This window comes from Actinoallomurus vinaceus, assembly GCF_039542055.1.
GTDB lineage: Bacteria > Actinomycetota > Actinomycetes > Streptosporangiales > Streptosporangiaceae > Actinoallomurus > Actinoallomurus vinaceus.
In genome coordinates this window covers 452674-667349 of sequence record NZ_BAABHK010000004.1, presented here as the reverse complement: position 1 = coordinate 667349, position 214676 = coordinate 452674, and the positions used below count along the sequence as shown (strand labels likewise).

The 214676-nt window shown below is 69.0% G+C and carries 286 protein-coding genes and 3 pseudogenes (2 of these 289 only partly in view); 190 read left to right on the top strand and 99 right to left on the bottom strand.

What is annotated here, in order from left to right:
- Positions 1–1498, bottom strand: the 5' portion of a protein-coding gene (locus ABEA24_RS18735; protein WP_345432170.1) for an aldehyde dehydrogenase (NADP(+)). It extends 98 nt beyond the left edge of the window; the window shows 1498 of its 1596 coding nt (coding positions 1–1498); it begins with the start codon at positions 1496–1498; its stop codon lies beyond the left edge, outside the window.
- Between the two features lie 2 nt (positions 1499–1500).
- Positions 1501–2412, bottom strand: coding sequence for a 5-dehydro-4-deoxyglucarate dehydratase (gene kdgD / locus ABEA24_RS18730; RefSeq protein WP_345432169.1), 912 nt, complete (start codon positions 2410–2412; stop codon positions 1501–1503).
- A gap of 113 nt (positions 2413–2525) precedes the next feature.
- Between kdgD and ABEA24_RS18725 the strand changes: the two genes are divergently transcribed.
- From ABEA24_RS18725 to ABEA24_RS18685, 9 genes are all read left to right on the top strand, one after another.
- On the top strand, positions 2526–3524 hold the full coding sequence (locus tag ABEA24_RS18725) for a LysR substrate-binding domain-containing protein (RefSeq protein ID WP_345432168.1): 999 nt from the start codon (positions 2526–2528) through the stop codon (positions 3522–3524).
- 178 nt (positions 3525–3702) lie between these two features.
- A complete protein-coding gene (gene rpsP, locus ABEA24_RS18720; RefSeq protein WP_345432167.1) occupies positions 3703–4170 on the top strand; it encodes a 30S ribosomal protein S16 in 468 nt (155 codons plus the stop codon).
- A gap of 1 nt (position 4171) precedes the next feature.
- Positions 4172–4414, top strand: coding sequence for an RNA-binding protein (locus ABEA24_RS18715; RefSeq protein WP_252776333.1), 243 nt, complete (start codon positions 4172–4174; stop codon positions 4412–4414).
- Positions 4415–4469: 55 nt separating this feature from the next.
- Positions 4470–4970, top strand: coding sequence for a ribosome maturation factor RimM (gene rimM, locus ABEA24_RS18710; protein ID WP_345432166.1), 501 nt, complete (start codon positions 4470–4472; stop codon positions 4968–4970).
- Positions 4971–5339: 369 nt separating this feature from the next.
- Positions 5340–6113, top strand: a complete 774-nt coding sequence (trmD, locus tag ABEA24_RS18705) for a tRNA (guanosine(37)-N1)-methyltransferase TrmD (RefSeq protein ID WP_345432165.1) — start codon at positions 5340–5342, stop codon at positions 6111–6113.
- Between the two features lie 107 nt (positions 6114–6220).
- Entirely contained in the window at positions 6221–6571 is a 351-nt protein-coding gene (gene rplS / locus ABEA24_RS18700) for a 50S ribosomal protein L19 (protein ID WP_252807910.1), read from the top strand.
- Positions 6572–6717: 146 nt separating this feature from the next.
- On the top strand, positions 6718–7776 hold the full coding sequence (lepB, locus tag ABEA24_RS18695; protein WP_345432164.1) for a signal peptidase I: 1059 nt from the start codon (positions 6718–6720) through the stop codon (positions 7774–7776).
- 411 nt (positions 7777–8187) lie between these two features.
- Positions 8188–8949: a ribonuclease HII gene (locus ABEA24_RS18690; protein WP_345432163.1), complete on the top strand. Its 762-nt coding sequence runs from the start codon at positions 8188–8190 to the stop codon at positions 8947–8949.
- 27 nt (positions 8950–8976) lie between these two features.
- Positions 8977–9288, top strand: a complete 312-nt coding sequence (locus ABEA24_RS18685; RefSeq protein ID WP_345432162.1) for a DUF2469 domain-containing protein — start codon at positions 8977–8979, stop codon at positions 9286–9288.
- Positions 9289–9568: 280 nt separating this feature from the next.
- On the opposite strand, the gene ABEA24_RS18680 is transcribed toward ABEA24_RS18685, so the two are convergent.
- Positions 9569–10252 carry a DNA-processing protein DprA gene (locus ABEA24_RS18680; RefSeq protein ID WP_345432191.1) on the bottom strand — a complete coding sequence of 228 codons (684 nt, stop codon included), beginning with the start codon at positions 10250–10252 and terminating at the stop codon, positions 9569–9571.
- Between ABEA24_RS18680 and ABEA24_RS18675 the strand changes: the two genes are divergently transcribed.
- The 3 genes from ABEA24_RS18675 to ABEA24_RS18665 all read left to right on the top strand — a co-directional run bounded on the left by ABEA24_RS18675 (position 10136) and on the right by ABEA24_RS18665 (position 13913).
- The gene (locus tag ABEA24_RS18675) at positions 10136–10723 is read left to right on the top strand and encodes a recombinase family protein (protein ID WP_345432161.1); all 588 of its coding nucleotides are present in this window, start codon (positions 10136–10138) and stop codon (positions 10721–10723) included. The two genes, ABEA24_RS18680 and ABEA24_RS18675, sit on opposite strands and share 117 nt — an antisense overlap.
- A complete protein-coding gene (locus ABEA24_RS18670; RefSeq protein WP_345432160.1) occupies positions 10720–12399 on the top strand; it encodes a recombinase family protein in 1680 nt (559 codons plus the stop codon). The genes ABEA24_RS18675 and ABEA24_RS18670 overlap by 4 nt, the downstream gene beginning before the upstream one ends.
- 1271 nt (positions 12400–13670) lie before the next feature.
- Entirely contained in the window at positions 13671–13913 is a 243-nt protein-coding gene (locus ABEA24_RS18665) for a hypothetical protein (protein WP_345432159.1), read from the top strand.
- 247 nt (positions 13914–14160) lie between these two features.
- Here ABEA24_RS18665 and ABEA24_RS18660 read toward each other — a convergent pair whose 3' ends face one another.
- Positions 14161–14724, bottom strand: coding sequence for a hypothetical protein (locus tag ABEA24_RS18660; protein ID WP_345432158.1), 564 nt, complete (start codon positions 14722–14724; stop codon positions 14161–14163).
- A 144-nt stretch (positions 14725–14868) separates the two neighbouring features.
- On the opposite strand from ABEA24_RS18660, the gene ABEA24_RS18655 reads away from it, so the two are divergent.
- The 31 genes from ABEA24_RS18655 (at position 14869) to ABEA24_RS18505 (ending at position 32287) form a co-directional block, all read left to right on the top strand.
- Positions 14869–15207, top strand: coding sequence for a helix-turn-helix domain-containing protein (locus ABEA24_RS18655; RefSeq protein WP_345432157.1), 339 nt, complete (start codon positions 14869–14871; stop codon positions 15205–15207).
- Positions 15208–15263: 56 nt separating this feature from the next.
- A complete protein-coding gene (locus ABEA24_RS18650) occupies positions 15264–15434 on the top strand; it encodes a hypothetical protein (RefSeq protein WP_345432156.1) in 171 nt (56 codons plus the stop codon).
- 72 nt (positions 15435–15506) lie between these two features.
- Positions 15507–16175: a hypothetical protein gene (locus tag ABEA24_RS18645; RefSeq protein ID WP_345432155.1), complete on the top strand. Its 669-nt coding sequence runs from the start codon at positions 15507–15509 to the stop codon at positions 16173–16175.
- A gap of 26 nt (positions 16176–16201) precedes the next feature.
- Positions 16202–16654, top strand: a complete 453-nt coding sequence (locus tag ABEA24_RS18640) for a hypothetical protein (RefSeq protein WP_345432154.1) — start codon at positions 16202–16204, stop codon at positions 16652–16654.
- Positions 16651–17394: a hypothetical protein gene (locus tag ABEA24_RS18635; RefSeq protein ID WP_345432153.1), complete on the top strand. Its 744-nt coding sequence runs from the start codon at positions 16651–16653 to the stop codon at positions 17392–17394. The genes ABEA24_RS18640 and ABEA24_RS18635 overlap by 4 nt, the downstream gene beginning before the upstream one ends.
- On the top strand, positions 17391–17573 hold the full coding sequence (locus ABEA24_RS18630; protein WP_345432152.1) for a MerR family transcriptional regulator: 183 nt from the start codon (positions 17391–17393) through the stop codon (positions 17571–17573). The genes ABEA24_RS18635 and ABEA24_RS18630 overlap by 4 nt, the downstream gene beginning before the upstream one ends.
- Before the next feature lie 23 nt (positions 17574–17596).
- Complete coding sequence (locus tag ABEA24_RS18625) at positions 17597–17824, top strand: hypothetical protein (RefSeq protein ID WP_345432151.1); 228 nt, start codon at positions 17597–17599, stop codon at positions 17822–17824.
- An 8-nt stretch (positions 17825–17832) separates the two neighbouring features.
- Positions 17833–18282 (top strand): hypothetical protein, encoded by a 450-nt coding sequence (locus tag ABEA24_RS18620; protein WP_345432150.1) that lies wholly within the window; start codon positions 17833–17835, stop codon positions 18280–18282.
- 171 nt (positions 18283–18453) lie between these two features.
- Positions 18454–19686 carry a hypothetical protein gene (locus ABEA24_RS18615; RefSeq protein WP_345432149.1) on the top strand — a complete coding sequence of 411 codons (1233 nt, stop codon included), beginning with the start codon at positions 18454–18456 and terminating at the stop codon, positions 19684–19686.
- Positions 19683–20297 carry a hypothetical protein gene (locus tag ABEA24_RS18610; RefSeq protein WP_345432148.1) on the top strand — a complete coding sequence of 205 codons (615 nt, stop codon included), beginning with the start codon at positions 19683–19685 and terminating at the stop codon, positions 20295–20297. The genes ABEA24_RS18615 and ABEA24_RS18610 overlap by 4 nt, the downstream gene beginning before the upstream one ends.
- A gap of 126 nt (positions 20298–20423) precedes the next feature.
- A complete protein-coding gene (locus ABEA24_RS18605; RefSeq protein WP_345432147.1) occupies positions 20424–21878 on the top strand; it encodes a UvrD-helicase domain-containing protein in 1455 nt (484 codons plus the stop codon).
- Positions 21875–22432: an HNH endonuclease gene (locus ABEA24_RS18600; protein ID WP_345432146.1), complete on the top strand. Its 558-nt coding sequence runs from the start codon at positions 21875–21877 to the stop codon at positions 22430–22432. Before ABEA24_RS18605 ends, ABEA24_RS18600 begins: the two co-directional genes overlap by 4 nt.
- The gene (locus tag ABEA24_RS18595) at positions 22429–22872 is read left to right on the top strand and encodes a hypothetical protein (RefSeq protein WP_345432145.1); all 444 of its coding nucleotides are present in this window, start codon (positions 22429–22431) and stop codon (positions 22870–22872) included. Before ABEA24_RS18600 ends, ABEA24_RS18595 begins: the two co-directional genes overlap by 4 nt.
- Positions 22869–23123, top strand: coding sequence for a hypothetical protein (locus ABEA24_RS18590; protein ID WP_345432144.1), 255 nt, complete (start codon positions 22869–22871; stop codon positions 23121–23123). Before ABEA24_RS18595 ends, ABEA24_RS18590 begins: the two co-directional genes overlap by 4 nt.
- A complete protein-coding gene (locus tag ABEA24_RS18585; RefSeq protein WP_345432143.1) occupies positions 23120–23335 on the top strand; it encodes a hypothetical protein in 216 nt (71 codons plus the stop codon). Before ABEA24_RS18590 ends, ABEA24_RS18585 begins: the two co-directional genes overlap by 4 nt.
- Before the next feature lie 43 nt (positions 23336–23378).
- Entirely contained in the window at positions 23379–23891 is a 513-nt protein-coding gene (locus ABEA24_RS18580) for an AAA family ATPase (protein ID WP_345432142.1), read from the top strand.
- A 123-nt stretch (positions 23892–24014) separates the two neighbouring features.
- On the top strand, positions 24015–24266 hold the full coding sequence (locus ABEA24_RS18575; protein ID WP_345432141.1) for a hypothetical protein: 252 nt from the start codon (positions 24015–24017) through the stop codon (positions 24264–24266).
- On the top strand, positions 24263–24463 hold the full coding sequence (locus ABEA24_RS18570; protein WP_345432140.1) for a hypothetical protein: 201 nt from the start codon (positions 24263–24265) through the stop codon (positions 24461–24463). The genes ABEA24_RS18575 and ABEA24_RS18570 overlap by 4 nt, the downstream gene beginning before the upstream one ends.
- A 38-nt stretch (positions 24464–24501) precedes the next feature.
- Positions 24502–24666, top strand: coding sequence for a hypothetical protein (locus ABEA24_RS18565; protein WP_345432139.1), 165 nt, complete (start codon positions 24502–24504; stop codon positions 24664–24666).
- A 133-nt stretch (positions 24667–24799) separates the two neighbouring features.
- Positions 24800–25717 carry a hypothetical protein gene (locus tag ABEA24_RS18560; RefSeq protein ID WP_345432138.1) on the top strand — a complete coding sequence of 306 codons (918 nt, stop codon included), beginning with the start codon at positions 24800–24802 and terminating at the stop codon, positions 25715–25717.
- On the top strand, positions 25714–26007 hold the full coding sequence (locus ABEA24_RS18555; RefSeq protein ID WP_345432137.1) for a hypothetical protein: 294 nt from the start codon (positions 25714–25716) through the stop codon (positions 26005–26007). The genes ABEA24_RS18560 and ABEA24_RS18555 overlap by 4 nt, the downstream gene beginning before the upstream one ends.
- Positions 26008–26197: 190 nt before the next feature.
- Positions 26198–26677, top strand: a complete 480-nt coding sequence (locus ABEA24_RS18550) for an ArdC-like ssDNA-binding domain-containing protein (RefSeq protein ID WP_345432136.1) — start codon at positions 26198–26200, stop codon at positions 26675–26677.
- Entirely contained in the window at positions 26674–27957 is a 1284-nt protein-coding gene (locus ABEA24_RS18545) for an N-6 DNA methylase (RefSeq protein ID WP_345432135.1), read from the top strand. The genes ABEA24_RS18550 and ABEA24_RS18545 overlap by 4 nt, the downstream gene beginning before the upstream one ends.
- A gap of 29 nt (positions 27958–27986) precedes the next feature.
- Positions 27987–28292 (top strand): hypothetical protein, encoded by a 306-nt coding sequence (locus tag ABEA24_RS18540; protein WP_345432134.1) that lies wholly within the window; start codon positions 27987–27989, stop codon positions 28290–28292.
- Positions 28293–28339: 47 nt separating this feature from the next.
- Entirely contained in the window at positions 28340–28840 is a 501-nt protein-coding gene (locus tag ABEA24_RS18535) for a hypothetical protein (RefSeq protein ID WP_345432133.1), read from the top strand.
- Positions 28837–29589 (top strand): hypothetical protein, encoded by a 753-nt coding sequence (locus ABEA24_RS18530; RefSeq protein WP_345432132.1) that lies wholly within the window; start codon positions 28837–28839, stop codon positions 29587–29589. The genes ABEA24_RS18535 and ABEA24_RS18530 overlap by 4 nt, the downstream gene beginning before the upstream one ends.
- 135 nt (positions 29590–29724) lie before the next feature.
- Positions 29725–30498: a hypothetical protein gene (locus ABEA24_RS18525; RefSeq protein ID WP_345432131.1), complete on the top strand. Its 774-nt coding sequence runs from the start codon at positions 29725–29727 to the stop codon at positions 30496–30498.
- Positions 30491–30745 (top strand): hypothetical protein, encoded by a 255-nt coding sequence (locus ABEA24_RS18520; protein ID WP_345432130.1) that lies wholly within the window; start codon positions 30491–30493, stop codon positions 30743–30745. Before ABEA24_RS18525 ends, ABEA24_RS18520 begins: the two co-directional genes overlap by 8 nt.
- Positions 30738–30935, top strand: coding sequence for a hypothetical protein (locus tag ABEA24_RS18515; protein WP_345432129.1), 198 nt, complete (start codon positions 30738–30740; stop codon positions 30933–30935). Before ABEA24_RS18520 ends, ABEA24_RS18515 begins: the two co-directional genes overlap by 8 nt.
- A gap of 198 nt (positions 30936–31133) precedes the next feature.
- Positions 31134–32024: a hypothetical protein gene (locus ABEA24_RS18510; protein WP_345432128.1), complete on the top strand. Its 891-nt coding sequence runs from the start codon at positions 31134–31136 to the stop codon at positions 32022–32024.
- Positions 32021–32287, top strand: coding sequence for a hypothetical protein (locus tag ABEA24_RS18505; RefSeq protein ID WP_345432127.1), 267 nt, complete (start codon positions 32021–32023; stop codon positions 32285–32287). Before ABEA24_RS18510 ends, ABEA24_RS18505 begins: the two co-directional genes overlap by 4 nt.
- A 68-nt stretch (positions 32288–32355) precedes the next feature.
- Here the strand turns inward: ABEA24_RS18505 and ABEA24_RS18500 are convergent, their stop codons facing one another.
- Positions 32356–34884 (bottom strand): DEAD/DEAH box helicase, encoded by a 2529-nt coding sequence (locus ABEA24_RS18500; RefSeq protein ID WP_345432126.1) that lies wholly within the window; start codon positions 34882–34884, stop codon positions 32356–32358.
- A 252-nt stretch (positions 34885–35136) separates the two neighbouring features.
- The gene (locus ABEA24_RS18495) at positions 35137–35490 is read right to left on the bottom strand and encodes a DUF6011 domain-containing protein (RefSeq protein ID WP_345432125.1); all 354 of its coding nucleotides are present in this window, start codon (positions 35488–35490) and stop codon (positions 35137–35139) included.
- 178 nt (positions 35491–35668) lie between these two features.
- Here ABEA24_RS18495 and ABEA24_RS18490 point away from each other — a divergent pair, with 178 nt between their 5' ends.
- Entirely contained in the window at positions 35669–35971 is a 303-nt protein-coding gene (locus ABEA24_RS18490; protein ID WP_345432124.1) for a hypothetical protein, read from the top strand.
- A 61-nt stretch (positions 35972–36032) separates the two neighbouring features.
- Here the strand turns inward: ABEA24_RS18490 and ABEA24_RS18485 are convergent, their stop codons facing one another.
- The 3 genes from ABEA24_RS18485 to ABEA24_RS18475 all read right to left on the bottom strand — a co-directional run bounded on the left by ABEA24_RS18485 (position 36033) and on the right by ABEA24_RS18475 (position 39418).
- Entirely contained in the window at positions 36033–38312 is a 2280-nt protein-coding gene (locus tag ABEA24_RS18485) for an NACHT domain-containing protein (RefSeq protein ID WP_345432123.1), read from the bottom strand.
- A gap of 149 nt (positions 38313–38461) precedes the next feature.
- Positions 38462–38875 (bottom strand): helix-turn-helix transcriptional regulator, encoded by a 414-nt coding sequence (locus tag ABEA24_RS18480; RefSeq protein WP_345432122.1) that lies wholly within the window; start codon positions 38873–38875, stop codon positions 38462–38464.
- A 162-nt stretch (positions 38876–39037) separates the two neighbouring features.
- Complete coding sequence (locus tag ABEA24_RS18475; protein WP_345432121.1) at positions 39038–39418, bottom strand: hypothetical protein; 381 nt, start codon at positions 39416–39418, stop codon at positions 39038–39040.
- A 182-nt stretch (positions 39419–39600) separates the two neighbouring features.
- Between ABEA24_RS18475 and ABEA24_RS18470 the strand changes: the two genes are divergently transcribed.
- The 3 genes from ABEA24_RS18470 to ABEA24_RS18460 all read left to right on the top strand — a co-directional run bounded on the left by ABEA24_RS18470 (position 39601) and on the right by ABEA24_RS18460 (position 41196).
- On the top strand, positions 39601–39897 hold the full coding sequence (locus ABEA24_RS18470; RefSeq protein WP_345432120.1) for a hypothetical protein: 297 nt from the start codon (positions 39601–39603) through the stop codon (positions 39895–39897).
- A 32-nt stretch (positions 39898–39929) separates the two neighbouring features.
- Positions 39930–40256, top strand: coding sequence for a hypothetical protein (locus tag ABEA24_RS18465; protein WP_345432119.1), 327 nt, complete (start codon positions 39930–39932; stop codon positions 40254–40256).
- Positions 40257–40470: 214 nt separating this feature from the next.
- Positions 40471–41196: a ParB N-terminal domain-containing protein gene (locus ABEA24_RS18460; protein WP_345432118.1), complete on the top strand. Its 726-nt coding sequence runs from the start codon at positions 40471–40473 to the stop codon at positions 41194–41196.
- 6 nt (positions 41197–41202) lie between these two features.
- On the opposite strand, the gene ABEA24_RS18455 is transcribed toward ABEA24_RS18460, so the two are convergent.
- From ABEA24_RS18455 to ABEA24_RS18445, 3 genes are all read right to left on the bottom strand, one after another.
- The gene (locus tag ABEA24_RS18455; RefSeq protein WP_345432117.1) at positions 41203–41490 is read right to left on the bottom strand and encodes a hypothetical protein; all 288 of its coding nucleotides are present in this window, start codon (positions 41488–41490) and stop codon (positions 41203–41205) included.
- Between the two features lie 170 nt (positions 41491–41660).
- On the bottom strand, positions 41661–42518 hold the full coding sequence (locus ABEA24_RS18450; RefSeq protein WP_345432116.1) for a DUF7168 domain-containing protein: 858 nt from the start codon (positions 42516–42518) through the stop codon (positions 41661–41663).
- A gap of 372 nt (positions 42519–42890) precedes the next feature.
- Positions 42891–43610 carry a DUF2786 domain-containing protein gene (locus ABEA24_RS18445; protein WP_345432115.1) on the bottom strand — a complete coding sequence of 240 codons (720 nt, stop codon included), beginning with the start codon at positions 43608–43610 and terminating at the stop codon, positions 42891–42893.
- Positions 43611–43782: 172 nt separating this feature from the next.
- On the opposite strand from ABEA24_RS18445, the gene ABEA24_RS18440 reads away from it, so the two are divergent.
- Genes ABEA24_RS18440 through ABEA24_RS18415 form a run of 6 tightly spaced genes read left to right on the top strand, consistent with a single transcriptional unit; the run spans position 43783 to position 48845 of the window.
- On the top strand, positions 43783–44217 hold the full coding sequence (locus ABEA24_RS18440) for a cupin domain-containing protein (protein ID WP_345432114.1): 435 nt from the start codon (positions 43783–43785) through the stop codon (positions 44215–44217).
- Positions 44214–45005, top strand: a complete 792-nt coding sequence (locus ABEA24_RS18435) for a phosphoadenosine phosphosulfate reductase domain-containing protein (RefSeq protein WP_345432113.1) — start codon at positions 44214–44216, stop codon at positions 45003–45005. The genes ABEA24_RS18440 and ABEA24_RS18435 overlap by 4 nt, the downstream gene beginning before the upstream one ends.
- Positions 45005–45595, top strand: coding sequence for a class II glutamine amidotransferase (locus ABEA24_RS18430; RefSeq protein WP_345432112.1), 591 nt, complete (start codon positions 45005–45007; stop codon positions 45593–45595). The genes ABEA24_RS18435 and ABEA24_RS18430 overlap by 1 nt, the downstream gene beginning before the upstream one ends.
- A 9-nt stretch (positions 45596–45604) precedes the next feature.
- The gene (locus tag ABEA24_RS18425) at positions 45605–46915 is read left to right on the top strand and encodes a phosphoadenosine phosphosulfate reductase domain-containing protein (protein ID WP_345432111.1); all 1311 of its coding nucleotides are present in this window, start codon (positions 45605–45607) and stop codon (positions 46913–46915) included.
- Positions 46912–47418, top strand: a complete 507-nt coding sequence (locus tag ABEA24_RS18420; RefSeq protein WP_345432110.1) for a ParB N-terminal domain-containing protein — start codon at positions 46912–46914, stop codon at positions 47416–47418. The genes ABEA24_RS18425 and ABEA24_RS18420 overlap by 4 nt, the downstream gene beginning before the upstream one ends.
- The gene (locus ABEA24_RS18415; protein WP_345432109.1) at positions 47418–48845 is read left to right on the top strand and encodes an aldehyde dehydrogenase; all 1428 of its coding nucleotides are present in this window, start codon (positions 47418–47420) and stop codon (positions 48843–48845) included. Before ABEA24_RS18420 ends, ABEA24_RS18415 begins: the two co-directional genes overlap by 1 nt.
- A gap of 66 nt (positions 48846–48911) precedes the next feature.
- Here ABEA24_RS18415 and ABEA24_RS18410 read toward each other — a convergent pair whose 3' ends face one another.
- From ABEA24_RS18410 to ABEA24_RS18380, 7 genes are all read right to left on the bottom strand, one after another.
- Positions 48912–49181 carry a hypothetical protein gene (locus ABEA24_RS18410; protein ID WP_345432108.1) on the bottom strand — a complete coding sequence of 90 codons (270 nt, stop codon included), beginning with the start codon at positions 49179–49181 and terminating at the stop codon, positions 48912–48914.
- Between the two features lie 91 nt (positions 49182–49272).
- The gene (locus tag ABEA24_RS18405) at positions 49273–49830 is read right to left on the bottom strand and encodes a hypothetical protein (protein ID WP_345432107.1); all 558 of its coding nucleotides are present in this window, start codon (positions 49828–49830) and stop codon (positions 49273–49275) included.
- 100 nt (positions 49831–49930) lie between these two features.
- Positions 49931–50290, bottom strand: coding sequence for a hypothetical protein (locus ABEA24_RS18400; protein ID WP_345432106.1), 360 nt, complete (start codon positions 50288–50290; stop codon positions 49931–49933).
- 184 nt (positions 50291–50474) lie between these two features.
- The gene (locus ABEA24_RS18395; protein WP_345432105.1) at positions 50475–50726 is read right to left on the bottom strand and encodes a hypothetical protein; all 252 of its coding nucleotides are present in this window, start codon (positions 50724–50726) and stop codon (positions 50475–50477) included.
- A gap of 162 nt (positions 50727–50888) precedes the next feature.
- A complete protein-coding gene (locus ABEA24_RS18390; RefSeq protein WP_345432104.1) occupies positions 50889–51194 on the bottom strand; it encodes a hypothetical protein in 306 nt (101 codons plus the stop codon).
- A gap of 314 nt (positions 51195–51508) precedes the next feature.
- Positions 51509–51994, bottom strand: coding sequence for a hypothetical protein (locus ABEA24_RS18385; RefSeq protein WP_345432103.1), 486 nt, complete (start codon positions 51992–51994; stop codon positions 51509–51511).
- Between the two features lie 62 nt (positions 51995–52056).
- On the bottom strand, positions 52057–52218 hold the full coding sequence (locus ABEA24_RS18380) for a hypothetical protein (protein ID WP_345432102.1): 162 nt from the start codon (positions 52216–52218) through the stop codon (positions 52057–52059).
- A gap of 151 nt (positions 52219–52369) precedes the next feature.
- Here ABEA24_RS18380 and ABEA24_RS18375 point away from each other — a divergent pair, with 151 nt between their 5' ends.
- Both ABEA24_RS18375 and ABEA24_RS18370 read left to right on the top strand, forming a co-directional pair.
- Positions 52370–52813, top strand: a complete 444-nt coding sequence (locus ABEA24_RS18375; protein ID WP_345432101.1) for a hypothetical protein — start codon at positions 52370–52372, stop codon at positions 52811–52813.
- Positions 52737–54209, top strand: a complete 1473-nt coding sequence (locus ABEA24_RS18370; protein ID WP_345432100.1) for a terminase large subunit domain-containing protein — start codon at positions 52737–52739, stop codon at positions 54207–54209. Before ABEA24_RS18375 ends, ABEA24_RS18370 begins: the two co-directional genes overlap by 77 nt.
- A 24-nt stretch (positions 54210–54233) precedes the next feature.
- Here the strand turns inward: ABEA24_RS18370 and ABEA24_RS18365 are convergent, their stop codons facing one another.
- Entirely contained in the window at positions 54234–55688 is a 1455-nt protein-coding gene (locus tag ABEA24_RS18365; RefSeq protein ID WP_345432099.1) for a pentapeptide repeat-containing protein, read from the bottom strand.
- 589 nt (positions 55689–56277) lie between these two features.
- Between ABEA24_RS18365 and ABEA24_RS18360 the strand changes: the two genes are divergently transcribed.
- The 5 genes from ABEA24_RS18360 to ABEA24_RS18340 are packed head-to-tail and all read left to right on the top strand — an operon-like array spanning position 56278 to position 60620.
- Positions 56278–56445 (top strand): hypothetical protein, encoded by a 168-nt coding sequence (locus ABEA24_RS18360; RefSeq protein WP_345432098.1) that lies wholly within the window; start codon positions 56278–56280, stop codon positions 56443–56445.
- Positions 56442–56951: a hypothetical protein gene (locus ABEA24_RS18355; RefSeq protein WP_345432097.1), complete on the top strand. Its 510-nt coding sequence runs from the start codon at positions 56442–56444 to the stop codon at positions 56949–56951. The genes ABEA24_RS18360 and ABEA24_RS18355 overlap by 4 nt, the downstream gene beginning before the upstream one ends.
- Before the next feature lie 11 nt (positions 56952–56962).
- On the top strand, positions 56963–60070 hold the full coding sequence (locus tag ABEA24_RS18350) for a phage portal protein (protein WP_345432095.1): 3108 nt from the start codon (positions 56963–56965) through the stop codon (positions 60068–60070).
- 17 nt (positions 60071–60087) lie between these two features.
- Positions 60088–60420 (top strand): hypothetical protein, encoded by a 333-nt coding sequence (locus ABEA24_RS18345; RefSeq protein ID WP_345432094.1) that lies wholly within the window; start codon positions 60088–60090, stop codon positions 60418–60420.
- The gene (locus ABEA24_RS18340; protein ID WP_345432093.1) at positions 60417–60620 is read left to right on the top strand and encodes a hypothetical protein; all 204 of its coding nucleotides are present in this window, start codon (positions 60417–60419) and stop codon (positions 60618–60620) included. Before ABEA24_RS18345 ends, ABEA24_RS18340 begins: the two co-directional genes overlap by 4 nt.
- 106 nt (positions 60621–60726) lie before the next feature.
- Here ABEA24_RS18340 and ABEA24_RS18335 read toward each other — a convergent pair whose 3' ends face one another.
- Positions 60727–61410, bottom strand: coding sequence for a hypothetical protein (locus ABEA24_RS18335; RefSeq protein WP_345432092.1), 684 nt, complete (start codon positions 61408–61410; stop codon positions 60727–60729).
- A gap of 26 nt (positions 61411–61436) precedes the next feature.
- Entirely contained in the window at positions 61437–61787 is a 351-nt protein-coding gene (locus ABEA24_RS18330; RefSeq protein ID WP_345432091.1) for a PadR family transcriptional regulator, read from the bottom strand.
- A 385-nt stretch (positions 61788–62172) separates the two neighbouring features.
- Between ABEA24_RS18330 and ABEA24_RS18325 the strand changes: the two genes are divergently transcribed.
- The 11 genes from ABEA24_RS18325 (at position 62173) to ABEA24_RS18275 (ending at position 71794) form a co-directional block, all read left to right on the top strand.
- Complete coding sequence (locus tag ABEA24_RS18325) at positions 62173–64422, top strand: hypothetical protein (protein WP_345432089.1); 2250 nt, start codon at positions 62173–62175, stop codon at positions 64420–64422.
- Between the two features lie 31 nt (positions 64423–64453).
- On the top strand, positions 64454–66256 hold the full coding sequence (locus tag ABEA24_RS18320) for a hypothetical protein (protein ID WP_345432088.1): 1803 nt from the start codon (positions 64454–64456) through the stop codon (positions 66254–66256).
- 69 nt (positions 66257–66325) lie between these two features.
- Entirely contained in the window at positions 66326–66577 is a 252-nt protein-coding gene (locus ABEA24_RS18315) for a hypothetical protein (RefSeq protein WP_345432087.1), read from the top strand.
- Between the two features lie 24 nt (positions 66578–66601).
- Positions 66602–66883: a hypothetical protein gene (locus ABEA24_RS18310; RefSeq protein ID WP_345432086.1), complete on the top strand. Its 282-nt coding sequence runs from the start codon at positions 66602–66604 to the stop codon at positions 66881–66883.
- Complete coding sequence (locus ABEA24_RS18305; protein ID WP_345432085.1) at positions 66880–67449, top strand: SAP domain-containing protein; 570 nt, start codon at positions 66880–66882, stop codon at positions 67447–67449. Before ABEA24_RS18310 ends, ABEA24_RS18305 begins: the two co-directional genes overlap by 4 nt.
- A 212-nt stretch (positions 67450–67661) precedes the next feature.
- Entirely contained in the window at positions 67662–68594 is a 933-nt protein-coding gene (locus ABEA24_RS18300; RefSeq protein ID WP_345432084.1) for a hypothetical protein, read from the top strand.
- Between the two features lie 38 nt (positions 68595–68632).
- Positions 68633–69133, top strand: coding sequence for a hypothetical protein (locus ABEA24_RS18295; protein ID WP_345432082.1), 501 nt, complete (start codon positions 68633–68635; stop codon positions 69131–69133).
- A gap of 39 nt (positions 69134–69172) precedes the next feature.
- A complete protein-coding gene (locus tag ABEA24_RS18290) occupies positions 69173–69475 on the top strand; it encodes a hypothetical protein (RefSeq protein WP_345432081.1) in 303 nt (100 codons plus the stop codon).
- The gene (locus ABEA24_RS18285) at positions 69472–70698 is read left to right on the top strand and encodes a hypothetical protein (RefSeq protein ID WP_345432080.1); all 1227 of its coding nucleotides are present in this window, start codon (positions 69472–69474) and stop codon (positions 70696–70698) included. Before ABEA24_RS18290 ends, ABEA24_RS18285 begins: the two co-directional genes overlap by 4 nt.
- Positions 70699–70716: 18 nt before the next feature.
- Positions 70717–71130, top strand: coding sequence for a hypothetical protein (locus tag ABEA24_RS18280; protein WP_345432079.1), 414 nt, complete (start codon positions 70717–70719; stop codon positions 71128–71130).
- A 223-nt stretch (positions 71131–71353) separates the two neighbouring features.
- Entirely contained in the window at positions 71354–71794 is a 441-nt protein-coding gene (locus tag ABEA24_RS18275) for a phage virion morphogenesis protein (RefSeq protein WP_345432078.1), read from the top strand.
- Positions 71795–71797: 3 nt separating this feature from the next.
- Here ABEA24_RS18275 and ABEA24_RS18270 read toward each other — a convergent pair whose 3' ends face one another.
- Positions 71798–72313: a DUF4429 domain-containing protein gene (locus ABEA24_RS18270; protein ID WP_345432190.1), complete on the bottom strand. Its 516-nt coding sequence runs from the start codon at positions 72311–72313 to the stop codon at positions 71798–71800.
- 115 nt (positions 72314–72428) lie between these two features.
- Between ABEA24_RS18270 and ABEA24_RS18265 the strand changes: the two genes are divergently transcribed.
- From ABEA24_RS18265 to ABEA24_RS18210, 12 genes are all read left to right on the top strand, one after another.
- A complete protein-coding gene (locus ABEA24_RS18265) occupies positions 72429–75794 on the top strand; it encodes a phage tail tape measure protein (protein ID WP_345432077.1) in 3366 nt (1121 codons plus the stop codon).
- Positions 75794–78754, top strand: a complete 2961-nt coding sequence (locus tag ABEA24_RS18260) for a hypothetical protein (RefSeq protein ID WP_345432076.1) — start codon at positions 75794–75796, stop codon at positions 78752–78754. Before ABEA24_RS18265 ends, ABEA24_RS18260 begins: the two co-directional genes overlap by 1 nt.
- Positions 78755–78933: 179 nt before the next feature.
- A complete protein-coding gene (locus tag ABEA24_RS18255; protein ID WP_345432075.1) occupies positions 78934–79971 on the top strand; it encodes a hypothetical protein in 1038 nt (345 codons plus the stop codon).
- Positions 79968–80528, top strand: coding sequence for a hypothetical protein (locus ABEA24_RS18250; protein WP_345432074.1), 561 nt, complete (start codon positions 79968–79970; stop codon positions 80526–80528). Before ABEA24_RS18255 ends, ABEA24_RS18250 begins: the two co-directional genes overlap by 4 nt.
- 100 nt (positions 80529–80628) lie before the next feature.
- Positions 80629–80982: a hypothetical protein gene (locus ABEA24_RS18245; protein WP_345432073.1), complete on the top strand. Its 354-nt coding sequence runs from the start codon at positions 80629–80631 to the stop codon at positions 80980–80982.
- Positions 80983–81068: 86 nt separating this feature from the next.
- The gene (locus ABEA24_RS18240) at positions 81069–81500 is read left to right on the top strand and encodes a hypothetical protein (RefSeq protein WP_345432071.1); all 432 of its coding nucleotides are present in this window, start codon (positions 81069–81071) and stop codon (positions 81498–81500) included.
- Positions 81501–81512: 12 nt separating this feature from the next.
- The gene (locus ABEA24_RS18235) at positions 81513–81719 is read left to right on the top strand and encodes a hypothetical protein (protein WP_345432070.1); all 207 of its coding nucleotides are present in this window, start codon (positions 81513–81515) and stop codon (positions 81717–81719) included.
- A 65-nt stretch (positions 81720–81784) separates the two neighbouring features.
- Positions 81785–82291: a CHAP domain-containing protein gene (locus ABEA24_RS18230; protein ID WP_345432069.1), complete on the top strand. Its 507-nt coding sequence runs from the start codon at positions 81785–81787 to the stop codon at positions 82289–82291.
- Position 82292: 1 nt separating this feature from the next.
- Positions 82293–83276 carry a hypothetical protein gene (locus tag ABEA24_RS18225; RefSeq protein WP_345432068.1) on the top strand — a complete coding sequence of 328 codons (984 nt, stop codon included), beginning with the start codon at positions 82293–82295 and terminating at the stop codon, positions 83274–83276.
- 78 nt (positions 83277–83354) lie between these two features.
- Positions 83355–84116 carry a GP88 family protein gene (locus tag ABEA24_RS18220; protein WP_345432067.1) on the top strand — a complete coding sequence of 254 codons (762 nt, stop codon included), beginning with the start codon at positions 83355–83357 and terminating at the stop codon, positions 84114–84116.
- A gap of 105 nt (positions 84117–84221) precedes the next feature.
- Positions 84222–84596: a hypothetical protein gene (locus tag ABEA24_RS18215; RefSeq protein ID WP_345432066.1), complete on the top strand. Its 375-nt coding sequence runs from the start codon at positions 84222–84224 to the stop codon at positions 84594–84596.
- A gap of 319 nt (positions 84597–84915) precedes the next feature.
- Positions 84916–85059 (top strand): hypothetical protein, encoded by a 144-nt coding sequence (locus tag ABEA24_RS18210; protein ID WP_345432065.1) that lies wholly within the window; start codon positions 84916–84918, stop codon positions 85057–85059.
- A gap of 205 nt (positions 85060–85264) precedes the next feature.
- On the opposite strand, the gene ABEA24_RS18205 is transcribed toward ABEA24_RS18210, so the two are convergent.
- The 3 genes from ABEA24_RS18205 to ABEA24_RS18195 form a co-directional block, all read right to left on the bottom strand.
- The gene (locus tag ABEA24_RS18205) at positions 85265–85417 is read right to left on the bottom strand and encodes a hypothetical protein (RefSeq protein WP_345432064.1); all 153 of its coding nucleotides are present in this window, start codon (positions 85415–85417) and stop codon (positions 85265–85267) included.
- Between the two features lie 220 nt (positions 85418–85637).
- Entirely contained in the window at positions 85638–86687 is a 1050-nt protein-coding gene (locus tag ABEA24_RS53560; protein ID WP_425551205.1) for a helix-turn-helix domain-containing protein, read from the bottom strand.
- Entirely contained in the window at positions 86674–87297 is a 624-nt protein-coding gene (locus ABEA24_RS18195) for a hypothetical protein (protein WP_345432062.1), read from the bottom strand. Before ABEA24_RS18195 ends, ABEA24_RS53560 begins: the two co-directional genes overlap by 14 nt.
- Before the next feature lie 262 nt (positions 87298–87559).
- On the opposite strand from ABEA24_RS18195, the gene ABEA24_RS18190 reads away from it, so the two are divergent.
- From ABEA24_RS18190 to ABEA24_RS18175, 4 genes are all read left to right on the top strand, one after another.
- Positions 87560–88153, top strand: a complete 594-nt coding sequence (locus ABEA24_RS18190) for a hypothetical protein (protein ID WP_345432061.1) — start codon at positions 87560–87562, stop codon at positions 88151–88153.
- A gap of 176 nt (positions 88154–88329) precedes the next feature.
- Positions 88330–89199, top strand: coding sequence for a hypothetical protein (locus tag ABEA24_RS18185; protein ID WP_345432060.1), 870 nt, complete (start codon positions 88330–88332; stop codon positions 89197–89199).
- 277 nt (positions 89200–89476) lie between these two features.
- Positions 89477–93049 (top strand): DNA polymerase III subunit alpha, encoded by a 3573-nt coding sequence (dnaE, locus tag ABEA24_RS18180; protein ID WP_345432059.1) that lies wholly within the window; start codon positions 89477–89479, stop codon positions 93047–93049.
- A gap of 41 nt (positions 93050–93090) precedes the next feature.
- Positions 93091–93429, top strand: coding sequence for a DUF6300 family protein (locus ABEA24_RS18175; RefSeq protein ID WP_345432058.1), 339 nt, complete (start codon positions 93091–93093; stop codon positions 93427–93429).
- 63 nt (positions 93430–93492) lie between these two features.
- Here ABEA24_RS18175 and ABEA24_RS18170 read toward each other — a convergent pair whose 3' ends face one another.
- The 12 genes from ABEA24_RS18170 to ABEA24_RS18115 form a co-directional block, all read right to left on the bottom strand.
- Positions 93493–93675, bottom strand: coding sequence for a hypothetical protein (locus ABEA24_RS18170; protein ID WP_345432057.1), 183 nt, complete (start codon positions 93673–93675; stop codon positions 93493–93495).
- Positions 93676–93717: 42 nt separating this feature from the next.
- Entirely contained in the window at positions 93718–94302 is a 585-nt protein-coding gene (locus tag ABEA24_RS18165) for a hypothetical protein (RefSeq protein WP_345432056.1), read from the bottom strand.
- On the bottom strand, positions 94299–94922 hold the full coding sequence (locus ABEA24_RS18160) for a TIGR02466 family protein (protein ID WP_345432054.1): 624 nt from the start codon (positions 94920–94922) through the stop codon (positions 94299–94301). The genes ABEA24_RS18165 and ABEA24_RS18160 overlap by 4 nt, the downstream gene beginning before the upstream one ends.
- Positions 94919–95692 carry an aKG-HExxH-type peptide beta-hydroxylase gene (locus ABEA24_RS18155; protein WP_345432053.1) on the bottom strand — a complete coding sequence of 258 codons (774 nt, stop codon included), beginning with the start codon at positions 95690–95692 and terminating at the stop codon, positions 94919–94921. Before ABEA24_RS18155 ends, ABEA24_RS18160 begins: the two co-directional genes overlap by 4 nt.
- Positions 95689–96351, bottom strand: a complete 663-nt coding sequence (locus ABEA24_RS18150; RefSeq protein WP_345432052.1) for an O-methyltransferase — start codon at positions 96349–96351, stop codon at positions 95689–95691. The genes ABEA24_RS18155 and ABEA24_RS18150 overlap by 4 nt, the downstream gene beginning before the upstream one ends.
- Positions 96352–96747: 396 nt before the next feature.
- On the bottom strand, positions 96748–97536 hold the full coding sequence (locus ABEA24_RS18145) for a hypothetical protein (protein WP_345432051.1): 789 nt from the start codon (positions 97534–97536) through the stop codon (positions 96748–96750).
- Positions 97484–97744: a hypothetical protein gene (locus tag ABEA24_RS18140; RefSeq protein ID WP_345432050.1), complete on the bottom strand. Its 261-nt coding sequence runs from the start codon at positions 97742–97744 to the stop codon at positions 97484–97486. The genes ABEA24_RS18145 and ABEA24_RS18140 overlap by 53 nt, the downstream gene beginning before the upstream one ends.
- 6 nt (positions 97745–97750) lie before the next feature.
- Complete coding sequence (locus ABEA24_RS18135) at positions 97751–97882, bottom strand: hypothetical protein (protein WP_345432049.1); 132 nt, start codon at positions 97880–97882, stop codon at positions 97751–97753.
- 112 nt (positions 97883–97994) lie between these two features.
- Positions 97995–98210 carry a hypothetical protein gene (locus tag ABEA24_RS18130; protein ID WP_345432048.1) on the bottom strand — a complete coding sequence of 72 codons (216 nt, stop codon included), beginning with the start codon at positions 98208–98210 and terminating at the stop codon, positions 97995–97997.
- Complete coding sequence (locus tag ABEA24_RS18125; protein ID WP_345432047.1) at positions 98203–98520, bottom strand: hypothetical protein; 318 nt, start codon at positions 98518–98520, stop codon at positions 98203–98205. Before ABEA24_RS18125 ends, ABEA24_RS18130 begins: the two co-directional genes overlap by 8 nt.
- Positions 98513–99355, bottom strand: a complete 843-nt coding sequence (locus tag ABEA24_RS18120; protein ID WP_345432046.1) for an SAM-dependent methyltransferase — start codon at positions 99353–99355, stop codon at positions 98513–98515. The genes ABEA24_RS18125 and ABEA24_RS18120 overlap by 8 nt, the downstream gene beginning before the upstream one ends.
- Positions 99352–99777, bottom strand: a complete 426-nt coding sequence (locus ABEA24_RS18115) for a hypothetical protein (protein ID WP_345432045.1) — start codon at positions 99775–99777, stop codon at positions 99352–99354. The genes ABEA24_RS18120 and ABEA24_RS18115 overlap by 4 nt, the downstream gene beginning before the upstream one ends.
- 153 nt (positions 99778–99930) lie before the next feature.
- Between ABEA24_RS18115 and ABEA24_RS18110 the strand changes: the two genes are divergently transcribed.
- On the top strand, positions 99931–101298 hold the full coding sequence (locus ABEA24_RS18110; protein WP_345432044.1) for a hypothetical protein: 1368 nt from the start codon (positions 99931–99933) through the stop codon (positions 101296–101298).
- Here the strand turns inward: ABEA24_RS18110 and ABEA24_RS18105 are convergent.
- The 32 genes from ABEA24_RS18105 to ABEA24_RS17950 form a co-directional block, all read right to left on the bottom strand.
- Positions 101247–101804, bottom strand: coding sequence for a GNAT family N-acetyltransferase (locus ABEA24_RS18105; protein ID WP_345432042.1), 558 nt, complete (start codon positions 101802–101804; stop codon positions 101247–101249). The two genes, ABEA24_RS18110 and ABEA24_RS18105, sit on opposite strands and share 52 nt — an antisense overlap.
- Before the next feature lie 378 nt (positions 101805–102182).
- The gene (locus ABEA24_RS18100; protein WP_345432040.1) at positions 102183–102482 is read right to left on the bottom strand and encodes a hypothetical protein; all 300 of its coding nucleotides are present in this window, start codon (positions 102480–102482) and stop codon (positions 102183–102185) included.
- Between the two features lie 29 nt (positions 102483–102511).
- Positions 102512–102805 carry a hypothetical protein gene (locus ABEA24_RS18095; RefSeq protein ID WP_345432039.1) on the bottom strand — a complete coding sequence of 98 codons (294 nt, stop codon included), beginning with the start codon at positions 102803–102805 and terminating at the stop codon, positions 102512–102514.
- A 1-nt stretch (position 102806) separates the two neighbouring features.
- A complete protein-coding gene (locus ABEA24_RS18090) occupies positions 102807–103874 on the bottom strand; it encodes a tyrosine-type recombinase/integrase (protein ID WP_345432038.1) in 1068 nt (355 codons plus the stop codon).
- An 84-nt stretch (positions 103875–103958) separates the two neighbouring features.
- Complete coding sequence (locus ABEA24_RS18085) at positions 103959–104282, bottom strand: hypothetical protein (protein ID WP_345432037.1); 324 nt, start codon at positions 104280–104282, stop codon at positions 103959–103961.
- Positions 104283–104617: 335 nt separating this feature from the next.
- Complete coding sequence (locus ABEA24_RS18080; protein ID WP_345432036.1) at positions 104618–104767, bottom strand: hypothetical protein; 150 nt, start codon at positions 104765–104767, stop codon at positions 104618–104620.
- A gap of 56 nt (positions 104768–104823) precedes the next feature.
- Complete coding sequence (locus ABEA24_RS18075; RefSeq protein ID WP_345432035.1) at positions 104824–105210, bottom strand: hypothetical protein; 387 nt, start codon at positions 105208–105210, stop codon at positions 104824–104826.
- A gap of 73 nt (positions 105211–105283) precedes the next feature.
- Positions 105284–107371: a hypothetical protein gene (locus ABEA24_RS18070; RefSeq protein ID WP_345432034.1), complete on the bottom strand. Its 2088-nt coding sequence runs from the start codon at positions 107369–107371 to the stop codon at positions 105284–105286.
- Between the two features lie 29 nt (positions 107372–107400).
- Positions 107401–108339, bottom strand: coding sequence for a hypothetical protein (locus ABEA24_RS18065; protein ID WP_345432033.1), 939 nt, complete (start codon positions 108337–108339; stop codon positions 107401–107403).
- A 3-nt stretch (positions 108340–108342) separates the two neighbouring features.
- Positions 108343–108858, bottom strand: a complete 516-nt coding sequence (locus ABEA24_RS18060) for a hypothetical protein (protein WP_345432032.1) — start codon at positions 108856–108858, stop codon at positions 108343–108345.
- Between the two features lie 20 nt (positions 108859–108878).
- The gene (locus ABEA24_RS18055) at positions 108879–109412 is read right to left on the bottom strand and encodes a hypothetical protein (RefSeq protein ID WP_345432031.1); all 534 of its coding nucleotides are present in this window, start codon (positions 109410–109412) and stop codon (positions 108879–108881) included.
- A gap of 6 nt (positions 109413–109418) precedes the next feature.
- A complete protein-coding gene (locus tag ABEA24_RS18050) occupies positions 109419–109748 on the bottom strand; it encodes a hypothetical protein (protein WP_345432030.1) in 330 nt (109 codons plus the stop codon).
- Complete coding sequence (locus tag ABEA24_RS18045) at positions 109745–109939, bottom strand: hypothetical protein (RefSeq protein ID WP_345432029.1); 195 nt, start codon at positions 109937–109939, stop codon at positions 109745–109747. The genes ABEA24_RS18050 and ABEA24_RS18045 overlap by 4 nt, the downstream gene beginning before the upstream one ends.
- Positions 109936–111102, bottom strand: a complete 1167-nt coding sequence (locus tag ABEA24_RS18040; protein WP_345432028.1) for a hypothetical protein — start codon at positions 111100–111102, stop codon at positions 109936–109938. The genes ABEA24_RS18045 and ABEA24_RS18040 overlap by 4 nt, the downstream gene beginning before the upstream one ends.
- Before the next feature lie 80 nt (positions 111103–111182).
- On the bottom strand, positions 111183–111548 hold the full coding sequence (locus ABEA24_RS18035) for a WhiB family transcriptional regulator (RefSeq protein ID WP_345432027.1): 366 nt from the start codon (positions 111546–111548) through the stop codon (positions 111183–111185).
- Positions 111549–112104: 556 nt separating this feature from the next.
- Positions 112105–112446 (bottom strand): hypothetical protein, encoded by a 342-nt coding sequence (locus tag ABEA24_RS18030; RefSeq protein WP_345432026.1) that lies wholly within the window; start codon positions 112444–112446, stop codon positions 112105–112107.
- Between the two features lie 4 nt (positions 112447–112450).
- On the bottom strand, positions 112451–112777 hold the full coding sequence (locus ABEA24_RS18025) for a hypothetical protein (RefSeq protein WP_345432025.1): 327 nt from the start codon (positions 112775–112777) through the stop codon (positions 112451–112453).
- Positions 112778–112881: 104 nt separating this feature from the next.
- Positions 112882–113211 (bottom strand): hypothetical protein, encoded by a 330-nt coding sequence (locus ABEA24_RS18020; RefSeq protein ID WP_345432024.1) that lies wholly within the window; start codon positions 113209–113211, stop codon positions 112882–112884.
- Positions 113212–113278: 67 nt separating this feature from the next.
- On the bottom strand, positions 113279–113863 hold the full coding sequence (locus ABEA24_RS18015) for a hypothetical protein (RefSeq protein ID WP_345432023.1): 585 nt from the start codon (positions 113861–113863) through the stop codon (positions 113279–113281).
- 58 nt (positions 113864–113921) lie between these two features.
- Positions 113922–114734: a hypothetical protein gene (locus ABEA24_RS18010; RefSeq protein WP_345432022.1), complete on the bottom strand. Its 813-nt coding sequence runs from the start codon at positions 114732–114734 to the stop codon at positions 113922–113924.
- Complete coding sequence (locus tag ABEA24_RS18005; protein WP_345432020.1) at positions 114731–115078, bottom strand: hypothetical protein; 348 nt, start codon at positions 115076–115078, stop codon at positions 114731–114733. The genes ABEA24_RS18010 and ABEA24_RS18005 overlap by 4 nt, the downstream gene beginning before the upstream one ends.
- A gap of 79 nt (positions 115079–115157) precedes the next feature.
- Positions 115158–115640, bottom strand: a complete 483-nt coding sequence (locus ABEA24_RS18000) for a hypothetical protein (RefSeq protein ID WP_345432018.1) — start codon at positions 115638–115640, stop codon at positions 115158–115160.
- Positions 115633–116181 (bottom strand): hypothetical protein, encoded by a 549-nt coding sequence (locus ABEA24_RS17995; protein WP_345432017.1) that lies wholly within the window; start codon positions 116179–116181, stop codon positions 115633–115635. Before ABEA24_RS17995 ends, ABEA24_RS18000 begins: the two co-directional genes overlap by 8 nt.
- Positions 116182–116302: 121 nt before the next feature.
- Positions 116303–116872: a hypothetical protein gene (locus ABEA24_RS17990; protein WP_345432016.1), complete on the bottom strand. Its 570-nt coding sequence runs from the start codon at positions 116870–116872 to the stop codon at positions 116303–116305.
- A 43-nt stretch (positions 116873–116915) separates the two neighbouring features.
- Positions 116916–117299 (bottom strand): hypothetical protein, encoded by a 384-nt coding sequence (locus ABEA24_RS17985; RefSeq protein ID WP_345432015.1) that lies wholly within the window; start codon positions 117297–117299, stop codon positions 116916–116918.
- Positions 117296–117547, bottom strand: coding sequence for a hypothetical protein (locus ABEA24_RS17980; protein WP_345432014.1), 252 nt, complete (start codon positions 117545–117547; stop codon positions 117296–117298). The genes ABEA24_RS17985 and ABEA24_RS17980 overlap by 4 nt, the downstream gene beginning before the upstream one ends.
- A 111-nt stretch (positions 117548–117658) precedes the next feature.
- Positions 117659–118015: a hypothetical protein gene (locus ABEA24_RS17975; protein WP_345432013.1), complete on the bottom strand. Its 357-nt coding sequence runs from the start codon at positions 118013–118015 to the stop codon at positions 117659–117661.
- Positions 118008–118430, bottom strand: a complete 423-nt coding sequence (locus ABEA24_RS17970) for a hypothetical protein (RefSeq protein ID WP_345432012.1) — start codon at positions 118428–118430, stop codon at positions 118008–118010. The genes ABEA24_RS17975 and ABEA24_RS17970 overlap by 8 nt, the downstream gene beginning before the upstream one ends.
- A 17-nt stretch (positions 118431–118447) precedes the next feature.
- A complete protein-coding gene (locus tag ABEA24_RS17965; RefSeq protein ID WP_345432010.1) occupies positions 118448–118654 on the bottom strand; it encodes a hypothetical protein in 207 nt (68 codons plus the stop codon).
- Positions 118651–118866, bottom strand: a complete 216-nt coding sequence (locus tag ABEA24_RS17960; RefSeq protein ID WP_345432009.1) for a hypothetical protein — start codon at positions 118864–118866, stop codon at positions 118651–118653. Before ABEA24_RS17960 ends, ABEA24_RS17965 begins: the two co-directional genes overlap by 4 nt.
- A 46-nt stretch (positions 118867–118912) precedes the next feature.
- Positions 118913–119461, bottom strand: a complete 549-nt coding sequence (locus tag ABEA24_RS17955) for a DNA-processing protein DprA (RefSeq protein WP_345432008.1) — start codon at positions 119459–119461, stop codon at positions 118913–118915.
- 15 nt (positions 119462–119476) lie between these two features.
- Entirely contained in the window at positions 119477–120790 is a 1314-nt protein-coding gene (locus ABEA24_RS17950; protein ID WP_345432007.1) for a YifB family Mg chelatase-like AAA ATPase, read from the bottom strand.
- A gap of 59 nt (positions 120791–120849) precedes the next feature.
- Here ABEA24_RS17950 and ABEA24_RS17945 point away from each other — a divergent pair, with 59 nt between their 5' ends.
- Positions 120850–122238 (top strand): recombinase family protein, encoded by a 1389-nt coding sequence (locus tag ABEA24_RS17945; protein WP_345432006.1) that lies wholly within the window; start codon positions 120850–120852, stop codon positions 122236–122238.
- On the opposite strand, the gene ABEA24_RS17940 is transcribed toward ABEA24_RS17945, so the two are convergent.
- Positions 122235–122492 carry a GntR family transcriptional regulator gene (locus ABEA24_RS17940; RefSeq protein WP_345432005.1) on the bottom strand — a complete coding sequence of 86 codons (258 nt, stop codon included), beginning with the start codon at positions 122490–122492 and terminating at the stop codon, positions 122235–122237. The two genes, ABEA24_RS17945 and ABEA24_RS17940, sit on opposite strands and share 4 nt — an antisense overlap.
- A 164-nt stretch (positions 122493–122656) precedes the next feature.
- Here ABEA24_RS17940 and ABEA24_RS17935 point away from each other — a divergent pair, with 164 nt between their 5' ends.
- A complete protein-coding gene (locus ABEA24_RS17935) occupies positions 122657–123208 on the top strand; it encodes a hypothetical protein (protein WP_345432004.1) in 552 nt (183 codons plus the stop codon).
- Between the two features lie 167 nt (positions 123209–123375).
- On the opposite strand, the gene ABEA24_RS17930 is transcribed toward ABEA24_RS17935, so the two are convergent.
- Positions 123376–123774 carry a hypothetical protein gene (locus ABEA24_RS17930; RefSeq protein ID WP_345432003.1) on the bottom strand — a complete coding sequence of 133 codons (399 nt, stop codon included), beginning with the start codon at positions 123772–123774 and terminating at the stop codon, positions 123376–123378.
- Between the two features lie 139 nt (positions 123775–123913).
- Between ABEA24_RS17930 and ABEA24_RS17925 the strand changes: the two genes are divergently transcribed.
- From ABEA24_RS17925 to ABEA24_RS17720, 42 genes and pseudogenes are all read left to right on the top strand, one after another.
- Positions 123914–124162, top strand: a complete 249-nt coding sequence (locus ABEA24_RS17925; RefSeq protein ID WP_345432002.1) for a helix-turn-helix domain-containing protein — start codon at positions 123914–123916, stop codon at positions 124160–124162.
- Positions 124163–124305: 143 nt separating this feature from the next.
- The gene (locus ABEA24_RS17920) at positions 124306–125061 is read left to right on the top strand and encodes a phage antirepressor (RefSeq protein ID WP_345432001.1); all 756 of its coding nucleotides are present in this window, start codon (positions 124306–124308) and stop codon (positions 125059–125061) included.
- Positions 125061–125222 (top strand): hypothetical protein, encoded by a 162-nt coding sequence (locus ABEA24_RS17915; RefSeq protein ID WP_345432000.1) that lies wholly within the window; start codon positions 125061–125063, stop codon positions 125220–125222. The genes ABEA24_RS17920 and ABEA24_RS17915 overlap by 1 nt, the downstream gene beginning before the upstream one ends.
- Positions 125223–125293: 71 nt before the next feature.
- Positions 125294–125626, top strand: a complete 333-nt coding sequence (locus ABEA24_RS17910; protein ID WP_345431999.1) for a hypothetical protein — start codon at positions 125294–125296, stop codon at positions 125624–125626.
- A pseudogene (locus ABEA24_RS17905) lies at positions 125623–125787 on the top strand (BldC family transcriptional regulator); the annotation flags it as partial. The gene ABEA24_RS17910 and the pseudogene ABEA24_RS17905, both read left to right, overlap by 4 nt.
- 232 nt (positions 125788–126019) lie before the next feature.
- A complete protein-coding gene (locus tag ABEA24_RS17900) occupies positions 126020–126610 on the top strand; it encodes a hypothetical protein (RefSeq protein WP_345431998.1) in 591 nt (196 codons plus the stop codon).
- Positions 126607–126960: a hypothetical protein gene (locus ABEA24_RS17895; RefSeq protein ID WP_345431997.1), complete on the top strand. Its 354-nt coding sequence runs from the start codon at positions 126607–126609 to the stop codon at positions 126958–126960. Before ABEA24_RS17900 ends, ABEA24_RS17895 begins: the two co-directional genes overlap by 4 nt.
- Positions 126957–127307 (top strand): hypothetical protein, encoded by a 351-nt coding sequence (locus ABEA24_RS17890; RefSeq protein WP_345431996.1) that lies wholly within the window; start codon positions 126957–126959, stop codon positions 127305–127307. The genes ABEA24_RS17895 and ABEA24_RS17890 overlap by 4 nt, the downstream gene beginning before the upstream one ends.
- Entirely contained in the window at positions 127307–127792 is a 486-nt protein-coding gene (locus ABEA24_RS17885) for a hypothetical protein (RefSeq protein ID WP_345431995.1), read from the top strand. The genes ABEA24_RS17890 and ABEA24_RS17885 overlap by 1 nt, the downstream gene beginning before the upstream one ends.
- Positions 127789–127935: a hypothetical protein gene (locus tag ABEA24_RS17880; protein ID WP_345431994.1), complete on the top strand. Its 147-nt coding sequence runs from the start codon at positions 127789–127791 to the stop codon at positions 127933–127935. The genes ABEA24_RS17885 and ABEA24_RS17880 overlap by 4 nt, the downstream gene beginning before the upstream one ends.
- A gap of 61 nt (positions 127936–127996) precedes the next feature.
- Positions 127997–128842, top strand: a complete 846-nt coding sequence (locus tag ABEA24_RS17875; protein WP_345431993.1) for a PD-(D/E)XK nuclease-like domain-containing protein — start codon at positions 127997–127999, stop codon at positions 128840–128842.
- Entirely contained in the window at positions 128839–129543 is a 705-nt protein-coding gene (locus ABEA24_RS17870) for an ERF family protein (RefSeq protein WP_345431992.1), read from the top strand. The genes ABEA24_RS17875 and ABEA24_RS17870 overlap by 4 nt, the downstream gene beginning before the upstream one ends.
- Positions 129540–129986: an HNH endonuclease gene (locus ABEA24_RS17865; RefSeq protein WP_345431991.1), complete on the top strand. Its 447-nt coding sequence runs from the start codon at positions 129540–129542 to the stop codon at positions 129984–129986. The genes ABEA24_RS17870 and ABEA24_RS17865 overlap by 4 nt, the downstream gene beginning before the upstream one ends.
- Complete coding sequence (locus ABEA24_RS17860; protein WP_345431990.1) at positions 129983–130312, top strand: helix-turn-helix domain-containing protein; 330 nt, start codon at positions 129983–129985, stop codon at positions 130310–130312. Before ABEA24_RS17865 ends, ABEA24_RS17860 begins: the two co-directional genes overlap by 4 nt.
- Positions 130309–130518: a hypothetical protein gene (locus ABEA24_RS17855; RefSeq protein WP_345431989.1), complete on the top strand. Its 210-nt coding sequence runs from the start codon at positions 130309–130311 to the stop codon at positions 130516–130518. The genes ABEA24_RS17860 and ABEA24_RS17855 overlap by 4 nt, the downstream gene beginning before the upstream one ends.
- Positions 130515–130787 carry a hypothetical protein gene (locus ABEA24_RS17850; protein ID WP_345431988.1) on the top strand — a complete coding sequence of 91 codons (273 nt, stop codon included), beginning with the start codon at positions 130515–130517 and terminating at the stop codon, positions 130785–130787. The genes ABEA24_RS17855 and ABEA24_RS17850 overlap by 4 nt, the downstream gene beginning before the upstream one ends.
- Positions 130780–131094, top strand: coding sequence for a hypothetical protein (locus ABEA24_RS17845; protein WP_345431987.1), 315 nt, complete (start codon positions 130780–130782; stop codon positions 131092–131094). The genes ABEA24_RS17850 and ABEA24_RS17845 overlap by 8 nt, the downstream gene beginning before the upstream one ends.
- Complete coding sequence (locus ABEA24_RS17840) at positions 131087–131554, top strand: hypothetical protein (protein ID WP_345431986.1); 468 nt, start codon at positions 131087–131089, stop codon at positions 131552–131554. Before ABEA24_RS17845 ends, ABEA24_RS17840 begins: the two co-directional genes overlap by 8 nt.
- Positions 131551–131889, top strand: a complete 339-nt coding sequence (locus ABEA24_RS17835) for a hypothetical protein (protein ID WP_345431985.1) — start codon at positions 131551–131553, stop codon at positions 131887–131889. The genes ABEA24_RS17840 and ABEA24_RS17835 overlap by 4 nt, the downstream gene beginning before the upstream one ends.
- Positions 131886–132239 (top strand): hypothetical protein, encoded by a 354-nt coding sequence (locus tag ABEA24_RS17830; protein WP_345431984.1) that lies wholly within the window; start codon positions 131886–131888, stop codon positions 132237–132239. The genes ABEA24_RS17835 and ABEA24_RS17830 overlap by 4 nt, the downstream gene beginning before the upstream one ends.
- Positions 132236–132790, top strand: a complete 555-nt coding sequence (locus tag ABEA24_RS17825) for a hypothetical protein (RefSeq protein WP_345431983.1) — start codon at positions 132236–132238, stop codon at positions 132788–132790. The genes ABEA24_RS17830 and ABEA24_RS17825 overlap by 4 nt, the downstream gene beginning before the upstream one ends.
- Positions 132784–134577 carry a DNA cytosine methyltransferase gene (locus ABEA24_RS17820; RefSeq protein ID WP_345431982.1) on the top strand — a complete coding sequence of 598 codons (1794 nt, stop codon included), beginning with the start codon at positions 132784–132786 and terminating at the stop codon, positions 134575–134577. Before ABEA24_RS17825 ends, ABEA24_RS17820 begins: the two co-directional genes overlap by 7 nt.
- Positions 134577–134912, top strand: a complete 336-nt coding sequence (locus ABEA24_RS17815) for a helix-turn-helix domain-containing protein (RefSeq protein WP_345431981.1) — start codon at positions 134577–134579, stop codon at positions 134910–134912. Before ABEA24_RS17820 ends, ABEA24_RS17815 begins: the two co-directional genes overlap by 1 nt.
- Complete coding sequence (locus ABEA24_RS17810) at positions 134909–135244, top strand: hypothetical protein (RefSeq protein WP_345431980.1); 336 nt, start codon at positions 134909–134911, stop codon at positions 135242–135244. The genes ABEA24_RS17815 and ABEA24_RS17810 overlap by 4 nt, the downstream gene beginning before the upstream one ends.
- A gap of 78 nt (positions 135245–135322) precedes the next feature.
- The gene (locus ABEA24_RS17805) at positions 135323–136453 is read left to right on the top strand and encodes a hypothetical protein (RefSeq protein ID WP_345431979.1); all 1131 of its coding nucleotides are present in this window, start codon (positions 135323–135325) and stop codon (positions 136451–136453) included.
- Positions 136450–136728, top strand: a complete 279-nt coding sequence (locus tag ABEA24_RS17800) for a hypothetical protein (protein WP_345431978.1) — start codon at positions 136450–136452, stop codon at positions 136726–136728. Before ABEA24_RS17805 ends, ABEA24_RS17800 begins: the two co-directional genes overlap by 4 nt.
- A 2-nt stretch (positions 136729–136730) precedes the next feature.
- Positions 136731–137003: a hypothetical protein gene (locus ABEA24_RS17795; protein ID WP_345431977.1), complete on the top strand. Its 273-nt coding sequence runs from the start codon at positions 136731–136733 to the stop codon at positions 137001–137003.
- Between the two features lie 6 nt (positions 137004–137009).
- Positions 137010–137306, top strand: a complete 297-nt coding sequence (locus tag ABEA24_RS17790) for a hypothetical protein (protein WP_345431976.1) — start codon at positions 137010–137012, stop codon at positions 137304–137306.
- On the top strand, positions 137303–137485 hold the full coding sequence (locus ABEA24_RS17785) for a hypothetical protein (RefSeq protein WP_345431975.1): 183 nt from the start codon (positions 137303–137305) through the stop codon (positions 137483–137485). Before ABEA24_RS17790 ends, ABEA24_RS17785 begins: the two co-directional genes overlap by 4 nt.
- Entirely contained in the window at positions 137478–137771 is a 294-nt protein-coding gene (locus tag ABEA24_RS17780) for a hypothetical protein (protein ID WP_345431974.1), read from the top strand. Before ABEA24_RS17785 ends, ABEA24_RS17780 begins: the two co-directional genes overlap by 8 nt.
- Entirely contained in the window at positions 137764–137970 is a 207-nt protein-coding gene (locus ABEA24_RS17775) for a hypothetical protein (RefSeq protein ID WP_345431973.1), read from the top strand. Before ABEA24_RS17780 ends, ABEA24_RS17775 begins: the two co-directional genes overlap by 8 nt.
- Positions 137960–139006 (top strand): hypothetical protein, encoded by a 1047-nt coding sequence (locus tag ABEA24_RS17770; protein ID WP_345431972.1) that lies wholly within the window; start codon positions 137960–137962, stop codon positions 139004–139006. Before ABEA24_RS17775 ends, ABEA24_RS17770 begins: the two co-directional genes overlap by 11 nt.
- Positions 139003–139146, top strand: a complete 144-nt coding sequence (locus ABEA24_RS17765; RefSeq protein ID WP_345431971.1) for a hypothetical protein — start codon at positions 139003–139005, stop codon at positions 139144–139146. Before ABEA24_RS17770 ends, ABEA24_RS17765 begins: the two co-directional genes overlap by 4 nt.
- The gene (locus ABEA24_RS17760) at positions 139143–139484 is read left to right on the top strand and encodes a hypothetical protein (protein WP_345431970.1); all 342 of its coding nucleotides are present in this window, start codon (positions 139143–139145) and stop codon (positions 139482–139484) included. The genes ABEA24_RS17765 and ABEA24_RS17760 overlap by 4 nt, the downstream gene beginning before the upstream one ends.
- Positions 139481–139675: a hypothetical protein gene (locus tag ABEA24_RS17755; protein ID WP_345431969.1), complete on the top strand. Its 195-nt coding sequence runs from the start codon at positions 139481–139483 to the stop codon at positions 139673–139675. Before ABEA24_RS17760 ends, ABEA24_RS17755 begins: the two co-directional genes overlap by 4 nt.
- Positions 139672–140691, top strand: a complete 1020-nt coding sequence (locus tag ABEA24_RS17750) for a hypothetical protein (RefSeq protein ID WP_345431968.1) — start codon at positions 139672–139674, stop codon at positions 140689–140691. Before ABEA24_RS17755 ends, ABEA24_RS17750 begins: the two co-directional genes overlap by 4 nt.
- A 66-nt stretch (positions 140692–140757) precedes the next feature.
- Positions 140758–140988, top strand: a complete 231-nt coding sequence (locus tag ABEA24_RS17745; RefSeq protein WP_345431967.1) for a hypothetical protein — start codon at positions 140758–140760, stop codon at positions 140986–140988.
- The gene (locus tag ABEA24_RS17740; protein ID WP_345431966.1) at positions 140985–141596 is read left to right on the top strand and encodes a hypothetical protein; all 612 of its coding nucleotides are present in this window, start codon (positions 140985–140987) and stop codon (positions 141594–141596) included. Before ABEA24_RS17745 ends, ABEA24_RS17740 begins: the two co-directional genes overlap by 4 nt.
- Positions 141589–142014 carry a hypothetical protein gene (locus tag ABEA24_RS17735; RefSeq protein ID WP_345431965.1) on the top strand — a complete coding sequence of 142 codons (426 nt, stop codon included), beginning with the start codon at positions 141589–141591 and terminating at the stop codon, positions 142012–142014. Before ABEA24_RS17740 ends, ABEA24_RS17735 begins: the two co-directional genes overlap by 8 nt.
- A complete protein-coding gene (locus tag ABEA24_RS17730) occupies positions 142011–142343 on the top strand; it encodes a hypothetical protein (protein ID WP_345431964.1) in 333 nt (110 codons plus the stop codon). The genes ABEA24_RS17735 and ABEA24_RS17730 overlap by 4 nt, the downstream gene beginning before the upstream one ends.
- Positions 142340–142642, top strand: a complete 303-nt coding sequence (locus ABEA24_RS17725) for a hypothetical protein (RefSeq protein WP_345431963.1) — start codon at positions 142340–142342, stop codon at positions 142640–142642. The genes ABEA24_RS17730 and ABEA24_RS17725 overlap by 4 nt, the downstream gene beginning before the upstream one ends.
- A 134-nt stretch (positions 142643–142776) precedes the next feature.
- On the top strand, positions 142777–143007 hold the full coding sequence (locus ABEA24_RS17720) for a hypothetical protein (protein WP_345431962.1): 231 nt from the start codon (positions 142777–142779) through the stop codon (positions 143005–143007).
- Here ABEA24_RS17720 and ABEA24_RS17715 read toward each other — a convergent pair.
- Positions 142965–143228 carry a hypothetical protein gene (locus ABEA24_RS17715; RefSeq protein ID WP_345431961.1) on the bottom strand — a complete coding sequence of 88 codons (264 nt, stop codon included), beginning with the start codon at positions 143226–143228 and terminating at the stop codon, positions 142965–142967. The two genes, ABEA24_RS17720 and ABEA24_RS17715, sit on opposite strands and share 43 nt — an antisense overlap.
- Before the next feature lie 31 nt (positions 143229–143259).
- Between ABEA24_RS17715 and ABEA24_RS17710 the strand changes: the two genes are divergently transcribed.
- From ABEA24_RS17710 to ABEA24_RS17540, 36 genes are all read left to right on the top strand, one after another.
- Positions 143260–143607: a hypothetical protein gene (locus ABEA24_RS17710; protein WP_345431960.1), complete on the top strand. Its 348-nt coding sequence runs from the start codon at positions 143260–143262 to the stop codon at positions 143605–143607.
- Complete coding sequence (locus tag ABEA24_RS17705) at positions 143604–143969, top strand: hypothetical protein (protein WP_345431959.1); 366 nt, start codon at positions 143604–143606, stop codon at positions 143967–143969. Before ABEA24_RS17710 ends, ABEA24_RS17705 begins: the two co-directional genes overlap by 4 nt.
- 3 nt (positions 143970–143972) lie before the next feature.
- Positions 143973–144758 (top strand): hypothetical protein, encoded by a 786-nt coding sequence (locus ABEA24_RS17700; RefSeq protein ID WP_345431958.1) that lies wholly within the window; start codon positions 143973–143975, stop codon positions 144756–144758.
- A gap of 3 nt (positions 144759–144761) precedes the next feature.
- A complete protein-coding gene (locus tag ABEA24_RS17695) occupies positions 144762–146648 on the top strand; it encodes an SGNH/GDSL hydrolase family protein (protein ID WP_345431957.1) in 1887 nt (628 codons plus the stop codon).
- Positions 146649–146650: 2 nt separating this feature from the next.
- Positions 146651–147085 carry a hypothetical protein gene (locus ABEA24_RS17690; RefSeq protein WP_345431956.1) on the top strand — a complete coding sequence of 145 codons (435 nt, stop codon included), beginning with the start codon at positions 146651–146653 and terminating at the stop codon, positions 147083–147085.
- Positions 147086–147370 (top strand): HNH endonuclease, encoded by a 285-nt coding sequence (locus ABEA24_RS17685; RefSeq protein WP_345431955.1) that lies wholly within the window; start codon positions 147086–147088, stop codon positions 147368–147370.
- Positions 147367–147801, top strand: a complete 435-nt coding sequence (locus ABEA24_RS17680; protein ID WP_345431954.1) for a hypothetical protein — start codon at positions 147367–147369, stop codon at positions 147799–147801. Before ABEA24_RS17685 ends, ABEA24_RS17680 begins: the two co-directional genes overlap by 4 nt.
- 209 nt (positions 147802–148010) lie before the next feature.
- Positions 148011–148298, top strand: coding sequence for a hypothetical protein (locus ABEA24_RS17675; protein WP_345431953.1), 288 nt, complete (start codon positions 148011–148013; stop codon positions 148296–148298).
- Positions 148299–148356: 58 nt separating this feature from the next.
- Entirely contained in the window at positions 148357–149766 is a 1410-nt protein-coding gene (locus ABEA24_RS17670) for a terminase large subunit domain-containing protein (RefSeq protein ID WP_345431952.1), read from the top strand.
- Positions 149767–149776: 10 nt separating this feature from the next.
- Entirely contained in the window at positions 149777–150031 is a 255-nt protein-coding gene (locus ABEA24_RS17665; protein ID WP_345431951.1) for a hypothetical protein, read from the top strand.
- Positions 150031–151704 (top strand): hypothetical protein, encoded by a 1674-nt coding sequence (locus tag ABEA24_RS17660; RefSeq protein WP_345431950.1) that lies wholly within the window; start codon positions 150031–150033, stop codon positions 151702–151704. Before ABEA24_RS17665 ends, ABEA24_RS17660 begins: the two co-directional genes overlap by 1 nt.
- A gap of 1 nt (position 151705) precedes the next feature.
- A complete protein-coding gene (locus ABEA24_RS17655; protein ID WP_345431949.1) occupies positions 151706–152140 on the top strand; it encodes a hypothetical protein in 435 nt (144 codons plus the stop codon).
- Complete coding sequence (locus tag ABEA24_RS17650; RefSeq protein WP_345431948.1) at positions 152140–155406, top strand: phage major capsid protein; 3267 nt, start codon at positions 152140–152142, stop codon at positions 155404–155406. Before ABEA24_RS17655 ends, ABEA24_RS17650 begins: the two co-directional genes overlap by 1 nt.
- Before the next feature lie 41 nt (positions 155407–155447).
- Complete coding sequence (locus tag ABEA24_RS17645) at positions 155448–155858, top strand: hypothetical protein (RefSeq protein ID WP_345431947.1); 411 nt, start codon at positions 155448–155450, stop codon at positions 155856–155858.
- Positions 155858–156139 carry a hypothetical protein gene (locus tag ABEA24_RS17640; protein ID WP_345431946.1) on the top strand — a complete coding sequence of 94 codons (282 nt, stop codon included), beginning with the start codon at positions 155858–155860 and terminating at the stop codon, positions 156137–156139. Before ABEA24_RS17645 ends, ABEA24_RS17640 begins: the two co-directional genes overlap by 1 nt.
- Complete coding sequence (locus ABEA24_RS17635) at positions 156139–157425, top strand: polysaccharide deacetylase family protein (protein ID WP_345431945.1); 1287 nt, start codon at positions 156139–156141, stop codon at positions 157423–157425. Before ABEA24_RS17640 ends, ABEA24_RS17635 begins: the two co-directional genes overlap by 1 nt.
- A 2-nt stretch (positions 157426–157427) precedes the next feature.
- Positions 157428–158402, top strand: coding sequence for a hypothetical protein (locus ABEA24_RS17630; protein WP_345431944.1), 975 nt, complete (start codon positions 157428–157430; stop codon positions 158400–158402).
- A complete protein-coding gene (locus ABEA24_RS17625; protein ID WP_345431943.1) occupies positions 158402–158833 on the top strand; it encodes a hypothetical protein in 432 nt (143 codons plus the stop codon). The genes ABEA24_RS17630 and ABEA24_RS17625 overlap by 1 nt, the downstream gene beginning before the upstream one ends.
- Before the next feature lie 4 nt (positions 158834–158837).
- Complete coding sequence (locus ABEA24_RS17620) at positions 158838–159254, top strand: HK97 gp10 family phage protein (RefSeq protein ID WP_345431942.1); 417 nt, start codon at positions 158838–158840, stop codon at positions 159252–159254.
- Between the two features lie 10 nt (positions 159255–159264).
- Positions 159265–159603, top strand: a complete 339-nt coding sequence (locus tag ABEA24_RS17615; RefSeq protein ID WP_345431941.1) for a hypothetical protein — start codon at positions 159265–159267, stop codon at positions 159601–159603.
- Positions 159600–159830, top strand: coding sequence for a hypothetical protein (locus tag ABEA24_RS17610; RefSeq protein ID WP_345431940.1), 231 nt, complete (start codon positions 159600–159602; stop codon positions 159828–159830). Before ABEA24_RS17615 ends, ABEA24_RS17610 begins: the two co-directional genes overlap by 4 nt.
- The gene (locus ABEA24_RS17605; RefSeq protein WP_345431939.1) at positions 159830–160315 is read left to right on the top strand and encodes a phage tail tube protein; all 486 of its coding nucleotides are present in this window, start codon (positions 159830–159832) and stop codon (positions 160313–160315) included. The genes ABEA24_RS17610 and ABEA24_RS17605 overlap by 1 nt, the downstream gene beginning before the upstream one ends.
- A complete protein-coding gene (locus ABEA24_RS17600; protein WP_345431938.1) occupies positions 160312–160566 on the top strand; it encodes a hypothetical protein in 255 nt (84 codons plus the stop codon). Before ABEA24_RS17605 ends, ABEA24_RS17600 begins: the two co-directional genes overlap by 4 nt.
- Entirely contained in the window at positions 160563–161255 is a 693-nt protein-coding gene (locus ABEA24_RS17595) for a hypothetical protein (RefSeq protein WP_345431937.1), read from the top strand. The genes ABEA24_RS17600 and ABEA24_RS17595 overlap by 4 nt, the downstream gene beginning before the upstream one ends.
- Positions 161201–161389 carry a phage tail assembly protein T gene (locus ABEA24_RS53555; protein WP_425551200.1) on the top strand — a complete coding sequence of 63 codons (189 nt, stop codon included), beginning with the start codon at positions 161201–161203 and terminating at the stop codon, positions 161387–161389. The genes ABEA24_RS17595 and ABEA24_RS53555 overlap by 55 nt, the downstream gene beginning before the upstream one ends.
- Entirely contained in the window at positions 161376–163946 is a 2571-nt protein-coding gene (locus tag ABEA24_RS17590) for a phage tail protein (protein ID WP_345431936.1), read from the top strand. Before ABEA24_RS53555 ends, ABEA24_RS17590 begins: the two co-directional genes overlap by 14 nt.
- Positions 163946–167329, top strand: coding sequence for a hypothetical protein (locus ABEA24_RS17585; protein ID WP_345431935.1), 3384 nt, complete (start codon positions 163946–163948; stop codon positions 167327–167329). The genes ABEA24_RS17590 and ABEA24_RS17585 overlap by 1 nt, the downstream gene beginning before the upstream one ends.
- Positions 167330–167337: 8 nt before the next feature.
- Complete coding sequence (locus tag ABEA24_RS17580) at positions 167338–167847, top strand: hypothetical protein (protein WP_345431934.1); 510 nt, start codon at positions 167338–167340, stop codon at positions 167845–167847.
- 92 nt (positions 167848–167939) lie between these two features.
- Positions 167940–168200 (top strand): hypothetical protein, encoded by a 261-nt coding sequence (locus tag ABEA24_RS17575; protein ID WP_345431933.1) that lies wholly within the window; start codon positions 167940–167942, stop codon positions 168198–168200.
- The gene (locus tag ABEA24_RS17570) at positions 168197–168652 is read left to right on the top strand and encodes a hypothetical protein (protein WP_345431932.1); all 456 of its coding nucleotides are present in this window, start codon (positions 168197–168199) and stop codon (positions 168650–168652) included. Before ABEA24_RS17575 ends, ABEA24_RS17570 begins: the two co-directional genes overlap by 4 nt.
- Positions 168653–168764: 112 nt before the next feature.
- Positions 168765–169268: a CHAP domain-containing protein gene (locus ABEA24_RS17565; protein WP_345431931.1), complete on the top strand. Its 504-nt coding sequence runs from the start codon at positions 168765–168767 to the stop codon at positions 169266–169268.
- A complete protein-coding gene (locus tag ABEA24_RS17560) occupies positions 169262–170293 on the top strand; it encodes a glycoside hydrolase family 25 protein (protein ID WP_345431930.1) in 1032 nt (343 codons plus the stop codon). Before ABEA24_RS17565 ends, ABEA24_RS17560 begins: the two co-directional genes overlap by 7 nt.
- 4 nt (positions 170294–170297) lie before the next feature.
- Entirely contained in the window at positions 170298–170534 is a 237-nt protein-coding gene (locus ABEA24_RS17555; RefSeq protein ID WP_345431929.1) for a hypothetical protein, read from the top strand.
- 57 nt (positions 170535–170591) lie between these two features.
- Positions 170592–171563: a hypothetical protein gene (locus ABEA24_RS17550; protein WP_345431928.1), complete on the top strand. Its 972-nt coding sequence runs from the start codon at positions 170592–170594 to the stop codon at positions 171561–171563.
- A 46-nt stretch (positions 171564–171609) separates the two neighbouring features.
- On the top strand, positions 171610–171849 hold the full coding sequence (locus ABEA24_RS17545; protein WP_345431927.1) for a hypothetical protein: 240 nt from the start codon (positions 171610–171612) through the stop codon (positions 171847–171849).
- Complete coding sequence (locus ABEA24_RS17540) at positions 171846–172046, top strand: hypothetical protein (RefSeq protein ID WP_345431926.1); 201 nt, start codon at positions 171846–171848, stop codon at positions 172044–172046. Before ABEA24_RS17545 ends, ABEA24_RS17540 begins: the two co-directional genes overlap by 4 nt.
- A 92-nt stretch (positions 172047–172138) precedes the next feature.
- Here the strand turns inward: ABEA24_RS17540 and ABEA24_RS17535 are convergent, their stop codons facing one another.
- The 8 genes from ABEA24_RS17535 to ABEA24_RS17500 all read right to left on the bottom strand — a co-directional run bounded on the left by ABEA24_RS17535 (position 172139) and on the right by ABEA24_RS17500 (position 176485).
- Positions 172139–172864, bottom strand: coding sequence for an AAA family ATPase (locus ABEA24_RS17535; protein WP_345431925.1), 726 nt, complete (start codon positions 172862–172864; stop codon positions 172139–172141).
- Complete coding sequence (locus ABEA24_RS17530) at positions 172864–173694, bottom strand: aminoglycoside phosphotransferase (protein WP_345431924.1); 831 nt, start codon at positions 173692–173694, stop codon at positions 172864–172866. Before ABEA24_RS17530 ends, ABEA24_RS17535 begins: the two co-directional genes overlap by 1 nt.
- Before the next feature lie 18 nt (positions 173695–173712).
- Positions 173713–174672: a radical SAM/SPASM domain-containing protein gene (locus ABEA24_RS17525; protein WP_345431923.1), complete on the bottom strand. Its 960-nt coding sequence runs from the start codon at positions 174670–174672 to the stop codon at positions 173713–173715.
- A 70-nt stretch (positions 174673–174742) separates the two neighbouring features.
- Positions 174743–175048 (bottom strand): hypothetical protein, encoded by a 306-nt coding sequence (locus ABEA24_RS17520; RefSeq protein WP_345431922.1) that lies wholly within the window; start codon positions 175046–175048, stop codon positions 174743–174745.
- Positions 175045–175161, bottom strand: coding sequence for a DUF397 domain-containing protein (locus tag ABEA24_RS17515; RefSeq protein WP_345431921.1), 117 nt, complete (start codon positions 175159–175161; stop codon positions 175045–175047). Before ABEA24_RS17515 ends, ABEA24_RS17520 begins: the two co-directional genes overlap by 4 nt.
- Positions 175162–175461: 300 nt before the next feature.
- A complete protein-coding gene (locus ABEA24_RS17510; protein WP_345431920.1) occupies positions 175462–175689 on the bottom strand; it encodes a hypothetical protein in 228 nt (75 codons plus the stop codon).
- Entirely contained in the window at positions 175686–175991 is a 306-nt protein-coding gene (locus tag ABEA24_RS17505) for a hypothetical protein (protein ID WP_345431919.1), read from the bottom strand. Before ABEA24_RS17505 ends, ABEA24_RS17510 begins: the two co-directional genes overlap by 4 nt.
- Positions 175988–176485, bottom strand: coding sequence for an ATP-binding protein (locus ABEA24_RS17500; protein WP_345431918.1), 498 nt, complete (start codon positions 176483–176485; stop codon positions 175988–175990). Before ABEA24_RS17500 ends, ABEA24_RS17505 begins: the two co-directional genes overlap by 4 nt.
- Positions 176486–176629: 144 nt before the next feature.
- Between ABEA24_RS17500 and ABEA24_RS17495 the strand changes: the two genes are divergently transcribed.
- A complete protein-coding gene (locus ABEA24_RS17495) occupies positions 176630–177541 on the top strand; it encodes a helix-turn-helix domain-containing protein (RefSeq protein ID WP_345431917.1) in 912 nt (303 codons plus the stop codon).
- Between the two features lie 27 nt (positions 177542–177568).
- Positions 177569–177682: a DUF397 domain-containing protein gene (locus tag ABEA24_RS53550; protein ID WP_425551199.1), complete on the top strand. Its 114-nt coding sequence runs from the start codon at positions 177569–177571 to the stop codon at positions 177680–177682.
- A 96-nt stretch (positions 177683–177778) separates the two neighbouring features.
- On the opposite strand, the gene ABEA24_RS17490 is transcribed toward ABEA24_RS53550, so the two are convergent.
- The 6 genes and pseudogenes from ABEA24_RS17490 to ABEA24_RS17465 all read right to left on the bottom strand — a co-directional run bounded on the left by ABEA24_RS17490 (position 177779) and on the right by ABEA24_RS17465 (position 180009).
- Entirely contained in the window at positions 177779–178210 is a 432-nt protein-coding gene (locus ABEA24_RS17490) for an MmpS family transport accessory protein (protein ID WP_345431916.1), read from the bottom strand.
- Between the two features lie 84 nt (positions 178211–178294).
- On the bottom strand, positions 178295–178498 hold the full coding sequence (locus tag ABEA24_RS17485; protein ID WP_345431915.1) for a hypothetical protein: 204 nt from the start codon (positions 178496–178498) through the stop codon (positions 178295–178297).
- Entirely contained in the window at positions 178495–178752 is a 258-nt protein-coding gene (locus ABEA24_RS17480) for a hypothetical protein (protein ID WP_345431914.1), read from the bottom strand. Before ABEA24_RS17480 ends, ABEA24_RS17485 begins: the two co-directional genes overlap by 4 nt.
- Positions 178749–179357, bottom strand: a complete 609-nt coding sequence (locus ABEA24_RS17475) for a hypothetical protein (protein ID WP_345431913.1) — start codon at positions 179355–179357, stop codon at positions 178749–178751. The genes ABEA24_RS17480 and ABEA24_RS17475 overlap by 4 nt, the downstream gene beginning before the upstream one ends.
- Positions 179358–179392: 35 nt before the next feature.
- A pseudogene (locus tag ABEA24_RS17470) lies at positions 179393–179650 on the bottom strand (magnesium chelatase domain-containing protein); the annotation flags it as partial.
- Positions 179651–179652: 2 nt separating this feature from the next.
- The gene (locus tag ABEA24_RS17465; protein WP_345431912.1) at positions 179653–180009 is read right to left on the bottom strand and encodes a YraN family protein; all 357 of its coding nucleotides are present in this window, start codon (positions 180007–180009) and stop codon (positions 179653–179655) included.
- 296 nt (positions 180010–180305) lie between these two features.
- Between ABEA24_RS17465 and ABEA24_RS17460 the strand changes: the two genes are divergently transcribed.
- On the top strand, positions 180306–181466 hold the full coding sequence (locus ABEA24_RS17460) for a tyrosine recombinase XerC (RefSeq protein ID WP_345431911.1): 1161 nt from the start codon (positions 180306–180308) through the stop codon (positions 181464–181466).
- A gap of 247 nt (positions 181467–181713) precedes the next feature.
- On the opposite strand, the gene ABEA24_RS17455 is transcribed toward ABEA24_RS17460, so the two are convergent.
- Positions 181714–182631: a M23 family metallopeptidase gene (locus tag ABEA24_RS17455; protein WP_345431910.1), complete on the bottom strand. Its 918-nt coding sequence runs from the start codon at positions 182629–182631 to the stop codon at positions 181714–181716.
- A gap of 275 nt (positions 182632–182906) precedes the next feature.
- Between ABEA24_RS17455 and rpsB the strand changes: the two genes are divergently transcribed.
- The 5 genes from rpsB to ABEA24_RS17430 are packed head-to-tail and all read left to right on the top strand — an operon-like array spanning position 182907 to position 187045.
- Entirely contained in the window at positions 182907–183902 is a 996-nt protein-coding gene (gene rpsB, locus ABEA24_RS17450; RefSeq protein ID WP_345431909.1) for a 30S ribosomal protein S2, read from the top strand.
- Positions 183903–183938: 36 nt separating this feature from the next.
- On the top strand, positions 183939–184775 hold the full coding sequence (gene tsf / locus ABEA24_RS17445) for a translation elongation factor Ts (protein WP_345431908.1): 837 nt from the start codon (positions 183939–183941) through the stop codon (positions 184773–184775).
- Positions 184776–184827: 52 nt separating this feature from the next.
- Positions 184828–185592, top strand: coding sequence for a UMP kinase (gene pyrH / locus ABEA24_RS17440; protein ID WP_345431906.1), 765 nt, complete (start codon positions 184828–184830; stop codon positions 185590–185592).
- A 14-nt stretch (positions 185593–185606) separates the two neighbouring features.
- The gene (gene frr, locus ABEA24_RS17435; RefSeq protein WP_345431905.1) at positions 185607–186164 is read left to right on the top strand and encodes a ribosome recycling factor; all 558 of its coding nucleotides are present in this window, start codon (positions 185607–185609) and stop codon (positions 186162–186164) included.
- On the top strand, positions 186164–187045 hold the full coding sequence (locus ABEA24_RS17430; protein ID WP_345431904.1) for a phosphatidate cytidylyltransferase: 882 nt from the start codon (positions 186164–186166) through the stop codon (positions 187043–187045). The genes frr and ABEA24_RS17430 overlap by 1 nt, the downstream gene beginning before the upstream one ends.
- 58 nt (positions 187046–187103) lie before the next feature.
- On the opposite strand, the gene ABEA24_RS17425 is transcribed toward ABEA24_RS17430, so the two are convergent.
- Entirely contained in the window at positions 187104–188249 is a 1146-nt protein-coding gene (locus tag ABEA24_RS17425) for a suppressor of fused domain protein (protein ID WP_345431903.1), read from the bottom strand.
- A 137-nt stretch (positions 188250–188386) separates the two neighbouring features.
- Here ABEA24_RS17425 and rlmN point away from each other — a divergent pair.
- A pseudogene (gene rlmN, locus ABEA24_RS17420) lies at positions 188387–189478 on the top strand (dual-specificity RNA methyltransferase RlmN); the annotation flags it as partial.
- 108 nt (positions 189479–189586) lie between these two features.
- Here rlmN and ABEA24_RS17415 read toward each other — a convergent pair.
- Entirely contained in the window at positions 189587–190054 is a 468-nt protein-coding gene (locus ABEA24_RS17415) for a general stress protein (protein WP_345431902.1), read from the bottom strand.
- A 120-nt stretch (positions 190055–190174) separates the two neighbouring features.
- On the opposite strand from ABEA24_RS17415, the gene ABEA24_RS17410 reads away from it, so the two are divergent.
- Entirely contained in the window at positions 190175–190678 is a 504-nt protein-coding gene (locus ABEA24_RS17410; RefSeq protein WP_345431901.1) for a DivIVA domain-containing protein, read from the top strand.
- Between the two features lie 7 nt (positions 190679–190685).
- On the opposite strand, the gene ABEA24_RS17405 is transcribed toward ABEA24_RS17410, so the two are convergent.
- On the bottom strand, positions 190686–191366 hold the full coding sequence (locus ABEA24_RS17405) for a hypothetical protein (protein WP_345431899.1): 681 nt from the start codon (positions 191364–191366) through the stop codon (positions 190686–190688).
- An 8-nt stretch (positions 191367–191374) separates the two neighbouring features.
- Positions 191375–192079, bottom strand: coding sequence for an ATP-binding cassette domain-containing protein (locus ABEA24_RS17400; protein WP_345431898.1), 705 nt, complete (start codon positions 192077–192079; stop codon positions 191375–191377).
- A gap of 56 nt (positions 192080–192135) precedes the next feature.
- On the opposite strand from ABEA24_RS17400, the gene ABEA24_RS17395 reads away from it, so the two are divergent.
- Both ABEA24_RS17395 and ABEA24_RS17390 read left to right on the top strand, forming a co-directional pair.
- Positions 192136–192546 carry an HIT family protein gene (locus ABEA24_RS17395; protein WP_345431897.1) on the top strand — a complete coding sequence of 137 codons (411 nt, stop codon included), beginning with the start codon at positions 192136–192138 and terminating at the stop codon, positions 192544–192546.
- Positions 192543–194045: a DUF2079 domain-containing protein gene (locus ABEA24_RS17390; RefSeq protein WP_345431896.1), complete on the top strand. Its 1503-nt coding sequence runs from the start codon at positions 192543–192545 to the stop codon at positions 194043–194045. Before ABEA24_RS17395 ends, ABEA24_RS17390 begins: the two co-directional genes overlap by 4 nt.
- A gap of 97 nt (positions 194046–194142) precedes the next feature.
- Here the strand turns inward: ABEA24_RS17390 and ABEA24_RS17385 are convergent, their stop codons facing one another.
- The 3 genes from ABEA24_RS17385 to ABEA24_RS17375 are packed head-to-tail and all read right to left on the bottom strand — an operon-like array spanning position 194143 to position 196681.
- Entirely contained in the window at positions 194143–195486 is a 1344-nt protein-coding gene (locus ABEA24_RS17385; RefSeq protein WP_345431895.1) for an FtsX-like permease family protein, read from the bottom strand.
- Complete coding sequence (locus tag ABEA24_RS17380) at positions 195483–196154, bottom strand: ABC transporter ATP-binding protein (RefSeq protein WP_345431893.1); 672 nt, start codon at positions 196152–196154, stop codon at positions 195483–195485. Before ABEA24_RS17380 ends, ABEA24_RS17385 begins: the two co-directional genes overlap by 4 nt.
- Complete coding sequence (locus tag ABEA24_RS17375; RefSeq protein WP_345431892.1) at positions 196151–196681, bottom strand: PadR family transcriptional regulator; 531 nt, start codon at positions 196679–196681, stop codon at positions 196151–196153. Before ABEA24_RS17375 ends, ABEA24_RS17380 begins: the two co-directional genes overlap by 4 nt.
- A 104-nt stretch (positions 196682–196785) precedes the next feature.
- Between ABEA24_RS17375 and ABEA24_RS17370 the strand changes: the two genes are divergently transcribed.
- Genes ABEA24_RS17370 through ABEA24_RS17355 form a run of 4 tightly spaced genes read left to right on the top strand, consistent with a single transcriptional unit; the run spans position 196786 to position 198950 of the window.
- Positions 196786–197529: a GNAT family N-acetyltransferase gene (locus tag ABEA24_RS17370; protein ID WP_345431891.1), complete on the top strand. Its 744-nt coding sequence runs from the start codon at positions 196786–196788 to the stop codon at positions 197527–197529.
- The gene (locus tag ABEA24_RS17365; RefSeq protein ID WP_345431890.1) at positions 197513–198100 is read left to right on the top strand and encodes a hypothetical protein; all 588 of its coding nucleotides are present in this window, start codon (positions 197513–197515) and stop codon (positions 198098–198100) included. The genes ABEA24_RS17370 and ABEA24_RS17365 overlap by 17 nt, the downstream gene beginning before the upstream one ends.
- Positions 198097–198321: a zf-HC2 domain-containing protein gene (locus tag ABEA24_RS17360; protein WP_345431889.1), complete on the top strand. Its 225-nt coding sequence runs from the start codon at positions 198097–198099 to the stop codon at positions 198319–198321. Before ABEA24_RS17365 ends, ABEA24_RS17360 begins: the two co-directional genes overlap by 4 nt.
- Complete coding sequence (locus ABEA24_RS17355) at positions 198318–198950, top strand: hypothetical protein (RefSeq protein WP_345431888.1); 633 nt, start codon at positions 198318–198320, stop codon at positions 198948–198950. Before ABEA24_RS17360 ends, ABEA24_RS17355 begins: the two co-directional genes overlap by 4 nt.
- Before the next feature lie 20 nt (positions 198951–198970).
- On the opposite strand, the gene ABEA24_RS17350 is transcribed toward ABEA24_RS17355, so the two are convergent.
- From ABEA24_RS17350 to ABEA24_RS17340, 3 genes are all read right to left on the bottom strand, one after another.
- The gene (locus ABEA24_RS17350) at positions 198971–201430 is read right to left on the bottom strand and encodes a tetratricopeptide repeat protein (protein WP_345431887.1); all 2460 of its coding nucleotides are present in this window, start codon (positions 201428–201430) and stop codon (positions 198971–198973) included.
- Positions 201431–201445: 15 nt separating this feature from the next.
- The gene (locus tag ABEA24_RS17345; protein ID WP_345431886.1) at positions 201446–201883 is read right to left on the bottom strand and encodes a hypothetical protein; all 438 of its coding nucleotides are present in this window, start codon (positions 201881–201883) and stop codon (positions 201446–201448) included.
- A gap of 227 nt (positions 201884–202110) precedes the next feature.
- Positions 202111–203142 (bottom strand): S1 family peptidase, encoded by a 1032-nt coding sequence (locus ABEA24_RS17340; protein WP_345431885.1) that lies wholly within the window; start codon positions 203140–203142, stop codon positions 202111–202113.
- A gap of 767 nt (positions 203143–203909) precedes the next feature.
- Between ABEA24_RS17340 and ABEA24_RS17335 the strand changes: the two genes are divergently transcribed.
- A complete protein-coding gene (locus ABEA24_RS17335) occupies positions 203910–205181 on the top strand; it encodes a hypothetical protein (RefSeq protein ID WP_345431884.1) in 1272 nt (423 codons plus the stop codon).
- A 72-nt stretch (positions 205182–205253) separates the two neighbouring features.
- Here ABEA24_RS17335 and ABEA24_RS17330 read toward each other — a convergent pair whose 3' ends face one another.
- Positions 205254–206669 carry a glycerophosphodiester phosphodiesterase gene (locus ABEA24_RS17330; protein ID WP_345431882.1) on the bottom strand — a complete coding sequence of 472 codons (1416 nt, stop codon included), beginning with the start codon at positions 206667–206669 and terminating at the stop codon, positions 205254–205256.
- A 358-nt stretch (positions 206670–207027) separates the two neighbouring features.
- Between ABEA24_RS17330 and ABEA24_RS17325 the strand changes: the two genes are divergently transcribed.
- From ABEA24_RS17325 to ABEA24_RS17305, 5 genes are all read left to right on the top strand, one after another.
- Positions 207028–209670: a DNRLRE domain-containing protein gene (locus ABEA24_RS17325; RefSeq protein WP_345431881.1), complete on the top strand. Its 2643-nt coding sequence runs from the start codon at positions 207028–207030 to the stop codon at positions 209668–209670.
- Positions 209627–212986: a polymorphic toxin-type HINT domain-containing protein gene (locus tag ABEA24_RS17320; RefSeq protein ID WP_345431880.1), complete on the top strand. Its 3360-nt coding sequence runs from the start codon at positions 209627–209629 to the stop codon at positions 212984–212986. The genes ABEA24_RS17325 and ABEA24_RS17320 overlap by 44 nt, the downstream gene beginning before the upstream one ends.
- Positions 212986–213390 (top strand): DUF4240 domain-containing protein, encoded by a 405-nt coding sequence (locus tag ABEA24_RS17315; RefSeq protein ID WP_345431879.1) that lies wholly within the window; start codon positions 212986–212988, stop codon positions 213388–213390. Before ABEA24_RS17320 ends, ABEA24_RS17315 begins: the two co-directional genes overlap by 1 nt.
- A 104-nt stretch (positions 213391–213494) precedes the next feature.
- The gene (locus ABEA24_RS17310; protein WP_345431878.1) at positions 213495–213845 is read left to right on the top strand and encodes a hypothetical protein; all 351 of its coding nucleotides are present in this window, start codon (positions 213495–213497) and stop codon (positions 213843–213845) included.
- 140 nt (positions 213846–213985) lie between these two features.
- Positions 213986–214676, top strand: partial view of a septum formation family protein gene (locus ABEA24_RS17305; protein WP_345431877.1) — the 5' portion only. The gene runs 200 nt beyond the window's last position; 691 of the gene's 891 nt are visible here — the first part of the coding sequence; its start codon is at positions 213986–213988; its stop codon lies beyond the right edge, outside the window.

Below are 214676 nucleotides of genomic sequence, written 5' to 3'. Positions count from 1 at the left end.
AGCTGACCGGCCGCAGGAACCGCTCGATCGCCCGGGTGCCGACCGACGTGGTGGCCGGGGCGGACGTGGCGGGGAAGGGACCGCCGTGCACCACGGCGTGCCCGACCTCGACGCCGGTGGGCCAGCCGTTGAACACGACGCGCCCGGCGATCAGCTCCAGCTTCGGCAGCAGCTCGGCGGCCTCCCCGTGGTCGTCCGGCGTGGCGTGGACGGTGGCGGTCAGCTGGCCTTCCAGGGACTCGGCGATCTCCACGAGCTGGGCCTGGTCCCGGACCCGTACGACGATCGACGCGGCGCCGAAGACCTCCTCCTGCAGCGCTGGGTTCGCCAGGAAGGCGGTGCCGTCGGTGACGAACAGCGCGGCCCGTCCGCCGCAGGCGATCGTCTGGTCCTCGCCGCCGCGTGCCACCTCGGCGACCTCGTCGAGCGCCTCGAGCCGCCGGACGCCCGCGTCGTACGCCTGCTGGATCCCGGGGTTCAGCATGGGCGCCACCGCGGTCTCCTGGAGCGCCGCGCCCGCCGACTCGACGAAGGCGTCCAGCCCGTCGCCGTCGATCGCGAAGACCAAGCCGGGGCTGGTGCACAGCTGGCCGACGCCGGTGGTCAGCGAGGCGACGTACGCCGGGCCGAGGTCCTTGGCCTTCTCGCGGAGCGCGCCGGGCAGCAGGAACACCGGGTTGACGCTGGACATCTCGGCGTAGACCGGGATCGGGACGGGACGCGCGGCGGCGGCCGCGACGAGCGCGAGACCGCCCTGCCGGGACCCGGTGAACCCGACGGCCCTGATCCGGGGGTCGGTCACGAGGGCGATGCCCAGCTCACGGCCGCCGTGCAGCAGCGAGAAGGTGCCCTCCGGCAACCCGTGCTCGGCGACCGCCGCCCGGATCGCCCGGCCGACCAGCTCCGAGGTGCCGGGGTGGGAGGGGTGCGCCTTGACGACCACGGGGGCGCCGGCGGCGAGCGCGGACGCGGTGTCCCCGCCCGCGACGGAGAAGGCCAGCGGGAAGTTGCTCGCCGCGAACACCGCGACCGGTCCGAGCGGGATCTTCCGCTGCCGCAGGTCGGGGCGGGGGAGCGGCGTACGGTCGGGGATCGCCGGGTCGATGCGGGCGCCGAGCCAGCTCCCCTCCCGTACGACACGGGCGAACAGCCGCAGCTGGTTGGTGGTGCGGGCCAGCTCCCCCTTCACCCGGGCCTCGGGGATGCCGGTCTCGGCCGTCACCCGGTCGGTCAGCGTCGTGCCCAACCCGTCGATCCGGTCGGCGACGGTCTCGAGGAACGCCGCCCGGGTCTCCTGATCGGTCTCGCGGTACGTGCCGAACGCATCCCACGCGAGGGCGGCCGCGCGCTCGACGTCGGCCGGGGCGCCGAAGCGGTACGCCGGCTCCAGGCGTTCGCCGCTGCGGGGGTCGACGCCGTGGAACTCCTCACCGGTGCCGGGGACGTCCTGCGCGCCGATCAACTGCTGCCCGGACAACGTCACATCCTGCACGGTCATCGTCAGCTCACCTTCTTCACGAGGGTCGCGAGCTCCGCGAGCTCGCCGTCGTCGAGGTCGGTCAACGGAGGGCGGACCGGACCGGCGGGCCGGCCGACGACCTTCATGCCCGCCTTGACGATGCTCACCGCGTAACCGGGACGACGATTACGGATCGCACAGTACGGCAGGACGAATTCGTCCAGATGACGGCGTACCCGGTCGCGGTCGCGCGTGCGTACGGCGTCGTAGAAGTCCAGCGCGAACTCGGGGACGAAGTTGAAGAGGGCCGAGGAGTAGGTGGTCACGCCGAGTTCGAGGTACGGCAGCGCGAAGGTCTCCGCCGTGGGCAGCCCGCCGATGTAGGTGAGCCGGTCGCCGAGCCGGGTGTGGATCCGCGTCATCAGCTCCAGGTCGCCGACGCCGTCCTTGAACCCCACAAGGTTCGGGCAGTCGTCGGCCAGCCCGGCGACGGTGGTGTCCTGGTAGACGGCGTTGGCCCGGCTGTAGATGATCACGCCGAGGTCGGTGGCCGCGCAGACGGCGCGGACGTGCGCGGCCAGCCCCTCCTGCGTCGACTCGGTGAGGTACGGCGGCAGCAGCAGGACGCCGTGGGCGCCGGCGCGCTCGGCGCCGCGGGCGAGCTCGACGGCGGTCGCCGTGCCGTACCCGGCCGGGGCGATCACCGGGACGTCGCGGACCTCGTCGACGGCGGCGGTGACCACCTGGTCGACCTCGGCGAGGGTGAGCGAGAAGAACTCGCCGGTGCCCCCGGCGGCGAACAGGCCGGCGGCGGGGTGTCCGGCGAGCCGCCCGATGTTCTCGCGGTAGGCCGCCTCGTCGAAGGAGAGGTCGTCGCGGAAGTGCGTGACCGGGAACGACAACAGGCCGGAGCCCAACCGTCGGGCGACCTCACCGGGGGAGTACTGGGCCATGTCGTACGGGGGCTCCTTCGCTGCGCGCGTGTCCGGTACGGGTCGAAGCTAAGATGCGCAACTGATCCACGTCCAACTCAAAAAACGCATCCATTGATACAAGCGGGGTATCGATGTACACGCTGTCCCAGCTGACCGGGTTCATCGCCGTCGCCGAGGAGCTCCACTTCGGCCGGGCCGCCGCTCGGCTGCGGATGACCCAGCCCCCGCTGAGCCGGCAGATCCAGCTCCTGGAGAACGACCTCGGCGTCCGGCTGTTCGACCGCACCAACCGTTCGGTGGAGCTCACGCACGCCGGCCGTGCCTTCCTCGTCGAGGCCCGCCGGATCATCCGGCAGGCCGAGCACGCGGCGCTCGCGGCCCGCCAGGTGTCGGCCGGCGAGGCCGGCAGCATCACCGTCGGCTTCACCGCCGCCAGCGCGTACACCGCGCTCGGGGGCCTGCTCGAGGCCGCGCAGGAGGCCCTGCCGCGCGTCGAGGTGGTGCTGCGCGAGATGGTGACCATGGACCAGCTGGAGGCGATCTCCGAGGGGACGCTCGACCTCGGCCTGGTCCGGCCCCCGATCACCCGGCCGGACCTCGACTCACGGCTGGTCGCCCGCGAGCCCCTGGTCGCCGCGCTGCCGGCGGGGCATCCGCTGGCCGAGCCGGACCGCCCGTTGCGCGTCGCCGACTTCGACGGACAGCGGTTCATCATGTACTCCCCGATCGAGGCGCGGTACTTCCACGAGCTGCTGATCAGCGTCTTCCGCGCGGCCGGGGTCGCCCCGGTCTTCGCGCAGTACCTCAGCCAGGTGCACAGCATCCTCGGCCTGGTCGGCGGCGGATGGGGCGTGGCGCTCGTGCCGTCCGCGGCCACGCGGCTGCACCCGGAGGACGTGGTCTTCCGCCCGCTGGAGCCGCCCGACCCCGCCCCCGTCGAGCTGTGCCTGGCGTGGCGGAAGAGCAACGACAACCCGGCCCTGCGTCCCCTCCTCGCCCGCCTGCGACGCGATGACCCGGCCCCCCGGGGAGGGCCGAGAAGCCGAGTACCTCTTCCGGCATCCGGCGCCTCGGCAGGGGAGGACCCGTTCGCCTCATCTCATGCGGAGGCCGCCGAAGCGGCGCGCTGACACGGCGGAGAGCGATCGATTGCCACTTCACCGCCATCGTCTGGCAGAATGGCATGCTGGAAAACCGGACCGGGCAGGGCCCTCTCTCACCTGTTCACCGGTGTCCATCCGAGCGGCGGCTCCGGTCCCCACCCGGTTCTCATCGCTCATCCATTTCGAATCGGAGAACACCACACCCGTGGCAGTCAAGATCAAGCTCAAGCGTCTGGGGAAGATCCGGGCTCCGTACTACCGGATCGTCGTCGCCGACTCCCGCACCAAGCGTGACGGGCGTGCGATCGAGGAGATCGGCAAGTACCACCCGAAGGAGGAGCCCTCGCTCATCGAGGTCGACTCCGAGCGGGCACAGTACTGGCTGAGCGTCGGCGCGCAGCCGACCGAGCCGGTTCTGGCGATCCTCAAGGTCACCGGCGACTGGCAGAAGTTCAAGGGCGAGCCGGGCGCCGAGGGCACGCTGAAGGTCGCCGAGCCGAGGCCCGACAAGCAGGAGGTCTTCCAGGCCGCCGTCAAGGAGACCCTGGACGAGGCCGAGGGCAAGGCGACCACGCCCAAGTCCAAGAAGAAGGCCGAGCCGAAGAAGGCCAAGAGCGAGGCGGAGGAGTCGGCGTCGACCGAGGAGACCTCCGAAGCCAAGAGCGAGGCCTAAGGTGCTCGAGGAGGCGCTCGAGCACCTGGTGCGCGGAATCGTCGAGCACCCGGACGACGTCCGGGTGCGCGCCCGCAGGCTGCGCAACGGCAGGGTCCTCGAGGTGCGCGTGCACCCCGACGACCTCGGCAAGGTCATCGGCCGCAACGGCCGTACGGCCAAGGCCCTGCGCACCGTGATCGGCGCCCTCGCGGGCGGCCGGTACATCCGCGTCGACCTTCTCGACCTCAACGAGGCTCGATAGTGCTCACGGTCGTCACTCTTCGCCGGAGCGGCCCGACCACCGGCGGAGCGGCTTGATGCTGCTCGCCGTCGGCCGCATCGGACGGGCCCACGGCGTCCACGGCGAGGTGAGCGTCGAGGCGAGCACCGATGACCCTGGCGCGCGATTCGCGCCAGGGTCATCGCTTGCCACCGATCCGTCCCACCTCGGCCCGCTGACCGTGGAGTCCGTACGACCGCACGCCGGGCGTCTCCTCGTGCGCTTCGCCGGCTTCGACGACCGTACGGCGGCGGAGGCGCTGCGCGGCGTCCTCCTGCTGGTCGACGCCGCCGACATCGCGCCCAGCGACGACCCGGACGAGTTCCACGACCAGGAGCTCATCGGCCTCCTCGCGGTGACCACGGACGGCACCGAGATCGGGGAGGTCGTGGACGTCGAGCACCTCGGCCAGGACCTCCTGGTCATCCGCCGCCCCGGCGGCGACGCGCTCGTGCCGTTCGTCCACGCGCTCGTCCCCGAGGTCGACGTGCCCGGCGGGCGGATCGTCCTCGACCCTCCTCCCGGCCTGCTCGAGTGAGCCCCGCCGCCGCGAGCGCGCGACCCGGCCGCCGCGACGGCGCCACACCGCGGCATCCCGCCGACGTTCGCCCGTCAGGCGGTTGCGACGGTGCCACTTCCCGGGAACCCGCCGGTGTTCCCCGGTTCGGCGGCCACAGGGGCGTTGTGCGGCGGGAAGCGGCCGGTGCTCGCGCGTCCGGGCGGTCGCGGCGGCGCCACCCCGTGGGAGCCCGCCGATGTTCGCCGGCTCGGCGGCCGCGACGGTGCCATGCGGCGGGAGTCGGTCGGCGTACGGGCGGCTGCGGCGGCACCGTTCGGCGGAAGGCCGCCGGCGTTCGCGTGTCCCGGCGCTGTCGCGCACACTGAAGACAGGATTCACGGAGCGCCCATGAGACTCGACATCGTCACGATCTTTCCCGAGTACTTCGCCCCCCTCGACGTCTCCCTGCTGGGCAAGGCGCGGCGGCGCGGCGACGTCGACATGCACGTACACGATCTCCGGGACTGGGCGCACGACCGCCACCGCACCGTCGACGACACCCCGTATGGCGGTGGCCCCGGCATGGTGATGAAACCGGAGCCGTGGGGTGAGGCGCTGGACACCGTCGTGCCTCCTCCTTCCCGAGCGCGTCTCGTCGTACCGACGCCGAGCGGCCGTCCCTTCACGCAGGAACTCGCCACGGAGTACGCCGCCGAGCCCTGGCTGGTGTTCGCGTGCGGACGGTACGAAGGGATCGACGCCCGCGTCATCGAGGACGCCCGGGAACGGATGCCGGTCGACGAGGTCAGCATCGGCGACTACGTTCTGGCCGGCGGCGAGGTCGCCGTCCTCGTGATCGTCGAGGCGGTCACCCGGCTGCTGCCCGGCGTTCTCGGCAACGCCGAATCCGTGAGCGACGACTCGTTCGCGCCGGGTCGCATGGAGGCCCTGCTCGAAGGCCCCGTCTACACCAAGCCGGCGACCTGGCGCGGGCGCGACGTGCCCGAGGTGCTGATGTCCGGCAACCACGCCGCGATCGCCCGGTGGCGGCGCGATCAGGCGTTGGGGCGCACCGCCGAACGACGGCCGGAGCTGATCGCCCGAAACCGGCTGGACGAGGCCGACCGCCGGGCCCTCACCGAGGCCGGTTTTCCGGTTGACGCCGAACCTATGGCACACTGAGACGTCACCCCGGTTCTCATGCTGGGCGTGTCCAGACTTTCCAGAAGATCCCATCGCGCGCCGGCACCCCGTTGTCGCGCGCGTTTTCACCACGAGGAACCGCAGTCATGCACACCCTGATCCAGGAGATCGAGAAGGCCGCGATGCGGTCTGACGTACCGGACTTCCGCCCGGGTGACACGCTCAAGGTTCACGTGCGCGTGACCGAGGGCAACCGGAGCCGCATCCAGGTCTTCCAGGGCGTGGTGATCCGGCGTCAGGGCGGTGGCGCTCGCGAGACGTTCACCGTCCGCAAGGTCAGCTACGGCGTCGGCGTGGAGCGGACCTTCCCGCTCAACAGCCCGTCCATCGACAAGATCGAGGTCGTCACCCGCGGTGACGTCCGGCGCGCCAAGCTCTACTACCTCCGCGAGCTGCGCGGCAAGGCCGCCCGCATCAAGGAGAAGCGCGACAACTGAGCGGCGCGATTCCCGCTTCCGGCCCTGGCACGCCCATCGGCGCGCCGGGGCCTTTTCCTTGCCGGGAAAAGGGATTTCCCGGCACGCCGCAGACGACACGCTGACGTTGGCCGTCCCAAGCGCCTCAGGGCATTAGGCTTCCCCTGATGACTGACGACGAGCAGGGCCTGCGCGAGCCCGCGGCCACCGCCGGCGACACGCGCCACGAGGCATCGCAGAACGGCCGGGAGGGCGCGCGCTCCGCGGATCGGGATCCGGGGGACGAGCGATCGGAGACCCCGGAGGCCACCGAGGCCGCCGCATCGGGATCGTCGGGATCGTCCGGACCGGACGGCGACGACTCCGCCGGCGACGGCAAGGGCTCGCGGAAGAAGAAGCAGGGCTCCTTCTGGAAGGAGCTGCCGATCCTGATCGGGGTCGCCCTCGCCCTGGCCATGGTCATCAAGGCGTTCGCGGTCCAGGCGTTCTACATCCCGTCGCAGTCGATGGAGAACACCCTCAAGGTCGGCGACCGGGTCCTGGTGAACAAGATCGTCTACCACACCCGGGACATCAAGCGCGGCGACGTCGTCGTCTTCAACGGGCTCGACTCCTGGGACCCCGAGGTCCAGTACTCCGAGCCGAGCAACCCGGTCTCCAAGGTCCTGCGCGCCATCGGCAGCGCCTTCGGCGTCGTCCCGGGCGAGAAGGACTACATCAAACGGGTCATCGGCGTGCCCGGTGACCACGTGGCGTGCTGTGACGCCCAGGGCCGCGTGACCGTCAACGGTCACCCGCTCGACGAGCAGGCGTACCTCTACACGGACCCGGAGACCCACGAGCAGAACAAGCCGTCCGACGCCAAGTTCAAGATCACCGTGCCTCCGGGGCGGCTCTGGGTGATGGGCGACCACCGTGAGGTCTCCTACGACTCCCGCGGCCATCTGGGCGACCCCGGCGGCGGCACGATCCCCGAGAGCCGGGTCGTCGGCCGCGCGTTCGTCGTCGTCTGGCCCGTCACCCGGGTCAAGACGCTGCCGATCCCCAAGACGTTCGGACAACCGGGCCTGGCCCTCGCGAACGCCACGCTGCCCGCCGTACCGCTGGCACTCGGGTTCGCCGGCGCCATCCCGGTCACCCTGCTGCGCAGACGCCTCCTCACCGGTCCCTCGCCACGCCGCCGCGGCCGCCGCCGCTCCCGCCGCTCCCGCCGCACCTCGGAGTGATCGCTCTTACCGTCACGCCCGTTGTAGGCGCCGTTGGTGTGGTCGCTGCTGTGGTCGTGTCTGCTGTGCGTCGCGTCGGTGTGATCGCTTCGGCGGTCGCTTCCGTCGCACGTGGCGCTGGGGTGATCACGGCTGCGGACAGGTCCGCCGTACGCGGCGTTGTGGTGGTCGGTCTTGCGGTCGTGTCCGCTGCGCGTCGCGTCGGCGTGATCGCCTCGGCTGTCGCTTCCGCCGCGCGTGGTGCCGGAGTGGTCACTGCTGTGGATGGGGCCGTCGCGGGCGGCGCTGGGGTGGCCGCTTCCGCGGTCACGTCCGCTGCGCGTGGTGCCGGAGCGATCGACCCGGCGAATAGGCCCGCTGTGGACGGCGTTCCGTCCCGGTCGCGCCCTCACGCGACGTACCCTGCCTGATGTGTACATCGATGTCCGGGCTCACCGTCCTCGTGGCCTCACCCCTCGACGTGACGTCGGCATGTACGCGTACGAGCGGGTGCTGGAACGTGCCGGTCTCGGGCCGGTGGCCGGGGTCGACGAGGCGGGCCGCGGCGCGTGCGCCGGGCCACTGGTCGTCGCGGCCGTGATCCTCGGACCGGAGCGTCGTCGCCGCATCGAGGGGCTGGCGGATTCGAAACTGCTCACCGCCGCCCGCCGGGAGCAGCTCTACGAGGAGATCACGACCACGGCCCTGGCCTGGCACGCCCTGGTGGTCCCGTGCCAGGAGATCGACCGGATCGGCCTGCACCGCTGCAACATCGCCGGGATGCGGCGGGCGCTGGCGGCTCTCGGTGTGATCCCCGGTTATGTCCTCACGGACGGGTTCCCGGTCCCGGGCATCGTCGCGCCGACGCTGCCGGTGCCGAAGGGCGATCGGGTGGCGGCCTGTGTCGCCGCAGCGTCGATCGTGGCGAAGGTGACCCGAGACCGGATCATGACCGGACTGCACGAGCGTTATCCGATGTACGGCTTCGGCGTTCACAAGGGGTACGTCACCCGCGCGCACGCCGCGGCGTTGGAGGAGCATGGACCTTGTCCTGAACATCGGCTCTCCTTCGTCAACGTGGCCCGGGTGGCCACGACGGAGGCCGGGCCGAAAAACGGCGCCTCAGAGGCTGGGGAGATCGATTGGGAGGCGTCACACTATGAGGACACCGCCGACCAGGCGGACGTCGCCTGAGCCGCGGCACGGGGAGGGAACGCGAGTATGAGCGCAGAAGACCTCGAGAAGTACGAGACCGAGATGGAGCTCCAGCTCTACCGCGAATACCGCGATGTCGTCGGCCTCTTCACGTACGTCGTCGAGACCGAGCGCCGGTTCTATCTCACCAACAACGTCGATCTACAGGTGCGCAGCACCGACAATGGCGAGACCTACTTCGAGGTGTCGATGCAGGACGCGTGGGTGTGGGACATGTACCGCCCCGCGCGCTTCGTGAAGAACGTCCGGGTCGTGACGTTCAAGGACGTCAACGTCGAGGAACTCGCCAAGAGCGACCTGGAACTACCCGAAAACTGACACACCCCCGACGACGGCGACACCGGGCGGGCGGCACCAATGTGCCGCCCGCCCTCGCGTTGATCGCTCCCGAGGCCCGTCACATCGCAGGTGCCCCACGCCCGTGCCGGCGGCCGCCACGCGGCCCGGCAGGCTCGCACCGATCGTCGCCCCATCCGGGGCGTGGTCGCCGGCGCGGAGGGTTGTTCCGGTCTGGGGCGTGGTTGCCGGTGTGGAGGGTCGTTCCGGTCTGGCTCGTAGTCGCCGGCTCGGAGCCGTGGCGTGCAGGCTCGGTCGCCGGTCAGGAGTCCGGCGGTCGGCGGCGGAGCTTCCATCCCTTCGTGCAGCGCTCGACGAAGCCACCCGCCGACAGGGCGCCCAGGCCGGCGAGCGCGGTGTCGAGATCGACACCGGCGGTCACCGCGATCCGTGCCGCACCTGCTCCGCCGCGTGCGGGAATCGCCTCCAGAACGTCCCTCGTCACGGGGTCCAGCCGGTCACGGTCGAGGACCGGCCCGCGTTTCTCGGGTGCCAGGTCGTCGCCGACGAGCCCGACCAGGTCGAGGACCTCGGAGGTGTCGGTGACGCAGACGGCCTCACCCCATTCCCGCAGCAGGACGTGACAGCCGACGGAGGCCACCGAGGTCACCGGCCCAGGGACGACCATCACGGCGCGGCGAAGGTCACGGGCATGGCGGGCGGTGCTGATCGCGCCACTCCGGCGCGCCGCCTCCACGACCACGGTGCCGCGGGTCAGCGCCGCGATCGTCCGGTTGCGCACCAGAAAGCGGCTCCGGTTGGGCGAAGTGCCGGGTGGGAGCTCGCTGACCAGCAGACCGGAGCGCGCGATCTCGGTGAAGAGCCCGTCATGCGAGCTGGGATAGGTCACGTCGAATCCGCAGGCGAACACCGCGACCGTCAGGCCGTCGGCGGCGAGCACTCCTCGATGCGCCGCCGCGTCGATGCCGAAGGCGCCCCCGCTCAGTGGTGTGTCAATGTGGAACTATTTCGCGACATGATCACCATTGGGAGCGCCAACCCCACCGAGACCGGCCGCACAGGGCTGCGATGGGGCATCTACGTCCGTACCGCTCGGTCAGGGCACGCCGACGCTCAGGAGGTCGCTGTGCGGGACATGATCGCCCGCGTCGATCCGATCGGACAGGTTGTCGAGGTCTACGTCGATGACAACGTCGCTGCCCGCCCCCCCGAACAGTGCGTCGAGTTCGCGCGGATGATCGAAGACCTCCGCGCTTCCCAGCTCAACGCGCTTGGTGCCTGGGACATCGACAGGTTCCCCCGCCACTCGCCTGTGCTCCAGGACCTCGTGAGCGCAGCCGATCAAGTCCGAGTCCGGACCGTCACGGCCGCCGACCTTGACGCGTCGACGTTCGGCGGGCTCTGGCTACTTACGTCGCCCGCCCCTGCTCGCATAAGGCTTGGACGGGTCGGATGACAGCGAGTCTCAGCGAGGCCGTGATCCGAGGCGGCCGTACCGGATTCCGATGGGGGATTTACGTCCGCATCTCCGACGATCGCGAGGGCGCCGGCCTGGGCGTCAAGCGCCAGGAGGGCGACGTCCGCGCCATGATCGCCCGTGTCGACCCGACCGGCACCATCGTCGATCTCTACGTCGACAACGACCTCAGCGCCTACAGCGGCAAGCCCCGGAAGGATTACAACCGGATGGTCCGCGACCTCCAGTCCGGTCGCATCAACGCCATCGGGGCCTGGCACAACGATCGCTTGCAGCGTCCAGATCTGCGTCAGCTGGAAGACTTCATCGACTTGGTCAACGCAACCGCGGCACACGTCCAAACCGTTATGGCCGGTCTGTTCGATCTTTCGACGGCAGCCGGGCGGATGAACGCCCGTCTCCAAGGCGTGATCGCTCGCGGGGAGTCCGAACACAAGGCTGACCGGATCCGACGGAAGCACGAGGAACTCGCGGCGGCGGGCAAGTCCACGGGCGGTGGTTTCCGGCCGTACGGCTACCGCCGGATCTATGACCGGCCAGAGCGACCGCACCGTCTGATCCGCGAGGAGGTCATCCCGGAGGAGGCCGAGGTCATCCGGGAAGCGGCACGCCGAGTGCTCGCTGGGGAGAAGCTGATCGCGGTCTGCCGGGACTTCAATCGGCGGGGCATCCCGACCTCTGGCGGCGGTAAATGGACGCAGCGGCGCGTCAGAGAGGCGCTCGCTGCCGATCCGGATGGAGACCTCGCCCGCGCCATCCGGCCTCGTCTCGACGTCGGAGACACGCTCTCTGACGTTTCCAGGGACCTGAACCGGTTGGGCGTTGAATGTCCCGTCGAGGGGACGTGGTCGACCGCCACGCTGTCGCGGATCCTGACGTCGGCGCGGATCGCCGGCCAGCGTGAGCATCGCCCTCGGTCCCGGGGCGAGACGAAGCGTGTGGAAGTGGGCCCGATCACCGCCGAGAAAGCGGAGTGGCCAGCGATCATCAAGGTCGAGGAGTCGCGGAGGCTCCGTGAACTACTCACGGACCCGGATCGGCGAACCTCGCCGGGGCCGACCGGTCGGCACCTGTGCACCCGCGTGCTGGTCTGTTCGCTCTGCAAGCAGACGCTCGTGGGTCGATCGCGCGGTAAAGACAAACGTATGTACATGTGCGACAACCAGCCGGGCAGGCCGGGCTGCGGGCGGACCTACATCGACGGCGATGGCACCGACCAGGAGGTCACAGCGATGGCTGCCCAGGCGTTGTCATCGTCTGCCTACCGTCAAGCGCTGGCACGGCGGGACGACCAGCCGAACGATGTGGAAGTCCTCGACGAGATCAGCGCCTGCGAACGCCAGTTGGAGCAGTTCGCGGAAGACCTCGGTGAAGGACTGATGACACGCGCCGAGTGGCTTGCCGCGCGGAAGCCGGTAGAACGCCGGCTTAACGCGGCGAAGCAGCTCCTGCGTGCCGTTGATTCCGACCGGGTCCTCGAGGATGTCCCATCCGAGCGCAAGGAGCTGCAGCGGTGGCTTCTCGATACGAATATCGAAGTGTCACGTCGGCGAGCGGTGATTCTCCTCGTGCTGAACGGGGTGGTGGTGAAGCCTGCGGTGTCGGGACGGGCTCGTTTCGATCCTGATCGGCTGGTCCCAGACTGGCGCATGTAGTCGCCTGGTGATGAGCGCAAGGCCCCGGAGATCGTGTATCTCCGGGGCCTTGTCGCATCGCACGTGCGATCGCTCGCGGGGAGGGGGAGGGGGGAGGTGTCTCTGTCTCTGTCTGTGTCTCTGTCTATGGCGATCGCAGGGGATTCGGGGTGTGACTAGGGGCGAGTCGCATACCGATCGCATATGCGATGCGATCCCGATAATGAGGACAGATCGCATGTACTGGCGGACGGGGAATCGGGTGCGGCCCCACCGGGTGAGCCGGTGACGGCAGCAGATGAGGAAGCGATGGCCTGACAGGCAGAGCAGACGGCGGGACGTGATGAGGGGGCGGCGGTGGTGCGGCCGGTGGTCCTGAAGGCACCTTGACCGGGCTATGACTGGGAATGCATGCCCTGGACCTGGTCCTCAGCAGGGACACGTCGCCCGAGCACGCCGGCTGCTTGATCGGCGTCGGCTCCGGACCAACGGCCACCGGCGGCAGGCCGGCGGGCGGCGAGTCCGGAACGGACGGCTTCGCCACGGGGAGTGGTTGCACCCGTGGAAGTCCGGATTGCGGCACGCCGGAGAACCCTGGGCGTGGACTGCGCGGGGAGTGAGAGGCCGTGCTGCTGGCTGGTGGCGTTGACTCGTATCCAATGTCCACCGGACCGTGCGTGGCGTGCCCGGGAAGCGGGACGGGCGAGCCGCCTCGCCGCGGAGAACGACGGGGGCGGGGCAGTCCAGTGCCGGTGGAGCCGGGACTGCTGTGGCGCGGCGGGGCGGCCTGGATCGGCGCCTGGACCTGGTGATGAGCGGACCAGACGCTACCCATGAGCGTCGCACCGGCGATGAACGCCAGGATCGCGGACGTTCCCGAATGACGCTGCTGGGCAAGTGCGACGACAACCGGAACGGCAGCCAGACGGGAACTGTGCGCCCGTACGATCTCGGCGACCTCCTGGTCTTCTTCCCTTCGAGATAGGTCCTTCCCGAGCCGGATGACCAGGGTGCCGTCATTATCCTGCCGGTACTCAACTTCCCGGCCGGGGAGAGCCTTGCGATGCACGATCGGAAGGCGAAATAGATCCATCGAGGGGCTCCGACAAGTTCGTGTTCTTAACCGAGTTGCATATGTCTCTCCAGATCACAGACGGGTCGCTCCCTCCGGTGACCTTACGATGCACCTCCTGTTCACCGACGGTGAGCTTCACCCAGTTCAGGGTTCCGCGTGGCATACCGCACGCCGAGATCAGCTCTGGTGGCACTGGAGGAAGGGTGAGGCTCTGCTCGTGGACCCGGCCGGCATTGAACGCAGCCGTGACCGCCGTCTGCGTCAGGAGCGATTGCTCCGCGATCTTGTCGATCCGTGCGGACATCCCACTGAGCGCCGCGTCGACATCACGGAGACGCTGGTTGAGTTCGGCGACCTGCTGTTCAAGCCGAACGTAACGGCCAATATCGGAAACGGAGTTCGTATATCGGGCTTCGGGGCCCGTGGAGTTCGAAGGCATGTCAATCCCCGTGCGGCCTGATGTTACGTGGCCTGTGAAGACGTTTTCCCCAGAGTTAGACGAAACATCTATCACTCTATGTGCGCATTGTCACGATCTTGAACTGGTTTTCGGCCATACGTGAGATATCTGGAGCGTTCCATTTGTGATATTGGGAGTGACCAAAAATAAGCCAGCGACCACAAGTGTCGTGGTCGCTGGCTCAGTTGTGTCTATCGAGTGGCCCTAAAGAGCGCGTTTGTGGATCCTCACGGCCTGTAACGCTTTCTTATTGCTGGGCAGGCCGGTCGGTTGCGCTCTCTTCGACGTCGCTGCCGAGTGCCGCGGCGATGCCTCGCGTCAGTTCGGCCATGGCCGACAATCGCGCTCGCCACGGCACCTCGTCCAGTGCCCAGACGACCTTCTCCGGTTGAGATAGGGGCCGGCCGAGGATCTCTTCGGGGTTGGGGTCCGGCTCGTTGGGATTGACGATCAGCGACAGGCCGACGCCGGCCGTTGGCTGCTCGGATCGGGGTGCAGAAGCGGCCTCTTCTCGGAGGATCGCATCGAGGACTCTGGCTGCGTCCTCCCGGTTGACCTTGACGAGCTCTTCTGGGGTGATGCCCACGACGTGGGCCATGTGAGCGATGGTCTCGGGGGGCGTATTGGTGACCGGCGCGTTCTCCCCGCCGCCCACGGGCCTGTAGCCACGTTCGATGTAACCCCAGCCTTCTACGCTCATCTGGGCTGCCTTGGCGGCGGCTCTCATGAGGATCTTGGGCCTCGCGCGCAGCCGCGCCATCCGGATGAGCTCGCCCTCCGGCGTCGGCGGTGGCAGGTCCTTGCTGGCCATGACCTGTCTCCTACCTGTCATACGACGGTATATGCCCAGCATGGTACGCGCGATTACTCGCAGGTACAGCCCTTAACAGCCAGATACAGGCAAGTACACATCCTAGAGTTGTACTGAGATGTACTGGCATGTAACGTCATACACGTGATCGAAGACCCCGATGGCACACCCGTTGTTGGCCAGGACGACCCTGGCCTGGGGGAGAACAACCAGGGCGGCGAGGCCGACCGGGACGTCCCTGGCACCAGCACCCCCGAGCACAAGCTGCTCCAAGACCCGGAGGTACTCCGAAGCCGGCGTCTGGTTCGTGGCTTGGAACAGACCGAGCTTGCGCAGAGGGCTGGCTGTACCCAGGCTGCGGTGTCCCGGCTGGAGCGCGGGAACCGAAGCGCACGGCTGTCGACGCTCCGCAAGCTCGCGGTCGCCTTGGAGTGCGAGGTCAAAGACCTGATCGCACCGCACCACCGCCGGAAGGCTTCGTGACTTCGCGCATGCGTCGACCGGTGGACCGGCCGTTGGGAGACGCAGGTGAGCCCGGCTTGGGGGCCTGGGCACGTATTGAGACCAAGGTCCTGACGACCAGAGCGGAGCAAGGGCTTCCGCCGACGGTCGAGGACGTCACGACTCTCCACGCGATCGCCACGCTCATGCATCCCGACCTGGTCGAGGCCGGGCAGATCGGTGGATTCGGCGGCCGGAAGGCCGCATGACCAACGAGCCCCGCGTCGGTGTTAGCGGCACCAGCGGGGCTCGGAAACCCACGAGGTAAGGGACTCACTCTCGTGAACGAAATCAAGGGTAACCCACCCGACTGCGCGGGTCTGGCGATGACGACCCTCGCGTTCATCCGCGACAACCGTGCGCTGTGGGATCAGGTCCACTGGCGGACCACCCGGACCGGCTGCTTCGCCTGGCACACCGCGATCCTCGCCGAAGGCATCCCGGCCACGCCCGCCGACCACAAGTACGGCGAGTACCTGCTCGCCGAGCCCGCCGACAACCCGGCCGACATCTTCACACCCGACGACGGCAAGCGGCCGATCATCCACGTGCGGGCCCGCGCCCGGCGCCTGCTCGGCCTCGGAGAAGCGGACGCCTCCGCGCTGTTCGGGCCGACCAACACCTTCGAGGCCCTGGAAACGCACGTGTACGTGCTGGCGCGCCGCCCGGACGAACTCGCCGGGCTCCTGACCCGCCTCGCCGTCGAGTCCGCCAAGGACCCCTTCGGCGACACCGCCATCGCCCTGGACACCGTCCTGGACGTCCTGGACCACTCCTACCGCGACATGCGCCGCCCCACCGTCGACCGCGGCCACTGGGTCGCGGAGATCCGCAAGACGGCCGCCCAGACCGGAGGCGTGATCCCGTCCTTCCAGCTCGGCCGGGCACTGCTCGCACTCATCGGCGACGTCTTTGACGACCGCCTGTCCCATCTGGAGCTGGCGGCATGACCAACGGCGCAGACAGGAGAGACGCGATGAACCCCGGCGACACCGAGCGCCAGCAGTGGATCGCCGACATGCGCGACCTGCTGGATGTCCTGGAAGCCAACCCCGAGCTTCCCCTGCCGACCGTCGGCCGGCACACGTTCAGCCCGGTGAACCTCGGCTTCTTCGACACAAAGCGCAAGGACGACCGGCGCGCCCAGCTCGCCCGCGCCGTCCGCGCCCTGCGCGGCGGCTTCACGAAGGACTACAGCGGCAACGTCATGAAGCTCGATGGCACCTTTGGGTCGCTGCACCTGCGGCTGATGGTCCCGCGCGAGCAGGTATGTGAGCGGCGCGTCCTCGGCGTCCGGCCGCAGACGGTCGAGATCCCCGACCCGGCAGCCGCGGTGCCGAAGAAGAAGGTCACGTACGACGCCGAAGTGGTCGAGTGGAGCTGCCCGCCCCTCCTGGCTGCCACCGAGTCTGAGGCGGTGTCGGCATGAGCTGGATGGACCCGGAGATCCTCGGTGCCCTGCGGGCCGACACCGCCGAGCTGATGACCACGATCAAGCGGTCCGACTCGGCTGCCGAGCTGATGCGGCGGCGTGCCGAGCAGGCCGAGCAGCAGGCCAGCGGCGCGCGCCACCAGCTCGAGCAGCTCCGCCTGCTCGCACTGCTGGCACAGGGCACGCTGCCTCTCCCCGGTCGTGACCAGATCTACCAGGCCGAGGACGGCGTCACCCTCGCGTTCGGGCCGCTGCAGGTCACCGGACTGCCCGACGACCCGACACCAGAGGACTACCGCAACCTCGCCGAGACCATGCGCAGCCTCTACGTGGCTGCGGCAGCCATCGCTCACCGAGCCGAGGAGGCCGCTCGCGACCTTGCCGCCCCGTCTGCCCCGGAGTCTCTGGTCGCCGTCGAGACGGCCGAGCCCGGTCCAGGCGGCGAGTCCGTCACGATCGTCAAGCGCACCTGTAACGGCTGCGGCACCGTCGTCGGCGACGCCATCCCCGTGGAGCTGGAGGCCGACGCACGCGGCGACGTGCTCCCGGACGTACGAGGCGAATGCGCGAAGTGTTCCGGCGCCGCCGCCGAGTCGTTCGAGCGGCCCATCGCTGGTGATGCGGTCGCTGGCAGGCGGCTCGTCGACAACCTGGCCGAGGCCGGGCCGACGGGCGAGAACCTGGCCACCTCCACGCTCACCGACGTGTCGGCTGTGACCATGGGTGATGCCCGATGACGAACCCCACTGAAGAGGACGAGATCTGGGTTACGCGCGACGTCGCCACGTACTTCCGCGTCAACCCGAAGACCGTGAACCGCTGGGTCAAGGTCAGGAAGCTCAAGCCCGCGTTCGTCACGCCCACCGGCATGTTCCGCTTCCGGAAGTCCCAGATCGTCCAGGGCGGTGAGTCCTGATGCCGCGCGCCGTGATCAGGATCGTGCGTTTGCATCCGGACGGCACGGTCTGCACGCACAAGGTCAAGCCGAGCGGTAAGCCGCGCGAGGGCGAAGACTGCCCCGGCACGGCGAAGTTCCGGGCCGACTGTGACTCGTGCTCGTGGACGGAAGAGGGCTACCTGAAGGTGATCCTCGAACGCCCTGTCAGCGCACACCGGGCCGCCCACAGGACCGGCAAGGTCCCCACGCGCGACGGGGGCGGCCAGTGACGCACTTGATGACCTGGACGCGCATCAGCCCCGAGTCCTTCACCACGGCGTACGCCGGCCGCGTCTGGGAGCTGGTCAAGATCACCGGGGGCGACAGTGGCCTCCGCCCCGGCTGGTACCTGCGCGCGGCTGACAGCCCGAGCACTCTCACTGCTGGTGAGTGGGCGGGCCCGCGCATCATCAACGCCCAGTACCGCGCCATCAGCATGATTCTCACCGACCAGGTGCGGCAGCAGGCCGCGGCGATGCAGCGCATGAAGGCCCTCGCCGAGCAGCTGGACAAGGACGCCGCCGAGGACGACGCCAACCGGAACGAGCGGATCGCCGAGCTGGTCGACGAGACAGGCGACTGGTCGAGCAAGGACCCGGACGTTGCTCGCTTGGCGGCGCTCGTCGATGTCCAACGCGAGATCGCCCAAACCATCCGCATCGCCCTGGGTGAGGTGGACAGGCCGTGATCTACGTCGCCGCCATCGGCTACGTCCTCGTCAGCCTCAGCGCGGTCTATGTCGGCTTGGCCGGTGCTGGCAGGGACGAGGACCTGGCCCGTCCTCCCGCCGACAGGACCCGCGCGCACGCTGGCCGCCCCCTCTGCCTCCCCGCTAACCACACCCCTGAACAGGCATCCGATGAGTACCGCAACGAAGGAGTACCGGACGCACAAGCCGTCCGGCCAAGTCGCCCCACCGCTGATCCTGCTCGAAGGAGGGGAGAAGGCGGGGAAGAGCTTCACAACCGCGCTCTTCACCGGTAGCGAGCGCGTCGGCACCGCGTACTGGGTCGAGTTCGGCGAGACCACCGCTGAGGAGTACGGCGCGATCCCCGGTGCTGACTACGAGATCGTCGAGCACGACGGCACCTTCATGGACTTCTACGGTGCGCTGCAGTGGGTGTACCGGAAAGCCGCGGAGGCGAAGGCGGCCGGGAAGAAGCCGGTCGTCCTCGTCGTGGACTCCATGTCCGCCGAGTGGGAGCTGCTGCGGGCGTGGGCGGCGAACCGCGCGAAAGGCTCAAGGTCGAACCGGGCGAAGCTCGCGGCGGACCCGAACGCCGAGATCGTCATCTCGCACAACCTCTGGAACGACGCCAACGACCGGCACGCGATGATCATGAGCCTGTTCCGGACCTTCCCCGGCATCGTCGTGATGATCGCCAGGGGCAAGGTCGTCACGGCATTCAGCGACAGCGGCCAGCCGATTGAAGGCAAGAAGGACTACCGGGTCGAAGGCCAGAGCCAGCTCGGTTTCCTGGCGTCCTGCTGGATCCGCGTCTCGCGGGATGAGCCCGCCCAGATCATCGGCTGTCGGAAGGTCGTGGGCGGCATCCGGCCGGGCGTCAATCCGCCCAAGCCGCTGGACCAGGACTGGACGTTGGACTGGGTGGTTTTCGACTATCTGAAGTACGACCACGCGCTCGCGCAGCCGAACAACCTGGTCGACCCGCAGCCCGAGCGGACCCCCGAGCAGATCGTCGACGAGGCAATGCTGCCGGGGACGTCGGCCGACCGCATCGCCGAGCTGGCGGACGAGGCCAGGAGATACGGCTATGGCGCGGTCGTCCTGCCGAACGAACAGGGCCAAGACGAGCTCATGGTCCACCTGCTCCGACGCCTCTGGCAGGTGAAGCGGGCGGTCGAACCGGCGAGCGACCAGCAGCGCGAGCGCCTGGACGAGCTGTTCGGCAAGACCGACATGGACTCCGACACGGACGAACGCCTCAAGTTCGTCCGGGATGCCGTCGGCCGCCCGGTCGATTCCGTAGCTGACCTGACTTACGGCGAGGCCGTCGAGGCGCTCAGGGTGCTGGAGCTGTATGTCTCCAAGCTCGCGTCGCCGGACGAGACCGAGGCGGGAGCGGCATGAGCGCCATCACTGTGGGGCAGCGCCTTGCCATCCTCAAGGCGCTCAAGGAAGCCATCGACGCGGAGAACGCAGACACCCGCGCCGAGGCCGAGGAGATCTACCGGGGCATCCGCCAGACGACCGGCGTGAAGAGCGCGGAGGTCGCCCTCCCCGACGGCACGGCGGTCGCCACGGTGAGCATCAAGGCCGGTCCAACCACGGTCACGGTCGACGAGGCTGCGCTCCTGGAATGGACCGAGCGCCACGCCCCCGGCGAAGTCGAGGAGGTCATCGACTCGGCCGCGCTGACCGACCCAGAGGTCCTGGCGTGGTTCCGGGAGAACCGGCCCGAGGCGGTCACACGTCGGGTAAGGCCGGCATGGCGGCAGCTCAAACTCGCCGAGGCGTCCAAGAACAAGGGCGACGTCGTCGACCCGCTGACCGGCGAGGCCAGGAAGATCGCCGAGTTCGTGCAGGGCAAGCCGACCGGTGCGTTCGCGCTGACGCTCGTCGCGAAGAACGGGTCGGCGAACGTGCTGGACGCTCTGCAGTCCGGTGCGCTCTCGCCGGACCTGACGGGCGTCACCAAGCTCCTGTCGTCGCTCTCGCCGTCCGGCCCCGAAGGGGCCTGACATGGCCGGGGGTGGGGGCGCTGACCTGTGCAGACAAACGCTGTTCGGACGTGTTGACAAGGTCCGTCCGGTCTGTAACCTTGTCCACATAAAGCGGACAAGGTTTGGCATGGAAGGACGCATCCAGTGAGCGCACGCAGGACCCCTACCCCCGAACAGGCCGAGATCGTCGCCTCCTACCGGACCGGACAGGACCTGGTCATCGAGGCGGGCGCCGGGACCGGCAAGACCACCACGCTGAAGATGCTCGCGACGGCCACGCCGGGGCGGAAGGGCACCTACATCGCCTACAACCGCGCCATCGCGGACGACGCCAAGGTCGACTTCCCCTCCAACGTGCTGTGCTCCACCGCGCACGGCCTGGCCATGCGTGCCGTCGGCCGCCAGTACAGGCACCGGTTGGACCGCGGCCGCGTCCCGGCGAGGGCCGCGGCACGGATCCTGCGCATCAACGAACCGCTCGCGGTCGGCGACAAGATCCTCAGCCCGACCCAGCAGGTCTACCTCGTCAACGAGATGGTCAAGAAGTTCTGCAACTCCAACGCCACCGAGATCACCGGCAAGCAGGTCCCGCGCAAGCCGGGCCTGGACTCCGACGGCGACATGCGGGTGCTCCAGGCCGCGCTGGTTCCCCTCGCTCGCAGGGCGTGGGAGGACCTGACCCGCCGGGACGGTCGGCTCCGCTTCGAGCACCGCCACTACCTCAAGATCTGGGAGCTCTCGAAGCCGCGGCTGCCCGTCGACTACGTCCTGCTGGACGAAGCCCAGGACGCCAACCCCGTAATCGCCTCCATCGTCGAGAGCCAGGACCACGCCCAGCGGATCATGGTCGGCGACCGGAATCAGGCCATCTACGGCTGGAACGGCGCGATCGACGCTATGGCCAACTTCAAGGGCAAGCGGCTGCAGCTCAGCCAGTCATTCCGCTTCGGCGAGGCCGTCGCCGAAGAGGCCAACAAATGGCTGACCTTCCTCGGCGCGGACCTGCGGCTGACCGGCTTCGAGCGCATCAACTCGGCCGTCGAGCCCATCGACTACCCCGACGCGATCCTGTGCCGTACGAACGCCCAGGCTCTCACACAGGCGATGGCTGCCCTGCGCCAGAACATCAGGGTCGCGCTCGTCGGCGGCGGCGCACGACTCAGCAAGCTGGCAGAGGCCGCGACCAGCCTGAAGGCCGGTATCGGCTGTGACCATCCCGAGCTATTCGCTTTCACCTCCTGGGGTCAGGTCCAGGACTACGTCGAGCAGGACCCCGACGCCGAAGACCTCGCCGGCATGGTCAAGCTGATCGACGAGGTCGGCGCAGAGAAGGTCATCGAGGCCGTCGACCAACTCACCGACGAGCGGTACGCCGCGCTCATCATCTCCACCGCCCACAAGGCCAAGGGCCGCGAGTGGAACAGCGTCCAAATCGCCTCGGACTTCGGGGAGCCCAAGCCCAACAAGGACGGCTCGCCCAGCAACGTCTCCGACGAGGAGGCGATGCTCTCCTACGTCGCGGTCACCCGCGCCAAGCTCACCCTGGACCGAGGCCCCCTGGAGTACATCGACGAGCGCCTGGGGCTTGCCGTCCGATGATCTCCCAAGGGAACCGCCTACGCCCGAAGCGCGGCTGCGGAACGAAGTCCTACCCAGACGAGGCCGCCGCGCTTCGGGCGCTGGACCGGATCAAGACCCGGAACACCCGGAGCAAGGTCCCGACCCGCGCCGAGGAATGCCCGCGTGGGCTGTGGCACCTCGTCGGAGGCAAGGCCACCGGCACCGGGCCGGCCGACAAGATCCGGGCGCTCATCCTCGAGCGCGACGGCCACCGCTGCGCGTCCTGCGGAACCGCGATCCGCGGCCGGTGGTACAGCCTCCAGCACCGCAACGCGCGCGGCATGGGCGGCACCTCGGATCCCCTGGCGAACTCGCCGGTCAACCTCATCACCCTCTGCGTGTCAGCCACATCGCCGGGCTGTCACCTGGCGTGCGAGCGCCGCCACCCCGACATGCACGAGGCCGGGTTCTGGCTGTGGGACTCCCAGGACCCGACAGCCGTACCCGTCACCCACGCCATCTACGGCCGGGTGCTCCTCCTTCCCGACTGCGCCGTGCAACCGGTGACCCCGACAGGTGGTGACACGGAATGACCTCCGACACCCACACGACTCCCGACGGCATTCCCGTCGCCTTCCTTGTGAAGTCCCGCGACGGCATCGCCGCCCTCGCGGTCCCCGTCAACCGCTGCGATCAGCTCGGCGAGGACCGACCCATCGACCATCAACACCACCGCGAGACCAGACTGGAGAACCTTCGTGAAGCCCCCCATCGGCACGGCTGCACCCGCTGCGAGGCAGCCATGAGCCGCCGCCGCTACAGCCCCGTCGTCGCCCTCCTTGACGCGACCGAGGATCGCATCACGAGGTGGGGCCGCGGACGCCTCACCAGCTACGCGATCGCCACAGAGATCGTCCTCCTCATCCTCATTCCGATCGTCCCAGTCCCCGCCTGGATCCTGATCCTGACGATGGTCATCCTGGCCCTCGGCACGCTCGTGACCGTCGTCGCCACCTCGGGGCCGAGCCGATGATCAAGGTGGTCGCCTGCTTCGCCGTCGTCCTCGTCGCGATGGTCGCTGCTGCGTGGATCGTGACAGCACTCCTCCTCTGCCGCAGCAAGCACCGGCAAGAGGCGCGTGTCCCACGACACCCGGCCGCCGACCCGACCGGCACAGCGCTGATCGTCTGCATCGCAGTCACCGACCCGGACAAGCACATCAGCGACCCCGAATGGCGGGCCTTCCTGAAGGCGCACGGCCTGCGAACGAGGTGGCGCGGATGAGGCCCGCCACCCACCGCCGACTGCGTCGCTTGGCCATCGCCGTCGCCGCCGTGTTCTGCGGCTCGACAGCCATCACCTTCTACGCCGCCGGCCACATCCGGGTCCTGACCGGCCACAGCTACCTCGACCTATGGCGTGCGGAACGCCGCCGCGCATCACCGCGGTGGATCCCCGTCCGTCGCTACGACCCTTCCCAGGGAACCCATTCATGAGCAGCACAAACGACACCCAGACCACCACGGGGGCGGACCTCTGATGGCGACGTTGCACGTCATGCGGGGCCTTCCCGGTTCGGGCAAGACCCAGGCGGCCAAGGAGTGGGTCGCTCAGAACCCAGAGCACCGCGCGCGGATCAACCGTGACGACCTGCGGCAGATGATGCACGACGGCCGGTACATCCCGAAGGTCACCGAGCCGCAGATCGTCGCCGTCCGGAACATCTCGATCATCACCATGCTCCGCAAGGGCTTCGACGTCATCTCGGACGACAGCAACATCACCCACGTCGGCCTCCGCGACTTGGCCAGGATCGCCTTCCGATCGGGCGTCGGCTGGGAGGTCCACGACTTCACGCACGTGCCCGTCGAGGAGTGCTTGAGGCGTGACGCCGAACGGGAGCGGCCGGTCGGCGCGCCCATCATCTGGAAGCTCTACCACCAACTGCAGAACGCTCCCGACGGGCCGTTGCCATCACCGGCCGATTTCGCCCAGGCCGACCGGCATCCCGAACAAGACAGAGGACTGAGCGTGCCGAGTCCCACCACCTGATGAGCCCGTTCACCCGCGTGGACCAGGGGGAGGGCGCGCGGGTGGACGCCCCAACGCGGGCGCCCGGAATCCCGCTGGGCGCCCGTCATTCCGCTACCGACAACCGACCTGAAGAACGCACTCATGAGCCACGTTCCTGACACCAGCCACATCAAGACCTGGATAGGTCCGTACCCGCCGTCGAGACCAAAGGACACCGCCACGTTCATCTGGTCGGTCTGTCAGCGCTGCCGCTGGTACGCGTGCCACAGGGAGGACCGCCAGTCGATGGAACACACGATCCAGGTCTGGGACCACGCGAGGACGAGCTGCGAGGACGGCGGACAGCGCTCGCTGTTCGCGCTCACCACCACAGTTCAGGAGACTCCCCGTTGAAGTACGAGAACCCGCAAAAGGGCGACATCGTCGCCCGCAAGGTCACGCCCAACAAGCACGGCACAGTCTTCACCGGCAACGTCGACCACCGGGGCAAGCTGCACATCGAATGGCACTCGCCCCGGCGGCTCCAGGTGGTCGACCTTGCCGACCTCCAGCTGGTCCGGGCCGCCGCCGAGGGCGGCGAGGGCCAGTAATGGCCCGTTGCGCCGAATGCGGTACGGACGGCGACCCTTTGCGGATCGTCCCCGTGTCCTACTGCGAGCACCGGGTGTGCATGTGGGACGGCAACTGCCGGGAGGAGCACTTCGCGACCTGCCCGCCGTACTGTCGGGCGGTCGGCCGTACGCCCCGGCCCCCGGCGATTCAGCAGCTCGACCTGTTCGCCGACGCCGGATAGACGCTGTCCGGACGTATTGACAAGATCATTCCCATCTATAACGTGACCTACGTAATGCGGACAAGATTGCATGTCGCTTAGCTGCGGTTGACCCCTACTCGCAAGACCAACTGGAGAAGGATCAAAGACTGAAATGGCAAGCGGCGAAATCCACCTTTTCCTTTCGGTGAACTTCCCGTCTAACCGGAAAGTGCGGCGACTAATCCGCTTCGGTGCCGATTCGCGCGCTTGCCGTGATCTCTACACGCAGATGCTTCTGTATTGCAAGAAAGATCTCACCGACGGCTTCGTGCCCGACGAAGAGCTTGGGATCCTGGTTTACCCCGACACCCCGGAGAACGGCGAACGTGACGCCGGGCGGCTCGTCGAGGTCGGGCTCATTCGGCGCGTGGACGGCGGCTATCTCGTTCCCGGTTTCATCAAGCGGAACAAGACCAAGGCCGAAGTCCGTGCGTCGGTCGCGGACAAGGCCACGGGCGGCGCGAGAGGCAATCATCGCCGATGGCACGTCGACCGCGGCATCGTGAAAGCGGGCTGTCCGTACTGCGAACGCTCCCGGCCTCCATCCCGCTCGGATGGGGGCTACTCCGCCGACCGCGAAGGACCGCCGCCCGCCGACCAGGAGACCCCGCCGCTACCTCCCGGGCCGACGGACGATGACGAGCCATGGCCGACCGACGACGACCATGCCGGGCGGGGCGCACCTGCGGCGGAAGTGCTGGACATCGCCGCGCTCATCACGGCCGTACGCGAACTCCGGCCGGACTGGACCGCCGCATCGATCCGGCGAGCGCTGAAAGACGCTCGGGTGCTTGAACGGCCGGCGTCGTGGATCCCGGCCGCCATGCTCGCCGTCGCGCGAGATCCCGAAACCGTGGCCCCCGGCCGGCTGGCGAACAACGGGCCCTGGTGGCGGACCAAGCTCAAGCTCGCGGTCGTGCCCGACAAATGCCCGGACTGCAACCCGTTCCGGCACGTGGAGGACCGGGATGGCAACGACCTGGGGCGCTGCCCGCGTTGTCATCCTTCCGTCGTTGAGAGGGCTTCATGAGCAGCGAGATCGACATCAGCGCGGAGACTCGGAAGGCCGTCGACGCCCTGGTGTGGCGGCTCAAGAACCGGGATCCGGATGTCCCGGACGAGGTCTTCTCGCTGGAGTTCATCACGGTGCTGCGCGGCTATGGGTGGCGGCCCACTCGTGCCCGCAAGCCCGAGTGGACTGCCGGGGTCTCGGGGGAGCCCGCATCGGAGGCGACGCGCAAGGCCTTCCATGCAGAGCTGGAAAAGCAGTGGTGGTACGCACGCAAGAAGTCCGACGGCGACCAACGGCCGGGGTCGTAACGGGCCGAGAATCTTGTATACATCAGGTTGACAAAGGATTTCATGGATCCATAACGTTGCCTACGAAAGGTAGTCAAGGATTCGATAGTCGCCCCTCTGAAAGGCGCAAATGCCTCCCACGAAGACTCGCAAAAAGACCCGAAAAAAGCGTCGCACGGAGCCTCGCTTCACCACGGCCAGCCTTGCCGTCATGGCTGAACTCAAGGCGGCCATGATGAGTCCCGAGGAGACCGAGCACTTCACCCACTTCGCCGCGATGCTCGGCGAGAAGTACTCCCTTCGAAACCGATTCCTCATCTGGATCCAGCGACCGACTGCCACGCATGTCGCCGCCAAGTCGACCTGGAGCGACGACTACGGCCGGAGGATCAGCGGCGGGAAGGGATGCGGGATCGCGATCGTCGCACCCCTGACGCGCAAGGCCGACAAGGAAGAGGGCGGCCCGAAGGGAAAGGACGAGCCGCAGAAGAAAGACGAACGGGAGATCTGGGGCGTCAAGGTCACCTACGTCTACGACATCGCCGACACCTCACCAGCCGACGACCAGGCGCAGCCCGCAGCCCTTCCAGCCGTCCAGCCCGCCCCCCGCCCGGAGGCCTCCGAGGTCACCGACATGTTGACGACGATCCTCGAGGACAAGCACAGCGAACGAACGGCGGCCGAGGAGTGAGCCCTCGCCGGCCCAGGGGCGCACCGGAGAACCAGCTCGATCTGTTCGCCGGAGAGGCAACGCCTGACCCCGTCCGGAAGACCTCTACGTCCGCACTACGGAACCTGCTCGCGGGCGTCAGCAAGGCCCTAGAGACCGCTCCCCAGGGTGCAGAACCCGCCGCGTCCGAGGCCCCGGCGCCGGTCGACCCGGTGCCGGCCGCCGCGGAAGCCCTTGAGCCCGAGGCCTCCGACCCGCAACTCGACGAGCAGGAGCCCGCCGAACGGCTTGCCGAACCCGAGGCTCCGGCCCCCGCCGCCACCCGGTCGGCCACGCGACCCCGCAGGGCTCGCGCGGCCCGCCGCCTTAACCGGCTCACCACCCACCGCGAAACCTGCTTCAAGATCGCCGAAGCCGTCGACACCGCCTGGCATGGCCACTACGGCAGCGGCCGGATCGACATCCCGATCGGCTGCGTCGCCGCCCTCACACTCATCGAGGAAGACGACCCGGACGGCCCCAGCCTGGAAGCGCAGATCCTCGCCAAGGACGGCCCAGAGCTGATCCGTTGGTACCGCGAGGTCTGGGGCATCCAGTGGGTGAGCCAGCCGTACCTGGTCGAGTGCGCCCGCCCCATCCACGACTGGCTCGAAGAGCTGGACGAGAACGACGACCGGAACCAGCAGACCGTCATCGCCGTGAAGGCCGTCACCAAAGCGGCCCTCGACAAGGGACTGCTTGAGATCACCGGCGACCCGGACCCGTGGTGGCGCTCCCAGGACGACCTGCTCGGCTACGTCGTCACCGTGATGCGCTCCAAGAGCGCACGCGAAGGCCTCGGGCAGTTCCTCACACCCGCTGCGATCAGTGAAGCGATGGCCGCCCTCCTGCTCGGCGACATGGTTTCCCAAATGCTGGACGACATCACCAAGCCTGGCGGGTGGATCGACGAGCCCGCAGCGGGAACCGGCGGCCTGATCCGCGCCGCTGCCCAGCACATCCGGAGCAAGGGCCACAGCCCGCACGGCTTCACCTGGTCCATGACAGACCTGGACCCGATCGCCGCCGCCTGCTGCGCAGTCAACTCCATCGTCTGGGACCTCGGCCCCCGCGTCCTCGTCCACTGCGGCGACACCCTCGCCGACCCCGAAGGCCCCCGCAAGGAGATCGAACGCCGCAAAGCAGTCATCGGGCACCGCGACAACATGCTCGGCGAGGCCAGCGGCATCGCCGCCCTCCTGCGCGCCGCCCACCTCCTCGACGTCGCCGTCGACGCCAAGCGCGCGGCCGGCGACGCATGACCAGCCCGGACCCGCCGAAAGGATGCCTCGTGATCAGGTCCGTCAACCCCGACCTGCTCGACGCCATGTTGTTTCTCGCCGACATCGACGACCCGTTCCTAGACGACGACCGCGACAGGGTCATCCCCGAGTATTCGCCGCTCGACGGACACGGCGGCCCCTGCGTCGGCATCACCCTTCCCCGCGCCGAGGACGCCTACCCACTCATGGCCACGGCCACCACAGTCATCGGCCCGTCCGCCGCCCTGAAACTCGCCAAGGCCGCCCGCCTCGACGCCGGACAGGACGCCGAGCCGGTCCTGTACTTCCCCGGAGTGCGGTTCGACCCGGCCTGACACGTCGCCCTCAGAACCACCAGTCCGAGCGAATGCCGAGGCTGTCGATGAAGCGCAAGAGTCCCACCGTCTACCGGGACGAATGCGGCTCGCACCTCGGCATAGTCATGCACGAGCTCAACCGGGAGAAGCCATGCGGCGTGTGCCGCCATGGCGAACTGGTGCGGCGGCTTGAGACGGAGCGAGCACCGACCCGGCCCACACCGCGGTGGGCCGCGATCACTTTCGAGGACGCCGCGGCGAACAGGCGACTCCTCGCCGACGCCCTCGGCGTCCCCGACGACATCCCACCAAGGACAACGATCGTGACTTACCCCACGACCGGCGGCACCAGCGAGAACCGCCGCCCGCCCAGCGCCAAGTGCCGCAGTTGCAAGGGGCCGAGCCAACCCGGCCTGTACGTGTGCACGCGCTGCTGGGAAATCCTCTCGAACGATGCCCGCCTCGCCCTGTGCCGCCGCGACACACTCGCCGTCCAGCGGCACCGCGAGCTGAACAGCCAGATCGACAGGGGCGTGCCCCTCCGCTCGATCGAGATCACGCCGTGACGACCAGCGCAGTCTGCGGCCCCGTAGGACCGGTCGACCTCCCCGACGTCGGCCAGGGCGCGTGCTGCATGGGCGCGGCCATGTACGGCCCGACCCGCTGCACCTGCTGGGAAATCGTCCACGACCAGCCCCAGCAGCCACTCCGGCCCGGCCTGCCCCGGCCGCCCTCGCCGATCCGGCTATGCGGTGACTGCGCATACCGGCCGCACAGCCCCGAACGCAGCGGCGAGGCCGGATACGCCGGGGACGCCGACTTCCTCGACGACCTCGTCGAGATCGGCCAGCCGTTCTACTGCCACACCGGGATCCGCCGTGTCCTGGTCCGCCGCCACCCGGCCGGAGTCGAGGTTCCCGGCCATCCCGGCGACTACGACCCGCCCATCCACGACGGGGTGCCGTACAAGGCCGACGGCAGCCCGGCCGACCTCTGCGCGGGCTGGGTCCTCCGTCGCGCCAAGGTCCTCGCCCACCTCGAACCCGATCAAGCAGCCCAGGAAGCCGTCCAGAGCCCCGAAGAACCGGAGACACGGATGTCCACGGCACTCGCCCTACGACACACCCCCATGCCCGTCATGGCCGCCTCCAGCGACCCGGACATGGGTCCCCTCGTCGAGTTCGTTTGCGCGGTCTGCGTCGACTGGTTCTGGCCCTGCCCGACCGCCTGGCTCGCGGACCTGCCCGAAGTGGCCCCGCCCCGTATCGGCTGGGACGCCGAAGACGGCCCGTACGCCGACGAGCCCCCGTTCTGATCATCGGCCCGACAGCAACCACGAGACAGACATGACCACCACCGCAGACCAAACCCTGTGCGCGGCATCCCCCGACCAACCCGAGCGGTACGAGAACGAGATCGAGTGGCGAGGCATGGAGAGGAAAACGTCCGAATGAGCACCGGCACCGTCCCCGACCCCGAGTCGTCCGGCATCGCCGCGGTGACTGCGATCGAGTTGGAGATCCGGGCCGAACGCGCCCGCCTGGCCGACCAGTATGGCCAGGACCTTCCCGACGGCACCTGCTCGTACCCGCACCAGCAGAGGGTCGCCATGCTCACAAGCAAGGACCGCGCGCGAGCCGCCGCATCCGGCGAACTCACCTGGCACCAGATCCTCCGCACGGAACTCGCCGCCGCCTCCGCCGAGACCGACCCGGCCAAGCTCCGAACCGAGGTCATCCACCTCGCCGCGGCCGCGCTGGCGTGGGCCGAGGCGATCGACCGCCGCGAGATCACAGCGGGCGCCCTGGACGGCCCGGTCGACGTCGAGACACGGCTCGCCCAGATCGAACAGGACTTCACCCACCTGCGCTACGAGCAGGGCACCACGCGCCTCCTCGCCGCCGTACGCGCCAGCGTCGCCGACCACGAGCCGACACCGGTCTACCGCTCCGGCGCGCCGGTCACCGGCCGCCCGGCGTTCTGCGGCCACGACCCCGACAACCCGGACTGGGCCATGCACCACAAGCAGGACGAGTACGGCTGGGTCTGCCTCGCCCACCCGATCGCCTTCGTCTGCCGGGTCGACTCCGACGACAGCGGCGACGCCGTGGTATGGCCCTGCCCTCACTACATCACCGTCATGGCCGCCCTGCTCGGCGAACCCGAGGACCAAGTCCGCGCCATGCTCACCACCAACCACGAAAGGCCCGGCACCGATGCGTGACGCCTTCCTGATCTTCCTCCTGGCGGTCGCCCTCATGCTCATCGGCACTGCCATCTGGCTGCTGCGGATGCTCTTCACCTACCAAACCGCCGACGAGGACGAGGCCGAGGCCGAAAGCGCCGGCTGCATCCTCGGCGGCAGCGCTGTCCTCCTCATGCTCCTGGCCGGATCCGCGATCGCCACCGTCGGTCATGCCGTCGGCGTGCCCATGCCCTACACCTTCATTGGCGGACATCGCCATGGCTGAGGCACCCGTACCCGAGCGTCACGAGCCCCAGAGGGACGAACCGCCCGGCGAGGTCGACGTCCATGAGTTGGTCGACGGCTCCTCGCTCGGCACACCTGGAACGAAGCTGCTCCGCAGACGGGGCGCACCGCGCGAACTCATCGCGCGGCTCCGAGCCCAGCGCCACACCGATGATCGCTACGATCAGTAACACAGCCCCCTCCTGTGAGGCCGAGGCCATCCACGCCCAGGTGCTCCCGCACCTCGAGCGGGCGTTCGACGTCAACCGCCGACTTCTCGGCGGATGTCACCGAGTCGACCGAGGCCTCACCGGCTCCTCGCGGTCACAGGACTGATGGCCGCGAGGACGCCCCCGACGCTCGTCGGCTCGCCCGAAGGGGGAGCGACCATGCGGAACGGAACGCCGTACGGCAGCGTGACCCGGCTGTCGTACGGGCCGCACTCGGACCCGGACGCCGACGACGGCTTCTGGTCCGGCCACCACGACGACTCCGACGCCAACCCGTGCGCCCGCGCGGAACGGTGCGCCGAGCGGGATGCGACCGGCGCCCCGGCCGCCGGTCCCCGACAGTTCTGCGAGACCGACCGTACGGTCATCGCCCTATGCCTGAACTGGTTCCCGCGCGGCTACGTCGAGCTGGCCCGCAAGCTCGGAGAGAAGGGCAGCCCCGGCGGCGAGCCGGTGTCCGGGAGCCGATCGCCGTCGGTGCCGCCGAACCTCGGCGTCGACGCCATGATGCGCAAGACTGTCGACGTCCTCGCCTCGTGGCAGGAACGCGTCCAGGACCTCGTCGACCGGTCCCGGGTGGACACCCAGGCATCCCGACGCCAGCGCGCCGGCGTCGCCCTCGACCGCGCGGTGAAGCTACTGTCCGGCCACCTCGACGCCCTCCTGGCCCTCCCCGTCCAGCCGATGAACCGGGACCTCGGGCTGAAGGACATCACCGCCCTCCCGCCCGGCACGCTCGGCTGGGTCCACCCCATCGCCGGGTACGTCCGCGTCATCCGGGACCTCTCCGGGGCCGACGCGGGCCTGGAGGTCATCAGCCTCCACGCCTGGATCCGCGGACTGCTCGGCTGGACCCCCAAGCACCGGGACCTCCCGGTCGCCTGCTGGAACTGCGGGCAACGGAAGACCGTACGCCAGCGCGACGGCTTTATGGGACTCGACGACGACGCCGAATGCACCAGCTGCCGAGCCGCCTACACCCAAGACCGCTACCAGACACTCCTGCGTCAAGTCCGGGAATGGGACCAGCTCCGGAGGAAGACCGCATGACCGACGCGCCGCAGCTCATCACTCCGCAGGACTGGCTGAACGCTTGGCTCGACGACCAGGACCTGCGGCCACCCCAAGGCGACATGGCCCCGACCGAGTTCGGCTACCGGATCCCGCAGGCCGGCGTGGTCGAGTTCTACGGGACGTTCGTCGACGCAGACGGCCAGCCGCTGACGGTCTCGGCCGTCCGTAACGCCGCGGACTTCGGTCTCCAGACCATGGCCGACGGCGGCCTGGATTCGGTCGGCGGCCCGCCTGCTTGAGACGGCTTATGAGGCTGCTCTGGTGACGATGGCGCTGTCCAATCGGTGAGCCTGGACTCAAGGGCAGTTCACTTCGGTCGGCGTACCGGCACCGAGTATGCGGGGATGATCCGGTCACCGGTCAAGCGATGGAACGTCAGCTGCTGCGCGACGGCCTGTTCGTCGGCCCACAGCGTTATTCCTTGTGCCAAGGCCGTCGCGAAGTCCTCGACCGCCGTCTTCAACTCCGTCAGCTTGGCAGGCGTGATGACCCGCATGTCCGGCACCGCGATCGCCTTCGTGTCGAGCACGTCGACCGGGTGCAGCATGACCGGCACGTTGGTCGCCTCTGGGTTCTTCTCCGCGTTCCACTGCACGCTGCCGCGGAGCTGGTCGGCGTCTTTCTTCGCGATGCCCTCGCAATCGAGCTCGACGCCGGTCTTGAGCTCGAACACCGCATGCCGGGTGGCGCTGAGCGTCCACAGGTTGTCTGGTCCAGTGCCGTAGAGCCGCTCGGGACGCATGCTGTCGAACCCGAGGTGCTGTCCAAGCTTCTCCCAGGCGGCTTCGGACTGGTCGGTGAGGTCGTTGTCCCAGACGACGTCGTCGAGCACGACCCGCAGCCCGAGCACGAGCGAGGTGCCGTCGGCGTAGGTCGCGCCGAGGTACTCGGCGGCCGCGCGGGCCTGGACCGCGGCGGGCCGGAGCTTGCGGACGTCCACGCCGACGGCCGGGTGCAGCACCATCGCGTTCTCGCGGATGGCGGCGCCGAGCTGCTGCTGTGCGAGGGCGGCGTCGGTGAAGTGCAGGTAGCCGGCCTTCTGCTCGCGGACCCATCCGCGCAACGCGGGATCGGTGAGGCCGTTGATTGCCTTTTGCAGCCGGTCCGCGGCCTGGCTGGTCTGTCCAGCGACGGCGAGGTCGAACGCCTCGCGGGCGGCCACCGCTTCCGGCCGCACCGCGCCGGTGTCGTTGTAGAGGACCGAGGCGAGCTTGAACTTGCTGCGCTGCACCCACTGCGGGTCGCGGTTCAGGCAGACCGTCAGCGCGGTCCGGATGCCGTCGAGGCCCGCGCCGGCAACCTGCAGGGCGACGTCGAGGCTGAGCCCGAGCTGCGCGCGCGTGGCCGGGGAGAACAGGTCCAGCCATGCCCGGTCGTGCACGGCCCTGGCTAGCCCGGCGCCAAGCAGGAGCACCGCGCAGTGATCGTTGACGTCGCGGACTCCGCGGCCCATGCCCTGTTCGATGCGTTGCACGTCACGGGCGCGGTGAGTCGGGCTGTCGGTCAGCGCGGCGGCCTCCCGTTGTTCCGCGTTGGTTAGGGGCCGTGGGATCCCGTCGATGACCAGCAGCTCGCACGCCTCGCCGGGGAGGTCGATCCCGTCGTACTTGTTGACCAGCACCACCAGGCCGACGTGGCCGGCGCGCAGCTCGGCGACCCCGCGTTCGAGGTCGTTGACATAGTGGATGCGGTCGGCCAGGCGCCGCCATTTGTTGGCCTGGGCGGTGCTGGGCACGAGCACCACGACGTTGACCGGGCGGGCTTTTGGTTGGCCGTCGCCGTTGCGATCGCCAAGGGAGAACTGCTTTGCCAGTTGCCGCACGGCGTCGTCGCTGAGGTTCGGGTTGTGCTGGACCGGCGCGAGCACCAGGCGGTCGCCGAGGTCGGCCGCGCTGCCCGGAGTGACGACGTTCTCCAAATTCTTCGGGTCGGCCTTGAGGTTGGTGACCAGCACGCTGTCGTCGGACAGCGTCGCGGTCAGGTAGACCCGCCGGCGGGCACCAACGAACGAGGGGATCTTGTCGATCGGCGGGCATGGCGGCTGGATTTGGATGCCGCGGCAGCTGACCATCACGGTGCACAGGCGCAGGCAGTCGGCAATTAGCGGCCACGCGAACTTGAACGCATCGTCCCGCGCGGCCGCGTACGGGTGCAGGATGTCCCAGACCTCGTTCTGCTTGTCAGCCCACGCCCAGAACGGCACCCGCACCACGGCGGTGACGTCGCCGTGGGAAATGTCCAGGCACGCCTTGCGGTTCTGCTGGAGCAGATCGTCGGCGAACAGATCGAACAGCTCTATGAACGCGTCGTGGCCGAAAGGGATAGTGAGCCGGAACTGGCCCTCGGTCCTCGCGAGTGCGGCGTGGGCATCGTCGACTACCACGACGCCGAGATCGATCGGGGCATGCCGGCCGCCGACCACGCCGAACAACGACTGGCCATTGATCAGCTTCTCAAAGGTGGTGACCAGGATGGCACGCTCGGCAAGGAAGCTGGGGTCGTCATGGCGCTGCGCGGTCGCGAGCCCCAGCCGCGCGGCCTCTTCACGCACCCGCGCCGCCAGGTAGGTGTCCGGCGCGAGGTAGACCGCCTTCCCGACTCCCTCGTTGATGGTGCTCTGCGCGATCAGCAGGCCCACCACCGTCTTGCCGCCACCGGTGTTCTGCTTGATCACCACGTCGCGGTCATCTTTGCGGGCGAACCAGCCCTCTAACGCCTCGCCCTGCTCCTGGCGCAGATACGACCACGGCTTGTTCGGCAGCGCCGCGAAGATGTCGCGCGGCCGCACGAGCTGCTGCGGGGTGGACGAGCCGATCCTGTTCCAGTCCAACGCCACCAGAACGCCCCTTTCGCCAAGGCAATGAGCCTATGGGAAGGGGTGTCCCGCTCGCAGGTTATTTCGCGCAGCTCGGGGGATGAGCGTGGCGACCGCGCCCCCTTTTTTTGGCGCTGGTTCTCACCCGCTCACCGGTGCTCATCAGGGCGCCAGTGCGGGCATCGTTAGCGAGCGAACGAGCATTGGCTAATGCCCAAAAGCGGCCTCGGCCGTATGGATCACCCGCCTGAGGCTCGGCGCACTACCGTTTTGTCAGGCGGCCCGGTCGGCGCGGGCGGCGTTCAAGATGGTGGCCGTGGCTCGGTGGTAGCAGCGCCGCTGGCGCAGCCCGGCCGGGCAGTTGCACGCCTGGTCGGTAGTCAGGTAGCTCGTCGACCCGTCCCCGCTGACGATCCGTAGGACGTTCGGGCGGCCCGTGGGGATCGCAGCGTCCATCTCGATGACCTCGATCGCCCGGTCGATCTGGGCGGGCGTGTAGTCGCTGAGGTCGGTCGTCTTGGCCGCAGCGACGATGCGGGCTTTGCAGGTCGGGCCGTAGCCGCGAGCGATGCTCTTGGCGTTCCGGAGAGGACGGCCGCATTTACGGCATCTGGTGGCCGTGTCCATGTCGACCTTCCCTTGCTTCCTTGACTGCCTTACGTAGACAAGGTTAAAGCCGGAAAAAGAGCCCGTCAACATGTCCGTACAAGCTCGCCTGTCGCGACCGTCCAGCGCACTCCCAGCGCCTGCCAGAATCGAAGGACCGGCACCCAAGACCGGTACGAACAGCTGGCTGGAGGAACCGATGAGCGAGGCCCCGAACAACGGACGGCCTGCCGAGGAAACGCCGGAGGACGGCGCGCGAATCGACGTCCGCGTCGGGATCACCGTCGGCAACCAGCCTGACGCCGTCGCCTGGGTCAACGTGCCCGGCGTCGTTGACCCCGTCAAGGTCCCGTGCGCCACGATCGTCCAGGACCTCTGGGACGTCGGCGAGGCCCTGCCCGAGAACGAGCTCCCCGGCCAGGTCCTCAGCGCCGAAGTCGGCCGGACCGACAACGACGAGCTGATACTGAAGGAGTTCAGACTGACAAAACCACTGTTCTGAGATCACCCTCCGGAGACGACACGCTTGATCGATGCCGCCCCCGCTCAGAGGGCCTACTCCGTCAGGTCGTTGACCGGTAGGTGGCGGCCAGGTGGTCTTGGAGTTCGGCGTGGCGGAACTGATAGACGGGGCCGACCGCGCGAAGCAGTCCGAGGCGGTGGCAGTCGTCCAGGAACGGCATCAGCCGACGGGGTAGAAGCCCGGCCCGTGCCAGCCGCCAGGTGGCGACCAGATACGCCAGCCAGGAGCGATGGTCCCCGAACAGGAGCCCGGCCACGAGCCCGAGCACGAGCCCGACCATGAGCACGGGCACGCCCGCGAGCCCGCCCTTAAGCCCGAACATGAGCCCGAGCGGGAGCCCGCCCACGAGCCCGTAAGTGCTGACGCGAAGCAGATTCAAGGTCCGGTCGGCGCGCCAGCTGCCCATTGGTGTGGTGGCGTGGGAGACCTGCGCTGGCGTCTCCGCCCACGCTGTGAGCCCGGCCATGAGCCCGTACCCGAGCCCGAACGCGAGCCCGGCCGCGAGCCCGAACGCGAACCCGGCCACGAACCTGCCCACGCGCCCGAGCGCGAGCCCCCCCGCGACCAGGTGTACGAGCCAGCCCCAGCCCAGGAGCCCGAGCGCGAGCCCGATCACGTACCCGATCACCTGCCCCATCGCGAGCCCGATCGCGACCTGGCGCGCGATCTTGTGCACGAGTTCGGTCCAGCGTTGGCGGATGCGTAGGTCGGCATACCCGGGGTGGCCCTGCCCCCAAATCCGTGCCTCGTGCCCGGCCGCGAGCCCGATCGCGAGCCCGATCACGAGCCAGAGCGCGACCTCGAACCAGCCGTTGTGCCTGACCGCGAGCAAGCCGTTGAGCCCGAGCGCGAGGTCGAGTATGACGATGGTAAGGATCGTGATGGTGAGTTGGGTGGTCCAGGTGATGGCGTTGGTGGTGGCGGCCAGCCGCCACCAGGCGAAGTCGCGGTTTCCCTTACTGTCTGGTGTGGGCTGGCCAGTGAGGTGGTGGGCCAGGTAACCCAGCCAGCGCCGCACCTGGGCGGGGTCGTGATGGCGGCGTGGCCGGAACATCTCGGCGGAGTTCTTACGAGGCTCGCGGGTGGCGATGACTGCGGGGATGAGCTGGTCGAAAAGGTGCGCTCGCAGCGCGGCAGGGGTGGGAAAACGAGCGTGGTCGGCCAAGGCGGCGGGGTCGGCGCCTGGCGCGACGTAGACGGTGCGTAGCAGCCACAATCCCAGCGGTGTGGCGGCGACGTCGGCCAGCGCCGCCACGCCCTCCCCCGGTGAACCGGTCGGGGACGCGTTGCGTAGGTCGGTCAGGATGCCCCGCCATCGCGGCCCGGGGTCGGGCGGTAGGCAGCGGGTGAGGTAGTCGGCGGCGGCCGCAGGGGCCAGCAGGAGTGGTTGCAGCACGGCGGCGGAGGTGATCACGTCCCCGGTCGTGGTCACCGCGTTGATGAATTCGGTGGTGCGGCTCGTGAGGATGAGCTGGTCCTCGCCGCCCAGGGAGTGGTTCAGTGCGCTGACTGTCTTGGTCTGGGCGGCGGAGGGAAGTTCGTCCAGGCCGTCCAGGACCGGCAGGATGTGCCCGCGCGCGGCCAGCGCCCGTCCGACGTCGACGCCGAGCCCGGGCGCGCGCAGTGCGGGGTAGTCGCGCAGGAGCCGCTCGGTGACCCAGTCCTGCAGCCGAGCATGCTGGTCGGTGTCCCAGTCGGCGGCCGGCAGCAGTACCGGGATCGGTTCGTCGGGGGTTCGGGTGGCCAGCAGGTGCAGCAGGAGTTGCATGGCCAGGGTGGTCTTGCCGGTCCCTGGCCCGCCCAGGATCACCAGGCGGCGTCGGCGGGTGCGGCGGAATCGGTCGGCGAGTGCGTCGATGTCGGCGCTGGAGACCGTCCAGCCCTGGTCCATCGCGGGCACGCCGCCCGGTTCGATGTTGGCCGGATGGTCCCTCACCGCGGCGGCGCGTGAGTTCGGTGCGGGGGTACGCCACCGCACCGGGATCGGATCGGGATCATCCAAAGACCGCATCCGCGCCTCGTTCTGCCACTGTTCGGCCACCAGGCCGGCCAGCAGATCCTTGGCGCGGATCAGTGTGTCGACGGTGGGTCCGGCGGCTGCGCGGAGCTCGCGTGATCGTCGCCGGGCCCAGCCCGCCACGGCGATGGTGGGGATCGCGGCAGCGATCAGCAACCCCCCGGTCAGCTGCGCGCGATTCGCCGCGTTCTGCAACCCGTCTTTGCCACCCAACGGGGCGAACGTCACCCCGACCAGAACCAGCATCCCGGCTGCCACCGCAACGGCCACCCACCACGGCCACCAGCCCTTGCCGCCCCTCATGCCTGCCATCTTGTCGCCGCTTACCTGCACGGCGCGGGAAACGACCACAAACGGACGTCGTGGCCTTACAGAGAGGAGCACCGCCCCCGGGGTCGCCGGGGGCGGTGTCGTCGGCTACTCCTGCGACTCCGTGTCTCCACGATTGCAGTTCACTCGCTGGAGCGGCCCTCGCGAGGCCGGTACGGGCGCAACCCTGCGAGCGCTCTGTCCACCGTCGATCGGAACCACAGCTTTACGCCGTTCTCCTCTTTGTCCGCCGCGGGCCACCGTCCGCGCGAGATGTAGCCGCGGATAGTGCTCTCACCCCGGCCGGAGTGTGCCGCGATCTCCTGGACGGTCAGCAGATCGGTCGGTTTCCCGGCCGGTGTCGACTCCTCGGTGGGCGCATGCTTGGCGATCCACGCCTCTACGGCCTCGAGCGGGTACTCGTGCCATCGACCGCGACGCCCGACCGGTGCAGGCCAGTCCGGATGCTTCGTCCAGTTCTCGATCGTCCGCTCGGAACGACCGTGGCCGTAGCGCTCCTGGATCTCGGGCCGGATGATTCCAGGCCGGATTATCATGGTCTCGATCCTTCCTGTTGAGGGGTCAATCGACGGGGTCGGTGGGGCCCGCCTTTGGGCGGACCCCGCCGACCTGTTTCTGCGCTCAAGGTGCGCATTCGCGAGAGGTGGTCCGGTAACGCTGGCCGCCCCCGGCTGGGTGCCGGGGGCGGGCGTGAGGGATCAGTCGTCCGGTGATCCGTACAGCATCTCGCGGACGATGTGGACCGTCGTCAAGACGCGGGTGGCCTGCAGGGAAGCGAAGTCCAGGTTGATGGTGCTCGCCCGGCGCTTCTCGTCGTTCAGGTAGTCGGCAGCTGCCCTCCAGTCCATGATCATCTCGCCGAGGTGGAGTTGGATCTGCTCGTCCAACTCCTGGGCGTTGACGGCGACGTACGCGAACTCCAAGTCATCGAGGACCTGCTGGGTGAAGAGTCCCTTCCGCTTGATCGCGGGGATCGCAATCGGCTCCAGAAGCCCGGCCAGGACCTTCGCCATCTGCACATGCAGCTGAATCAGCTGGTAGCGGAGTCGTCTGCGCCGCTCGTCGTGCGTTTCGGCCACGTGGACCTCCTCTGTTGAGTTGTCAATCGACGTGCCGGGCGGGAGGTTCCTCTCGCCCAACGAGCTCTAAATTACAGCATTGGACGCGTATTTGCAACATCGGTGCCGAGTGGATTCTGTGTCGTCCGTGCCGTAACCTGGTCTACGTAAGGCAGTCAAGGAAATGGCGTGAAGGGCAGGACATGGCGAACGACTGGAACAGCGACCACACCGCCACCGGAGAGTGCCTGAAGGAAGCCGACGGCTACCACGCGCACGTCTACCGAGCGTGGGGCTCCGATGTGGACGGCCGCATGCGCCGTCTCCGCGTCGAGCTGCACATGCACGACTGGATGCCCGAGCACCGAAAGCTCTACCCAGACACCCGTGACGTTGACGCCCACACCCCGAGCCACGCTCCGCTCGGCCGGTGGGACACCGTCGAGCAGGCATGGAAGGAACTCCGCGTGGAGGGCGACATCCCGGAGGTCTCCTGCTGAACCTCGCCAGTCAGCTTTGACACCGCCGCGACGTGCGGTGCAAACTGATCGCCAACGAGCACAACTATGCCCTCGGACCGGTTCCCGGCCGAGGGCATTCGCATGTCCAGGGGGTGATCGCCATGGTCGGCCCGGATGGCGAGGACTACTGGACCACCAAGCAAGCCGCCGACGAGATGGAAGTCGCTCCGTCGACCATCTCCGGCTGGCGCCGCAAGGGCTACCTCGATCCCGTCCCCGGCAGCCCCCAACGCCGGCCGCTGTACCGGCGCGCAGACGTGGCCGCCGCGGAGAAGCAAGCGCACGACGCCGCGGTGCGCACGAGCGGATCCTTCAAACGAACCTCCAGGGTCCTGTGACGGCCCACCACGACGCGCGCCCGGCCTGACTCGCGGCAGGTCACGGGTGCGCGCGACAGCGCGGCCCCTCGCCCGCAGCTGCCCTCGACCTGGCCTCCCGTGAATGGGGAGTCGCGGGAGGCCGGGTCCCCGCACGGTCGTCGGCGCGACAGCCGAGAAGCCCAGCACGGCCGGGATTCCCCGGCCCGTATGAGAACCCTCGCGGAGGAGAGCCGTGGCTCAGATCGCCTCTCAGGCGTACGAGGTCGTCCCGCTCGACGGCCTGAAACAGCACCCGGAGAACCCGAATGAGGGCGACGTCGGCGCGATCAGCGAGTCGATCGAGGAGAACGACTTCTACGGCGCGGTCATCATGCAGAAGTCGACCGGCTATGTCCTCGCCGGCAACCACCGCTTCCGGGCTGCGGCCGCGGCGGGCCTCGCCGAGCTGCCCGCCATCGTCGTCGACGTCACTGACGAGCAGGCCCGTAAGATCCTCGTCGCCGACAACCGGATTGGGAAGCTCGCCTCCTGGAACGAACCCGAGTTGGCGGGCCTGCTGTCGGACATCCTCGCGGAGTCCGGGGACCTCGCCGGGACGGGCTACGACAACGACGACCTGGACGACCTTCTGCGGCGCACGGGGATGCTCGGACAGCAGGCCTCGGGCTTCCTCGACGACTACATCGGAGGCGGTGAGGCGGCCGGAGGCGACTCGGCGGCCGACGGCCAAGCGGCCGACGGCGCGGCCGGGGCCGAAGATGACGCTGCGGCCGACGAGGAGCCGGCCGCAGGCGGCGTCGGAGACTACGTGCAGGTGGCCTGGACGATCAGCCCCGAGGACCGGGACGTCGTCAAGGCTGCGCTCAAGCTGGCGCAGGGACTCAACGGGCTGGAGACCTCCGCGGCGGCGCTGGTGGCTATCGCGCGTCAGTACCTTGAGGAGCACCCGGCCGGCTGATGGCGGTCAGCTCTTGCGGGACTTGCCCTTGCCTCCTGCGATGGCCTTCGGCTTGGGACCGCCACCCGCGCCAGGGCCCGGACGGGTCGGCAGCCACTTGTCCCATGTCGACTCGCGCCAGGCGGGCGAACGGCCGATCATCTCGTCCGGCCAGGGGATGTCGCCCGGCTTCCGTGCCCCGGCCTCGACGTTCTTCTTCAGCCGGTACCAGTACTTCCGCATGGTGACGTACTCGACCTCCAGCTTCTTCGCGCTGGCCGCCATGTCGAGCAGCGGGTCGTCCTTGCCGGGCATGGTCCTACTCCTCGTCCTTGTCCGCCTGATAGGGACAAGGTTAGTTCGGATCGGCAGCATCTGCCAGTCCATCCTTCCTTCGTATCCTCGCGCTGGTGATGCGGGCACTTCCAGTCCGGGCATGGGAAAAACCCCCACCGACTGGTGGGGGCGTCCCATGAGCTGGACTTTCACTCCTGGGTGGACCGGTAGACCCCGGCCAGGTCCTTCGCGGTCACCGAGACGAGCTTGCCCTCCTCATCGCGCACCCGGACGACCTTCGGCCCCCAGCCGACCAGCGCGCCGGTGACCCGGCTGCCGTCCTTGGACTTCACCGTCACGGTGCTGCCCTTCTCGGCGTCCTCCCGCGCGACCGGCTGCCACACCGGGACCAGCGCGGTGCCCGCAACCGGCGACTTCTCCGCGCGCCGCTGACGCTTCGAGGTGTCCTCGCGACCCAGCTTCTTGGAGTCCTTCGGGTGGGCCTTCGTGAACGCGGCGTCGACCGCGTCCTTGTGCTTGGCCAGGACCGCCCGCAGAGCCTTGCTGTTCTCGCCGACGGCCACCCGCTCAGCGACGGTGACCATCTCCAGCGCGGCCTCGGTGAACTCCCCGATGACCCGCAGGCGGTGCGCCCGAGCAGTCCCGCGCTCGCCCTCCGCCTCGCCGCGCTTCGGAATGACCTCGCCCAGCTGCTTCAGCAGCGTGTCGGCCATCATCTGGGCCCGCTCGACATCGGCGTCGATGCCGAACAGGCGGACCCGGACCTGTCCCCGGCTGGAGAGCTTGTAGGCCTCGCAGCGCATGGCGGTCGCGACACCGACGATCAGCTCGGCCTTCTCTCGGCCCCAGGGGTTGGACAGGTTGACCAGGACGTCGTCCATCTCGCGGGCCTCCTTCGAGGTGAGGGACTTCACGCCGTAGGCGGCGAGGTAGGTGGCGGCCTTGTCAGCGAACGCCGCGGCCTCGGCCCGCTCGATGCCGGTGTCCTCGGCCTGCGCCAGAAGCTTCTGGGCCTTCTCCAGGAGGGTCGCGGCGGTGGTGGTCATGTCCAGCTCCTTCGTTCGTTTCCTTGTCTTCCTTATGTAGACAAGGTTATGGCGGGCCGCCTGAGATGTCCACCTGATGTAGACAAGGTTTTTTGGTGGATTTCCGGCCGGTGCCGTCAGCCGTGCAGAAAAGCGCTGCGAGCTGGGCGGATGCGAGGGCGCGCCGGGGCTGAACCTGTGCTTGCCCTGCATGCCGAAGATAAGGCAGGCTTGCAGTCCAGTAGGAACCCCGCCCGGCTCGCCACCTGCGACGGGGTCCCACTCGGTGCGGCGCGATCGGTCAGCGGTGATGCTGGCCGCTCACGCTTGCCTTCTCCGCGGAACGCACAGTGACCCCGGCCGCACGGCCGGGGTCACTGCGTTACGGAAATGTCAGCTCAGCGGCTTCCGTGATACGTCGCCGACGCCTGTCCCGCCGATGTTCGCTCGATCGCCAGCGGCCTGACCCGCGTAGTATCCGTCGACTCGCGCCGTCAGCTTCCGACCTTTCCGGGCCTTCGGGTGCTCATCCTCGAACGCCCGCTGGACGAGCGCCGTTCGGTCAGCTAGGACCAGTTCGGCCCGCCCTGCGTACGTCGTGGCAGCCTCCCGCTTCGCGCGGTTCTCGGCCTCCTCCACGCGTGCCGCCACCCGCGTGCCGAAGCCGAGGGCGAAAGCGCGCCGGTACGACCGCGCCTGCGCGCCGCTGCCGGGTGCCTCGCCCTGCTTCGGCATCGCGTTGGCGAGCTGCAGCAGGAGCGAGGTGTACAGCAGCTCGACACGCTCGAAGTCCGAAGCGAAGCCGAAGACGTGCAGCGTCAGCGGCGACGAGCCCGTCAACTGGATGACCTTGCAGCGCATCGCCAACGCGATCCCGTTCAGCAGGAGCGCCTTCTCCCGTGCCCACGGCTGCTCGATGGTCACCGTCTTGTTGATCACCTCGTCGGTGCCCGGCTTGCTGTCGGCGAACATCGCCTGCTCGATCCCGTACTTGGCCATTAGCTCGGCCGCCTTCGCGGTGAGCGCCTCGGCCTCGTCGGGGAACTCCGTGGACTCGGCCTTCGCCAGCAGCGTCCGGATCTGTGCCAGCTTCGATTCGTTGACGTCGGTCATTGTCGACCCCTCTCTCGTCCTTGTCTGCCTTACGTAGACAAGGTTAGGGCGGGCTTGATCACCTGTCCACCCAAGGTGGACAAGGTTCTCAAATTCGCCCCTGAACTGGGCCGACTCGCGCCATCCCTGCGGCAGACCCAAGCCGCCGCCTCATCCCCTGAAGGAGACCGAAGTGACTGACCTGCGCATCGTGAACGTCCCCGACCTCCTGGCCGCCCAAGCGGCCAAGGACGGCGAACCCGTCCACGGCGCACCCGCGACCGGCGTCGGACTGCACACCAACGGCCACCTCGGCGCGGACCTGCTCCACGTCCCCGCCGGGGAACGCTTCGCGGTCCACACTCACCCCGGCGATCACCTGCTGATGTGCATGGAAGGCGAGGGGACCATCAGCATCGGCGAGGTCACTTACAACGTCCAGCCCGGCGACCTCTACCTGGTGCCGGGCATGGTGCCGCACGCCGTCGGCGCCGGCACGCGAGACCACGTCCTCATGGCCATCGGCGCGCCGCACCGCCCCGTCGCGTCCCCGACCCGCATGACGCACACGGACTGGGACGGCAACCCGGTCGACGCCCCGGTGTACGTCGGCGACGGAGACCAGTGAGCCTCGGCCGCAAGCAGGGCATCGCCGACGCCGCCCAGTGGCGGCAGGCCATCGCCCGCGCCCGCGAGCTCGTCCCCGACCGGCAACTCGACGACCTCCTGCAGCGCACGGTCGACGCCGTGAAGGCTGAGAAGCGCCGCGGCCGGGTCGCGTACGCCTGGTCAGGCGGCAAGGACTCCCAGGCGCTCCGCTACGTCATGCAGCAGGCGGGCGTCCACGAGTGCGTCCTCGGCATCACTGTTGGCCTCGAATGGCCCGCGATGCTGCGCTGGGTCACCGACAACATGCCGCCCGGACTGCACGTCGCCACCGTGCCGCTGGACCTTCCCTGGCTGGCCAAGCACCCCGACATGCTGTTCCCCCAAGGAGCGCACGGCCCGCGCTGGTTCACGCTGGTCCAGCACCGCGTACAGCGCGACTACTTCCGCGCCAACCGCCTGGACCTGCTCGCGCTCGGCCGCCGCCGCAAGGACGGCAACTACGTCGGCCCGCCCGGCGAGGACCGCTACACCAACCGGCAGGGCGTCACCCGCTGGTCCCCGCTGGCGGACTGGACGCACGAGCAGGTGTTCGCGCTCATGGCCCGCGAGAACCTGCCGCTGCCGCCCTGCTACGACTGGCCACGCGGCTTCCAGGTCGGCACCGGGGCCTGGCCGGCGCGGCAGTGGACCACCAGCGTCGACCGCGGCTTCGAGGAGTGCTGGACCATCGACCCGGATGTGATCCGTCAGGCCGCCCCGCACCTGCCCGCAGCGGCGGACTGGATGCGCCGCGCGGGTGTGACCTGATGTGCGGGATCTTCGCGTACGAGAGCAGCACCCCACCCGACCCGGAACTGCTCGTCGAGGCGGCCGTCAGCGCTTCGGTGCGCGGCCCGCACGGCTACGGCTGGGTCACCCGCAGTCCCGACAGCGCGCACCATGAACTCGGCCCGGTCGACCCCGGGAAGGTCCGTGAACTGACCGCTGCGGTGGTCCTCGGCCACGCCCGCCTCGCCACGGTGGGGGACTGGCAGGACGTCGCCCAGCTCCAGCCGATTACCGCCGCCGGACACGCGCTCGCACACAACGGGGTCGTCCACAACAGCGCAGCCCTCGGCTCGCACGCTGACACGGACTCGATGCTCCTCGCCCACCTCTACGCCACTCTGCGCGCGGCAGGGCACACCCCGCCCGACGCCCTGACCCGCCTCACGAAGGCAGCCAGCCAGCAGGCGTGGGCGATCGTCGTCCTCGACGCCGACGGGCACCTGTACGCGCACCGCCGCTACCACCCGCTGTACCGCCACCGCGAGGCCGACGGCGTCTACCTGTCGTCACAGCCGATCACCCCGAGCGGACAGCTGATCCCCGAGGACCGCCCCGTCCTCGTGCAGTGAGGAGCTGACGTGGCCCGCAAGACTCTGCCGCCCAAGCCGCTGGAGTCGGACGTCTACACGCTCGCCTGCGAGCGCACCGCAAGGATCTTCGACACGTTCGACCACGTGTACGTGGCGTTCTCCGGCGGCAAAGACTCCACGGCAGTCCTGAACGTCGCGCTCGAGGTCGCGCATTCGGATCCGCGGTTCGAGCGGCACCTGCCGCTGCGCGTCGTCCACCAGGACGAAGAGGCCATCCCGTACGAGACCGAGGAGTACGTACGCCGTGTCGGCCAGCGCGACGACGTGTCGCTGGAGTGGTACTGCATCCCGATCAAGCACCGGAACGCCTGCTCCCGCACCTCGCCGTGGTGGTGGCCCTGGGCGCCGGAGGCCCGCGAGAAGTGGTGCCGACCGCTGCCGCCCGAGGCGATCACCGAGCTCGACGGCTTCCCGATTAACCCGCCGGAGAAGAGGCTGACCGCTCCGCACGCGAACGGCCTGTTCGCCCCGCCCAGCCTCGGCAACGTCGGCATGCTCATGGGCATCCGCGCCCAGGAGTCCCTGACCCGCCGCCGCATAGTCACGCAGCGCCGCGAAGTGAACTACCTGGTCAAGTACAACGACGGCACCTCCCAGGGCAACATCTGGAAGTGCTACCCCATCTACGACTGGACCACGGACGACGTGTGGACCGCGCCCGCCCACAAGGGCTGGGACTACAACCATGCGTACGACCGGCTGGAAATGGCCGGCGTCTCCCACCACCTCCAGCGCTGTAGCCCGGCGTTCGGCGAGGAGCCGCTGCAGAAGCTCCACACGTACGCGAAGTGCTTCCCGGACGTCTGGGAGAAGATGGTCGACCGCGTCCCCGGCGTCGGCGCGGCCGCACGCTACGCCCTGACGGAGCTGTACTCCTACCACGGCCGGCCCGAGAAGCCCGACGGCGTGCCCTGGCCGGACTTCCTTCGCCACTACCTGACGAAGTGGCAGGCCAAGGACGCCGCGAAGATCGCCGCCCGGATCCGCCAAGAGCTCGTCGCGCACTACCGCAAGACGTCCCAGCCGCTCGTGGTGAACGCCCCGCACCCGGACACCGGCATCTCCTGGGACTTCCTGCTCATGCTCGTGATGCGCGGGGACTTCAAGGGCCGCAAGCAGGCCGGTGGTCGCATCAACACCGATGGTGAGGGCCGCCCCACGCCCGCCCAGTGGCACCGGTACGCCGCCGAGCTGAACGACATCATCGCGGCCGGAACTTTCGCTGACCTCGCTCACCACCGGCCGCCCCCGGCCGACGCCTACGACCTTGTCCCCGACTACGCCAAGGATCCCGAGTGAGCATCGAAGACCAGCCGATCTCGCGCGTCCAGTGGGTCGACCGCGAAGACCTGTCCGCCAACGACTGGAACCCGAACAAGCAGGCCCCGCCCGAGCACCGGCTGCTGAAGACCAGCATCCTCGAGAACGGGTGGACACAGCCGATCGTCGTACGCCAGCAGCCGTCCGGCCTGGAGATCGTCGACGGCTTCCACCGCTGGACGGTCTCTGCAGACGGCGCGATCGCCGCGCTGACCGGCGGGCCCGTCCCGATCGTCACGCTGCCGCCCACCGATCCGGTCCTCGCCCGGCTGGCCACCGTCCGGCACAACCGCGCCAGGGGCACACACCACGTCCTCGGCATGGCCGACATAGTCGCCGACCTCCTCGGCCTGGGTTTGACCCACGAGGAGATCGGCCGGCGCCTGGAGATGGACGCCGAAGAGGTCGACCGGCTCGCCGACCGCGGCGACATGCGCAAGCGAGGCGGACAAGACTCTTTCGGCAACGGCTGGACGGTGTGATGCAGTACTTCCCGGACCTCTACATCGACGGTCGTTGGACGCCCCCGGCCAGCGGGGACACCATCGACGTCCGCTCCCCGCACAACCACGAGCTCGTCGGCCGTGCCCCCAGCGCCACCACGCTCGACATCGACCGCGCGGTCAGCAGGGCACGGGTCGCGTTCGACGCCGGTCCGTGGCCGCGCATGACACCGGCCAAGCGAGCGAAGTACCTGCAGCGGCTCCGCGACGTCTATGCCGAGCGCCAGGACGCGATGGTCGACCTGATCGTCCGCGAGGTGGGGTCACCCATCGCCTGGGCGTCCCAGACGCAGGCCGCGCACCCGCTGGCGATCCTCGACTACTACATCGACCTCGCTTCCCGGTACTCGTTCGCCGAGGACCGGGGGACCGGCACGAGGGTCTTCCGCGAGCCGGTCGGCGTCGCCGGTCTGATCACGCCGTGGAACATGCCACAGAAGACGATCTTCATGAAGCTCGTCCCCGCGCTGCTGGCGGGCTGCACGGTCGTCATCAAGCCCGCCCCCGAGACGCCCCTCGACGCCCTCTTCCTCGCCGAGATCGTCCACGACGTGGGCCTGCCACCCGGCGTGTTCAACGTCGTCCCGGCCGACCGCGAGGTCTCCGAGCACCTGGTCACCCACCCCGGTGTCGACAAGATCGCCTTCACCGGCTCGACCGCCACCGGCCGCCGCGTCGCAGCCCTGTGCGGCGAGGACATCCGCCGCGTCTCCCTGGAGCTCGGCGGCAAGTCCCCGGCGATCGTCCTGGACGACGCCGACCTTGACGCCGTCGTCGACGGCCTCCGCGGCGACGCGTTCTGTAACAGCGGGCAGATCTGCTCCAACCACACTCGCGTCCTCGTCTCCACTGAGCGGCATGACGAGCTGATGGACCGGCTCCGCGCCATGGTCGCCAGCCTGCGCGTCGGTGACCCGACCGACCCCGCGACCGACGTCGGCCCGCTGGTGGCCAAGCGCCAGCTGGACCGCGTCGAGGACTACATCGCCTCCGGCGTCGACGAGGGCGCGACGCTCGTCCACGGCGGGCACCGGCCCGAGCACCTGGACCGCGGCTGGTACATCGAGCCGACACTGTTCACCGACGTCACCAACGACATGCGGATCGCCCGCGAGGAGATCTTCGGCCCCGTCCTGTGCGTCATCCCGTACTCGACGGAACGCGAGGCGGTCGGCCTCGCCAACGACACCGAGTACGGCCTGGAGGCCGGCGTGTGGACCAGCGACCATCAGCACGGCATCGGCATCGCCCGGCGCCTGCGCGCGGGGACCGTTCGCATCAACGGCGCGGCCCCGTCCTGGCACGCACCCCTCGGGGGCTTCAAGCAGTCCGGATATGGCCGCGAGCTCGGCCCCGAAGGACTCGCCGGGTACCTGGAGCCGAAGGCGCTAGCCGTCCCTGTCTGAGCCGTGCACGCGCCTGCACAACGAAGGGGCCACGCGCGTCCGCGCGGACCCCTTCACGCCCGGCGGCTACGCCAGGATCGGCCCGTCCGGCTTCTCGATGGTCTCGCCGGTCGCCTCGTGCTCGGCGTAGCAGTCCGTCCGACCTGCCTCCTCGAGCGCCTTCAGCAGAGCCCGCGCGCCAGCCTCGGTCAGGTCCTCCCGGATCGGGTCCGGGTCGTCACCCAAGACACCCCAGGGCGTGGGCTCGCCGTCCGTCGGCCGGTACGGATACATGCACCCCGGGTCGTGGACGTCGTCGGTCGTCCCGCACTCGGGGCAGCGGTCAGTGGGATCCACAGTGTCTCCTTGCAGTGTCGTGATGAGTGGTCCGAGCGGACCCCGCAGCGCGCGGAGAGGCTCCGCGCGACACGGCGCTCGCTCGGTCCGGTCAGCGGGGGAAGCCCGTGCAGGGCAGGAAGGTGACGTGGTCCAGGGCCTCGTCGCGGGTCATCTCGCCGGGGATGAAGTCGCTGTAGAGGTCGGCGGCGATGTCCTCAGGCGTGGTCCCGGAGACGTCGAGCGGGTGGCCGTGCTGGGAATGCCGCAGGTCGTTCGCGCCGGGGCAGCCCGCGCGGTGGACGCGGAAGCCCCCGCTGTAGGAGAGCGTCGCCTGGAACTCCGTGGCCGCAGGCAGTTCCCGCAGGACGCTCCAGCCGACCCGGTCATTGCCCTGGATCCACCACCGGCCGGTGAGCTTCCGCTCCCAACCGGCCCCTTCGACCCAGACGTTCTCGGACAGGTCGGCCTCCCGGATGACACCCGCGGCCAGGACCTCCTCGACGTTCTCGACGGTGCCCCGCCAGCAGTAGACGGTGAGATCGGGCGTCTTCCGGACGGTCGGCTCGCCGCCGAGCCGGACCCGCATCCCGTGCTCCAGCACGATGTCGCCTGCCTGGAGCTGCGAGGTCGGAACGCTATCGAGTTCCACGGGCGCGGTCTCGGGCATTGCTGGTACCTCCTGGGTCATGTGCAGTGGTCGGTCCGAGGGGACCCCGCAGCGCTCCCGGACGGGCCGTCCGCGAGCGCCACGGCGCTCCGTCGGGCTGTCACTTCCGGCTGGTTGCACGCGTTCCGGCGAGCGCGACGACCGGGTTGGTCGGCTCGGCGATCTCGTCCCAGCCGCCGCGAGCGCAGGCGTAGAAGCGGGTCTGGCCGTTGCCGGTGACCTTGGCGACGTCGCCGACGCTGAACGAGCGGACGTCCCGAGGCCAGGAGCGGTTGTCGAGGTCGGTGGCGACCTTGTTGCCGACCGGCCACGCCTTCTCGGCCGCGTCCTCGTGGCTGATGGCGTTGACCCGGAAGACCAGGTCGTTCGCGGTGGCGAGCGGGTGGTGCGGCTGGTAGCCGTCGAAGTTGTTCCGGTCGACGTTCAGGTAGACCGCCACGGTGTAGGGGGACTGGCTCATGTCGTGCCCTCTGCTTTCCTTGTCTGCCTTACGTGGACAAAGTTAAGGCAAGTGGGCAAGGCTGTCAACATGTCCAGACAACGTCATATAGGCAGGTCAAGTGGCCTAGAAATGACAACAGCGGCCGACCCTCAAGGGTCGACCGCTGTGTGTGGCTGTCGCTGCGATTGGACCTCGCGCTGGCCTACTTCGCACCCCTCCAGCCCCGCCCGGGCCGGGACGCCTCCCAGTCCCGGAGCTCCTGCTCGCGCGCCGGATCCCAGCCCACGATCGGCCGGGTGTGTCCGATCCCGACCTTCACGTCGGGCTCCGGGAAGTTCTCGTAGCGCTTCCGCCACTGCGCGACTGTCGCCGCGTCGACGTCGAACATCGCCCCGATGTCCGCGGCCGACAGGTACGCCTTCGGTCCCCGCTCGTCCTGCTGTTTCTCGCTCATGTCATCCACCCTTGTCCAGACATGCCGACAAGGTTCGGGCCGCGCGGCCGCGTTGTCAACGCGCTCTGCCGCGGACTCGAGCTCTCTCCGGATTGGCCGGGGGCCGGCGCGCGTCCGATCGAGGCGGCGCCGCGCGGTGGCGACGCCGCCCCGCGCCGGCCGTCAGGTCGGCCCGTTGATCTTCAGTAGTGCCTGCTTTGCGGCAGCCTCCGAGGAGAGACTGTCCCGGCGGGATTCCCGGTAGGACAGGCCGCCGAGCGCCTTCGCCATCGGCAGGGAAATGAAGGCCTCCCAGTGGGTGGCCGTGCCGAGGAACTCCATGATGTTGGTGTCGCCGATCGGGCCGGTCAGAAGGCCTGTGTAGCGGCGGATCCAGCCGATGTGACCCTTCTCCGGGTGGTGGACCTCGAAGACGTCCGGGCCGAGATTGCCGAGGGCGGTCGAAAGGGTCCCGGTCGCGGTGGCCATGTCCGCTCCTCACTTCGTTGTCTGCTTTATGTGGACAAGGTTATGGCGCTATATGCACCTTGTCAATATGTCCGGACAACGTCATGTCGGTCGCGACCTCCCGGCCGGCCGCCTCCGTCTGCCGCCCGTGCGGGATGCCGCCCCTCGATGATCCCCGTCCGAGGTGCCCAGAGGTCGCCGAAGGTCATACTGGGAACGACTCGACGGATCCCTCGGCCTGCACCGTCGTACTCCCTCTGGCGCTCAAAACGCTCCGGGCCTGGGCGGATGAAAGGGCGACGCCGCACTGCCGCGACGCCGCCCTGCGGGAGTGGTCAGCCGTCCACGGCCGTCCGAGCGTCCTCGTACTGAGTCCAGATTCGCTTGCGGAACCGGTCGAACACCTCCTCGGCGGTCAGGTCGTGCATCCGTGCGACGACGGCGAACACCCGCTGCTCCTCCGCCAGTTCGACGTCCGTCTTGGCTCGCCACTCGGCCCGGATGACCATGGTCTCCGCCATGAACTCGACGTACGCGGTCTCGGCCTCGGCGAGGGTCCGGATGGTGCCCCAGCGGGTCGTCACCAGCGGCCCGCCGTCGGCATCGGTGACCCCAATGAGGCGCGGGGTCTGCTGCGCGTACGCCGTGGCGTCCTCGGTGCTGAGGCTCGGTCCGGTCTTCAAAACCTTCAGTAGTAGGTCGCGATCAGCGTCCGTGAGCGAGGCCTCAGTCGGGCTGTCGGCCCGCTGGATCCGCTGCACCAGCTCGGCGAAGCCGCAGTAGGTGGGTGCGTCCAGCAGCAGGGCGTACAGGTTCTCCACGTCTACTCCACATCTCGATGCTGAGGGGGAGGGGCGGGCCGGTCGACCCGCCCCCGTGCCGATCAGGCCTGCTCGTATCCGGCGTCGCGACCACACTGCTCGTGCGCGACGACGACCTCGCTGGGGCCGGTGACGAACTCGGTGCCCTCGTAACCGGGCTTGTCTGAGATCTCCTCGCCGCAGAGCTCGCACTCGTCCTGCTCGGGGCCGTCCAGGTCGGGCATGTCGTTCCCCTTTCATTCCTTGACTGCCTTACGTAGACAAAGTTATGGCGCTGAACCGGCCATGTCAACATGTCTTGACAACGTGACCGAACCCGTGAACCCGTGAACCCATAAGGACCCGCGAACACCGCGAACCCACCAGGACCCGCCCATGCCCGCATCCAAAGCCCAGCGCGCCGCCACAGCGGAACGACGTACCAAGGCCATCCAGCTCCGACTCGCCGGAGTCGACTGGCAGACCATCGCGACCAATCTCGGCTACGCCTCCCGAGGCGCAGCCTGCCAAGACGTCACCCGCGCACTCGAAGCACACCTCGCTGAGGAGAAGGAATCGGTCGATTCCCTCCGAGAGATCGAGCTCCAGCGACTTGATCGCCTCCAAGCAGGGGCCTGGAGCGCAGCCGCAGCGGGTGACCTGCGTGCCATCGAAACCGTCCTCCGCGTCGTCGACCGGCGCTGCAAGCTCCTCGGCCTCGATGCGCCTACCAAGCATGAGGTGAGGCAGGTGGACGGCCTCGATGCAGAGATCGACCGACTCATGGCGCTCATGGGATCCCGAGGCGAAGGAGCTGCTGCTCCAGCGGCTACGGAATAGCCTCGGCGTCAACGCCCGGCCCTGGCGGCAGATGGCCAGGCCCAAACAGCTCCCGCCGAACGACCCGCGTCACCACCTGCCGGACGAGCGCGGTTTCCGCTGCGGCTGCGTCGGCGTCGACGACGCCTGGTCGATCTGGATGGTCATGGCCGGCCGCGGCTTGGGCAAGACCCTGCTCGGCTCGAACTGGCTGATCGAACGAGCGCTGGAACAGCCCGGCTCGGAGTGGGGGATCTTCGCGCCAACGTTCCGGGACGTCCGGAAAGTCTGCATCGAAGGGTCGACCGGGATCCTAGCCCAGCTCGGCTACGGCGAACTCGACCAGTACCGGCGCAATGAACTCCTGCTCGTCCTGTCGAACGGTTCGAAGATCTACGGCTACTCGGCGGACATGCCCGAGCGGGTCCGTGGCGCGAACCTGTGGGGGGCGTGGGTCGAAGAGCTCGGGTCCTGGCGGTACCCGGCGACCTGGTACGAGGGTCTGGTCCCCGCGCTGCGCATCGGCGAGAATCCGCGCATCATCGTCACGACCACGCCGCGCGCCACCACGCTCATCAAGGACATCGCGTCCCGTAAGGACGGCTCGGTCCACATCACGCGCGGGTCGACGTGGGAGAACAGCAAGAACCTGTCGGCCGCCGCGCTCGCCGAGCTCCGGCGCCGGTACGAAGGAACCCGCCTCGGCCGACAAGAGCTGGAGGGCGAACTCCTCACCGCCGTCGAAGGCGCACTCTGGTCCCTGAACGACATCGACCGGACCCGCGTCAAGGCCGCAGACGTGCCCGGCTTGACGCGAGTGGTCGTCGCCATCGACCCGGCCGTCACGTCGGGAGAGGACTCCGACGAGACCGGCATCGTCGTCGTCGGCGAGCACGACGGCCACGGCTACGTCCTCGCCGACCTGTCCATGCGCGGCACCCCGGACGCCTGCATGCGCGCGGCCGTCAACGCGTACGAGCAATACCACGCCGACTGCGTCGTGGCCGAGGTCAACAACGGCGGCGACTACATCGCCTCGCTGCTGCGCACCGTCGACCCGAACGTCCCGTGCCGGGTCGTACGCGCCTCCCGGGGCAAGGCAGTCCGCGCCGAACCGGTCTCCGCGCTGTACGAGCAGGGCCGCGTCCACCACGTCGGCGTCTTCCCCGAGCTGGAAGACCAGATGACCACCTGGGTGCCGCTCGACCCGGACTCCCCAGACCGTGTCGACGCCCTCGTGTGGGGCTGCACGGAACTGAGAGGCCTGTCGGCGGGTGACTGGAACGAGGCGTACGGGGTCCTCGCCTGCGAGCGCTGCGGACGCCTCTCAGCGTTCGTGCCGGATCGCCTGTCCTGCCCGCACTGCGGCGAGACGTTCGCGGGCGCCGGCGCCCCGGACCAGGCATGGCGTCCGTAAGCGCCTCACGCGGCGCTCGCCAGATCAAGCGGTCGGCACAGCGGTCCTGTCGGGGTCTTCATCGGCGACCACCTCGTAGACGCCTGGTGCAATCATGATCGACCGCCGCAGCATTGGCCCGTCCCAGCCCTCCGGCCACACTGTAGACGCTGGTGCCGTCTCGTCGTCGCTGGGATCACGCTCGGCACGCCAGTCACCGGTCACCGCCCCCGCCGTTGCTGACCAGCGTGCCCCGAGGAGGTCAGCATTGGTCAACTTTGCGCCGGCCAGTACCGTGCCTCGCAGGTCGGCACCGGTTAGATCGGCCGTGCGCAGCATGGCCTCTGACATGTCCGCACCAGAAAGATCCGCCCCATGCAGGTCTCCTCGATGGAGAGTCACCTGCCGCAGACGACTACCGACTAGCGTTGCCCTGCGCAGGTCAGCGCGGGTCAGATCCGCACCGGTTAGATCCGCGCCGGTCAGGTCGGAGAGGATCAGGGTCGTACCACGCAGGTCCGCGCGGGTCAGATTCGCATCCGTCAGGTTCGCGTCGTTCAAGAACGCGGCTCTCAAGTTCGCGTCACTCAACGTCGCGCCAGTCAGGTTCGTGCCGCCCAATCCGGCGCCAGGCAGGAGTGCGCCACCTAGATTCGCATCGGTCAGGTCCGCATCAGCCAGCCTTGCGCGGCTTAGATCGGCGCCGGCCAGGTTGGCATCGGTCAGGTTCGCCTCCCCCAGGACCGCATCGCTTAGGAGCGCATCGCTCAAATTCGCACTGGCCAAATTCGCGCCGGCAAGCAGTGCGCGGGTCAGATCTGCGTGTGTCAGCTTCGCGCTGTACAGATTCGCTCGGATCAGCGTCGCATCGGTCAAGTCAGCGGAGGTCAGGTCCGCGTGCTGTAGATTCGCGCGGGTCAGCTTCGCGTTGGTTAGGTTCGCGCCGGTCAGGTCGGCGTGAGTCAGGTCCGTCTGGGTCAGGGTCACGCTGGCCAGATCCGCGTCGGTCAGGGTCGCGTGGGTCAGGACCACGTCGGCCAGTGCCGCGCGGGTTAGGTTCGCGTCGGCCAGGTTCGCGCCGGCCAGGTTTGCGCGGGTCAGGGTCGCATGGGTCAGGTCCGCGTGGGTCAGGACCGCATCGGCCAGTGCCGCGCGGGTTAGGTTCGCGCCGGCCAGGTTTGCGCGGGTCAGGTTTGCGCGGGTCAGGGTCGCGTGGGTCAGGACCGCATCGGCCAGTGCCGCGTTGGTTAGGTTCGCGCCGGCCAGGTTCACCCCGGCCAGGTTTGCGCGGGTTAGGTCCGCACCAGCCAGGTCCGCGCCGATCACATTCGCACCTACCAGGTTCGCGGGGGTCAAATCCCCGTCGGCTAGGTTCCTGCTCCCCAGGCTCACGCCGGGTCTAATCGATACGCTCGCCCGACTTGGGGGCTGGATCCGTGAATTCAATCGCACGCCCAGCAGTCCGGCCAGCACCCGGCGACCCAGCGGGTATCCGGTCATGGGCGGTGCTGCTGGCTGGTGGAGACCGTATCCCAGCGCCATGCGCCAGGCCCGACGAGGAGCCGACATACGTGTCACGGCAACTCGACCTCCTGGGACTGATCGGCGACCGGCCCAGGCATAGGAACTTCAGGTGTCTTCAGAGATTCGACACGCGCGTCGTTTCCTTGCACAGCCTGATCGACTCCCCGTAGCCGACCCAGTTGCGCTAGGACTGCGGGAGCGGCGAATCCGAAAGCGAGTGCCGCATAAGGGCCGCTGATCTGCCCCGTGCTGGCGAAAAGCCATGCCGTCCCCGCGCCCAGCGGGGCCCGGATGGCCAGCAAGAACGAGTGCGCTGGCACGTCGACATAAACACGCATGCCCGGCGGGGATCTTCTGACCCGCCCGCTAGGCGTGCGGCGAGCGCGCTGCCAGGCAAGCACGTAACCCAGTACCGCCAGGACCTCAACTAATGCGCCTCCAGCCGCGCCCAGCAGCATGTATCGCCAAAACGCCATGCACCGAGCGTAAAGCCGTACTGCCATCACGTGCAGGCCTATCAGCTGATCCGGCCACCGTGTTCAATCCGATCCCTGAGGAGACCCCTGTGGGCACGCCGAACCCTCTACCGAACCCGTTCTCCGGATCTGCGGCAGACTTCCCCGCGTTCACGACCGCTGCGATCGCCATGCACGAGATGTTCCTCGCGTACCTGCGCGCCGGGTTCACCGAGGATCAGGCCATCAAGCTCCTCGTCGGCTTCGGCAAGGCGTGACCCGCGCACGCCCGGCCGAGACCGCCCGCGTGTACCTCGCCGCGCTGCTGGCCGGAGACGACCCGGTCCGAGCGGTCGGCGGCCACTACGGTTGTACAGCCGCAGCGGCCCGGCAGCGGATCGCACGCGCCAGGGCGCGCGGCATCGACCTAGCGTCGCCGACCGGCCCCGCCGGTCCGTTCCTGCTGTCGCGCGACCCCGACGGCACCTGGACCATCCAGAGCACCGACGCGCCACCCGCACCGGAGCAGCCCGCAGAGCTCACGCCGGAAGAGCGCGCCGACGCCCGCAAGCTGTTCGAGACCGGCGGGGCCTGCCCGCACTGCGGCGGCATCCACGTCCGGGCCTGCCCCCGCGTGAAAGCCATCGAGTTCTCCGGCGCCGGCATCGACGGCCTGCCCCGAATCCAGCGAGTCGAGTTCTGGGAGACGTGGCCGCAGGACGCCGTCCTGTGGCCGGAAGACGTCCAGGAACCCGCTCAGGAGCCCCCTGAATCCACTGCCTGAGCGAGGTGACAATGTCCCGTCAAGCCGCGATCCTCGCGTCCGCCAAGGCTCTCCAGAAAGCCGCGGCGAGCAACCCCATCAGCCCGTTCGCGGGCGCGGTCTACGGCGGGCAGGGCGGCTACGGCATGAACCAGGCCGCCCTGCCCCGGCCGGCCGAGGAGTTCCTGACCGGCGCGTTCGGGCCGTTGACCCCGATCCAGCCGATGAGCATCGACGCCCCCGAGTCCGGCGAGGAACGGCCCGAGCCGCGCCGCTGGCAGTACCCGGTCGGCTGGAACATGCCGGTCGGCGAGCCGGGGCGCGAAGGTCTCAAGCTCGCGGACTTCAACAGCCTGCGGACCCTCGGCGACCTGTACTCCGTGGCGCGCACCTGCATTCAGCTGCGCAAGAACGAGATCCGGTCGCTGGCGTGGGACATCATCCCCACCCCGGAGGCGGCCAAGGCGATGCGCGGCAAGCCGTCCGAGCACCGGGACTTCGGCGAACGCCGGGCCAAGGCCGTGAAGTGGTGGAAGGTCCCGGACGCCCAGTACGGCACGTTCCGGTCCTGGCTGGACGCCCTGCTCGAGGACGTCTTCGTGATCGACGCCCTGTCGCTGTACCTCCAGCCGACCCGCATGACGGGCAAGGGACTGTTCGGGTCCAGCCTCGGCCAGCTCGCCCTCATCGACGGCTCGACGATCCGCCCGCTCGTCGACCTCCACGGAGCCCGGCCCCTGCCGCCGAACGTCGCGTGGCAGCAGTACGCGTACGGCGTGCCCCGCGTCGACCTGATGTCGGTGGCAACCGGCGCCGACGGCGACGAGCTCGGCGACCTGAAAGGCGAGTACCGCGGCGACCAGCTCCTGTACCTGCCGTACACGCCGCGGACGTGGACGCCGTACGGCACGGCCCCGATCGAGCGCGCGATCGTTCCGGTGATGGCCGGTCTGCACCGGCAGCAGTACCAGCTGAACTGGTTCGACGAGGGGTCCGTCCCGAATGTCTTCATCTCACCGGGCGACCCCAACATGACCCCCACGCAGATCCAGAACCTGCAGAACGCGCTGAACGCCATCGCGGGCGACCCGGCCTGGAAGCACAAGATCATCGTCCTGCCCGGTGGGTCCAGGGTCGACCCGATGAAGCCGACGGAGCTCGCGAACCAGTTCGACGAGGTGATCATGACGCAGGTCACGATGGCCTTCGACGTCATGCCGATGGAGTTGGGGATCAGCCCGAAGGTGTCGGCCACCCAGTCGTCCGGCGCCGCGAACCAGATGGCCAAGGCGTCCCAGGACATCCACCAGCGCAAGAGCCTGAAGCCGATGCTGATGTGGCTGAAGGAGTCGATCTTCGACCGGGTCCTCCAGGACATCTGGGGCCAGACCGACATGCAGTGGACCTGGGAGGGCCTGGAGGAAGGCGAGGACGAGGAGGTCAAGACCACCGTCCTGTCGGCGCAGATCGCCACCGGCATCATCTCCATCGACGAGGCGCGTGGTGAACTGCAGCTGCCGCCCTGGGGACTGCCAGAGACCTCCGACCCGATCATCGTCACCACCTCCGGCGCGGTCCCGCTCGGCGCGATCAACCCGGCCACCGGCGCGCCCGAGCCGGGGCAGGAACAGCCAGCCGCAGGCGTGCCGCAGTCCGCACCGAACGCCCAGCAGTCGAACGGCCAGGAGAAGCCGACGGGCCAGCAGACGGGCGGCACCACGCAGGAGCCGACGCCCGGCCATGCCGGGGGCGAGGCGGGGGCGGACACGGCCGCGGACGACGCCAAGCCCGCTAAGGCCCCGGCCAAGCCGCGCACCAGCAAGACCATGGCACCGGCCGACCAGGTCCGTGCCCTCCTCGAGGAGTCCTACCCGGCGCGGGTCCTCGGCTGGGTCGCCGACGCCGAATGGCGGTACGACGACGAAGTCCCGCTCGATTCGATCAACATGGCCCGCCGCCCCGGCGGCAGGGACTGCAAGAAGGTCGAAGGGATCGCCCAGGCCATCCGGGACGGCAAGACCATGGACCCGGTCGTCCTCGTCGAAACCCCCGGCCGGGACAAACTGACGGTCGCCGACGGCTACCACCGGACGCTGGCGTACCAGCACGAGGACCGCGCCACGATCCACGCCTGGGTCGGCACCGTCACCATGGACGAGGGCCCGTGGGACCGGGCCATGCACGACGCCAAGCTGAACAAGCACCGCGCCGCGCTGGCCGAACTCGACGCCCTCGGCCGACACCTTCGCAAAGGCCGCCTGATCTCGACGTGGGAGGCCCGGCACCTGCCCGCGCGCACGCTCGCGACGATCGCCGAGAACCGCGCGCGCGGCATGACGGTCGGCCAGGCCGTGGACGTCGCCCGCTCCACGCTCCCTCCCGGGGAGCCCAACGGCGACCAGGAGGGCGACCTACCCGGCCCCGTAACACTGTGGCCGGGCTGGGGCGTCGACGAGGACCTGGCCCGCGAGTACGCGGCACGGATCAGGCGCGCACTCGCCGACGTCATCACCACCGCGGCGGCGCGCAGGCTCGCGGCCGTGTGGCTCCGGTTCGCGCGCCGCGGCGGCACGGCCCAGGCGTTCATCCGCATGACCGAACCGGACCTGTCCGCACGCTTCGCGGCCGCGCTCCGGGCCGTCCTGGTGGACCTGTGGCGGACGGCATGGAACGTGGGGAAGTCCGCGGCCTACGAACTGCTGCCGCACCACACTCCGGCGCCACCCGGGCCAGGCCATGACGACGGGTTCGAGCAGTGGCTGCATGACCAGATGCCGACCATCAACGCCATGACCGACACCCGGATCCGGGACCTCGCCGACCATCTGGAGCAGGCCGCCGACGACAACGAGTCGCCGGACGAGCTGGGCGACGACCTCGGGACCTACCCGCAGGACGACAACCCGGCCGCCGACACGATCGCCTGGACGGAGGTGCTGCGGGCCATGATGGCGGGCGCGCTCGCGGCCTACGCCGCCGCAGGCGTCACGTCCGTCGAGTGGCTGGCGGTACCCGGCGCGTTCCGGATCTGCCTGGACAACGAGGCCGCCAGCCCAATCTGGCTCGGCGACACCTGGCCGAACGGGGCCCCGCCTGTTCACCCACGCTGCCGGTGCGCCGTCGTCCCGGCCCGACCATGACCCCGGAGGAGGGGGACATGCGACTCACCCCACAGTTCAACGGCGAACGCTCCGACCACGACCGCACCTGCGGCTACGGCACGCCGGAAAACCACTGCGGGAAGCCCGCGACGTGGCACGTCCTGTGGACCGTCGATGGCACGAACTCGCTGGACTGCGACGAGCACATGGCCGACGCCGAGAAGCAGTGGGTGTTCTACGGCCGGCACCGCCTCGGCCCGCACTGCCTCCACCCGGAGGCGCTGTTCTACGAGGACCGCTGCGAGGTCCCCGGCGGGCCCCGTCAGGTGGACCTGACCGTACGGGAGGACGCCCCGCCGTGGCTGCTGCCCGAGGGGCTGTCCCGGTGACAGCCACCCGCATCGAGGAACTGCTGTCGGCCGGCGACGCCGACGACCTCGCCGGGCGGGCCGTCCCAATGCTTGCCGTTGTGCAGCTGCGCGACGCTGGACCGCGCCGCGAGAAGCATCCCTTCAAGCCGTACCGGTGGCGTGACCCGACCCGGCGCCGGGATCCGAGACTGGCCGGTGTCGCAGAGGACGGCTGGTGACGCTCGCCGAGGACCCGCTGAAGCCAGGACAGGCCGAAGAAGGACAAGGCCGGGTGGACGCTCATCGTCCATCCCGGCCCCCTTCACGCCGACGGCCGACTGTGGCTCACTTGCGTGACGCGGTCTTGGCCCTGACCTTGAGCGCCAGGTATCGGTCGCGCTGCCACCGCCTCACCGCATCACAGGCGGCGACGGCGATCCCGATCGCCACCGCGTACGCGAAGTCGCGGCCGAACGGAAGGCACGCGAGGTAGGAGATGAGCGATGCGGCGACGACGGTGGGGACACCGACCAGCGCCAGCGCCGACATCACCGACTGCGCGGCTTCGTCGAGGTACCAGTTCACCCGCTCACACGTGCGGGGGAAAGTCGCCTGGACCCACGGCGTGATGCGCCAGATCCACAACTCTTGCGGGGCGGCCAGCGTGACGGCGATGGCGTCTACGAGGAGACGCGTGGGGGACCAGCCGTCGACCTTCTTCTGGAAGTGCCTTTCGCGGTTGTCGTGGCGACGGCCCTGCCGCTCCAGTTCGTCGCCGTAGAAGGAGATCGTCGCGGCGAGAGAGAGGAGGACGAGGGCCAGCCGTTCACGTCGTGACGGCCGATACTGGCGCAGCAGCGCCCGAGCGGCCCAGAGGCGCCGAAGCGGCCCACGGGTAGCGCGCACCTTCTCGTGCAGGTCTTCGATATTCGGCTGCCCGCCGGTGACCTCGTCGGTTGCCCAGATGGTCCGCTCGGTCAGGCTGTCGAACGCGGAGCGCACGCGCTCCCGCAAGCTGCTGGGCGTCATAGTTGGGGGTTAACCCCTTCCTTGGTTCAGTGGCCATAGCCGGCCCTGGAGAGCAACGACGCCGACCGCTGGTGTCGGGCCATCACCTCCTCGCGGGCCGCGAGCACCGCTTTGGCGCTCTCTCGGCCAGGTTCTGTTAGGGCGTAGTACTTACGTGGGGCACCCGAGTCGTGGGTCGCGCTCGGGACCTCCCACGTTGCGGTGACCCACCCGGCCTTCTCTAGCCGGGCGAGGATCGGGTAGACGGACGCGGTACGCATGCCGAGCTCCTCGGCGATCCGCAGCCCGAACCAGCGGTGATCCTCCCGGAGCAGCACCGCAAGAACTGCCAGAGTTGGCACAGTGATGCGCCGAAGCGGGGCGAAGTTCTCGCTCATGACCTGATCACCACCTCGCGCAAGGCGCTGCGGCGGGCGACGTGAGGATCAGAAGCGAACGAGAAGCCAAGCTGTGGATGCGGCCGATCCAGAAGGCCGTTGACTCGGCTGAAGGTATGGGCGGCATCGGCGCTGCCCGGTCATTGCGAAGTTCCATGGACAACCCTTCCCCTTGGTTGGCATGCTCAGCTTAGCGCTTATCTTGATACAGGTGAGATTAGGCTTATAGCGATACGGTGGCTTCAGGCTTACCCTGCTCGCTTCCGCCGTGGCCCCGGGCGGAAGCGCACGTCCCCACCACCCGACGCCGCGCTCAGATCACCCAACTACCAGTCCCACACGCCCGCCCAGCGGGCACCCACCCCGACCGCACCCTGGGAGGTGTGTGGCAGCAACCCTGACCACCGACAACACCGACACGACGTACGTCAGTTTCCCGATCGTGAAGACCGAGACCACGCCGCAGGGCCACCTCCTGGTGTACGGCAAGGCGACCGACGGGAGCGTGGACTCCGACGAGCAGATCGTCGACCCGGACTGGTCCGGCAAGGCCCTGGAGGAGTGGCTGTCCTCGGGCGGGAATGTCCGCGTGCAGCACAACGCGCATCGTGACCCGGCTGGCCGTGGCGTCGAGGTCGACATCGACCGAGATGGCGACGGCGGCCACTGGGTGAAGTCCCTCGTCGTGGAACCCGTCGCCAAGTCCCTTGTCGAGGAGGGCGTGCTGCGGGCGTACAGCGTCGGAATCATGCGCCCGAAGGTCGTCTCGGACACCAAGGCGCGCGGCGGCCGGATCGTCGACGGCGAGCTCGGCGAGATCAGCCTGGTCGACCGGCCCGCGAACCGGAACTGCGGCATCGAACTGGTGAAGGCCGCGAAGGACGGCAGCGCTGAGGTCACCGGCGACGTCTGGGGCGACACCGACGCCGCGCTGAAGGCCGCCACCGACGACGTCACCAAGGCTGGCGACGGCCAGGAGGCCGCGGCCGGCAAGTCGTTCAGCCCGGCCGACATGGCGCGGATCGTCGAGAAGAAGGCCAGCGACACCGCCGCGGATTCCGTCGGCGACGTTCCTGGCGCGGGCAAGTTCGCCGACGCGGTCGTGGACCGCCTCGCCGCGGTCCTGAAGGGCGAGGCCCCTGCCCCGGTCGGCAAGCCGGATGTCAGCGAAGGAGCGGCCCCGGACGAGCCCCCGGCCGACGATGCCCCGGTGGCGAAGGGCAGCAAGGACTGCGGGAACTGCGGCCGGACCTACCACGCCGACTCCAAGCAGCGGTCGTGCGAGGACTGCGGCCACAAGCTGCCGATGGCCGACAGCGACAACGGCAAGGCAGCCGACGACGAGGCCGACAAGGCTCAGGCGGCGTGCTCGAAGTGCGGCATGAAGGGCCACGGCGAGGGCGCGCGGTTCTGCGCGAAGTGCGGCACCAAGCTCGCCGGCGCCGACGGCGGCGGCGACGCGGAGAAGAGCGCGACCCCCGGCGACGGCGTGCAGGGCAAGGAGACCGCGCCCGTGCCGGCGCACCGGGAGCCCGACGGGCCGCAGGCCGAGGTGTTCGAGCAGTCCGCGCACATGGAGGACGGCGACGCCAAGACCGAAGGCACGGGCGAGGCCACCCCGACGTGGGGCAAGTCCCTCGACTACGGCCTCGGACGCCTCCACGACGTCCTCTGCGCCGCCTACAGCCCCGAGGTGATCACGGCGACGTACCCGGCGCTCAAGCATGCGGGTGACGCCGTCGACGAGGCCATGTGGCGGCAGCAGGCGCAGCAGGCCATGACGGCTGGCGACCTGGACGAGGCGAACAAGGCGCTCGCGCTCGCCACGGCCGCCCGCACGATCGCCACCGCCCACCCGGAGGCCGTACGGGACGCCCTCGCCGGGCTGCGCAAGTCCTTCACCGAGCTCTACCCGGGCGCGCACCCGACACCGGGCGACATCACCCAAGGTCGGTTCAAGCGCCCGTACATCAGCGCCGGGCACGCGCCGCTGCCGGCCGCCCCGACCGGGAGCCAGCCGTCCGCGCAGGCGTTCCACGACATCGCGGCCAGCGACTTCCACCGTGGCCCGCTGTCGGCCGGGCACGCCTCGGCGTCGGCGAAGGGCGACGGCCCGGTGTACGCGGCCGCGCAGTCCGCGGTGGCAAGAGAGGCGATGAAGACCCTCCACGACCACATCGCGTCCGCCCACCCGAACGTCTGCCCGATGGGCGACACGCACGTACCGGAAGCCGTCGGCGACGGCCCGGTGACCACGTCCGCGACGAAGGCCGCGGACGCCACCACACAGCCAGGGGCGTCGGCCGAGCCGGTCGTGACCGTGAAGACGGTCGAGGACCTGCTCGCCAAGGCCCTCGCCAGTCGGGACGCCACGATCGCTCAGCTCACTCAGCAGATCGAGGAGCTGGGCGCGCAGCCCGACCCGAACCTTGCCCCGTACCGGGGCGTCATCGCCACAAAGTCGACCTCCGATGGTGTCGGAGCAGTAGCGGAGCGGCGCTCCCTGATCGACGAGGCGAACGCGAAGGAGCACGCGGACAGGATCGCGTACATGGTTCAGCTCACGAAGTCCAGCGACCCGGTCATGGCCGATCAGGCGCGCAAGCAGCTGGAGCAGCTCCAAACCGCCGAATAGCAATCAGGAACAACACCGCACCAGGAGGTGTGTGGCAGAAACCCTCGTCAAGCCGCAGGAAGCCGCGGCGAACGACGCATCCCAGTTCGACGCCGCCAGCGACATGCTGGCGACCCGTATGCCGAACGCCGTCAAGGGCTTCGGCTTCGCGCGGCCGCGGGGCGTTCAGCCCCTCGACGACGACGCGGAGATCTTTGACCGGTCCTTCAAGGCCGCCCAGTCGCTGAAGGGCGTGGTCAAGCAGGGCCTGTCGAACCCGACCAGCGTGGTGAAGGGCCTGTCGCCCGCGTTCACGCAGCAGTTCGGGCATTTCATGTCGGCGGCCGGCGCGCCGGGCTTCGGCGTCGGCGGTGGCGGCATGGCCGAGATGGTCAAGCAGATCCAGGCCGCGTTCGGCGAGCTCGGTAAGAACGTCACCCTGACGTCCCCGCTCTCGTCCGGGTTCGTGCCGTACGACCTGCTCGCCCCGTCCCGGCTCATCTACCCGGTGTACAGCCCGCTCCGGAACAAGATCCCTCGCGTTCAGGGCCAGGGCACGAGCCGCCGCATGAAGGTCGTCACGGGCATCAGCGGTAGCCAGACCGGCGGCCAGGGCGTGGTGGACATCTCCAGTTCGGAGACGACGAACTTCGGGACGTGGCCGAACAACATCCCGCCGTCGGGCTCGCAGACGGCCGTGGACATCAACGTGCCGTATCAGTTCTCGGGCCTGTCTGAGAGCCTGTCGTGGCTGAGCCAGTTCGCGGGCCAGGGCTTCGAAGACATCTCCGCCTTGGCCAACTTGATCCTTCTGCAGGAGTTCATGCTCGGCGAGGAGTACCAGATCCTCTCCGCGACGCCGCAGAACCTTGGAGTCCCCGGAACCCCGGGGTTCTCGCTGCGGACGGCGGGTTCGGGCGAAACCCCCCTGGCCGCCTCCGCGCATTTCTGGATCGCCTACACCGCCGTGAACTACTTCGGCGAGACGGTGATGGGCGCGGTGAGCGCGGACGTTGGCGCGGTCGCGAACACGCAGGTCATCGACGTCGCGCTCCCGGCCGTCCCCGGCGCGTTGACGTACAACATCTACGTCAATAACAGCTCGGCCGCAGCGCCGGGCCGGGCCGCTCTCTTCCAGATGGCGGCCAACGTCGGAGGGACCCGCTTCACCCTTCAGGGGAGCGTGCCGGGCTCGGGACCGACCCCGCCGGCCACCGACACTGGCACGGGCAAGTCCACCCGGTTCGCGGGTCTGATCCCGACCTTGTCCGGGCAGGCGGCGACGGCGGGTGTCTACCCGGCGGGCTGGCAGGCCGGGTACTACCAGCCGAACCTCGGCACCCACCTGTCCATCAACGCCGTGAACAACGCCCTCCAGGGCCTCTGGTCCGGCACGGGCTCGTTCAATCCCGGCGCTTTCCGCGCCGATCCGAGCGAGATCATCGGCGAGGGCGGCGACCTCATGCGCCTCGCCAACGACGTCGTCGCCAGCGGCGCGGCGACCAACTACCGGCTGATGATCGACCAGCCGGAGGTGTCCGGCATCCGCGCTGGCGCCGCGGTGTCGGAGTTCCAGAACCCGATCACGCGCAGCATCATCAAGATGCTGGTCCACCCGTGGCTCACCCAGGGCACCGCCCTGCTGATGTCCTACTCGCTGCCGTTCGCCTGGAGCCAGGTCTCGAACTGCTTCGAGATGACCATGGTCCAGGACTACCTGAGCATCAGCTGGCCGGTCATCGACCCGACTTTCCGCTACTCGATGTTCAGCTATGGCGCGCTCGTGGCCTCGGCCCCGCAGTACTCCGGCCTGATCCAGGGCATCGAAAAGTCCGACGTCACCCCCTACTCCTGATCCACCTCGTGAGGCTCGGCCCGGCATCGTCCGGCCGGGCCTCACCATTGCCCGACAAGGGGACCGGCGATGAAACGCGTCACCGTCAACATCGGCACCATCGCGGCGATCCTGCACTCGCCCGGCGGCATCAACGAGCACCACCTGATCACGAACAAGGGGCCGACCCTGGTCTACCTCGGCGGGGCCGGGGTGACGCCCTCGACGGGTCTGCCGTTCCCTCCGGGGAGCCGCCTGGAGCTTCATGGCAACGCCGCCACGCTGTACGCCGTCACGGCCACTGGCGCCGGGCAGGTCGCCGTGGCGGTGAACGTCCTTTGATCGTCACCACCCCGAGGTGAGCCCATGTCGACCCGTGTAACGCTGCCGCCCGGTTGCTACGGCCTCCAGATGGGCGACGGCACGAAGTACACCGCGAAGCCCGGCTCCACGGTCACCGTCGAGGATCGTCACGCCGGCGCCATCAAGACCTCCACCAACGGGCGGACCGGCGTCGTGTCCGCGACGCGCTCGTACGGCCTGGCCACGAAGGCGGGCCGCTGGTGCGAGCCCTGCCGATTTCTCGCCCAAGCCTGGGCGACCACCTGCCCCCGCTGTGGCGGGTCCACGATTGAGGAGACCCATTGACCGTCTACGCCCGCTCTGACGTCTCCGGCGTCAGCATCCCGCCCGAGCTCGGCGGCTGCGGCGAGCACCACCGCAGGCCCGTCAAGGACGGCACGCCGCTCAAGCTGTTCGCTCTGGCCTGCCCTCCGTGTGAACGCGCGCTCGCCGGTAACCCGCAGTGGTCCGCGCATCGCTGGGAGATCCCCCTCACCCCGGACGAGGAACGCGAAGCCGAGGCGCTCGAGCGGCAGTCCGAACGGCTGCTGCAGCAGGAGCGGAATGAGGCCGCGCGCGAGCGCAGCCGCCAGATCGCGGCGCTGAACAACGGCGGCGGCCAGGACGACGAGGAGGTCGTGGTCGTCGGCGGCCAGGCCCCCGCGCCGCTCCCGGAGTCGGGCGGTGATCCGGCGCCGCCCTCGAGCGGCCAGGACCAGACGTCCCTCCAACTCGCCGCCGAAGACGACGCGGTCGACCTGTCCACGCTCACGATCAACCAGCTGCGGGTCAAAGCGCGGGAGGCTGGCGTCGGGCAGGGCGGCAGCAAGAAAGACCTGATCGAGCGGATCCGGAAGGCCAGCGGGTCCTGATGGGGCGCGCACACGGGCTGTGTGGCAGGTGCAGCGGCCCGATCCGTGGCCGTTCCGCGCGGCGAGCACACGCCGTCACGGACTGCGCCGAATGCGACACTGCACTGTGCGCCAGCCACGCCGGGTTCGACGCCGACAACGACCGGTACCTGTGCGGGAAGTGCGCGCGGAAGCTCAACGTCACGGTCGTCACGAGCGGGGGGTGATCCGCCGTGGTCGACGTCACCGGGCCGGGCACGCCGTACATCAACCCGGCCATGCTGACTGCCGCGCCGACAGGCATCTCCTGGTCGACGATCCCGGACCGCACCGCCACGCCGGAACAGAAACTCGCCGAGCAGTTGAACCTGTGCTCCAGGGCGACAGCGATGGTCGATGAGTGCTGCAACACGACGCTGCGGTGCACCGCCAACGCCGAGACGCTGTACGGGCCGGACTACCGGGTCACGACGCGGACCGGCGGGGTCACGCGGGTCATGCTTGCCCGACCACCTGTGACCCAGGTCCTCGGCGGCAGAGTGTCGTCGGCCGCGTCGTTCCCGCCGCAGTGGACGGACATTCCGGCCGACCAGTGGCAGGTCGAGCAGCCGCTCATCGGCGTGTACGGCACGTCCTCGCCCTCGGACACCGGAGACGGCGGTCAGGTCGTCCTCCTCGCCCCCGGCTACGTCGACTGGAGCCGCGGCCGGAACGGCTACATGCTCTTGATCAACTACCTGAACGGCTGGCCGCACGCGGGACTGACCGCGCCAGCGCCCAGGGCCGGGGACATGACACTCGCCGTCGACGACTGCACGGGCTGGGCGCCGGCCGGGCCGGGACTGCCCGGGGCGACCGGGATCATTTTCGACGGCGGCCAGCAGGAAGCGATCACCGTCACCGCGGCGACCGCTTCGACCGGGCCGGGCACGCTGACGCTCGCGGCTCCGATCGCCTATGCGCACCAGCCCGGCACGGTGGTCTCGACGCTGCCGGAGGCAGTCCAGTGGGCGACGATCCTCATGGCCTCCGGGATGGCGCTGACCCGGGGCGCGACCGCCACCACGATCCAGTCCGTCGGCGGCAAGCAGCAGGCGTCCCGTTCCCCCGAAGATCTGATGGCCGAGGCGCGACTGATCATCCACCCGTTCCGGCGAGTGCTGTGACGCGGTCGGACAAGCTCCTGGGCAGGCGGTGAGAGCCGATGCCGTTGGTCACCGCGCAGAACCACATCAAGGGCCTCCTCGACGCCCTGAGCGTTCCAGGGCCGAGCGGCATCGAGCCGTTGCATGCCTTCATCACCCCGCCCGACCCGTACACCGAGTCCGCGCCGGCCGCCTACATCTGGCCGGCACGGGGCACTGAGGCGCGGCAGTCGCTGCCCCGTAACCGGGGAGGCGTCAACGGTGCCTGGAAGACCGTCAAGCAGGACATCGAGGTGTACCTGGTGTGGTTCGGCTCGGACAGTGACCCGGACGCTGACTCGGCCTTCCCGAGCATCGTCGACGCCGTCCTGAACGCCCTTCGGACGTCACCGGACCCGGCCATCGTGACCGACCCGGACAGCGGCATGACGGTGGAGCTGTGTGGCGTCGGCGAGGACATGAGCTGGCAGCTCGGCCCGGTCCGGTCCGTCGCCGACGAACGGTACCTGCGCTACGACGCGCTCGTGCGCGTGCCGTTCTCCGAGTTCATCCAGGCCTGACCAACCCCGATTAGCCGGACCCCGGCAGAAAGCAGGTGTGTGCCGCCGACGTACGTCTACACGGGCACTGAAGAGCGGACCTATCCCGCGTACCTCCAGGTCGCGGACGACGGAACCTTCCAGACCCTCCAGGGCAGGCCCGGCAGCGGCCCGGTCTGCATTCGCCGGGCGGCCGGCAACGAGGAACTGCCCGAGATCCCGGCGGACGGGCAGTGGCTCGCCGTCACTGAGAAGAAGAACCAGACGCCAGCCAAGGACACCGATCCTGCGGGCAACCAGAGCAATGGGTCCACCGATCAGGCCGCCGCGAGGGCCTCCAAGACCCGGAAGGCGGCGTCATGATGACGACTCCCTTCGTGTTTCCCGTCGAGCGCCGGGCCATCGGGATCGGCCGTGAGGCCGTCGTCGGCACGGCAGTCCTCCCGACCGTCACCGTGCCCGTGGACAAATTCGGTCCTGAGGACAAAATCACCGGCTTGGTCGACAAGTCGTGGCGCGCCGCGATGGCCGAGGAGTACGGCTACATCCAGGGCACCTACAGCGGCTCGGTGGACATCGGCGGCCCGGTGTACTCGGACATCCTCGGCCACTTCCTTTTGAACCTGCTGGGCGACTACATCGTCACCGGCACGGCCGCCGCCCCGAACACCACGCTCGCCGCCGCGGTGGCCGCCGCGGCGACGTCCATCACGGTCGCCACCGGAACCGGGTTCGCGGCGGGGCAGTGGATTCAGATCGACACCGGCAGCTTGGCCGAGATCGTGCAGGTCCAGTCGGTGGCCAGCAACACGATCACGCTGATGTCGGCGACGCCGACCCGCTTCGCACACGCGAACAACGTCGCAGTCACGAACACCAGCGGACCGTACACGCACCAGTTCAGCCTGCTGAACTCGCCGGCGAACGGCGCGCAGCCACCAACGCACACGCTCACGGACATCACCGGCGTCACCCCCGGCAGCGGAGCCCGCTCCTACCCAGCCGCTTGCCTGTCCGAGATCGTCCTCACCGGCAACTCCGCGCAACTCCTCACCTGGGAGGCGAAGGCCGACACGTGGCTGTCGGTCCCGGCCGCATCCGCTCCGACCGTCGCACCCTCAAACGTCCCGGCACAGCCCGCGTGGAACAGCGCGGTCGGCATCGGCGGGCCGGCCTCGGGCGTGACCCAGAACCGCTACACCGAAGAGTGGGCCATCACCATCACCCGCAAGGTCTCGCCGTTCTGGACCGCCCAAGGCGTCCAGAATCCATATGCGATGGTCCGCGGCAGTGTGGCGGCGACGGCAAAGCTCACCTTCGGCCCGGTACCGGACGAGAGCCAGCTCCTCGCCCTGCTGAACAACACCCAGCCGCAGACCCAGGTCGTGGCGACCGGCCCGAACGGCTCACAGCTGAAGATCGACGCGCAGGTCACGGCGTACGACACGTCGAAGATCAACGACTCGAAGGATGCCTTCGGCTTTGACGTCGGCGCCAAATTCATCGCGAACGTCACGAACGCCGGAGGCTCCGGGGCCTACTCCCCGGCGAAGATCACGCTGATCAACAACGTCCCGTCCTACTAACCAGAGAAGAGAACGCCCGTGCGTGTTGAACTGTCCAACGGCCAGTGGGCCGAATTCCGCGACCCCAACAAACTGACGTCCGGCGATGCGAAGGCCCTGCGCCGGGCGACGAAGCTCCAGTTCAAACCCGACGAGGACGGTGTGCCGCGCGTCGAGGAGATGGACATGTCCATCACCGACGTGCAGATGGACGCCCTCCTGACCCGCATCATCACGTCGTGGGATGTCCGGGACGTCGACGGCCAGCCCCTTGGGATCCCGATCGCGGACCCCGAGGCACTGGACCGCGTGCCGCTGGATGACTACGGCACGCTCGTCGAGGAGGCGAAACCGTACAAGGACAAGATCGACGCGGCGGGAAAATCCCGGACGGAGAAGTCGAACGACTCGTCCGCTTCTTCGCCACCGGAAAGCCTGGCGACCTCCCAGTAGACGAGCTGGAGGAGGCGGCCGAGTGGCTGTGGTACGCGGAGAGGTTCCACTGGCCGCCCACCGTCACGGAACAGCAGCCGCTGCTGTTCGTACGGTGGGCGCGGCCGATGGCGACCGCCTTGGACATCATCCGCGAGCGCAAGGAGAAGGCGCGGCAGGCCGATGCGGCGGCGAAGGTGTCTGAACAGCCCGGCCCGCGATTCTCCGGAAGGGGTTACGGGACATGAGCAGGAACGTGGGTGCGGACGTCACCAGGCGTCTCAAGACCATCCGGGTGCGTGTCTCGGCCGCGACCGAGGCGGCCTCGGCGGCGATGGGCGCCGTCGGGAAGGAATCGACACAGACGGAGCTGAGTCGGCTGTCACACCCGCCCGGCACGCCGACGCCGTCGCCTCCGGGCCGTCCTCCGGCGATGGTGTCCGGTGACCTGCACGACAGCGTCACCGCCACCACGACGGTGCCGCTTGGTCCCGTTCGCTTCGTCACCGTCGTCGGCGCGACGACGGTCTACGCGCGAATCCAGCAGTTCGGGGGCTGGGCCGGCAGGAACCACGCCACGTATCTGCCGGCCCGGCCATACCTCGAGCCCGGCGCCGGCAACGCCGCGGTGTCCGGGGCACTCTCACGGGCAGGCTGTGAAGCGTTCATCGCCGTGATGTGGTGACGGCTACACTCCGCCGATGATCTGGGCCCGCTGCCGGGCGTACTCCTGATCGGAGATCAGCCCTTGGCCGCGTAGTGCGTCGAGTTGGCGGAGCCGCGCGGCGGGGTCCTGCTGGCCGTACGACCCCGGTGGGGGAGGTCCCCATGCCTGCCCGGGGGCCGGGGCGGGCATGCGCGCCGCTGCGAGGGCCTGCTCGATGGCATCACGCGCCACCTCGAAGGCGGGCATCTGCCCGTACCGGAAGGTGACGCTCATCTGGTCGCGGGCAGCGTCGAGGTTTCCTTGTCCGCGGCGCGGGCGTCGGCGTGTGTCACCGGCCACGGTGAACTGGATGTAGCCGTTGATCCCGATCTTGCTGGCGGGCTTCCAGTTGACCGCGCTGATCGACGTCAACGGGATCCGCTGCTCGCCGCCGCCGACCTGTGATCGCGCCATGAAGCCTCTCCGGGTGAGCGTCACGGTAGCGCCGTCGAAGTACAGCTGACCGTTGGCCCCGTGAGCCTCCAGCGGCCCATTCATCCCGCTCATTCCGCGTGTGTCCATTGCTCCCCGCTCTCTACGCGCGCCGATGATCTGCCCGCCCTAGATCCGCCGTCAAGCAGAACGCCAAAAGGCGACGGAGAGGGGGTGACACGTGTCCGGAGAGCTGCTTCCGCCCGCCGTGCAGGAGTACATCGCCGACGCGACGAACTACCTGGCCGGGATCGACGCCATGATCGCCGCGAACACCCGGCTCACCGAGTCGATCGCCGCGGTGAACAAGGAACTCCGGGCGATGAACGCCGCGGCGAAGAAGACCGGCGTCGCGCCGGGTGCGGCGGCGGGCGCGGGTGGTGCGGATGCCGCCGCCGAGCAGGCCGCGGCGCCGCGGGCCCTCGGCGAGTCCGCGCGGGCCGCCGCCGAGGAAGAGACGGTCCTGAGTGAAGCCGAGAAGCTCGCGGCCGAGGCCGCGCAGCTCGAAGCGGAGATGACGGCCAGCTTGGCGCGCGAGCAGCAGCTCCTCGCCGAGGCGTCGAAGGCGTCCGCCGAGGCGCAGAAGGTTCTCACGGCCAGCCAGAAGCTCGGCGGGGAGGCGGCTGCGGCTGCCGCCGAGAAGAACACCGTGCTCCGGGCGACGGCTTCGAGCCTGTACGGGGGGATGCAGGAGCTCGGGAAGGGTGTCCTGCTCGCTGGGGCCGCGTTCACCGCGTACGGCGTGAAGAGTGCGGCGGACTTCCAGACGCAGATCATGCGCCTGAAAACGTCGGCGGGGGAAACCGGTGACCTGATCGGCGGACGGTTCACCGGAAACCTGCGGACCGCGTCGGACGCGCTCCTGAAGATGAGCGTCGAGACGGGCACCAGCACCAAAGAGCTGACGGCCGGCATGTACATGGTGTCCTCCGCTGGCTACACCGTGGCCAAGGGCGGTCTTACGGTCATGGGGGTCGCCGCGCGCGGTGCCCGCGCTGAAATGGCCCCTCTGCGTGACGTCACCAACGCATTGACGACCGTCATGCGCGACTACAACGTCCAGCCGCGCGAAGCCGCACGTGTGATGAATGCCATGACTGTCACCGTGGGCCAGGGAAAAATGGCGATGGCTGATTTCGCGGCGGCCATTTCCACGGTCTCACCGCTGGCTGCGCAGGCACACATCAGCTTCGCGGAACTGGGCGGTGCGATGGCGACGCTCACCCAGCACGGTGCGTCAGCCAGAGAGGCCACCTTCCAGTTGGCCGCCGTCATCCGGAACCTGGAGAAGCCAAATCTTCAGGCCGTCAAAGAGATGGATCGGCTCGGGATCTCCGCCACCGACGTCTCCCAGAATCTAGGCAAACGCGGTCTGGTCGGGACGCTCGACATGCTCACGCAGGCGATCGCCCGCAGCATGGACAAGAAGAGCGGGCAGATTCTCATCAGCGCGCTGAACAACTCCAAGCTCGCAGCACAGAATGCCGCGATCGCACTGAAACACCTTCCACCTGACGTCCAGCGAATGGCTAAGTCGTTCGAGAACGGCACGATCACGGCGAAGGAGTGGGCGAAGTACGTCCAAGGCCTTCCGCCGCTGACAGCAAACCTCGCGTCGCAGTTCGCTACGGCCTCGAAGCGCGCGCATGGCTTCTCAGATCTGCTAAAGTCCGGGTCGCCGCTCGCGCAAAGTTACATGGACGCGTTGGGTCGGATGACCGGCGGCACGAACGCCATGCGCGCGGCCCTTCAGTTGACCGGCCACAGTTTGCAAGACACCCAGGAAAACGTCAAAGCGGTCTCCGCCGCATGGGGGCAGGGCGGCGGGTCGGTCAAAGGCTTCTCGGACGTCCAAAAGACGCTGAACTTCCAGATGGCCCAGGCCGGGCAAGAGATCCACGCGGTAGCGATCCAGCTTGGGCAAATGCTGCTTCCGGTCGTCACGGCCGTGGTCGGCTGGCTCGCCAAACACACCTGGGCGATCAAAGCGCTGGCAGTCATTCTCGGAACGGTGGCAGTCGCGGCAGTGGTCGCGCTGACTGCTGCGATCTGGCAAATGAATGCCGCGCTTCTGGCCAACCCGATCACGTGGATCGTCCTTGCCGTCGTCGCCGCCATGGCGCTGGTCGTCGGAGCCATTTGGTACGCGTGGACGCGTTTCGCATGGTTCCGGTCGGCCGTCCAGGCGGTCTGGAAAGCCATAAAAGTCTCAGCCGAGGTCGTCTGGCGTGCGATTGAGGCGATTTTTCATCGGTTCACTCAAGGGCCGCTGAAATGGCTTCAATCTCAACTCAAGGTATTTTCGAACTGGTGGCATCGAAACGGAGAAGAAGTCAAGCAGGTGGCCTCTGAGACGTGGCGTGCCGTCTCCAGCGTGGTCGTCACCGCCACGCGGATCTGGTGGGACGGCTACCTCAAGCCGACCCTCACCATCATGGCCGGAGCCTGGAAGCTGGTCTGGGGAATCGTCGTCGACGCCCTCAAGATCGCCTGGCACTACATCCGTGACGTCGTCACGCTCGGAATTCACCAGGTCCTCGACATCATCGCCATCGTCATGGACCTATTGACCGGAAAATGGGGTAAAGCCTGGTCGAATGTGAAGAAATTGGCATCCGATACTTTCAAGGGCACGATCAAGATCATCAAGGATTTCGCGTCCGGCTTCGGAAATCTGCTTTACGACGCTGGCCGGAACCTGATCCAAGGGCTGATCAACGGCATCAAGTCGATGGCGTCGGGTGCCTGGAATACGATGCACGACCTGATCCAGGGCTTGCGGAACTACCTGCCGTTCAGCCCCGCGAAGGTCGGTCCACTGAGCGGACGCGGCGACCCGCTGCTGTCCGGCATGGAGATCGCCAACCGCCTCGCCACCGGCATGACCGCCAACGCGCACGTCGTGTCGGCCGCCGCCGACACCCTCGCCGCGGCCGGGAGCGTCGGCATCGAAGGGCACCGCCCTCGTCTCACCCCACAGCAGAAGGAAGCGCAGCGCGTCAAGAAGCTGTACGAGAGCGCCGCCAAGAAGGAGAAAAGGTACGACCGCGAAGAGGACGAGTGGCGGCGGCGCTACAACAAGTACAAGAAGGAATACGAGCAGCATCACCATTCGATCCGGTACGCGCGGGCGATGAAGCACGTGCTCGAGGAGATGCACAAGTACGCCAAGCTCGGCGCCGCGCAGCACAAGCTGTACAAGCAGTACCACGACGAGTACCTCAAGCTGACTACGCCCAAGAAGGCGAAGCCGAGCCTGCATCTGTCGGGGAAGGTGCTGGCGCGCCGGGAGTACCTGGCGGCGATGGCCGCGCAGCAGTCGCTGGAGGCGATGCGCCGCAACCAGTACGGCGGCTGGTTCGACGGCGGTCCGTCCACGCTCGGCTCGTCACATGGCACCGTCGTGCAGCACATCACGAACGTGCAGGTGAAGGTCGAGGGGAGTGTCCGCGCTGATCGGGACCTGGTCGAGACCGTGCGCAAGGGACTGGCGCAGCGCAGCGTCTACAACGCCGGCAACGGCGCGAGCGTGCCAAGGAGGATCTGATGCCGGTCGCTGTCGCAAGCCAGTGGACGGCGACCGGCGCGAACTGGGACACCGAGGTCATCACCAACCCTGCGCCGGGGAACTGGCTGGTGGCGATCGTCGCGGCCCGGTGCGTGGACGGCACCACGCCACTGTTGGGCCTGTCCGACCCGGCCCGGAACATCTGGCAGCTCCTCGCCATTGCTAGCGGCCCCGCGAGCGCAGTGAATGGCCAAATCCAGGCGGAGGTGTGGGCGTGCCCGGCGGCAAGATATGACGGGTGGCCGTGGCTGCCGGTGTACGCCGCGGCGATGGCCATCAGCGCCTCGGATGTCGGCTCGGTCGCGGTGAACGTGATCGAGCTATCCGGGATGGGCAACGGGCAGCTCACGGTCGACGCCATCGCGACGGGGACGGCCACCCAGGTGACGTCCCTGTCGCTCCCCGTGCCTGCGCCGCCCTCCGGTACGAACGTCGTGCTCGGCGTGGCGGCGACGGACAACGGCACGCCGGCCGCGATCACGGCCACCGGCGTGGGCTTCACGCCCCTGACGCAGGTCTCCCGCAGCGGCCCGAACGTGGTGGCCACCTCGCAGTGGCAGGCGGCGACCGGCGCGACCACCGCGACGTGGAGCAGCGGCAGCACCAAGGTCAACTGGGCGGGCGTCGCGGTCTCGTTCCGTACGGTCGGGGCCCTGCCGTCACAGCCGAATCCGAACTGGCCGATCACCCGCCTGAACGTCGGCCTGGGCTACCAGCTCAGTACGCCGCTGAGCCGTGTGTGGTGGACCGACCAGACGACCCGGCTCACCGACGACTCTGGGCGGTCCGTCGTGCACGCTCCGCGCGGCATCCCGTACGACCAGGGCATCGCCCAGTCCGAGCAGGCGACGATCGGCATCCGCAACGACGACGGTGCGTACAGCCCGAGGCACTCCGGGGCGGCGACCGCTACCGCCGCAGGCACGACGACGACGATCCTCGTTCCGACCGCCCAGACGGCGAACATCAACCGCAGCGACTTCTTCCGCCTCCAGACCAACGGCGGAGTGCTGAAGGAGCTGACGGTCTTCCAGGTCACCGGCATCTCTACCGTCGGCGGAACGACAACCATCACCTTCACACGCGCGGACGGCACCCCCGGCGGAGCGGCCGTCGCGACCGGGGCCGGCGACCAGTTCGTCGGCATCCCGATCGACCTCTACATCCCCTGGCAGATGCAGATGTACTGGCAGGGCAAGTGGTACACGGTCGCCACCGGCTGGCTCGGCGAACTGCCGCAGTCCTGGGAGGACGCGCACTGGGGCGAGGCCGCGGCGACCGGCATCGACGCGCTCGCCACCTTGACCGCGGCCAACTTGTCACCCTTGGCAGGGGAGATCATGCGGCGGTCCCCGACGCACTACTGGCCGTGCTCGGATCCGTCGGGCACCGGGTATGCCGCGAACGCCTCCGGCTTCTCCAACGTCGCGCTGCAGCAGGTACAGAGCAAGTACGGTGCGGGCGCGTCCAACACGGCCGACTTCGGCGCGGCGACGCAGGGCGTGGACTCCGGATTGGGCTTCAAAACGTCCATCGTCGGTGACCCGGGCACCGGCTGGCAGCAGTCCGGCCTGACGCAGGCCGATGGCGCCGCGCACAAAGGGTTCGCGCTCGTCGCGCAGGGCAGCGACTTCCCCAGCATCGCCAACGGCGTGACGATCATCGGCACAACGATCGGCACCGACAACACCATCGGCAGCGGCTCATACGACTGCACCCTCATGATGGTCCGCAACGGAAACCCCGGCCAGGGCAGCGGCGGCTCCCTGCTGAAGCTGTTCATCCCGCACCCGCAGGGCGGGGTGACCAAGGTGATGACCTGGGACAAGAACACCCACGCCGCCACGACGACGAGCGGGCCGGCGGGAACGGGCCTGGGCGGTACCTCCAGCGACCCGGACATCTGGGCGATCACCTTCAACCAGTCCAGCTGGACCGCATACATCGACGGTGCCAGCTGGTCCGGTGCCTGCAACCTCCCGGCCAGCTTCTCGACGATCGACGTCGGTGGTGAGGCCGACGCCTTCTTCGCCGGGAGCGCTTTCAACGGAATCCACGCGCACATTGCGATCTTTCCGCGGATCCTCACGGACGCGGAGATCCTGCAACTGACGAATGCCAGCCGGTACGCGATTCCGCTTTCAACCGGCAACATCAGCGGCTGGGATACGACCTCCCGGCGCGTACAGCGCAAGCTGGACACGGTGGCCTGGCGTGGCGCGCGTGCCATCACTTCCAGTCCGCTGGTGATGGACGTCGAAGACGCCTCAGCGAACGGCTCGATCACTCAGGTTGCCACCGACATGACCGGTGCCGAGGACGCGGCCATCTTCGTTGATGCTGCCGGGCAATTCCAGGTCCGATCCCGCCAGTACAGTTACTACCAGGCCGTCCGGGCCGCCCTCGGGGACGGACCCGGCGAGATCCCTTTCCAACCGGGCGGAACGTACGGCTACAACACGACGTACGTCTACAACAACGTCACCATCGCCAACACGAAGTACGTCGGCGGCGGCGAGATGGCAGCGCAGACACTCACTGCGGTCGATGACACCTCCACCCAGCGGTACGGATCCCGCACGCTGTCGCGCGACACCCGCCTGTACTACGCCGCCGACGCCTGGCACCTGAGCTGGTGGCTCCTGAGCCGGTTCGCCTACCCGCAGATCATGGTGGATCAGATCGTCATCGAGCCCGCATCGAACCCGGCCGCGTGGGCGTTCTGCCTCAGCGTCGAAGTCGGCGACATCCTCATCGTGAACCGCCGACCGATCGGCGCGCCGATGATCTCCGCACGCTGCCGGGTCCTGCGCGTCGAGCCAGACCTCGGCGCGGACCTGGCCAGGTGGACCCTTCAACTCGGGCCCGCGCCAGCGCCAGTACCGATCACAGGCGACCCTGCCGCCGGCGTCCTCGGCGGCACCGTATTGGGGGCGTGATGGGCACCGAGACGCGCGTCTATCTCACCGATGGTGCAGAAGTCTGGGAACCGCGTGCTCCTCGTACCTGGGCGGACGCCGCGCCTGGTGTGCAAGGCGATCCGCTGCGTGCGCCGCTGTTGGAGCTGGACGCCGGTAGCGCGGCCCTGTGGCATCGTCAGCGCCCTCTGTTCCAGGGGATGCAGACTGCTCAGCAGTCCATCCCTGCGAGCACCTGGATACCGGTCACCGGCATGGCCGAGATGATCGACAACTGGGGCGGGCACAGCGACGCGACGAACACCGGCAGGTACTACGCGCCATGGACGAACTCGAACACCTCCGGGGGCGACTGGTACCTGTGCAGCGGATATGTGCCGTTCAACGCGACCGGATTCGGTGCGACCGCGTTCATCGCCGGGCTCCGCAAGAACGGCGGAACGGTCCTGGAAGGCGGCAAGATCCCAGGTGGCGCCGGGCATGTCCTGGACACCATGGTCATCGACCTGATCCAGATGTCCGGCGCCAACAACGACTACGTCGAGCTCACGGCGTACCAAACCGGGGCCGGTGCCCTCAACACCGCCTTCTCGGGGAAAACACCGACGCTGACAGTCCGGTGGGTCGCCGTCGACCAGGCATGGCCTGGGGCGCTCACACCCGCCCTGCCGGCCAGTCCTCACGTGTGGACGGATGCGGATATCTGGGCGGGCTCGGCGACCGGCGGCGGGAAGGTCCCCGCCAACGTCGAGGTCCGCGACCTGATCCGATTCCTGCACAACCCGCCGATCGCCAGGCTGACCAGCCAGGGTGGTTCGCAGACCATCCCGTCTGGCACGTCCTGGACGTCGATCAACTTCGCCGCCAGCGGCATCACGGTCGATAACTACGGCGGCTGGTCGAGCGCGAACCCGTCCCGCTACGTCTGCCAGCGCGCGGGTCTGTATCTCGTCGCCGGGCTGGTGAGCACCAGCGACCCCGGCACCAACAGCGGGTACAGGGCCGCGCGGTTGCTACAGACCTTCGCTGGAGGTGGAAGTCAGGCGTACGCGGGCTGGACGGTGCTCCCGCTTACGTCCGGCACGATCGGCACCGCGATCTATGCCGTCGCGCTCGTCCGGCTGAGCGTGGGGGACGCCATCGAGACCCAGATGCAGCAGACCCAGGGAGCGGCGCTCACCGTTCTTGCCGCGGCGAACAACTGCTCACGCATGAACGTCGTCTGGCTGGCGAAATGAGCGGCCTCGCCGTCCCTGCGAACCTCACGTTCTACGCCGGGCAGCCACCGACGCCGCAGCTGAACGCCATGAGTCAGGCGTTCAGTTTCCTCCTCGCGAGAGTGGCGTTCCGGGCGAGGAGGGCTGGCGCCGGCACGGTCGCCCGGAACGCACACACGCTGATCCCCTGGGACTCCGTGGATGAGGACCCGTACGGCGGGTGGGCGGCAGGCAACCCTGCCGCCTACACCGTGCAGCAGTCCGGCTGGTACATCTGCTGCGGCACTGTCAGCCTGGCTGGCACCGGAGCCGCAGGCACCGTGCTGATCCCCTCGCTGTCCATCAACGGCAGCAGCCCGACCGGGCAGGGAACGGTGGGCTGGGAAGGGCCGGAGATCTTCCCTCCGACAGGCGCGTCCGACCCCAAGTGCGTGACCGCCCTCTGGGAGGCGTACTGCATCGCCGGCGACCAGATCGCCCTCGACTGCTACGTGTCGAACGAGCCCTCCGCGAACCCGACCTGGCAGACCACAGCCGGCGTGCAGAGCCGAATCGAACTCCTCTGGATGAGCGTGTGACGACGCTGTCCCGCCGGGCTGTCGTGGCCCACCCCGCGCATGTCCAGCCGCCTGACGGCTGCGTCGACGTCAGCCCTGTTCCCGCACGGAAGGACTCTGTGTGCCCGAAGACGAGCCGCACATCAGCTACAGCCTGCGGGAGGTGCTCGGCCGACTCGAAAGCAAATTGGACCGGCTCGTCGACACGCTCGCGCTCAAGGCCGACCGCGCCGAGCTCGTGGAGCTGGACAAGCGCGTCGAGAGGAAGGCGGATCGTAGCGAGGTCACGGAGCTAGACAAGCGCGTCGGCGCTACCGAGTCGCGGCTCACCGACGTCGTGCACCAGCTCCAGAGCGATGCCCAGCACGCGCAGGAGCGCACTGAGCATCGCCGCTGGCTCTGGCCGCTGATCGTCGGCCTTCTCGCCGCCATCGCCACGATCCTCGGCGTCGTCGTGGCCTTCATCCATCACTGACCGCGGATCCGCCCGCTCTCTTCCTGCCGCTGCTCACGTTGCACTCGCGGGTCCCGACCGCCTCAGCCACCAAGGGGAACTTCGTCATGCCCGAAAACGTCGTGCCCGCCCACGACCAGACCGTGACCCACCGATACCGGATCCACTATCCGGCGCACGAGCCGCGCGAGACCGACCCGCACTACCGCGACTTTGAGGCGTACCGGCACCGGACCCGGGCCAGCGCGGAATGCCAGTTCGGCGTGGATCGCGTCGGGGACTTCAGCGAGTGCGGCGGCAATCTGGAGCTCCACCACGCGCACATCGAGTTCGCGCTGATCAACGCGGTCGACCTGGCGCTCCTGGAGGCCCGATACCCCGGCGTGTCCGTCGTAGGCGAAGTCGGCGAGTGGGTCAACGGATCCGCCGACAACCTGATGTGGCTCTGCGAGAAGCACCACCGCGGACTCGGCGGCATCCACCATGCTGCAGCCGCGGACTGGGAGGCCGAGCACTTCATCCGGAACCTCATCTCATGACCGGCGGCATCGATGGCCAGCCGTGACGAAGACCCCGAGCGCCGGTCGTCTCGATCGTGGGCGTACGCACGTGGCCTGTCCGCGCGGATCCGACGGCTAGAGACCTGGCGGGCCGAGGAACGCGCGGTGACGGGCTGGCGGCGCTGGATCGTACCGACGGCCTTGTCCGCGATCGCCACCACCGTGACCGTGATCAATCTGCTCTACCCGCGTCACTGAGTATCGGGTGCTCGGGGCTGCGGTTGCCCAATGCGCTGTGGCCAATGCGATTTAGGAGGTACCAAATGGATGGACGCGACGCATTCCTCGCGAAAGCCCTGTCCCAGCGTGGCATGTGCCGGAAGGCGAACGGCACCACCACGTACGGCACCTGGTTCGCCGAGCTCGTGCACGATGCGGCATTCAAGGCCGGCGACTTCTGCGCGATGGGTCTGCTGTGGTGCGCCGATCAGACAGGCCAGCTCGACGTCCTCGGCGGCGGGAACCGCGCGTGGGCGTGGGTCCCGTCCTGGTGGGATCACTTCCACGCCCAGGGGCGCACGACCGACAAGCCCGGCCGAGGCCGGATCGTGTTCTTCAACTTCGGCAGCGGCGGACCGGCGCACGTCGGCGCCGTGCTGCAGGACAACCACGACGGGACGATCGAGACGATCGAGTTCAACACGTTGAACGGCCAGTGCGCGCCACGAACCCGCAGCTTGAGCCTCGTGTACGGGTTCGCGGACCCGGCCTGGCCGGCCGATCCGGCCCAGGACGAGGACCTCGCCATCGTCGTCAGTCTGGGGGCATGACATGACCAAACGCATGTACGACGCAGCCGATCCGCCCGCGCACCCGCCGAAGTGGGAGGTCGTCGCCTTCTACATCGGCGGCGACACCCCCCACGTGTGGACCGCCGAGGAGATTGCCGCGCAGCCTGCTCGGTATCGGCTGCCGATTTACGTCCGCTCGAACCCGGACAGCCACGACCCGCACGTGGACGCCGCCGAGGCCATCGCGCAGCTGCACGCCTTCGGCGCGCCGCGTGGCTGCGCGGTGTCGCTGGACCTGGAGATGGCGGTCAACGCCTCGTACGTCCGGGCGTTCGACGCGGACATCGTCGCAGCCGGCTACGTGACGGTCGAGTACGGGTCGCTGTCCGCGATTTTCCGCAACCCGCGTACGTCCGGTGGCGTGTGGGCGGCGCACTACACCGGTACCCCGCACCTCGAGCCGGGCTCGGTCGCCACACAGTGGGCGGATGACCAGCTGCTCGGCACTGACTACGACGCATCACTCATCGACGACTCGGTCCCGCTCTGGGACACCCAGCACAGCCAGGAGGACGAAATGGCGGCAATCAGCAGTCTCGGCGCAGGGGATGGCCAGGCGATCCCGGCTAGCAACGACGCATCGCTCCAGTGGAGCAAGGTCTTCTCCGACAAGCACAAGTTCGTCAGCCCCGGCAAGGACGGCAAGGCGCTCAGTGTCTACCCTGACGGGCCGTACTGGGCGGTCGCGGACGCGATCGTCGAGCTGCACGGCTTCAAGGCTGGCGATCCGGTCGACATCGCGTGGACTCGCATGAAGAGCGACGGCAAGGGCGGCTGGGTGATCGGTGACGACGCCTGGCGCACGACCTTCCACGCCAACGCCGACGGCGTCGTACGAGAGCAACTGTCCGCGCAGTTCGGCGTCGACAAGCCCAACCCCGTACGCGTCCGCGTCTACAACCCGAATGCCTACCCGATCACGGTCCAGGGGGCGATGGCCAAGCTCACGCTCCTGAAGTACTGACCGCGGTCATTCGGGTTCCTCCTCGCCGAGCAAGGTCGCCCCGCCAGCGCGCGGGGCTTTCGCATATCTGGAGGACGTATGTCCAAGGGAGGCCGCCGACCGCCGCCCTCCAAGGACGGGAAGCGTCCGCCGCGGCGGCTTCTCGGGCAGAACCGTGAGCTGGCCGGGATCAAGGTCTGGAACTGGTCCCTGCCCGCTCTAGCGGCGCGGCTCCGAGACGGATCGACGGTACGTACCTGCCCGGCCGCTGGGGTGTGCGCGCAGGTCTGCTACGCCAGGCAGGGGACGTACAGGTTCCCTTCCGTGCAGGCGCGGCACCTGGCGAACCTTGAGTATGTGCTCGCGGACCTGGACGGGTGGCGGCGGCAGATGACCGACGAACTGCACGAGATGCGGTTCCAAGGAGGCGACGCCTGGGTCAGGATCCACGACAGCGGCGACTTCTTCAGCGACGAGTACCTGCTCGCCTGGCTTCGGGTCATGGCGTCGGCCCGTCATGTGCGGTTCTACGCGTACACCAAGGAGATCGCGCGCTTCAAGAAACTCGTCGAGCCGGACCCGCCGAAGACCTTCCGGTGGGTCTACAGCCTCGGCGGCACCGAGGACCATCTGGTCGATCTGGAGGCCGACCGCGTCGCGGACGTCTTCCCCGACGCGGAGTCCATCGAGGCGGCGGGCTGGCACTCCCAGGACCGCTCGGACCTTCTCGCGGTGTACGGCCCGACACCCGTCGGTATCCCGGCCAACAACATCCCGCAGGCCCGGCACCGCCAGGGCGACCGGACACTCGGCCAGTGGCAGGCCGAGAGACCCCGCCGTAACGCCGACGGCGGCAGTTAACGGTGCGCCTCCCAGCCCCTGGGAGGCATCGGGCGCAACCGGTTGGAGTTGCCCCACACCCCGTACGGCCCGCGCCGATGCGCGGGCTCTTCTCTTGGAGGACCCATGAAACCCAAGCTCGCGGTCTTCGGCTACCCGTCGCTGATCGTGGCGTTCGTCGCCGCAGGCCTGAACCTGCTCGTCGGGTTCGGGCTGCCGTTCACGAGGGTTGAGGTCGGTCTCGTCAACGCCGCGGTGGCGGCCGTCGCCGCGGCGGTGACGGCGTACAAGACGCGTCCGTACCCGGTGCCGCTGCTCGTCGGGGCCGGCAACGCGCTCATTGCAGTCGCGGTCGGGGTCGGTGCGCATATCTCTCCGGCCATCACGAGCATCATCGATGGCGGGATCGTCCTGGCGGCCGCGTTCTTCACGCACCAGGCTGTGTCCCCGGTGGTCATCTCCCAGCCGACTGCGCCAGCCTCGATCACATCAGCCGGGTAGCATCGCGCCGACTCATCCTCGAGGAGCCCCGCTTCTCCACTCGTTGCGAGTGGGGAAGCGGGGCTCTTTCGTCGTCCTCAAGGGGCTCAGTGCCAGAGCGCGATGACCAGCTCACCCATGAGCCAGATCCCGATGGCATACACCGCGATCGGCATGCCGTAGACGCGTAACACCTCGCGACCGCGCTGACGACGAGACGGCGGGGCCCCGGCGCAGGCTTCTCCGGTGGAGGAGGCCAATCGTCGCCGTAGTCCATCCAGTGATCCATCGAGGATGGTGGACGGTGCGATACCGATCTTGGGTGGCCAAGAGTCCGTATGTGGTCACAGGATCCGTCAGCGCGGTGAGGTTCCTCGAGCAGCGCTGGTCGGTGCTCGGCCGGGTCCTGCTGCCAGCCCGGGTGGGCACCCATCGGCCGGTGCACATGGCCGGGTCGTCGAAGTCGCGGCAGTCGAGCTCTTAGGAGTTGCACTAATGGCCGCCACAGGCGGCCGGTCGTGGTTACTGTTGGCGAAGGTAGAGACGCAAACATTCGATGCCAAACGGTATGGAGTAGGTTCTTCTACCACCTCCAGACTCCCGCACTCCTTGCGGAGGCGGGAAACACGGAGCGGGGCGCCTCCACGTGGAAGCGCCCCGCCCGGTTGGATGCGGCGGCCGGGTCCTCGTTAGGCCCGCGGGCCCGGCCGACCGCGCCTTGCCGTCGTCAACGCGTACCCGATGCCGACGGCGACGCCGGCCGAGCTGAACGCGAGGACCACAGCGAGGGTCGCCGTCGTCGTACAGCGCCGCCGCCAGCGGGCGGCCTGCCGAACGCTCATCCCGAACACCTCCTTCCGCTGCCTCGATGACGTGATCGAGCGCTGACAGCGAGGTGTGCCCGAGGGCGACGAGGACGACGCTAGTACCGATCAGGCAGGCGTCGCGGGCAATCGGTGAATCCTGGGGAGTGCTGCCCGTGTGTCCGCCCCGTTCACGGCCAGCCAGGCCGCTCAAACTCATGGAAGTAGATGGATGGAAGAGCGCGTCGTTGTGCCGTAATTAAGCTGCCGTCGGAGCAAAAGAACGCAAGACCATTGCGCTCAAGCCGACGCGGTCGGCGATTTGCGGCTCCGACACGTACGGACCGTACGTGCTATCCAGCATCTTCCGGACAAGCAACGGTTCTTCAGGGTGGACTGGAACCGGCTCGTTCTTTTTCCAGCCTCTCGCACCCAACTGCCTAAAGAGAGAAGTTTTCCGTTGCTCGTCGATAAACCCGAGATGTGACCCTCGCATAATTAGAGCCTGAATCGAAAGCCCCCATATGGCCTTCATTCGAGCTAGATGGCTCAGAGTGACTGATCCGCTAAATACTTCGACTGCTCGATCCCTCGGTAGTAGCAGTGCCCCTGCGAACAGGTTTGCCTCATTTTCTGGATCTTCTGCGGTTCTGCGGCGACTATGGAGAACGAGGTGGCCAAGCTCGTGACCTATTGTGAACCGTTGTCTATCTCCAGGCCCGCCAGTGAAGTAGCCGATTACTGCGGGCTCATGACGGGCTGGCCAGTAACTCACTCCAAAGTGTCCGACCGCATGAGCTTCGTCCTCCTCGCCTGGAAGGGTCAGAGGGACGACGGCGATCCCAGCGCGTTCACATGCCCTCGTCAGATGGCGGATGGGGCCGTCACCTCCGATCTGCAGCGCCTCGCGCGCTTGGCCAGCGAGGTTTTCAATGTCGTTGCTGGATGCATCGCCGGAGACCATGGGGAGATCCGGGCCGTCGTATCCTGCCCTAACGAGAAGATCGGCTGTGATTCGATAAGCCTCGTCGTAGAGTGCTTTGATGCGTTTCTCTTCGGTGCGCCGCGCGGTGGCGTACTTGCGGAACCGAAGTGTTCCCAAAGGGATATCTGGTGGAATAATTTCGAAGAATGAAAGAGGTGTTCCGGTCGCTCGCGCGATCCTCTCCAAGATCTCATTGGATGCATCAAGGCGTCCATTCTCAATCTCGGAGAGTCGTGACTGTCCGATATTGGCAGCCGCCGCTAGCTGCTCCTGGCTCAGGCCAAGAAGATGCCGCAGTGAGCGGATGCGTTCACCTGTTAGCATCGTTGGCATCGCTAATTCCCCCCTCAATTCCGCCCTCGACGGGAAGGAGTAGCTCCATGCCGACGTCATTCGGCGTGAATTCAAGATCCTTCAGGAGCTCCTCTTCTCTCGGGAGCGGGAAATCGATGTCGACTATGGCCTTTTTGCCCACCTTCCACTGCTTGACTGGGCGCACGATACGAACCCCAACCTCACCGTCCGGCAGTCTGCGCCAGACACCGATCAGGTTGCTGGCGCTCGTTCCGTACAGTTGGAGATCGGGGTTGCGGTAGTAGTCGATGCGCGCTTCGTTCTTGCCGGGAGGGGGCACATCGTCCGACGGCCACTCATGCAGGAGTTGCAACGTCAGAAGATCATTTCTCAGCTTGACCTGGCCGTTCGGGCGTGGGCTGGTTACCTCCCAGGGCCCCAGATCCGTGGCCTTGAGGATTCGCCGCAGGTGGAACCTGGTGAGGTGTGTGACTCCGGGCCGGTACTCCGGATCCGTCATCTCGTACTCGTCGAAGTGAGACTCTGCGATCTCACGAGCGGTCTCCAGGCCGTCGTGGAGGGGACCGCAAAGCGAGATCACGGCATCGCGGAGGAACGCCTCATCGGCAGGTGTAGCCATGGCGCTGATATTATCAGGGCGTTTGCTACACCTCTAGGATCTCACGTCTCACTGAGGTCACGAGTCGCAATCTGTGGCATGGCGATCACCACGGCCCCCGAACGTCGCGTCTGCCAGCCCAACAAACACGAGACGCAGTCTCCCCAAGGAGGAGAGCGCTCGTTGAGTGGCGCCAGGCGGGCAAACGTTGCCTGGCTGACCATTCCCCTGAGACGATCACGCATCGGCCTGCATGATGGAAGCCCCGGTCTCGGAGGTCCCCTTGACGCTCCGCTCTACGGCGGCCGCTATCGCCGCACTCCTGCTGCTGCCCAGCTGCAGCTCCACTGCCTCGCAGGCCTCATCGCACCACCACCGGGCGGATTCCCAGAAGCCGGTGTCGCCGCTGACCGACACGGCTGCTCCCGTGCCGACCGGCAGCCTTCCGCCGGGGTCCTGTCGCGCCTCCAGCCTCGATCCGAACACGACCCACCCGGACCCCCGCTGCACCCCCGGCGCGCTCAATCCAGCGGTGATGCAGGCGAACATCCATCAGACGGTGTGCGTGCCGGGATACACGAAGACGATCCGCCCGCCCGTCACCTACACCGACGCGCTGAAGCGGCAGCAGATCCGCGAATACGGCTACACGGACACCAACCCGCGGGACTACGAGGAGGACCACTTCATCCCGCTGAGCCTCGGCGGCGCACCACGCGACTCACACAACCTGTGGCCTGAACCCGGCAACCCCAACCCCAAGGACGACGTCGAGTTCAAGCTGTACAAGGCCGTCTGCGCCGGCACGGTGACGCTCGCTGCCGCGCAGAAGGCGATCATGACCGACTGGACGACCGCAGAGCAGATCATCCGCTAGGGGTTATGAAGCGCGCCCCACGTTCGGCCCTGGCTCGGAGGACGCGGGGCGCTCCGGTTCTTACGGTCAGGCGGCCATGGCCGGGCTTCTGGGTCGCGTTCGGCTAACTCGCCCGCCCCCGGGAACCTGTGCCCCAGACCGCCCGTCGAAGCACGCAGTTGATCTCGGGAGGCGTGGTGGACGTTGCGTCGATCATCACGGCGTTCTCTCTGCCTGCGACCGGGTTCATCTACCTGCTCATCCTGATCGAACTCGTCCTTCGAGCCACGCGGCAGCGCCGGTACTCCTGGGGACGGCACATTGAAAGAGCCTCGACCGACCTGTCGCTGTCCCTGTTTCACGCGCCAATGATCTCGGCGAGCTCGGCAGCCGCGGCCGGCGTGGGCATCAACTTCATCACCGACTCCAACGCCAGCGTTGCCAAGTGGGCGTGGGGCATGTTCCTGGTCACCGCATCGCCGATCATCCTGGCGGGAGGAAGCGTACGGCTGATCCGCAAGGCCACCGACCGCAGAGGGGGACTTGCGCTGGCGCGCTACCGGCTCGCACGGTGCATTGCCTGCCGTACGGTCCCGAGCGACTACGCGGAGGCCTTGGCGTGGACGCGGCGAATGCAGCAGGTGGCAAGCCGCTTTGCCGTTAGGGCCCAGTCCCTGACGTTCCGAACCTGGGCGCGCCGTGACCATCCCCGAGCGGTCACTATTGTGTCGATCGCCTGGGGGCTCAACGCAGTTGCAGTGAGCGCGGCGTTCCTCGGGCTCTGCTTCAACCACGGGCGAATCCGTGACCTGCGCGACGCGGCCGTGCTGCTGGCGTACTGCGGCGGGCTCGTGCTCGCACCGGCAGCGCTCGTCCTGTGGTGGCGAACCGAGCAGTGGTGGCTCGCTGCCGTGGGAGCCGAACTCCAGAAGGATGCGGTCCGGGCCGAAGCCGCGCTCGTGAAGCTCTCACCCGCGGATGGTGTGCGCTTGCGCCTGTGGCGCTGGGTGAATCGGCATCGGCCCTCAGAGTTGTCCGGTCCGGTCCTCGAACGCCGCACTCGCTGAAGGCCGGAGAGCGCCAACAACGATCGGTCTGCGATGCGGCGGGTACGCGCGCACTGAGCGGAGCGGCTTCGTCATGTCTCGCTGGTGAGCGCGAGGATCTTGGCCGCCGACTCGGCGTCGACGAATGGGACCACCTCGTAGACCGTTGCTCATGAGCTGTTCGTGCTGCCTCACGTCGCGCCAGATCCGCTCTTGCTGACCGTGTCGCAAGCCATGCCACCGATGTGGGACTAGAGTCTTGGGACGCTGATAGACCCCCGTCGCGAGAGGTACCGGAGTGGCTGACTCGTTCGCTCACCTGCATGTTCACACTGAGTACTCGATGCTTGACGGCGCGGCGAAGGTCGGCTTGCTGATGGGCGAGGTCGCCCGGCAGGGGATGCCGGCCGTGGCGATGAGCGATCACGGGAACGTGCACGGAGCGTACGAGTTCTACCACTCGGCGAACAAGGCCGGGGTCAAGCCCGTGATCGGGATTGAGGCCTACGTGGCGCCGGCGTCACGGTTCCACAAGCAGTCGGTGTTCTGGTCTGACAACCTCGGCTTGCGTAAGTCCAACGATGATACCGGTGAGGGCGGTGACGTCTCCGGCCGCGGCATGTACACGCACATGACGATGTGGGCCGCTGACGCGGAGGGCCTGCGGAACCTGTTCCGGCTGCAGTCCCGGGCGTGGCTTGAAGGGCACGTGCAGAAGTACCCGCGCATGGACGACGAGCTGCTCGCTGAGCACGGCAAGGGCATCATCGCTACGACCGGCTGCCCGTCCGGTGAGGTGCAGACCCGGATCCGTCTCGGCCAGTACGACAAGGCGGTGGAGGCCGCCGGGCGGTACCGGGACATCTTCGGGAAGGACAACTACTTCCTGGAGCTGATGGACCACGGCCTCGCGATCGAACGCCGGGTCCGTGAGGACCTGCTGCGGCTCGGCAATGAGCTTGGTATCCCGCCGCTGGCCACGAACGACTCCCACTACGTCACCGAGGACCAGGCCGCGGCGCACGACGCGCTGCTGTGTATCGGCACCGGAAAGCAGCTCGCCGATCAGAACCGCTTCCGGTTCTCCGGTAGCGGCTACTACATCAAGACCGCTGAGGAGATGCGGGCGCTGTGGGACGGCGAGGTCCCTGGCGCCTGCGACAACACGCTGCTGATCGCCGAGCGCGTCGGCGACTACAGCGAGGTGTTCGCCCATCGGGACCTGATGCCGCAGTTCCCCGTGCCTGAAGGGGAGACCGAGTCGTCGTGGCTGCGGAAGGAGACGTTGGCCGGTGCCCGCAACCGGTTCAAGGGTGACCCGCCGACCGAAGTCCTGCAGCGGATCGACTACGAGCTCGACGTCGTCAACAACATGGGGTTCCCCGGGTACTTCCTGGTGGTCTCTGACATCTGCCGGTATGCCCGCCGGAACGGGATCGGCCTGGGCCCTGGCCGTGGCTCTGCGACCGGGTCGATGGTGGCGTACTGCACGGACATCACCGAGCTGGACCCGATCGAGCACGGCCTGATCTTCGAGCGGTTCCTGAACCCCGAGCGCATCACCATGCCGGACGTCGACCTGGACTTCGATGACCGCCGCCGCGACGAGATGATCGACTACGTCACTAAAAAGTACGGAGACGACCGGGTCTGCCAGATCGTCACGTTCGGCACCATCAAGGCGAAGGCCGCGATCAAGGACTCCTGCCGGGTGCTGGGCCTGCCGTACGCGCTCGGTGACAAGATCACCAAGGCGTTCCCGGCTGCGGTCGGCGGCAAGGAGATCCCGCTCGCGGCGATCCACGACGAGAAACACCCCCGGTACGGGGAAGCCGCCGAACTGCGGCAGCTGTACGACGACGAACCTGACGTCAAGCGGATCATCGACACCGCGAAAGGCGTGGAGGGCCTGACTCGCGGTACCGGCATTCACGCTGCCGGCGTGATCCTGTCCAAGGACCCGCTGATCGACGTGCTGCCGCTGGTGAAGCCCAAAGCGGACGGCCCGATCATCACGGGGTTCCCGTTCACGCAGGCCGAAGACATGGGCCTGCTCAAGATGGACTTCCTGGGCCTGCGGAACCTGACCGTCATCAACGACGCCGTCGCGAACATCAAGACCAACCGGGGCGAGGATCTGGACATCCTCAGCGTGCCGCTGGACGACACCAAGACCTACGAGCTGCTGGCGCGCGGCGACACCCTGGGCGTGTTCCAGCTCGACGGCGGGGGCATGCGGACGCTGCTGCGGCTGATGCAGCCGTCGACGTTCACCGACATCGCCTCGGCGTCCGCGCTCTACCGGCCGGGCCCGATGGAGATGAACGCCCACACCAACTACGCGCTCCGCAAGACCGGTAAGCAGGACGTCGAGCCGATCCACCCGGAGCTGAAGGACGCGCTCGAGCCGATCCTTGGTGACACCTTCCACCTGGTCGTGTTCCAGGAGCAGGTCATGGCGATCGCGCAGCAGCTCGCCGGCTACTCCCTTGGCGGCGCGGACCTGCTGCGCCGGGCGATGGGCAAGAAGAAGAAAGAGGTCCTGGACGAGCAGTGGGAGACGTTCTCGGCCGGCATGGCCGGCAAGGGCTACTCCCTTGAGGCGACCAAGGCCGTGTGGGACGTCCTGGTGCCATTCTCCGGGTACGGGTTTAACAAGTCCCACACCGCCGGGTACGGCGTCGTGTCGTACTGGACCGCATACCTGAAGGCGAACTACCCGGCCGAATACCTGGCCGCCCTGCTGACCTCGGTGGGCGATGACAAGGACCGGATGGCGGTATACCTGTCGGACTGCCGCCGAGCCGGCATCAAGGTCCTTCCCCCGGACGTCAACGAGTCCGAGTTGAACTTCTCTGCGGTCGGCACCGACATCCGGTTCGGGCTCGGCGCGATCCGCAACGTCGGCGCGAACGTCGTCGAGGCCATCGTGCAGACCCGGAAAGAGAAGGGCGCCTTCGTCGACTTCACCGACTTCCTGAACAAGGTCCCGGTGAGCGTCTGTAACAAGCGGGTCATCGAGTCCCTGTCCAAGGCTGGCGCGTTCGACAGCCTCGGCCACCCGCGTAAGGGCCTGGTCATGGTGCATGAGCAGGCGGTCGACTCGGTCATCGACGTCAAACGCAACGAGGCCCGCGGGCAGGACTCGCTGTTCGGCGCGTTCGACGAACCCGATACCGACAGCAGCGGCGACATGTTCGCCGTCGCCATCCCGGAAGGTGACTGGGACAAGAGCACGCTGCTGAGCTTCGAGCGGGAGATGCTTGGCCTGTACGTGTCCTCGCATCCACTGGACGGGGCGGAGCGGGTACTGGAGGCCAACCGCGAGCTCACGATCGCGAACCTGCTGGCGTCCGAACGCACGGACGGGTTCGTGCAGGTGTCGGGGATCATCTCCTCGGTGCAGCGCAAAGTCACCAAGAAAGGTGACCAGTGGGCGATCGTTGCCCTCGAAGACCATGACGGGTCAGTGGAGTGCTTGTTCTTCCCGAAGGCGTACCTGCTCGTTGCGCCGTCACTGGCGGAGGACCAGGTCGTGTCGATCCGGGGGCGGATCAATGTCCGGGACGAGACGGTGAACATCTACGGCGAGGAACTCAACGTGCTGGATGTGTCCCAGGCGATGGGCGAGGAGACACCGGTGGTGATCTCCCTGTCGGTAGCGCGGGTGAACCCGCCCCTGGTCCATGATCTGAAACGGATCCTGGACTCCCATCCGGGCCGCGCGCCGGTGCACCTGCGGCTGCAGCCGCAGCGGCCGGGCGACAAGCATCTGCTGGTGAACCTGGACCGGTTCCAGGTGACCCCTGACACCTCGTTCTACGGCGACATCAAGTCGCTGCTGGGCGCGAACGCGATCGGCGTGTCATGACCGCCGTCCCCCGCCGCTCCGCGCCGGTCAGCATGCCCGCTATGGCTGGGCTGGCCGTGGAGTCCAGCCCCGAGCGATGCTGCCCCCGCTGCGATGCGGAGGTGCTGGCGTCGCTGCGGGTCCCGCACGGTTGGACGAACACCCACGGTGTGCAGGTACGGGGGTTCCGGGAGCTGATCGTGTGCGCCCGCTGCGACGCCGACGACCCGGCCGCCGGCCCGATCGTGACGTTCTTCACGGTGCATGCGGAGGCGAGCGACGCGAACATCGGCCAACTCGCCGTGCTGCTCGGCCGATGGGTCGCGGCGGCCCAGGCTCGCCGGGTCGATGAGGCCGCCGTCGACGCGGAAGCTGAGGCGTACTTCCGGGGTGAGTTGTAGTCCGGGAATGACGAGCGCCTCCGCGCCGTGCGGTGCACGGTACGGAGGCGCGTCGCCGCTGGGTCAGGACAGCTCGACGGTGCTGCGCGTACGGAACGCGAGGTCGTCCTGAACGGCGGGGCCGTTACAGCCCTTCACGCTGATGAGGCCCTGGGCCGCCAACTCGGTGTAGTGGTCGACGTCGGCCGGGTCGACGTCGACGCCGAGGTTGCCGGGGTCGAGGAGGAGGGTCTTTCGCTCCTGCATTGTCGTTCTCCCTTCATAGAGGTTCGTGCGTTTGCCGGGGTGTCACGGCCGTGATTCGGCGGCCACGACGATGATCGTCTGTCTCCTTTCGAGTGGGCGGACCGAGCTGGTGAGCCAGCCCGGTATGACCAGGAGGCCGCCGGGTTGGGGGCGGAAGGCCAGTGCCCGCCCCCACGGCAGGCCGGGTGCGGCGGTCATCGCGCAGCCGGCGCGCGGGTCGAGGATCGCCATGTCGCCGGAGCCCTCGGACGCGGGTTGGGTGGCGGCCAGCACGCACCAGCCGCAGTAGTCGGCTGCGCAGGCCGCCATGGGGTTCTCGTGGCCGCCGCGCCACACCTGCGCGGTCAGCGCCACCGTGTCTGGGGCGCGGGTCGGCGCGCCGGTGTCGGCGGTGCGGGTGGCGAGCATGGTCATGGTGTCCAGGAACAGCTGTTCCAGGGCGTCCGTGTCGGTCAGGACGGTCCGCGGGGGGACTGTCTCGCAGGCGGGGCCCGCGGTGGTCAGGTGGTCGCGTACGCCGTCGTTCCAGACGATCGGGGCCAGGTCGATCGTCTGCACGGCGGCGGGGGTCGCCCACAGGCGGGTGACGGCCCCCTGCGAGGGCGGGGCGGTTGGTGTCATGGTCATGCCGCTGACTCCTCGGGGTATCCGGCGTTCCAGGCGATGCAGATCCGCGGGGCCGTTTCGGTAGGGAGGGTCGCCTGAACGCTGTGCGGCAGCCAGCTGGGGAAAGCGACCATCATCCCGGGGCGAGGCCGGATGGTGGTGACTCCGGAGGACGCGGACCGGGCGATCGCGGCTGGCCGCGGGTCCAGGAGTTGCAGGCGTCCGCCCCCCTGCTCACCGACGCCTCCGGTCTGGACGTAGTAGACGCCGGAGTACACCGAGTCGTGGTGGGTGTGCTCGCGGTGGCTGCCGCCGGCGCGGTACACCACCGCCCATGCTTCGGCCTTGACCGGGTGGGTGTTGAGGTCGGCGACGTGTTCCAGGACGTCGCGGTTCATCGCGTCGATGGCGTCGCGGATCCGTGCCTTGAGCCAGTCGACGGCCGGGTGCTGCCAGGTGAGCAGGTCGGTTGCTGTCTTGGCGGCGGAGATCACTCCGAAGGTGTGGTTGGCTTTGGCTTCGGCTTGCAGGATGAGGTCGCGTAGCTGCGGGTTCATCTGCCCAGCGCCGAGGCCGTTCAGGTCGGCTTCGTACACCGGCGTGGGCCACAGGGTCATCGCCATGGCGGACGTGCTGGTCATATCGCCTCCTTGAGTCGTCGGGTGATCTGCAGCCCGGCTGGGGTGAGGTGCTCCTGCAGGGAGTCCAGCGTCTGGAAACAGCCGCGCGCGTAGGCGGCCAGGCCCGCGATGTGGCGCTCGTGCGGGGCGTCGAACACCGATGGGCGGGCTGGGTCGGCGCGGTGCAGACGCAGCAGCGCGGCCATGACGTGCGCAGCGCCGATGACCTCGCCGGGAGATCGGTTCGGCGTCCCGGACGGCAGCGCGACCCGAGGCGGCGGGTCGGTGGCCTCCAACGGCCACAGCTCCTGTATGGCGTACAGCCACTGGTGGCATAGCTCGTGGATGACCTGCTCACGCAGGGTCGCCGGCGTCGTAAACGCCACCTTCGCGAGCAGGATGTGCTGCGGCCACATGACCGCGCTGGCTGAGGCAGCCCCGCCGTCCGGGTGGTACAGCAGGTACTGGATCGGCAGAGCGAGCAGCGGACGCCAGACCGGGACGAGGTCTGCGGCCTCGTCGAGCACGGCGGCCACCTTACGTTCCTCACTGGGAGTCAACGGCAGGCTCGGGATCAGCGGTGGGTCGTCGCGGAGCCGGATCGCCTCCTGGGGCCGCACCCACCGCAGTGGATCAGGGTCTGCGCCGGTGACGAGCGCGAGCCGTCGGGCCCGGACGCTACGGGCCGCGGCGAGAGCGGCGAGTAGCCGGCCGGGGACGAACCCGTCGTCGATGAGCGGCATTCCGCCGAGCTCGGTGAGCGGCAGCCTCACGGCCGCTGTCGTCGTCATGACGTCACCGCCGACGTCGTCGCCGTCCGAGAGTGCTGGCGCAGCCGAGGGATCCCCGCGAGCGGTTCGGCAGGCAGCCCGATCGGGATGACGCCGACGCCGGTGCGGCGGCCGGTCTGTAGGCACGGCAGCGGGTATGTCGCCTCCGGATTGGAGGTGAAGTAGACGTCGGGCAGGCCGGGAACGCCTGTGAGGATGCCGGGGCCGCAGGGGACACCGTCGTATACGTCGTAGCCGAATCCCGGATATCCGATGTCGAAGTCGTGGATTACCGCGACCGCCGGTCCCGGGCCGTTGGCGAGTTCGGCGAGTTCGCGTGCGAGCGGCCACTGCTCGCCCCAGTGCGCGTCGAGGAAGTACACGGCGGGTGCGTGCTCCCGGCTGGCCTCAGCAACGACTGTGGGCGAGTCGGCATGGTGGACCGCCACGTTGTCGGCATGTCGGAGCCGCGCTGCGGTGTACCCAGCGTGGCTGGGGTCGACGTCGCAAGTGATGACCGGCAGGCTCGGGTAGGCGTTGGCGAGGTAGGCGGTGGTGTCACCGAGGTAGCTGCCCGTCTCAACGATCGCGGACGGCCGGTACACGGCGACGATGTCGTCGAACAGCAGCGCGAGGTGAATGTCGAACCCGAACGGGCCACCGCCGTCCGACAACCTCACCTGGCCGACTCGTGCAGTCCGATAGAAGCAGGAAAGAATTTCTGACGCCCGCTCGTCTGTCATTAAAACTTTCACGTCTCGTCCTTTCTGGCTTGGCGCCATGTTCCATTGGTCCGTCAAGGTCGTCAACCCCGAATATTTGCAACCAGACTTCCTAGTTGGCCTGAATTTGTGCATGGAGAATTGTCCTCGCGTCGGGGTTGTCGATAACGTGAGGCTTTAATTCGTTGACGCTATTTGTCGATCAAATGTTTGCTTCTGGTGTCATCGCCTGCTCTTGATGCTTGCCATGGCAGGCCGCCGCGAGACCGCAACGTCTAACTGCTGCCCCTCGGCGGCCCTCGGGACGGTTGCGCAGGCACCGTTATCGGCCTGGCAGACGGCCAGCCATCAAGCTCAACGACGGCCTCGCGGCGGCGGAGCTCGTTCGTTCTGCGGCTGATCTTCTGGGGTCGCGTCGGCGCGGACCGCTTTCCGTTCTTCAGCGAACAGAGCGCGGTACTCCCTCTTGTGCAGGCGAACCAGGGTCGAGAGCGCCCGCCCCCTTGCGTTGTGGGGGGAGCGGTCTGTGCGAAGCCGTTCGCGAGCTGTGAGAGTCCGCAGTTCCTCCTTGTGTGTGGCGGCGAGTCGCTTGCGTGCCTGATACGCCGCCTTCTCGTAGGCCTTGTATGAGGGGCGGCTGCGAGTGACTTCGGAGTTCGCTCGCCGGCATGGCGGGCAGGGCTCCTCGCCCTTGGACAGGTGCCGCTCATAGGCGGCAGGGGTACCGCACCCTTGCACCTGGCGGCGTTCGGCGACTTTGGCCGCCGTGCGAGCCTTTCGTGTCGCTTCACCGGCACGGCGTGCCACTGCCACGGCGGCGGAGAACTGTGGGTCGGCCTTGCGCCGATTACTGATCATGCCGATTCCGATGCCGGCCTGACGTTCCGCCTCGCGGATGGTGGCCCCGTTTGCGATAGCGGCCAGCACCATCGGGTGCCACGACGTATCGCGGACTGGCGATCCCGGCCGCCAGCCGGTGGCTGCCAACTGGCGGCGGAACGTATCGTCGGTTCGGGCATGCTCTGTAATGGTTTGAGGGCTGACCTTGGCGCGACGACACGCTTCCCTCATTGAGGCGCCGGCCGTCAGTTCAGTTAAGACGATCGTGTGCGCGGCGAGTGTTCGTGCTTGCTTCTGTGTCATCTCGGATCGGCTTTAGTTCGTTGTATTCCTTCAGGACTGTGGAGACGAGATCGGCCAACGCGGCGTCATCCGCGTTGAGGATCTGAGCCACGTCCAACTGCGTGGAGTGATCGTCCAGAATTGCCGCGACGACCTTTCGCAGCGTCACAGCCTCTGCGTTGAGGACGGCCTGGAGGATCTGGGCTACGGCTGATGGAGGATCGTCCATCCGCGCCTACCCGGACTGCTTCTGGACGCGATCAGTGATCAGCTGCCGCAGGGCGACGTGGGCGCGAGCGTGTACGTGGATGTCGCGGGCTTGCACCGCAACGCCGACGGTCGCGCCGCTGGGCTGGTTGTTGGTCATCATGCTCCGTCTCGATCTGCGCCATTGGTCGGGGGATGGTGGGTGCGCAGGCCGGCATCCGGTGGCATCGGGGGACGATGACGACTGCCGGGCCTGACCTGCGCACCCACGTCTATGGGGCGCGATGTGCGCCGGAAGCGGTGGCGAGCTCGGCGACGCGGCAGAGGTTGATGAGGGTCTCCGGGTCAGACGCGTCGATGACCGTGGTCTCTCGCGTGCAAGCCCCGAACGCGCTCAAGCCGCCGTGGTATGGCGCCGGAATGACGACCCAACCGGGAAGGTGGCGCTGCACCGCGGCGGCGACCGCCGCCAGCCGTTCGTCACGCATCGGCGGGCTCCCCGATGCCAGATACGACTTTCGCGATGCGATCCGCGGCCTGCCCGATCTCGCCGGCCGGACAGAACGGCTCGACGTCCGGCGCCGGCATCCGTGCACCGCGGTCGGCCGGACGCAGGCCGACCCAGACCCAGCACCACATCAACCCGTCAGGGGTCTCGCGGAGCCGCACCCCCTGAGAGCGAACTCGTGGGTTGATCGCTGTCACCAGGTCGCCGCGCACCTGTACGCGCAAACCTCGTCTCACGAGCGCAGCGGACAGCAGGTCGATCAACATGCGTGGGCGCTGCAGCTCAGCCATGAGATGCCTCCACCGGCTTGAGCCCGACGCCTCCCAAGAACGGGATGACGCGGTTGCGGGGCACCAGGTCGGGCCTCCACTGCGTGACGGGAACAAGTCCGGGATCTTGGAGTTCGAACCCGGTGAAGAAGCGTTCGATGGCCTTGCGAGGGCGGGGTACTCCTGGCGCGTTCGCCTTGCTGTAGGCGGCCTTCGCGGCACGTTTCATCTTGCGAGTGCGCTCTCCGTGGCTCAGCGCCAGGAAGCTGCCAGGTGCCACCACCGATCGCAGCTTCGCGACGATGCCGTACGGGTCGTCGCTGTCGCGGATGAAGTGCAGAGCTGCGATCATCAGGACGGCGGTCGGCTGGGACCAGTCGATCAGCTCCTTGAGCTCCGGGTGGCCGATGATGGCGTCCGGTTCACGCAGGTCGGCCTTGATGATCGTCGTGCGGGCATTCGTCACCAGTAGAGCGCGGCCGTGCGCGAGGACGAGCGGGTCGTTGTCGACGTAGACGATGCGGGCCTCGGGCGCGATCTCCTGGGCGATCTCGTGCGTGTTGGCCTGCGTGGGCAGCCCGCTGCCGATATCGACGAACTGCCGGATCCCTCTACCGGCGAGGTGCCTGACCACTCGGCGGAGGAACGCGCGGTTCTCCCTGGCCATTAGAGGAATGAGGGGTTCTTCGGCAATTGCCGCTTCTGCGGCGGCCCGGTCGACCGGGCCGTTGTCCTTACCGCCGAGGTAGTAGTCGTACATGCGAGCCGCGTTGGGCTGGCTCGGGTCATACTGCACCGGCTTGAGCTGGCTCTTTGGAGTCGATTCAGCCGAGGTGCTGCGAGTGAACAGGTTCACGAGGCCACGCTCCGGAGCCCGTCATCGGGGGTTGCCTTGCGGAGTCGGATGACCTTGGCTACGCGAGCCGTCGCCTCGGTGATGTCGGATGCCGGGCACAGTGGTTCGTGTTCGGTAGCGCCGGGGGCCTCGTCGCGGTGACCCTTGCGGGGCGGCGGCCAGACCCAGGAAAACCATGGCTGGCCGTCGCGGTACTCAACGACGACCTTCTGCGACAGGCCGGGGCACAGGAGGCGGCCGGCCTCGCTTTCGCCGGTGACGGCGCTGTTCCGGGCGGTGAGGACGGGATATGAGATCCCGACGTCGAAGCCCTGCTCCAACAGCGCTACGCGGAGCGCCTGGAGGTGGTTCAGCAGTTCTGTGGGGGTGGCCCTTGCCGGCCCCTCCGTTGCGTTGGTATCTGCGGAGTCTGGATCGCGCATGTGTGCGTGCACTCGCTGATCCCCTCTTCGTCGCGGTATTGACGTGATGGCAGTCATAGAACCGCTGCGGCCGGGGGAAATCACGGTGATACTGGGGGATGGAAGCGGATGACGGTTCGTCATCCGGAATCATCCGGCCGAGGTGCACGCAACATGTCTGCCGATGCGACGACACTGGGTGTAAGGCTGCGCAAAGAACGCACCGACCTGGGATTAAGCGTCGCGGGGATGGCTGAGGCTCTACGTGACGCCGCTCCTGAACGCGAGCGCCGTACCCTGCCGAAACTCCAAGACATCGCCCGGAAGATACGGAACTGGGAAGCCGACACATGGGGTGTCAGCGAGCGTTACCGGTTGCTCTACTGCCGCGCCACCGGAAAGACCGAGGACGACCTGTTCGGTCCCTATCGGAAGGCCAGAAAAAAGAAGATCCGGGCGACCGAAACCGGGGCCGCGCGAGGGGAGGACGAGGACGACGTGGAGCGGCGGCAACTTCTGCAAGCCCTGGCGACGCTCGGTGTTGCAACGGTCTCGCCCATAAGTGAGGCACTGAACACCATCCAGACACACGTTGAGAAAAGCCTCGGTCGGGACATCTCGGCCCAAATGGATGACTGGGACGAAGCGGTCGCCGAGTATGGGTACTCCTATCTCGCCACGGCACCGGATCGGCTGATCGGCGAACTCGCGGCCGACTTGGTCTCGGTGCAGGCATTGAAACAGCGCATTCCGGCAGGTGACACACAGCGAGCGCGGTGGTTCCGTGTGACGGCGGGTCTGTCGCTGCTCATGGCCAAAACGTTGGCGAACACGGGTCACGGTCGGCCGGCGCGCACCTGGTGGACGACCGCGCAGCATGCCGCCGACAGTTCAGGCGATACCGACCTGAGTATGTGGATAGCGGGGGAGCGGCTGATACGCGGCTTGTACGAGCGGCGTCCCGCGCCCGTCCTGCTCCGCCAGGCCGCCACAGCGGCGGAATCGTCCAACGGCAGGGCGTGCGCTGGCCTTCTCCACATTCAGACGATGCGGGCGCAACTGTTCGCCGTGGTCGGGCGGGCGGATGATGCGGTCGTCGAGCTGCGAAGGGCTGAGGACACCTTCGCGTCGTTGCCGGCCACCGATACGAACGACATCGCGTCGGATTGGTGTTACGGCGAGGACCGGATTCGTTACTCGACCGCGTGGGTGTACGCGTACCTGGGGCAGAGCGCCCCCCTCGATGTCGCAGCGGATCGAGCGGTGCAGCTGCTTGAGGATGTCGACCAGCTGCGCAGCGTGACGCAGGTCAAGCTGTTGCAGGCGGCTGGCTATGTCCGGTCGGGCGATGTCGCCGCGGGCATCGATCGCGCTATATCGACGTACGAGCAGTGCCCGGCCAATCAGAGGACGGCGCTCGTGACCGAATTGGCCGGTGACGTATGGAACGCGATCCCCATTGAGCGGCGACGGGGACCGGCGGCCGAGGGCTATCGCGAGCTGCTGGTGGCGTCCGGGTCGCTGCGCAAGGCGATCACGTAGAGGTCGAAGGCGGCCGAGGTCTCGTGTTCCCCTCCAGGTACCTGACCCGCCGGTCGCCAGCCCCACCGGTCGTACATCGCCTGGTTGTCGGTCTCGGCCGGGTCGGTTGCCAGCGTCGCGCGGTCCTCATGCCGACCGCGCAGCAGCTCGTCCATGAGACGCCGGCCGAGGCCCTGGCCCCGGTGGTCGGGGAGGACGGCGAGGTCGATGACCGCGAATGTCCGGGTGCCGGTCTCGGCGGTGAAACCATCGCCGGGGTCCGGGGTGAGGCCGTTCCACCATCCGCTGCCAGCGGCCAAGGGGAGTCCGTACACGAAGCCGATGATCCGGCCGTCGAGTTGTGCGATGACGGTCTCGAAGCCGGGTGAGTTCGCCTGCCGTGAGGTACGCCATTGGTGGTCTTCTACGCTGTTGCCGGGGAATGCGGTGGCGTAGACCTTCCGGATCTCGTCGAGTCGGTTCATCGTCGCAGGGCCGTCGAGGTGAAGCAGCGCGGGTTCGGTCATACTCGCGATCCTCTCCACTCCGTACACCGACTTGTAGGCATATGTGCGAACTTGCCGACGTCGGCCAGTCGCAGTTTTACACTGAGCCGTGCGTGCACTGACGAACGCCCTCGGGCCCCGGACGGAGACTGAGGGCGTTCGCCTTTCTGAGGAAGTCTCGCGGGTTTCGTAGATTTCGCTATAGAACGCTCGTTCGAGATCGGTCACGGCGAGGATCGGCGCCATCGGGCCAACTCGTCGGACGTCGGGAACCACAGGGCTGCGGTGCCGGAGCAGAGGCCGGCCCGGGAACGAAAAAGGCCCGCCAGTTCCGAAGAACGGCGGGCAGCAACATGACGAGCGTACGACAGCTGGCTGCGGCGCACGCCAGAAGACGGATCAGGTAGAGCGGGCCGCCGAGCTTGCGGACGGCTGCGCCCACGCCTCTCCGCCGTGTTCGCGGTCCTTCCGCAGCGCCTCCTCCCATGTCATGGCGAACTGGTGGTAGGCGCGCTCCGGCTCGCCAGCGGCGACGTGCTCGAGCTTGCGTCGGACGTCACGCCGGGTAGCCTCGGCGGCTTCCTCGGCGAAGTACTCGATCACCTCGTCCTCCGTCGCATCCCACATGACGAGCTGGTCGCTCACCCTGGAGAACACGGCGTACTTGCCGTCCGGCTGCCGGATGATCTGGTTACCCATGGGGCTCTCTCTCCAGTCCTGGAGGGGTTCTACGGGCGCTCGCGGGGGATCCGTCGGAGCGCCTTGGTTGTGTGGTTGGCGAACCCCTCTGCGGCTGCGAAGACGTTCGCTGCGTGGGTCGCGTCCGCCTCGACGTCCAAGTCGGGCACCGCCTTCTCGCCGGCGTCTGCGAGATCGTTCGCGATCTGGTAGCCGTGGTGTGCGACCTCGCCCATGTACGCCGCGAGCAGGTCCATCTCTGCGGTGCTCAGCGGCTTCAGCGCGTGGACGCGCTTTGCTAGTTGTGCCAGGCGGTCGGTGATCGCGTCCAGTTCGGTCTTCAAGTCATCCAAGGTCGGTCATCTCTCCGTGCGCCACCAGGCCGGTCGCGCTGGTCGGTTGCAAGGACTGTAGTTCCCCAGGCAGGGGGAACCAGAGGTCCTCGACGGCTTGCTGAAGCAGGAGGTCGCCGCGGCGGTCGTAGCGGGCGGTCGTGGAGACGTCGGAGTGCCCGGCCTGTCGCTGGGCGAGGACGAGGTCACCGCCCATCGCGAGGAAGTTGCTGATGAACGTCTTGCGGAAGTCGTGGGCGAGGATGCGGGCGATCCCGGCTTCCGTGCAGCGCCGGGTGAGTATTTCGCCGATGGCCTCGCCGGTCATGTGGCGGTGCTGGATGCTCCCGGACCAGTGAACCGGGCAGAACAGCGGGCCGTTGCCGGCCGGGACGTGGATGAGCCATGCGTTCACCCACGAGGCGGCGCGGGCGTTCACGTAGACCGTCCGCTGCTTGTTCCGCTTGCCGACGATCTGGAGCGTGCGGGCCGCGGCGTCGTAGCTCGATCGGCGTGTGCCGACGACCTCCGAGCGGCGCAGGCCGGTCGAGTGCATCAGCGCGACGATGGCTGCGTCGCGTACGCCAGCGGGGGAGTGGTCCTTCAGGCACTTCTGCAGGAGCTTGGCGACGTCCTCGTTGGGGATGGCCCGGCCGACCGGTTCCCGGTAGCCGGTGACGGGCTTGACGTCGCTGGCGCGGATGTAGTCCTCGGCCGGCATCAGGCCGTGGCGCATGCAGGAGCGGAGGACCTGGCGCAACGCGACCAGGTGCTTGTTGACGGTCGAGGGGGCCCAGGGGTCGCAGGTGGGTGTCTCACACTCACGCAGGGCGGTGCGGAGCTCCTGAGTGTGATCGAAGCGGAGCGACCACCAGGCGTAGTGAGACGGCGGGGGCGCGGGTTCGCCCTCGACGAGCGTGGCCATCAGCGAGCCGACGCGGCCGAGGGCCTGGTTCATTGTCCGGCGCGAGCCCGCCGAGTCCAGGCCGTCGATGTACGTGTGTACGGGGCTGATCTCGGGTTCGCCGCCGAGGTAGAACCCGGGCGGTGGGCCGACCAGGGGAGTGAGGGTCGCGGGCACCTAGACCTCAAACGATCATGTGACTTTTGAGAATTGCGATTCTGCGGACTCACCAGCTGAGGGGCTGGATGCCGCCCAAAGCGGTCATTCGCATCCGCTGCACGCTTCTCGGACAGCGGCGAATGCCTGCTCGGGCGTTGCGTCCGGGTGATCGCGCAGCCATGCGGCGGCCTCGTGCGTGGCCACTTCCGGCTCCAGCTCGGCCTCGTCGTAGGCGGCCAGGAGGAAGGCATTGAAGCCAGGGTCCTCCGTCACCTGGCGGGTGATGTCCTCGCCGACGTCCGCGACGATCTGCGGTCGGTATGCGTTCAGAACGCGGTCAGCGCGCTCCTGGAAGTGATCGTCGACCACTGCGGTCACCATTCGGACCAGCTCGGCCATCCGATCCTGGTGGTTCGGCTTGCTCATGCTCAAAGTCCTCTCTGTACTGTGGCGCTGGCATCTGGCGACTGTCTTTCGGGGGCGCTGCGGGCTCTGGTCTGCCGGGCCTTGAGCTCCGCCTTCAGAGCCTTGCAGATCGCGGCGTCCGGACTGTTCTCCCGGTAACCGAGCGGAATGATCCTGGTCCGGTTCCCCTTGGGAACGTAGCTGCAGTCCATGAGGACGTGCGACCAGTACCACTTTCCGTCTGGGGTGCTGAGGATGACCTCGCCGTATCCGGCCACTCGGCTTCCTTCCTGGAGAGGGCTGGCCTGGCGGTCGACGTTCGGCCGGCCGCCAGGCCAGATCCGGGTTCTCCCGGGTTAGCGGTGGTGGTGGTGAACGACCACGTGGTGGACGACGTGGTGATGAGTTATGTGGTGGTGGACCACGGTGTGGCGGGTGTGGCCGCACGCGGTCAGCCCGAGGGCTGCGGTACCGGTCGCGATGGCGAGGGCAATCTTGCGGGTCATCCCTGATCTTTCTTCTTGGGTGTCCAGTTTGGACAGGTCGCGTGAGCTGAGTGTGGTTATGGCTGCGTCGGCTTTGGATCCCATCGGCGCTCCTCCCGGTTCCAGGTCGCGTCTGTGTAGAGGCGGTTGAGGTTGGGGAGGGCATTCGGGTCGTCTGCGCTGGTCGGTTGCCAGCCGTTGTCCCAGCGGCACCAGAATCCGAGCCGGGCGGCGTATTCGTCGCCCGGCCAGGTGCCGGTCCAGGTGTCCTGGCCGCAGTCGTGGTCGATGGAGCGCGTGGTCCGGTCGTAGGCGGTGCACGCCAGGCGCTGGGCGCCGGTCCAGAGGCAGCGTGCAACGTCGCACTGCTCGTGGTGCGGTTCGCCGTTGGCGGCCGCGCAATCGGGGCAGGTGGCTCGCTGCTTGATCCGGGGGGCCGGTTCGGCGGTGCTGTCTTCGTTCATGTCTCACTCTCCAATCCTTGACTGCAATATGTAGACAATGTTATGGCGTGGAGTCCTGGATGCCAACCCGAGATCACACCCCTGCCCCGACAGGGCCGGTGATGCTCTCCCGGTTCGCCAGGTCGTAGAAGCCGTGCTGCCCGGTCGGCGTCACGTGGCCGGCATCGCACCACCACTTCAGTGCCTGCGCCACCGCAGAGTCCGACGCCTCCTTGCCCATGGCCGCCACCGCGGCGATGACCTCCTCGCGCTTCATCGGCCCGCCGTGGGCCTTGAGAGCCTGGAACACGGCCTCCTTGACGGTGAGGCTCGTCGCGTCGTCTCCGGCGCTCTCCTGGCTGGGCAGGGGTTCTCCTAGGAGGATGGCCAGCTCCACGTCGAGATCATCCAGGTCGATTTCTTCCGGCGCGACGTCGGCTTCGAGGGCCCGCTCGGCGCGGGTCGCGTAGTCCTCCCCTGCCGCCCGCGCGGACGCTTCGTCGAGCGTGACCACGTCGACCTCGACGAGCCATCCGAACAGCGCGGTTTTGCTGGCGTGGTAGGTGCGGACCGGAACCGGCCGTCGCTCGTGGCCGAACACGAAGCAGAACCCGGGGATGTTCGGCAGCGACATTGGGTTGACGTTCAGGTCGTTGGAGACGGTCACCGTGCCGGTGAAGGAGTCCTCGGCTCGGTACACGGCGAGGTTGCCGCTCTTGGCCATGCCTCGGATGACCTCCGCGCCGCCGTCGCCGGCTTCGGCGCCGAGCTCGTTCAGCAGCGGGACCTGCGTCGCCAAGTCGAGCCCAATGCCGACTTCGTTGCCCATTCGCAGGAGAGCCTTCACGAGCCGGGCGGCGATCTTGTGGCGGAGGAATTCCTGTGCCTCATCGAGGACGACCTGGAGGAACGGCAGGCCGGGGTCGCCGAGGCGCATGACGTCCTCGCCTCGGAACGCGGCCTGGTTGAGGTTCTTGGTGATCCGCTTGCGGACCTTCATCACCTTCCAGGCCGCCCGCAACATCCTGATCGTCTCGTCGACGCTCGTGGCGTACCAGTCGACGCGATCCTCGAGCTCGGGCGCGCTCGCGCCTTCCTTCCCGTCGGCGTACCAGACGGCGAACATCCCGGAGTGGATGTGTTCGGCGATCTTGATGGCCAGGCCCCTGCTCTTGCCGGAGCCGGTGGCGCCGGTCCACAGGCCGTTCACGGCGCGGTGCGGGATGCCGTCCTCGGTCTTGAAGAGCCTCATGAACGCCGCGGCGTCCGGGTAGACACCGTGCCGGTACAGGCCGGTGGCGCGATCGAGCGTCGGGCCGCGCCACGTCTGCTCCTGGCGCTGCGGATTCTGCGCCGCGGTGACGATGAGCGTGATCAGCGACTCGTCGCCGTCGTCACCCGGCCCGTCGCCTGTCAGCGGCTCGAACGTCAGGCGCTTACGGCTCATGCCCAGGTACGAGGCGATCTTGCGGCGGTTTTCCTCGGCGTCCTCGATGGTCTGTCCGGGCTTGAGCCGGACGCGGTACCGGCGGCCGGCCGCGATGTCCTCGCCGTGTCCGGCAGTCCAGCCGAGGACGGGTTCGACTTTCGCCGCCCAGGCGGTAAGGAAAGGGTCGGCCTCTCGCTTGGGCTCGGCCTGGTCCTGGATGCGGGTGGAGTGCCGGTCCCACCACAGGTAGGCGAGCGGGAGCCAGAGGCACAGCCCGGCGAGCGGCGAGTACTTCCCGGGGCGTCCCCAGACGGCGTACGTGACCGTCCAGGATGTCCAGGCGGTGGCCGCCGCCGTGCAGGCGAGCGCGTAAATGCGGAAGGCCGTACGGGGCTGCCGGAACCACTGGATGACGCCCATCAGGACGCCGACGGCGAGGAGCGCCAGGAGGACCCACGGGCGTGCACGGTGGAGCCAGGGTGTGGCGAGCAGGCCGTGGACGAGGAGGGCGGGGGCGGGGAGGAACAGCCACAGCCACGGCTTGACTTGGGCGCGGTTCCGGTGGGTGTGGTCCCGGAGCCTGCGCCGGAGCGGACGCTCGGGCGGGGAGGTCCGCTCAGGTAGCGCGCTCTGGGGCGGCGTGGTGTCGGTGTAGTAGCGGGCTGGCTGGGTCGGGACGGGCGGCCCGGCGTGCACGCCTGCGTACACCTCCCGCTGCGGGGCGGGTGTCGCGTCGCGCGCGCGCCGGGCCATCGGAGCCTCCTTCCGTCAGTTCGGGATGGTCAGTGGTGCTTCAGGTAGTCGATGTTCGTGACGGCATGCTCGCGGTTCGCGTACTCCTCGCCGTCCTGGTGACGGGCGGTCGAGCCCGTCACAAACGCGTTGGCGTGTGCCACCGCTGTGTTCAGCGTTTCCTCGAGACGCACGAGGGTGGCCATCGACTCGGAGTCGGAGGCCAGACCGCCCACCATTGCGTCGGCCTTCACCTGCTCCAGGCCCGCCGCGAGGGTGGCGACCTGTGCGCGGACCTGGTTGACGGCCGCGCGGGCGGCTACGAGCTTCGGTGCTTCCATCGGAGTGCTGCTCCCATTCGTTGGCCCGGCCGGAGCGCCGGGGGTTGTTGCGTGTTCGGGGAAGTCGGCTTGTGAGGGCCTCGGCAGGACCTCGGCGTCGCGTGCCTCCTCGTCGGACAGCCAGCGGTGGGTCTTGCCGCTGACGGGAACGGCCTGGTCGTCGCTCGTGGCCGGTGTGGGCTCCGGAGACGGCCTCTCAGCCGTCGGTGCCGGGTCCGGCTTCAAAGTCGTCGACGGCTCGGGCATCCGTGGCTGCTCGGGCCTCTTAGGCGTCTCGGGGCGGGTCTCCTTCGCCCGCTTCCACCCGGCCTGGAACGTGCGCCAGCGAGACGGCTTGTCGCCTTTCGGGTGCTCCTCGCGCCACTGCTCGTGCTCGGCCTTGGCCGCTTCCCAGCCCTGCACGATGTCGGCGCCGGTGCTCCACCAGCCGTGCCGCAGGAGGTACGCGAAGTGGCCAGCGGCCTGGCGGCGGGCCGCGTTCTTCAGGTACCGCTCCTTGCGCTCGCCGTCCCACGTTGGGTGGCGCTTGGAGAGCTGGGCCAGATACCGCTCGCGCTGTGCCTCCTGGGAATGGCGATATTCGTCCGTTTTCTCGTCGAACGCATGCCGTAGGACCCAGCCGATGCAGAAGACGATGACGAAGTCCATCGGTCACTTCCCGAACAGTCCGACGATGGCGAATGTCCCGACGCTTTCCAGCCACGACAGGGCGGTAGCGAGGGTCGATCCGACGACGCCGCCGACCTCTGGCCCGAATGCCGGGACCAGGAATGCGGCGACCTCCGTTGTCTGGTTGCTCGGATGGCCAGGCCACAGGTCGTAGGCAACGATGTAGATCAGCGCGACCGCGAACCCCTTCGCGATCAGCGAGCCGCCACCCGGAAAGGCGCTGCTGCCCCATGTGACAAGCAAGTGCGCCCAGTCGGCCAGGAACGCGCCGGCCGCGCCGATCCCGGCGAGGATGATCAAGTACGGGATCAAGAAGTTCAGCCGGGCCAGCTTCTTCCAACGGAGCAGCAGCGCCAGGACGAGCGCGATCCCAGCGACGTACAGCGAAATGGCCGTGAAGTTGTGCGGCACCGTGAAGCCGCCGTGGTGATGCACTGCATTGTGCGCCGGGTGGCCGGTGGCCTTCGGAATGGGCGTCGGTGTGGTGATGGCGATCACCGGATACCTCCTGGACAGGGTTAGAAGATCAGTCCGGCCCACCACGCGGAGCCGGTGAACAGCGCGAGGATCACGAGCAGCGCGGCGAACCGGCCGGGCCTGTCGCAGTTCGCGGCGAGGAACCTGAACAGGAACCCGGCCGCGTGCCCGGCCCGGCCGACCGCCCGGTAGAGGCCGGCTGCGGTCGCGGACTGCTGCTGGGCCCGTTCGAGGCCGACCTTGTAGTCGGCGTTGACGGCTCGCATGGACGGGAGCGGGTCGCGGATCAGATGCAGGTGGACGCTGATGCCGTGCAGGACCTCCCGTATGCCGAACGGGACGTCGTCCTCGTCCTCTGGGGTGGGGTCGTCGACGGGTTCGGTGATGGGGGTCCCCCACCTCTCCTGGAGCCGAGCGAGGTTACGTTCCGTGAGAGAGGTTGCGTCTCGCGCGGGCTTTGCTACGCTGCCTCGCGCGCGCGTACGCGCGGGCGCGGGCGACGCCTGCGCGTAGAGGCCATCATTAGCCGAAGCACCGTGCAGTGCATGGTCATCTGCACCTTCGGGAATGGCCACGGAGAGTCACCTCCTCTCGATCCGGTCGGTCAGTTCCGCAAGCGTCCTCGCCGCCTGTTCGCAGACGGCCCTGATCTCGTCCCGAGTCGCCGCGAGTCGCCGCTCGGCTGCCTCCCGCGCGGCCGACGTCTTCGCCCGCTCGACCCGAGCGGTGGCTCTCCGTTCGCGCTGAATGCAACGCGTTCGGAACTGCTCCCACGTCGCGCGCACAGCCTCCAATGGGGTGTCGGCCGCCGCGAACCGGACCGCCCAGTGCTCCTCACGCGCCGCAGCGGTGCGCTCCCGACGTTCCTCGCGACGTTGGCGCAGCGGAGTACGGCGACCCTTCTCGGTCATGGGGACGTCTTGCCGCCCTTCGAGCCTTGGCCCTGTTTCCGCAGGTAGACGACCATTCCGTATACGGCGACGACGGCCACTGCGACCCCGGCCAGGAACTTCTTGATGCTCCAGGGCATGAGCATGGTCGGAGCGGCGAGTGCGGCACCGAGGAGCATTGCTCCGAAGATCGTGCTGACGAAGCGCTTCATGCTGACCGGTCCTCGCTGGTGACGGCGTGGACGTTCGTGACCAGGTCGCGGAGGCGGCGGGCCCTCGGCGGAGCAATGCGGAGTCGGGTGCGGATGTACTCCGCGGTCGCCTTCTTGCCCTCGGTGGCCATCCGGTGCTCGTGCAGCTCGCGGGCTTTGGCGATCAGCTCGGGCCTGAGGTCGTCTTCGTCCGGCTCGCCGTCGGCCGACTTGTCGTCGGCCGGTGCCTGCTCGCTGGCCCGGTCGGCTCCGGTCGACGTACACGTCGAGTCGATCGGGGCTGAGTCGGGTCCGGCCGAGTCGACAGGAGGCAGGGAGTTGGGTCGGGTCGACTCGCCTTTCGTCTCCGGTCGACCCGGGATCGACCCGACTTCGGCCGGGGCCGGGGCCGGGTCGGATCGGGTCGGGGTCGACTCGACTTCGGCGGCAGTCGAGTCGGATCGGGCCTGAGTCGACTCCAGTTCGGCGAAGTCGCGGTCGCGGGTGCGCAGGACCGCAAGGTGCCCGATGAACCCGATGATGATCGGCGGCACCGAGGACACCGCGACCACAAGCATCCAGAACCGCCCGCCCAGGTCCCACGCGCGCGCGTGTATGGCGTGGTAGGCGGCGTTTCCGGCCAGGGACAGGCCGATCGCGCCGATCGCGTTCCAGGCGGCGAAGCGCCGGACCTTCCGGGACTTCGTACGGCGCGACAGCCAGACGCGGGTCGCGGTGAGCCCGTAGATGTCGATGCAGACCCACAGCAGCCAGTCCAGGGAGCCCCAGCCGGTCAGGTGCGCGAGGCCCTTCAGCGCGGAGTACGAGGCGGCGACCGCGCCGCTCCCGGCCGCCGTGAGGCCGAGGTCGACTACCCAGTCGCGCCCGTTGTCGGTCGAGTCGACCGGAGTCGGGTCGGGTCGGATCGGCTCGCCCGGAGTGGAATCGGGTTGGGTCGGGATCGACTCGGCGGGAGTCGGGTCGGGTCGGCCAGCGGCGAGTCGAGCCGACTCGATCGGATCGACTGCAGTCGAGTCCAGCGGAGTCGAGTCGAACGGAGTCGAGTCGACTTCAGCTGGGTCGACTGGAGCCCGCCCAGGCAAGCTCCAGTCGACTGGCATGGAGTCGAGTTGGGTCGGGTCGGCTGGTGTCGGATCCGACTCGATCGGCTGTCGGGTCCGCATGTCCCAGGCTCCGGGGAAGACGATCGGGTTGAGTCGAGTCGGGGCGGCAGTCGGGCGGCGCCGGCGACGAGGAAGCAGCTTCATGCGGCCACCGCCTCGTGGCGCTCGTCGACCGAGCCGTCATCGACGAGGTCCTCGTCGAGCTCGACGCCGCGCGCCTTCAGGAGCTCCTTGCGCTCACGGGTCGACAGGCCGCCCCAGATGCCGTACGGCTCACGCTCGTCGAGGGCGTGCGTCAGGCACTCATCGCGGACCGGGCAGTCGCGGCAGATCCGCTTGGCCTGGTTGCCCGGCTGGCCGCGTTCGGGGAACCACAGCTCAGGGTCGACGGAGGCGCACACGCCCCGCTTCTTCCAATCCCACTCCTCGGTCGGGAGCGTGAGGAGCACGGGTGGCGTGGCGTCACTCCAGAGCGATTGCACTCGACGCAGCTGGCGGACGGTCATGACGACCACCGGGCAGTCGCGGAGTGAACGTGTCGGGTCGGCGTGCCATTGCACGCCTTCGGCTGGGTACAGTCACCCACGTCGAGCGCCTTCCTTCGCAAGGTTCTCGATTCGCGCCCCCCGCCGGTCGGGTTCCAATCGCACGGCGGGGGGCTGCTGTTTCTATTTCCGGGAGTGCTCTCCCGTTGCCTGATGATGGTGGGTGGATATCCACCCACCAGATTCACACTACGACGGTCGTGGACCGGCGTGCAACGCCGTGAGACGATCGCGGGCGATATGGCGGAGCAGCAGCGGAAACCTCGATCAGCAGACCGGCACAAGCAGCCTCGGCCCGAAGATCGGCACGCGCCAGAGCGCAAGGGCTTCTTGTGGAGGCCAAGGCCCGATCGGGTCAAGCTGGAGGATGCGAACACTGCCGCCAAAGCGGTATCCGCCAATATGACCGAGTGGCTCACCCAGTCCGCCGAATACCTCTTGGGCCTGCGGAAACATCCGCCGCCCCGCCCGGAGTGGGCGGAACGGAAGGCGCAGGAACTGCCCGACGAGTAACCGGTCACCCTTCCCCCTCGTCGCCCGTGAAGGGCTCAGGAGGATCGACGCGGACGATGCCGATGTCCTCGGCGAGTAGCCCGACCACGGTGCGCAGGTGGTAGCTGTCCCAGAAACCCGCGCAAGCGGCCGGGGGCACCTCGGGGTGGTCCCCGTCCGGCAGCGTCTGGTGGCAGGTGAGCAGCGCCTGAGCTCGAAGGTTGGCCTCGACGATCTCCTGCAGTCGGCCCGGTGCGAGGTGCATCAGGTTCCCCGGCCTGAGGATGCAGGTGCCGCATTTCTTGCTGAGCACCCGGACTTTGCCGAGCTCCCAGTCGAGGATGTCGCCGTGACTGCGCTTGGCCATGGGCTCAGGCATTCGTGCCGGTCGGGTCGAAGCGCCGAAGGTGCGACTCACCCGGCGAGGCCTCATCGGCCGTTCGGGCGCCGCGGCGGCCGCAGGGGCAACTCCACCGCTCACCGTTCACGATGACGGTGTGCGTGATGGCCGGGCCGTACGTGCCGAGCAGGTCGCCCCGGCCGGAGGGGCGTTCCCAGTACAGCCGGGCGTCGCCGCCCTCCCGGGTGACCTCGGCGGCCAGGTCCTCGGCTTCGTCGAGCGTGGCGTGCCGGGCGGTGGCCCCGGCCCGGCCGGGGCGGTGGTGGACCAGCACGAACGGCTGGTGGTCCTTGGTCATGCCTGGTGGTCCTTGGCTCTTAGGGCTGTCCGATCGGACAGGGGTGGACGGTGTCGGACGCAGTGAGCGGGGCCGGGGTGATCCGGCCCCGCTGGGAGGGCGGGTCAGTTGGCGGCGAGGGCGTCCGCGGCTTCCTTGATTCGGGCCCATCCGAGGCCGACCTCGCCGGCCGTGATGTGGCGGTCCTTGACGAGGTCGGCGAGCCCGTCGAGGTAGCGGGCGAGTTCGAGGAGGGCGGTGGGGTCGTCCTGGAGGGCGGGGAGCTCTGCGACCTTCCTGCGGCTGCGCCGTACGACCTGGGCGGTCTTGAGCGCGGCGAGTGCGCGCTGGTCGGAGTCGTCGGCCGGAGCGTCGTGGCGGACCATGGCCCCTGCTTCCAGTAGGTAGGCGAGAAGTGCCGGGGGGATGCTGGGGGGCAGGGGGGTGGTGGCCATGGTGGTCCTCGCTCTCAATTCCTTGACTGCCTTATGTGGACAAGGTTATGGCGGGCCGTCTGCCATGTCAACACGTCCAGACAACATTGCGATCATGCGCCGCGAACGGCCGGCCGCAGCCGTGCAACCCGCCCGGGTGCCCGTCGTAGTGCTCCAGCTCCCGACGCCACGCCTCCTCGCGTATGCCGTCCAGGACCGCCACGAACTGTCGGCACGAGCAGCGCAACCAGTAGAACCTGCGATGTCGCCTGCGCAGGTGCGCGCCGTTGCTCGACCACGCCTCGTACCGGCTAATCTCGACCGACACCGTGACGTGGTGCAGCTCCTCGACTCCGTCCCCACGGCCGGGGATGCGTTCGGGGAAGCGGCGCGCGATGGCCGGGTTCGCCTCGGCGTATTCACGCCGGAACTGCGCCAGGTCCGCGGCGCTCAGAGCGGCTAGGAAGTACGGCCCGAGGTCGTCGCTGTCCTGCCAGCGTCGCCACTCCGCGAGGAGTGGGCGGTCCGGCTCGTGTACGCAGTCGCCCGGGAACTCCTGGGGCTCGCCGCCCTTGATGGAGATCATGTAGCCGAAGAACGCGGGCTTCGAGCGCCGTACGACCGCCGTGACGACGCCGTGGACACCGAAGGTGAGCTTCACTCGGTCGCCCACCGCGAATGTGCGTGCGCGGCGCACGTTAGATCTCAAGGTGGTCCTTCCTCGGGGTTGTTCAACCGGACTGGAGCAGCCGGCGGCAGGTGATGGTCGGGCAGACGTAGCCGTGCGCCTCGCGGCCGTCAGAGGTCCACCGCTCGTAGCGCACCCACGGCGCGCCGTCCTGCTCGGGATGGCACTCGCACCATGCCTTCGGGTGCGCGTCGCGGCCGTCGCTCGTGAACGTGACGGCTCTGGGCACGCCGAAGGCGCGAATCAGGGCGTCGTGGTCCTCGCGGGCGATGGCGTCCTTGGCTGGTGTGGTGTCCAGGACGTCGTCCGGCCATACGCGATGGGCCAAGATCATGCCGTCGTAGCGGGCTTGGAGCGGTAGGGCTAGGAGCTCGGCCGGGCTGGTGATCGCCGATGCGGCGATCTCGAATAGCTCGGGGCGCTGGCGCTTCCAGCGGGCCCACCGGATTTCCGGGCCGACGCGGACCTGGTCGAGGAGTGCGACGATGCTGAGGTGCTTGTCCGGCGTCTGGTCCTTGGCGGGGTCGAGCAGCGGATGAGGGTACTCCCAGGTGGCCCTGCGATACGCCCAGTGGTCCGGCCCGTACTTATGCAGGGTCATGGTGTTGTGGTAGTCGTCGACGTCGAGCGGGCTCTCCTGGAGCCTCCGCTGGTAGTCGACCGGGAACCAGTACTGCCGCTCGTAGTCGATGTACGAGGCGATCACGCTGGCCTCGACGTCGTTCGGCCGGGCCGCGCTGCCCCGGTCGAAGGACACGAGGTACGGCGTGTTCGGCTTGAGCGGCGCGACGGGTACGCGGAGCTGGGTGAGCGGGTCGTCCCGGTCGGCGTCGTACGGCCATTCGGCGGTGGTCACTGCGGCTCCTTGTTGGTCGGCTGGTGGTACTCGGGCCAGCGCGCGGCGACGTCGGCGGCAACGCGTTCCGCTCGCGGCCGGTCCGCGTCGGTCTCGATGCAGTACTGGTGCTGGCAGGTGCAGCCGACGGGGCCATAGGTGCGGAGTTTGGCGATCGCCTTCACGGCGATCTGGCGGCATTGAGCGCCCAGCTCGGCGTCGTACCGGTCGGCCGTCTCGATGAGCCACTCGACCATCGAGGCGCGGCTTGCGGCGTCGTAGTCGTGGCCGGCCGCCAGCATGATCCGCCGCTGGCGTTCGCGGTCGGCTGCTTCGGCCGCTTCCCTGCGGGCGTAGTAGCTCATGACACTCCTCAGCGGTCGGGGTGGTTGGTCGGTGGATGTCCGGGGGCCGCCGTGGCGCGGCCCCCAGGGGTGGCGAGGGTCAGCCCTCGTGGCGTCGGACCCAGTCCCGTTCGCTGCGCTCTCGGTCGATCGCCGTCGTGAGCACGTCGGCGGCCTCGCGGAGGTCGATCAGGTCGTCCGTCGGCAGGCCGTTGACGGCGTCCGTGAGCTTGTCCAGGTCGCCGCCGTCGACGCCGTCCGCGCCGAGGAGGCGATCGACGAGTTGGGTGATGTCCTCGTCGTGTGCGGGCGTGCTGGTGGTCGGCCGGCGCGCCGCGCGGCGGACCTTGCGCAAGAGCGACGTCAGCTCGTCGGTGCCGCCGTTCCATGCGATTCCGTGCAGGAATCCTCGCTCCCGGTCGGTGAGGCCGTCGAGGCCGTCCAGTGCCTCGTCGATGCGGTTCTTGGCATGTTCGTATGCGCGCCGGGCGGCCTGCTGCCAGAAGTCGTGCTCTTCGTCGCTGATGCCGCCGGGGTGGCTCGGTCCGCTGGAGCGGACCGAGCTGTCGGAGGTCTCAGACACGTACTGCTCCTTCGTTCAGGGTGATGGAGCCCGCCGCCGCGCACTCGCGGAGCAGCCGCCGTACGGCGGTGCGGCGTGACTTGCAGGGGCGGGCGGTGGGGCGGGGCGAGACCTGGGGGCCGACGTGGACCCAGCCGTTGGGCGTCTCCTGAACGCTTCCGAGGTGCAGGCCGTCGGGGGTGTTGACCCGCTGCCAGCCCTCGGCGGCGCGCTCGATCTCGACGCCGAGGACGGTGGTCCGCCAGTAGTGGGCGCCGGTGTCGCAGCACGGGCAGGGCCGGGCCCAGCGGCGCTCGTACCAGTAGTTGGCGTCGCACTTCTGGCAGGTCCGCCAGAGGATGTCCTTGGCGACGACGCGGCGGATGGACTTCGGACGGACGTGCAGCAGGACCGTGTCGTCCTCGCCGCGGTAGGCGAGGGTGTACCGGGTGTCGCCGAAGTAGTCCTCGACCCGGGTGACGCGGAAGAGGATGCCGTGGAAGTCTCGGAAGGAGCCCCGGTAGATGACCAGGCTGTTGACGCGGATGCCGGTGGTGGCCATGGGGGGCTCCTTCGGGGTTGGAGGGCGACATTTTGTCTGCCTTATGTAGACAAGGTTATGATTGGGAGTGATCCCTGTCAATATGTCTGGACAACGTGGTGCTGGGACTCATCCCCGCACGTCAGGAAGCTCTTTCCTTGGCCTCGTCCACCATCGTGTGCGCCTTGCGCAGCGCCTCATCGCGCGACGTGACCTGGTCGATCCTTGCGGCCAGGATCGCGTCGGTCAGGAGGCGCCACGCCCCGGCCTGGCCGAAGGCCTCCGTCAGGACGCACCAGGCGCCCCAGGCGTCGCCGCCCCCGGTGTGGGCCCGGAGGAAGATGCGGGCCGCTGTGTTCGGCGCGATCCGGGCCATCTCGACGCTGGAGATCTGGCCGCTCTCCGTGCCGCTGATCGCGCCGTCCTGCTCAACCCGCTCGGCCTGCGCGCTGCGCTCGGCGCAGCGCGTGGCAGTCGCGGACAGCAGGTCGATCGGCGTGCTGAGCCCGGACTCGGCGACGACGGTGTTCGCCACCTGGGCGATCCGGACCAGCGCGGTCAGGACCTCATCGGCCGCGATCCGCATCTGGAACCGATACCTCCTCGAGCCGGTGGTCTGAAACTCGGTGCCGTGTTCCCAGAACGCCATCGCCGTGCCCTGCGTGAGCGGGTGGCTCGTCCTGAACTCGATCCCTGTCTCGTAGTCGTGCATCTCGCTCTCTCTGGTCGGCGGGCGCGGGCGGCCGGCGGGACAGCTAATCCCGGCAGGCCTGCGCGTCCTCGGCGTCGGCCGTCAGTCGGTCCAGTTCCTCGTCTGCGCCCGTGTCGGCCATGAGTCGGTCGAACTCCTCGGCCGCCCTTGCGTTCGCGTCCTCGGCCGCCGCGGTGCCGCGTCCGTTGCATGCTGGGCACGGGCCGATGCCGGAGTCGTCCGGCGAGAGGAAGTCCGCCGTCTCGCCGGACCCCCAGCACTCGCCGCACAGGCCGTTGTCGCGGGCATGCTGGCCGCCCTCGTCGAGGGAGGTCCCGGTCCAGCCGCAGCTGCATTTCAGGGCCGGAGGCTGGCCGGGCTGCGCCTCGTCGTCGATGGTGTGCGCTTCGAGCAGCTCATCGGCCATCGCGCTGTTCTGGTCGCTCATGATCCGGACTCCACGCGGCGGGTCTGGGCGTCCGACCAACCGTTGATGGCGGCGGCCTCGTAGTCGGACAGGCCGTTCTCCAGGCCCTCGGTAGCGAGTCCGTAGGACTCGATGGTGCGGGTAATCAGCATCCGGGCCTGAGCGCGTGTGGGGTCGGCGTCGAGCAGGCTCCGGTCGTGCTTGGCCGCGATGTACAACGCGGCCCTGACCTCGTCCTCGTCCAGGTTCAACCTTGGGGTGACGATCACGCGGTTGGCTCCTCACTTGAAACCTTGACTACCTAGTGCAGACAAGGTTAAGGGTGTGGGTCGATGCTGTCAACATGTCCGGACAAGCTTGTCAGTGGACGGTTGCGCAGGTCAGCGAAACTTCGGCTGCGCCGTCGGCGTGATCTTCCACCAGCTCTCGGCCTCCTCGGACGCTGCGGCGATGAACCGTACGGCGGCCTGCTGAGCGTCCGGGCCGGCGAAGAGGTAGGTCGTGTAGTCGTTCCCGCCCTGCGTGCCTGCGAGCGTCCCTGCCTCACGGGCCAGACGCGGCAGCACCCGGTGAATCAGGTTGTCGGTCTCCTGGTCAACGGCGTCGCCATGGACGACCGATACCGGATGGATCCCACGGACGGCCAGCTCCGCTTCGGCGATCACCGCCTGGCCGTGCAGGATGTCCGCGAGTTCGCGCGCTCGCTTCAGCGCCGCTTCGTACGCCGCGTCATCCATTGCTGGCCTCCTCGCCGGTCTCGCGCGGGCGGTGGGCGGCCTTGATGGCGGACCGGAGCACTTCCATAGCGACGTCGACTGTGCCCCCGTTGAGCAGGTCGAGCGCGGTCTTGATGAACACCAGGCGCGTCTCGGCCTGCTGCTCTGCCTTCTCGGTGCGCTCGCGCCACGGCGTCGCCCAGTTCGATGGCAGCGGGCCGCCGCCACCAGCGATTGTGCGGATCCATTCCGCGGCCTGGTTCTGCCGCTCGACGCGTTCAGCCAGCGCGCGCCTGTCCCAGCCGAGGTCGGCGACCTCGCGAAGGAGAGTGGCGCGGTCGCGTTCGGCCTCGGTGGCGTCATGGTCCCAGTTCGCGCCGTGACGCTGTCTCGCTTCGCGGGCGCGCTCCATGATCTCGGTCGTGTCGAGAGGCATCCGCTGAAGTTCAGTAATCATCGGTCCTCGCCGGTCGAGGGGGTGGGGGTCCGCAGCCGCCCGTCGATGGCCTTCCGGAGGCCGACGGCATGGTCCCGGAGCACACGCAGTTCGCCAGCCAGCATCTCGTCGACCAGTTGGTCCAGGCGCTCGTCGTCCTCGTTCATGACGGCGAGCAGGGTCTCGGTCTTTGCGCACCGGGTCTCCGCTGACGCCTCGGTCATCGGCCGGTCCACACCCGCAGCAACTCATAGCCGGGGACGAGCACAGCCGTGAAGCAGAGGCCGCGGACCAAGGTGTCCCGCACGATCGATCGCGCCTCGCGCGCGAGACGGCGAGTCATCGACGGCTTCGTCGGCCGTGGCTGCGTTTCGGGCTCGGGGTCGTAGCTGAGCCAGTACAGGGGTTCGGTCGTCGTGGTAGTGGCGAGCGCCATGGTGGCCTCCGCGCAGGGCAGCGATGGTTTCCGCGCGTCTGCCCCGCTAGCTGGCGGGGTGGTATTGCGGAATCCCGTGGAAGATCCACATTGCTACACCACTACTGACGACCGTCCATTTGCGGTCGGCCAGCTCGGCGCCCATCTCGGCGGCGACGTTGACGCCGTAGGACGTGGCCGACCGGGATCCCACGATCGCCACGGACCGCAGGCAGGAGAACCGCAGATCCTCATCGCCGCGCACCCACAGCGCGTACGGCCGCCGGTCTCCGAGATCGTCGAGCTGGGACGGCCATTCCGCGTCTCCCGGGCACACGAGCCGCCCGCCGAGCGCATCGCATTCGGAGAGGAGGCGCTCCGGCTCGGCATCGGGCAGCCGGGCCCGCCACGCGGCGAACCGTCGGCCCGGGTCGCCCCTGCCCGAATCCGCCGGACGGGAATCCGGTGGACAGGAATCCGGAACGGCGTCCGAGTTGATGACGTTTAGCGTTCCGATCGCTCCCTCCGCCGCGAGCAGCCGGCCTAACAGCTCATCGCCGGGCTCTGCGATGCGGGTCAGGAGTGCGCGGGCACGGCGCTCCTCAGCTGAGATCATCGTGTCTCCTTCATGTCAGTGTCCCTGCCAGAGACCGAACGCCTCATCGATCTCACTGGCGCTCGGAGCGTCCTTACCGGCGAGATCGGTGAGGGTCCAGGCGACGCGGACGACTCGGTCGAGGCCGCGTGCGCTGAGCCGTCCGTCGGCCAACGGCTGGTCGAGTGCCGCCAGCGCCCCGTGCGGTGGCGCGAAGCGGCGCCGCAGCTCCCGGCCGGGCACGTCGGCATTGGTGCGCCAGGGCAGGTCCGCCAACCGTTCGCGGGCACGGTCACGGGCGACCAGCACCCGCTCCGCGACCGTCGCGCTGGACTCGGCGACGTGCAGGTCGTACCGCAGGTCCGCACGGGACACCTCTTTGAGCTCCGACTTCAGATCGATCCGGTCGAGCAACGGCCCCGACAGCCGGGCGAGGTACCGCTGCCGGATCGAGGGTGGGCAGGTGCAGTCGCGGTTCTTCGCCGCCGCACACGGGCAGAAGTTGGCCGCCAGCAGCAGCGTGAACCGCGCCGGAAACCGGGCCGTGGCCCCCGACCTGGCGATGACCACCTCTCCCACCTCCAGCGGCTGGCGTAAGGCGTCCAGCACCCCACCGGCGAACTCGGGGCTCTCGTCGAGGAAGAGGACCCCTCGATGCGCCAGCGACACCGCTCCGGGCTGGATGAGCCGGTTGCTCCCGCCACCGACCAGTGCGGCCCGGGACGCGGTGTGGTGCGGAGCGCAGAACGGCGGATCGGTGATCAGCGGTTGGCCGGTCGGGAGACCGCCCGCGACCGAGTGGATCGCGGTGACCTCCAGAGCGGCGTCGTGGTCGAGCTCCGGCAGGAGGGTGGGCAGCCGCTCGGCCAGCATGGTCTTCCCGCACCCGGGCGGGCCGGTCAGCAGGAGGTGGTGGCCGCCGGCGGCGCTGACCTCCAGCACCTTGCGCGCCTCGGCCTGGCCCCGCACGTCGGCCAGGTCGAGATCGCCGCGCCGGGCCCGGGAGCGGGCGGCCAGACCGTTGGGCTGCGGAGGCGTCCCCTCCTCGCCCTCCTCCTCGTCCGGGGGCGGCAGGTCACGGAGCCGGGCCACCAGGGCCCGCAACGTGCGGATCCCGATCACCCGAACCCCGGGCACGAGCGACGCCTCGGCGAGGTTGACCCTCGGCACGACCACCGTCTCGGCGCCCGCGTCGGCCGCCGCGAGCACGGCGGGCAGCACCCCGGCCACGGGGCGGACCCGTCCGTCGAGCCCCAGCTCACCGATCAGCACCATGCCCGCACACGCCTCGGCGGAGAACGCGCCCTCCGCGCCCAACAGGGCCACCGCGATGGCCAACGCGAAAGTCAAGATATGGCATTATTAAGGCCATGCCGCCGCAACGACAGAGCTATGGCCGCGATTGCGTCATGTACCTACGGAAATCCAAGGGCAAGGCTGGGATCACCCGCCAGCGCAAGGAGAACCGCGCCTACGCCGACCGGATCGGCTGGCGGATCGTTGCCGAGTTCGCCGAGCCCGACACAACCGCGTTCGCGAAGATCGGTGAGGAGGATGCGCCCCGGCCGGAGTTCGACAAGATGATCGAGTTCCTCGGCCGCGACGACCGCAACCCTCCGCTGGGCATCCTCGCATGGCACGTCGATCGCCTCAGTCGAAACAGCGGCGAGGTCCGTCCGTTCGCTGCGGTGTGCGTGAAGGGCGGACATCTCGTGGACACGCCCCGCTGCGGTAGCTATGACCTGTCGCTGCCGAACAACCGCAAGCGCTTCCGCGACGACGTGAGCGACGCCGAGGGCGAAGTCGACCACATGATCGAGCGGATCGACGCGCACAAGGCCGAGGCCGCGGCGGAGGGCCGCTGGCTGGGTGGCCGCCGGCCGTTCGGGTTCAAAAAGGACGGCACCCGGCACAGGAGGAGCGAGGCCGCCGCGATCGCGAAGGCATGCAAGGACGTGCTGGCCGGTACGAGCCTGGCGAGTATCGCCAGGGAGTGGAACGCGGCTGAGCTGCGCACGTCGGGCGGGAACGAGTGGGACCCGACAGAGGTCCGCCGGGTGCTGCTGCGGGCCCGGAACGCGGGCCTGATGGTCTGGCGCGGCGAGATCGTCGGTAAGGCGTCGTGGGATCCGATCGTCAAGGAGCGGCAGTGGCGGGCGATGGTGCGCGTGCTGGAGGACCCGGCACGCCGGTCGACGCCGGGCCCGGAGCGGCGATGGCTCGGATCAGGCCTGTATGTGTGCGGCGTGTGCGAGCAGGCGCGGCTGCGGGTGGGTACGGCGAACGGCGGATACCCGACGTACCGGTGCCGAGGGCAGGGCGTGCACGTGTCTCGGGCCGCCGGGCCACTGGATGAATACGTCGGTGAGCACGTCGTCGGGCGGCTGTCCAGGCCGGACGCGCGGGACCTGCTGATGGATGATGACCGGGCGGACCGGGAGGAGCTGGAGGCGCGGCTGCTTGAGTTGCGCGCCGAGCTGCAGGAGGCGGAGTCGACGCCGGCGCGGAGCGTGCGAGAGGCCCGGAAGCTCGCCGAGGTCGCCGATCTGCTGGCGGCGGAGATCACCGAGGTCGAGGGGAAGCTGATCCGGCCGGACCGGGCGGCGATCCTGCGGCACCTGATCGAGGCCGACGACGTGGGGGAGGCGTGGCTGGAAACGCCGCTCGACCGTCAGCAGGCGGTGCTGCGCGCGCTGTTCACGGTGACGATCCACCCGGCGCCGAAGGGGAGGCCGCCGGGCTGGAAGCCGGGCCAGCCTTACTTCCACGCCGAGTCGGTCGCGGTGGAGCCGGTCTAGTCGCCCGGCCGGTCCTCGGGTGGCGTGACGTAGGTGCCGCGCTGCGGCACCGTGTAGACCAGGCCGCGGTCGCGCAGATGCTCGACGGCGCGGCGCACGGTGCCGCGCGCTACGCCCGGGTAGGCCTGCATCAGCGTCTTCTCGGACGGGATCGGACGCCGCGGCCGGAGCTCGCCGGACTCGATGCGTTCGGCGATCGAATCGGCGATCTGCTGGTACACCGGGACCTCGCTGTCCCGATCAAGATCATCCACGCCCACGACCGTAAACGAACAGGGACGTGGCGCTACGTCGCGCTACGTCCCTGGACGTTTATGTACGTACACCCGCCCCCTATGAGCGCCGAGGGCACACCCGCAGGGCGACGGGCTTCCGCACGTCGACGAGGCAGTTCGGCCGGGTTGCCGGAGGTGCTCCCGTGATGGTGATCGCCGGCCTCGGCAGGGTTGACGGTTGCGGCGAGATCGGCAGCGACACCGGTGGCGGCGAGGATGTGATCGAGCCGACGAGGGGAACGATCCGTGTCGTCTCAGCAGGGAAAGTCGACGGCGCCGGTGGTGACGGTACGCCGGGGACGGTCGGCGCCGTCCCGGGCTTCTTCGTACGCCGTGGCGCAGGGCTGGGGCGAGTGGGTGCGGGCGTGATGACCCGTGGAGCGTTCCCGCCGGGTGTGTCGTTGCTGTCGAAGTGGGGGAGGAGGATGACCGCCGTGGCCGCGGCTGCCGTGGCGGTGGTGGTGATCGCGGCGGCGAGGCCGGGGTTCCGGCGGATCGCCGCGGTCGTGGCGGTGGCTGCGAGGGGGATCACGGCGATGACGTGGAATCGGCGCCGCCGGCGTTGGGCCTCTTCGTCGGCGTCAGTGTTCTCGCGCTTCTCGATCTTGATCCTGATGCTCTTCAGCAAGTCCTCTGCCCAGGCCTCCAGTCGTTTCAGGTCGTCGAGTTCGTCAGGCATTCGTCACCCCTTGTAGACAGCGGTGTCTCGGGGCGCGCATTCGCGGGGCTACGCGCTTGTTACTCCGGGTTACATATCGTCGTCGCAGGTGGCCCGCTTGTCACTAGCGTGACGGGTGAGCGTTTTATCACCATTTGAGACAGCGTTTAACTGTCATTTAACAACGGTGAAAATTGACGTAGATCAACTAGCGTCGCGGCGTTCCTCGAACTTCGCCTGGAGCGCGTCGAACTGGGCTTGCAGGTCGCGCAACTGGGCAGCAAGCTCGGCCACGGTCGGCTCCTCTTTCGGAGCTTCGATCTCCGGCAGTTCGCCGAGCGCTTCGGCGGCATCCGCCCGGCCGGCTTGCCGAAGCTGCTCGGCCGTGGCGCCCGAGACCTGCGCCATGCGGGCGAGAGTCTCCGCAGGGGCGCGGACGGGGACGCGGGTCCCGCTGACGGTCTGATAGCCGCTGGTGATCTGCCGCCATCGCGCATCGCTGATGCCGGCGCGTTTTGCGGCCGCACGGGCGGAGAGTCCTGCCCGCTTGAGCGCGGCCGTGATCAGTTGCCCTTCCGGGGGTGGCTCCGGTCGCTCGCTCACGGCCACATCTTCGCACAACTACGCACTACTCGCGCCCTGACTGTAGGTAAGCCTTTCCTGGCCTGCATGACCTAGACATTTGCGCGCAGTACGCGCGTAGTGCTTGCTTCTACGCGCTACCACGCACTATGGTCATGCCATGACGACCTCCCGGAAGCGGCCGAAAACGCCTCTGAATCAAGAACCCGAGGCGGTCACCTACGCACGCACGAAGGCCGGCCTGACCAAACGGCAGCTCGCGGAGAGGGTTGGCATCTCCGAACAGCTCATGGGCGAGATCGAGAGCGGCTGGCGCAACGCCACCCCCGAGAACCTCATCAAGCTCGCCGAGGCGCTGAACTGCCCGTTGGTCGTGCTGGAGCGCAAGCGCGAGGTGACGGCCCGATGAGCCCCACGCCTGCGAAGCAGTCCGGATGGACCTGCATCTGCGGTACCTGGAATGAGTCCAGCCGCACGCGATGCCGCTCCTGTCAGCTCCCAGCCGCGTCGACGGAGATCGCACCCTTCACGTTCCCCGCCACCGGTCAGCCGGTGCGCACGGTGCTCATCGACGGCGAGCCTTGGTTCGTCGCCGCCGACGTGTGCGCCGTGCTCGACCTCGGGAATCCGCGCAGTTCACTCGCGCTGCTGGATGACGACGAGAGGGGTGTCTACAGAGTGGACACCCCTGGTGGCCCGCAGAACGCCACGATCGTCAACGAGGCTGGCCTGTACTCGCTGATCCTGCGCTCCCGCAAGCCCGAGGCCCGCGCATTCAAGCGGTGGGTCACCCACGACGTGCTCCCCGCGATTCGCCGTACCGGCTCGTACGCCGCACCGGCCTTCGAGGTTCCGAAGTCGCTGCCGGACGCGCTGCGCGCATATGCGGCCGAGGTCGAGGCGCACGAGGAGACAAAGCGCCGCGCGGCCGAGCTGGAGGGCCCTGCGCACTCCTGGAACGTCCTCGCCTCGGGGGCCGGGGACTACAGCGTGGCCGACGCGGCGAAGATCCTCTCTCGCGACCCGGCGATCAGCATCGGTGAGCGCCGCCTGTTCACCGAGCTTGCCGTCGCTGCGTGGATCTACCGGGCCCGCAGCGACGGCCGGTGGCGCGCTTACCAGCGCTACGTCGACTCCGGTCGCCTCTCTGAGCTGCCGCAGTCCTACGAGCACCCGCAGACCGGCGAGATCGCTCTCGCGGCCCCGCAGGTCCGCATCACCGTCAAGGGCGTCCGCGAGCTGCACCACCAGCTCGGCGGGGTCGCCCCGGTCCAGTTCGGCGAGCAGCTGTCGATCGGGGGCGCGTGATGGCCTTCACAATCCGCCCCGAGGTCCAGGCCGCCGTCGACGCGATGCCGCCGCTGCGGCCCGAGCAGATCGCCGAGCTGCGGCTGATCCTGCACGACTGGCCGGCGCGCATCCGTGAGCGCGTCGAGGCCCGCCAGCACGCCGCCGACGACGCGGCCTGACGTAGACGGCTCCCGGCCGCCGTCACGGCCGAGAGCCAGGCCCCATCACCACACCAGGAAGGACAGGGCCAATGCCCAGTATCCCCGAGCGCGTCGCCAAGGGCGCGGCGCTCCTCGACGAGAAGCTCCCCGGCTGGCACGACCGCATCGACTTGGACCAGCTTCGTCTGTCCAGCCCGTGTAACTGCATCCTCGGCCAGACCTGGGACGGCGAGGTCGAGCACGGTGACGACCCGTTCTTCCTGCACGCCAACCGGCTGTTCGGCCGTGAGAGCGGCGTGCACGTCGAGGCCGCCCACGGCTTCAACAGCGTCCACAGCGGGAGGGCGGCACGCGAGGAGTTCGGCGAACTGACCGCCGAGTGGCGGCGCATCATCCTCGCCCGCCGAGGCGGTGCCCAATGACCGCCCAGACCAGCCCCGAGGACCTGCTGAAGCCCGGAGAGGTCGCCGCCTACCTCCGCGTCGACCCGAAGACCGTGAGCCGGTGGGCGGCGTCCGGTCGCCTGCCGAGCGTCCGCACCCCGGGCGGCCACCGCCGCTACCGGCGCGCCGACGTCGAGGCCGCGAACGGCCGCTCGCTGAACGACCTGCTCGTCAAGGCGCTGCACACGGCGCAGCGGGTCGCGTTCACCCACGAAGGCGACGTGTTCACGGTCGTCGCGTGGTGCGGCGAGCAGGCGTACACCGGGTCCGCCGAGACGCCGGCCGAGGCGCTGAGCCTCGCGATGCGACAGCTCTCCGCCGCCCGCGCGCAGGCCGACGCCACCGACCAGACCAAGAGCGAGGACCGCTGACATGGGAACCCGAGGCTTCATTACCTTCGTCGCCGGTGGCGTCGAGAAGACCGTCTACAACCACTGCGACAGCTACCCCGACGGGCTCGGCGTCGACGTCTTGAACTGGCTGCGCTTCGCCGCCACCGACGTCCCCGCGCTGCGGGAGAGGGTCGCCGCGCTCCGGGTCGTCGATCCCAACTCGAAACCGACCGCCGAGGACGTCGAGCGCCTCGCCGAGTTCGCCCGCCAGGACGTCGGCAGCAGGAAGCTGGACGACTGGTACGTCCTGCTGCGCGAGACGCAGGGCAAGCCGGGCGCCATGCTTCAGGCGGGCATCATCGAGGACGCGAGCGATTTCCCGCTGGACTCCCTGTTCGCCGAGTACGGCTACGTCGTCGACCTCGACGCGCAGGTCTTCGAGGCGTACGTCGGCTTCCAGCAGGGCCCGCACAGCAAGGGCCGGTTCGCGGGTCGCGGCAGCGAGCAGCACGGCAATAGCGGCCTTGTCAGCGGCGGCTACTACCCGGTCGCGCTGGCGAAGTCCTGGCCGCTGGCCGAGCTGCCGAGCGACAAGGACTTCCTCGCGGCGCTCGGCGAGGACGAGTCGTGACCGCCCCGATGATCCGCCCGGGAACGCCCGGCCCGATCGCCACCACCGCACTCATGCAGCAGCTGAAGGAGCACACCCCGGCGCTGCATCGCGCCGTACTGGCCGGCATCGAACTCGGCGACCGCGCGGCGGCCGCTCTGGTGGACGTGCCGCCGGTGGTCGGCTGGCACCTGGTGGCGCGCGGCGACCGGTTCGTCTACCGGGGCAACGACGCGTCGCTGTGGGGCGAGCCTGGCGAGGTGATCGGCCTCACCGACACCGACTTCCGGTGCCGCGTCCGCTTCGACACCGGTTCGACGCTCGGGTTCGTCGACGAGCACGGCCTGTCCTTCGAGGGCGGTGCCCGATGAGCGCCGTCATGGCCGCCCTGTCCGTCGCCGGGTCCGCCTTTTCGTTCGGTGGCCTGGCCCTGGTCATCCTCCGCTGGTCTGACCTGGAAGCCCGTCATCTCGCCTACGGCCTGTACGCGATCGGGAACTGGCTCAGCTTCATCTACCAGGCGGTCGGCGGCGACCTCGGTTGGGCCGTGTTCGACGGCTCTCTGGCGGCCTTCTACACGTGGCTGTGGTGGCGGGGCCGCCGCAACGGTCGCGGCAAGAGGGTGGCCAAGGAGCTCGGCGCGAAGTCCCGCGCGCGGATCGAAGTCATGGCCCGGCGGATGACGCCGTCACCGATCCCCACCCCGGCAGGTGCCTGATGGGCGCCCCGGCCAGCCCGCGCAGGACGCAGGAGGAGATCCTCGCCCGCCTCGACGCCGTCCGCGAGGACGACATGTTCGGCTTCCGCCGCGAGGTGCTCCTGCCCGCCCTGGAGTTCGAGCACGCCCGATCGTTCCTGAAGCCGGAGACCACGGCCGAGGACTGGAGCGGCGTCCAGGTCTGCGCTGGCGACTGGGAGTCGGCGGCCCGGAGCTACTACGAGTTCGCGCTCGGGAAGATCCGCGACCACCGGGGCATCAGCGCGAGCCGCTCCGTCGAGAAGCTCACCGAATACGCGTGGCTGCTCGGCCGCGACGACGTCATCGCAGCGATGGACGCCGCCGAGTACCCGCAGTACGGCGCGCCGAAGGTCGCCGCGTTCGCCGCCGCGATGGGCCTGGACTGGCCCGACGGCGAGGCGCTCGAGCGGATGGCCAACGGCCTGCCCTGTACCGACGACTGCCACGAGGGGTGCGGCCAGTGAGCACCGAGACCGACCCGATCGCCCAGGACGCCCAGCGGATCGCCGACGCGATGCGGGAGATGTCCGGCCGCGAGCTGACCGACGACGAGCTGGCCGTGCTCGCCGAGGCCGTCGGCGCCGTGCACACCGAGGGGGACGCGTGAGGAAGCTCTGCACCGTCTGCGGCCGCCGGTTCTGGTTCCGCTGCTCGTGCGGGTGGTCGCGATGACCTCGATCGCCGAGGCCGGCGTGTACGACATCGACGCCGACACCTACCACGCCGACCCCGTCCCAGGCGGGTCGCTGTCGAGCAGTGGCGCCCGCAAGCTACTGCCGCCGTCCTGTCCGGCGAAGTTCGCGTACGAGCGTGAGCACGGCGGCGAGCGTCGGTCCGAGTTCGACATCGGCACCGCCGCGCACAAGCTCGTCCTCGGTGTCGGCCCGAAGCTGGAGCGGATCGACGCGAAGGACTGGCGCACGAAGAAAGCCCAGGACAAGCGCGACGAGGCGTACGAGCACGGCGCGGTGCCGCTGCTGACCGCCGAGTACGAGCAGGTTCACGCCATGGCCGACGTGTTGCACCGCGACGACCTGGCACGGGTGCTCCTGGACCCCGACCACGGCCGGCCCGAACAGGCGATCTTCTGGCAGGACACGGAAACCGAGGTGTGGCGGCGCGCCCTGATCGACTGGCTGCCCACGGGCGGCTACGGGCCGCCCACCATCGTCGACTACAAGACCACGACCAGCGCCGACCTGGGCGCGATCCGCAGTTCCGTGCTCCGGTACGGCTACCACCAGCAGGCCGCCTGGTACCTCGACGCCGTCGACAGCGTCGGCTACCCCGACGACACGGCGTTCAAGTTCATCTTCCAGGAGAAGACGCCGCCGTACCTGGTCACGGTCGTCGAGCTCGACCAGCCCGCCCTGCGGGTCGGGTGGCTCCGGAACCGCCGCGCGATCGAGATCTACCGCGATTGCACCGCCGCCGGCATCTGGCCCGGCCATGCCACCGACATCGAAGTCATCTCCCTGCCCCCGTGGGCTGAACGCGCCGAGGAGTACGCGTGACCGAGACGAAGGACCTCGCGCAGGCGGTGGCGATGTTGCAGGCCCGCCTCCCTGAGATCAAGAAGACCCAGACCGCCGACGTCAAGACGGACAAGGCGCGTTACAGCTACACCTACGCCGACCTCGCGCAGATCACCCGCGAGCTGATGCCGATCCTCGGCGAGCTGGGCCTGTCGTTCCTCGCCAAGCCCACGATGATCGAGGGCCGGTTCGTCCTGGCGTACAAGCTGCTGCACGTCTCCGGCGAATCCGAGGACGGCGAGTACCCGCTGCCGACGTCCGGCAGCCCGCAGACGGTGGGGTCGGCGATCACCTACGCGCGCCGGTACTGCCTGTGCGCGGTGACGGGTGTTGCTCCCGAAGACGACGACGACGCCGCACAGGCCGAAGCCGAGCGGAACAGCCAGCGGTCAGCGTGGCGCGCTCCGGCCGCCAACCAGGCACCAGAGGCCACCAGCGATCGCGAGGCCACCAAGCCGCAGCTGCAGAAGCTGCACGCCCTGTTCAGCCAGGCCGAGTGGACCGACAAGGCCGACCGGCTGCGCGCCGCATCGGTGATCGTCGGCCGCGACCTGACGAGCGCGACGGAGATGACCCGCAAGGAGGCTTCCACGGTCATCGACACCCTTCAGCAGATCACGGCCGATCCGGATCCGGCGATACGGCTGTCGGAACTGGTCTCCAACGGCGGCCAGCCGTGAAGCGCCGCGCGGATCTGCGCCGGAAGGCTCCGCTGCCGACCCGCCGCCAGAAGGGGCGTCGGCCGCGGCATACCGGCCCGGACCGGGTCACTCGCGAACTCGTGCTCGAACGCGACCACTACTCCTGCGCACACTGCGGCCGGTCGGTGCTGTACGGCCCGTACAGCCTTCAGCATCGGGTGGCGCGCGGCATGGGCGGCACCACGGACCCGGCGATCAACAGGCCGAGCAACCTCGTCACGCTGTGCGGGTCGGCGACCTCGCCGGGCGGCTGCCACCTCGCGTGCGAAGAGCGAGACCCGGCGATGCGGAAGCTCGGGTTCTGGGTGAAGCGCGGCATCAACCCGGCCGACATCCCCGTCGCTCACGCCGCCTACGGCTGGGTGTTCCTGATGGACGACGGGACGGTGCAGCACCCCGACAGCTGGGGCGGTGTGGCGTGAGCTGGGAGAAGAACTTCGGCGAACAGGTCCGACGCATCCGCAAGGCGCGCGGCATGTCTCAGGAAGACCTCGCCCGCGCACTCGCCGGAACCAGCGTGCCGCGCCACCAGTCGACGATCGCGAAGCTGGAGGCCGCCAGCCGCCCGCTGCGCCTGAACGAGGCATGCGATATCGCCACCGCACTCGGCGCTGACCTGAGCTCGATGCTCGGCGTCGTCGCCAACCCGGACGCGACCGCGATGGCGTACCTGACTCGGATCGCCGAGCTGGAACGCGCCGTGGCCGTTGCTCAGCGCGCACTGGCCAAGGTCGGTGGTGCGAAGTGATCGGCCCGGTCTACTTCGTCGCCTCCCGCGAGGGCCGTCTCGCGCTGGCCGTGCCGGTCGCCCCGTGCAGCTGGTGCGGGACCGCCCTACCCATCGACCACGGCTGCCGGACCGTGCGGGAGCTGTTCCAGCTCACCGGCAACACTCTCGACCCCGCTCACGGCCTGGAGGCGATCCAGACCCGCACGGAAGGACGGCCGGAATGACCGCCAAGCCCCCCACCGAGGCGGCCTTGCACCGGGCCCGTACGGCGCTGCGCCGAGCCGCGTGCGACCTCGGCGTCTACCGCAAGGGCGACGCGCACACCGGCCGCCGCCCCTACGGACAGGCCGGCCGGGATGCGCTCACCCGCACGAGAGAAGTCCTGCGCCACGTCATCGAGCTGGAGGCCGCCTTGGCCGCCGAGCTGGAAAACGAAGCGGCGCCCGCTGCAACGGACGCCGCCTCTGACCCCGAAGGGATTCACCATGTCTGAGTCTACGTACACGATCCCCGCTCTGCGGGATCAGGCCGAGCGGATGCGTGCCCGCGCCGCCGACATCCGCCGTGCGGCCAAGGAGAACGCGGAGACCGAGCTGGCCGCCGTGCGCGACCGGGTCAACGAGGTGCTGCAGCGCGCGGAGTACGACGCCGAGCAGTGCGACCTGGCCGCCGCCGAGCTGGACGCGATCGCGGAGGCGAAACTGGCCACCCGCCCGCAGCCGGTCGCGGGCCAGTCGCCGACGGCGCCGGACCCGTACCGGCCCGGCACGCCCGCGCAGGACGGGGGCGACCGTGGCTGATCGCATCATGCACGGCACGCCCGCCGGCGACTTCCACACCTGGGTCGATCCCTCGGCCGGGCCGTGCCCGAACTGCGAGTGCTGCACGGAGCGGCTGTGCGAGCGCGGCCGGAAGCACGCCTTCGGCTGCCTCGGGGTCGCGACTTCCGGGCGGGAGCTGGTCCGGGACTGCCCGTGCAGCGCCGAGACGACCGAGGGCACCGAGGCGCACCGGGCGGCCATGAGCCGCGCCGCGAACGCAGCCGCCAAGCGCGGCCAGGGCCACACGCGGGTCCGTGACCGTGCCCGCACCCAGCTCGTCCACCGCTACCCGGACGAGTACGCCGAACTCATCGCCGCCCAGGGCAAGCACCCGCGCCGCTGGGACCGCGCCCGTGCCGAGCTGGCCCGCCGCCACGAGCAGGAGTTCCGGCGGCTCATGACCGACGAATTCGCCAAGCAGGCCCTGGAGGAGTCGTGAGGGCCTGCACTGTCCCCGGCTGCAACGCCGAGCACCTGGCGCGGAACTACTGCTACGTCCACTACTGGCGCTGGTACCGCTACGGCACCCCCACCCCGGCTGTTCTGCCGTCGCGGGACGTCGACGAGATCGCCGTCGAACGTGCCGTCGCCGGGGACCCGCCCGAACACCTCACCTTCGCCGAGCGGGAGCTGGTCGTCCGCGCCCTGCACGCCCGGAAGATGCCCGACCCCTGGATCGCCGAGCACCTCGACATCGGCCCGTACGGCGTCCGCTCGATCCGGCAGCGGCTCGGCCTGCCGCCCGTGACCCGAGGAAGGCCGATCGCCGCATGACCACCACCGACCAGACCCCCGCCGGGACGGACGTCGTCCCGGCGGGCCCCGCCATCGCTCGAGCCCTCCGCCGCGCCCGCCGGCGCCGCCGCATCGAGATCTGGCGGTACCGCCTCGCCGTCCGCGTCGGCGGCCCGCTGTTCCGTGAGGAGTCCCTCGAGCTCGACCGGCTCCGCGCCAAGGCGCGCGCTCTCACTGCCACCTGGGACACCGACATCGCCGGACAGCAGGCCTGGCGCGATTTCTGGCACAGCCACGGCGTCCACGGCCTATCCAACGTCGCCCGCGGCCGCATCCGGCAGCTCCGCGACTGCGCCGACGAACTCCGCGCCCTCCTGGAGGAGATGTGAAGCCCCGCGTCATCGGCCTGGACCTGTCGCTCACCGGAACCGGCATCGCCGACTTCGCCCACGACGGCCAGGTCATCACCAAGACGATCCGCAGCACGCCGTACGGCAATACCGTCGACAGCCAGAACGCCCGGCTTCGCCACATCGGCCGCGAGGTCACGGAGTTCATCGCCTTCATGGGCCCGCACCCGGCCCTCGTCGTCGTCGAGGGCCCCTCCTACGGGTCCAAGGGCGCCGGAACGTGGGATCGGGCCGGGCTGTGGTGGCTGGTCGTCGACCGCATCCTGTCGCAGCCGAACTGGCCGCTCGCCGTCGTCCCGCCGGCCGTGCTGAAGAAGTACGCCACAGGCAGGGGGAACGCCGACAAGACCGCCATGGCCGTCGCCGTCCAGAAGCGCTGGGGCGTCGAGCTCGGCGACGACAACAAGGTCGACGCCTGGTGGCTCGGCGCGATGGGCCGCGAACATCTCGGCCTGCCGTTCGTCGACCTGCCGAAGGCGCAGCGTGAGGCGCTCGCCAAGGTCGCATGGCCGGAGGTGGCACCGTGCTGACCCTCTACGACGAGTTCGCCGGCGCGGGTGGCTCGACTCAGGGCGCCGCGGCCGTACCCGGCGTGAAGCCGATCCAGGCCGCGAACCACAACCCACTCGCGCTGGAGACCCACGGCGCGAACTATCCCGGCGTCGACCACATTCTCGGCGACGTCCTCGACATGCGCATCACCCGCTTCGCGCGCGCTGACATCTTCTGGGCGTCCCCGGCATGCCCGCCGTGGACCGACGCCCGCGGCAAGAAGCGGGACTTCGACAAGTCGACCTATCAGACGCTCGACGGGATGCCCGATGACGGCACCGGCCCGGACGAGCAGACGATGCGCGCGCGCAAGCTCATGGAGGAGATCCCCCGCTACCTCCGCCACTGGGCAGACCGCGGACAGCCCGTGCTCGCAGGCGTCGTCGAGAACGTCATCCAGTGCCGCAAGTGGGCTGAATGGCGCCGCTGGCTGCATGAGGGGATCCAGTCGCTCGGCTACGAGACCCGCCTCATCGCGTACAACTCCATGCACGCCAACGCGCCCCGCTCCCAGCGCGCGCCGCAGAGCCGTGACCGGCTGTACGTGGCGTACTGGCTCAAGGCCCTCGGCCGGCGCCCGGACTGGGACAAATGGCTCCGGCCGCACGCGTACTGCCCGAGCTGCGACCAGGTCATCGACGCGCTTCAGGTCTTCAAGAACCCCGCAAATGACATGGGCCGGTACGGCCGCCACGGCCAGTACGTCTACAAGTGCCCATCGCACGCCTGCCGGGGGCAGATCGTCGAGCCTGAGGCGCTGCCCGCACTGACGGCGATCGACTGGTCCATCGCCGGTATCCCGATCGGCGAGCGCGAAGAGCACGGCCTGGAGCCGCTGGCGCCGAACACCATCGCGCGCGTCCGGGCCGGGTTCAAGAAGCACGCCATCCCGCTGCTGTCCCCGGCAGGCGGCACCTGGCGCGACAAGGCCGTCCCAGTCGACGAGCCGATGCCCACACGGCTGACCCGCGAGAGCGACGGCGTGGCCGTGCCGCCGTTGCTCATCCCGTACTACAGCGGGAATGCCGCACACCCGGTGAGTGAGCCGACCGGCACCCTGACCACGAAGGCTCACTACGGCGTGACGACGCCACCGTCGCTGATGGTGCCCGTCGAGGGTCGGCCCGGGAAGACGGCCGCGCCGGCCAACCAGCCGATGCGGACCCAGACCGCACGCAACGAGACCGGCATCGCGTACCTGCCGTTCCTCGTGTCCCTGCGTGGAGGCGGCGACAAGGACCGCGCCCGCAGCATCGACGAGGCGCTCAGCACCGTCACGGCCAGCGGGAACCACCACGGTCTCGCGCTGCCCGAGCCGATGTTCGATGTCCCGGCGATGGTCGTCCGAAACAACGGCAGCCGGGGAGACGGCGGCGAGCACTGCACACCCGTCTCCGAGCCGCTGCGCACGATGACGACCAAGGGCCACCAGTCCTTGATCACCTGGGAGCACCTGCTCGTGCCGTACTACACCAACGGCACCGCCCGCCCGGTCACCGACCCGGTCGGCACGCTGTCCACCCGCGACCGGTACGCCCTGGCCACCGCAGCCGAGCAGATCGACATCAACGAGGTCCGGTTCCGGATGTTGGAGCCGCACGAGATCCAGCGCGCCATGGCGTTCGCCGACGACTACATCATCTGCGGCACCGCCAAGCGCGATCGCGTCCGGCAGCTTGGCAATGCCGTCACCCCGCCGGTCGCCGAGCTCATCGTCTCCGCCCTCGTCGAGGCCATCACGGGCGAAGACCTGGAGGTGGCCTGATGCCCGCCCCGCTGCCGCTCGTCACCGCCCTACGCGAGGAACGCCGCCGCCAAGGCCTCACCCAGGCCGAGGTCGCCTGCCGCGCCGGATACACCCGCAGCAGCATCGGCGGCTACGAGACCGGCTCTGACGACCCCAGCATGACCGGCCTCATCTGCTGGGCCGGCGCCCTCGGCCTACAGGTCGCCTTCTACCCGCCGCTGCCCGGCCTGCCGCCGCCACCTCCGCCGCCGGAGCTGTCGCCGGAGGTGGCGGAGCTGATGCAGGAACTGATCCACACCCTCGCCGAAGCCCTCGGCGTGGCGAACAACACGACAGAAGAGGAACGCCCATGAGCGACGCCAAGCTGACCAGCTCCCTGCCGAAGGGAGACGCGAACGGCCTCGGCCCGATCGTCACCGACCTGGTCACCAACCCGCATGAGCTGCATGTCGTGCTCGCCATCGTCGACTGCAAGAAGATCACCACCGATTCCGACACCGGCGAGGTCGTGCCCACCGTCCGCATCCGCCGCATCGAGGCGCTGCTGAACGACGACCTGACCAAGGCCCGGCGGCTCATGGAGCGGGCGCTGGAGAAGCGCACCGGCAAGACCGTGCTCCCGCTGACGCTCGAGGACGAGCTGCGTGAGGCGTTCGTGAAGCCCGACGAAGACGCAACCGAGTGACCAACCCTCTGCCGCCAGAGCGAGCCCGGTACGCCGCCGGGCTCGCCCGCCGCATCACCGGACAGGACGACGACTGACATGGCCCATGGCGAGATCTACGTGCAGCTGTCGGTGAACTTCGCCGACGACCCGAAGGTCCGCGCGCTCGCGCGGTACGGCCGGGACGCTCGCCGTGCCCGAGATCTCTACGTGCAGATGATCTGCTACTGCAAGGAGAACCTGACCGACGGCCTCGTGCCGGCCGAGCAGATCGGGGTCCTCGCCTACCCCGACCCTCCGAAGGTCGGGGAGAAGGACGCTGAGCGGCTCGCCGAGGTTGGGCTGATCCAGCGCCGCGGCGCCTCCTGGTATGTGGCTGCCTTCTTGAAGCGGAACCGCAGCCGTCAGGCCGTGCGGGACCGGTCGGAGGAGAAGAAGCGCTCGGGCGCGAAGGCCAATCACGTCCGTTGGCACGTCGAGCGCGGGGTCACCAAGCCGGACTGCGAGTGGTGCCAGAACGGATCCGATTCGGATCCCAAACCGGATGACGGTGGGACCCATGACAACGATGCAACAAACGTAAGTGATCACTTGGTAAACGGTCACGGATCGATAACGGGCGCATCGCCGACGTTGCCCGTTACTGAAACGAGATCACAGGAAATTGGTAACCGTACGGAGTCGTCCCAGCGTAGGGCAGTTGAGGGTCATCCCAAGTCGGATCCGCTTCGGACTCCGACCGGAATCCACATAGGTCATAGGTCAGAGGACATAGGTCATAGGTCAATTCCGTCGGATCCTTCGGATCCGCCTCCCCCCAGCCCCCATCCGACCGGATCCGCCCCCGATCCGACGGCCGGCGCACAGGCGGAGGGGGAGGAGGGCCAGAGCCAGATCAACGACCTCGACCTGATCCGTCAGGTGCGCGAACTCCGCCCCGACTGGACCACCGCATCCATCACCCGCGCCCTGAATCGGTCCGAGGTCCTCGAGCGTCCCGCCGCGCTCCGGGCGGCCGCCATGCTCGCCGTCGCCCGGGACCCCGCCAGCCAGCACCCCGGCCGCCTCGCCCACGACGGCCCTTGGTGGACGATCCGCCTCGCCGCCGAGCGCCCGCCCCGGCCGGCCTGGTGCGGCGAATGCGACGAGCGCACCCGCCAGGTCGAGGTCGACGGCGTGATCCACCGCTGCCCGCTCTGCCACCCCCTCCGAAACGAGGAAGCCTCATGACCAGCGCGCAGGCATGCCGTACGAACGCTCTGGCACGCCAGGCCGCGCAGGCCCCCACCGAGGCCGACCTGTGTCCGTGCGGATCCGGGTCGCTGAAGAACCGCTGCCCACCGTGCCTGGAGCAGCAGAACGACCCGATGGGCGCACTCGCTAAGGGCGTCACCCGGATCATCGAGCGGATCCGCGCCCAGCGAACCGCCGAGCGAGACGCCGCCTACGAGGCGTGGAAGACCGCGCACGCCCCCCAGCCCGAACAGCTTGAGATCGGAGCCTGACCATGGCCGCCCAACCCGCTGCGTGCCTGCTTCACGCCGACATCCACGTCATGGAGCAGACCTGCTGGAACGCCGCCATCGACTGGTACGCCGCGCACTGGGACATGCCGCCGGCCGAGCAGCGCAACGCCTACCAGGCCGCCGTGGAACGCCGCATGCTCGACCAGATCCGCATCGGCCACGCCGTCGACCACGCGGTGCGCCCCGCGATCGACCGGGCCATCGAACGCGACCACAGCCTGTGCGGTGCCGAGCCGTGCAGCGACTGCCGGTAGGTGACCATGACCGCCCCGGACCTCGACACCCACGGCGAGCGGGCCGCCCGCGAACTCGCCCGCCGCCTCGAGCCCGTCACGACGCTGAAGGACCCGTACGCCTTCGCCCTGCGCTTCATCCAGGACCTCAAGGCCGAGCACTGGCACCACATCGAACCGCCGCCGCCCGTCATCGCCGCGGCCGGCACCGGCGCGCCGCCCGACCCGCACGCCGACGAACTCGACGCCGCCCGGCAGGCCTGCGCCCGCGCCAGCGACAAGTTCGCTGCGAAGGCCACCCCCACCCGGAAGGACCACCCGTGACCACGCCCGTCCGCCACGACCCGCCCGACGGCGACGCGTGCGGTGACGAGTTCGCCGACGACTTCGCCACCTGCGTCTGCCAGCTGCCCGACGGCCACGACAGCGACGGCTGGCACGACTGCGCGTGCGGGCAAACCTGGCACACCGCTTACGCGCCGAGGGAGGCCACCGATGCCTGATCCGACCGAGATCCCCGCGGGGCTGGTTGCGTATCTGGCCGAGCGCGACCGCCACCGCGCCAGGCGAGTCGCCAATGCCCTGGCAGAACGAACCCCGGCTGAGCGGACGCTGATGAAGGAAGCCGCCGTCATGGGCTACGTCCAGGGCAGGCAGGCATCGCGGGATGCCGAGGTCCCGCCCGACTCGGCCATCCTGCGGAGCGTCGTCGCGGCGTGCCTCGACATGCCGGACCTGTGTCCCGCGATCAGCGCCCACGAGGCCGCCGAGGAGGCCACCGATGCCTGACTCGGTCACCGCCATCGTCTGCTACAGCCGCTGCTGGTCCTGCCAGTTCGGCCACCACTTCGACCCACCCAAAGCTCACACCTGGATGGACGAGGAAGACGCCGAGCACGAGGGCCACCCGTGGCCCCTGCCGCCAGAGATCGCCGAGCAGAAGCCCTGCGCCTGCCGCTGCGCGAAGGAGACCACCGATGCCCACTGACGACCTGCGCGACCGGCTCATCTCCGCCCTGCTCGCCTCATGGTCCATCGCCGACGACCCCGTCAGCCAGGCCATGGCCCGCAAGGCGGCCGAGCGCGACACCGACACGATGCTCGCCGTCCGGGACGCCGAGGTGGAGCGGCTGCGCGACCGCGTCCGGGAGCTGGAAGCCAACCTGATCGTCCGAGCCATCGACTCTGGCGTCGGCGAACTCATGCAGCGCGCCGAGCGGGCCGAGGAGGAGCGGGATGACTACTTCGACCGGCTCCGTAAGGCCGAAGGCGCCTACTCCAGGCTCGACGCCGAAAGGCGCGACGTCGAGGGTGCACGGGACCGATGGAAGGTCCGGGCCGAGGAAGCCGAGAGCCGCCTCGACGGCCAAGCCTGGGACGACCTCACCGCCGAGCTAGACGCCGCCCACGCCGCCATCCGCAGCGCATTCAAGCGGCTCCACTCACTGCACCTCTTCGGCGCTACCAGCGAGCAGACCGACCGCTTCCACCGCGAGATCCTCGCCATCCTCCAAGCCGCCCTGGACGCCCCCAGCGGCGCGGACCTGAGTGAGCCCAGCACTGAGAAGGTCGTGGTCGTAGCGTCACGAACCCACGATCTTCGCGTGTTCACCGGATCCGTTGAGGACGCTCGGGAGTTCGCGGCCAGCTTGGTCGAACAGCTCAGAGACCAGGGGCCCGTGTCGCGTAACCCCTACGTTCCGTTGACCACGCAGTGGACGCCCGAAAACTGGCGGGACGCCAAGAACGACTCATCGAGTCGGTTCCGGCAAGGCATCACGTCGTGCGCGTGGTTCGGGCCCGCCGGGCTTGAGGTCCGGATCGAGGACACCCTCGCAAAGCCGCGCCACATTGGCGGCCGAGTGAACGCCGAGGACTGCCCGGCTTGCCAGGGAACGAACCCGCCGTACCCGTTCATCTGCCCTGGGAACCCGCCGGAGAGCCCCGCCAGCGGTCGAACAGGCGTTCCCCCGGGCACCGAGCCGCCCCACCCGCCCCACGACGCCCAGGAGGCCGCACAGTGAAGCCGAAGCAGCGCCGCCGCCCGCCCGTGCCGCCCGGCCCCGGAGCCATCGTCATCGCCACCGAACTGCCGCCCGGCTACGTGCCGCCGTCCGCATCGGTCGACCCGGAAGCGTCTACCAGCGAGGAGGGCGGAGAGTGAGCGACCTGACCACATGGCTGATCGGGATGATCGGCCGCCGTACACCCCCGGCCGCCGAACCCAAGCCCGGCCCGACGCCCGAACCGGCCGCCGCCGAGGAGCCCGTGCCCGCCCGCCTCGGCAACGTCGAGCCCCCGCAGCTCATCCGCGTCATCACCACCCAGGCCGAACCCGAGGAGCCCGACCCCACCAAGCCCACGCACACCCACTACGAAGCGGCCTACACCGAGCTCGAGCGGCACCGCGAAGACATCGCCCTCGAAGAGCTCGCCGACGCCATCGCCGAGCACAGTGACCCCTGGGCAGCCGCCATCGAGACCTTCGGAGGCGACCGGTGAGCCGCGACAAGCTGCGCTGCATGCCACCCCCACTGTCGGCCCTGTGCGCGCTCCACGACCGCGCCGTCCGTCGTGGGGCCGAGCCGCCCGCCCTTGCCTACGCGCTCCACGACAAGGCACTGCGCGCGTGGTGCCAGGTGCGATGGATCGCCCACCGACTCGACGCCGTCGTACGCCAGGAGGACCGTTGACCCACACCGCCACCCGCGCGACCGGCCAGCACGAGCGCCAGGCCAGCGCCGCCGAACAGATCACCGACCTGCTCACCCAGCTCCACACCGAAGTCCGCACCGACGAGAAAGTCCTCCGCTACCGGCGCGTCAACCGCGGCCGCCGCGACGCCGTTGTCCCCGACTTCGTCATACACCGCACCCGCCGGCCCGGCCTCCTTACCCAGCTCGGCACCGTCCAGGCCGCCGCGTCCACGGTGCCCGTCGAGGTCTTCCACTGGGTACCCGACGAGAACGACCCATGCCAGCGCGCCGCCGATGAGGACGCGCCGCGCGTGTGCGGACACGGCCGGTGGGTCCACGTCCGCACCGAACAGCGGCCCGTCACCGGCGTCATCACCACCGGCGCCGCGCTCCCCGGCGGCTCGCCCGGCTGGGACGCCGACGGCGCTCTGTCCCCGATGGCCGGCGGCGGGAAGCCGGAAGCGGCCGAGCCGATCGCCGACGCCTGGCACACCGGCGACGAGATCCGCGACGAACTCGCCGCACTCGGCCGCGAACTCCACGCCGAAGGATGGCGGGCCCCGGACACCCTCATCACGATCGCCCTGGCGGATGAGGACACCGGCCGGCGGATCGCCGCGCGCCTGCGTGGCCTCGTCGCTCGGGCGCGGATCGCCGCCGGGTACGACGCGCCGATCGTGCCCTTGCGGGACGTGTACTGCCCGCTGTGCGGCGGGGAGCTCCGTGTCCGCGCGGACGCCTCGTCAGCGGTGTGGTGCGCCGGCATGCTTCCGATCCAGGGCCCGGCCGCTGAGGGCGAGTCGTGGCCGATCGGGTGGGCCCGGTGCGCCGCCAAGTGGCCGCGCGGATCCTGGGTCAAGCTGCTGGAGGAGGCAACACCGAACGAGCCGGTCGAGCCCGACGACGACCGAAGCCGGGCCGCGAACCGATCTAACCCGAGCGCCCTGGTCTACGACGAACACTGGGAAGTGCCCGTCGTGCTCGATGGCCTCGTGGACGTCCCGCAGTCCTGAGACGATGAACGAAGCGTCCCGGCGGCGCAGCGAACGCCCCGGGACCGGCCGACCCTAGGAGTCGACATGGAGAACCCTACGTTCAAGCCGATGCCCACGATTGATCCGGATCGCTTGAGCGTCTGCATCGACGTGTTCAAGGTGGCGCTGAACGGAACGCCGCAGAGCGTTGACCTCGTGAACCGTGGCCGGATGGCGCTGGACGCCCTGCCCGATGAGGTCGTACGCGAACTCGGCGAGGCGGCCGACGCGCTGGCCAGGCTGACTGGCGAGCGGCTGGGAGGGCTGAGCGCATGAGCACCAGCATCTTCACCGGCGACTTCGGCGAGCTGCGCGTCGAGACCGAGATGATCGACGTCACCAGCAGCCTGCCGAAGCCGGACCCGAACTGGACCTACACCGACGAAAACGGCCACGAGCACCGCTACGAGGACGGCTATCCGACCCTCGTCCGCGTGGTCGACGATCGGTACATCGACGAGTTCGGCGACGAGATGGAAGAAGCCCACCTCGAATGCCGCCAATGCGGCGAGCATCAGGCCGGGCAAGGTCGGCCCGTCGCTGTTCCGCGAGTACGCCCCCGGCCGCACGGCCTACTACCTGAACGACGAACCGATCAGCGAGGAACGCTTCCGCGAGATCGCTGCGCAGTACGGAGGGCCGAGCGCATGAGCGAGCAGCCGCGCCAGATGCAGGACCTCGAACGAGCCTTCGCCCAAGCCGGTCGAGAGATCGGCAAGGCGCTGGGCGAATTCAGCTTCGTGACGAGGGCGCAGGGCGCTATGGGCTTCATGGTCCAGGGCAACGCCGAGCGGGCCCGTGAGGCGCTCGACGGCTTCACCCCCGAGCAGCGCGCCAGGGTCGCCGAGGCGGCCCGGAATCTCGCGGAGCTGGCCGATGAGTGAAGGCGAGGACTTCGGCGAGATCTTCGCCTGGCTCAGCCGCGAATTCGGCCTGGACGAAGACATTGAAGGCGTGCGTGCAGCCCTCGGCGAGATCCTCATCGAGGCCGTCACCGGTAACCCCGACATCACCTACACCCGCCTCGGCGACGGAGCCTCCCTGCTCGAAGTCAGGGCACAGCTCAAACCCCACACGGAATCAGTAGACCGGCATCCGCGCGTCAGGATGGCCTTCTCCGCCGAGTTCGTCATCAGGATGCTCGAGCGGATCACCGGCGCTCAGCACTGGAAGCACCCCGAGATCGAGATCGGCGGCCATGCCGCACGCCGCGACGACGGCACGACGGAACTGGTGCCCGAGGGACGTGTACGGGTGTATCTGCTGATCAGGAGGAGCGGCGATGGAGGGCCGAGTGCATGAGCGAACAGCCGTACGTTAGGGCGGAGTTCGTCCGCAAACCTCCGGCCGCCGATCCCGAGCCGGACATCGCATTCACCCACGATGAGGCCGCGAGTGACGACCCCGCTTCCGTCCTGCCGTCCCGCACCGAGCACTATCGAATCCAGCGCGGGCCGCTCGACGAACGTTGGGAGTGGGTCGAGATCGTACGGTTCGGCCAGCCCGACCCCGAGTATGTGCGTGGCCCCTGCAAGCACCTCGAAGTCGTGCCCGTCGAATCAGGCGGCGAGATCGTCGCGCACCTGTGCACCACCTGCGACACCCAGCTCCCGAAGGAGTGGAAGCCGTGAGCGATCAGATCCTCGACGGCGTTGTCCGCCACGGGCCGCCGCCGGCCGACGCCGTACGACCCGAGGTCGTCATCCGCGACGAGGATGGCGAGGTCGTCCAGGCGGTCGTACGGCTCGACGACGACATGGTCGTCGAGGTCACCGCGGCCGACATGCCGCCCATCGACCCGGGCGGCTTCACGATCACGGATCAGGCCTCCCAGTGGGACGAGGCCGAGTTCCGGCGCCGTACGCGCTTCCTGTTCGGCGCGCAGCTGACCGACCCGCGCCCGATGATCGGAGGGCTCACCGCCTCGTGAGCGTGTCGAGTTGACATGATCAACGCGCTTAAATCATCATTTGAGCGCGGGAGTAGCTCTTCAGCCAGAAACCCGTGACCATCAGGCCCGTTCGAGCGCAGCTCACGGGCCTTTTCCATGCCCGGGAGGTGACGATGCCGCGCCAGCTCACCCGCATGCGGACCATCAACGACGCCGCCCTCGTCACCGGCCGCTCGTACCGCACGATCCAGACCTGGGCCCGCACCGGCCGCCTCACGACGGCGAAGGACGGCGACCGCCTCCTCGTCGACATCGTCCAGGCCGCCAAGCTGTCCGAGCAGGCCGGCCGCCGCAACCGCGGTCAGAAGTCCGGTTCCGCAGGCCGGCGCGGTACCCGCCCGTAGTCCTGCCCCTCCACCGGCTCGAGGTCCTCGGCCGGCATCCACGCCTCCGGCGCCTGCCACACGCCCGCCGGGCTGCGCGTCACCCACACGACCCGTGCACGCCATCTGCCGTCGGGGCGCTGCTCCCATTCGAGCAGGTAGACGTACCGCCGGTCACGGCGCAGGCGGACGACAGGCGCGAACGTGTCGTCAAGGCGGGGCACCCGGTCATCATCGTTCACGCGTTCGAATGAATCGGAAGCGGGGGTGACCATGGCCGCCGCGCCCTACGACATCACCATCGAGCAGGGCGCGACCTGGCGCACCACCCTGACGGTGAAGGACGCCACCGGCGCGGCCGTCGACCTGACCGGCTATTCGGCCCGCATGCAGATCCGGCCCTCGGTCGAGTCCACCACCGTCCTGCTCGAGCTCGCCACCGGCAGCGGCATCACCATCACCGGCCCCGCCGGACAGATCGCCCTGGTCATCACCGCGACCGCCACCACCGGCATCAACTGGACCGGCGCCGTCTACGACCTCGAACTCACCGCTCCGGGCGGCGACGTCACCCGCCTCCTGCAAGGCCGCGTCGCCCTCAGCCCCGAGGTGACCCGGTGAGCGACATCACCGTCGTCGAAGTCACCCAGGGCTGGACCGTCGACGTCACCGACAACACCGGCCGCACCGTCACCGTCGACGCCACACCGACCTACGCCCTCCAGGTCGCCACCCCCGGAATCCAGGGAGCGGCCGGACCGCAGGGCCCGATCGGGCCCGCCGGCGGCGCCGTCTTCGTCTACGACCGGAACGGCGTCCCCGCGTCCACCTGGATCATCGCGCACAACCTGAACCGGCTCGTGCACGTCACCGTCGTGCTGGACTCCGGCGAAGAGATCACCGCCGACGTCGCTCAGGGCAGCCCGAATACCTGCACGATCACGTTCGCGCAGCCGACCTCCGGAAAGGCGCTGGTGGGATAGCTCATGGCTCGCAAGATGATGAACGGCATCGACCTGCAGAGCCAGCGGGCCGTCAACGCCGCCGACGCCTCCAACCCGACCGATCTCGTCACCAAGCAGCAGCTTGATGCGGCCGTGGCCGGCCTGTCATGGAAGCAGCCGGTGCGGGTCGCCACGACCACGAACGGCACCCTGGCGACGGCGTTCGCGTCCGGGCAGACGATCGACGGCGTGACCCTGGCGACGAGCGACCGGATCCTGCTCAAGGACCAGACAACGCAGAGCCAGAACGGCATCTATATCGTCCAGTCCTCCGGATCCCCGGTCCGCGCCACCGACGCGGACTCCACCGCGGAGCTGCAGTCCGCGACCGTGTACGTCACGTCCGGGACGACGAACGCGGACAAGGCCTACACCCAGACCACGGACTCGCCGACGATCGGCAGCTCGAACATCGTGTGGGCGCAGGTCGGCGGCGGCACCCTCCCCACTGCAGGGAACGGCCTCACGCTCACCGGCTCCACGCTCGACGTCGGCGCCGGCACGGGCATCTCCGTCGGCGCGGACACCGTCTCGATCGACACGTCGATCGTGCCGCGTAAGTACGCCGCGAGCATCGGGAACGGCTCCTTGACGAGCATCGCGGTCACGCACAACCTCGGCACCCGCGACGTCGGCGTCACCTGCTACGACAACTCCACGTTCGAGGAAGTCCTTCCTGACGTCACCCACACCGACACGAACAACGTCACGATCGTGTTCGCGACCGCGCCCACCAGCAACCAATACCGCGTCGTCGTGATGGGCTGACCGATGCCCAAGCCGCTCGCGCCCATCCGGCTCCCCCGCCAGGCCACGCCATCCGCGCCGGCCAGCGGGTTCGACGCGCTCTACATGGACACGAACGGCAAGCTCCTCCGCCTCGACTCCAACGGCGCGAAGGACTACATCTCTAAGCCGCCGTCCCCGCAGATCTGGTACGCGTTCGGGCACTCCTACCTGCAGTACGTGTCCGGCACGGTGTTCACCACCGGCCGTATGGATCAGCAGTTCCGGCAGATGCTCGATGTGGAGTTCACGAACTGGCGGTCGTACGCGAAGGCGGGCGCGCACCTGATCCAGGAAGGCCGCCAGCAGGCCGGCTGGGCGAAGGTCATGCAGGAGGTGACGCACTACCAGATCGGCGGCCAGAACATCCACGGCGCGCCGTACTGGACGGACAACGGCGCGTACCTGCTGTGCTGGGGCATCAACGACATCGGCGCGTTCACGGGCCTGACGCAGGCGCAGGCGCGGGCCGCATTCCAGCAGGCGCTCCGCGCTGTCCTGGCCCGCTGCCGCACGAGCGTGGTGTGGGACGACAACTACGTGCCCGCGTCCGGCACCGTCGGCCAGCCGACCTACGGCGGGGGCTTCACACAGACGACCGGCACCAGCGACTTCTCCTCCGGGTCGACACTGCGGGACGCCACCTCGACGACGTCGGCGACGATCACCCTGACGCTGCCGTCCGACTACGCGGGTGAGACCGTCGTTCTGCAGTTCATCGCGAACGCCGGCGTCAAAGGCGGGACGATCACGTTCAGCGGTACGGCCGGGGTGACAGGCGCGCTGAGCACGAGCAACATCTTCCCGACGGGTGCCGGGATCGCGCAGGTTCCGGTCGTGAAGCGCATCACGACCCTGACCAGCGCGAACGCGGGCCAGACGATCATCTGCACCGTCACCGCGATCGATTCCGGCGGCACCGTCAGGTTCGACTACTGGGGCCTGGAATCCAAGTCCCCGAACCCGATCCTCGTGTGCAACACGGCACGGCTCACGAGCACGGGCTACGCGAACTATCCGGTGAGCTTCGGCGACACCGACGTCGCCGCCCTGAACACGGCCGTTGCGAGCGTGGTGGCGGAGTTCGACGGCATGGTGCAGATCGCCGACATCGACTCCGCCCTGAACAAGAACGCCACCTACATCGCCAGCGACGGCCTGCACCCCAACGAGATCGGCGCAGGACTGGCCGCCGCAGCGTGCTACAACGCCGTGAACCAGTTCGTGCCCGTGAACTCGACGTACCCCTCGGCGTCGATGACGACGGCCGGGGCGGTCGCCGCCGCGATCCGCAAGCCACGGTTCGCGAACCAGTACTACACGACGGACTTCCAGTCCACGAGCGTGCAGACCCTCGGCGCCGTCGGCGACATGTACGCGATGCCGTTCGTGGTCACCGAGGCCCGCGAGATCTACGTACGCCTCGCCATCAACCAGGTCACCGCGGCGACGACCACCGGCTCGAGCATCCGCTGGGGCATCTACGAGGACCCCGAGTACAAGGGGTATCCGCAGTGCCTGTGGGATGAGGCAACCATCGGCGGCGCCGCGTCCATCACCCTCGCCGCGGGCCTGAAAGAGCAGACCGGCCTGTACTACCCGCTGGACCCGGGCCTGTGGTGGATCGTCGTCAAAACGACGGTGGTCGGCGGTGGGACGGTGCCGACGTACACGTGGATGGGCGGCCCGGACGGCTGGGGCATCATGCCGAAACTCGGGGCGACCGTCGGCGCTGGGGCGACCATGGCCGTCAATCAGAATCCGATCGCCTGGTACCTGTCCGGCCAGGGCACAGGCACGCTGCCGAGCGTGTTCCCGTCCGGTGCGACGGTCGTCGGGTCATGCCCGATGATCGGGCTCATTAAGGCGTAGCGATGCTGCAGACGTTGACGAACGGTGGTGCTCTCACCACCACGACGTCCTTCCAGGACATCCCGAACTTGACCTTCACCGTCTCCGCCGGTGGGACATACGTCTTCCGGGCGTACTACATCTACACCGGCAGCACGACTGCCGCGCAGATGCAGCCGACCATGGGCGGCACCTGCACGGCGACCCTCGTCGACTACCGGTGCAGCATCCAAACGAACTCCAGCTCGGGCGGGTCAAGCTCGCAGGTTCACAGCATCCTGTCGAACACGGGCACCGGCGCAACGGCGGTCACCACCGCGTCGGCGAACTGCGGCGTGGTGATCGACGGCCTCATCGTCGTCAGCGCCGCCGGCACGCTCACCGTGCAGGCCAAGCACGTCGGCGCCGCCTGCAACGTCCTGTCCGGCGGCCGGTATCTGCTCGAGCAGGTGGCGTAGGTGAGCGCCCGCCGCATCTCCGCCCGCCCGTGGAACAGGCTCCGCGCGCAGGTCCTCGACCCGGCGCACGGCGGCTCACGGGTCTGCTGGCTCTGTGGCCACGATGGCGCCACCGACGTCGACCACGTCATCCCGCGCACCGTGGCGCCCGAACTGGAGCTCGACATCACCAACCTCCGGCCCGCCCACGGCGTCAAGGGCTGCGACACCTGCGGCAGGAAGTGCAACCGCGAGAAGAGCGACCAGCTCACCTGGTCAGCACCCAAGCACTCGAGGGTCTGGTGAGCCTCACCGTCGTCACCGGGCCGCCCTGCTCAGGCAAGACATCGTGGGTCGACCTGCACGCCGGACCCGCCGACGTCGTCATCGACCTCGACCGCATCGCCCACGCCATGACCAGCCCGACAGCAGGCGACCACGATCACGCGCCCACCGTCTACCGGGTCGCCCAGCGCGCCAGGTGGGCCGCCATCACCGAAGCCCTGCGCCACGTCGACGCCGCAGACGTATACGTCATCCACACCCAGCCCAGCGCACAGGCCAGGCAGAAGTACGAGGCGCACAGCGCACGCATCATCACCCTCGACCCTGGACGCGACGTCGTGCTCGAGAGGTGCAAGCGCATGCGTAGCACTGAGGCGCTGAAGGTGGCAGAGCGCTGGTACGCGACACGACTCGCAGGCGCGCCCCTCAAGCAGGCATCCCGAGCCTGGTGACCCTCGGTGCTTAAGTCACGAAGAGTGAGCATCACTCATAGTCACGTCGATGCAGCCGCAAACCTGCAGCTCAGAGCATCGATGCAGAGTTATTGCAGGTCAGGCCCCCGGGTCAAAGTCCGTTTGAGTGGCGACCGGATGACCTGCCGCCAACGCTTCCAAAATTTCTCCCTCACTAAAAGTCACTTTTCCGGGGGTGCGTGACCGCGATGGGCGCTACGGACGGTGACGCGACTGCGTTCGGTGACGTTGAGGCGGCCACGCGGGGCGCGATCGCGGAGCTCGGTGAGCTCGCGGACGTGCAGAAGGCGCTGGCGGAGACGGCGTACCGGCTGGCGCGGGCGCTGGACAGCGGAACGAAGGGCATGGCGATCAGCGCGACGGCCAAGGAGCTGCGCGAAACCCTCACCGCGATCAAGGAGGCATCCGATGCAGGTGACGCTGCCTCCCAGCTCGAAGCTTTCATGTCCTCCGCGGTGGGGGACGGCTCGTACTGACCGGCCGACGCTGGGGCCGAAGGTCGCGGCGATCGCTGAGCTGATTGGCCAGCCGTTGATGCCGTGGCAGCGGCACGTCGCCGACGTCGCCCTGGAGGTCGACCCGGACACCGGCCTGCTGGTGTACCGCGAGGTGAACCTGACGGTCCCGAGGCAGAGCGGCAAGACGCTGCTTCTGCTGTGCGCGATGGTGCACCGGGCGCAGGGGTTCGGCCGACGGCAGCGGATCCTCTACACCGCGCAGACGCGGAACGACGCGCGGCGCAAGTGGGAGGACGAGCACGTTCAGATCCTGGAGCATTCGCCGCTCCGGCCGCTGTTCACCGTGCGCAAGAGCAACGGGTCCGAGGCGATCCGGTGGCGGAACGGCTCGATGCACGGCATCACGTCCTCCACGGAGAAGGCGGGCCACGGCGAGACGCTCGACATGGGCGTCATCGATGAAGCTTTTGCCCACGAGGACGCCCGGCTCGAGCAGGGCCTGCGGCCGACGATGATCACCCGGCCGCAACCGCAGCTATGGGTCGTGTCGACGGCCGGCACGAGGCGCTCGGCGTACCTGCGGAAGAAGGTCGACGCGGGCCGGGCGCGCTGCGAGCTCGGGCTGACCGACTCGGTGGCCTACTTCGAGTGGTCGGCGCCCGGCGGCGAGGACGGCTTGGACCCGGCGGACCCGGCGACGTGGCGGACGTGCATGCCGGCGCTCGGGCACACGGTCAGCCTTGAGGCGATCCGCGCGGAGTTCGAGGGCATGGCACTAGCGGAGTTCCGCCGGGCGTACCTGAACCAGTGGCCGGATGACGCGCCGGATGAGTGGCTCGTCATCCCGCAGGCTGCCTGGAACGGCCAGCTCGACCCGACGTCGGAGGCGGCGGACCCGGTGGCGTTCGCGATCGACGCGAACCCGGAGCGCTCGGCGGCGGCGATCCTGATGGCGGGCGCGCGGCCGGGCGGCGACGGCCGGCACGTGGAGACGGTGGACTACCGGCCCGGCACCGGGTGGGTGGTCCACCGGATGGTGGAGCTGGCCGAGCGCTGGTCGCCATGCGCGGTCGTGCTCGATCCGGGCGGCCCGGCCGGCAGTCTGCTGCCGGATCTGGAGCGCAAGCTCGAGCCGCTGGGCGTCAAGGTGACGAAGCCGACGACGCGGGAGGCCGCGCACGCCGCGCAGGGCTTCTACGACGCGGTCATGGATTCGAAGTCGCTGACGCACCTGGACGATGCGCCGCTCGCCGCGGCGCTGGCGGGCGCGCAGAAGCGCGAGATCGGCGACATGTGGCTGTGGGCCCGCAAGGGCCTGTCCGTGGACATCTGCCCGCTGGTGGGCGGCTCGCTGGCGCTGTGGGGGTTCGCGACCCGGCCGGAGCCCGAACCGGCGCCCGTACCGGCGACGGCCCCGGCCGCGCCGCCCGGACCGGTACCGACCGGCGGGGGCCTGTACCGGCCGACGTCCCGACTGAACATCTGAGGAGTACGCGATGGAGATCAAGATCCGGTTGCCGCGGATCCCGGCTGGCGGGCTGGCGAACGTCGTCGGTCTGGTCGGACTGGTCGCGGTGGTGCTGGCGATCGGCGGGCTGACCGGGAACTGGTGGTGGTCGTTGCTGTCGGCCGGGGTGGTCGCGACCGCGCTGTCCTACGTCGCGCAGACCCACGCCGAGGCGGAGCGGGCGGCGGCGGGGCGTACTGCGGGCCGGCCGGTCGCCGTCGCTGAGGCTTCGCGGGCGTCCTGATGCGTCCCTGGCTGGTGCCGGCGCGCCGCGCGAGTGAGGCGGTCACGGCCGATCAGCTCATCGCGACGGGTGCTCTGGGCGGCCAGTACGGCGTCGACCCGATCGACGGCGACGTGGGCTTCCGGCCTGCCGGTACGGCCGGTACCCGGGAGATCCCGTGGTGGACGGCGGAGAAGGCGCGGATCTACGCGGTCAATGCGTACCGGGCGAACCCGATGGCGCGGGCGATCATCGATACGTTCGTTTCGTTCTGCGTCGGTGACTCCGGTGTGTCGTACCAGGTGACGAATCCGGCCGTGCGGCAGGTCGTCGATCAGTTCTGGACCGACCCGAAGAACGCACTGAAGGACCGCCAGGACCTGATGCTGCGGTCGCACCTGCTGCTCGGCGAGAGCCTGCTGGAGATGCTGACCGGGCCGATCTCCGGCGTCGTGCGGCTGTCACCGATCGAGCCGGGCCGGATCAGCGAGGTGCAGCTGCGCGGCGGGAACGCCTGGTGGCCGATCGGTGTCAGCTTGGACCGCCCGGCCGGCGGCGATGGCGGCCGAGAGCTCAGCGTCGTCGAGGTGAACGACTTCACCGGGCTTCGGGAGGGGCAGGCGCAGTTCTGGGCCAGCTTCAAGACCCTCGACACCGACGTCCGTGGCTACAGCTTCCTCGGCCCGATCCTGGATCAGCTCGACTCCTACGACACGGTGCTGTCCAACCTGATCGACCGGACCGCGCTGGCCCGCTACATGGTCTGGGACGTCACGGTCGAGGGCGGCCAGGACGAGGTCGACAAGTTCGTCGCGGGCCGCCGCGGCACGCACATCCCGCCGTCCGGGTCCGTCGAGGTCCACAACGCCGCCGTGAAGTGGGAGCCGAAGACCGTCAGCACGGGCGCGTTCGAGGACACCACCGCGGCGCAGAGCGTACTCACACAGATCGCTGCGGGAAGTGGTCTCACGAAGCACTGGCTGGCCGAACCGGAGGGCGCCAATAGGGCGACCAGCATGACGATGGCCGAGCCCGTACGGCGCCGCGTGGGCGGAGTCCAAAACCTGTGGCTCGGCTACCAGGCTGAGCTGACCCGGTATCAGGTCGACCAGGCCGTACGGGCCCGGCGGATCCCGGCGATGGTCGAGGCGACGGACCCGCGGACCGGGCAGACGTACGAGATCCCGGCGTCGCAGACGGTGACGCTGACGGGCCCGGAGATCGCAGCGGCGGACGCACAGATCACCGCGCAGGTGCTGCTGAACCTGTCGACGGGCCTAGAGAAGCTGCAGCAGATCGGGGCGCTGTCGCCGGAGGCCGCACGGGTCGCGGCGAAGAAGGCCTGGGAGTCCTACATGGGCATCCCGTACACCGCGGAGCTGGACTCCCCGGAGGCGAATCCCGACGACGTCGCCACAGCGGTCGACGACGCGCAGGCCGCCGAGGCGCGACGGCGCCGCCGGTCGACACGCGGGAACCCCGAGACCCTCCACCACTACTGGACCCGAGACCCGGTGGGCCTGTCCAAGTGGGTCGGCACCGCTCACCCGTGGACGGAGCTGTACCAGCACCTGCTGAAGCACATGGACGGCGACGTCGAGATGTCGAAAAAGACAGCGTCGGCGTGGTTCCAGGATGTGTTCGGCTACCCGGCCGGCTCGCGCAAAGGCACGAACCCCGTAGGGAGAGGTTGACATGGATCGATTCGAGGCCGCGCGGCACCTGGGCCTGGCCGACACCGAGGTGGTCACGGTCACCGACACGGCCGATGGCACCGCGGTACGCGTCAAAGACGGAAGTGAGCGCCTCGTCACCGACGAGGGCGTGTTCGCGCTCAACGACCACCCGGCCACCGCGAACTTCCGCCGATGGGACGGCTCCGACGCCCCGGCGGAGGCCCTCGCCGAGGCGCGCGAGGCCGCGGCACCGAACGAGCAGCCGACGGCCGGCGAGTCAACCGAGGACCGCGACGGCAAGGGCGGCGAGGTCCCGGACGGGAACGCCGACGCAGTCCTGGACTGGGTCGGGGAGGACCGCGACCGCGCGGCCCGGGCCCTCGAGGTCGAGGTGGAGCGGGAGCACCCGCGCTCGACGCTCGTCTCGAAGCTGCGGAAGCTCGCGGAGTCCTGATGGCGACCGATCACAGCCAGCACGGCGAGGACTTCGATCCGCTGTGCCCGCAGTGCTGCCAGGAGGCCGCGACGGCCGGTTTCCGCGGCGAGGCGGGTACGGGCGCCGTGAGGTGCCCGAGCTGCGGGCACACGTTCGAGCCGGTCGGCGCGGCCGTGCGCGTCACCGAGGCCACGGACAGCATCGCCGGGCGCCGCGACCTCGAGGCGTCGGACCCGAAGAAGCCGTACGGCGACGTCGAGTACGCCGACCCCGGGTGGCAGAAGGACGGTAAGAAGCGGTACCCCCTCGACTCAGAGGCCCACGTCAAGGCCGCCTGGAGCTACGTCAACCAGGCCGACAACCAGAAGCCGTATTCGGCCGACCAGCTGTCGAAGATCCAGGCGAAGATCCGCACCGCGGCCAAGAAGCTCGGCATTCAGATCGCCGATCAGGCGTCCGAGGCGATGATCGACGGCGAGATGTCGTTCTCCGACATCGTCGGCGAGGTCACCGACGCAATCCGCAAGCGGGTAGTGGCCGCGACCGGGCAGCCGTACGCCGACGTGTGGGTCGCGGACATCACCACGACGGACGTCGTCTATGAGCACGGCGGTGACCTGTTCCAGTGCCCCTACGCCATCGACCAGGCCGGCACGGTGACGCTCGGCGAGCCGGTCGAGGTGGTGCGTACGTACGCACCGGCGCCCGCGGAGGGCGACGACGGTGACGACGACGACGACGTGATGCAGGGTGAGTTCACCGCGCCGGACGACGACGGCGACGGGGAGGACGCGGCGGCCGGTGAGGCGTGGAACGCGCAGGCGCATCCGCGCGCGCCGGCCGGGAGCACGAACGGCGGCCAGTTTGCGCCGCTGTCCTACGACTCGAAGTCCAACACCGGGACCGGCTACGGCAGCGCGAAGGGCGACGCGCACGTCCGGCAGCTGCAGGAGGCCCTGAACCGCCTCGGCCTGACCGACGGCAACGGCAAGAAGCTGGCCGTCGACGGCAAATTGGGCCCGCTGACCACGGCCGCGGTGAAGAAGGCGCAGAAGGCGCTCGGTCTGAAGCAGGACGGCAAGGTCACCCCGGATCTGCTGAAGCGTCTGCGCTCGAGCAAGTCCCTGACGAAGGCCTCGACGGCGAAGGCGACCCGAGCTGGGTCCGGCCAGAAGAAGGTGAAGGCGATGACGGCAACGTCGGCAAAGGCGGGCGAGGCTGAAGAGCGCGCCCAGCTCGTCGGCCGGATCCTGGAGGCCAAGGGCGAGGACGCCGACGGCGGCCGGGTGTTCCGGACGCGGATCATCGCCTACGGGGACAGCAAGAACCGCAGGCGGTACCCGGAAGCGGTGATGCGGGAGGCTGCGCACCTGTACGAGGGCGCCCGCGCGTACGACCACCACAGGACCGATGAGGAGCTGCGTACCTCGACGATCGCCGGGCTGGTCGGCTCGTATCGGAACGTCGAGGCGACCGAGGGCGGCATCGAAGCGGATCTTCACCTGCTGCCGTCGGCGACGCACGCGGCGGAGGCCCTGGACGCGACGGTCGCCGCGCAGGAAGCCGGTCTGCCGCCGCTGATCGGGCTGTCCCATGACGTCATGGCCCGGTTCAAGCCGGTCACCGAGGGCGGCCTGCGGATTCAGGAAGCGACCGCGATCACCCAGGTCAACAGTGCCGACCTGGTCGCCGACCCGGCGGCTGGCGGCCTGGCGACCCGCATGGTCGCGGGCGGAATCGAAGACACGGACGGTACGGGCACCGAGCCCGCCGAGAATGAGGAGGACGACGTGCCCCCGACGAAGGAAGACATCCTCGGCGTGCTCGCCGAGGCGACCGACGAGGAGCTGGCGAAGGCCGGCCTGACCCGCAAGGTCGAGGCGGGCGGCGAGCAGGGCGAGCCGGAGGCCGAGCGGGAGACCGAGGCCGCGGGCGTGGACAAGGCCTCCTTCATGGGCGGCCTGATGGTCAAGGCGAAGGTCGAGGACGCAGGCCTGCCCGCTGCTGTGGTCGAGGGTGTCCGGGACGCTCTGCCGGACCGGTTCACCGAGGCCGACGTCGACAACCAGATCGCCGCGCTGAAGGGCACGATGGGCCTGATGGAGCGGGCGCAGCTCATGCCGTCCGTGGCCAGCACGAAGGTCACGCAGGAGTCCCACGACAAAAAGGTCAAGGCGCTGGACGCGTTCTTCGCAGGCAAGTTCAGCGAGGGCTACCGGTCCTTCAAGCAGGCGTGGGCCGACATCACCGGCCACCGTCCGCTTGCCTGGGACGCCGACGTCAACCGCGTGATGCTGCGCGAGTCGGTCGGCCTGTACGACTCCGGCGACCGGATGCGCGTCGAGGAGGGCGTCGCCCGTGTCCGCGAGGGCATGGACTCCACCTCCTGGAACCTCGTCCTCGGCGACAGCATCACCCGCCGGATGATCGCCGAGTACTCCCGGCCGGACCTGAGCATCTGGCGCAATGTCGTCAGCTCGATCGTTCCGCTGAACGACTTCCGCACCCAGCGAATCGAGCGCGTCGGCGGCTACGGGACCCTGCCGACGGTCAACCAGGGCGCCCCGTACCAGGACCTGACCAGCCCCGGCAACGAGGAAGTCACCTACGCGCCGTCGAAGAAGGGCGGCATCGAGTCGATCACCTTCGAGATGATCGCGAACGACGACGTACGCGCCATCTCGAAGATCCCGACCGCGCTCGGCCGGGCCGCCGCGCAGACCCTCTACCGGTTCGTGTTCGACACCTTCACCACGAACGCCGCGACTACCTACGACGGCGTGACACTGTTCCACGCCAACCACGGCAACACCGGCACGTCCGCGCTGTCGGGGTCGGCGCTGAGCGCGGTGCGGGCCGCGATGCGGCAGCAGACCGCCTACGGCGACAACAAGGACATCCTCAGCATCACGCCGCAGACGCTTATCGTGCCGTCGGCGCTGGAGGAACTGGCCTGGCAGCTCGCGACGTCGCTGGTCGCGATGCCGGCGGGCGCGCCGACCGGTGCCGCCTCGGACATCCCGAACATCCACTCGCGGATGTCGCCGCCGATCGTCGTCGACTACTACAGCGACCAGAACGACTGGTACGCGATCGCGGACCCGAGCGCGGTCCCCACGATCGAGGTGGGCTTCTACAACGGCCGCCAGGACCCGGAGCTGTTCACGCAGGCCGACCCGACCGTCGGCTCGATGTTCGACGCCGACAAGGTCACCTACAAGGCGAGGCACATCTACGGCTTGGCCGTCCTCGACCACCGCGGCGTCTACCGCAACACCCTCTGACCGGGCCCCTGGGCGAACTCGACAGATCGGAGCACATCACCATGCCTGCACTCAGGGATATGCGCGGCGACCACACTGTGACGCTGCAGGTCGCGGCCATGGCCAGCGCCACGACCGACAACGAGCAGCTCGGCTTCGTCGTGCCGTTCAACGCGAAGGTCACCGCCGTGAAGTGGGTGCCGTCGGCGGCCGTCACCGCGAACGGCACGAACTACTCGGTGCTCAGCGTCCGGAACCGCAAGGCGGACGCCTCCGGGTCCGCGCTGCCGGCCACCCGCTCGTACGCGGCCACGAACAGCTCGCAGTTCGTGCCGGAGGACTGCACGCTGTCCGGCACGGCATCGGACCTGCTGGTGAACGCCGGCGACGTCTTGACCGTCCAGATGATCCACACCGCGTCCGGGGTCGTCATCCCGGCCGGTTCCGTCCGGATCAGCTACCAGGCGCGCTGATGACCGCAACCGGCGCCGTCGCGCTGACCGGCTCGAACCAGGCGGTCAGCGCGACCCCGGCCTTCTACGCGGGGTTCAGCATCCGGGAGACCGCCGGGTCCACGGCCGTCGTGCGGATCTGGGACAACCCCTCGGCCGCGTCCGGGACCGTGCTGGAGGAGATCGGCTTCGCCGCCAACGAGTCCGCCCGGGAGTACTACCCGGGCGGCGTGTGGGCGACGAAGGGGATCTACGTCCAGGTTGTGTCCGGGACGGTCGCGGGCAGCGTGCGGATCGGCTGATGGGATCCTCGGGGCGCTACACCGCGTACTATGCGCCGACGTGGCGGATGGCGAAGTACCTTCAGCCGTCCTCGGTCGTCACCCAGCTGCAGTCCGGGCACGGCTGGACGAGCAACGGCACGGGGGTGACCTCCAACCTCAACAACACGACCGCGGGCCTGCCGGTCATCGGCACCCAGTGCGCCAGCCTCACCACCGGCGGCGGGGGCGCCCAATCGAACCTGCGGAAATTTGCCGGCACGATCCCCGACACCACGGGGAAGGCCGTACGCCTGCGGGTCCGCTGCGACGACATTACGCACCTGAACGAGCTCGACTTCTACCTGGGGACATCGAGCCTCGGCAGCAACTACAAGTGGCAGTTCCACATCCAGGGGGCCAGCGCGCTCGTCACCTCCGGCGACTGGGTCACGGTCGTGCTGAACTTCGGCGACGCGACCACGACGGGGACGCCGGCGCGGAGCGGTCTCACGGACGCGCAGCTGCAGGCATGGGACGACAACACCGGCAACGCGGTGACCGTCCACCTCCAGAGCGTCGAGTTGGTCGCAGACCCGTCGGCGACCTACCCGAACGGCCTCGTCAGCTTCTGTTTCGATGACGCCTATCAGTCGGTGTGGGACCTGCTGAAGCCTCGCCTGGACCTGTACGGCTACCCGGCGTCGGTGTACGTGATCGCCGACATCGTCGGTACGGGCGTCGGCGCGGCTGCTCGGCTCACCTGGGCGGAGCTGCGGGCCCTTCAGGACTCCTGCGGCTGGGAGATCAGCGGGCACGCTGCGACGGACGCCGACCACTCCTCCACGCTCACCTCGATGACGGCCGCGCAGGTGGATGCGGATCTGCGGTCCCTGAAGGCGCAGATGCGGGACAACGGGCTGCACGGGGATGGGTACGCCTACCCGCTCGGGCAGTTCGGGCGCACGGTGGACGGGCAGCCGACCGGGCCGATCGTCGAGCGGTACTTCGCCTACGCCCGCACCACGGCGTCCCGGACGAAGCATGAGCACACGGTGCCGGGTGACCCGCTGCGGATCCGCGGCCTGTCGGGTATCTCCACGTTCGCCGGCGGCATCACGCCGACGTCGCTGACGACGACCTCGACGGGCGTGCTGGACGTGGCGAAGGCGAACGCCTCCTGGGTGGTCCTGGTCTTCCATCAGGGCACGACCGGCACGGTCGACGCCACGACGAAGGTCCTGCAGTCCGACTTCAACTCCATCGTCGACAAGGTCAACACCAACGCGATGCAGGTGCTGACGGTCGCCGACGTGCTGCGGGGGTGAGCATGAAGACCCGGGTAATGCGCACGTCGGCGTCGGTCCTGACGCACCGGTTCGAGGTCGGCGAGACGGCCACGGACTCGACCACCGCGGTGACGGTCACGGTGACGGACCCGTCCGGCGCGACGGTGGCGTCCGGGACGGCCACGCACGGCGCGACGGGGACGTACACGTACGCCCTGCCGCCACAGGCCGCCCTGACGGTGCTCGCGGTCGCCTGGTCGGCGACGATCGGCGGCGCGGCGGTCGTCGAGACCGACACCGTTGAGGTGGTCGGCGGGTTCATGTTCACCCTGTCGGAGGGCCGCAACTCGGACGCCTCCCTCGCGGACCGCGACAAGTACCCGACGGCCGACCTGGACGCCAAGCGGCTGGAGGTCGAGGAGGAGTGCGAGCGGATCTGCGACCGCAGCTTCGTCCCGCGGTACGCCCGCGTCACCGTGGATGGCTCCGGCTCGGCCGATCTGGTGCTGCCGCATCCGGACCCGGACCGTACCGCGGCGCACGTCCGCACGATCCGGTCGGTGTCGATGGCGCAGCGCTCCGGCGGCGTGCCGGTCGCGTTCACCTCCGCCGAGCTGGCCGCGCTGGTTGTGCGCGGCGACAGCCTGGTCTCCCGCTCCGACGGGCTGTTCTGGGCTGAAGGGTACGGCAACGTCGTCGTCGAGTACGAGTACGGCCTCGACGGGCCAGCGCTCGAACTGAAGCGCGCAGCCATGGGGCGCCTGCGGTCCCTGTTGAACGCGAACAAGACCGGCATCCCTGATCGGGCATCGAGCTTCACGGCGGGCGATGGCGGCACGTACCGGCTCGACATGCCGGGCGCGTGGAAGACCGGCCTCCCGGCGGTCGACGCGGTGTACGCCCGGTACTCCCGGCGCTCTGGCGCCGGGGCGGCGGGCGGGCGGCCGATCCCTGCGTCCCGGACGCTGGACTACGACCCGCAGCGGAACTCGCTGATGCACGGCGGGCCGCGCTGATGCCCGGCACGAACGTCGTCGCAGCCAAGAAGGCGCTGCTGGCGATCGTCGCCGACACTCCGGCACTTCGAGGCGTCCAGGCGCTCTACCAGTGGACCGGCGAGGCCGAGCGCGAGGTCATCTTCTGCGGGAAGGCCCGCTTCGAGCGCGAGAACGCCGACATGGCCGCGGATCCGGCCGAGACGCTGACGATCGACCTGCATGTCGGCGTGGCATTCCCCGGCGGCTCGGCCGAGGAAGCGGAGACGCGGGCGGTCCAGATCGGCGCTCTGATCGAGGCGGCCCTGACCGCTGACCCGCGTCTCGGCGAGCGCGTGCCGGGTCTGCTGTTCGCGGAGATCGCCTCCGGTGAGGCCGACGTCGTCCCGTACGACGAAGAGGTCCGCGCCGAGATCGTCTACCAGGTCAGTCTCCTGTCGCATCTGAGGTGACGCAGTGGCCGACGACATCGCGCGGTTCATCCGCCACTTCGGCGACGTCCCCAAGGACATCAAAAAAGAGATCCGCCCCGAGTTGCGCGCGGCCGGCGAGCTGGTCGCGGCTCAGGCCCGCGTCAACGCCTCGTGGTCGACGCGGATCCCCCGGGCGACACGGGTGTCGGTGAGCTTCGCCAAGCGCAAGCCGGGCGTGTCGGTGGTCGTCGACCGGCGGAAGGCGCCGCATGCCCGCCCGTTCGAGCATGGCGGCCGACAAGGCGAGTTCCGCCATCCGGTGTACGGCCACCGCGACCGCTGGGTCCCTCAGGAGGCGCGGCCGTTCCTGGAACCCGCGGCGGACGCCCGCGCCGGCGAGGCCGCCAAACGTATCGAGAACGCCGTCGACCGGGTGATCCGGGCCGACTTCGAGAAATAGGGAGCGGCATGTGGCTGCATTGACCAAGAACGTCGCGGGCCCGGCTGGGCTCCGCGTGGACACGCTGTTTGTGGCCGCCTCGGCGGGCGGTGACACCGCGCCGACCGGCTCGGGCGTCGAGCTGCGGGTGAAGAACGGCAGCGGCTCGGCCGTGACCGTGACGATCGCCTTCCCAGGCAAATACGACGGGGACCAGACCGTGGCCGGGAGGACGTTCTCCGTTCCAGCGACGACGGGCGAGTTCACGATCCCGCTGCGGGACATCTACAAGGACCCGGCGACCGGTCTAGCGTCCATCACCTACTCGGCGACCACGACGGTCACGGTCTGCGTGGTGAGTGTCCCGTGAGCGGCGTGCGGATGCGGCACCCGGAGCTGGACGAGGAGCAGATCATCACCGTCGCCGAGTCGGCGGTGCCGTTCCACGCCACGGCCGGATGGGTCGTCGTCGAGGACGACGACAGCGAGCAGGCCGCCGGCGACCGCGCCGACAGCGGCCAGGTCGACGGCGGCGAGAAGCCGAAGAGCGGGCGAGCGCGGGCCAGCGCGGCGCCGGAGAAGAAGGAGCAGGACTGATGGTCGCCACGCCGATCTCCGCGAGCAGCCGGTACGTCAACGTCAACACGACGGTCGTGTACTGGGTGCCAACGATCGCGAACAAGAACAGCCCGACTCGGTCGGAGCTGAACGCGGGTACGAACCTTGTCGGTGAGAACTCGGCCGCAAGCGGCTGGACCGTCAAGACCGACTTGGTCGAGACGCCGACCATGGCAAACCGGTTCACCCCGAAGATTCCCGGTCGGATCCAGGCTGACGATTCGTCGCTGACGATGTACATGGACCTGGGCGGCACGGACGCCCGGGCGCTGATGCCGGCCGACACGAACGGGTTCATCGTGTGGTGTGACGGCGGCGACGTGACCGGCCGGAAGATGGACGTCTACCCGGTGCGGGTCGCGAGCCACAGCAAGCCCCGGAGCACGGAGGCGAAGGAAGCGGCCACCGTGGAGATCATGTACGCGATCACCGACCAGCCCGCCGAGTACGTCACCATCCCGTGAGCGATCCGTCGATCACAATCCATGGCATCCCGGCGTCGGTCTCGCGTGCCCAGGTCGCCGAAGCGATCCGGGCCCTCGGCATCGACCCCACCGACGTGTGCGGCCTGTCGTTCGACGACGCGGCCGTACTCGTCGAGGTCTACGCCAGCGAGCGCCCGGCCAGCACGCCCGCGTGGCGCTGGACGGCCGACGGCAAGGACGCCGCCACGCACCGCCTGACCATCCCCATCGTCGACCAGGCGCACGAGTGAGCCGACGCCGCATCGAGCCCGCGCCGGCGCTCGGCCTGGTGGTGATGGCCGCCCTGACCGGCCTGCGCGCTGGTGCCGGTCAATGGCCTACGGCGGCGGTCGACGCTGCCGCGCTCCTCATCTTCCTGTACGTGCTCCTCCGCCCGCTGCGGAGGTCGAAAGGAACCCGCATGACCCTGCTGTCCAAGGAAGCGATCTTCGGCGCGGACGACCGCCGATACGAGGACGTGGCCGTCCCCGAGTGGGGCGGAACCGTCCGCCTGCGCTCCCTGACCGGCGAGGAACGCGACCGGTACGAGGCGTCCATGGTCAAACGCGTCGGGGGCAAGCAGGTCGAGGACCTGCGCAACGCCCGCGCCCGGCTCGTCGTCCTGGCCGCCGTCGACGAGACCGGCGCGCCGCTGTTCGATGCCAACGACGCCGCCGCCCTCGGCCGCCGCAACGCGGGCGCCCTCGACAGGCTCTTCGAAGCCGCCTGCCGCCTGTCCGGCATCTCCGACGGTGACGTCAAGGAGCTGGAGGAAAATTTCGGCGAAGGCCAGAGCGAGCCGCCTACTTCCGACTCGCCCTCAGCCTCGGCTGCACCGTCGCCGAGCTCCTCGCCCGCATCTCCTCCCGCGAACTCACCGAGTGGATGGCCTTTGAACGGCAGTACGGCCCCCTCGGCCCAGCCCGAGCCGACACGCTGACGGCGATTCTCGCCGCCACCATCGCCAACACCAACCGCGACCCGGAGTCCACCCCCGTGACCCCGGGCGACTTCATGCCGGACTGGCCTGCTCGATGGGACGACGAGGAGGACGAGCCCGGTGGCGACGATTAAGAACCTCCTCATCAGGATCGGCGTCGAGGAGGACACCTCCCGGGGGATCCGGAAGGTCACCGGCGAGCTAGAGAAGACCTCCAAGGAAGCCGACAAGGCCGACAAGAGCAGCAATCGGCTGTCGGGCACCCTGAGCAAGCTTGGGAAGATCAGCGGCAGCGGCCTGGCCAAGCTCGGCAGCGCCGCGATCACGGCAGGGAAGGGCATCGCCGTCCTGGCCGCAGCCGCCGGTGGCCTGAACACCGTCGTCCAGGCGGCGACGGCGCTGGCGCCGTTGGCCGGCCTGTACTTGCTGATCCCTGGTGCGGCCCTGGGGGCTGCGGCGGCGCTCGGCACACTGAAACTCGCCATCAGCGGCGTCAGTGAAGGCTTCAAGGCCGCGTTGGGCAATGACCCGAAGAAATACGCCGAGGCGTTGAAGACTCTGCCGCCGGCGGCCCGGTCGGTGGCGACCGAGCTGCACAAGCTCGCCCCGGAGCTGAAGTCGATCCAGGCGACGGCCGCGCAGAACCTGTTCGCTCCGTTGCACGGCCAGCTGACGGCCGTGGCGAAGGTCCTCGTCGGGCCGGTGAAACAGGGCGTGGCCGATGTCGGCCTGCAGTTTGGGCTGGTGGCCCGGCAGGCGGCTCTGTTTCTGCGGCAGACGGCGACGGCCGCGGTGCTGCGGCAGACGTTCTCGACCGTCGCGGGTTCGATCCATCAGCTGATCCCGGCCCTTCAGCCGGTGCTGATCGGGTTCCGGAATCTGGCGAGCGTCGGCCTGCAGTTCCTGCCGCAGATCGCCGGGTCGGTGAGCGTGATCGCGCAGCGGTTCGGGCTGTGGCTGCAGCGGGCGGTCGCGACGGGCCGCGCAACGGCGTGGATCCAGAACGCCCTGGCCACGCTGAAGCAGATCGGCGGCGTGCTGTCGAACGTCGGCGGCATCTTGAAGAGCGTCTTCAGCGCGGCAAGCGCGGGCGGCTCGCAGTTCCTCGGCATTCTCGGCGCCGCCCTCGCCCAGTTGAACGCCTTCCTCAAGACGGCGCAGGGACAGGCGGCGCTCACCTCAATCTTCCAGACGCTCGGGGCGATCGGCACGACCCTGGGGCCGGTGATCGGCGCGCTGGTCACGCAGGTGGGCACGCTGGCGCGGCCGCTCGGCCAGCTGGCGCAGCTGGTCGGCCCGATCCTGCTGACAGCGATCAACGCCCTCGGCCCGGCCTTGGCGTTGATTGCGCCCGGCTTGCAGGCCCTGTTCGGGGGGCTGTCTCAGGCGGTGACGGCGATTGCCGCCAGCGGGGCACTCCCGGCGCTCGGTCAGGCGATCGCGCAGATCGGTATCGCGGCCGCGCCACTGCTGCCGGTGGTGGGTCAGCTCGCAGCGCTCTTGGCGAAGAATCTGGCGGCGTCGGTCACGACGCTGCTCGCGGTGCTCGGACCGGTGATCTCCGCCCTAGCGCAGAGCCTCGCACCGATCCTTCCGCAGATCGCGGCCGCGTTTTCGCAGCTCGCAGTGGCCATGGCCCCGATCGCAACGCAGTTCGGTCAGCAGCTCGGGCAGGCGCTGGTGAAGATCCTTCCGCCGCTGCTGCAGATCGTGCCGCAGCTGCTTCAGGGCCTGGTTCCGGCACTGGTTGATCTGCTGACCGCCTTGCAGCCGTTGATGCCGCAGCTGATCCAGCTCGGCGTCGTACTCGCTCAGAACCTCGCGCAGTCGCTTCCGCTGCTGCTCCCATCGCTGATCCACTTTGTGGAGCTACTGGTGGATCTGGTGGCCATGGCGGTGCCGGTTGTCGGCTGGATACTCCGGATCTCGACGGCGCTGGCGGGTGACCTGGGCACGGGGTTGACGACGGCGCTCAAGCTGGTCGCCGCCATGGTCGACGGAGTGATCCGCCTCTTCCGCGACCTGTTCGACATCTTGCTGGGTCACAGCATCATCCCGGACATCGTGCGCGGCACCATCAGCTGGTTCGCGCAGTTGCCGGGCCGAGTGGCTGGGATCTTCTACAGCATGGCGGCCGGCGCGATCAGCCAGGCGGCCGGGCTACTGCGGTACGTCTCGGGGATCCCGGGTGCGATCGCCCGGACCTTCGCCGGGGCCGGAAGCTGGCTGTACAACGCGGGCCGCGCCATCATGATCGGCTTGTGGGACGGCGTCGCCAGCCTCTGGAACTGGCTGGTCGCCCGATTCCGTGACCTCACGAACTTGATCCCGCGCATCAAGGGCCCGCCGGAGAAGGACCGGCGGCTGCTGACCCCGGCCGGTGTCGCGATCATGCAGGGCCTGGGCGAGGGCATCGCCTCGCAGATTCCTGCGCTGCGGTCGACGCTGGGGCGCGTCACGAACGCGATTGCGCTGCCGGGTGCGGGCGTCCAGGCCGCGCCGGCGGCCGCGGGCGCCGCTGCAGGAGCTCCGCGCGGTGTGACTGCGGCGGCCGGCGGGGGCGGCGGCACGGTGGTGCTTGAGGTCCGCTCCGGCGGCTCGAAGGTGGACGACCTGCTGGTGGAGTTGCTGCGTAAGGCCGTGCGGGTCCACGGCGGCGGGAACGTGCAGCTTGCTCTCGGGGACAGCTGATGGCCGTAACGATCACGCAGTTCTACTCCAGCGTCTACCACGATCCGGGCAGCGTCGTGTGGAGCCCTGTCTCGGGCAGTGCTGGCGACTGGCTCATCGTCTTGCACGGCAACAACATCGGCACTCTCGCCGACATGGGCGGCGACCCGGGCAAGAAGCAGGGTGGCTGGCCGGCGGGCGCCTGGCAGCTCCTCGCCGCGGTCGATGCAGGCGTCGGTCTGCCGAAGTGGCGGGCCTGGGCGACCAAGCTCATCGACTCCAACTCGCGGAATCTCTCGCTGGACGCCCCCAATGGCGGAGAACTGCACTCGTATCTGTACGTCGTGCGGGGCACCCGGCCGGGCGACGACGCCCTCCAGGTCTTCTCCGTGGGTGCGGCCAGCTCGGCGACCTCGGCGGTGAGTCAGCCGGTCGCTCTGTATGCCCCGGACGATTCGGGTCTGCTGATCGGCGCATGGCTCTCGGGGGGTGTGGTGGACTACACCTCGCTCGGCCCGCTGACGGCCCGTGCCGAGCTGGACAGCACGGTATCGACGTCGCGTGCTGGCGAGCAGACCATCACCGCGCACGGCCCCTCGACGCGCACGGCGACGGCGTCGGTGGCCAATCCCTGGGCTGCGATATCCGTCGTGGCGCGGGACGCCACGGGCGCGGTGACGTTCCCGAATCAGTCGCTCCAGGTCCGCGCCGAGCTTGCACTCGGCGCGTCCCCGGACGCCGACCCGGCGACCTGGGCGGCGACCTGGACGGACATCACGAGCGACGTGTATGCCCGCGACCCGATCACGATCACGCGCGGCCGAGCGGATGAGGCGTCCACGGTCGGCCCCAGCACCATGTCGCTGGAAGTGACCAACGCCGCCGGGAAGTACACCCGCTTGAACCCGACCGGCCCCTATTACGGGAAGCTCAGCAAGAACACTCCCATCCGGCTCTGGGTGAACCCGGGCAGCGGATGGGACCTGCGATACACCGGGTTCGTCAGCGAGTGGCCGCCGCGGCAGCAGGGCGGCGGCGTCGACCAGCACATGCCCATCACCGCGTCCGGAATCGTCCGCCGGATGAACCAGGGCAAGACCCTGCGCAGCGCGCTGTACCGGGCGATCACCGCGCGCGGCGGATACACCGCGTATTGGCCACTGGAGTCCGATCCCGCGGCGGGCATTCCCGGTGCCGCGCCGATGCGGTTGCTCGGCCCGAGCAGCTTCACCTCAGGCGGTCCGGCAGGATCGGCCGGGGCGATGACGTTCGACTCGACCGGCACGGCGTCGGCGACGGTCGTCGGCATGCCGAACATCAACAAGTGGCGGATCAGCTGGTGGCTGGACATCCCGAGTGATTTCGACGCCGCCAACGACTACAGCAACATGATGTATTGGACGACCTCCGGATCGAACGCGGACCAGTGGTTCTGCTACGTCCCGGCCGGACAGGGCGGCAAGCTCGCGATCGACAACTTCCAATCCGGCGTGTCGGAGTTCGCTGTGGTCGGAAACGTCGACCTGCGTGGCCGTGGCCCCGTCCTCGTCACCGCGTGGGCACAGCCGAGCGGCAGCGACGTCGCCCTTGGGATCAAGATCGCCGGAGACGGTTTCACCGACAGCGTCTACACGTTCGCGACCGCTGACACGGTCTTCCCGGTCAACTCGATCGGCATCAACCTGGGGCAGTACGCCAACAACAACCCCACCCCAAAGGGCACGATCTCTCACCTGCTGGTGTCGATCGACAACGACCCGTTCAACTACGACCCGACCTGGGAGTACAACGCCGGGACCGGATATACGGGGGAGCGCGCGGCCGACAGGGCCCGCCGCATCGCTGACGAAGAGGGTCTACCGCTCGTCATCGTCGGTGACGACGGCACCTCCGAGCCGATGGGGCCGCAGCCCGTTGACAAGCTGCTCGGCATTCTTCGGGATTGTGAGGCCGCTGATGGCGGGCAGCTGTATGAGGCGCGCGGCGGCCGCCTGGCGTACCGGACCCGCTCCTCCCGCTACAACGCCGCAGCGGTCCTGACGCTCGACCACTCCGCCGGGCACACCGCCCCGCCGTTCGAACCGCAGGATGACGACCAGCGCACCCGCAACGACGTCACCGCCTCCCGCCCGGACGGCGGCGCGGCGCGCGTCGTCGACACCGACTCGATCGACACCGTCGGCCTGTACGACGAGAGCATCGCCGTCAACGTGGCGTCCGACGACCAACTCGACGACCAGGCCGGCTGGCGCGTGCACCTCGGCACCGCCGATGACTACCGGTACCCGTCGATCAGCCCGAACCTTAACGGCAAGGCCGTCTCGCTCCTCCCCGGGTGGCTCGCCCTCGACGCCGGAAAGGCCATCGCCGTCACCAACCCCAGCAACGACCTGCCGCCCGGCACCATCGCGACCTTCGCCGAGGGCTACACCGAGGCGATCGACCTCGTCTCCTGGACGGCCACCATCAACGCGAGTCCCGGGCAGCCATGGAGGGTCGCCGTCCTCGACGACACGGTCCTCGGCCGCCTCGACACCGACGGCTGCGCACTCACCGACCCGGTCACCTCCACAGCGACCACGCTGCGAGTGTCGACCTACTCGGGGCCGCCGTGGACCACGGATCCCGCCGAAATGCCGTTCGACATCACGATCGGCGGCGAGCAGATGACCGTCACCGGCACGACCGCCCTCGGCGACGACTTCACCCGCACCGTCTCCAACGGCTGGGGAAGCGCGGCGTACGGCCCGGCCTGGACGGTCGCGGGCGGCTCCGCGTCCGACTACGCGGTCGCCTCTGGTGCCGCGACGATGAGCTTGTCGACGAGGAACGACCAGCGCATCGCCACCCTCGGCCAGACCGTGTACGGGTCGGACATCACCGTCCGCTGGAAGCTCAGCGCGGTGCCCACCGGCGACAGCCTGTTCGTGTACGTCCTGTCCCACTTCCAGAGCATCACGACAGGCTGGTACTCGCTGCGCATCCAGGTGTACGCCGGGGGGGCAATCGGCGTCGCCATCGAAGGCGGCCCGCCGGCCTTTACGCTCATCGCCGCCGAGGTCGCCATCCCGACCATCACCGTCGCCGCGAACACCTGGTACCGGGCCCGGTTCTCCGTCCAGTCCGGGACGCTGCTGGGGAAGGTCTGGGTGGACGGGGCGACGGAGCCACCCGCATGGACCGTCGCGGGCACCAACAGCACGCTCACCTCCGGACAGGTCGGGATGCGCGCGTTCGTGCCCTCCACGAACACCAACACCCTGCCGGTGACGCTGAGCTGGGATGACCTTTCGCTGGCCGCGACACAGCAGCTCACCGTCACCCGCGCCGTCAACGGCGTCAGCAAGAGCCACCCAGCAGGCGAGGACGTGCGCCTCGCCCAGCCGATGATCCTCGCCCTGTAGGAGCCCCCTTGCCGTACCCCGTGTTCACGGCCGGGCAGCGCCTGACGGCCGCCCTGCTGTCGGCGATGCAGGTCAACCTCGTGCGCAAACTGTCCGACCAGACGGTCAGCAACTCGACGACCCTCGTGAACGCGACCGACCTGTCGATCCCGGTCGCCGCGAACGCGACCTACCTCGTACGGCTGCGGGCGTCGTACTCGGCGTCAACCACCGGCGACGTCAAGTTCTCGTGGACGTCGCCGTCGGGCGCCACCGTGCAGCGGTACATCATCGGGCCGACGTCCGGCACCACCGACACCTCCGCGACCACCGTGCAGATGCGGCGCCGCTCCGGTACGGCCTCGCCCGCCGGCGGTGACGGCACCGCGAACTTCTCGACCTATCAAGAGGACATCTCGGTGCAGACGACCGGCACGGCCGGGACATTGCAGCTGCAGTTCGCGCAGAACACGGTCGACGCCGCGAACGGCACGATCCTGCGCGCCGACAGCTACATCGAGTACCTGCGGATCGCCTGAGGAGGCCCCATGTCCATCGAACGCGCTCTGGTGATCGTGGTCCTCGTGCTGCTGGTGGTCTACCTCGCGTCCCTAGTCCTGAAAGGGGTCTGATGACCAATGCGAGATCCCCGGACGAGCTGGGCCGCCTCGTTGACCGGCACGACGTCGAACTGCGCGAATTCCGCCGGGACTACATCACCAAGGAGCTCGTGCTCACCATGCTCGGCGGCCTCACCGACCGGGTGCTGCGCCTGGAGCAGGACAAGGCGTCGCGCCGGAACGCGCTGCTGGCGATCACCGGAACGCTTGTCGGTGTGCTCGCGAGTGCGGCCATCACATGGCTGATCACCACGAAGGGCGGCGGGCATTGACACGCAGGAACGCGATCGAGGGCGCCGGGTACTTCACGGCCCCGGCGGTGCTGGTCATCGGTGGATCCCTGGCGACGCTGGCGCTCACTGGTGTCCAGCACGGCTCGTACGGCGGTGAGGCCGCCCAGCCGGGCCCGCAGCCGACGGTGACGGTGACCGCGACGCAGGCCGAGCAGACGCCGGCCCCGTCGCCGTCTCGTACGGCCCGGGAGCGTGCGGTCGTCGCGGCCGAGCCCGCGGCACGGCCGGGCACGGGCGGCGGAGGCGCGGCGGCGAACACCCGGCGCGGCGGCGGCACCCGCTCGAGCACGGCCCCGCGGCCGGCGCCCGGCCCGTCGACGTCGCCGCCCGCTATGCAGCCGTCCCGGTGCGACTCCGGTCATGTCCTGTCCGTGCGGCTACCCCTCGGCGTGCTGCCCCAGTGCGCCGTCACGATCGGAGGATCCAGGTGAGCGAACCGATACCGCCCAACGCGCGGGGCCTGGCGCCTGTGCGGCCGGAGGACGGCCCGCAGGACGTCCCCCAGGAGCCGGGCAGTGTCGTGCCCGACGAGGGCGAGGGCGAGTGAGCGCCCGCGACGCCTTCCTCAACATGGCGCGCTCTCAGCTTGGCTACCACGAGGCCGCCAACGGACACACGAAGTACGGCCAGTGGTACGCCGACCGACACCACGACCAAGCCTTCGCGGACGCCAACTGGTGCGACATGGGCGCCTCCTGGTGCGCCGCGCAGATCGGTGCCGGCGCGGTCGTCGGCGAGTACGCCTACACCCCGTGGCACGCTCAGTGGTTCGCCCAGCAAGGCCGGTGGGGCCACACTCCGCACCCGGGTGACCTGGTTTTCTACAGCTGGTCGGGGCCCCTCACGATCACCGAGATCGAGCACGTCGGCATTGTCGAGGCCGTACGCGGTGACGGGCGGATCGTCACGATCGAGTTCAACACGTCCGATGCCTGCCTGCGCCGCGTCCGCACCCCGGCCGGCATCGTCGTCGGCTACGGCTCGCCGGACTGGGAAGCCGTCGACAGCGCGGACGACGTGCTCGAGGTGGTGAGCCTCGGATGCTGACAGGTGTCGACGTCTCCAGCTACCAGGGCGCCTACGACTGGGGCAAGGCCAAGCGGAACCGCGTGGCGTTCGGGATCGTGAAGGCGACGGAGGGCCTGACGATCCGCGACTCGCAGTTCGCCCGGAACTGGCGCGAGCTCAAACGCGTCGGCCTCGTCCGCGGGGCTTACCACTTCGGGCACCCGAAGAACGACCCGGTCGCCGAAGCGGAGTTCTTCTACTCGGTGATCGGACCCGTGCTCGAGGACGGCGACCTCGTCGTCCTGGACCACGAGGCGAGCGATGGCCAGTCGCCCGGCCGGTGCTCGAGCTGGGCGCAGGCGTTCACCGCCCACCTCGAGCTCCGCGGCTTGGCGCCGATCGTGTACACGTTCCTGTCCTTCGCGGAGGAGGGCCGTTGCGCCGGGCTCGGCGGGCGGCCGCTGTGGATCGCCGACCCGTCCCGCCCGGCCGGGCAGCCGCGGGTGCCGGGCCCGTGGACGTCGTGGGTGATGCATCAGTACAGCGAAACCGGCGGTATCGACCGCGACGTGTTCAACGGAGACGCCGCCGCCTGGCGTGCGCTCGGACAGATAGCTCAGCAGGAGGACGATATGGCGGATGCGGTAAGCCTCGGCGTCGGCGCGGGCCAGGAGGTGCCCGCCAAGGGCGTCCTTCAGGTGACCTGGGCCAAGGAGTTCTCCGACGCGCACGCCCACCACGGCGACAACGGTCTCAGCGTCATCGTGGCCGACAAGCTGTGGGGGTACTTCACCACGACCATCGACGTGACCGGCCTGAAGCCCGGCGACACCTACGACGTGGAGTTCGCGCGGGTGTCCCGGCCAGCCAAGGCGGACGACGCCTGGTCGTACAAGGACGACGGCGGCGGCTCACGGTGCACGTTCGACCGGCCGCGGGCGGTGCACTCCTACCAGTTCGCCCTCGACGGAGACACGCGCGGACGGGTGTGGATCCACAACCCGAACGACTACCCGATCACCGTGACCGGCGGGGCCTTCAAGGCTGCCCTGCTGAAGTACTGACGCGATGGCCGACGAGCTGCCGCGCGTCGATCGGGACGAGGACGATCACCCCGTCTGGGTTCACTACTGCTCGGGCACGTCGCCGGGATTCGATCCGGTGGCCCGTGTGACGCTGCCGCTCGGCCCGCAGGGCTGGGAGTGGACCGGCGACGGCGGGCTGACGCCCTCGATCCTGTGCCACAACTGCGGTGTGCACGGCTTCTGGGTCGGCGGCGAACGGCCGTCCTGGCGCGACTGCTGACCTTCCCTGTCCCCCTCGCCCCGCCAGCGCGCGGGGCTTCGTCATCTCTGGAGCCAGATGAGCATCACGTTCCGCGGTGGCCGGCGGCCGCCACACTCGGAGGACGCCCGGCCGCGGCTGCATCTCGGGCCGTTCCTCACCGGGACGTACCCGAAGCCGCCGGTCAAGGTCGACTACGTCAGCGCCGTCGACGAGTGGCCGATGTACGGCAACGACCAGTACGGCGACTGCGTGTGGGCGATGATCGGCCACACCATTGAGGCGGCCACCGCGTACGGCCAGGGCCGCACGGTGAAGGTCTCCGAGGCTGACGTGCTGCGCGGCTACAGCGACGTCACGGGCTTCGACCCGGTCGACCCGTCCACCGACCAGGGCACGGTGATCCAGGACGCCCTGGACTACTGGCGCAAGACCGGCGTCGGCGGGCACCAGATCCTGGCGTTCGCGCAGGTCGACATCCACGACCCCGGCGAGGTCGACGCGGCGCTGTGGCTGTTCGGGCACCTGCAGCTCGGCATCAACTTCCCGGCCGTGGCGATGGACCAGTTCGACGCCGGGCAGCCGTGGGACGTCGTGAAGAACGACGGCGGGATCGAGGGCGGCCACGCGATCGACCTCGGGTACGTCCTCGGCAACCCGCCGCAGCTCGTCGGCCGGGCCGCGAACGGCAACTACCGGATCATCACCTGGGGCCGCGTGCAGGAGATGACGCCCGCCTTCTGGGGCCGCTACGTCGAAGAGGCGTGGGTGGTCGTCACGCCGGAGTGGATCAGCCAGAAAGGGACCTCACCGGAAGGGCTCGACGTGGCCGCGTTGGGTGAGGCGTTCACGGCGATGACCGGCGAACCCAACCCGTTTCCGGTCCAGCCCGCCCCCGGCCCGGCGCCCGGGCCTTCTCCGGCGCCTGTGGACGTGGCTGACCAGGCTCTGGCGGATGCTGTCCGGCCGTGGCTGAGGTTGCGGCACCGCGGCACGAACGCCGACGCTGCCCGGGCGCTGAAGACCTGGCTGACGGCCAAGGGCCTCTGACCCGCGCGGCCATGCCAACAACCATGTCAACTAGCAAGGAGTGAGCATGCGGGACCTCTCGGAGCGCCACCTGTCCACGCAGCAGATCGCGCGGTACTTCGAGTACGCGCACCTGAAGACCCCGCTACGGCAGGTCTCGCAGCGATGCCACGACCTCGCCGAGCAGATGATCGGCGATCTCCCCGACGGCCCGGAGCTCACCGCCGGGCTGCGCAAGCTCCTGGAGGCGAAGGACTGCTTCGTCCGCGCCTCCCTCGACACCGCCCAGGAAGGACCCACCTCATGAAGTACGCCAAGCTCTATGCCGCGCTGCTGGCCGCCGCCGGCGTCGTCGCCTCGTCCGGTCTGCTGCATGGCACGCCCGAGCTCGTCCTGAACACCGTCATCGCCGCCGTCGGTGCGGCGCTGGTGTACCTCGTGCCCAACGCGCAGACGAAGGTGATCCCGGGCCGCGTCGAGGAGAGCCACTACCCGCGGCCGTAGTCGACCCCGGCCTCCACAAACGAGAGCCGCCCCGCACCTCTTCGGAGGGCGGGGCGGCTTCTTCGTGTCTGGGGGTTCAGCGCCTGGCGCTCTCAGCCGGTGACGTGCCGTAGGTACAGGTCGGGCTTGGCCATGAACCGCTTCCAGTGGTCGACGAGCTGCAGCTTCTCCCAGGCGGTGCGGCGGAGGCCATGGTCGTCGAGTTCGATGATGTCCGCGCCGGGCGTGGCCGCCAGGACCGGCGAGTGAGTGGCGCAGATGATCTGCCCGCCGACCGCTGCGAGGTGGTCCATGAGGGCGACCAGGCGCAGGCAGGAGGTGAAGGACAGGGCGGCCTCGGGCTCATCCATCAGGTACAGGCCAGGGTCGTTGAACATGGCCTCCAGCACGGTGAAGAACCCCTCACCGTGGCTTTGCTCGGTGAGGGGTTCCTCCCAGAAGCCGTACATCCCCGAGACGTTCTGTCCGAGGTTGAACAGCGTCTCGGCGCGGAAGAAGAATCCGGAACGGCGGCGGCGCGGGCCGCTGAGGAGTCTGAGCCCGTTCGAGGTCAGATCGGTGCGCAGCACCTCGCCGAGCGGGGTCGACTCGCCGGTGCTGGCGTACTTGGTGCCGGCCTTGCCGCCCTGGGAGGAGATCTTGCAGGCGCCGGCGATCGCCTCCACGATCGTGGACTTGCCCGACCCGTTCTCCCCGACCAAGAACGTGACAGGTCGCTCGAACGACAAGCCGTGCTCGGCGAGGTGCTGGACCGGCGGCAGGGTGAATGGCCACGCAGGCCGGTCGTCGGGGTCGAGGTAGATACGGGTCAGCAGCATCAGGCATCCAGGATGCGGTCGGCGTGCTCATGCAGCGGTACGGCCAGGTCGAGGTAGTCACCTCGGTCGATACGGCGGAGCATGTGCCCGATCACGCACAACTGTGCGTACCGGCCTTCCGGCGGCTCCAGGACGTCGGCGAAGGTGTCGCGCACCTGCCGCGCCATGTCCGGTACGAGCAGGCTGTGGCAGTACAGGCTGGCCGCACCATACCCGGCCGGGGCACGGCCCCAGTGCTCCCAGTCCAGGACCCACAGGCGCGGCGAGGTGACATTGGCCCAGTGCATATCCATGTGCTCGGTACTCCATGCCGGGCGCAGGTGGTCGGCGCGGGCGCCGAAAAAGACCCGTAGCGTCGGCTCGTACCAGCCGGGGTTCTCCGCGCCGCGGCGGGTTGTCTGCCCGGCGAGGGCGTCCAGGGCGCCACGCAAGCTCTTCCACCACGAGCGAGGCAGGTCGAGAGGCTGGCGGAGTTCGGGTGTCGGCGAGCAGGGCCGGTCAGGTACGAAGGTCATGAGCTCCGCGTAGATCATGACCTCCGCCTCGTCCCATTCGATCCGGTCCAGCAGCGATGGCTTGGGTATGCCGGTCAGGTGCGCGGCGTCCTGGTTACCGGTCCACTCCTCACTGGTGGTCCAGTCGCGATGCTCGGCCGTAGCCCGCAGCCACACCGGCTCCCCTTCCTTCAGAGCGGGGGCGCCTATCGTGCGGTCCCGCCAGCCGAACACCGCCTCACCTGCCAGCCGCGCGCCCAGCCGGTCAGCGGCTTCGGCCAGCACGCGACGTAGGAAAGCCCGCTGCGGCTCCTCCTCGGCCTGCTCGCCGGTCATCGATCCCCCGATTGGTGTCTAGCGTGTTGGCCTGCACTGGTTCGGACGGCAGCTCATGTCAGGACTGCACGTCCGATCCTTCGGGCTACACGGCCCACAGGTGTAGGACGGGGCGCAGGTCCCTTTCGGACGGCAGTTGGATTGCGGGTTGCAGGCAGGGCTGCAGCTCGGTCCGCACTGCGGGTTGCACATCTTCGGGGTACACGGCGCCTCGATCGGTTCGAAGTGCGCGTCCAGGTGTTCGGTCACTGACGCCATCTGCGGGCCGGCCACGATGTCGCTGAGCGTGCTGTCGTTGACGTTCCCGATCGGGAGCCAGCGTGCCATCACGCATGGCCACACAGTACCGTCCGGGCCAACGGCGACGTTGCCGCTCGTGCAAGCGCCGCACAGCTGGTCAACGTCCTGCGGACGGTCGCGGACGCCTCGGCCGATTTGCCGCAGGTCGTCGTACCCGATGTCGGTGACGCCGAGGTCGGCGAGCATGGCCTCGGCCTGGCGGGTGCGCTGGCCGTCGAGGACGCCGATGATGCCGACCCGCAGCGGGATGGACCGGCGCACGGCTTCGGCGATGTTCGCGCGGGTGCGGAGGTGGCCCGGTCGCCGGGTGATGGCGGCGTGCTCGAGGGGATCGTCGGAGTACCAGGAGGTCGCCAGGCTCACTCCGGGCCGGGTGAAGGTGTCCCACAGGTCGTCGCGGACGTGCACGAGGTTGCTGAACACCTCGACGTCCAGACCGCGCTCCAGGCCGTGGTCGACGAGCTCGGGCAGCGCCGGATGGAGGGTGGGTTCCCCACCGATGAACTGGATCAGCTCAACGCCGAGCGAGACGGCCTCATCGATGACCCGGCGCCAGTCCGGCACGGTCATCGTGCCGTGCGTGCCGGACGGGCCCGATCCGGCATAGCAGTGGTCGCATTGCAGCTGGCACTTACCTGTGATCTCTAACCACATGAACCGCATCTGTTGATGATGCATCCGAGGCTCCTTCTAGTGAAGATCTGGCCACGGCCCCGGGCGCCCGCGCAGCGACCCGGGGCCGTGGCGGTCAGGACGGGGCGGCGCTCGTATCCCTCAACTGCGCGAAGGCAATGCCCGCGTACGTCTGCGCCGCCTCGAACAGGTTGCCCGCATGCGCCAGGTAGAGCTGCGCGTCGTTGTGCTCCGGCCCGGTGTACTCGAAGAGACGGTCGATGACCACCTGGATCTGCCGGCCGCGATCGCCCAGCTCTCGCAGATGCTCGGCGAGCGCCGCCAGGTCGCTCGGCTTGGCCTCCGTCCGCGCGGCCTGCTCCAGGACCTCGAGCTGTCTGCCGGTGTAGACGAGCCGTTTGGCCAGCGTCATCGTCGTCATCGGTTCTCCGCCACGCCGCGGCGGATGGCGGCGACCTCGACGCAGGATGCGTTGCTGCCGCTGCGGTCGCTCTTGCCCCAGGTGACGCCGTGCTGATCGATGGTGGTGATCATGTTTGTCCTCTCTGTTCGGTTCGGTGATGACCGCGGCCCCGGCGCCCGCGAAAACAACCGGGGCCGCGGCATGGGGCCGCCGAGAGGTCGCAATGTCCCGAAGTCCCCTCTCGGCGGCCCGTCGCCCGGCAGGCGCAGCGGTCGATTGCTGCCGGGACGCCTGGGGGCCGCCGGGGAGCGCTGGGCTTCCACTCCCCGCGCTCGACCCGGCGGCGTGGTCCCGGCAGTGGATGCGTCTGTACCTGCCGGGACATCTGGCCCGTACGGCCGAGACACGGGGGCGATCGGCCGTACGGGGGTCTAGGTGTCCTTCTCCAGATCGGCGAGGAACTTCCGGGCCTTCTCCGGCTCCTCGGCGATCATCTGCCGCAGCCGCTCATCCCAGTAGGTCTCGCCTCGTCGCCGCTTCGGCTGCTCATCGGGCGCCCTGCGGTACGCGATAGGGAGCGCGTTCAGCGTGTCGACGAAGTCGTTGTACTGGTCGGCGAGCGCGACCATGCGCCGCATGTGCTCGGGGCCGACGCTCACGCGGGTGCCCCGATCTGCTCGAGCTCGGCGGCGCGGCACCGGTACAGGAGTCGCTGCCGGTTGCGGTCGCAGATGATCAGCGGCTCATGCCCGAACAGCGCGAACGCTGCGAACTCGCGGCGGTACCGGCACCACATGACCAGCCACTGACGACATAGGTCCTGGATCTCGGCAAGCTGCTCGGGGCTTGGGTCGGGGGCGCAGGCCGGGATGTCGGCGATCGTGTCGTCGACCATCGGACGCCGGGCCGGGCCGGGCCGGACGAGCAGCCAGGCGACAGCGGCGAGGAATCGGCGGATCATCGCGGCACCCCGATCTCATGCAGCTCCCGCTTGGTCAGCGTCACGCCGGGCGCGACGACCAGGACGTGCACGGTCTTGCCGTGCTCGGTGTAGGTGGGCCACACATCGCGGGCGTGCTCGCAGACGATGCCCAGGCCTCGGCCGCTGAGGGCGGTCAGGTCACCGACGGCGGGGATGTGGAGGGGGCGCGGGTCGGGGTCGGTGACGGCGAGGTGCACGTACCGGGCGGTGACGGTCACCTCGACGCTGACCGGCCACAGGTCGTCCGTCCACTCCCGCTGCCCGGAGCCGTGGACGATCGCGTTCGTGACGACCTCGCTGGTGATCAGGGCGATGTCGTATGGGTCGTGCGCCGAGTGGCCGGCCACGGCTTTGGCGGCGTGCTGGCGGGCCTGGCGTACGGCGTCGGGCCGCGCATGGAGCGGGAGGAATATCGGCGCCGGTTCGGTGGGGGAAGCGGGGCGGTCGGTGAGGACCGCAGGGTCAGGTGTCACGGGGGATCAACTCCCCAGGTAGGGGTGCCCGGCTGGCAAGGCCGAGCGTGCGGCTTAGGTACAGGGCTTATCATGCTCCCGGCATACCTAACTCGCAAGACCTAACTTGAGTCGCGCACCTATAGTCACGAATGTCGGGTTTCCATGAACGTGATTACGGAGTGCATTACCATCACCTCACCTAGCCACTCCGAGCTACCGGAGACACCCATGCCAACCCGCGAAAGTCCGACCCTGCGCCGCCGTCGCCTCGCGCAGCAGCTCCGCAATCTGCGCGAGGATTCCGGCCTCAAGAGTGCTGAGGTTGCCGCGCGGCTGGAGTGGGCGCCGAGCAAGCTCACCCGCATGGAGCGGAACGAGGGCAAGCGGCCGGATCCGCGCGACATCCGGGACCTGTGCGAGGTGTACGAGGTCGACGATGCTCAGCGCGACCGCCTGGTGCAGCTTGCCCGTGATGGCCGCAAGCGCGGATGGTGGGACCCGTACGACAAGGTGCTGCCCGAAGCGACGACCGCGTTCATCGGCCTGGAGGCTGAGGCGGCGAGCGTCCTCGTTTTCGAGGCGCTGGCCATCCCGGGCTTGCTTCAGACCCCGGAGTACGCCGACGCCGTGAACCGCGGTGGCGCGACGAAGCTGCCCGACGAGCAGATCCAGGCGCGTGTCGACGTCCGGATGCGACGACAGAAGGCGCTGCATGAGGATCCGCCGCTGGAGGTCGTCGCGGTCATCGATGAGGCCGTACTGCACCGCACCGTCGGCGATCCCGAGGTGATGCGCGGCCAGATTGAGCACCTGCGGCAGGTTGCCCGGCGCCCGAACGTCACCGTTCAGGTCATCCCGTACGACGCTGGCGCGCACGCGAGCATGTCCGGCAGCTTCAACATCCTGCAGTTCCCCGAGCCCGGCGATCTCGACGCTGTGTTCGTCGACCTGGTCGCCGGCGAGATGTTCATCGAGGAACCGGCCGAGGTGAAGCGGTACCACGCGGCGTTCCTGAATCTCGTCGGCGCTGCCGCGAGTCCAGCGAATACGCTGGACATGCTCACCAACCGGTGAGGGTGGACCGAATAGGAAGCCGTACCTATGCCAACGCCCCAAGATCTGTCTGATGCTGCCTGGAGGAAGAGCATCAGGAGCACCCAGAACGGCTCATGCGTCGAAGTCGCGACGCTGACCGTGCGCTCCGACGACGAGTAGTCCAGAAAAGGAAGAGGGGCCCCGGTGCTCGCCCGGTGGCCCCTTTTCCGTACCTTAGCCGCGTCCAGCGTACCCCGCCGGGCCGACAGATGTGGATCAGAAGCCGAGGCTGTGATCGCAGGAGACCACCGCGTACTGCCCGCTCGACTTCGCCGCCTTGACCTTGACCCCGTCCACGTCGATCTCGCACGTCACCGTGCCGCTGCCCTGGTTCTGCGCGGAGATGTCGACCATCGTGAACGCGTCGCGCTTCACCTTGAAGGACTTCGTCCACGGCAGGTGCGCGCCCTGCTGCTGCTCTTGGCCGCTGGCGGTGGAGTAGGTCACGTCCGCGGAGTCGGCGGTGCCGCCGACCCGGTATGTGATCGTGCGGAGGTTGCTCTTCGGCTTGGCGGCCTTCACGGGCGCCGAGGCGGGCGCGGATCCGCCGGCCGCGGGCGGGGTGGCGATGTTCGGGTCGGTGTCGTCGGTGGCCTTGCAGCCCGCGAGGGCGAGGACGGCGAGCATGGCGGCGGCGATGATGCGCATGGGGATCCCTTCGGTCGGAGGCAGGTGTAGGACGCCGCCCGGCGGAGTCCGGGTGGCGGTGGTTAGCGGAATGTGGCAATCCGGCTACGGACTGATCCAGCCCGCGAAGATCGCCACGAAGATCGAGACGCCAGCGAGCAGGAAGACCCGCGACAGCCAGCGCGCGGTGAAGTTCACCGCGGGCACGACGAGCCGGTCGTACAGGTGGGCGAGCGAGCAACCCGGCTGCTCGCAGATCGGGCAGACGCCCTCGGCCAGGTCGTTGCCGTAGTCCATGAGGGTGGTCATTGGATGCTCCGGTGGCTGTTGCGTGGCTGGTCGGCGTCGCGGCCCGGGGAGTCGTCGAGCAGGTACAGCTCGACGTACCGCCGCGCGCCGGGCCCGCGCCGGTTCTGGTACGGCCGTGAGATCTCCCCGGCCTGGACGCGGCCGTCGGAGAGCTCGGGCAGCAGCTGGGCGAGGAGCTCGGCGACCGCGCCGGCGTCGTCGTCCTGGCCGTCGAGGCGGACCCGGACGACGCGGACCTTCGGCGTGCCGCTCATGACAGCCACCTGTCCAGCTCCCGGCGCGCCGCGGCACGGACACGGCGGGCGTACGGCCGGACGTCGGCCACGGCCCGGCGTACGGCCTTGCGCGCGCCACGGGCGACCGGGCGGAGGGTGAGGCGCGTAGGGCCCGTGAGCGTGCGCCACAGGACGGCCAGCACGGCAAGCACCAGGCGGGCGGCGGCCAGGGAGTCGCGGCGGTCCGGCGTGGCCTCAGGTTCCCTGGGTTGGGGAGGGGGTGGCGGGTCCGATGTCGGCTTGTCCGGGCGGATCTCGATCACCATCGGCTGTGGCGGCGGCGCCGGCGCGGCGAACGTCGGCCGCGGGCGCTCGGCCGGCGGCGCGGGACGCTCGCCCTCCGGCGCGCTCGCGGCCCGGGCGGCCGCTGGCGGCTCGGGCTCATGCTTCGGCTCGGGCTTGGCGGCCTGGCGCTTGAGCCGGGCGAGGCGCCCGCGAGCGCGCCGGAGGGCGGCGGTCAGCTCGTCGGCGAGCCGGTCGACGTCGTCGAGGGTGGACGCGCCGTCGTGGCGGCCCAGGAGCTGGCGGAGTTCGTCGAGCAGATCGGCGGCTGTCGCGGACGGCGTGAGCGTCGCGGCGGTCATGTCGGCTCCTCGATTCGGTAAACGCGCCCCATCCTCGCTTTGGCGAGGTCGAAGCCGCTGCCCCGCTTGGGCATGCTCGCGGGAAAAAGACTGACCGTGACATGCCGGTTGGGCCACTCCTCACCACTGTTGAGGATCGCCGCGCGGACGCGGTCACGGGCCTCGTTCAGCGCGGCGTCGGGCAGGCCCACGAGGTGCAGGCCCGGGACGCCACTGGTGATCGCCGCCTCGACGTCGACGAGAGCCCCGTCCACGCCCAGGAGCGCGACGGCACGGGTACGGGCCAGGGCCATCGTCAGCACACTCCCTTCAGATGGTCGACGGTGAAGCGGCCGGGCCCGTCCGCGAGCAGGCCGATGACGTCGACGCGGGCGGTGGCGTGAGCGACGCCGTGGGCGGCGAGCCAGCGGCCCGCGAGGCGTCGTAATCGCGCGGCCTTGGCCGGCGTGACCGCCTCGACGGGCGTGCCGAAGACGGTGCTGGAGCGGGTCTTCACCTCACACACGACCAGCTCCCCGCCGTCGCGGGCCACGATGTCCAGCTCGCCCTCGCCGCATCGCCAGTTGCGATCGAGGATCTGCCAGCCGAGCCGGGCCAGGTGCTCGGCCGCCGCCTGCTCGCCCTGCCGTCCGAGTGCGTCCTTCGCGTTCATACGGCCTCGCTCCTTGCCCGATCAACCCACCCCGGCCGACCTCCCGGCGTCGGAGGAGTGGCCGGGCGCGCTGTGCTTATGATTCGAGCGCTCCGCTCGCTCATGCGCTCACCTCCGACGACGACGGTTCCGTACCGGCCACCTTCCGTGTTGCTCGAATCGCATTCTGTGGATAACCGGGCAGGGCCGGTGCGGTCGCTTGATTCACCGGGCCAGGTCGCGCACGGTGGGGCATGCACGGCGCCGGTGTCATCCCGCGCCGGGTTCCGGCCGGAGACGAGTCCGCGAGGGAGCAGATGGCAGCGAACGAGGAGATCGGCACCGAGTCCGCTGAGGTGTTCGGCGCGGCGGTGGCCGAGTTCGAACGGCATCTGCGCGCCGAGCGCGGTCTGTCCGCGCACACCGTCCGCGCCTACCTCGGAGACGTCACCGATCTGCTCGCGCACGCCCATCGCATGGGGCTGCGGGACCTGGCGGGCCTGGACGTGCGGATGGTGCGGGCGTGGCTGGCCGCGCAGCACGCGCTCGGCCGGTCGCGGGCCACGCTCGCCCGCCGTACGGCCTCGGTACGGGTGTTCACGGCGTACGCCCATCGCCGGGGGCTGCTGCCGATCGACCCCGGCCCGCTTCTGGGCACTCCCAAACAGGGGCGGACGCTGCCGCGTGTGCTGCGCCAGGACGAGGCCGCCGCACTACTCGACCGCAGACCGCCCCGCGGCCGGACGGCCGCCGCCGACGACCGTGCGTACGACTCCGAGCAACGCACCGACGGTCACGAGGAGCCTGCTTCGGACAACGGAACGGGTGGCCGCGGGGAGGGCGCGGCCGGTCACCCGGGGAGCGTTTCCGCGAACGCTGCGGGCGGTCATGGCAAGGGCACCCCTGGGGGCGCTGCGAACTCCGACGGCGGGTCGCTGGGGGAGGGGAGCGGAGCTCCGGAAAGCGGCGTGGACGCCGTCGCGTTGCGGGATCAGGCGGTGCTCGAACTGCTCTACGGCTCCGCCATCCGGATCGCGGAGCTGTGCGGGCTGGCCGTCGACGACGTCGACCTCGCCCGGCGCACGATCCGGGTGATCGGCAAGGGCGACAAGGAACGGACGGTCCCGATGAGCGCGCCGGCGGCGCGGGCCGTCGATGCGTGGCTGTGCCGGGGCCGCCCCGGCCTCGTACGTGATCGCAGCGGGCCTGCGCTCTTCCTCGGCACTCGCGGCGGCCGCTTGCATCCCACCGTCGTCCGGCGCGATCTGCATCGGCGGCTCGCGGAGCTGGGCCTGCCCGACATGGGGCCACACGGCCTGCGGCACAGCGCGGCCACCCATCTCCTGGAGGGCGGGGCGGACCTGCGCAGCGTCCAGGAGATCCTCGGACACTCCTCTCTCGCCACGACCCAGGTGTACACCCACGTCAGCGCGGAGCGGCTCAGAGCGGCCTACCGGCAGGCCCACCCCCGGGCGTAACCCCGTCTCCGGCACGGACATGTCCGGCGGGCCGCTCCATCTCGACCGATCCACGTCTCCCGGCCGGAATGCCCGGTCAACGGTTCCAGCCGAACCGAGAAATATCCCGTGCGCGGGGATGTGGGCCTGCAATTGCCGAGCATTAGGTACGTCCCCACGTCCGACGCCAGCGGTTCCGGCAGTGCCCGCGGCCCGACTCCGCCCCATATCTCCGCTTCAGAGGGTTATCGCCTCAGCGCCGCCGACGTCACCGGCGGGCGGTTCGCGGATCGGTGACCGCTCGCTGGGCCCGCTGTGGCCCTGCCGGCGTCACCGAGGACCGATCACCCGGGCCCGTGTGATCGGGACCCCGTGCGAGCGGGCTCCGGCGGCGGCGCCGACGGCGAGCGGGGATCTGGCCGCGACGGCGAACAAGGATCCGGGACACCACGATGGCCGCCGCTCCGGCGATGGCGATCGGGCCGGCCGACGGGCCGATGCCCGTTGCGGCGCTGACCGGCCGCGTCACCGGCGCTGTGACGGTCGGCCGTGTCCTCGCAGGTTCGGCGGGTGGTCGTGTCGGCGGGTGCGTCTCGGACGGCCGGAGGGACCGGATCGTCGGCGGCGCCCAGGGGTCGCCAAGGTCGGCACCGGAGGCGGGTGGCGGCGGAGACTGCGGCCACGGAACGGCTTCTGGGGGAGCGGCGGCCGGGGACGCGGCGTGCCACCAGGGCAGGAGGCGTACGGGACCGAGGCCGAGGAGCGAGAGCGGGTCGAGGTAGGAGCCGCCGCGCAGGAGCCCCCAGTGCAGGCAGCTCTCCTGCCCGCAGTGGCCGAGCACCCCTTCCACGACGCCGATCCGGGCGCCGGCCGCGACGATCTGCCCAGGGCGCACGGTGGGGCGTACGGGCAGGTAGGTCGTGCGGAGGGCGCCATGAGTGATCGTCACCACACCGCGGCCCGCCAGGTCGTGGGCGAAGGCGACCCGTCCCGCGCCGGCGGCGAAGACCGGACGGCCGGGAGGCGCGGCGAGATCGACTCCCCGGTGCCCGGCCTCCCACGGATGGGCGGGCGGGTCGAAACGGCGCAGCACCGGCGGTGGCGGGCGTAACGGCCACTGCCAGCCCGCGTCCGCCCCGCCGGGGAAGAACGCCGCCACGACCAGGAGAAACCCGGACCACACCATGGCACCGAGCATGCGCGCCCCCGGCCGTCCTCCGACAGGACCCAGGCCGAATCTGGGGAAAACCCCGGCGTTGGAGGCGTGGAGTCCACGGCGGGGTGAGCCGCCGGTACACTTGCCTCAACGGTCGCATGACCGAATTCACGCGTCCGCCGGCCACCGAGCATTGGTGGGGCGGCCCTCTCGGTCCATGACCACTCGTCATGGCAGGGGCGCACGGGCGCAGGCAAACAACCGGGACGTGGCCCGATACTGGGCCGGACAGGAGAACCACGGGCATGGCACCCGTCGTCACCATGAAGCAGCTGCTCGAGAGCGGCGTCCACTTCGGTCACCAGACCCGCCGGTGGAACCCGAAGATGAAGCGTTTCATCTTCACCGAGCGCAACGGCATCTACATCATCGACCTGCAGCAGTCGCTGTCCTACATCGACCGCGCCTTCGACTTCATCAAGGAGACGGTCGCCCACGGCGGCACGATCCTGTTCGTCGGTACGAAGAAGCAGGCGCAGGAGTCGATCGCGGAGCAGGCGCAGCGCGTCGGCATGCCGTACGTCAACCAGCGCTGGCTGGGCGGCATGCTCACCAACTTCTCCACGGTGCACAAGCGCCTCACCCGTCTGAAGGAGCTCGAGGAGCTCGACTACGACGACGTCGCGGGCTCGGGTCTGACGAAGAAGGAGCTTCTCATGCGCAAGCGTGAGAAGGACAAGCTCGAGCGCACCCTCGGCGGTATCCGCGACATGGCGCGCGTGCCCAGCGCGGTGTGGATCTGCGACACCAAGAAGGAGCACATCGCCGTCAACGAGGCCCGCAAGCTGGGCATCCCGGTGGTGGCGATCCTCGACACCAACTGCGACCCGGACGAGGTCGACTACCCGATCCCGGGCAACGACGACGCCATCCGCAGCGTCAGCCTGCTGACCCGCGTGGTCGCGGACGCCGTGGCCGACGGCCTGATGGCCCGCGCCGGCGCCGCGCCCTCCGGTGACGAGAAGCCCGCCGCCGTCGGTGCCGAGGAGCCCCTCGCGGAGTGGGAGCGGGAGCTCCTGCAGAGCAAGAAGGACGAGTCCGGCGAGACGGCCGAGGCCGCCCCGCAGGCCGAGGCCCCGCAGGCCGAGGCTCCGGAGGCCCAGGCCGAGGAGGCCCCGCAGGCCGAGGCCCCGCAGGCCGAGGCTCCGGAGGCCCAGGCCGAGGAGGCCCCGCAGGCCGAGGCCGCAGAGGCCGCGCCGGCCGCGGAGGCCGAGCAGCCGCAGACCGGTCAGGACTCCTGACGGCCCACGACCGACGACGAGAGAGACAAGACCACAATGGCGAACTTCACCGCCGCCGACGTCAAGAAGCTCCGGGACACCACCGGCTCCGGGATGATGGCCTGTAAGAAGGCCCTCGAGGAGGCCGAGGGCGACTTCGACAAGGCGGTCGAGCTGCTCCGTCTCAAGGGCGCCAAGGACGTCGGCAAGCGCGCCGAGCGCACCGCCGCCAACGGCCTGGTCGCCGAGTTCTTCAACGGCTCCGGCGACGGCGCGATCCTCGAGCTCAACTGCGAGACCGACTTCGTCGCCAAGAACGAGGGCTTCATCGCGCTGGCCGACCAGATCGTCGAGTTCGCCGCGAAGAGCGACGTGGCCGACCGCGACGCCCTGCTGGCCGCCGAGATCGAGGCGGGCAAGACCGTCCAGCAGCTGATCGACGAGAACAGCGCCAAGATCGGGGAGAAGCTCGAGCTCGGCCGCTTCGCCCACTTCAAGGGCGCGTACGTCGCCAGCTACCTGCACAAGTCGGACCCGTCGCTGCCGCCCGCCACGGGTGTGCTCGTCGAGCTCGACAGCGAGGCGCCCGAGGTGGCCAAGGAGATCGCGCAGCAGATCGCCGCGATGTCTCCGAAGTACCTCACCAACGAGGACGTCCCCTCCGACGTCGTCGCCAAGGAGCGGGCGCTCGCCGAGCAGATCACCCGCGACGAGGGCAAGCCCGAGCAGGCCATCCCGAAGATCGTCGAGGGTCGTGTGAGGGCCTACTTCAAGGACTTCGTCCTGGTGGAGCAGCCCTTCGTGAAGGACCCGAAGAAGAGCGTCGGTAAGGTCCTCCAGGACGCCGGGGTGAACGTCAAGCAGTTCGCCCGGTTCCGGGTCGGGCAGCTCTAAGACCCGCCCTGAGGACGCCCAGCCGCTGAGAGACAACGAAGGAGCCGCCGCCGTGCAGGAAGATCAGACCACCGACACGACGGCGGCTTCGTCGTCCCACCATGGCTGGAAGCGGGTGCTCCTCAAGCTCTCCGGCGAGGCGTTCGCCGGTGGCGACGCGCTCGGCATCGACCCCGCGGTCGTCCAGCACATCGCCGAGGCGGTCGCCGAGGTGGTGCGGGAGGGCGTGCAGGTCGCGGTGGTCTGCGGCGGCGGCAACATGTTCCGCGGCGCGCAGATGTCCGCCCAGGGCATGGACCGCGCCCGCAGCGACTACATGGGCATGCTCGGCACCGTGATCAACTGCCTCGCGCTGCAGGACTTCCTTGAGAAGCTCGGCCTGGACACGCGGGTGCAGACGGCGATCACGATGGGCCAGGTCGCCGAGCCGTACATCCCGCGCAGGGCCATCCGCCACCTCGAGAAGGGCCGTGTGGTGATCTTCGGCGCCGGCCTCGGCCAGCCGTTCTTCTCCACCGACACGGCCGCGGCGCAGCGGGCGCTGGAGATCGGCGCCGACGCCGTGCTGAAGGGCACCCAGGTGGACGGCGTGTACGACGCCGACCCGAAGAAGAACCCGGACGCCTTCCGGTTCGACCGGCTCGAGTACGGCGAGGTGCTGCAGCGCGGTCTGAAGGTCATGGACGCCACCGCGATCAGCCTTTGCATGGACAACGGCCTGCCCATCGTGGTCTTCGACCTGATGGGGCAAGGCAATATCGTGCGGGCCGTCCGCGGTGAGAAGATCGGCACATTGGTAAGTCCGGCGGAGAGCTGAACAAGGAGCCGAAGGTGATCGACGAGATCCTCCTCGAAGCCGAGGAGAAGATGGAGAAGGCCGTCACGGTCGCCAAGGATGACTTCAACGGCATCCGCACCGGCCGGGTGACGCCCGCGATGTTCAACAAGATCACGGCGGAGTACTACGGCACGCCGACGCCGATCAACCAACTGGCGTCGTTCACGCTGCCCGAGCCCCGCATGGTCATCGTCCAGCCGTACGACGCGAACTCCCTGAGCGCGATCGAGAAGGCCATCCGCGAGAGCGACCTCGGTGTCAACCCGGGCAACGACGGGAAGATCATCCGCGTGGTGTTCCCGGACCTGTCCGAGGAGCGCCGCAAGGAGTTCATCAAGGTGGCCGGGCACAAGGCGGAGGACGCGCGGGTCTCGATCCGCAACATCCGCCGGCATGCCAAGGACGCCCTCGACAAGCTCGCCAAGGGCGGCGACGCGGGCGAGGACGACGTGCGCCGCGGGGAGAAGGAGCTGGACGACTTCACGCACAAGCACGTCGCCAAGATCGACGAGATGCTCGAGCACAAGAAAGCCGAGTTGCTCGAGGTCTAGTGGGACTCGAGCAGGCCCCCACGCCCGCACCGGAGATCCCGGAGGCACAGGCGGAAGATACGGGCAAGAAGAAGCGTAGGCCGGGCCGGAACCTCCCCATCGCCGTCGGGGTCGGCCTGGGGCTGGGCGGCCTCGTGGTGGCGTCCCTCTACACCGTCAAGGAGATCTTCCTCGGCGTCGTCGTGGTCTTCCTCGGCGTCGCCGTATGGGAGCTCATCCGGGCGTTCGGGACCCGCGGCATCCGGATCGAGCCGGTCCCTCTCCTGGCCGGAAACCTGGCGATACTGGTCTGCACGTACGTCTGGGGGACCACCGGCCTGGTCGCGACGTTCGCCCTGACGGTGCTGGCGATCCTGCTGTGGCGGCTGACCGGAGGCCAGGAGGGCTACGTCCGGGACGTCACCGCGAGCGTCTTCACCGCAGCGTACGCCCCGTTCCTCGCCGGGTTCGTGGTCCTTATGCTGCACGCGGACGACGGTCCCAACCGCATCATCACCTTCATCGCGGTGACGATCGCCAGCGACATCGGCGGCTTCTTCGCGGGGACCTTCCTGGGCGCGCACAAGATGGCCCCGGCCATCAGCCCGAAGAAGACCTGGGAGGGGTTCACCGGCTCGTCCCTCACCTGCATGGCGGTGGGCGGGGTGCTGCTGCCCTGGCTGGTGCACGGCACCTGGTGGCAGGGTGTCATCGTCGGCGCCGCCGCCGTGTGCTCCGCCACGCTCGGCGACCTCATCGAGTCGATGGTCAAGCGGGATCTCGGCATCAAGGACATGGGGACCCTCCTGCCCGAGCACGGCGGTGTGATGGACCGCCTCGACTCGCTCCTCGCCACCGTCCCCGTCGTGTGGCTGCTCTTCCAGGCGTTCGTCCCCGCGTAACCGCACTTTGGGCGGCCCGGCGCTCCGGCCCGGCCGCCCACCGCCGGTTCTGCGGCGGTCAGTCCTCGCCGACGACCCAGCTGCGTCCCTTCCGGGACAGCCGCTCGATCAACGCGTCCGGGCCCTCGTCCTTGCCGAACTGCCGCTCCGCCTCGGTGATCGGCACGAGCCACAGCCAGTGCACCGGGTCACCGCCGAACGAGAAGCCGCTCATGTCCGGCGCGGCCGGCCCTTTGAGACGGCTCGGGTCGTCGAGCAGCAGCACGCCCTCCCAGCTCGGTCCGAGCGGGAAGGTCTTCGCCTCGTGGTACCACTTCACGTTGTCGCCCGGAGCGAAGGACGTGACCGCGCGCCACGGGTACTGCGCCAGCCAGGGGAAGATGCTGCCGGCGCGCTGGCTGGGCAGGGTGGTCGCCACGGCGAGCTCGATGCGGGCGTGTTCGGTCACGTCATCTTCGTACAGCTCGACGGTGGGCATCCGCTGGCAGCTCATGCCGACCGTGCTGAGCACCCGGTAGGAGCGGTCGTCCATCGGGGGACGTTCGGAGACCCCGACGACGGGCTGCTCGCCTCCGGAGCCCGGTCCCTGGCCCGCGCGGGCCCGCCACTGCCGGCCCACGTCGTGCCAGTAGTACCCGCCGGGGCCGAGCCGGCCCAGCAGATGCCCCAGCACCGACTGCTGGAAGCCCTCCCAGGCGCCCTCTCCCTTCCGCCACTCCCAGAACGCCTGCGCCTGCAGGATCCGCGGCCCCAGGTCCTCGATCTCGTCGTCCAGCGCGAACGCGAACGGGCTCTGGCCGATGGCCTCCCGGCTGTACCCGGGCAGTCCGCGGTCCATGTCCGACCAACCGGGGATCACGCAGAGAGGCTGCCCGTCCTCGAGCAGCGCCGCGCCGTCGCCCTCCTCGAGCCAGACGACCGTGAGCGACCGCGGGTCGGGCGCCGACCGCCCCTTGGCGTGCTTGGTGTGGCCCGTCGGCATGGCGGGGACCAGCCCGGCGTTCAGCCGCGCGAGGTCGGGGTGGGACGAAGCGTCCTGGTGGTTGGCGATCCAGGCCGCGGCCACGGTATGCCCGTCGCTCCTGCGGAGGTACGCCGCCGTCGCGACGTGATCGGACTCCACTTCGAGGACACGGCTTCCGTAGGGGCTGGTGTCACTGATCAGGACACGAGTCTCCTGCGGCGTTCTGCGCAATACCGGCATAGAGGGGACTGTAGTGAGTGTGCGGCCCCCGCCGTGGCATTGACGTCGTCCCCGATGAAATGTGCTCCCGGCAGGGTCCGCCCGCGGACGCGCCGACGTACGAAGCTCTCCCCGGCGTCTGCCACACTGGAACGGACATGCCCGCTCAGCTCACCTTCGCCGCTCCGCGCCGGGCGAAGCCCCCACGTCACCTCGCCGACCTGTCCTGGGACGAGCGGCGAGAGGCCGTCGGCGCGCTCGGCGAGAAGCCGTTCCGCGCCGACCAGCTGTCGCGCCACTACTTCGGCAGGCTCGCCGACGATCCGTCGGACATGACGGACCTGCCGGCCGCCCTCCGGGACCGCCTCGTCGCCGAGCTGCTGCCCTCCCTGCTCACCTCGGTGAGCGATCTGACGTGTGACAACGGCGCCACGCGCAAGACGTTGTGGAAGGCGTTCGACGGCACGCTCGTCGAGTCGGTGCTCATGCGCTATCCGGACCGGGTCACGATGTGCGTCTCCTCCCAGGCCGGCTGCGGCATGAACTGCCCGTTCTGCGCCACCGGCCAGGCGGGACTCACCCGCAACCTGTCGACCGCCGAGATCGTCGAGCAGGTCATGGCGGGCGCCCGGGCGCTCGACCGCGGCGAGATCGCCGGCGGCGCCGGCCGGGTCAGCAACATCGTCTTCATGGGCATGGGCGAGCCGCTCGCCAACTTCTCCGCCATCGTCCGGGCGATCCATCGGCTCAGCGACCCGAGCCCGCAGGGACTGGGCATCTCCCAGCGGAACATCACCGTGTCCACGGTGGGTCTCGTCCCGAAGATCAACCAGCTCGCCGACCTGGACCTCAAGGTGCGGTTGGCGGTGTCCCTGCACGCGCCCGACGACGAGCTGCGCGACGAGCTCGTGCCGATCAACACCCGCTGGAAGGTCAGGGAGGTCCTCGACGCCGCGTGGGCGTACGCCGACCGCACCCGGCGCCGGGTGTCGATCGAGTACGCCCTGATCCGCGACATCAACGATCAGGCGTGGCGCGCCGACCTGCTCGGCCGGCTGATCAAGAGCCACCCGGTGCACGTCAATCTGATCCCGTTGAACCCGACGCCGGGTTCGAAGTGGACCGCGTCGCGGCCGTCGGACCAGACGGAGTTCGTCCGCCGCCTGGAGGCCCACGGCGTCCCCGTCACCGTACGCGACACGCGCGGTCAGGAGATCGACGGAGCGTGCGGCCAGCTGGCGGCCAAGAGCATCGAGCAGCCGGTCGCCGTCCTGCCGGAGCGGGCGCTCCCCGTCCTGCCGGACCGGCCGCTCCCTGAGAACGGCCGGCTTCCCGCCCCCGAGTAACGTCCCGCCGGGTCAGTGGGGCTGGTCCGTGGCGGGTACGGCGGCCAGCAGACGCCTGGCCTCGGCGGCGAACTCCGCGTCGCAGAGCACGTCGTACCGCTCGGCCACCACGGCGCTGGTCGACGCGAACGTCCGCCGCCGCACCATGTGCGTCACCGCCCCGAAGATCGCACCGAAGATCGCGCCCAGGACGATCGCGGAGATCACCGCGCCCACCACCCACGGGCTGACGATCCAGAAGACCACGCCGATGAGCAGGCCGATCCAGGCGCCGGAGCTCAAGCCCGCCAGCAGCGCCTTGCCGAGCGTCCACCGGCCGAGGATCCGCTCCTCGAGCCTCAGCCCGGAACCGACGATCGAGACGTGCTCCACCGGGAAGTTGCGTTCCGCCAGTATGTCCACCGCACGTTGCGCGGCCTCGTGGCTCGTGTAGCCGCTGAGCACCACTTTCTGCGGTCCGGCTGTGTTCCCCGTCGTCATACCTCAGTCCCCCCGGTCCGTGTGACGACCTCCTTGACAGATTTCCCCAGGTCCGGCAGCTACACCCCTTTTTCGGCCATGCGGTGCCGTCGTCACCTTGATTTGGGTGAGAATGCGGCTATGCCGGAGTTCCCGATCGCCCTTCGCGGTTATCACCGTCACCAGGTGGACGCGTTCATCGCCCGCGTCGAGGGGACTCTGGGCCGCGCGCAGTTGTTCGCGCCGCCGGTCACCGTCGCCGAGATCGGCCAGGTGCGGTTCGCCGTCACCCTGCGCGGCTACCGGGGAAGCGCCGTCGACGAGCGGCTCGAGGAGTACCTGCGCGAGTTCGAGACGAAGGAGAACGCCAGGCGGCGCCGCCTGGCCGCCGCCGAAGCGGACCGGCTCGCCGGACTGGTGCGCAACGTCCGGTTCGTCACGACCCGGCTGACGGAGGGATACGACGAGGGGGAGGTCGACTCCTTCCTCGACACGATGCTCGTCGCGTTGCGCGGCCGTACGGCACGGTCGGCCGACGTACGGGCGGCGCGTTTCGCGACGACCCGGTTCCGGCCCGGGTACAGCCAGCCCGACGTCGACGGCTTCCTCGAGCACCTGGCGGCCGAGATCGACCGCCTGGGCTAGAGGTCAGTCAGGCGCGGGTGCGCCGGAGCCGGGTGTACAGCGCCGCGGCGAGCGCCGTCCAGGCGAGCGTGCGCAGGGCGAACCACGGCAGGCCGCTCGTGAACGCGGACGCCCCGCGACCGGCCGCACCCATCCACTCGATCATCGGGACGGTGAGGACCCGCAGTGGGCCGAGTCCCAGCAGCAGGTCGGCCACGTAGACGCCGAGCAGCACGAGGATCGACCGGCCGGGGGAGGGGATGATCGCCCGGCTGGTGAGCGCCCCGAGCGCCGTCGCGGCCAGCGCCGACAGCAGCATCAGCCCGACCGCCAGCAGCAGCACCGAGGGCCGGACGCCGTACCGCATCGCCTCCGCGAGGGGATACGCCGAGGCGACCAGGGCCAGGCAGGCCGCGAACCCCGAGGCCGCGATCAGCCCGCAGGCCGCCGCCCGCGACCATCCGAGGGCGACCGCGCCGATCTGCCGCTGGGCGTCCGGTTCGGTGTCGAGCAGCCCGCGCCCCGCCCAGGCGTAGATCGGGAAGCTCAGCGCGGCCAGGTCACCGAACGCGGTCAGCGCGCCGGACCGTACCTGGGCCGTGGTGCCGCCGAGCGGGGCGGAGAAGACGATCCCCAGCAGGAGCGCGAGCGCGAGCACCGGATGCAGGGCCCGCGTCGACCGCGCGTACCCGCTGAGCTGGAACCGCATCGCCGCGATCATCGGCACCTCGCCTCGTAGCCGTCCGCCTTGAGGCGGGTCACCAGGTCCTCGGCCTGGGAGCGGGGCAGGACCACCTCGACCACGGCGTGCTCCTCGGTGAGGTCTCCGTCGGTCACCGTCCCCTCGGCGACCTGCCAGCGCATCACCCCGGGAACCTCCCGGAGGTCGCCCTGGTGGTCGCTGACGATGACGGTCGACCCCTCGGAGGCGAGTTCGGCCAGCAGGGCCGGGAGCGCTGTGCGCGTCCGCGCGTCGAGGCCCGCGAACGGCTCGTCGAGGATGAGCAGCCCGGGCGCGGCGAGCAGCGCCTGGATGAGCCCGGCCTTGTGCGCGCTGCCCTTGGACAGGTCGGGCAGGCGGGTGTCCAGGAGGTCGGTGAAGCCCAGCCGCTCGGCCCAGTCGCCGATGTGCGCCGGCGGCACGCCGCGTACGGCGGCCATGTGCCCGAGGTAGGCCCGCGCGGTGAACGGCTGACCGGCCGGGAACCGCTCCGGCGCGTACCCCACGGCGGACGGGCGGCCGGTGACGCTTCCCCGCACCGGTGGCACGACTCCGGCGACGAGCCGGAGGAGCGTTGATTTGCCCGCTCCATTGCGGCCGTTCACCTCGATGATCCGGCCACGGGGTACGGTCAGCGTCACGTCGTGCAGCACCCACGGAGCACGACGGCGATAGCGGAAGGCGACTTGATCGAAGCGCACAGGCCAGGAGCCTATTCGCGCCGAATAAGAGGACCGTAAGCGGAAGAATGCCCATCATGGACTGCCTGTTCTGCGAGATCGTGAAGGGGGAGCGGCCCGCTCACGTGGTACTCGACGACGGTCCCGTCGTCGCGTTCCTGGACGCCCGCCCGCTGTTCAAGGGGCATACTCTCCTGGTGCCGCGAACCCACTACGAGACCCTCGCGGATCTGCCGGCCGACCTGCTCGAGCCGCTGTTCGCCGCCGGGCAGCGGCTGTCCGTCGCCATGGAGACGGCGCTCGCCGCGGCCGGGTCCTTCGTCGCGGTGAACAACCGGATCAGCCAGAGCGTGCCCCACCTGCACGTCCACGTCGTGCCCAGGAACCGCAAGGACGGCCTGCGCGGCTTCTTCTGGCCTCGGACCAAGTACGACTCCGACGACGAGGCCCGCGCGTACGCCGACCGTCTCCGCGGTGCGCTCGGATGATCACGATGTCGGCCGAGACCGCCGGCCCGGAGGTACGGCCGGGACGCCCCCGCCGCGAAGCGGTTACCGTCGGGGCCCTCGTCGTGGCCGCCGCGGCGGCGTACTCGGTGTTCGCGCTCGTGCGGTACTGGACCTTCCGCACCACGACGTACGACCTGGTGATCTTCGATCAGGCGGTGCGCTCGTACAGCCACCTTCACCTGCCGGTCGCGATCGTCAAGGGCGTGCACAACGGCTTCGGCCCGCACTTCACGGTGCTCGGCGACCACTTCTCGCCGATCCTCGCCGTGCTCGCGCCGCTGTACTGGATCCACGACGGGCCGCAGACGCTCCTCATCGCCCAGGCGGTGCTCCTGGCGCTGACGATCGTGCCGCTGTGGGCGTTCACGCGGCGGCGGTTCGGGGTGTGGGCGGCGCACTGCGTCGCGGGCGCGTACGCGCTGGCGTGGCCGGTGGCCGAGACGGTCGCGTTCGACTTCCACGAGATGGCGTTCACGCCCGTCCTGTCCATGCTGATGCTCGAACGCCACGACGCCGGGCGGCGGTGGCAGTGCGCGCTGGCCGCGGGCGCGCTGCTGCTGGTCAAGGAGGATATGGGCCTGCTCGTCGCCGGCTTCGGGCTCTACCTGCTGACGCGTCCGGGGGAGCGGCGCCTGGCGGCCGCCTTCGTGGGCGCCGGCCTGGCGTGGACCTGGCTGGCCTCCCGGGTGCTGATCCCGGCGTTCGGCGGCTCGGCGGACTACTACTGGGCCTACGACGCGCTGGGCAAGGATCTGCCGCACGCCGCCCTGCACGCCCTGACGCACCCGTGGACGGCGCTGAAGCTGCTCGTGACGCCGGGCGTCAAGGCGTCGACGATGGGATGGCTCATCCTGCCGCTGCTCCTCGTCCCGCTGGCCTCACCGATCACTCTGGCGGTGCTGCCCCTGCTGGCCGAGCGGATGCTCGCGAACCGCTTCGGGAACTGGTGGGAGCCGAGGTTCCATTACAACGTCGCGCTGACCGCCCTGCTCGTCGCGGCGGGCGTGGACGGGGCCTGCCGGCTGTCCCGGCTCCGGCCGCCCGGCCTGCGCGGGCGGCGGCTGCGGGTGGACCTCGTGTGGCCGGTGGCGGCGCTCCTGGCCGCCGCCCTCGTCGTTCCGCGCTTCTCGTTCAAGCACTTCTTCGAACCGGCGTTCTACCGGCGCGACGCACACGCGCAGGCCGCCGCCGCGGCGGTCGCCGTCGTACCCCGCGGCGTGCTGGTCGAGGCCGCCAACGTCGTCGGGCCCGAGCTGTCCGGACGGACCCGCGTGCTGCTGTGGGACACCAAGGTTCGCTGGGCGCCCTGGGTCGTGGCCGACACGGCCCGCACGACGTTCCCCTTCCCGTGGGTGGGCGAGCAGCGCGGCCGCGTACGGTACCTGCTGCGGAAGGGCTACCACGTCGTCCTGAGCCGGGACGGCTGGGTCGTCCTGAACCGCCCCGGCGCCACCCCCGACCTGCGCGCCACCCGGTGAACCGCGATGCCCGACGTGCGCCACCCGGTCGACCGGGACCGTTCGGACGTCACCCGGTGAACCGCCGCGCGCCGTGACGGTCCACCGGGTGACGGGTTCACTCGGTGCGGAGCCGTTCGGGCGCGATCGCGCGGCGGAGCCGGCGCCGGGAGGCCGTCGTGACCAGGACCGCGGCCACGACGCCCAGCCCGCCCATGAGCAGCGAGTGCCCGATCGTCAACAGGGACCAGACGCCCTGGATCGCGACACCCCCGGCCAGGGTCACCAGGCTGGCGGCCACGGCGAGGCCGCAGACGGGAACGGAGGCGATCAATCCCTGGCGGGTGAGGACACGGCGTAGCTCCCGTTCGGACGCGCCGCCGGCGCGGAGGGCGGCCAGCACCGGACCGCGTTCGAGGAGCGACTCGGCCTGGTGCACGAGGAGGGCGGCGGCCGCCACGACGATCGCCACCAGCAGGGCCAGGCTGACGAGCACGAAACTCGTCACCCAGAACGGATCGGGGTGCCGGCCGATGGCCAGGAAGTCCGCCTCGACCAGGCCCACCCCCGTTCCGACCGAGACGGTGAGCCCGACGACGGCGAGGGCCCGGCCCCACGGACGGGCGTCGGCCTCCAGGGCGCGTGCTGCCAGCAGGGTCTCCGCCGAGCCGGCCCTGCGCCCGACCCACCGTGCCGCGAACCAGACCATCCACGCGGCGGACCGCATCAGGGCGACCGGCACGAGGACCAGGCTCAGGGTCATCAACAGCCGTGCGCCGTCGGAGAAGAAGCCGGCATCCCCCAGGGCGGCGAGCAGCCAGACCGCGAGGTATATCGTGCACGGCGGCACGAGGAGCAGGAGGCCGTACCAGCGCGGCGGACGGACGTTGGCGCGACGCGTCACGCCGAGCGGCGTGGCGATGACGTGGCCCCCGGCGCGCATGCCGGAGATCGCCGCCGCGACGATCACGAGCGCCATCGCGGCCAGGCCCCACAAGGGCGGGACGTCGACGTCGGCACGCGATCCCGGCGGCAGCAGACTGCGGGCGGCCAGCTGGAGGAGGAGGTACGACGCGGCGCCGACGACCGCGCCGAGCGCGGCCGTGCGGGTGACCTCGATCGCCCCGAGGACGCGCACCTCGCGCGGCGTGGCTCCCGCCAGGCGCAGCGCGGACAGCCGTCGCTCCCGGTCGGCGGCGGCCAGCCGTCCCGACTGGTAGAGGAAGGCCGCGACCGGGAGGAGCAGCAGCGCTATCCCGAAGGCGGAGCCGCCCCGCGTGCCCGGGTCGGCGATCGGGCCGAAGCGCTGGTCGAGCTGCCCGTGCAGGGCGAGCACGTTGGCCGCGCCGAACAGGAACCAGGTGGCCAGCGCCGCCCCGACCGCCATCAGCCGCACACGGGCGCGCTCCGGCGGTGAACCGCCATGGCCGAGCATTCCCGCCACGGTCAGGAGCGCCCTCATGCCATCACCCCACCGACCAGGGCACCGTCGCGGAGCACGATCTCCCGGTCGGCGTGCGCCGCCACCTGGTTGTCATGCGTCACGATCACGACGGTCGCCTTGTTCGCCCGCGCGGCGCCCATCAGCAGCGACAGCACCCGCTCCCCGGCGACCGAGTCGAGCGCGCCGGTCGGCTCGTCGGCGAAGATCACCTTCGGGGTCGTGACGAGCGCCCTGGCGATCGCCACCCGCTGGAGCTGGCCCCCGGACAGCTCCGCCGGACGGGATTCGGCGACGTCTGCGGCGCCCACCTCGTCGAGCCGGCCGAGCGCGACGGTCGTCGCCTCGGCGCGCCCCCGCCCGGCGAACAGCAGCGGCAGCGCGACGTTCTCCACCGCGGTCAGCTCGGGAACGAGCCGGTCGAGCTGGAAGACGATCCCGAAGTCCTCCCGCCGGAGCCGGGTGCGGGCCGTCTCGTCGAGATCGTCGATCCGCCGCCCGGCGTAGTGCACCTCACCGCTCTCCGGCGACATGATCCCGCTCAGGCAGTGCAGGAGCGTCGACTTGCCCGATCCGCTCGGCCCCGTGATCGCGACCGTCTCCCCGCTCTCGATGGTCAGGGAGACGCCGCGCAGGGCGTGCGTGCGGCCGAAGGCCTTCTCGACGTGGCGGGCTTCCAACAAGGTCATGACCGGATCTCCTGAATGAGGTCGTCGATACGCTGCCGGGCCGTCTCCATCCAGCGCAGGTCGGCGTCGAGGTGGTGCAGGGCGTAGTCGGCTGCCAGGAGCTCGCCCACCGAGACTCCTGCCGCGCGCTTGCGGGCCGTCAGCTCGCGCATCCGTTCCAGGTGCGCGGCCCGCTGCCGCAGGAGGTAGGTGTCGGCCGCGCCCTCGGCGACCAGCGCCATCACCACCCGGCTGAACAACGGGCTGGAGACGTACGGCGCGGGCGGCTCGACCTCGGCGAGCCAGCGGCGGACCTCCGCCGTGCCCTCCTCGGTGATCTCGTAGACGGTGCGCTCGGGACCGGCCTCCTGCACCGTCCCGGCGACGGCCACCCGGCCGTCGCGCTCCAGTCGCTGCAGGGTCGCGTAGACCTGCCCGTACGCGAGCGGCCGGGCGCCCGGAAGCCGCTCGTCGTGCTCGCGTTTGAGTTCGTATCCGTGCTTCGGGCGCTCGGTGAGCAGCCCGAGCAGGATGTGCCCGGTCGACATGGCTCGACTATACACTCGATGTATTCATTGAATGAATAGCTTGCCCTGAAGCGCGAATGAAGACGGGCTGGCCAACGCCGTGGAAGCAGGCGACGATGGAGCCCGTGGCACCGACGAACATCAGCCGCCGCGGCCCGAACGGGATCGTCTTCGTGGACTGCTCGGACGTGGATGATGGCGTTTTCGACCGGACGTACCGGGACGTGCTGCAGCCGGCGTTTCGACCCGCGGAGCTCGACACCCTCGATGCCATGCGGACGGCTTTCCGCACTCCCTTCCCCGGCCGATTCGGCACGATCGCGCTCCGGTCCGGCGAGCCGGTGGCCGCCGCCCTCGCCGAGTACGACGCCGCGAGCGAGGTGCTTCTCCTCGGCTACCTGGCCGTGCGTTCGGATCAGCGAGGCCGGGGAACGGGCAGCGCGCTGCTGTCCGACTCCCTGCCCCGCTGGCGGGAGAACGCCCGTCCCGTGGCCGTCCTGGCGGAGGTCGAGGATCCCCGCTGTTACGAAGCGGGTCCGTACGGGGATCCGGCGGCCCGGCTTCGGATGTACGAACGGGTCGGATGGCGGCTGCTCCCCGTACCGTACTTTCAGCCCGCCCTGGGACAGGGCCTGCCGAGGGTCCGCGGGCTGCTGCTGATCGGCCATGCCCTCGACGGGGCCGCCGTTCCCGGCGCCCACCTCGTACGTTTTCTCGACCGCTACCTCGCCGAGTGCGAGGGCCCCGAGGCCGTTCGCTCCGACGCGGAGTATCTGGCGCTCCGTAAGCGGATCGAGTCATGGCCCGGTGAGGTGCCGCTATGGCCGATGTCACGCCTGAGCGAGGTGCCGCTTGCCCGTCACGGATGAGGACACGTGCGCACGAATCGGGCGTGGCGACGCGTCGGCAGTCTCCGAACTGCTCGAACGTGACCACGCGGTGGCCGACCTGCTGTTCCGCGCGTCGTCGGCGCAGAGCGTCGGAGACGGCGCGCTGAAGAGCGCCTGGGCCACGCTGATCGAGGACATCCGCTCCGGCCTGGTCACCGGATGCCTGCGCGCCGCCCTGCTGGAGCGTGTGATCTTCGCACTGGACGATCGTGGTGAGTTCGATACGGCGCGGACGCCCGCGCTGCCGGGACGCGGCGCGTTCCTCGCCGCGGACGACCGCTGGGCGGGCTGGTGGGCCGACGAGCCCGTCCCCTGGCCGGAGGGCGCCGAACCCACTCCCGCCCAGGTGCTGACCGTCCTGCGCCGCATCCCGCTGAGCCTTCGCGTTCTGCTCGTGGTGCGCGACGTCGCGCACCTGCCCGCGGCACAGGCCGAACGGATCGTCAATCGCCCCTCGGACCGGCAGGCGCCGGCCCTGGAGGCCGCGCGGGACGCGTACGTCGCGTACGTCGATGAGGAGGTGGCGCGAGGATGCGGGCCGCGGACATGAGCTGTGACCTTGTCGCGGGGCTCATGAGCCGGTGGTGGGACGGCGTCATGGACGACCGCGACCGGGACGCGTACGAGCAGCACCTGCTGTTCTGCCCGCCCTGCATGGTTCAGAACGACAAGGCGCGGATCGCCCTGACGGCCCTGGCCCGGGCCGCCCGCGAGCCGGTGCCCGCGGACCTCCGCCGTGACCTCGTCGCCCTTCTGCGGCCGATGCCGTGACGTACTTCAAGTTCCTGCGCCCGGGCGCCGTCAGCCCGTTCACCCGATACGTCTGGCCGGTCGGGGAATGGGTGTCTGTGGATGCCACGGACCTCTGCCGAAGCGGCTTCCACGCCTGCGCGCTCGCCCACCTTCCGTACTGGCTCGGCGAAGAGCTGTGGGAGGTGGAGCTCGCCGCGCCCGTCGAGGAGTCGCGGCACAAGGTCGTGGCGCGCCGAGCCCGCCTGCTCTCCCGTGTCGAGGCGTGGACGCCGGCGGCGGCGCGCGACCTGGGGGCCGCGTGTGTCGCCCGGACGATCGGTCACGCGGTGGCCGAGCTGGCGGAAGCCGGCCTGCGTGAGATCGCGCGCCGCCTGCGGGACGCCGAAGACGCGGAGATCGCCGTGGCCGCCGCTCACTGCGCCGAGCAGGCATCCGCGAAGGGTGCCTGGCAGGCCGTCACGCTGTGCGGCTACGTATCGGACGCGATCGAGGCGCTGGAGGCGTACCCGGTCGCGTCGACGGCCTACATCGCGGCCCGGGCGGCCGACCAGCGCACCACCGCCGAGTCGGATGACCCCTATGCGGCGGAACGCGCCTGGCAGGCCGGTTGGCTGGCGACCAGACTGCGGCTCGATCGCTCCTCCTGAGGCGGGGAGGGCGCGGTCCGTCAGGCCGGGGGACGGTCGCGCCCGATGAGGTCTTTCAGGCCGGCCATCGGATCGGGGACGTCCTCGGCGAGCAGCCGCCATTCGCTCATGAAGGGCGACTTCTTGGTGCGCAGTTCGTCCTCGGCCGGCCCACGCGGGAACAGCGACGCGCTCGGTTCCGCCCTGTGGGGGTCGGGCGTCCGTCGCCCGGCCGCCCATCCGGGCGGGAGTTCGCCGCGTAGCGTGGCGACGAACCGATCCCGGTCGTCGCCGTCCGGCAGCGCCTCGATGGCCTGACCCGCTCTCGTCGTGATCTCGATGTAGACCTGCCGGGTGTACTCATCCGGTGGATGCGGATCGCCGTGGAAGAGGTAGGCGTGGCATACCGCGCGGCCGTAGGCGATCGCGGCCTCGCGAGCATCGCCACTCAGCCAGGACGCGTCGGCTCGTATCCGGTGCAGGTTGGCGAGGATCTCGTGGTCCCACTCATCCGTCCGGGCGGCGAGGTCGCGTGCCCGCTCGGCCGATCTCGACACGAATTCCGCCGCCTCGTCCGGCCTGCCTCGCTCGACGGCCAGATCGGCGGACTCCAACAGGACCCACGCCGCGTCCCAGTCGCTCCCGAGCCGGTCGAATGCCTCGAGCGACCTCTGGTAATACAGGTCGGCCCGTGGGTCGGCGGGGTCGCGGAATCGACGGGTATGGGCGAGGATGACGTCGGTCAGCGCCCCTGCCCGTGCCCTGTCGAGCTGTTCCGAGTCGGACAGCCCCCGGCGGTGCGGCCGGTCCAGTTCGCACAGGTCCTTGATGAGGAGAATCTGGTCGCGCAGCTCGTCCCAGGGCGCGTCCTGCGGCTTGATGTACCCAGTGGGGTAGTTGTCCAGCAGGAAGGTGAGCGCGTCCAGGAGCTGCCGATCCGGTGAGTCGCTCTCCTCTATCGGCAGAGGTCGTCCTTGCGCATAGGCCCGCCATATCGCCGCGCTGCGTTCCCAGTCGTCGAGCAGCCGGCGGTTGAACGGAAACGGCAGGTAGACCCCCCACCACCAGAAGGCGTCGAGGAACACCAAGGTGAAGCGGGCACGGGTGATCTCCCGCCGTTCGGTGAACCGACTCGAGTGGCGGAGCCACTCCCGTTTGGCCGCCTGCCATTCCGCGTCCTCGTAGCGGAACCAGGAGCCGTAGCTGTCGTACGCTTCGTCCTCCCACCGCTCGAGGCGTTCGAACCAGTACTGGGCGGCGAGGCGGTGATAGTGCTGCCATCGCTCCTTGTCCGTGGTGCGCAGCCGCCCCGCGACCGACACGCGAATGAACTCGTGCAGGCGAAAGCGGTCCGCCGGCTCGCCCGCCATCACCGGCACCGGCTTGACGAGCCGGTAGGCCCGGAGTTTGGAGATCACATCGCCGATCGGGTGCCGGGGAACGCCGTCGCCCCCGAGGAGCTGCGCGAGGAGGGGCCCGTCGAAGGAGGTCGTCAGCGCGGCCGCGTCGACGGCCTCCCGCAGCCGCGGTTCGTCGACGGCCCGGAGGATCAGGTGGACGAGCTCCGCCCAGCGTTCGTTCGGTGCTGCGGGGAGGTGTTCGAGGATCCGCCGCAGCCGCCGTGCGCTGAGGTCGGCGGGGCCGACCTCGCCGATCAGATCCGCGGCCAGCTTGACCCCGCCCGGGTGCCCGTCCGTGAACGTGTGCACCACGTCGGTGACCTGTGGCCGCGGTTTCTCATCGGGGAAGCGCCGGGCGAGATAGTCGTGCACCTCGTCCGGGCTGAAATTCGTGAGGTGGTGTTTGTGAAAGCGGTCCGAATCGGCGAGTACGTGCGCGGACGGCGTGCGCGCCAGCACGAGCAGGGTGTTCGGCAGGCGCAGCGCGGTACGCGCCATCCAGTGACCCAGCTCATCGTTGGCCACGCCCTGGAAGGTGTCGGCCGTGATGAGTACCCGGCGGTGCCTGGTGTAGGCCGCCCAGTCGCTGATGAACGCCTCGTCCAGCGCGCTCTGCATTTCCCGGATGCGCTGTCGGATGTATTCGTCTCCCAGACTGACGGCGTTGACGATCTCGCTGTCTTCGAAGTGCGACCCCCGCCCCAGCGCGACGTCGGTCTTGACGAAGAAGCTGTCGGCCAGCCTGCTCTGCTGTTGATGAGCGAGCCGGAATCGGTTGAAGCCATCCGTCCCGGCGTGGTCGACGAGGCGACGCATCAACCGCCGCGAGCAGTCGAATGTCGCCCACAGGACCTGCGCCGTGGCGGCGGGTCCAAAATCGTCGAAGAAGCCCTCGCCCAGTCCGTGGCGTGCCATGTCGAAGGTGAAGACCTGAGCACGGTCCAGTGCGCGCGCCTCGTCCGCCAGCCGTTCCAGGAACATCGTCTTACCGATGCCGTGGACGCCGATCACGTCCTGAACGATCCCATCACCGGCGGCCCGCAGGGTCGTCAGGGCACCCTGCAGTTCCGCGCGGCGGCCGACGAAAAGGTCCACGGCCATGTCCTCACCCACTGATCAGCGGTCACCGGGAGGAGGAGCCTCATCGGGGTGATTCCGCATGCCCGTGTTGAAGCGCGCACCTTTGATCTTGGATCCCCGTCTGGACCTGAACCTGGTCCGCGCCGAGGGACCCCACGTGTTGATGTGCACGTCCTCCACTTGGCTCCTGCCGCCGAGTCGGATATCGGACTCGGTGGTCGGGGGAGGAGTGTCCTTCCGGCGCGTACCGATGGTGAACGCCCGGATGAGACAGAGAATGAGGACGAGGCCGGTCAGCAGGAGTGCATAGAACCGGCCGCGATCGGGAGCGTAAACGGCTATCACGGCCAGGACGACGGCGGTTCCGATACCGACGAGGAGGAGGGGCTCGTTTTTAAGGCGCCGGATGACCTCGGTCGGTGCGTTGAGCAGTGGCCACCAGTCGGGCCGTCCTTCGCCGGAATCCTCAGCCATGAGCTCACTGTGTCATGCCGGGCATCGGTGGGCTCTAACCAATTGGGTAGCCATCCCTGTTGGGGATGCGTTTTTCCGATATTTGCGCCGACCGGAATGAGGAATTCCACTGCCGTACGGTCGGTCGCCGGGGTTTGTCGACGCGTATACGCCTCGCCGAAAAGGGGCGGGCCCCTGGAAGATGCCGCACTTCCAGGGGCCCGCGAGCGGGGCTCAGCGAGGGGGACTCAGTAGACGCTCACCCCGTACGCGCTGAGCGCTGCGGTGACCGGCTGGAAGAAGGTCGTCCCACCCGACGTGCAGTTGCCGCTGCCGCCGGAGGTCAGGCCCACGGCCGTGCTGCCGGAGTACAGCGGGCCGCCGCTGTCGCCACCCTCGGCGCAGACGTTCGTCCTGATCATGCCGGTGACGGTGCCCTCGGAGTAGTTGACCGTCTGGTTGAGGGCGGTGACGGATCCGCTGTGGATGCCGGTGGTGCTGCCCCGGCGCGACACCGACTCACCGACGTAGGCGTTGCCGGCCGACGTGATGTCCTGGCTGCCGACCTGGCCCGGGTGCGAGACGCCACTGGCGTAGGTGACGATCGCGTAGTCGTGGCCGGGGAAGGTGCTGGACCGGGTCGTGCCGATCAACGAAGTGTGGCTCGAGTTGCTGTACCAGCTGGACGCGATGTTCCCGCAGTGGCCCGCGGTCAGGAAGTAGTACGTGCTGCCGCTGACGACGTTGAAGCCGAGCGAGCAACGGTACTGACCGCCGTAGATCGCGTCACCGCCGGAGATCTTGGTGCTGAACACGCCGGGCACGTACTCCATGCGGACGGCGCCGCCGAGCTGCTGGGCCGCGGAGGTGACCTGGACGAGCTTGGACCCGGTCACCGAGCTGTCGACGGAGAGCACGACCTGGTCGGTCGTGGGGTCGACGGCCCAGGCCGTGCCCGGGACCTTCGCCGTACGGTCGAGGACGTTGATCGCCGACTGGAGCCGGGCTCCGCTGTACGGGACGACCTTGGGGACGGCGCCGGCCTGGCGCACGGCCGAGGCGTCCGACTTCGAGGTGACCGTCACCACGAGCTTCTTCGTGGAGTGGTCGAGGTACGAGCCTGCCGAGCGGGAACCGAGCCGCTGGGCGAGCTTCGTGGCGGTGTGCGACGGATCCGGCTGCGAGACGGACGCCTGGGCCGATGCTGCGAGAAGAGAACCGCCGATCAGGGTGACAGCGGCCGCGATCAGTCCAGCACGTCGGGGAGCAGTGAATCTCACACGAGCCTCCCTCAGGGGTGGCGGACACGCCCCGGTGGCGTGTCCGAGGGACGGCGTGGCAATGGCGCTCGGCTCACGGGCGGAGGGGGCCCGCCCGGGCGGGGTCGAGATCCGATTACCTGGCCTGCGCCAGATCCTCACAAACCTAGTCAAAAGCCGCAAGGTCAAACGTTAGTCCGGAATCGGTCACCCCATAAGCAGGCACATACTACTCGGTATCCGAGTCGGGTGAGCGCCGAAGCGGGTGCGGAGTCATGACCCTGGTCAAGTCCCCGGTCAGCGACGGTGCCCGGGCGGTCGACGGTTCTGGCCGCCGCCCGCCGAGGCGAAGGCGAAGCGGGACGGCAAGGGCGGGCCGAGGCGGCAAGGTGTACCGAGACGGCAAGGGTGGGCCGAGGCGGCAAGGGCGAACCAGGCCGCTCCGCTTTCGGCGGACTTTCCGCCTCCACCGGGCGCCGTGCGCCGCGTCATCCGTCCGGTACGGTCCGTCGACCACGCGGTCGGCGGTACCGTTGATGCCGCCGTGGCCGAGGTGCCCGATGCGCTTCGCGACGGTCGAGGTCAGGGCACTCGGACCGCCTGTCGTGGTCTGGGTGTGCGACCTTCCAGGCGGCCGCCGTGCGCCGCGTCACCGCGCGGGGGTGGCGTGCCGCTCCTCCACCGGTGGGAGGACCGGGGCTGTGAAGGTCAAGGGAACCTGAGAGTTCGCTGTGAGTCCCTGGGCCGAGCGTGGTAACGGCGTCGGTATATGAGAGTCTTGGCTAGCAATGGACCATCCGGAATTCACAGCATTTGTCCTGGTCGCGGGCCTGCTTCTGGCCGCGGCGGCGCAGTGGCGCGGCTGGCGTCCGTCCCTGCGCACCGCCCTCGCGGTGGGCATCGGCCTGCGGCTGACCCTGCTGATCTCCGCGTCCACCGACTCCTGGCAGCCGGTCGACTTCAACGAGGGTTTCAGGGCGGCCGGTCAGGCGATCCTGCACCACCAAGACCCCGTGCTGGCGAGCCAGGGATCGTGGCACTTCCTGCCGATGATCCCGTACTTCTACGCCCTCGCGCTGGCCACGGGCCTGCCGTGGGAGATCGCCGGCCGGCTCTGCACCATCATCGCGGACGTCGTGCTGATCGTCCTGGTCGGTCGCCTCGCCGGGCGCAAGTATGCGGCGGCGGCGCGGTTCCAGTACGCCTGCAACCCGATCGCCCTGATGGTCGCCGTCATCCACGCCCAGGTCGAGCCGATCTCCCTGGTCTTCCTCGTCGCCGCCTATCTCCTCGCGCGCTCGGCGCGGGCCGGCGCGGAGAACGGCGGGGCCGGACCGAACGGCGCGTGGGCGGGCGCCCTGTTCGGATTCGCGCTGTCGGCGAAGAGCTGGCCGATCATCCTGCTTCCGGTGGTCCTCGCGATGCTGCCCAACTGGCGGCAGCGCCTGTACGGGCTGGTCGCGGCCGGCGCCGTCCCCGTCTTCTTCCTGGCGACGCTTCCGCTGGTCGTGAGCTCCTCCTGGGCCGACATGCTCAACGTCGCCCGCTACCTCGGCGAGGTACGCCCCATCGTCGGCGAATGGGGCTGGACCGCCCTGATGACGCACGGCAACTGGACCCTCGCGCCGATGGCCGCCAAAGTCGGTCAGCTGATCCTGTACTCCACCATCGCCCTCGTCATATGGATGTGGTGGCGAGCGGATCGCATCGACCAGACCTCCGCGATCCTCCTGGCCTTCATGGTGGTCACGCCGCGGATGGGCGCGCAGTACCTGCTGTGGTTCGTGCCGTTCCTGTGCGCGCGACCGACGCGCTGGAGCCGGCCCGCCATGACCCTCGGCGCGGTCTGGGCGGGCATCGGGTACATCTACCTGACGCAGTTCGACGACACCGGATGGTGGGAGAACCACAGCTGGTGGGCGATGAGCTCGGTCGCGATCATCCCGCTGCTGGTGCTCGCCATGCCCTGGGCCCGACGCCGCCCGGAGACCGCCGACCGGCTCCCGACCCCCGACACCGAGCTGCTTCCCGTCACGAACGAAGTGAGCCCATCGCATTGAGCGCAGGATCATCGCCCCTTTGACGGTCGTGTGAAGGGGCGATGATCTCGCACTCAACGCTTCCCGTGCGGGCTACTGAACGGTGATACCGCCGAAGGAGAGGCCCGGGCCCTGGTGGCCCGTACTCGCGTAACGGCCCAGGTACAGATACTTGCCGCGGTAGCGCGCATCCTTGACGGTGACCGACTTGTCAGCTCCGTCGTAGCGGGTCACGGTGATCGACGACTTCGATACCGTGATGCGTAGCTTCGCGACGGTGCCCTTCTTCGGCGCGGGCGTCTTGACGCTCTTCAGCCGCGTCGTGTGCCCGGCGTCCTTCCGGTAGAGGATCAGCGTGCCGTCGCCGCGCAGAACGGCCAGGTAGCCGCCGTTCAACGGCGAGTCCGCGCTGCTGAACGCCGAGTCCCGGATCGCTGAGAAGTACGTTCCGCCCCAGCGGGTCTTGTCGTTGCCGAGAGCGTCCCACCGCATGTTCATGTGGAGTGTGTACGACTTGGACAGCGCCGCCCAGCCTTGCAGGGCCAGGAGGGGATAGTCGCCGACGTCGATGCGCCACCAGTTGGGAGCGACGAACCGGCCACGCTGCCGCACGCCGAGGGCCTCGGGGAACTGCGACTGGCTGATCTGCCCGTACCACCAGTTCTGTGTGCCGAATGAGTCGCGGGTGCGGCGGTAGCGTGCGACGTCACCGCGCACGTACGGCGGGTCGTTCGTGTCGATTCCCTGGACGCCCAGCTGGTAGAGCTGGTCCCGGCGGTACTGCCGGTTGACGTCGTAACACGTCACGATCAGTCCCGCGTGGACGTAGGAGGAGATCAGGCTGTCGGGCAACGCGGCCCACAGGGAGACCCGCTTGAGACCGTCCGACTTGATCGCCTCTGGCGTGTCGATCGTGGCCTGCTGAGCGCCGCCCACGATCACCTGCGTGGTGATGCCCGCCTGCTCGGCCAGGACGGCGTCGGAACGGGAGAACGTCTGCACCATCACCCTGCCGGTGAGGTCGCGCGCGGTGATCGCGGCGATGACCAGCTTCATCGCCGCGGTGTCCTTCGGATGGGCGAGCAGCAGCTTCTTACCCGCGAACTCGTCCAGCACCTGCTCGAACAGCAGCGGGTGTGCCGGGGCGGCCCTGCCGCCGAACCAGGACGGCGCGTCGATGACCAACTGCTGGAAGGCCGCACTGTCGTAGTCGGCGACCTTTCCGGTGGCGGTGGTGGTCCGGTCGACGGTCGGGTCGTGCATGACCCCGCCGACACCGTCCTTGAGCACCTGGATGTCGAACTCCAGGAGATCGGCGTCCGGATCGGCGACGCCGGCCTTGAGGGCCTGCTCGGTGTTCTCCGGGGCGAGGAACGCTCCGGCGTTCCGATGGGCGATGAAGAAGCGCTGGGGAAGATCTACGAGGCGCAGCGGACGAGCCGCTGATCGCTGAGGGGAGAGGGGAGCGGCCTGGACGGACGTGGCAGCACCGATGACGGTGAGTCCCACGGCCGCCAGGCTCAACATCGTTCTTCGCACAAGCAGCAGAGGCTAGACCGGATTGCTGCAATTGTCCGACGCGATATCAAAACGAGATTCGTGCTGCCTCCGTCGCGGCGAGTGACCTCGTCTGGTCACGGTGAGTGAAAACGAAAACGGGGCATTCCATCGCAAAGTGGGTGATCTAGATCACTCGTGCGCCTCTAGGGAACTTGCAGGAGGGATGTTACGTTCTGATCGTTTTGCTCGCTCTGACTCCTTGTGAGGGGCCAAGTTGCCTGGTGTGCGCGTTTATAGAGGTGGGCGGAAACGGCGTTCCCCGGGCGTGGTCTCCGCAGGCGTCGCCGTCTTCACGCTCTCGGCGTCAATGACGGTGAGCCTGGGGACGCCGAGCCTCGCCGCCGTCGGAGCGTCGAGCCGGCCGGTGCCGCGTCACGCGCAGCAAGCTCCGTCAATCGAACGCGCTGAAGCGGCTGCCGTCCGCAAGGCGAAGGAGAGCGACTCGCCGGTCGAGGTCCTCGCTGAGCGCACCGAGACTCGCCAGGTCATGGCCCAGCCGGACGGTACGTTCAGCTCGGACGAGTCATTGCTGCCGCGCTGGGTGAAGGGACCTGACGGCACATGGCAGCCCGTCGACCCGACCCTGCGGGCGACCAAGGACGGGACGGTGATGCCCAAAGCCGTTCCCGTTCGAATCAGGCTCTCCGGCGGAGGCCGGGCACCGCTGCTCCAGAGCACCGACCGCGGGCGCTCCATCACGCTCACCTGGCAGGGAAGACTGCCCAAACCCACGCTCTCCGGGAACACGGCGACCTACGCAGTGCGCCCCGGCGTGGATCTCCGGCTCACGGTCTCCGCCCTGAACGTGTCCCAAGAGATCGTCATCAAGAGCCGGAAGGCGACTGCCGACCCAGCACTGAAGCGCCTCACGTTCGGGCTGCAAGGAAGCGGCATCTCCTTCCACACCAACGCTTCGGGTGGTATCGACGCGACCGCGGCGAACGGCGTATCCGTTTCCCATCTACCGCCGGCACGGATGCGGGATTCCACAGGGAGGACCGGTCCCGTCGAACGGACACACGAGAGCGTGCTGCCGTTGGAGACCGGTGCCGGAACCATGGCAGTGGTACCCGACCAGAAGATGCTGGGGAGTTCCGACACTCGCTTTCCCGTAGTGATCGCCTTGAGCGATCCGACCCCCGAGTGGTCCGGAAGCAAGCAGCACTGGGTCATGATCGACCAGGCCCATTCCACGGAGACCTACTGGGACTCCAGCCATAGGCCCGAGGTCGGGGCCTACACCGATCCGGACACCGGTGCCCACGGCATCAAGAGATCCTTCTTCCGGATGGACTCGGACAACGTCAACGGAAAGCACATCCTGAAGGCGACTTTCCGTATCGAGCAGACGTACTCGTATGGCTGCACCAAGACGCCTAGCGCCACCGAGATCTACTTCACCGGCGGAATCCACGGCTACACCACCTGGAAGCGCCAGCCGTCGTGGGGCAGCCCGCTCGACAGTGTCGCGAAGGACGCGGGCCACGATTCGTCCTGTCCGGATGACGACGACGAGTTCAACGTCACCTCGGCCGTCGTGACGGCCGCCAGGAAGGGTCTGCCGAATACGACGTTCGGTTTGAAAGATCGTGACGACACCACCAGCAGTGACTGGGGCTGGAAGGGTTTCAGCTCCAACCCCCACCTGGTGATCAAGTACAACACCGTCCCGAAGACCCCGTACGGGCAGGCGACCAACCCGGGTACGGAATGTACGCAAGGCGCCAACCGCCCGGTCATCAACCCGAACAGCACTCCGGCCAAGAAACTCACGCTCAAGACTCAGCTGTACGACCCGGACAAGGACATCAAGACCCACAACCCGGACGATCAGGTACGGGCCGAGTACGAGGTGAACCACTACAACGCGACCAGCAAGACGTGGGAAATGGTCGGAGCGCGCCTCTACAGCTCCTTCATCCCAAGCGGTTCGCCGAGCACGGTCTCCGTCGATGTTCCCGCGGCCTCTTTCAAGAACGGAGAGGTCTATCGCTGGCACGTGTGGGCTTGGGACGGCACGGACAACAGCGCCTGGAGTTCCTGGTGCGAGTTCGGCGTCGACTCCACGGCCCCCGATCAGGTCCCCCAGATCAGCTCGACGGATTATCCGGATGACGAGCCCACCGATCCGGCCGATTGGCACGGCGGAGTCGGACGGGCCGGAACGTTCACCTTCTCTCCCGGAAGCGCCGAGACCGGCGTCACGGCGTACCGGTACGCACTCGACTACGCCGGCCAGGCAACCGCCGCAACGCAGGTGAGCGCGTCGACACCCGTTCAGATCACCCCGAAGCACCAGTGGGTGAACAAACGCTTCGTCTATCCGGTCGACGCGGCCGGCAACGTCGGCACCAGGTACGCCGAATATGACTTCTACGTGAAACCGCTGTCAGTCTCCGGGGCTCCGGTCGGCCACTGGGCGCTGGATGACGGCACAGGCAACACGGCCGCTGACTCCGCGTCCGGCGGCCACCCGATCACGTGGACCGGCGGAGCGACGTGGGGCAGCGGGCGGATCGGCGGCGGCGGTCACCTCAACGGCTCCACCAACTACGGGGAGACCAGCGGTCCGGTGACGCATACCGATGCCGGCTTCACCGTCTCGGCGTGGGTACGACTCACCGACAGCAGTCATACGGCGACGGTCGCCGCTCAGGCCGGCAGCGTCAACAGCGGCTTCCAGCTTTACCGGCTACGCCCTGTACGACGGCCTGCTGCGAAAGCGGCAGTCGCAGGGGCCCGCGCCGGGCGGCGGACGCGTCCTAACCGACACCTTCTACGACAGCCGCGGCCTCGTCACCGCCACGGACAGCGACTATTACAACGAGGACGATCCCGGGACGACGCTCTACACCCCGAAGAGCTCTGCGGACGTCCCCAGTCAGACGCTGACGACGTACAACGGCATGGAATGGCCGACCGCGCAGATCCTCCGCGCGCACGCCAATGAGAAGTGGCGCACGACCACCGAGTACGACGGCGAGCGGATCAGCGTCATCCCGCCCAACGGCGGAACGCCCACGACGACGATCACCGACGCTCAGGGCCGTACGGTCGAGATCGACCAGTACAAGGGCGACGACGCCAGCGGCGATCACGACGCGGTCCACTACACGTACGACCCCGCCGGTCGCCTCGGCACCGTCAAGGACGCCGCCGGAAGCACCTGGACGTACCACTACGACCTCATCGGGCGTCAGAGCCAGGCCGACGACCCGGACAAGGGCACCACGACCTTCACATACAACAACCGTGACCTGGTCGAGACGGTCACCGACGCCCGCCACCACAAGCTGTTCTTCACCTACGACGAGCTGGCCCGCAAGACCGCCGAGTACGAGAACGACACGAACGGCTTCAAGCTCGCCGAATGGGCGTACGACACCGCGGTCGACGCGACCACCGGCAAACCCGACCTCGGCCAGCCCGCCTCCTCGACCCGGCACGTCAAGCAGAGCGACGGCAGCATCGCCGACTACGTCAACGCCGTCGGCTCCTACGACGACGCCTACCGGCCCAAGACCACCTCGGTGACCATCCCGTCCGCCGAGGGCAAGCTCGCGGGGACGTACAGCACCACAACGGAGTACAACCTCGACGGCACGCTGTACCGGACGACGATCCCGCGAGCCGGCGGGCTGCCGACGGAGACGCTGACCTACGGCTACGACGAGCTCGGTGACGTCAAGACCCTCCAGGGCTTGTCGACCTACGTCACCGGCTCCACGTACGACAAGATCGGCCAGCTCATCCAGCAGATGATGTGGACCGGTGGGAGCAGCAAGCGTCTGCTGCGCACGAACACCATCGACGACGGTACCAACCGTCTGATGCAGACGACCGACGAGAAGGAGACCGCACCGACCCCCGTCGACAACGTCAACTACAAGTACGACGACGCGGGCAAGGTCACGAAGATCGCGGACACACCGACCGGGCAGACGCCCGACGTCCAGTGCTTCTCCTACGACCACCTGCAGCGACTGAGCGAGGCGTGGACGGCCACGGACGACTGCGCCGCCGAGCCGACCAAGGACAGCGCCTCGTCCATCATCGGCGGCGCGTCGCCGTACTGGCAGTCGTTCAAGTACGACGCGGTCGGCGACCGGACCAGCTCGGTCGACCACGACGTCACGGGCGCCACCGCCAAAGACGTCACGCAGACCTACACCTATCCCGCAGCCGACCAGCCCCATCCGCACAGCCTCTCCTCGGTCACCACGACCGGCGGGGCGCGCGACGGCCAGACCGACTCGTTCACCTACGACGACGACGGGAACACCAAGACCCGCCAGATCGGCTCGTCAGGTCCGCAGCAGCAACCCGAGCAGGACTTCACCTGGGACCTCGAAGGCCACCTGTCCAGCGTCGACAAGGGCGGACAGACGACGTCCTTCGTGTACGACGCCGACGGCAACCGCCTCATCCAGCACGCGCCGGACGCCAGCACCCTCTACCTCGCGGGTGAGGAGGTACGGCTCGCCGCCGGCGCCAACGCGGCGACCTGCACGCGGTACTACTCGTTCGGCGGCCAGACGATCGCCGCACGCACCACCGCGTCGCTGACCTGGCTGGTCTCGGACCCGCACGGCACGAGCGACGTCTCGGTGAGCGACGACGCCACGCAGACGGTCACCCGCCGCCGCTTCACCCCGTTCGGGCAGATTCGCGGCGACCAGCCCACGGCCTGGCCGGGCACCCGCGGGTTCGTCGGCGGCACGATCGATACGGCTCTCGGTGGACTGACGCAACTCGGCGCCCGAGAGTACGACACGAACACGGGCCGATTCCTGTCCGTGGACCCGGTCTTCGACCAATCCGATCCACAGTCGTGGAACGGCTACGCCTACGCCGACAACGACCCCGCTACTCGTAGCGACCCGAGCGGCCTGCACATTCCCACCTGTTCGACCCCAGGCGAGTGTTACCCCACCACTACCGGTGGGGGTAACAACGACAACGACGGCCACTCGGATGGGCCGCATTATTCGCCTCCGGCTCCGACGCAGCATCACTGCAGCTGGCTGTGCGGTGCCCGGAACTCCTGGAACAAGCACAAGGCGACGATCGTCAACGTCACCGTCACGATCGTCGTCACCGCCGGATGCGAGGCCGCGACCGGCGGGGCGGGCAGTCTCGGCTGCGCGGTCGTGGGCGGGATGGCCGGCAGCTACGCCGGATACGCGGTATCGACCCCACCCGATCAGCAGACACTGGGCGGGGCGCTCAAAGCCGAGGTCGTCGGCGCAATTACAGCAGCCGCGACCTGGGGCGTCGCCAAGGGCGGCAGCGCCCTCCTCGGCAAGGTCACCACCACGGCCGCAGGTCGTGTCGCCTCTAAGGCCATCGCCAGTGCCGCTTCCAAGGCCAAGGGGGCCGTCGGTAAGGCGGCCTCCGCTGTGGCCCGGGGTGAGGAGGACGGTGCGGGCGGCGAGGTGTCGGCGGGGGCTAAGGCCGCCACGCACGACACGCCTCATGCCACTGAGGAGCCGAGTAGTCCCTCGGGCTGCAACAGTTTCGTGCCGGGCACGAAGGTGCTGCTCGCCAACGGCAAGTCGAAGAAGATCGAGGACGTCAAGGTCGGCGACAAGGTCCTGGCCACCGACCCGAAGACCGGCAAGACCAGCGCCAAACGCGTCATCGCCTCCTTCGGCGGCGTCGACTACAAGAACCTCATACAGATCACCGTCGACACCGACGGCAAACGCGGCAACCGCACCGGCATCATCATCGCCACGGAACATCACCTGTTCTGGAACAAGACGAAGCGCCTCTGGACCCGGGCAGATCACCTAACAGCCGGTCTCAACCTCCGAGCGGCGAGCGGGACGCCCCTGCGTGTCGTAGGAATCGCCTGGTTCTCGGGTCATCCGGCCGTCCGTGATCTTACAGTTAGTGGCACCCACACCTACTATGTGCTCGCCGGCGCGACGCCGGTGCTCGTACACAACTGCGGGAAAGACCAAGGGATCTATGAGTTCCCGGACATGCACAACCCCGGCAAGACCTATGTCGGCAAGTCGATAAACTTGACGAATCGGCTGGGAGATCACCTCCGTAGTGGTCGGTTGGCGAGCATGGATGACGTCAAGATCACGCATGTGTGCGGATGTGAGGACGACGTGTTTGTGGCTGAACACCTGAGGATTCAGCAGTTGCGCAAACAGGGCGTCCCCTTGTCGAATGACATTAATTCTCCTGGGAAGACCATCCTTGATAGGCGTAACCGGCCGATGCTTCCCGGCGCCGAGGAATGGGGTCAATAATGGTTGCTGATTTTTGGTCAGTGATCGGCTCGAATGCTGTTACGGGTCGGGCGGACGTCGAAGCGGCAGTGGGGCAGGTTGAGCGGCGACTGCGTACGCTGGACCTGCCGGACCTGATTAGCTTTCAAGAGCAGCTTGATCAGAATCTGGATGCGCTGGATTTGAGTTCTCTTGCGTCCATCCAGGTTGAATTGGCGGAAGGTTTGGTTCTGGAGCAAACCGCCGATCACTTCCTTTACGCTCGGTGCGCTTGCTTGCTTGCTGGGCGGGAGGAGGTGCGGGTGGTGCTTGATGATTCGGAGCGCTTCAGTGACTTTGTCGCTCCCAGGCTCCAGGCGGCTGAGACGCTGCTTTATCTCGCTCGAATCGAGTATCAAAGGCGCACGGGCCAGCCAATGAGATAATCCTCCAGGGCCGCCTGCGATATACGTTTGTGACGTTGTGACTGGTCAGCTCTTCTCGAGCAGTCCGATTTGATCTCGGTTGCCTGACTGTCGATCATGGTCGGGTGCCCGCCGCTGACAAGCCCTCCTATGAGGAGTTGGCGGCGTTGGTGGTGGAGCTGTCGGCTCGGCTGGAGCGGGCGGAGGCGAGGATCGCCGAGCTTGAGGCGCAATTGGGCAAGAACTGGTTTGCAGAGCCGACTTTTGCGCTCGGCTTCGATTCTTCCGTCTTGTCGCTGGTTGACCTTTCTTGGCGATGGTATTGGGTTGTCCCGGAGATGCGTCGGCTTGAATTTGACATACACCAATACGATTTGCTTGATGCCTTTTTGGAATACGCTATCTCTGTTGACGTGGAGGTGGGTTCTAGGAGTGAAGAAACGTCATTGCGGAAGGGGTTAATTTCTGGCTGGTGAAAGCGATGTTCACTCTTTTCGTTCCAAGGTTGACAGCTCGAAAATTGTCCCATCGGATTTAGATAGAAAAATTCGTGAATAAGGTCTCTACTTCGTTTGAGCCGGTTCGGCTTCCGGGGCAAGCCCGGAGCCGGGCGGCGGTGCTGGCTGCGGTGTTCGCCACGGTCGGACTGATCCCGGTGTCTCTGGTCTTCGTGATCGTGGCGTTCCAGCGGGTTCGCCGTAGTACGGATCGTGGGGCCGGGCTGCTGTTCTACGCCCTGTTTATGAATCTCGTGGCGTTGGCTCTCATTGCCTGGGCCTTGGACGGGACCGCGTCTGATCAGGCCGACGGGTCGGACCATGCGCCGGCGGCACTGACTCTGTTGGTCGGGCAGTGTTACGACCAGCCGCACGGGGAGAAGCTGATCAAGACCAGTGTCGCTCGGTCATGTGACGAGCCGCATGACGGTCAGGTCGGTGCGGTGTTCGACGCCTCTGGCGATTCCTGGCCGGGAGGCGGGACGATTAAGGCGCGGGCGGAGGCCGAGTGCACGAAACGCATGGCGAACGCGCCGAGTCATCAGCCTGACGGTGTCGCACTCGAGGTCCGATTCGTCTACCCGAACGCCGTCGCGTGGCGGCACGGTGTCCGGCATGTGGTGTGCTCGATCGAGCGGAAGGACGGCGAAAAGCTGACGACCACGTACATCTACTGGCGGGACGTCGACGATCTGAGTAAGGGTGACTGCTTCGATCAGCCGATGAGGGCGGCGCTGTACTCCGTAACGGTCATGGGGTGCTCCGCGCCGCATCAGTTCGAGGTCACCTCGACGTTCAGCCTGCCCGACG

Excerpts from the sequence above, each read along its gene's own strand:
- ABEA24_RS17720 (WP_345431962.1), top strand. The coding sequence starts at position 142,777 with ATGCCGCGCCAGCTCACCCGCATGCGGACCATCAACGACGCCGCCCTC.
- ABEA24_RS18370 (WP_345432100.1), top strand. The coding sequence starts at position 52,737 with ATGCAGAGATCGACCGACTCATGGCGCTCATGGGATCCCGAGGCGAAG.
- trmD (WP_345432165.1), top strand. The coding sequence starts at position 5,340 with ATGAGACTCGACATCGTCACGATCTTTCCCGAGTACTTCGCCCCCCTC.
- ABEA24_RS17790 (WP_345431976.1), top strand. The coding sequence starts at position 137,010 with ATGACCGCCCCGGACCTCGACACCCACGGCGAGCGGGCCGCCCGCGAA.
- ABEA24_RS18535 (WP_345432133.1), top strand. The coding sequence starts at position 28,340 with ATGAAGCGCAAGAGTCCCACCGTCTACCGGGACGAATGCGGCTCGCAC.
- ABEA24_RS17315 (WP_345431879.1), top strand. The coding sequence starts at position 212,986 with ATGGTTGCTGATTTTTGGTCAGTGATCGGCTCGAATGCTGTTACGGGT.
- ABEA24_RS18485 (WP_345432123.1), bottom strand. The coding sequence starts at position 38,312 with ATGAGGGGCGGCAAGGGCTGGTGGCCGTGGTGGGTGGCCGTTGCGGTG.
- ABEA24_RS18515 (WP_345432129.1), top strand. The coding sequence starts at position 30,738 with ATGGCTGAGGCACCCGTACCCGAGCGTCACGAGCCCCAGAGGGACGAA.
- ABEA24_RS18430 (WP_345432112.1), top strand. The coding sequence starts at position 45,005 with ATGTGCGGGATCTTCGCGTACGAGAGCAGCACCCCACCCGACCCGGAA.
- ABEA24_RS17390 (WP_345431896.1), top strand. The coding sequence starts at position 192,543 with ATGATCACGATGTCGGCCGAGACCGCCGGCCCGGAGGTACGGCCGGGA.
- ABEA24_RS17745 (WP_345431967.1), top strand. The coding sequence starts at position 140,758 with ATGGAGAACCCTACGTTCAAGCCGATGCCCACGATTGATCCGGATCGC.
- ABEA24_RS18085 (WP_345432037.1), bottom strand. The coding sequence starts at position 104,282 with ATGAGCAAGCCGAACCACCAGGATCGGATGGCCGAGCTGGTCCGAATG.
- rplS (WP_252807910.1), top strand. The coding sequence starts at position 6,221 with ATGCACACCCTGATCCAGGAGATCGAGAAGGCCGCGATGCGGTCTGAC.
- ABEA24_RS18270 (WP_345432190.1), bottom strand. The coding sequence starts at position 72,313 with ATGAATGGGCCGCTGGAGGCTCACGGGGCCAACGGTCAGCTGTACTTC.
- ABEA24_RS18510 (WP_345432128.1), top strand. The coding sequence starts at position 31,134 with ATGCGGAACGGAACGCCGTACGGCAGCGTGACCCGGCTGTCGTACGGG.
- ABEA24_RS18640 (WP_345432154.1), top strand. The coding sequence starts at position 16,202 with ATGAACCCCGGCGACACCGAGCGCCAGCAGTGGATCGCCGACATGCGC.
- ABEA24_RS17415 (WP_345431902.1), bottom strand. The coding sequence starts at position 190,054 with ATGACGACGGGGAACACAGCCGGACCGCAGAAAGTGGTGCTCAGCGGC.
- ABEA24_RS18600 (WP_345432146.1), top strand. The coding sequence starts at position 21,875 with ATGATCTCCCAAGGGAACCGCCTACGCCCGAAGCGCGGCTGCGGAACG.
- ABEA24_RS17605 (WP_345431939.1), top strand. The coding sequence starts at position 159,830 with ATGGTCGCCACGCCGATCTCCGCGAGCAGCCGGTACGTCAACGTCAAC.
- ABEA24_RS18275 (WP_345432078.1), top strand. The coding sequence starts at position 71,354 with ATGAGCAGGAACGTGGGTGCGGACGTCACCAGGCGTCTCAAGACCATC.
- ABEA24_RS17770 (WP_345431972.1), top strand. The coding sequence starts at position 137,960 with ATGCCCACTGACGACCTGCGCGACCGGCTCATCTCCGCCCTGCTCGCC.
- ABEA24_RS17455 (WP_345431910.1), bottom strand. The coding sequence starts at position 182,631 with ATGGTGTGGTCCGGGTTTCTCCTGGTCGTGGCGGCGTTCTTCCCCGGC.
- ABEA24_RS17970 (WP_345432012.1), bottom strand. The coding sequence starts at position 118,430 with ATGCCTCTCGACACGACCGAGATCATGGAGCGCGCCCGCGAAGCGAGA.
- ABEA24_RS17480 (WP_345431914.1), bottom strand. The coding sequence starts at position 178,752 with ATGAGCGGCACGCCGAAGGTCCGCGTCGTCCGGGTCCGCCTCGACGGC.
- ABEA24_RS17630 (WP_345431944.1), top strand. The coding sequence starts at position 157,428 with ATGAAGACCCGGGTAATGCGCACGTCGGCGTCGGTCCTGACGCACCGG.
- ABEA24_RS18130 (WP_345432048.1), bottom strand. The coding sequence starts at position 98,210 with ATGCGTGACGAACGGCTGGCGGCGGTCGCCGCCGCGGTGCAGCGCCAC.
- ABEA24_RS17515 (WP_345431921.1), bottom strand. The coding sequence starts at position 175,161 with ATGATCACCACCATCGATCAGCACGGCGTCACCTGGGGCAAGAGCGAC.
- ABEA24_RS17425 (WP_345431903.1), bottom strand. The coding sequence starts at position 188,249 with ATGCCGGTATTGCGCAGAACGCCGCAGGAGACTCGTGTCCTGATCAGT.
- ABEA24_RS18630 (WP_345432152.1), top strand. The coding sequence starts at position 17,391 with ATGACGAACCCCACTGAAGAGGACGAGATCTGGGTTACGCGCGACGTC.
- ABEA24_RS18050 (WP_345432030.1), bottom strand. The coding sequence starts at position 109,748 with ATGACCGAGAAGGGTCGCCGTACTCCGCTGCGCCAACGTCGCGAGGAA.
- ABEA24_RS18025 (WP_345432025.1), bottom strand. The coding sequence starts at position 112,777 with ATGACCAAGGACCACCAGCCGTTCGTGCTGGTCCACCACCGCCCCGGC.
- ABEA24_RS17485 (WP_345431915.1), bottom strand. The coding sequence starts at position 178,498 with ATGACCACCCTCATGGACTACGGCAACGACCTGGCCGAGGGCGTCTGC.
- ABEA24_RS18390 (WP_345432104.1), bottom strand. The coding sequence starts at position 51,194 with ATGGCCACCGCGACCGGGACCCTTTCGACCGCCCTCGGCAATCTCGGC.
- ABEA24_RS18560 (WP_345432138.1), top strand. The coding sequence starts at position 24,800 with ATGGCAAGCGGCGAAATCCACCTTTTCCTTTCGGTGAACTTCCCGTCT.
- ABEA24_RS53550 (WP_425551199.1), top strand. The coding sequence starts at position 177,569 with ATGCCAACGCCCCAAGATCTGTCTGATGCTGCCTGGAGGAAGAGCATC.
- ABEA24_RS18225 (WP_345432068.1), top strand. The coding sequence starts at position 82,293 with ATGACCAAACGCATGTACGACGCAGCCGATCCGCCCGCGCACCCGCCG.
- ABEA24_RS18310 (WP_345432086.1), top strand. The coding sequence starts at position 66,602 with ATGTCGACCCGTGTAACGCTGCCGCCCGGTTGCTACGGCCTCCAGATG.
- ABEA24_RS17670 (WP_345431952.1), top strand. The coding sequence starts at position 148,357 with ATGCCGTGGCAGCGGCACGTCGCCGACGTCGCCCTGGAGGTCGACCCG.
- ABEA24_RS18525 (WP_345432131.1), top strand. The coding sequence starts at position 29,725 with ATGAGCACCGGCACCGTCCCCGACCCCGAGTCGTCCGGCATCGCCGCG.
- ABEA24_RS18135 (WP_345432049.1), bottom strand. The coding sequence starts at position 97,882 with ATGACCAACAACCAGCCCAGCGGCGCGACCGTCGGCGTTGCGGTGCAA.
- ABEA24_RS17405 (WP_345431899.1), bottom strand. The coding sequence starts at position 191,366 with ATGCGGTTCCAGCTCAGCGGGTACGCGCGGTCGACGCGGGCCCTGCAT.
- ABEA24_RS18375 (WP_345432101.1), top strand. The coding sequence starts at position 52,370 with ATGCCCGCATCCAAAGCCCAGCGCGCCGCCACAGCGGAACGACGTACC.
- ABEA24_RS18365 (WP_345432099.1), bottom strand. The coding sequence starts at position 55,688 with ATGACCGGATACCCGCTGGGTCGCCGGGTGCTGGCCGGACTGCTGGGC.
- ABEA24_RS17975 (WP_345432013.1), bottom strand. The coding sequence starts at position 118,015 with ATGGATGACGCGGCGTACGAAGCGGCGCTGAAGCGAGCGCGCGAACTC.
- ABEA24_RS18285 (WP_345432080.1), top strand. The coding sequence starts at position 69,472 with ATGATGACGACTCCCTTCGTGTTTCCCGTCGAGCGCCGGGCCATCGGG.
- ABEA24_RS17675 (WP_345431953.1), top strand. The coding sequence starts at position 148,011 with ATGGGCGCTACGGACGGTGACGCGACTGCGTTCGGTGACGTTGAGGCG.
- ABEA24_RS17740 (WP_345431966.1), top strand. The coding sequence starts at position 140,985 with ATGAGCACCAGCATCTTCACCGGCGACTTCGGCGAGCTGCGCGTCGAG.
- ABEA24_RS17985 (WP_345432015.1), bottom strand. The coding sequence starts at position 117,299 with ATGAGCGACCAGAACAGCGCGATGGCCGATGAGCTGCTCGAAGCGCAC.
- ABEA24_RS17700 (WP_345431958.1), top strand. The coding sequence starts at position 143,973 with ATGGCTCGCAAGATGATGAACGGCATCGACCTGCAGAGCCAGCGGGCC.
- ABEA24_RS17475 (WP_345431913.1), bottom strand. The coding sequence starts at position 179,357 with ATGACCGCCGCGACGCTCACGCCGTCCGCGACAGCCGCCGATCTGCTC.
- ABEA24_RS17645 (WP_345431947.1), top strand. The coding sequence starts at position 155,448 with ATGCCTGCACTCAGGGATATGCGCGGCGACCACACTGTGACGCTGCAG.
- ABEA24_RS17505 (WP_345431919.1), bottom strand. The coding sequence starts at position 175,991 with ATGATCCGCCGATTCCTCGCCGCTGTCGCCTGGCTGCTCGTCCGGCCC.
- ABEA24_RS17560 (WP_345431930.1), top strand. The coding sequence starts at position 169,262 with ATGCTGACAGGTGTCGACGTCTCCAGCTACCAGGGCGCCTACGACTGG.
- ABEA24_RS18145 (WP_345432051.1), bottom strand. The coding sequence starts at position 97,536 with ATGACACAGAAGCAAGCACGAACACTCGCCGCGCACACGATCGTCTTA.
- ABEA24_RS17375 (WP_345431892.1), bottom strand. The coding sequence starts at position 196,681 with ATGTCGACCGGGCACATCCTGCTCGGGCTGCTCACCGAGCGCCCGAAG.
- ABEA24_RS17490 (WP_345431916.1), bottom strand. The coding sequence starts at position 178,210 with ATGCGCATCATCGCCGCCGCCATGCTCGCCGTCCTCGCCCTCGCGGGC.
- ABEA24_RS18350 (WP_345432095.1), top strand. The coding sequence starts at position 56,963 with ATGTCCCGTCAAGCCGCGATCCTCGCGTCCGCCAAGGCTCTCCAGAAA.
- ABEA24_RS18115 (WP_345432045.1), bottom strand. The coding sequence starts at position 99,777 with ATGCGCGATCCAGACTCCGCAGATACCAACGCAACGGAGGGGCCGGCA.
- ABEA24_RS18610 (WP_345432148.1), top strand. The coding sequence starts at position 19,683 with ATGAGCGCCATCACTGTGGGGCAGCGCCTTGCCATCCTCAAGGCGCTC.
- ABEA24_RS18260 (WP_345432076.1), top strand. The coding sequence starts at position 75,794 with ATGCCGGTCGCTGTCGCAAGCCAGTGGACGGCGACCGGCGCGAACTGG.
- ABEA24_RS18330 (WP_345432091.1), bottom strand. The coding sequence starts at position 61,787 with ATGAGCGAGAACTTCGCCCCGCTTCGGCGCATCACTGTGCCAACTCTG.
- ABEA24_RS17665 (WP_345431951.1), top strand. The coding sequence starts at position 149,777 with ATGGAGATCAAGATCCGGTTGCCGCGGATCCCGGCTGGCGGGCTGGCG.
- ABEA24_RS17395 (WP_345431897.1), top strand. The coding sequence starts at position 192,136 with ATGGACTGCCTGTTCTGCGAGATCGTGAAGGGGGAGCGGCCCGCTCAC.
- ABEA24_RS53560 (WP_425551205.1), bottom strand. The coding sequence starts at position 86,687 with ATGCTAACAGGTGAACGCATCCGCTCACTGCGGCATCTTCTTGGCCTG.
- ABEA24_RS17575 (WP_345431933.1), top strand. The coding sequence starts at position 167,940 with ATGACCAATGCGAGATCCCCGGACGAGCTGGGCCGCCTCGTTGACCGG.
- ABEA24_RS18590 (WP_345432144.1), top strand. The coding sequence starts at position 22,869 with ATGATCAAGGTGGTCGCCTGCTTCGCCGTCGTCCTCGTCGCGATGGTC.
- ABEA24_RS18480 (WP_345432122.1), bottom strand. The coding sequence starts at position 38,875 with ATGATAATCCGGCCTGGAATCATCCGGCCCGAGATCCAGGAGCGCTAC.
- ABEA24_RS18550 (WP_345432136.1), top strand. The coding sequence starts at position 26,198 with ATGGCTGAACTCAAGGCGGCCATGATGAGTCCCGAGGAGACCGAGCAC.
- ABEA24_RS17650 (WP_345431948.1), top strand. The coding sequence starts at position 152,140 with ATGGCGACCGATCACAGCCAGCACGGCGAGGACTTCGATCCGCTGTGC.
- ABEA24_RS18140 (WP_345432050.1), bottom strand. The coding sequence starts at position 97,744 with ATGGACGATCCTCCATCAGCCGTAGCCCAGATCCTCCAGGCCGTCCTC.
- ABEA24_RS18155 (WP_345432053.1), bottom strand. The coding sequence starts at position 95,692 with ATGACGACGACAGCGGCCGTGAGGCTGCCGCTCACCGAGCTCGGCGGA.
- ABEA24_RS18685 (WP_345432162.1), top strand. The coding sequence starts at position 8,977 with ATGAGCGCAGAAGACCTCGAGAAGTACGAGACCGAGATGGAGCTCCAG.
- ABEA24_RS18445 (WP_345432115.1), bottom strand. The coding sequence starts at position 43,610 with ATGACCGACGTCAACGAATCGAAGCTGGCACAGATCCGGACGCTGCTG.
- ABEA24_RS17635 (WP_345431945.1), top strand. The coding sequence starts at position 156,139 with ATGGGATCCTCGGGGCGCTACACCGCGTACTATGCGCCGACGTGGCGG.
- ABEA24_RS18675 (WP_345432161.1), top strand. The coding sequence starts at position 10,136 with ATGCGAGCTGGGATAGGTCACGTCGAATCCGCAGGCGAACACCGCGAC.
- ABEA24_RS17380 (WP_345431893.1), bottom strand. The coding sequence starts at position 196,154 with ATGACCTTGTTGGAAGCCCGCCACGTCGAGAAGGCCTTCGGCCGCACG.
- ABEA24_RS17555 (WP_345431929.1), top strand. The coding sequence starts at position 170,298 with ATGGCCGACGAGCTGCCGCGCGTCGATCGGGACGAGGACGATCACCCC.
- ABEA24_RS18195 (WP_345432062.1), bottom strand. The coding sequence starts at position 87,297 with ATGGCTACACCTGCCGATGAGGCGTTCCTCCGCGATGCCGTGATCTCG.
- ABEA24_RS18395 (WP_345432105.1), bottom strand. The coding sequence starts at position 50,726 with ATGAGCGAGAAACAGCAGGACGAGCGGGGACCGAAGGCGTACCTGTCG.
- ABEA24_RS18615 (WP_345432149.1), top strand. The coding sequence starts at position 18,454 with ATGAGTACCGCAACGAAGGAGTACCGGACGCACAAGCCGTCCGGCCAA.
- ABEA24_RS17875 (WP_345431993.1), top strand. The coding sequence starts at position 127,997 with ATGACCTCGATCGCCGAGGCCGGCGTGTACGACATCGACGCCGACACC.
- ABEA24_RS17915 (WP_345432000.1), top strand. The coding sequence starts at position 125,061 with ATGGCCTTCACAATCCGCCCCGAGGTCCAGGCCGCCGTCGACGCGATG.
- ABEA24_RS17800 (WP_345431978.1), top strand. The coding sequence starts at position 136,450 with ATGACCAGCGCGCAGGCATGCCGTACGAACGCTCTGGCACGCCAGGCC.
- ABEA24_RS18450 (WP_345432116.1), bottom strand. The coding sequence starts at position 42,518 with ATGACCACCACCGCCGCGACCCTCCTGGAGAAGGCCCAGAAGCTTCTG.
- ABEA24_RS17730 (WP_345431964.1), top strand. The coding sequence starts at position 142,011 with ATGAGCGAACAGCCGTACGTTAGGGCGGAGTTCGTCCGCAAACCTCCG.
- ABEA24_RS17775 (WP_345431973.1), top strand. The coding sequence starts at position 137,764 with ATGCCTGACTCGGTCACCGCCATCGTCTGCTACAGCCGCTGCTGGTCC.
- ABEA24_RS17995 (WP_345432017.1), bottom strand. The coding sequence starts at position 116,181 with ATGGCCACCACCGGCATCCGCGTCAACAGCCTGGTCATCTACCGGGGC.
- ABEA24_RS18230 (WP_345432069.1), top strand. The coding sequence starts at position 81,785 with ATGGATGGACGCGACGCATTCCTCGCGAAAGCCCTGTCCCAGCGTGGC.
- ABEA24_RS17545 (WP_345431927.1), top strand. The coding sequence starts at position 171,610 with ATGCGGGACCTCTCGGAGCGCCACCTGTCCACGCAGCAGATCGCGCGG.
- ABEA24_RS18035 (WP_345432027.1), bottom strand. The coding sequence starts at position 111,548 with ATGACCGTCCGCCAGCTGCGTCGAGTGCAATCGCTCTGGAGTGACGCC.
- ABEA24_RS17460 (WP_345431911.1), top strand. The coding sequence starts at position 180,306 with ATGGCAGCGAACGAGGAGATCGGCACCGAGTCCGCTGAGGTGTTCGGC.
- ABEA24_RS17735 (WP_345431965.1), top strand. The coding sequence starts at position 141,589 with ATGAGTGAAGGCGAGGACTTCGGCGAGATCTTCGCCTGGCTCAGCCGC.
- ABEA24_RS17520 (WP_345431922.1), bottom strand. The coding sequence starts at position 175,048 with ATGACGACGATGACGCTGGCCAAACGGCTCGTCTACACCGGCAGACAG.
- ABEA24_RS18400 (WP_345432106.1), bottom strand. The coding sequence starts at position 50,290 with ATGAGCCAGTCCCCCTACACCGTGGCGGTCTACCTGAACGTCGACCGG.
- ABEA24_RS17410 (WP_345431901.1), top strand. The coding sequence starts at position 190,175 with ATGCCGGAGTTCCCGATCGCCCTTCGCGGTTATCACCGTCACCAGGTG.
- ABEA24_RS17360 (WP_345431889.1), top strand. The coding sequence starts at position 198,097 with ATGAGCTGTGACCTTGTCGCGGGGCTCATGAGCCGGTGGTGGGACGGC.
- ABEA24_RS18585 (WP_345432143.1), top strand. The coding sequence starts at position 23,120 with ATGAGGCCCGCCACCCACCGCCGACTGCGTCGCTTGGCCATCGCCGTC.
- ABEA24_RS18070 (WP_345432034.1), bottom strand. The coding sequence starts at position 107,371 with ATGGCCCGGCGCGCGCGCGACGCGACACCCGCCCCGCAGCGGGAGGTG.
- ABEA24_RS18505 (WP_345432127.1), top strand. The coding sequence starts at position 32,021 with ATGACCGACGCGCCGCAGCTCATCACTCCGCAGGACTGGCTGAACGCT.
- ABEA24_RS18555 (WP_345432137.1), top strand. The coding sequence starts at position 25,714 with ATGAGCAGCGAGATCGACATCAGCGCGGAGACTCGGAAGGCCGTCGAC.
- ABEA24_RS18110 (WP_345432044.1), top strand. The coding sequence starts at position 99,931 with ATGTCTGCCGATGCGACGACACTGGGTGTAAGGCTGCGCAAAGAACGC.
- ABEA24_RS17780 (WP_345431974.1), top strand. The coding sequence starts at position 137,478 with ATGCCTGATCCGACCGAGATCCCCGCGGGGCTGGTTGCGTATCTGGCC.
- ABEA24_RS17805 (WP_345431979.1), top strand. The coding sequence starts at position 135,323 with ATGGCCCATGGCGAGATCTACGTGCAGCTGTCGGTGAACTTCGCCGAC.
- ABEA24_RS17925 (WP_345432002.1), top strand. The coding sequence starts at position 123,914 with ATGACGACCTCCCGGAAGCGGCCGAAAACGCCTCTGAATCAAGAACCC.
- ABEA24_RS17795 (WP_345431977.1), top strand. The coding sequence starts at position 136,731 with ATGGCCGCCCAACCCGCTGCGTGCCTGCTTCACGCCGACATCCACGTC.
- lepB (WP_345432164.1), top strand. The coding sequence starts at position 6,718 with ATGACTGACGACGAGCAGGGCCTGCGCGAGCCCGCGGCCACCGCCGGC.
- ABEA24_RS17325 (WP_345431881.1), top strand. The coding sequence starts at position 207,028 with ATGACGGTGAGCCTGGGGACGCCGAGCCTCGCCGCCGTCGGAGCGTCG.
- ABEA24_RS17965 (WP_345432010.1), bottom strand. The coding sequence starts at position 118,654 with ATGACCGAGGCGTCAGCGGAGACCCGGTGCGCAAAGACCGAGACCCTG.
- ABEA24_RS18125 (WP_345432047.1), bottom strand. The coding sequence starts at position 98,520 with ATGGCTGAGCTGCAGCGCCCACGCATGTTGATCGACCTGCTGTCCGCT.
- ABEA24_RS17690 (WP_345431956.1), top strand. The coding sequence starts at position 146,651 with ATGCTGCAGACGTTGACGAACGGTGGTGCTCTCACCACCACGACGTCC.
- ABEA24_RS18250 (WP_345432074.1), top strand. The coding sequence starts at position 79,968 with ATGAGCGGCCTCGCCGTCCCTGCGAACCTCACGTTCTACGCCGGGCAG.
- ABEA24_RS17945 (WP_345432006.1), top strand. The coding sequence starts at position 120,850 with ATGTACCTACGGAAATCCAAGGGCAAGGCTGGGATCACCCGCCAGCGC.
- ABEA24_RS18495 (WP_345432125.1), bottom strand. The coding sequence starts at position 35,490 with ATGGACACGGCCACCAGATGCCGTAAATGCGGCCGTCCTCTCCGGAAC.
- tsf (WP_345431908.1), top strand. The coding sequence starts at position 183,939 with ATGGCGAACTTCACCGCCGCCGACGTCAAGAAGCTCCGGGACACCACC.
- ABEA24_RS18240 (WP_345432071.1), top strand. The coding sequence starts at position 81,069 with ATGCCCGAAAACGTCGTGCCCGCCCACGACCAGACCGTGACCCACCGA.
- ABEA24_RS17465 (WP_345431912.1), bottom strand. The coding sequence starts at position 180,009 with ATGAACGCGAAGGACGCACTCGGACGGCAGGGCGAGCAGGCGGCGGCC.
- ABEA24_RS18220 (WP_345432067.1), top strand. The coding sequence starts at position 83,355 with ATGTCCAAGGGAGGCCGCCGACCGCCGCCCTCCAAGGACGGGAAGCGT.
- ABEA24_RS18215 (WP_345432066.1), top strand. The coding sequence starts at position 84,222 with ATGAAACCCAAGCTCGCGGTCTTCGGCTACCCGTCGCTGATCGTGGCG.
- ABEA24_RS17535 (WP_345431925.1), bottom strand. The coding sequence starts at position 172,864 with ATGCTGCTGACCCGTATCTACCTCGACCCCGACGACCGGCCTGCGTGG.
- ABEA24_RS18345 (WP_345432094.1), top strand. The coding sequence starts at position 60,088 with ATGCGACTCACCCCACAGTTCAACGGCGAACGCTCCGACCACGACCGC.
- ABEA24_RS18620 (WP_345432150.1), top strand. The coding sequence starts at position 17,833 with ATGACCTGGACGCGCATCAGCCCCGAGTCCTTCACCACGGCGTACGCC.
- ABEA24_RS18335 (WP_345432092.1), bottom strand. The coding sequence starts at position 61,410 with ATGACGCCCAGCAGCTTGCGGGAGCGCGTGCGCTCCGCGTTCGACAGC.
- ABEA24_RS18040 (WP_345432028.1), bottom strand. The coding sequence starts at position 111,102 with ATGCGGACCCGACAGCCGATCGAGTCGGATCCGACACCAGCCGACCCG.
- ABEA24_RS18670 (WP_345432160.1), top strand. The coding sequence starts at position 10,720 with ATGACAGCGAGTCTCAGCGAGGCCGTGATCCGAGGCGGCCGTACCGGA.
- ABEA24_RS18470 (WP_345432120.1), top strand. The coding sequence starts at position 39,601 with ATGGCGAACGACTGGAACAGCGACCACACCGCCACCGGAGAGTGCCTG.
- ABEA24_RS17695 (WP_345431957.1), top strand. The coding sequence starts at position 144,762 with ATGCCCAAGCCGCTCGCGCCCATCCGGCTCCCCCGCCAGGCCACGCCA.
- ABEA24_RS17990 (WP_345432016.1), bottom strand. The coding sequence starts at position 116,872 with ATGCACGACTACGAGACAGGGATCGAGTTCAGGACGAGCCACCCGCTC.
- ABEA24_RS18405 (WP_345432107.1), bottom strand. The coding sequence starts at position 49,830 with ATGCCCGAGACCGCGCCCGTGGAACTCGATAGCGTTCCGACCTCGCAG.
- ABEA24_RS18595 (WP_345432145.1), top strand. The coding sequence starts at position 22,429 with ATGACCTCCGACACCCACACGACTCCCGACGGCATTCCCGTCGCCTTC.
- ABEA24_RS17710 (WP_345431960.1), top strand. The coding sequence starts at position 143,260 with ATGGCCGCCGCGCCCTACGACATCACCATCGAGCAGGGCGCGACCTGG.
- rpsB (WP_345431909.1), top strand. The coding sequence starts at position 182,907 with ATGGCACCCGTCGTCACCATGAAGCAGCTGCTCGAGAGCGGCGTCCAC.
- ABEA24_RS17335 (WP_345431884.1), top strand. The coding sequence starts at position 203,910 with ATGGACCATCCGGAATTCACAGCATTTGTCCTGGTCGCGGGCCTGCTT.
- ABEA24_RS18235 (WP_345432070.1), top strand. The coding sequence starts at position 81,513 with ATGGCCAGCCGTGACGAAGACCCCGAGCGCCGGTCGTCTCGATCGTGG.
- ABEA24_RS17585 (WP_345431935.1), top strand. The coding sequence starts at position 163,946 with ATGGCCGTAACGATCACGCAGTTCTACTCCAGCGTCTACCACGATCCG.
- ABEA24_RS17850 (WP_345431988.1), top strand. The coding sequence starts at position 130,515 with ATGACCGCCAAGCCCCCCACCGAGGCGGCCTTGCACCGGGCCCGTACG.
- ABEA24_RS18490 (WP_345432124.1), top strand. The coding sequence starts at position 35,669 with ATGAGCGAGGCCCCGAACAACGGACGGCCTGCCGAGGAAACGCCGGAG.
- ABEA24_RS17530 (WP_345431924.1), bottom strand. The coding sequence starts at position 173,694 with ATGACCGGCGAGCAGGCCGAGGAGGAGCCGCAGCGGGCTTTCCTACGT.
- ABEA24_RS18725 (WP_345432168.1), top strand. The coding sequence starts at position 2,526 with ATGTACACGCTGTCCCAGCTGACCGGGTTCATCGCCGTCGCCGAGGAG.
- ABEA24_RS17385 (WP_345431895.1), bottom strand. The coding sequence starts at position 195,486 with ATGAGGGCGCTCCTGACCGTGGCGGGAATGCTCGGCCATGGCGGTTCA.
- ABEA24_RS18005 (WP_345432020.1), bottom strand. The coding sequence starts at position 115,078 with ATGAGCTACTACGCCCGCAGGGAAGCGGCCGAAGCAGCCGACCGCGAA.
- ABEA24_RS17955 (WP_345432008.1), bottom strand. The coding sequence starts at position 119,461 with ATGATCTCAGCTGAGGAGCGCCGTGCCCGCGCACTCCTGACCCGCATC.
- ABEA24_RS18165 (WP_345432056.1), bottom strand. The coding sequence starts at position 94,302 with ATGACCATGACACCAACCGCCCCGCCCTCGCAGGGGGCCGTCACCCGC.
- ABEA24_RS18205 (WP_345432064.1), bottom strand. The coding sequence starts at position 85,417 with ATGAGCGTTCGGCAGGCCGCCCGCTGGCGGCGGCGCTGTACGACGACG.
- ABEA24_RS18660 (WP_345432158.1), bottom strand. The coding sequence starts at position 14,724 with ATGGCCAGCAAGGACCTGCCACCGCCGACGCCGGAGGGCGAGCTCATC.
- ABEA24_RS18580 (WP_345432142.1), top strand. The coding sequence starts at position 23,379 with ATGGCGACGTTGCACGTCATGCGGGGCCTTCCCGGTTCGGGCAAGACC.
- ABEA24_RS17320 (WP_345431880.1), top strand. The coding sequence starts at position 209,627 with ATGGAATGGCCGACCGCGCAGATCCTCCGCGCGCACGCCAATGAGAAG.
- ABEA24_RS17550 (WP_345431928.1), top strand. The coding sequence starts at position 170,592 with ATGAGCATCACGTTCCGCGGTGGCCGGCGGCCGCCACACTCGGAGGAC.
- ABEA24_RS18030 (WP_345432026.1), bottom strand. The coding sequence starts at position 112,446 with ATGGCCAAGCGCAGTCACGGCGACATCCTCGACTGGGAGCTCGGCAAA.
- ABEA24_RS18635 (WP_345432153.1), top strand. The coding sequence starts at position 16,651 with ATGAGCTGGATGGACCCGGAGATCCTCGGTGCCCTGCGGGCCGACACC.
- ABEA24_RS18065 (WP_345432033.1), bottom strand. The coding sequence starts at position 108,339 with ATGGACTTCGTCATCGTCTTCTGCATCGGCTGGGTCCTACGGCATGCG.
- ABEA24_RS17910 (WP_345431999.1), top strand. The coding sequence starts at position 125,294 with ATGCCCAGTATCCCCGAGCGCGTCGCCAAGGGCGCGGCGCTCCTCGAC.
- ABEA24_RS18045 (WP_345432029.1), bottom strand. The coding sequence starts at position 109,939 with ATGAAGCGCTTCGTCAGCACGATCTTCGGAGCAATGCTCCTCGGTGCC.
- ABEA24_RS18100 (WP_345432040.1), bottom strand. The coding sequence starts at position 102,482 with ATGGGTAACCAGATCATCCGGCAGCCGGACGGCAAGTACGCCGTGTTC.
- ABEA24_RS18315 (WP_345432087.1), top strand. The coding sequence starts at position 66,326 with ATGAAACGCGTCACCGTCAACATCGGCACCATCGCGGCGATCCTGCAC.
- kdgD (WP_345432169.1), bottom strand. The coding sequence starts at position 2,412 with ATGGCCCAGTACTCCCCCGGTGAGGTCGCCCGACGGTTGGGCTCCGGC.
- ABEA24_RS18075 (WP_345432035.1), bottom strand. The coding sequence starts at position 105,210 with ATGAACGAAGACAGCACCGCCGAACCGGCCCCCCGGATCAAGCAGCGA.
- ABEA24_RS17815 (WP_345431981.1), top strand. The coding sequence starts at position 134,577 with ATGCCCGCCCCGCTGCCGCTCGTCACCGCCCTACGCGAGGAACGCCGC.
- ABEA24_RS18295 (WP_345432082.1), top strand. The coding sequence starts at position 68,633 with ATGCCGTTGGTCACCGCGCAGAACCACATCAAGGGCCTCCTCGACGCC.
- ABEA24_RS17655 (WP_345431949.1), top strand. The coding sequence starts at position 151,706 with ATGGATCGATTCGAGGCCGCGCGGCACCTGGGCCTGGCCGACACCGAG.
- ABEA24_RS18105 (WP_345432042.1), bottom strand. The coding sequence starts at position 101,804 with ATGACCGAACCCGCGCTGCTTCACCTCGACGGCCCTGCGACGATGAAC.
- ABEA24_RS17845 (WP_345431987.1), top strand. The coding sequence starts at position 130,780 with ATGTCTGAGTCTACGTACACGATCCCCGCTCTGCGGGATCAGGCCGAG.
- ABEA24_RS17495 (WP_345431917.1), top strand. The coding sequence starts at position 176,630 with ATGAACGTGATTACGGAGTGCATTACCATCACCTCACCTAGCCACTCC.
- ABEA24_RS17640 (WP_345431946.1), top strand. The coding sequence starts at position 155,858 with ATGACCGCAACCGGCGCCGTCGCGCTGACCGGCTCGAACCAGGCGGTC.
- ABEA24_RS18255 (WP_345432075.1), top strand. The coding sequence starts at position 78,934 with ATGCAGACTGCTCAGCAGTCCATCCCTGCGAGCACCTGGATACCGGTC.
- ABEA24_RS18575 (WP_345432141.1), top strand. The coding sequence starts at position 24,015 with ATGAGCCACGTTCCTGACACCAGCCACATCAAGACCTGGATAGGTCCG.
- ABEA24_RS17350 (WP_345431887.1), bottom strand. The coding sequence starts at position 201,430 with ATGGCCGTGGACCTTTTCGTCGGCCGCCGCGCGGAACTGCAGGGTGCC.
- ABEA24_RS17625 (WP_345431943.1), top strand. The coding sequence starts at position 158,402 with ATGCCCGGCACGAACGTCGTCGCAGCCAAGAAGGCGCTGCTGGCGATC.
- ABEA24_RS18175 (WP_345432058.1), top strand. The coding sequence starts at position 93,091 with ATGGCTGGGCTGGCCGTGGAGTCCAGCCCCGAGCGATGCTGCCCCCGC.
- ABEA24_RS17890 (WP_345431996.1), top strand. The coding sequence starts at position 126,957 with ATGAGCGCCGTCATGGCCGCCCTGTCCGTCGCCGGGTCCGCCTTTTCG.
- ABEA24_RS18520 (WP_345432130.1), top strand. The coding sequence starts at position 30,491 with ATGCGTGACGCCTTCCTGATCTTCCTCCTGGCGGTCGCCCTCATGCTC.
- ABEA24_RS53555 (WP_425551200.1), top strand. The coding sequence starts at position 161,201 with ATGGCCTTTGAACGGCAGTACGGCCCCCTCGGCCCAGCCCGAGCCGAC.
- ABEA24_RS17885 (WP_345431995.1), top strand. The coding sequence starts at position 127,307 with ATGGGCGCCCCGGCCAGCCCGCGCAGGACGCAGGAGGAGATCCTCGCC.
- ABEA24_RS17540 (WP_345431926.1), top strand. The coding sequence starts at position 171,846 with ATGAAGTACGCCAAGCTCTATGCCGCGCTGCTGGCCGCCGCCGGCGTC.
- ABEA24_RS17900 (WP_345431998.1), top strand. The coding sequence starts at position 126,020 with ATGGGAACCCGAGGCTTCATTACCTTCGTCGCCGGTGGCGTCGAGAAG.
- ABEA24_RS18170 (WP_345432057.1), bottom strand. The coding sequence starts at position 93,675 with ATGCAGGAGCGAAAGACCCTCCTCCTCGACCCCGGCAACCTCGGCGTC.
- ABEA24_RS18455 (WP_345432117.1), bottom strand. The coding sequence starts at position 41,490 with ATGCCCGGCAAGGACGACCCGCTGCTCGACATGGCGGCCAGCGCGAAG.
- ABEA24_RS18080 (WP_345432036.1), bottom strand. The coding sequence starts at position 104,767 with ATGACCCGCAAGATTGCCCTCGCCATCGCGACCGGTACCGCAGCCCTC.
- ABEA24_RS18160 (WP_345432054.1), bottom strand. The coding sequence starts at position 94,922 with ATGACCAGCACGTCCGCCATGGCGATGACCCTGTGGCCCACGCCGGTG.
- rimM (WP_345432166.1), top strand. The coding sequence starts at position 4,470 with ATGCTGCTCGCCGTCGGCCGCATCGGACGGGCCCACGGCGTCCACGGC.
- ABEA24_RS17960 (WP_345432009.1), bottom strand. The coding sequence starts at position 118,866 with ATGGCGCTCGCCACTACCACGACGACCGAACCCCTGTACTGGCTCAGC.
- ABEA24_RS17345 (WP_345431886.1), bottom strand. The coding sequence starts at position 201,883 with ATGGCTGAGGATTCCGGCGAAGGACGGCCCGACTGGTGGCCACTGCTC.
- ABEA24_RS18415 (WP_345432109.1), top strand. The coding sequence starts at position 47,418 with ATGCAGTACTTCCCGGACCTCTACATCGACGGTCGTTGGACGCCCCCG.
- ABEA24_RS17525 (WP_345431923.1), bottom strand. The coding sequence starts at position 174,672 with ATGCATCATCAACAGATGCGGTTCATGTGGTTAGAGATCACAGGTAAG.
- ABEA24_RS18380 (WP_345432102.1), bottom strand. The coding sequence starts at position 52,218 with ATGCCCGACCTGGACGGCCCCGAGCAGGACGAGTGCGAGCTCTGCGGC.
- ABEA24_RS18020 (WP_345432024.1), bottom strand. The coding sequence starts at position 113,211 with ATGGCCACCACCCCCCTGCCCCCCAGCATCCCCCCGGCACTTCTCGCC.
- ABEA24_RS17660 (WP_345431950.1), top strand. The coding sequence starts at position 150,031 with ATGCGTCCCTGGCTGGTGCCGGCGCGCCGCGCGAGTGAGGCGGTCACG.
- ABEA24_RS17810 (WP_345431980.1), top strand. The coding sequence starts at position 134,909 with ATGAGCGACGCCAAGCTGACCAGCTCCCTGCCGAAGGGAGACGCGAAC.
- ABEA24_RS17830 (WP_345431984.1), top strand. The coding sequence starts at position 131,886 with ATGACCACCACCGACCAGACCCCCGCCGGGACGGACGTCGTCCCGGCG.